At 34.8% G+C, this 230,686-nt stretch carries 178 protein-coding genes and 2 pseudogenes (1 of these 180 running past the window's edge); 109 read left to right on the top strand and 71 right to left on the bottom strand.

Annotated elements, in window-relative coordinates; translation table 11 throughout:
- Window positions 1-3 precede the first annotated feature (3 nt).
- The 3 genes from IHE43_RS16350 to IHE43_RS16340 all read right to left on the bottom strand — a co-directional run bounded on the left by IHE43_RS16350 (window position 4) and on the right by IHE43_RS16340 (window position 2,328).
- Window positions 4-297 carry a DUF3861 domain-containing protein gene (locus IHE43_RS16350; protein WP_192184890.1) on the bottom strand — a complete coding sequence of 98 codons (294 nt, stop codon included), beginning with the start codon at window positions 295-297 and terminating at the stop codon, window positions 4-6.
- 256 nt (window positions 298-553) lie between these two features.
- The gene (locus IHE43_RS16345) at window positions 554-1,285 is read right to left on the bottom strand and encodes a LytTR family DNA-binding domain-containing protein (RefSeq protein WP_192184889.1); all 732 of its coding nucleotides are present in this window, start codon (window positions 1,283-1,285) and stop codon (window positions 554-556) included.
- Entirely contained in the window at window positions 1,285-2,328 is a 1,044-nt protein-coding gene (locus IHE43_RS16340) for a sensor histidine kinase (RefSeq protein ID WP_192184888.1), read from the bottom strand. Before IHE43_RS16340 ends, IHE43_RS16345 begins: the two co-directional genes overlap by 1 nt.
- Before the next feature lie 266 nt (window positions 2,329-2,594).
- On the opposite strand from IHE43_RS16340, the gene IHE43_RS16335 reads away from it, so the two are divergent.
- From IHE43_RS16335 to IHE43_RS16320, 4 genes are all read left to right on the top strand, one after another.
- Window positions 2,595-3,758 carry an efflux RND transporter periplasmic adaptor subunit gene (locus tag IHE43_RS16335; RefSeq protein WP_192184887.1) on the top strand — a complete coding sequence of 388 codons (1,164 nt, stop codon included), beginning with the start codon at window positions 2,595-2,597 and terminating at the stop codon, window positions 3,756-3,758.
- A 7-nt stretch (window positions 3,759-3,765) separates the two neighbouring features.
- The gene (locus IHE43_RS16330; protein ID WP_192184886.1) at window positions 3,766-6,933 is read left to right on the top strand and encodes an efflux RND transporter permease subunit; all 3,168 of its coding nucleotides are present in this window, start codon (window positions 3,766-3,768) and stop codon (window positions 6,931-6,933) included.
- Between the two features lie 18 nt (window positions 6,934-6,951).
- Window positions 6,952-8,358: an efflux transporter outer membrane subunit gene (locus tag IHE43_RS16325; protein WP_192184885.1), complete on the top strand. Its 1,407-nt coding sequence runs from the start codon at window positions 6,952-6,954 to the stop codon at window positions 8,356-8,358.
- Between the two features lie 330 nt (window positions 8,359-8,688).
- Window positions 8,689-9,168, top strand: a complete 480-nt coding sequence (locus IHE43_RS16320) for a hypothetical protein (protein ID WP_192184884.1) — start codon at window positions 8,689-8,691, stop codon at window positions 9,166-9,168.
- A 63-nt stretch (window positions 9,169-9,231) separates the two neighbouring features.
- Here IHE43_RS16320 and IHE43_RS16315 read toward each other — a convergent pair whose 3' ends face one another.
- The gene (locus IHE43_RS16315; RefSeq protein ID WP_192184883.1) at window positions 9,232-11,580 is read right to left on the bottom strand and encodes a mechanosensitive ion channel family protein; all 2,349 of its coding nucleotides are present in this window, start codon (window positions 11,578-11,580) and stop codon (window positions 9,232-9,234) included.
- Between the two features lie 251 nt (window positions 11,581-11,831).
- Between IHE43_RS16315 and IHE43_RS16310 the strand changes: the two genes are divergently transcribed.
- The 7 genes from IHE43_RS16310 to IHE43_RS16280 all read left to right on the top strand — a co-directional run bounded on the left by IHE43_RS16310 (window position 11,832) and on the right by IHE43_RS16280 (window position 25,492).
- Complete coding sequence (locus IHE43_RS16310; protein WP_192184882.1) at window positions 11,832-13,433, top strand: Na+/H+ antiporter; 1,602 nt, start codon at window positions 11,832-11,834, stop codon at window positions 13,431-13,433.
- Between the two features lie 191 nt (window positions 13,434-13,624).
- A complete protein-coding gene (locus IHE43_RS16305; protein ID WP_192184881.1) occupies window positions 13,625-14,662 on the top strand; it encodes a LacI family DNA-binding transcriptional regulator in 1,038 nt (345 codons plus the stop codon).
- A 627-nt stretch (window positions 14,663-15,289) separates the two neighbouring features.
- Window positions 15,290-18,454, top strand: a complete 3,165-nt coding sequence (locus tag IHE43_RS16300; RefSeq protein ID WP_192184880.1) for a TonB-dependent receptor — start codon at window positions 15,290-15,292, stop codon at window positions 18,452-18,454.
- A gap of 12 nt (window positions 18,455-18,466) precedes the next feature.
- Window positions 18,467-20,098, top strand: coding sequence for a RagB/SusD family nutrient uptake outer membrane protein (locus tag IHE43_RS16295; protein WP_192184879.1), 1,632 nt, complete (start codon window positions 18,467-18,469; stop codon window positions 20,096-20,098).
- A 37-nt stretch (window positions 20,099-20,135) separates the two neighbouring features.
- Window positions 20,136-21,506 carry a glycan-binding surface protein gene (locus tag IHE43_RS16290; protein ID WP_192184878.1) on the top strand — a complete coding sequence of 457 codons (1,371 nt, stop codon included), beginning with the start codon at window positions 20,136-20,138 and terminating at the stop codon, window positions 21,504-21,506.
- A gap of 61 nt (window positions 21,507-21,567) precedes the next feature.
- Entirely contained in the window at window positions 21,568-23,769 is a 2,202-nt protein-coding gene (locus tag IHE43_RS16285) for an endo-1,4-beta-xylanase (RefSeq protein WP_192184877.1), read from the top strand.
- A gap of 94 nt (window positions 23,770-23,863) precedes the next feature.
- Entirely contained in the window at window positions 23,864-25,492 is a 1,629-nt protein-coding gene (locus IHE43_RS16280; RefSeq protein WP_192184876.1) for a DUF5597 domain-containing protein, read from the top strand.
- Between the two features lie 79 nt (window positions 25,493-25,571).
- Here IHE43_RS16280 and IHE43_RS16275 read toward each other — a convergent pair whose 3' ends face one another.
- Window positions 25,572-25,826: a hypothetical protein gene (locus IHE43_RS16275; RefSeq protein ID WP_192184875.1), complete on the bottom strand. Its 255-nt coding sequence runs from the start codon at window positions 25,824-25,826 to the stop codon at window positions 25,572-25,574.
- A gap of 324 nt (window positions 25,827-26,150) precedes the next feature.
- Here IHE43_RS16275 and IHE43_RS16270 point away from each other — a divergent pair, with 324 nt between their 5' ends.
- The 5 genes from IHE43_RS16270 (at window position 26,151) to IHE43_RS16250 (ending at window position 29,056) form a co-directional block, all read left to right on the top strand.
- Window positions 26,151-26,579 carry an SRPBCC domain-containing protein gene (locus IHE43_RS16270; protein WP_192184874.1) on the top strand — a complete coding sequence of 143 codons (429 nt, stop codon included), beginning with the start codon at window positions 26,151-26,153 and terminating at the stop codon, window positions 26,577-26,579.
- A 1-nt stretch (window position 26,580) separates the two neighbouring features.
- A complete protein-coding gene (locus tag IHE43_RS16265; RefSeq protein ID WP_192184873.1) occupies window positions 26,581-26,907 on the top strand; it encodes a helix-turn-helix transcriptional regulator in 327 nt (108 codons plus the stop codon).
- 54 nt (window positions 26,908-26,961) lie between these two features.
- A complete protein-coding gene (locus IHE43_RS16260; RefSeq protein ID WP_225585163.1) occupies window positions 26,962-27,516 on the top strand; it encodes a hypothetical protein in 555 nt (184 codons plus the stop codon).
- A 32-nt stretch (window positions 27,517-27,548) separates the two neighbouring features.
- Window positions 27,549-27,719: a hypothetical protein gene (locus IHE43_RS16255; protein WP_192184872.1), complete on the top strand. Its 171-nt coding sequence runs from the start codon at window positions 27,549-27,551 to the stop codon at window positions 27,717-27,719.
- 365 nt (window positions 27,720-28,084) lie between these two features.
- Complete coding sequence (locus IHE43_RS16250; protein WP_192184871.1) at window positions 28,085-29,056, top strand: hydrogen peroxide-inducible genes activator; 972 nt, start codon at window positions 28,085-28,087, stop codon at window positions 29,054-29,056.
- Between the two features lie 309 nt (window positions 29,057-29,365).
- On the opposite strand, the gene IHE43_RS16245 is transcribed toward IHE43_RS16250, so the two are convergent.
- Window positions 29,366-30,163, bottom strand: a complete 798-nt coding sequence (locus tag IHE43_RS16245; RefSeq protein ID WP_225585161.1) for an alpha/beta hydrolase — start codon at window positions 30,161-30,163, stop codon at window positions 29,366-29,368.
- Between the two features lie 40 nt (window positions 30,164-30,203).
- A complete protein-coding gene (locus tag IHE43_RS16240) occupies window positions 30,204-30,623 on the bottom strand; it encodes an OsmC family protein (RefSeq protein WP_192184870.1) in 420 nt (139 codons plus the stop codon).
- A 460-nt stretch (window positions 30,624-31,083) separates the two neighbouring features.
- On the opposite strand from IHE43_RS16240, the gene metN reads away from it, so the two are divergent.
- The 6 genes from metN (at window position 31,084) to IHE43_RS16210 (ending at window position 36,443) form a co-directional block, all read left to right on the top strand.
- Entirely contained in the window at window positions 31,084-32,115 is a 1,032-nt protein-coding gene (gene metN / locus IHE43_RS16235; protein WP_192184869.1) for a methionine ABC transporter ATP-binding protein MetN, read from the top strand.
- Window positions 32,108-32,761 (top strand): methionine ABC transporter permease MetI, encoded by a 654-nt coding sequence (locus IHE43_RS16230; RefSeq protein WP_192184868.1) that lies wholly within the window; start codon window positions 32,108-32,110, stop codon window positions 32,759-32,761. The genes metN and IHE43_RS16230 overlap by 8 nt, the downstream gene beginning before the upstream one ends.
- 35 nt (window positions 32,762-32,796) lie before the next feature.
- Window positions 32,797-33,615 (top strand): methionine ABC transporter substrate-binding lipoprotein MetQ, encoded by an 819-nt coding sequence (metQ, locus tag IHE43_RS16225; protein WP_192184867.1) that lies wholly within the window; start codon window positions 32,797-32,799, stop codon window positions 33,613-33,615.
- A 504-nt stretch (window positions 33,616-34,119) separates the two neighbouring features.
- Complete coding sequence (locus tag IHE43_RS16220) at window positions 34,120-35,112, top strand: transposase (RefSeq protein WP_192184866.1); 993 nt, start codon at window positions 34,120-34,122, stop codon at window positions 35,110-35,112.
- Between the two features lie 204 nt (window positions 35,113-35,316).
- On the top strand, window positions 35,317-35,880 hold the full coding sequence (locus tag IHE43_RS16215) for a Crp/Fnr family transcriptional regulator (protein ID WP_192184865.1): 564 nt from the start codon (window positions 35,317-35,319) through the stop codon (window positions 35,878-35,880).
- 173 nt (window positions 35,881-36,053) lie between these two features.
- Window positions 36,054-36,443 carry a RidA family protein gene (locus tag IHE43_RS16210; RefSeq protein ID WP_192188235.1) on the top strand — a complete coding sequence of 130 codons (390 nt, stop codon included), beginning with the start codon at window positions 36,054-36,056 and terminating at the stop codon, window positions 36,441-36,443.
- Window positions 36,444-36,705: 262 nt separating this feature from the next.
- Here the strand turns inward: IHE43_RS16210 and IHE43_RS16205 are convergent, their stop codons facing one another.
- The 12 genes from IHE43_RS16205 to IHE43_RS16150 form a co-directional block, all read right to left on the bottom strand.
- Complete coding sequence (locus IHE43_RS16205; RefSeq protein WP_192184864.1) at window positions 36,706-37,941, bottom strand: hypothetical protein; 1,236 nt, start codon at window positions 37,939-37,941, stop codon at window positions 36,706-36,708.
- 68 nt (window positions 37,942-38,009) lie between these two features.
- Window positions 38,010-40,736, bottom strand: a complete 2,727-nt coding sequence (locus tag IHE43_RS16200; RefSeq protein WP_192184863.1) for a helicase-related protein — start codon at window positions 40,734-40,736, stop codon at window positions 38,010-38,012.
- 355 nt (window positions 40,737-41,091) lie between these two features.
- Window positions 41,092-41,493 carry a response regulator gene (locus IHE43_RS16195; RefSeq protein WP_192184862.1) on the bottom strand — a complete coding sequence of 134 codons (402 nt, stop codon included), beginning with the start codon at window positions 41,491-41,493 and terminating at the stop codon, window positions 41,092-41,094.
- Window position 41,494: 1 nt separating this feature from the next.
- Window positions 41,495-42,751: an ATP-binding protein gene (locus tag IHE43_RS16190; protein WP_192184861.1), complete on the bottom strand. Its 1,257-nt coding sequence runs from the start codon at window positions 42,749-42,751 to the stop codon at window positions 41,495-41,497.
- 2 nt (window positions 42,752-42,753) lie between these two features.
- Window positions 42,754-43,053, bottom strand: coding sequence for a circadian clock KaiB family protein (locus IHE43_RS16185; protein ID WP_192184860.1), 300 nt, complete (start codon window positions 43,051-43,053; stop codon window positions 42,754-42,756).
- A 3-nt stretch (window positions 43,054-43,056) separates the two neighbouring features.
- Entirely contained in the window at window positions 43,057-43,353 is a 297-nt protein-coding gene (locus IHE43_RS16180; protein ID WP_192184859.1) for a circadian clock KaiB family protein, read from the bottom strand.
- Window positions 43,354-43,360: 7 nt separating this feature from the next.
- Window positions 43,361-45,034: a circadian clock protein KaiC gene (gene kaiC / locus IHE43_RS16175; RefSeq protein ID WP_192184858.1), complete on the bottom strand. Its 1,674-nt coding sequence runs from the start codon at window positions 45,032-45,034 to the stop codon at window positions 43,361-43,363.
- A gap of 761 nt (window positions 45,035-45,795) precedes the next feature.
- A complete protein-coding gene (locus IHE43_RS16170) occupies window positions 45,796-46,605 on the bottom strand; it encodes an SDR family NAD(P)-dependent oxidoreductase (protein WP_225585158.1) in 810 nt (269 codons plus the stop codon).
- A 223-nt stretch (window positions 46,606-46,828) separates the two neighbouring features.
- Window positions 46,829-47,461: a TetR/AcrR family transcriptional regulator gene (locus tag IHE43_RS16165; protein ID WP_225585156.1), complete on the bottom strand. Its 633-nt coding sequence runs from the start codon at window positions 47,459-47,461 to the stop codon at window positions 46,829-46,831.
- Between the two features lie 541 nt (window positions 47,462-48,002).
- Window positions 48,003-48,608, bottom strand: a complete 606-nt coding sequence (locus tag IHE43_RS16160; RefSeq protein ID WP_192184857.1) for a DNA-3-methyladenine glycosylase — start codon at window positions 48,606-48,608, stop codon at window positions 48,003-48,005.
- A 247-nt stretch (window positions 48,609-48,855) separates the two neighbouring features.
- Complete coding sequence (locus IHE43_RS16155; RefSeq protein WP_192184856.1) at window positions 48,856-49,158, bottom strand: hypothetical protein; 303 nt, start codon at window positions 49,156-49,158, stop codon at window positions 48,856-48,858.
- A gap of 15 nt (window positions 49,159-49,173) precedes the next feature.
- Window positions 49,174-49,314 carry a hypothetical protein gene (locus IHE43_RS16150; protein WP_192184855.1) on the bottom strand — a complete coding sequence of 47 codons (141 nt, stop codon included), beginning with the start codon at window positions 49,312-49,314 and terminating at the stop codon, window positions 49,174-49,176.
- A gap of 292 nt (window positions 49,315-49,606) precedes the next feature.
- Between IHE43_RS16150 and IHE43_RS16145 the strand changes: the two genes are divergently transcribed.
- Window positions 49,607-50,182, top strand: a complete 576-nt coding sequence (locus tag IHE43_RS16145) for a biliverdin-producing heme oxygenase (protein ID WP_192184854.1) — start codon at window positions 49,607-49,609, stop codon at window positions 50,180-50,182.
- Window positions 50,172-52,448, top strand: a complete 2,277-nt coding sequence (locus IHE43_RS16140) for an ATP-binding protein (RefSeq protein WP_192184853.1) — start codon at window positions 50,172-50,174, stop codon at window positions 52,446-52,448. Before IHE43_RS16145 ends, IHE43_RS16140 begins: the two co-directional genes overlap by 11 nt.
- A gap of 36 nt (window positions 52,449-52,484) precedes the next feature.
- Here the strand turns inward: IHE43_RS16140 and IHE43_RS16135 are convergent, their stop codons facing one another.
- The 5 genes from IHE43_RS16135 to IHE43_RS16115 all read right to left on the bottom strand — a co-directional run bounded on the left by IHE43_RS16135 (window position 52,485) and on the right by IHE43_RS16115 (window position 57,222).
- Window positions 52,485-52,958, bottom strand: a complete 474-nt coding sequence (locus IHE43_RS16135) for a DUF5367 family protein (RefSeq protein ID WP_192184852.1) — start codon at window positions 52,956-52,958, stop codon at window positions 52,485-52,487.
- 6 nt (window positions 52,959-52,964) lie between these two features.
- Window positions 52,965-53,807: an NAD(P)H-binding protein gene (locus tag IHE43_RS16130; protein ID WP_192184851.1), complete on the bottom strand. Its 843-nt coding sequence runs from the start codon at window positions 53,805-53,807 to the stop codon at window positions 52,965-52,967.
- 73 nt (window positions 53,808-53,880) lie between these two features.
- Entirely contained in the window at window positions 53,881-54,759 is an 879-nt protein-coding gene (locus tag IHE43_RS16125) for an AraC family transcriptional regulator (protein ID WP_192184850.1), read from the bottom strand.
- Between the two features lie 132 nt (window positions 54,760-54,891).
- Window positions 54,892-55,761 (bottom strand): DMT family transporter, encoded by an 870-nt coding sequence (locus tag IHE43_RS16120; protein WP_192184849.1) that lies wholly within the window; start codon window positions 55,759-55,761, stop codon window positions 54,892-54,894.
- A 444-nt stretch (window positions 55,762-56,205) separates the two neighbouring features.
- Window positions 56,206-57,222 carry an FAD:protein FMN transferase gene (locus IHE43_RS16115; RefSeq protein WP_192184848.1) on the bottom strand — a complete coding sequence of 339 codons (1,017 nt, stop codon included), beginning with the start codon at window positions 57,220-57,222 and terminating at the stop codon, window positions 56,206-56,208.
- 309 nt (window positions 57,223-57,531) lie between these two features.
- Here IHE43_RS16115 and IHE43_RS16110 point away from each other — a divergent pair, with 309 nt between their 5' ends.
- Both IHE43_RS16110 and IHE43_RS16105 read left to right on the top strand, forming a co-directional pair.
- Window positions 57,532-57,987 carry a hypothetical protein gene (locus IHE43_RS16110; RefSeq protein ID WP_192184847.1) on the top strand — a complete coding sequence of 152 codons (456 nt, stop codon included), beginning with the start codon at window positions 57,532-57,534 and terminating at the stop codon, window positions 57,985-57,987.
- A 1-nt stretch (window position 57,988) separates the two neighbouring features.
- Window positions 57,989-58,291: a hypothetical protein gene (locus IHE43_RS16105; protein WP_192184846.1), complete on the top strand. Its 303-nt coding sequence runs from the start codon at window positions 57,989-57,991 to the stop codon at window positions 58,289-58,291.
- A gap of 81 nt (window positions 58,292-58,372) precedes the next feature.
- Here IHE43_RS16105 and IHE43_RS16100 read toward each other — a convergent pair whose 3' ends face one another.
- The 4 genes from IHE43_RS16100 to IHE43_RS16085 all read right to left on the bottom strand — a co-directional run bounded on the left by IHE43_RS16100 (window position 58,373) and on the right by IHE43_RS16085 (window position 63,535).
- On the bottom strand, window positions 58,373-60,559 hold the full coding sequence (locus IHE43_RS16100; RefSeq protein WP_192184845.1) for a PepSY domain-containing protein: 2,187 nt from the start codon (window positions 60,557-60,559) through the stop codon (window positions 58,373-58,375).
- A gap of 80 nt (window positions 60,560-60,639) precedes the next feature.
- The gene (locus IHE43_RS16095) at window positions 60,640-61,119 is read right to left on the bottom strand and encodes a DUF2271 domain-containing protein (protein ID WP_192184844.1); all 480 of its coding nucleotides are present in this window, start codon (window positions 61,117-61,119) and stop codon (window positions 60,640-60,642) included.
- A gap of 91 nt (window positions 61,120-61,210) precedes the next feature.
- Window positions 61,211-62,695: an ankyrin repeat domain-containing protein gene (locus tag IHE43_RS16090; RefSeq protein ID WP_192184843.1), complete on the bottom strand. Its 1,485-nt coding sequence runs from the start codon at window positions 62,693-62,695 to the stop codon at window positions 61,211-61,213.
- A 456-nt stretch (window positions 62,696-63,151) separates the two neighbouring features.
- Window positions 63,152-63,535: a response regulator gene (locus IHE43_RS16085; RefSeq protein ID WP_192184842.1), complete on the bottom strand. Its 384-nt coding sequence runs from the start codon at window positions 63,533-63,535 to the stop codon at window positions 63,152-63,154.
- A 207-nt stretch (window positions 63,536-63,742) separates the two neighbouring features.
- On the opposite strand from IHE43_RS16085, the gene IHE43_RS16080 reads away from it, so the two are divergent.
- From IHE43_RS16080 to IHE43_RS16055, 6 genes are all read left to right on the top strand, one after another.
- Window positions 63,743-64,780: a bestrophin family protein gene (locus IHE43_RS16080; RefSeq protein WP_192184841.1), complete on the top strand. Its 1,038-nt coding sequence runs from the start codon at window positions 63,743-63,745 to the stop codon at window positions 64,778-64,780.
- A gap of 255 nt (window positions 64,781-65,035) precedes the next feature.
- The gene (locus IHE43_RS16075) at window positions 65,036-66,376 is read left to right on the top strand and encodes a TolC family protein (protein WP_192184840.1); all 1,341 of its coding nucleotides are present in this window, start codon (window positions 65,036-65,038) and stop codon (window positions 66,374-66,376) included.
- Between the two features lie 11 nt (window positions 66,377-66,387).
- Window positions 66,388-67,452 (top strand): HlyD family secretion protein, encoded by a 1,065-nt coding sequence (locus IHE43_RS16070; protein ID WP_192184839.1) that lies wholly within the window; start codon window positions 66,388-66,390, stop codon window positions 67,450-67,452.
- 3 nt (window positions 67,453-67,455) lie between these two features.
- On the top strand, window positions 67,456-69,024 hold the full coding sequence (locus tag IHE43_RS16065; protein WP_192184838.1) for an MFS transporter: 1,569 nt from the start codon (window positions 67,456-67,458) through the stop codon (window positions 69,022-69,024).
- A 41-nt stretch (window positions 69,025-69,065) separates the two neighbouring features.
- A complete protein-coding gene (locus tag IHE43_RS16060; protein WP_192184837.1) occupies window positions 69,066-69,755 on the top strand; it encodes a two pore domain potassium channel family protein in 690 nt (229 codons plus the stop codon).
- A 45-nt stretch (window positions 69,756-69,800) separates the two neighbouring features.
- On the top strand, window positions 69,801-70,901 hold the full coding sequence (locus IHE43_RS16055; RefSeq protein ID WP_192184836.1) for an AI-2E family transporter: 1,101 nt from the start codon (window positions 69,801-69,803) through the stop codon (window positions 70,899-70,901).
- Window positions 70,902-70,990: 89 nt separating this feature from the next.
- On the opposite strand, the gene IHE43_RS16050 is transcribed toward IHE43_RS16055, so the two are convergent.
- The 6 genes from IHE43_RS16050 to IHE43_RS16025 form a co-directional block, all read right to left on the bottom strand.
- On the bottom strand, window positions 70,991-72,460 hold the full coding sequence (locus IHE43_RS16050; RefSeq protein ID WP_192184835.1) for a glycoside hydrolase family 130 protein: 1,470 nt from the start codon (window positions 72,458-72,460) through the stop codon (window positions 70,991-70,993).
- A 438-nt stretch (window positions 72,461-72,898) separates the two neighbouring features.
- Complete coding sequence (locus tag IHE43_RS16045) at window positions 72,899-73,495, bottom strand: hypothetical protein (RefSeq protein ID WP_192184834.1); 597 nt, start codon at window positions 73,493-73,495, stop codon at window positions 72,899-72,901.
- A gap of 307 nt (window positions 73,496-73,802) precedes the next feature.
- Window positions 73,803-74,363 (bottom strand): ferritin-like domain-containing protein, encoded by a 561-nt coding sequence (locus tag IHE43_RS16040; RefSeq protein ID WP_192184833.1) that lies wholly within the window; start codon window positions 74,361-74,363, stop codon window positions 73,803-73,805.
- Between the two features lie 18 nt (window positions 74,364-74,381).
- Window positions 74,382-76,523, bottom strand: coding sequence for a catalase (locus IHE43_RS16035; RefSeq protein WP_192184832.1), 2,142 nt, complete (start codon window positions 76,521-76,523; stop codon window positions 74,382-74,384).
- A 183-nt stretch (window positions 76,524-76,706) separates the two neighbouring features.
- On the bottom strand, window positions 76,707-77,363 hold the full coding sequence (locus IHE43_RS16030) for a DUF6766 family protein (RefSeq protein ID WP_192184831.1): 657 nt from the start codon (window positions 77,361-77,363) through the stop codon (window positions 76,707-76,709).
- A 109-nt stretch (window positions 77,364-77,472) separates the two neighbouring features.
- Entirely contained in the window at window positions 77,473-78,522 is a 1,050-nt protein-coding gene (locus IHE43_RS16025; RefSeq protein WP_192184830.1) for a glycoside hydrolase family 130 protein, read from the bottom strand.
- A gap of 317 nt (window positions 78,523-78,839) precedes the next feature.
- Here IHE43_RS16025 and IHE43_RS16020 point away from each other — a divergent pair, with 317 nt between their 5' ends.
- Window positions 78,840-79,202 carry a BlaI/MecI/CopY family transcriptional regulator gene (locus IHE43_RS16020; protein ID WP_056184902.1) on the top strand — a complete coding sequence of 121 codons (363 nt, stop codon included), beginning with the start codon at window positions 78,840-78,842 and terminating at the stop codon, window positions 79,200-79,202.
- Complete coding sequence (locus IHE43_RS16015) at window positions 79,199-81,220, top strand: M56 family metallopeptidase (RefSeq protein ID WP_192184829.1); 2,022 nt, start codon at window positions 79,199-79,201, stop codon at window positions 81,218-81,220. The genes IHE43_RS16020 and IHE43_RS16015 overlap by 4 nt, the downstream gene beginning before the upstream one ends.
- 82 nt (window positions 81,221-81,302) lie before the next feature.
- On the opposite strand, the gene IHE43_RS16010 is transcribed toward IHE43_RS16015, so the two are convergent.
- Window positions 81,303-82,844, bottom strand: coding sequence for a hypothetical protein (locus tag IHE43_RS16010; protein WP_192184828.1), 1,542 nt, complete (start codon window positions 82,842-82,844; stop codon window positions 81,303-81,305).
- A 435-nt stretch (window positions 82,845-83,279) separates the two neighbouring features.
- Complete coding sequence (locus IHE43_RS16005) at window positions 83,280-84,017, bottom strand: hypothetical protein (RefSeq protein WP_192184827.1); 738 nt, start codon at window positions 84,015-84,017, stop codon at window positions 83,280-83,282.
- A gap of 542 nt (window positions 84,018-84,559) precedes the next feature.
- Here IHE43_RS16005 and IHE43_RS16000 point away from each other — a divergent pair.
- The 10 genes from IHE43_RS16000 to IHE43_RS15955 all read left to right on the top strand — a co-directional run bounded on the left by IHE43_RS16000 (window position 84,560) and on the right by IHE43_RS15955 (window position 92,724).
- On the top strand, window positions 84,560-85,144 hold the full coding sequence (locus IHE43_RS16000; protein WP_192184826.1) for a TetR/AcrR family transcriptional regulator: 585 nt from the start codon (window positions 84,560-84,562) through the stop codon (window positions 85,142-85,144).
- Window positions 85,145-85,202: 58 nt separating this feature from the next.
- Complete coding sequence (locus IHE43_RS15995; RefSeq protein ID WP_192184825.1) at window positions 85,203-86,255, top strand: aldo/keto reductase; 1,053 nt, start codon at window positions 85,203-85,205, stop codon at window positions 86,253-86,255.
- A 227-nt stretch (window positions 86,256-86,482) separates the two neighbouring features.
- The gene (locus IHE43_RS15990; protein WP_192184824.1) at window positions 86,483-87,073 is read left to right on the top strand and encodes a Crp/Fnr family transcriptional regulator; all 591 of its coding nucleotides are present in this window, start codon (window positions 86,483-86,485) and stop codon (window positions 87,071-87,073) included.
- A 74-nt stretch (window positions 87,074-87,147) separates the two neighbouring features.
- Complete coding sequence (locus IHE43_RS15985; RefSeq protein WP_192184823.1) at window positions 87,148-87,735, top strand: NAD(P)H-dependent oxidoreductase; 588 nt, start codon at window positions 87,148-87,150, stop codon at window positions 87,733-87,735.
- A 27-nt stretch (window positions 87,736-87,762) separates the two neighbouring features.
- Window positions 87,763-87,978: a 2TM domain-containing protein gene (locus IHE43_RS15980; protein ID WP_192184822.1), complete on the top strand. Its 216-nt coding sequence runs from the start codon at window positions 87,763-87,765 to the stop codon at window positions 87,976-87,978.
- Window positions 87,979-88,000: 22 nt separating this feature from the next.
- Window positions 88,001-88,786: a putative quinol monooxygenase gene (locus IHE43_RS15975; RefSeq protein WP_192184821.1), complete on the top strand. Its 786-nt coding sequence runs from the start codon at window positions 88,001-88,003 to the stop codon at window positions 88,784-88,786.
- A gap of 49 nt (window positions 88,787-88,835) precedes the next feature.
- Entirely contained in the window at window positions 88,836-89,660 is an 825-nt protein-coding gene (locus IHE43_RS15970) for a DJ-1/PfpI/YhbO family deglycase/protease (protein WP_192184820.1), read from the top strand.
- Between the two features lie 87 nt (window positions 89,661-89,747).
- Window positions 89,748-90,857, top strand: coding sequence for an alkene reductase (locus IHE43_RS15965; protein WP_192184819.1), 1,110 nt, complete (start codon window positions 89,748-89,750; stop codon window positions 90,855-90,857).
- Window positions 90,858-91,029: 172 nt separating this feature from the next.
- On the top strand, window positions 91,030-92,070 hold the full coding sequence (locus tag IHE43_RS15960) for an adenylate/guanylate cyclase domain-containing protein (protein WP_192184818.1): 1,041 nt from the start codon (window positions 91,030-91,032) through the stop codon (window positions 92,068-92,070).
- Between the two features lie 9 nt (window positions 92,071-92,079).
- A complete protein-coding gene (locus IHE43_RS15955; protein ID WP_192184817.1) occupies window positions 92,080-92,724 on the top strand; it encodes an NAD(P)H-binding protein in 645 nt (214 codons plus the stop codon).
- Window positions 92,725-92,844: 120 nt separating this feature from the next.
- On the opposite strand, the gene IHE43_RS15950 is transcribed toward IHE43_RS15955, so the two are convergent.
- The gene (locus IHE43_RS15950; RefSeq protein WP_192184816.1) at window positions 92,845-93,537 is read right to left on the bottom strand and encodes a DUF4386 domain-containing protein; all 693 of its coding nucleotides are present in this window, start codon (window positions 93,535-93,537) and stop codon (window positions 92,845-92,847) included.
- Between the two features lie 11 nt (window positions 93,538-93,548).
- Entirely contained in the window at window positions 93,549-93,983 is a 435-nt protein-coding gene (locus tag IHE43_RS15945; protein ID WP_192184815.1) for a DUF6326 family protein, read from the bottom strand.
- A 403-nt stretch (window positions 93,984-94,386) separates the two neighbouring features.
- On the opposite strand from IHE43_RS15945, the gene IHE43_RS15940 reads away from it, so the two are divergent.
- Both IHE43_RS15940 and IHE43_RS15935 read left to right on the top strand, forming a co-directional pair.
- Window positions 94,387-95,157, top strand: coding sequence for a carboxylesterase (locus IHE43_RS15940; protein ID WP_192184814.1), 771 nt, complete (start codon window positions 94,387-94,389; stop codon window positions 95,155-95,157).
- Between the two features lie 80 nt (window positions 95,158-95,237).
- Window positions 95,238-96,059, top strand: coding sequence for an alpha/beta fold hydrolase (locus tag IHE43_RS15935; RefSeq protein WP_192184813.1), 822 nt, complete (start codon window positions 95,238-95,240; stop codon window positions 96,057-96,059).
- A gap of 618 nt (window positions 96,060-96,677) precedes the next feature.
- Here IHE43_RS15935 and IHE43_RS15930 read toward each other — a convergent pair.
- The 4 genes from IHE43_RS15930 to IHE43_RS15915 all read right to left on the bottom strand — a co-directional run bounded on the left by IHE43_RS15930 (window position 96,678) and on the right by IHE43_RS15915 (window position 102,586).
- Window positions 96,678-98,252 carry a Na+/H+ antiporter gene (locus IHE43_RS15930; RefSeq protein WP_192184812.1) on the bottom strand — a complete coding sequence of 525 codons (1,575 nt, stop codon included), beginning with the start codon at window positions 98,250-98,252 and terminating at the stop codon, window positions 96,678-96,680.
- 254 nt (window positions 98,253-98,506) lie between these two features.
- A complete protein-coding gene (locus IHE43_RS15925; RefSeq protein WP_192184811.1) occupies window positions 98,507-99,838 on the bottom strand; it encodes an ATP-binding protein in 1,332 nt (443 codons plus the stop codon).
- A 32-nt stretch (window positions 99,839-99,870) separates the two neighbouring features.
- Window positions 99,871-100,311, bottom strand: coding sequence for a response regulator (locus IHE43_RS15920; RefSeq protein WP_192184810.1), 441 nt, complete (start codon window positions 100,309-100,311; stop codon window positions 99,871-99,873).
- 10 nt (window positions 100,312-100,321) lie between these two features.
- Window positions 100,322-102,586, bottom strand: a complete 2,265-nt coding sequence (locus IHE43_RS15915) for an ATP-binding protein (protein WP_192184809.1) — start codon at window positions 102,584-102,586, stop codon at window positions 100,322-100,324.
- Between the two features lie 301 nt (window positions 102,587-102,887).
- On the opposite strand from IHE43_RS15915, the gene IHE43_RS15910 reads away from it, so the two are divergent.
- The gene (locus IHE43_RS15910; protein WP_192184808.1) at window positions 102,888-103,313 is read left to right on the top strand and encodes a response regulator; all 426 of its coding nucleotides are present in this window, start codon (window positions 102,888-102,890) and stop codon (window positions 103,311-103,313) included.
- Window positions 103,314-103,320: 7 nt separating this feature from the next.
- Here the strand turns inward: IHE43_RS15910 and IHE43_RS15905 are convergent, their stop codons facing one another.
- On the bottom strand, window positions 103,321-104,769 hold the full coding sequence (locus IHE43_RS15905; protein ID WP_192184807.1) for an NAD(P)/FAD-dependent oxidoreductase: 1,449 nt from the start codon (window positions 104,767-104,769) through the stop codon (window positions 103,321-103,323).
- Between the two features lie 397 nt (window positions 104,770-105,166).
- Here IHE43_RS15905 and IHE43_RS15900 point away from each other — a divergent pair, with 397 nt between their 5' ends.
- From IHE43_RS15900 to IHE43_RS15885, 4 genes are all read left to right on the top strand, one after another.
- Window positions 105,167-105,364 carry a hypothetical protein gene (locus tag IHE43_RS15900; RefSeq protein WP_192184806.1) on the top strand — a complete coding sequence of 66 codons (198 nt, stop codon included), beginning with the start codon at window positions 105,167-105,169 and terminating at the stop codon, window positions 105,362-105,364.
- 58 nt (window positions 105,365-105,422) lie between these two features.
- Window positions 105,423-107,213 (top strand): T9SS type A sorting domain-containing protein, encoded by a 1,791-nt coding sequence (locus tag IHE43_RS15895; RefSeq protein ID WP_225585152.1) that lies wholly within the window; start codon window positions 105,423-105,425, stop codon window positions 107,211-107,213.
- A 49-nt stretch (window positions 107,214-107,262) separates the two neighbouring features.
- Window positions 107,263-108,762 carry a hypothetical protein gene (locus tag IHE43_RS15890; RefSeq protein ID WP_192184805.1) on the top strand — a complete coding sequence of 500 codons (1,500 nt, stop codon included), beginning with the start codon at window positions 107,263-107,265 and terminating at the stop codon, window positions 108,760-108,762.
- Between the two features lie 286 nt (window positions 108,763-109,048).
- Window positions 109,049-109,243 carry a hypothetical protein gene (locus tag IHE43_RS15885; RefSeq protein ID WP_192184804.1) on the top strand — a complete coding sequence of 65 codons (195 nt, stop codon included), beginning with the start codon at window positions 109,049-109,051 and terminating at the stop codon, window positions 109,241-109,243.
- A 122-nt stretch (window positions 109,244-109,365) separates the two neighbouring features.
- Here IHE43_RS15885 and IHE43_RS15880 read toward each other — a convergent pair whose 3' ends face one another.
- On the bottom strand, window positions 109,366-109,605 hold the full coding sequence (locus IHE43_RS15880; protein ID WP_192184803.1) for a hypothetical protein: 240 nt from the start codon (window positions 109,603-109,605) through the stop codon (window positions 109,366-109,368).
- Between the two features lie 358 nt (window positions 109,606-109,963).
- Between IHE43_RS15880 and IHE43_RS15875 the strand changes: the two genes are divergently transcribed.
- Entirely contained in the window at window positions 109,964-110,599 is a 636-nt protein-coding gene (locus tag IHE43_RS15875; RefSeq protein ID WP_192184802.1) for a hypothetical protein, read from the top strand.
- A gap of 183 nt (window positions 110,600-110,782) precedes the next feature.
- Window positions 110,783-111,236 (top strand): annotated as a pseudogene (locus IHE43_RS15870) (hypothetical protein).
- A 109-nt stretch (window positions 111,237-111,345) separates the two neighbouring features.
- On the opposite strand, the gene IHE43_RS15865 reads toward IHE43_RS15870, so the two are convergent.
- Window positions 111,346-112,953, bottom strand: a complete 1,608-nt coding sequence (locus tag IHE43_RS15865; RefSeq protein ID WP_192184801.1) for a class I SAM-dependent methyltransferase — start codon at window positions 112,951-112,953, stop codon at window positions 111,346-111,348.
- A gap of 354 nt (window positions 112,954-113,307) precedes the next feature.
- Between IHE43_RS15865 and IHE43_RS15860 the strand changes: the two genes are divergently transcribed.
- From IHE43_RS15860 to IHE43_RS15850, 3 genes are all read left to right on the top strand, one after another.
- Complete coding sequence (locus IHE43_RS15860; RefSeq protein WP_225585150.1) at window positions 113,308-116,610, top strand: SusC/RagA family TonB-linked outer membrane protein; 3,303 nt, start codon at window positions 113,308-113,310, stop codon at window positions 116,608-116,610.
- Window positions 116,611-116,623: 13 nt separating this feature from the next.
- Window positions 116,624-118,627 (top strand): RagB/SusD family nutrient uptake outer membrane protein, encoded by a 2,004-nt coding sequence (locus tag IHE43_RS15855; protein WP_192184799.1) that lies wholly within the window; start codon window positions 116,624-116,626, stop codon window positions 118,625-118,627.
- Between the two features lie 540 nt (window positions 118,628-119,167).
- Entirely contained in the window at window positions 119,168-119,962 is a 795-nt protein-coding gene (locus IHE43_RS15850) for a polysaccharide lyase (RefSeq protein WP_192184798.1), read from the top strand.
- Window positions 119,963-120,091: 129 nt separating this feature from the next.
- On the opposite strand, the gene IHE43_RS15845 is transcribed toward IHE43_RS15850, so the two are convergent.
- Window positions 120,092-121,183 carry a PepSY domain-containing protein gene (locus IHE43_RS15845; RefSeq protein WP_225585149.1) on the bottom strand — a complete coding sequence of 364 codons (1,092 nt, stop codon included), beginning with the start codon at window positions 121,181-121,183 and terminating at the stop codon, window positions 120,092-120,094.
- A 337-nt stretch (window positions 121,184-121,520) separates the two neighbouring features.
- Here IHE43_RS15845 and IHE43_RS15840 point away from each other — a divergent pair, with 337 nt between their 5' ends.
- Both IHE43_RS15840 and IHE43_RS24075 read left to right on the top strand, forming a co-directional pair.
- On the top strand, window positions 121,521-123,344 hold the full coding sequence (locus IHE43_RS15840; RefSeq protein ID WP_225585148.1) for a TonB-dependent receptor: 1,824 nt from the start codon (window positions 121,521-121,523) through the stop codon (window positions 123,342-123,344).
- Entirely contained in the window at window positions 123,341-123,769 is a 429-nt protein-coding gene (locus tag IHE43_RS24075; RefSeq protein ID WP_370526748.1) for a TonB-dependent receptor domain-containing protein, read from the top strand. Before IHE43_RS15840 ends, IHE43_RS24075 begins: the two co-directional genes overlap by 4 nt.
- A gap of 162 nt (window positions 123,770-123,931) precedes the next feature.
- Here the strand turns inward: IHE43_RS24075 and IHE43_RS15835 are convergent, their stop codons facing one another.
- The 8 genes from IHE43_RS15835 to IHE43_RS15800 all read right to left on the bottom strand — a co-directional run bounded on the left by IHE43_RS15835 (window position 123,932) and on the right by IHE43_RS15800 (window position 135,140).
- Window positions 123,932-125,323, bottom strand: a complete 1,392-nt coding sequence (locus IHE43_RS15835) for an AMP-binding protein (protein WP_192184797.1) — start codon at window positions 125,321-125,323, stop codon at window positions 123,932-123,934.
- A 15-nt stretch (window positions 125,324-125,338) separates the two neighbouring features.
- Complete coding sequence (locus tag IHE43_RS15830) at window positions 125,339-125,581, bottom strand: acyl carrier protein (RefSeq protein WP_192184796.1); 243 nt, start codon at window positions 125,579-125,581, stop codon at window positions 125,339-125,341.
- 338 nt (window positions 125,582-125,919) lie between these two features.
- Complete coding sequence (locus tag IHE43_RS15825; RefSeq protein WP_192184795.1) at window positions 125,920-127,326, bottom strand: MATE family efflux transporter; 1,407 nt, start codon at window positions 127,324-127,326, stop codon at window positions 125,920-125,922.
- Window positions 127,326-129,158, bottom strand: a complete 1,833-nt coding sequence (locus IHE43_RS15820) for an IucA/IucC family siderophore biosynthesis protein (RefSeq protein WP_192184794.1) — start codon at window positions 129,156-129,158, stop codon at window positions 127,326-127,328. The genes IHE43_RS15825 and IHE43_RS15820 overlap by 1 nt, the downstream gene beginning before the upstream one ends.
- A gap of 11 nt (window positions 129,159-129,169) precedes the next feature.
- Window positions 129,170-130,522: a lysine N(6)-hydroxylase/L-ornithine N(5)-oxygenase family protein gene (locus IHE43_RS15815; protein WP_192184793.1), complete on the bottom strand. Its 1,353-nt coding sequence runs from the start codon at window positions 130,520-130,522 to the stop codon at window positions 129,170-129,172.
- Between the two features lie 18 nt (window positions 130,523-130,540).
- Window positions 130,541-132,982 (bottom strand): GNAT family N-acetyltransferase, encoded by a 2,442-nt coding sequence (locus IHE43_RS15810; RefSeq protein WP_192184792.1) that lies wholly within the window; start codon window positions 132,980-132,982, stop codon window positions 130,541-130,543.
- Window positions 132,960-134,483, bottom strand: a complete 1,524-nt coding sequence (locus tag IHE43_RS15805; RefSeq protein WP_192184791.1) for an aspartate aminotransferase family protein — start codon at window positions 134,481-134,483, stop codon at window positions 132,960-132,962. The genes IHE43_RS15810 and IHE43_RS15805 overlap by 23 nt, the downstream gene beginning before the upstream one ends.
- A 24-nt stretch (window positions 134,484-134,507) precedes the next feature.
- Window positions 134,508-135,140 (bottom strand): nitroreductase, encoded by a 633-nt coding sequence (locus tag IHE43_RS15800; protein ID WP_192184790.1) that lies wholly within the window; start codon window positions 135,138-135,140, stop codon window positions 134,508-134,510.
- Window positions 135,141-135,409: 269 nt separating this feature from the next.
- Between IHE43_RS15800 and IHE43_RS15795 the strand changes: the two genes are divergently transcribed.
- The 3 genes from IHE43_RS15795 (at window position 135,410) to IHE43_RS15785 (ending at window position 141,952) form a co-directional block, all read left to right on the top strand.
- A complete protein-coding gene (locus IHE43_RS15795) occupies window positions 135,410-136,525 on the top strand; it encodes a taurine catabolism dioxygenase TauD (RefSeq protein WP_192184789.1) in 1,116 nt (371 codons plus the stop codon).
- 810 nt (window positions 136,526-137,335) lie between these two features.
- The gene (locus tag IHE43_RS15790; protein ID WP_192184788.1) at window positions 137,336-140,515 is read left to right on the top strand and encodes a SusC/RagA family TonB-linked outer membrane protein; all 3,180 of its coding nucleotides are present in this window, start codon (window positions 137,336-137,338) and stop codon (window positions 140,513-140,515) included.
- 12 nt (window positions 140,516-140,527) lie between these two features.
- A complete protein-coding gene (locus IHE43_RS15785) occupies window positions 140,528-141,952 on the top strand; it encodes a SusD/RagB family nutrient-binding outer membrane lipoprotein (RefSeq protein ID WP_192184787.1) in 1,425 nt (474 codons plus the stop codon).
- Between the two features lie 151 nt (window positions 141,953-142,103).
- Here the strand turns inward: IHE43_RS15785 and IHE43_RS15780 are convergent, their stop codons facing one another.
- The 4 genes from IHE43_RS15780 to IHE43_RS15765 all read right to left on the bottom strand — a co-directional run bounded on the left by IHE43_RS15780 (window position 142,104) and on the right by IHE43_RS15765 (window position 144,174).
- Window positions 142,104-142,472, bottom strand: a complete 369-nt coding sequence (locus IHE43_RS15780; RefSeq protein ID WP_192184786.1) for a nuclear transport factor 2 family protein — start codon at window positions 142,470-142,472, stop codon at window positions 142,104-142,106.
- Window positions 142,465-142,956, bottom strand: coding sequence for a thioesterase family protein (locus tag IHE43_RS15775; protein WP_192184785.1), 492 nt, complete (start codon window positions 142,954-142,956; stop codon window positions 142,465-142,467). The genes IHE43_RS15780 and IHE43_RS15775 overlap by 8 nt, the downstream gene beginning before the upstream one ends.
- Before the next feature lie 53 nt (window positions 142,957-143,009).
- Entirely contained in the window at window positions 143,010-143,591 is a 582-nt protein-coding gene (locus tag IHE43_RS15770) for a TetR family transcriptional regulator (RefSeq protein ID WP_192184784.1), read from the bottom strand.
- A 127-nt stretch (window positions 143,592-143,718) separates the two neighbouring features.
- Complete coding sequence (locus tag IHE43_RS15765) at window positions 143,719-144,174, bottom strand: hypothetical protein (RefSeq protein ID WP_192184783.1); 456 nt, start codon at window positions 144,172-144,174, stop codon at window positions 143,719-143,721.
- Between the two features lie 221 nt (window positions 144,175-144,395).
- Here IHE43_RS15765 and IHE43_RS15760 point away from each other — a divergent pair, with 221 nt between their 5' ends.
- A complete protein-coding gene (locus tag IHE43_RS15760) occupies window positions 144,396-145,163 on the top strand; it encodes a methyltransferase domain-containing protein (protein ID WP_192184782.1) in 768 nt (255 codons plus the stop codon).
- 61 nt (window positions 145,164-145,224) lie between these two features.
- Here IHE43_RS15760 and pgl read toward each other — a convergent pair whose 3' ends face one another.
- Genes pgl through gndA form a run of 3 tightly spaced genes read right to left on the bottom strand, consistent with a single transcriptional unit; the run spans window position 145,225 to window position 148,893 of the window.
- A complete protein-coding gene (gene pgl, locus IHE43_RS15755) occupies window positions 145,225-145,941 on the bottom strand; it encodes a 6-phosphogluconolactonase (protein WP_192184781.1) in 717 nt (238 codons plus the stop codon).
- Window positions 145,925-147,457: a glucose-6-phosphate dehydrogenase gene (gene zwf, locus IHE43_RS15750; RefSeq protein ID WP_192184780.1), complete on the bottom strand. Its 1,533-nt coding sequence runs from the start codon at window positions 147,455-147,457 to the stop codon at window positions 145,925-145,927. Before zwf ends, pgl begins: the two co-directional genes overlap by 17 nt.
- Before the next feature lie 26 nt (window positions 147,458-147,483).
- Window positions 147,484-148,893 (bottom strand): NADP-dependent phosphogluconate dehydrogenase, encoded by a 1,410-nt coding sequence (gene gndA, locus IHE43_RS15745; RefSeq protein ID WP_192184779.1) that lies wholly within the window; start codon window positions 148,891-148,893, stop codon window positions 147,484-147,486.
- A 420-nt stretch (window positions 148,894-149,313) separates the two neighbouring features.
- Between gndA and IHE43_RS15740 the strand changes: the two genes are divergently transcribed.
- The 7 genes from IHE43_RS15740 to IHE43_RS15710 all read left to right on the top strand — a co-directional run bounded on the left by IHE43_RS15740 (window position 149,314) and on the right by IHE43_RS15710 (window position 159,693).
- The gene (locus IHE43_RS15740) at window positions 149,314-149,901 is read left to right on the top strand and encodes an RNA polymerase sigma factor (RefSeq protein WP_192184778.1); all 588 of its coding nucleotides are present in this window, start codon (window positions 149,314-149,316) and stop codon (window positions 149,899-149,901) included.
- An 89-nt stretch (window positions 149,902-149,990) separates the two neighbouring features.
- Window positions 149,991-150,932, top strand: coding sequence for a FecR family protein (locus IHE43_RS15735; RefSeq protein WP_192184777.1), 942 nt, complete (start codon window positions 149,991-149,993; stop codon window positions 150,930-150,932).
- Window positions 150,933-151,052: 120 nt separating this feature from the next.
- Window positions 151,053-154,451 carry a SusC/RagA family TonB-linked outer membrane protein gene (locus IHE43_RS15730; protein WP_225585147.1) on the top strand — a complete coding sequence of 1,133 codons (3,399 nt, stop codon included), beginning with the start codon at window positions 151,053-151,055 and terminating at the stop codon, window positions 154,449-154,451.
- Window positions 154,452-154,458: 7 nt separating this feature from the next.
- Window positions 154,459-155,892, top strand: a complete 1,434-nt coding sequence (locus IHE43_RS15725) for a SusD/RagB family nutrient-binding outer membrane lipoprotein (RefSeq protein ID WP_192184775.1) — start codon at window positions 154,459-154,461, stop codon at window positions 155,890-155,892.
- A gap of 10 nt (window positions 155,893-155,902) precedes the next feature.
- Window positions 155,903-157,477 carry a calcineurin-like phosphoesterase family protein gene (locus IHE43_RS15720; protein WP_192184774.1) on the top strand — a complete coding sequence of 525 codons (1,575 nt, stop codon included), beginning with the start codon at window positions 155,903-155,905 and terminating at the stop codon, window positions 157,475-157,477.
- 11 nt (window positions 157,478-157,488) lie between these two features.
- Window positions 157,489-158,391, top strand: coding sequence for a glycerophosphodiester phosphodiesterase family protein (locus IHE43_RS15715; protein ID WP_192184773.1), 903 nt, complete (start codon window positions 157,489-157,491; stop codon window positions 158,389-158,391).
- A gap of 273 nt (window positions 158,392-158,664) precedes the next feature.
- Window positions 158,665-159,693 (top strand): rod shape-determining protein, encoded by a 1,029-nt coding sequence (locus IHE43_RS15710; RefSeq protein WP_192184772.1) that lies wholly within the window; start codon window positions 158,665-158,667, stop codon window positions 159,691-159,693.
- Window positions 159,694-159,915: 222 nt separating this feature from the next.
- On the opposite strand, the gene IHE43_RS15705 is transcribed toward IHE43_RS15710, so the two are convergent.
- Both IHE43_RS15705 and IHE43_RS15700 read right to left on the bottom strand, forming a co-directional pair.
- The gene (locus IHE43_RS15705; protein WP_192184771.1) at window positions 159,916-160,542 is read right to left on the bottom strand and encodes a carbonic anhydrase family protein; all 627 of its coding nucleotides are present in this window, start codon (window positions 160,540-160,542) and stop codon (window positions 159,916-159,918) included.
- Window positions 160,543-160,561: 19 nt separating this feature from the next.
- A complete protein-coding gene (locus IHE43_RS15700; protein WP_192184770.1) occupies window positions 160,562-161,455 on the bottom strand; it encodes a bestrophin family protein in 894 nt (297 codons plus the stop codon).
- A 147-nt stretch (window positions 161,456-161,602) separates the two neighbouring features.
- Here IHE43_RS15700 and IHE43_RS15695 point away from each other — a divergent pair, with 147 nt between their 5' ends.
- The 20 genes from IHE43_RS15695 to IHE43_RS15605 all read left to right on the top strand — a co-directional run bounded on the left by IHE43_RS15695 (window position 161,603) and on the right by IHE43_RS15605 (window position 199,630).
- Window positions 161,603-162,274, top strand: a complete 672-nt coding sequence (locus tag IHE43_RS15695; RefSeq protein WP_192184769.1) for a TetR/AcrR family transcriptional regulator — start codon at window positions 161,603-161,605, stop codon at window positions 162,272-162,274.
- A 444-nt stretch (window positions 162,275-162,718) separates the two neighbouring features.
- Window positions 162,719-164,878 (top strand): alpha-N-acetylglucosaminidase, encoded by a 2,160-nt coding sequence (locus tag IHE43_RS15690; RefSeq protein WP_225585145.1) that lies wholly within the window; start codon window positions 162,719-162,721, stop codon window positions 164,876-164,878.
- 257 nt (window positions 164,879-165,135) lie between these two features.
- Window positions 165,136-168,144, top strand: coding sequence for a TonB-dependent receptor (locus IHE43_RS15685; RefSeq protein WP_192184767.1), 3,009 nt, complete (start codon window positions 165,136-165,138; stop codon window positions 168,142-168,144).
- A gap of 19 nt (window positions 168,145-168,163) precedes the next feature.
- Entirely contained in the window at window positions 168,164-169,777 is a 1,614-nt protein-coding gene (locus IHE43_RS15680; protein WP_192184766.1) for a RagB/SusD family nutrient uptake outer membrane protein, read from the top strand.
- A gap of 305 nt (window positions 169,778-170,082) precedes the next feature.
- Window positions 170,083-172,395 carry a GH92 family glycosyl hydrolase gene (locus IHE43_RS15675; protein ID WP_192184765.1) on the top strand — a complete coding sequence of 771 codons (2,313 nt, stop codon included), beginning with the start codon at window positions 170,083-170,085 and terminating at the stop codon, window positions 172,393-172,395.
- A 202-nt stretch (window positions 172,396-172,597) separates the two neighbouring features.
- A complete protein-coding gene (locus tag IHE43_RS15670; protein ID WP_192184764.1) occupies window positions 172,598-174,871 on the top strand; it encodes a GH92 family glycosyl hydrolase in 2,274 nt (757 codons plus the stop codon).
- Window positions 174,872-174,882: 11 nt separating this feature from the next.
- Complete coding sequence (locus IHE43_RS15665; RefSeq protein WP_192184763.1) at window positions 174,883-175,455, top strand: hypothetical protein; 573 nt, start codon at window positions 174,883-174,885, stop codon at window positions 175,453-175,455.
- A gap of 113 nt (window positions 175,456-175,568) precedes the next feature.
- Window positions 175,569-177,362, top strand: a complete 1,794-nt coding sequence (locus IHE43_RS15660; protein WP_192184762.1) for a hypothetical protein — start codon at window positions 175,569-175,571, stop codon at window positions 177,360-177,362.
- 78 nt (window positions 177,363-177,440) lie between these two features.
- Window positions 177,441-178,292, top strand: a complete 852-nt coding sequence (locus IHE43_RS15655) for a DUF4861 family protein (RefSeq protein ID WP_192184761.1) — start codon at window positions 177,441-177,443, stop codon at window positions 178,290-178,292.
- Window positions 178,293-178,363: 71 nt separating this feature from the next.
- Window positions 178,364-179,950, top strand: coding sequence for a glycoside hydrolase family 28 protein (locus IHE43_RS15650; protein ID WP_192184760.1), 1,587 nt, complete (start codon window positions 178,364-178,366; stop codon window positions 179,948-179,950).
- Window positions 179,951-180,003: 53 nt separating this feature from the next.
- Entirely contained in the window at window positions 180,004-181,830 is a 1,827-nt protein-coding gene (locus tag IHE43_RS15645) for a metallophosphoesterase (protein WP_192184759.1), read from the top strand.
- Window positions 181,831-181,881: 51 nt separating this feature from the next.
- Window positions 181,882-185,922 carry a hybrid sensor histidine kinase/response regulator transcription factor gene (locus IHE43_RS15640; RefSeq protein WP_192184758.1) on the top strand — a complete coding sequence of 1,347 codons (4,041 nt, stop codon included), beginning with the start codon at window positions 181,882-181,884 and terminating at the stop codon, window positions 185,920-185,922.
- A 495-nt stretch (window positions 185,923-186,417) separates the two neighbouring features.
- The gene (locus IHE43_RS15635; RefSeq protein WP_192184757.1) at window positions 186,418-187,290 is read left to right on the top strand and encodes an inositol oxygenase family protein; all 873 of its coding nucleotides are present in this window, start codon (window positions 186,418-186,420) and stop codon (window positions 187,288-187,290) included.
- 61 nt (window positions 187,291-187,351) lie between these two features.
- Entirely contained in the window at window positions 187,352-189,454 is a 2,103-nt protein-coding gene (locus IHE43_RS15630) for a glycoside hydrolase family 2 TIM barrel-domain containing protein (RefSeq protein WP_225585144.1), read from the top strand.
- 7 nt (window positions 189,455-189,461) lie between these two features.
- The gene (locus tag IHE43_RS23680; protein WP_225585143.1) at window positions 189,462-190,490 is read left to right on the top strand and encodes a hypothetical protein; all 1,029 of its coding nucleotides are present in this window, start codon (window positions 189,462-189,464) and stop codon (window positions 190,488-190,490) included.
- A 194-nt stretch (window positions 190,491-190,684) separates the two neighbouring features.
- Window positions 190,685-191,827, top strand: coding sequence for an acyltransferase family protein (locus tag IHE43_RS15625; RefSeq protein WP_192184756.1), 1,143 nt, complete (start codon window positions 190,685-190,687; stop codon window positions 191,825-191,827).
- A 165-nt stretch (window positions 191,828-191,992) separates the two neighbouring features.
- On the top strand, window positions 191,993-193,630 hold the full coding sequence (locus tag IHE43_RS15620; RefSeq protein ID WP_192184755.1) for a sodium/sugar symporter: 1,638 nt from the start codon (window positions 191,993-191,995) through the stop codon (window positions 193,628-193,630).
- Window positions 193,631-193,688: 58 nt separating this feature from the next.
- The gene (locus tag IHE43_RS15615) at window positions 193,689-195,128 is read left to right on the top strand and encodes a glycoside hydrolase family 28 protein (RefSeq protein ID WP_192184754.1); all 1,440 of its coding nucleotides are present in this window, start codon (window positions 193,689-193,691) and stop codon (window positions 195,126-195,128) included.
- Window positions 195,129-195,138: 10 nt separating this feature from the next.
- Window positions 195,139-197,118 carry an alpha-L-arabinofuranosidase C-terminal domain-containing protein gene (locus tag IHE43_RS15610; RefSeq protein WP_192184753.1) on the top strand — a complete coding sequence of 660 codons (1,980 nt, stop codon included), beginning with the start codon at window positions 195,139-195,141 and terminating at the stop codon, window positions 197,116-197,118.
- Between the two features lie 55 nt (window positions 197,119-197,173).
- Complete coding sequence (locus IHE43_RS15605; protein WP_192184752.1) at window positions 197,174-199,630, top strand: glycoside hydrolase N-terminal domain-containing protein; 2,457 nt, start codon at window positions 197,174-197,176, stop codon at window positions 199,628-199,630.
- Between the two features lie 62 nt (window positions 199,631-199,692).
- Here the strand turns inward: IHE43_RS15605 and IHE43_RS15600 are convergent, their stop codons facing one another.
- Together IHE43_RS15600 and IHE43_RS15595 are read right to left on the bottom strand one after the other, a co-directional pair.
- Window positions 199,693-200,388, bottom strand: a complete 696-nt coding sequence (locus IHE43_RS15600) for a LytTR family DNA-binding domain-containing protein (protein WP_192184751.1) — start codon at window positions 200,386-200,388, stop codon at window positions 199,693-199,695.
- A complete protein-coding gene (locus IHE43_RS15595) occupies window positions 200,385-202,031 on the bottom strand; it encodes a histidine kinase (RefSeq protein ID WP_225585142.1) in 1,647 nt (548 codons plus the stop codon). The genes IHE43_RS15600 and IHE43_RS15595 overlap by 4 nt, the downstream gene beginning before the upstream one ends.
- A gap of 124 nt (window positions 202,032-202,155) precedes the next feature.
- On the opposite strand from IHE43_RS15595, the gene IHE43_RS15590 reads away from it, so the two are divergent.
- On the top strand, window positions 202,156-204,531 hold the full coding sequence (locus IHE43_RS15590; RefSeq protein WP_192184750.1) for an outer membrane beta-barrel protein: 2,376 nt from the start codon (window positions 202,156-202,158) through the stop codon (window positions 204,529-204,531).
- A 12-nt stretch (window positions 204,532-204,543) separates the two neighbouring features.
- On the opposite strand, the gene IHE43_RS15585 is transcribed toward IHE43_RS15590, so the two are convergent.
- Window positions 204,544-205,026: a hypothetical protein gene (locus IHE43_RS15585; protein WP_192184749.1), complete on the bottom strand. Its 483-nt coding sequence runs from the start codon at window positions 205,024-205,026 to the stop codon at window positions 204,544-204,546.
- Window positions 205,027-205,206: 180 nt separating this feature from the next.
- On the opposite strand from IHE43_RS15585, the gene IHE43_RS15580 reads away from it, so the two are divergent.
- From IHE43_RS15580 to IHE43_RS15565, 4 genes are all read left to right on the top strand, one after another.
- Window positions 205,207-205,611, top strand: a complete 405-nt coding sequence (locus tag IHE43_RS15580; protein WP_192184748.1) for a hypothetical protein — start codon at window positions 205,207-205,209, stop codon at window positions 205,609-205,611.
- Between the two features lie 321 nt (window positions 205,612-205,932).
- Window positions 205,933-206,424, top strand: coding sequence for a peptide-methionine (S)-S-oxide reductase MsrA (msrA, locus tag IHE43_RS15575; protein ID WP_192184747.1), 492 nt, complete (start codon window positions 205,933-205,935; stop codon window positions 206,422-206,424).
- A gap of 190 nt (window positions 206,425-206,614) precedes the next feature.
- Window positions 206,615-207,574 (top strand): YheT family hydrolase, encoded by a 960-nt coding sequence (locus tag IHE43_RS15570; protein ID WP_192184746.1) that lies wholly within the window; start codon window positions 206,615-206,617, stop codon window positions 207,572-207,574.
- A 333-nt stretch (window positions 207,575-207,907) separates the two neighbouring features.
- On the top strand, window positions 207,908-210,106 hold the full coding sequence (locus IHE43_RS15565) for a DNA/RNA non-specific endonuclease (RefSeq protein ID WP_192184745.1): 2,199 nt from the start codon (window positions 207,908-207,910) through the stop codon (window positions 210,104-210,106).
- A 213-nt stretch (window positions 210,107-210,319) separates the two neighbouring features.
- Here the strand turns inward: IHE43_RS15565 and IHE43_RS15560 are convergent, their stop codons facing one another.
- Window positions 210,320-211,216 (bottom strand): AraC family transcriptional regulator, encoded by an 897-nt coding sequence (locus IHE43_RS15560; RefSeq protein ID WP_192184744.1) that lies wholly within the window; start codon window positions 211,214-211,216, stop codon window positions 210,320-210,322.
- Between the two features lie 224 nt (window positions 211,217-211,440).
- Between IHE43_RS15560 and IHE43_RS15555 the strand changes: the two genes are divergently transcribed.
- Window positions 211,441-211,824, top strand: coding sequence for a nuclear transport factor 2 family protein (locus IHE43_RS15555; RefSeq protein ID WP_192184743.1), 384 nt, complete (start codon window positions 211,441-211,443; stop codon window positions 211,822-211,824).
- Window positions 211,825-211,848: 24 nt separating this feature from the next.
- Window positions 211,849-212,828, top strand: a pseudogene (locus IHE43_RS15550) (aldo/keto reductase).
- 190 nt (window positions 212,829-213,018) lie between these two features.
- Here IHE43_RS15550 and IHE43_RS15545 read toward each other — a convergent pair.
- A complete protein-coding gene (locus tag IHE43_RS15545) occupies window positions 213,019-213,789 on the bottom strand; it encodes an SDR family oxidoreductase (RefSeq protein WP_192184742.1) in 771 nt (256 codons plus the stop codon).
- A gap of 17 nt (window positions 213,790-213,806) precedes the next feature.
- Window positions 213,807-214,562 carry an SDR family NAD(P)-dependent oxidoreductase gene (locus IHE43_RS15540; RefSeq protein WP_192184741.1) on the bottom strand — a complete coding sequence of 252 codons (756 nt, stop codon included), beginning with the start codon at window positions 214,560-214,562 and terminating at the stop codon, window positions 213,807-213,809.
- A gap of 109 nt (window positions 214,563-214,671) precedes the next feature.
- On the opposite strand from IHE43_RS15540, the gene IHE43_RS15535 reads away from it, so the two are divergent.
- The 3 genes from IHE43_RS15535 to IHE43_RS15525 all read left to right on the top strand — a co-directional run bounded on the left by IHE43_RS15535 (window position 214,672) and on the right by IHE43_RS15525 (window position 217,245).
- The gene (locus IHE43_RS15535) at window positions 214,672-215,025 is read left to right on the top strand and encodes a helix-turn-helix domain-containing protein (protein WP_192184740.1); all 354 of its coding nucleotides are present in this window, start codon (window positions 214,672-214,674) and stop codon (window positions 215,023-215,025) included.
- Between the two features lie 240 nt (window positions 215,026-215,265).
- A complete protein-coding gene (locus IHE43_RS15530; protein ID WP_192184739.1) occupies window positions 215,266-216,288 on the top strand; it encodes an LLM class flavin-dependent oxidoreductase in 1,023 nt (340 codons plus the stop codon).
- Between the two features lie 210 nt (window positions 216,289-216,498).
- Window positions 216,499-217,245 carry a ThiF family adenylyltransferase gene (locus IHE43_RS15525; RefSeq protein ID WP_192184738.1) on the top strand — a complete coding sequence of 249 codons (747 nt, stop codon included), beginning with the start codon at window positions 216,499-216,501 and terminating at the stop codon, window positions 217,243-217,245.
- Window positions 217,246-217,585: 340 nt separating this feature from the next.
- Here IHE43_RS15525 and IHE43_RS15520 read toward each other — a convergent pair whose 3' ends face one another.
- Window positions 217,586-218,350 carry a response regulator transcription factor gene (locus IHE43_RS15520; protein ID WP_192184737.1) on the bottom strand — a complete coding sequence of 255 codons (765 nt, stop codon included), beginning with the start codon at window positions 218,348-218,350 and terminating at the stop codon, window positions 217,586-217,588.
- A 322-nt stretch (window positions 218,351-218,672) separates the two neighbouring features.
- Between IHE43_RS15520 and IHE43_RS15515 the strand changes: the two genes are divergently transcribed.
- From IHE43_RS15515 to IHE43_RS15505, 3 genes are all read left to right on the top strand, one after another.
- Window positions 218,673-219,338: a hypothetical protein gene (locus IHE43_RS15515; protein ID WP_192184736.1), complete on the top strand. Its 666-nt coding sequence runs from the start codon at window positions 218,673-218,675 to the stop codon at window positions 219,336-219,338.
- Window positions 219,339-219,548: 210 nt separating this feature from the next.
- Complete coding sequence (locus tag IHE43_RS15510; protein WP_192184735.1) at window positions 219,549-219,881, top strand: hypothetical protein; 333 nt, start codon at window positions 219,549-219,551, stop codon at window positions 219,879-219,881.
- A 181-nt stretch (window positions 219,882-220,062) separates the two neighbouring features.
- The gene (locus IHE43_RS15505; RefSeq protein WP_192184734.1) at window positions 220,063-221,199 is read left to right on the top strand and encodes a hypothetical protein; all 1,137 of its coding nucleotides are present in this window, start codon (window positions 220,063-220,065) and stop codon (window positions 221,197-221,199) included.
- A gap of 195 nt (window positions 221,200-221,394) precedes the next feature.
- Here the strand turns inward: IHE43_RS15505 and IHE43_RS15500 are convergent, their stop codons facing one another.
- Window positions 221,395-222,696 carry a hypothetical protein gene (locus IHE43_RS15500; RefSeq protein WP_192184733.1) on the bottom strand — a complete coding sequence of 434 codons (1,302 nt, stop codon included), beginning with the start codon at window positions 222,694-222,696 and terminating at the stop codon, window positions 221,395-221,397.
- A 679-nt stretch (window positions 222,697-223,375) separates the two neighbouring features.
- On the opposite strand from IHE43_RS15500, the gene IHE43_RS15495 reads away from it, so the two are divergent.
- The 7 genes from IHE43_RS15495 to IHE43_RS15465 form a co-directional block, all read left to right on the top strand.
- Complete coding sequence (locus IHE43_RS15495) at window positions 223,376-223,939, top strand: Crp/Fnr family transcriptional regulator (protein ID WP_192184732.1); 564 nt, start codon at window positions 223,376-223,378, stop codon at window positions 223,937-223,939.
- A 206-nt stretch (window positions 223,940-224,145) separates the two neighbouring features.
- A complete protein-coding gene (locus IHE43_RS15490; protein WP_192184731.1) occupies window positions 224,146-224,454 on the top strand; it encodes a DoxX family protein in 309 nt (102 codons plus the stop codon).
- Between the two features lie 88 nt (window positions 224,455-224,542).
- The gene (locus tag IHE43_RS15485; protein ID WP_192184730.1) at window positions 224,543-226,429 is read left to right on the top strand and encodes an acyl-CoA synthetase; all 1,887 of its coding nucleotides are present in this window, start codon (window positions 224,543-224,545) and stop codon (window positions 226,427-226,429) included.
- A 422-nt stretch (window positions 226,430-226,851) separates the two neighbouring features.
- Window positions 226,852-227,403, top strand: a complete 552-nt coding sequence (locus tag IHE43_RS15480) for a hypothetical protein (RefSeq protein ID WP_192184729.1) — start codon at window positions 226,852-226,854, stop codon at window positions 227,401-227,403.
- Between the two features lie 306 nt (window positions 227,404-227,709).
- Window positions 227,710-228,609: an AraC family transcriptional regulator gene (locus tag IHE43_RS15475; RefSeq protein WP_192184728.1), complete on the top strand. Its 900-nt coding sequence runs from the start codon at window positions 227,710-227,712 to the stop codon at window positions 228,607-228,609.
- A 262-nt stretch (window positions 228,610-228,871) separates the two neighbouring features.
- Window positions 228,872-229,903: an efflux RND transporter periplasmic adaptor subunit gene (locus IHE43_RS15470; RefSeq protein ID WP_192184727.1), complete on the top strand. Its 1,032-nt coding sequence runs from the start codon at window positions 228,872-228,874 to the stop codon at window positions 229,901-229,903.
- Window positions 229,904-229,942: 39 nt separating this feature from the next.
- Window positions 229,943-230,686 carry the beginning of an efflux RND transporter permease subunit gene (locus tag IHE43_RS15465; protein WP_192184726.1) on the top strand. It continues 2,364 nt past the right edge of the window, so only the first 744 of its 3,108 coding nucleotides appear in the window; its start codon is at window positions 229,943-229,945; its stop codon lies beyond the right edge, outside the window.

The following is a 230,686-nucleotide window of genomic DNA, read 5'->3' as shown; positions in this document are numbered from 1 at the left end:
ATATTACAAACTTTTCAATTTCTTCATAAATACGGGGAAAACCTCATTCAATTCATCAAAAAGAGGATTTTTGCGATGTTTTAATTTCATCTCTCCAAATAATTTTAATCCCAATGCAAATTGTATCGCTTCAGATTCATTATCAAATAGATTTTTTGCTTTTATTTTGTCAATGATATCAAATATTTCATCGTGATTGCCAAATTCTATTCCGAGTTCTTTTGCAGGTTGTGTTTCGCCGTTGGCGTATTCTTTTAAGCTTAATGTTAAGTAATATTTGTTTGATCTTTTTTCCATATGATTTGAGATTTATTATATAATTAAAAATAGGTGGGGCATGTATATTTCTAAAGATATTTATTCAATATTTAAAGCAGCTCCATAGGAGCGTTATGTTTATAGCTAATAAAATGTCATCGGATTCAAAGCTCCAGGGGAGCGATATGTATTGCGGGATATTTCGCCCCAATGGGGCTCTATTCTCACAGCGTATAAAATTCTATAAATATGACGTCCCGCTGGGACTTCGGCGGCGTTAATGTTTTAGATATTCTTATTTAATCCATTTATCTACAATTACTTTAAAAGTCTCTTTGTATTGTTCGCCGACAGTTATTTCTGTTTTATTGATGAAGATGGAGTTTTTGCTGATAGCACTTATTTTTTCCAGGGAAACAATAAAAGAGCGATTCATTCGCATAAATTTTGAAGATGGTAATTTTTCTTCAAGCGCTTTTAATGAAATCAGTGACATTAAAGCTTTATCTGAATTTTCAAGATGTACTTTTACATAATCTTTTAAACTTTCGATATATAAAATGTCTTTTAAATTCACTTTTACCCATTGATATTCTACTTTCAAAAAGATAAAATCATCTTCAGCATTTGTTGGCGGATGGTCGTTTGTAGTTTCTTCTGCAATCTGCAAAACTTTATTTGCGGCGCGTAAAAATTCTTCATAGCTAAAAGGCTTTAAAAGATAATCAACCGCATTAACTCTGTAACCTTCAATAGCATAATGATTATAAGCCGTTGTAAAAACAATTTTCGGTAATGATCCTGGCTGTTCCTGTAAAAGTCTTGCCAATTCCATTCCGGTTAAATTGGGCATATTGATATCTAAGAAAACTAAATCTGGCTGTTTTTCGCGAATTACACCCATAGCTTCAACCGCATTGTCACAACTGGAAATCAATTCCAAAAATGGGGTTTGCCCGATAAAATTTTCGACCAACTTTAATGCGAGAGGCTCATCATCAACTGCTATACATTTTAATGTTGTCATTATTCTAAAGTTATTTGCAGTTTTACATTATACATACCATTTTCGCCAATTTCGGCTTTTAGGGAATGTTTGTTCGGATAAATTAAATGAAGTCTTCGTTTTGTATTAGTCAGACCGATACCACCTTCATTTGTTGCAGAAGATTTTTCGAAATAGGTGTTTTCTACTTCAAAAGTAAGATCACTTCCATGTTGTGAAAGCGAAATATGTATTTCGCTTTTATCAGTAGCGTGAACACCATGTTTAAAAGCATTTTCTACTAAAGGTAATAATAACATCGGAACAATTGGATAATCGTGTATTTTTTCTGGAATATCAGTTGTAATGGTAAGCTTACTGTTGGCACGAAGTTTCATCAAAGCGATAAAATCTTTCATAAATTCGGCTTCTTTTAATAATGTAGTTCTTTCTTCTGTGCTGTAAAGCAGGTATCGCATCATGCGGCTTAATGTGTGAAGTGCATTTCGTGAATCTTCAATATTAGTATATGTAAGAGAGTAAATGCTGTTAAGCGAATTGAAAAAAAAGTGCGGATTAATCTGCGCTTTCAGCATCGCCAATTCGGCCATGGTTTTGTCCTGTTCTAATTTTTGTTTGTGTTGGGCGGCTTTTTGCCAATGCTGTAGCATGGCAAAGCTCGTGCTAATTCCTAAAACCAATAAGGTTAAACTGAAAACATAGTTGTCAAAATAATCATTTCGATATTTTTTGAATCCCAAAAGAGCGGCCAATTTGTTATGCAGATCGGTATTAGAATTATATAAATAGGAGACAAGCTGCATAGCGAAAATAATACAAAGCGCCCACAATAAAAACGGCGTTACTTTGTCTTTTATGATCGTTTTTGGAACTATGATTAAGGCATTATAATAAAAAACAATAATCAACAGAAATAAAACAATGGTCTGCCAAACCCAAAAAATGGTTGGAAGTACTATATTCCATGTCAGTGGTATGTAAAACAGCTGAATGTATCCTAATAATATCCAGGTAAGGATATGTATTACCGGAAACATATAAGGTTTGAAAAAATTAAATGTCATTATAATTTCTGATTTTAAGGACAATATTACTTTTTATTCCCTTATAAAATAAAACCAATCGCTCAAAATGAAATCACAATCCATAAAAAGCATTTTACAGCCGACGAGCCTTTATTAAACATACGGCTTTTAGCGAAACAACTTTTATCGGTTCTCAAGGTATATCTATCGATTGTGTCTGGGGCTTCGTCTATTTGAAAAATTTATCGTGAACTGTTTTAGTTCTTTTGCATATAATTAAATAGATAATCTCATATTTCATCAAAATGAATAAGCAATCTTTTTTTAGCATTCTTGCTGCGTCTGTTATCATCGCTTCTTGCGGAAATAAAAATGATAAATCGGCTCAGGCTGGTGGAGCGCCACAAGTTAAAGAATATAAAACACTGAATTTAGAACCTAAAACAGCGACTTTATATACTGATTTCCCGGCAACTATTCAGGGACAGCAAAATATAGAAATTCGCCCAAGGGTAGAAGGTTATATCGACAAGATTTTTGTCGATGAAGGCGCTGTTGTAAAAACGGGACAGCCTTTATTTAAAATTAGTGCGCCGGAATATGAGCAGGAGGTCCGAACTGCATCGGCAAGCATTAAAAGCGCTCAGGCTTCTGTTAGCGCTGCAAAATTGGCTGTTAATAAAGTAAAACCTTTAGTTGAAAAAGGAATTATCAGTAAATACGATTTAGAGTCGGCACAATATACTTATGAATCGGCGATGGCTACTTTAGCGCAGGCAAATGCAGCTTTGGTAAATGCTAAAACCAATTTAGGTTATACAACCGTAACAAGTCCTGTTAATGGGGTTGTAGGTTCTATTCCGTTTCGTTTAGGAAGTCTGGTAAGTTCAAATACAGCCGACCCTTTAACGACAGTTTCAAGTATAGGCAATGTCTACGCTTATTTTGCTTTAAATGAGAAAAAGCTTTTGAACTTTACGCAAGGTGACACGCCGGGAACTACGCTCGCGCAAAAAATAAAAAACATGCCTGAGGTTTCATTGCTTCTTTCAGATGGCTCACTTTATCCTGAAAAAGGAAGAGTTGAAACTGTAAACGGACTAATCAATACAGAAACTGGTTCTGTTACTTTTAGAGCGCGTTTTGCAAATCCAAAAAGTATTATCAGAAGCGGAAGCAGTACTACAATTCGAATTCCAAATGAAGTGAAAGAAAAATTGCTGATTCCACAAAGTGCAACATTCGAACTTCAGGATAAAATTTTTGCCGTTACAGTAGGAAAAGACGGAAAGACTAAAAACGTCAATATCACAGTTTTAGAAATTACAGCAGGTAATTATTATGTAGTTACCAGTGGCTTAAAAACAGGAGATCAAATTGTATTAGAAGGAGTAGCTTCTTTAAAAGACGGAAGCGAAATTAAGCCTCAAAATCAGAATCAGGAAACGGTATACGCCGATTTAAAATAGAAAAAAAATGTTTAAAATATTCATAAAAAGACCAGTACTTTCTACAGTAATATCGGTCATCATCGTAATTCTGGGTGTTTTAGGCCTCGTTGAGCTGCCTATTTCTCAATATCCTGATATTGCTCCGCCAACCGTAAACGTTTCAGCAAGTTATACCGGTGCCAATGCCGATGTAGTACTGAAAAGTATCGTAATTCCGTTGGAAGAGCAAATTAATGGCGTAGAGAACATGACGTACATGACTTCTACAGCAACAAATGACGGAAATGCGTCAATCAAAATTTTCTTTAAAGTAGGAACAAATCCAGATTTAGCAGCGGTAAACGTTCAGAACAGGGTTTCGAGAGCTACGAGTTTATTACCCGTAGAGGTAACGCAGGCTGGTGTAACGGTAACGAAGAGCCAGAGTAGTAACTTGTTGATTTTCTCTTTATACAGTGATGATAAGGCATATGATCAGACTTTCCTTCAAAATTATGCTAAGATCAACCTTGTACCTCAAATTCAGCGTGTTGTTGGAGTTGGAGATGTAACCGTTTTTGGCGCCAAAGATTATTCGATGAGAATCTGGTTGAGACCAGATATCATGCAGCAATATAAATTGATTCCGAGTGATATTTCGGCTGCTTTGGCAGAACAAAATATCGAAGCTGCACCAGGTAAATTTGGTGAGAATGGCGATCAGGCTTTTCAGTATGTAATTAAATATAAAGGTCGTTTAACAAGCCAGAAAGAATTTGGTGAAATCATCATAAAATCTGTTGGAAACGGTCAGATGTTGCGATTAAAAGATGTTGCTAAAGTAGAGCTAGGATCTCTAAGTTATGCCTCGACAATTAAAACAAATGGTGTTGAATCTGCGGCAATGGCGATTAGCCAGACTCCGGGATCAAACGCACGTGACGTAATCAATAATTCTAAAAAACTGATTGAAGACGCGGCGAAGAACTTCCCAAAAGGAGTGAAATATACCATTCTTGTAGACGTTAATGAAAATTTGGACGCTTCTATTGAAAAGGTAATTCACACCTTGATTGAAGCTTTTATATTGGTTTTTATCGTTGTATTTATATTTCTTCAGGATTTCAGATCAACGTTAATTCCGGCAATTGCAGTTCCTGTGGCGATTGTAGGAACGTTTTTCTTCCTGAGTTTATTTGGATTTACGATTAACTTATTAACGCTTTTCGCGATGGTTTTGGCTATTGGTATTGTGGTAGATGATGCTATTGTCGTCGTCGAGGCCGTGCATGCCAAACTGGATCATGGTTACAAATCGTCTAAGAAAGCAACAATCGATGCAATGGATGAAATCTCCGGAGCGATTATTTCGATTACGCTTGTAATGGCTGCGGTATTTATTCCGGTAACGTTTATTAACGGATCAACGGGAGTATTTTACAAACAATTTGGTATTACGTTAGCGGTTGCGATTATTCTTTCGGCGATTAACGCCTTGACTTTAAGTCCGGCATTGTGTGCTTTGCTTTTAAAACCGCATGCTGACGACCATAAACATAAAAGTTTTATTCAGAGATTTTATACTTCGTTTAACGTTGCATTTGATAATGTAACGAATCGATACAAACGTTCTGTTAGTTTTCTTTCTGTAAAAAAATGGATTGTATTGGCTGCTATTCTTATTGCCAGTGCAGCCTTGTTTTATATGATGAAAACAACGCCATCTGCGTTCGTTCCTGCGGAAGATCAGGGGACCGTTTTTGCCAACATTAGTTTACCGCCATCGGCTTCTATGGAGCGTTCTGATGTAATAGCCAAACGAGTTGACAGTATTGCCAAAACAATTCCGGGTGTTAAAAATACACTTCGTATTGTGGGACAGAATTTTACAGCCGGAGCGGGAAGTGCCTACAGTATGGTAATCGTGAAATTAGAAACGTGGGATAAACGTGACTTAAGCGTAAATGATGTAATTGGTCAACTTTTCGCCAAAACAAGTGGTATTCGTGAAGCTAATATTTTCTTCATTTCCCCGCCAACCATTCAGGGATTTGGACAAAGTGGTGGATTCGAATTTCAATTGCAGGATAAAGGAGGTCACTCAACAGCAGAATTCTATAAAGTGAATACTGACTTTCTAGAGAAACTATCAAAACGTCCGGAAATACAATACGCAACAACGCCATTTAATCCTGGTTTTCCACAATATATGATGGAAATTAATTTGGCTAAAGCCAAAGATGCAGGTGTTCCCGTAAACTCAATTTTATCGACGATGCAAGGTTATTATGGTGGATTGTATGCTTCGAATTTCAATAAATTCGGAAAACAATACCGTGTTATGATTCAGGCTTCTCCGGAATTTCGTACCAATACAGAAGGGCTGAATAAAATATTTGTCCGCAACAGTGCGGGAACAATGGCGCCAATTACGGAGTTTATAAAAATGACCAGAGTTTTTGGACCCGAATCGATTTCAAGATTTAACTTATTTACCTCTATTGCGATTACCGGAGCTCCAAACCCAGGCTTTAGTTCTGGAGATGCGATTAAGGCAATTCAGGAAGTGGCTGCAGAAAATTTACCAGCGGGTTATGGATATGAATTCTCAGGATTAACACGTGAAGAATTGGCTTCGGGAAGTGAGACAATCTTCATTTTTATATTGTGTCTGGTGTTTGTTTATTTCCTACTGAGTGCACAATACGAGAGTTATATTTTGCCTTTTGCGGTATTATTTTCGATTCCGTTTGGATTAGCAGGAGCTTATTTGTTTTCGATCATTTTCAAATTGAATAGTAATATTTACCTGCAGATTTCTTTAATCATGTTGATTGGGCTGCTGGCGAAAAATGGTATTTTGATTGTTGAATTTGCTTTGGACAGAAGACGAAAAGGAATGCCAATTGTACAATCTGCAATTGAAGGTGCAGTTGCGCGTTTACGACCAATTTTAATGACTTCTTTCGCTTTTATATTAGGGCTTGTTCCGTTGATGTTTGCTACGGGAGCGGGAGCTGTCGGAAATAAATCGATCGGAACCGGAGCGGTTGGCGGAATGTTAATTGGAACCATATTAGGAGTATTTGTGATTCCGATATTGTTTATCATTTTCCAGACTTTACAGGAAAAATTGAGTGGTCCGGCCAAAGAAAATTATGATGATGACGATGATGACGACGAAATACAATTGATAGAAGCTCATAAAGAGTAATAATTTAATTCAGAAGAAATGACTCATAGTTCAAATAAATATATTGTACTGCTACTGACAGCCGCACTTTTAAGTGCGTGCTCGATTACCAAAAAGTACGAACGCCCCTCAACAATTTCGACAGATAAGTTGTATCGTGATCAGGCTTCCGCCGATTCGACTACAATTGCGAATATGCCCTGGCAAACTGTTTTTAAAGATGAAAAACTAAATACTTTAATTCAGAAAGGATTAGATCAGAATCTAAATCTGAAAAACGCAATTGAAAACATTGTACAAGCGCGTGCTTCCCTACTTCAAAGTAAATTAGCCTATTATCCGACTCTGAATTTGGATGCTAGTGCAACTCGTACCAAACAGTCGGAAGCGGGATTAAATTTTCCAGCCGGAATCAATATTAATACGTTAACGACAACATATAAATTAGGTTTGAGTACGTCTTGGGAAGCTGATATCTGGGGAAAATTAAGCAGTTCTAAAAGAGCAGCTTTGGCGACTTATTTAGGCACCGATGCTGCCAGACAAGCGGTACAAACGCAATTGATTGCTGATATTGCTAATAATTATTTTTTATTATTGGCATATGATAAACAATTGGTAATTACACAGGAAACTTTAGAAAGCCGAATCAAAAATGTACAAACCATAAAAGATTTAAAAGAAGGCGCCATTGTTACAGGTGCAGCGGTTGTGCAAAGTGAAGCCAACCAACACGCGGCAGAAGTATTGATTCCGGATTTAAAACGTAATATTCGCGAGACAGAAAATGCGATTCATATTTTGTTAGGAGAAGCTCCCGGACCAATCGATCGAGGTGTTTTAGGAACTCAGGTTATTCCGGATAATCTTGCGATAGGTTTACCTTCTCAATTGCTTCAAAATCGTCCGGATGTCCGTCAGGCGGAATTTAATTTGAGAACGGCTTTTGAAATGACGAATATGGCTAAAACCTATTTTTATCCTAGTTTGACACTGACAGCAAGCGGTGGATTTTCGAACTTGCAATTGACAGACTTTTTTACCAATTCTATTTTTTATTCGCTAATTGGCGGATTGACGCAGCCACTTTTCAATCAGGGAATTAACAAGATGAGGTTGACAACAGCGCAATCGCAACAAGTACAGGCTTATAATAATTTCCAACAAAGTCTTTTAGTTGCCGGTCAGGAAGTTTCAAATGCTTTGTACGCTTATCAAATGGCGGCTGACAAAGAAGATTCAAGAGAAAAACAAATTGAAGCTTTAGAAAAAGCAGTTGATTATACACAGCAGCTTTTAGAGTACAGTTCAGCTACAAACTATACAGATGTTTTGACATCACAACAAAATCTTTTAGCCGCACAATTGAGTGGGGTTAACGATAATTTGCAAAAATTACAAGCGGTGGTTGATTTGTACCGCGCCTTAGGCGGAGGCTGGAAATAGATTCTTTATGCCGAAAAGCATTATTGGTCGATAAAATTAGCTGATCGGTATAAAGAATTATTCTGAAGTTAGACTTTGTTACTATTTTAGATAAATAATTCCAGTCAAAGAAAAAGATCTGAAGTTCCACACAATGATCTCTATTATTAAAAACATGACTAAATGAATAGCGCCTCGAGAAATTGAGGCGTTTTTTATTACCGCTATGTCGGTTAAAAAGTGCTCTCCGTCGATTGGTTTGATAGTTCTGTATAATGGATGCGATAAATGTAATTAATGGCACTACTTTCGATTAGTATTAAATGAATTTAATATTTAAAAATAAAAACGATGAAAAAATTAGTATTCGCCTTAGTGCTTTTTATGAGTGTATTTTTTGCTCATGCACAAGTTTCAATTAATGTAAATATTGGAACTCCTCCAAGCTGGGGACCGGAAGGAAATGACAACAGCAGATATTATTATTTACCGGATATCGATACTTATTATGATGTTGCTCAAAGTCAGTATATTTATGATAATAATGGCAGATGGATTCGTGATAAAAGGCTTCCGGCACAATACAGACGATATGATTTGTACTCGGGTTACAAAGTAGTTTTAAATGATTACAGAGGAGATGCTCCTTATTCGTATCACAAGAAACACAGAGAAAACTATCCAAAAGGATATCATGGAAAACCTCAAAAAAACAGAGGCAGTAAACCGGAGAAAAACAAATCAGATCACAAACAGAGAAATGAAAATTCGAAAAATTACAATGGAAATTCTAATAAAGATAAAAAACATTCCCACGATGATCATCATTAATTAAATACATGACAAATGAAAACGCCTCAATAGAGGCGTTTTTTTATGATTTATAGTGTCAGTCTAACTCGAAAAAGCCAATCCTTTACTTTTAAAATTACTAAATAAAACCTGACGAGCAGAACTAATAGTTTCCTCAGTACGGTAAATACTGCACCAGAATTTTACCAGAATTTTATATTTGCCGTCAGAAATCGAAATATAATAAATTTGGGAAGCTTTGTCGTTATTTACCGATGATAAACTGCTTAGAGATTCATTTATAATAGCATTAATTCCTTCGGGATCAATTTCTCCGGCTATTTCAATTGATACTTCAACTAGTTTAAAATTGTCCGTATACGTCCAGTTGGTGATGTTTTGAGATAGTAAATTTCCATTCGGAATAATGATCTCGGCACCATTTGGAGCATTGATTTTAGTGGTACGCAATCCCATTGATTTCACTCGGCCAGATTCAGAACTAATTTCGATGACATCCCCAATCTGAATCGGTTTATCAAAAATTAAAATCACACCCGATACAAAGTTATTTACAACATTCTGAAGTCCAAGTCCAACACCGACACCTAACGCGCCTAGCAAAATACTTAATTTATCCAAAGGCATTCCGGAAGCTGCAACGGCTAAAAGATAACCGCCGATTAATACAATCAGCCTTGTAATTAGTAATTTGGAATGTTGTCTTTTATTGACGTTTTCTTCATTTTCATCGTCAATTTCTCCAAAGAAGTAAGCGACATATTTTTGAAGCAGGTGAGCAATCCAAATAATAATAAAAAACAGCACAATGTTTCCTAAAGTAAACGTAATACTCCCTATAGTATTCGGATGGCTTAATAAATTTCCTAAAGAAGAACGAAGCGATTCCCAGATATTTAAATTGGAAGCAATGACCACCAGCCACATATAACTGATTACTATGATAAAAGGTTTTTTCAGCGTATCAGATAAACTTTCGTGATCAAAAATCTTTTCGAAACCGCGTTTAATTCGGGTCGTATAGATTTGCAGAATAATGATTTCTAAAATAATTTTCAGTAATACGCTTAATGCTACAATCTGCGTAAGCGAAATAAAAGCGGTTAAGCTCAGCATATTAGAAAGCGATACACGTCCAAACAAATTATAAAGTATTGACAAACCATTTAATCCGATAAAAATAATGCTGGCCCATTTAAAGAAACCTTTAATATACAGCTGATCTTTAAGCGTTTTGATTTGCACCAAACCATAACGGATTCCCAGAATGTTAATAATAATAAAGGCACTACGTTGTAAAAAACCAACTTCGATAAACAGGTCAAGGAAACAAAGCGTGAAGAACAATCCCAATAGAAACAGCCAGTTTTTCATGGAAACTTTGGACCATTTATTTTTAAAAAGTACCGTCAAAAACCCCAGTAATAAAAGCTGTAGCAATTCTAAAAATAAAGCAGGCGCATATAAGTTGCTGACAACGGCAATGTTGAGTCCGATTACTGCGGCCGGAATGATAACGCCTCTGTTTAAGTATTTAAAATTAAAGTCAGAAAGATTTTCAGCATATCCGTTTTCTTTAAGATATTTTATATTTCGTGAAATATACCAAGCCAGCAGTCCTATAAAAAAGAGTAAAGTGATTAAACCGCCTGTTCGATAGCTCAAATAATAAGCAGCAACGCTTTCTTCGATTACGATTTTGGCGCCGATATTTTGTTTTATAGCTTTTTTCGGAATCGATTCATTGAAATTCCATAAAAAAGGATATTCTTTATGAAGCATGCTGATTCCAGACTTCTCCAGATTATTTTCAACTGTTATCAAGGCATTGGAAACGGCAATTTTTCGTTGTACCGTAATTCTTTTTTTAGCATTTAGAACACTCTGATTTTTAGTCATCAGGCTGTCTGTACTGCGGTATTTTTTTCTAAGATTAGCGAATTCTCTTTTAAACTGTTTACGTCTAATGGTATCTTTTATTAATCCCATCAACGTTTTGTCCTTACGCAGTTCAATGAATCGGCCTTTAATTTTTTCGAGATTTTCGTTGCGTAAATTTATGGCAGCATTCTGCTCGTCCAATTGCGTCTGGATTTCCTGTAGAACCGTATGATACATTTGCTGGTTACGCACATTTGGATTGGCACCTTTTAGACTTGCCAAAATAAGGTCGAGTTTACTTTGGGTTCTTTTGATTTCACCAAATAAATGACGTGAAGCGCTATCAAAATCGGCATCATTATAAGCAGATTCCATTACTTCACCTGCTTTTTCAATAGCCATCAAATAGTCGCTGTCGGTGGTTGTCTCTTCAAATAATTTGGAGCGGCTTTCTTTTTTTGGAGCGGTTGTCTGCGAATAGGAGAGCGGTGCAAAAACTAATACAATTAATAAGGCGAATAAATAGAAAGGATTTCTTTTTTGAGACATAATTTAAGTAATGAATTGGGTTTCAAATTTAATTTTTTTTGAGCAACTTTTGGGGAAAATATCGAAATATTCTGATCTAAAAACACCCCAAAAAGATATTGTTTTTTGATTTATATGTTTTTTAAGAATGATTCTCAAATCTTTATATTGGGCAAAATTTATTTTTTCCAACTAAAAGTATATAGTTCATAAAATATTATATTAGTTCCCTAATCTAAGTATAAATCCAATAACGCATAAACGATCAGGAAATGGGAAATATCACGGTAATTATAATGTTACTATTTGGAGTTGCTTTTCTAAGTTTGTTAAGTAAAAAATATAATTTTCCAATTCCAATCGTCTTAGTGCTTTGCGGTGTTGTCATCAGTATTATTCCCGGACTTCCGGTAGTTTCCCTGAATCCTGAAGTTGTTTTTATCATTTTTTTACCTCCTCTTTTGTATCACGCTGCATGGTATACGAGTTGGTATGAATTTAAAAAAACGATTCGTCCAATTACGCTTGCAGCTGTTGGCTTAGTTTTGTTTACGACTGTTGCAGTTGCAATTGCAGCTCATTCACTTATAAACGATATGTCGTGGCCTTTGGCATTTTTGCTTGGTGCCATTGTTTCGCCTCCTGACGCGGTTTCGGCGACTTCAATAACAAAAGGTCTTGGTCTTCATCCTCGTCTTATTGCATTGCTTGAAGGCGAAAGCCTGCTCAATGATGCCAGCGGATTAGTAGCGTATAAATATGCGTTAGCAGCAATTCTCGCTGGAAATTTTGTGCTTTGGGAGGCCGGTTTAAATTTCTTTATTATGTCAACGCTTGGGATCGGTATTGGTTTAGTCGTAGGTTTTGTAATGAGTATTGTCCATAAAAAATTTGTGTGCGATGATATTATTGAAGCTACATTAACCCTTTTAACGCCTTTTGCTTCCTATTTAATAGCAGAACATTTCGAATGTTCCGGTGTGCTTGCTGTAGTAACAACCGGACTTTATCTTTCGGCACGATCAGGGAGTATTTTTACACATGAAAGCCGCATTATGGCAGTAACAATCTGGAGTATTCTGACGAATATTTTAAACGGTCTTATCTTCATATTAATTGGTTTACAGCTTCGTCATATTATTATCGGAATAAGCAATTATTCTGGCAGCTCTTTGTTTATATGGGGGGCGAGCATTAGTGCAGTTGTTATTTTGGTCCGTTTTCTATGGGTAATTCCGTCAACATTATTGCAGAAATATTTAAGTAAAAAAAACAAACAGAAAGAAGAGTTTGATTATAGAAACATGATCATTTTTGGATGGTCAGGAATGCGTGGCGTGGTTTCAATGGCGGCTGCTTTGGCATTACCATTAATGATGAATGAAAAAGAGGCATTTCCTTTACGGAATCTTATTATTTATCTGGTTTTTTGTGTCATCCTGTCGACATTGGTCATTCAGGGATTAACACTTCCGTGGCTTATCAAAAAATTAAAACTTCAGCCTTATTCTATATTAGCCGAAGAATATGAAATTAGAAATGTCATAGTTTCTGAGACAATTGCTCATATTGAAGATAATTTTTCACTGCTTAATGACGATTTGCTTCACAACATTAAAAGTAAATATGAAGTTAAGTTTAATCGTTTACAGAAAACAGAACTACCTGCTAATTTTTTCGGGAAAGGAAATATAATGGGTGGGCAGATTTTTAATGAGTTTACTAAACTTCAAATTGATTTATTGAATGTAGAGCGCGCAAAATTGGAGTTAATGCATAAAGAAGGGGTTGTTAATGAAGAAGTTTTTCGAAAAATAGAAAAAGAACTTGATCTGGAAGAGACCCGCTTGTGGATGGAAATGTATGAGGAATGAGAATTAGATAATTAGACAATTAGATAATTAGATAATTGGAATGTTGAACTGTTGAAATTTTGGAATGCAGGAGTGTTGGATTTTGCATCATTGGATTTAGATATTGAATAATTGGCAAAATGGAGATGTTAATTTATTGAAAATATAATGTTGTAAAATAACTTATATTTACATCTCTTATTATCTATTTTATGGAAGAAAATAAACATGTGACTATATATGATATTGCTGAGAAGTTAAATTTGGCAACCTCAACAATTTCAAGAGCTTTAAAGGATCATCATTCAATAAGTGATAAAACGATCAAAAAAGTTAAGAAGGCCGCAAAAGAAATGGGATTTGTGCCCAATACTCTTGCAGCAGGTTTGCGTGGCAATAAAACCAAAACAATTGGTGTTTTGATTCCAACAGTAACACAACCCTTTTTATCGTCTTTGATTAGTGGTATTGAGATTACAGCGCAAAAATCAGACTATTCTGTAATCATTATGCAATCGCATGACTCTTATCATGAAGAAGTCAATATGGCTAAATCCTTATATAGCAACCGTGTAAGTGGCGTTATTTGCTCACTGGCGATGGAAACCAGGGATACTTCGCATTTTCATCAATTTTCAAATAATAATATTCCGCTGGTTTTTGTCGACAGGGTTCCGAAAGATTATAATACTTTCAGGGTGGTTATCGACAATTATTCTGCGGGTTACAAAGCGACCAAACACCTTATAGAACAGGGTTGTCTTCGTATTGCTCATTTAACAGCCGGTTCAGAATTCGGTAACTTGTACAACGAAAGAAAAAGAGGTTACGTTGAAGCTTTAAGAGATCATAATTTACCGATAGATGAGGATTTAATTATCGATTTGAAAGCCGTGACTTATGAAGAAGGAGTAAAGGCAAGTAATAAACTATTTGATTTAAAACCAATTCCGGACGGACTTTTCGCTTCCGGAGATATAATTGCTGTAAGTGCGGTGCAGACAGCTAAAAAACGTGGCATTAAAGTACCTGAAGATATTGCTATTATCGGCTTTAATAATGACCCGATTTCCCAAATTATTGATCCAAATTTATCGACCATAACACATCCCGCAGAAAAAATGGGGAAAGCTGCTGCCGATATTATTATAAAGAACCTGAAATCAGCAAAAAATGAAGATGTTCAGGAAATCGCTTTCCTTAATACAGAAGTACTTATTCGCGAATCTTCTAATAGAAAAGAACCTTAATATTGTTGTGATGTTGTAATGTTTTAAATTAAATACTTAGGGTTTATTTTGGAATAAACAACAGGATATCCTATCCGCAATGATTTTTAATACTAAAAACTCCTTTCAAATGAATTTGAAGGGAGTTTTTTAGTTTTACAGGCAACCGATTGTCTTGCATGGCCTTAATTTTAGAGTTTATGATTCAAACCCACCATTTTTCTTCAAATCACGAAGACCTTAACTGGCATGGCAATCCCATCAATTCTTTTGTATGAATTATTTGAAATTTATTTTTTGAGAAGAAATTAAAAACTAAAAAAATATTTTAACAGACGGTTTTATGGTTTTTTTAAAGAAATCAAAGATCTTTCTTTTTATCTACAACGTTTTCGTAGTTTGAAATCACTATTTTGCCAATTATTTAATATTTTGTGATTAAAAATATAAATATGATTTTTTTAAACTCAATTTTTTGATAAATTAAAATAAAAAAATTAAACAACCGGTTGTGTGTTATTGTAATTTATATATATTTGTTTTTATAAAAGGGTAAATGCTGGTTCATTTTCAGAGAGAAATGAAAAGGCTATAAGCTTTTATAAAAACTAACTTAAACCATATATTAACTAATTAAACCAACCATTTATGACTAACTTTTTAATTACTAAAAGCAAATCAAAATACTTTAAGAATTTGGGTTTCATGATCCTGTTGTTTGTATTTTCTGCTTCGGTAAATGCTCAGACGACTGTATCAGGAACAGTTTCGGATAATAGCGGACCAATACCGGGTGTCAATATTATTGTAAAAGGAACAAATACTAGTGCAGCTACAAATTTTGATGGTACCTATTCAATTAAGACAACGCCAAATGCAGTTTTGGTTTTTAGCTTTATCGGCTATAGAACACAGGAAGTACCAGTAAGTAATAAAAGTCAGATTAATGTAACGCTTGAAGAAGATGTAAGTAGTTTAAAAGAAGTTGTAGTCGTAGGATACGGTACAATGAAAAGATCTGATTTAACAGGAGCAGTTTCTACTGTTACAAGTGCCGCCGTACAACAATCTGTTGCAACTACAATCGATCAGGTTTTGCAGGGACGTGCAGCGGGTGTACAAATTCAGTCAAATAGTGGTGCGCCAGGTTCAAGTTCTTCGATTCGTATTCGTGGTATCAGTTCCTTAAACGGATCAAACGAACCAATCTTTGTAATTGATGGTGTTATTATCGACGGATCTACAAGTTCTGTAAATACAAATCCGCTTGCGAATATCAATCCTGCAGATATCGTTTCGATGGATATTCTGAAAGATGCGTCAGCAACTGCTATTTATGGTTCAAGAGCTGCAAACGGAGTTATTATGATTACTACAAAACGTGGAAAAAAAGGAGATATGATCTTAAATTTTGACAGTTATGTAGGTTGGCAGGAAATACCAAAACATTTGGATTTATTAAATCTTAAAGAATATGGGACACTTAAAAACACACGTTCTGATTTAGGAATCGTGCAACGTGATAATTACTTTATCAGACCTGATTTATTGGGAGAAGGAACAGACTGGCAAAAAGAATTGTTTGACACCGCTTTGATGCAAAGCTATAATTTATCTGCTTCTGGTGGTTCAGACAATACCACTTATGCATTAGGAATTGGTTATTTAGATCAGGAAGGTATTGCTATCGGATCTGGATTTGATCGTTTCAATCTTAGGGGAGTTGTCGATTCTCAGGTAAAAAGCTTTTTAAAAGTTGGAGTGAATTTCGCTTTGAGCAAAACCAATCAAACTACTACAGTTCAGGACGATGCTTTAATCTTAACTGCTCTTAAACAAACGCCAAACGTTGCTGTTCGTAACGCTGATGGTACATTTGATGGTCCGGATACGAAAGAGTTTGTTCAAAACAATCCTATTGGTTTGGCTTCTATCAAAGACAATCATAATAAAAATTATGGAATGAGAGCCAATGCATATGCAGAGATTGGCTTTACAAAAGATCTTAAGTTCAAAACAACTTATTCGTTAGATTACGGCTTTGCAAACAATTATATCTTCAATCCATCTTATACTTTTGGAGCACTTGAAAACGAAGTCAGAGAAGGTTCAAGAACAAAATCGAATAGCGAATTCTGGAGTTGGAATAATATATTAACCTACGATAAAACTTTTGGTCTTCATAAACTAAATGTAATGGTAGGTCAGGAGATGCAGGAATCAAACTGGGAAAACCTCTATGGATACAGATCTGGATATCTGACAAATGGTGCTACAGATTTGAATGCAGGAGATGCTACAACGGCTAAAAATTCAAATGGAAGTAATACAAGTGCGCTTAGCTCTTATCTAAGCAGATTACAATATTCTTTCAATGATAAATATTTATTGACTGCTACAATCAGAAGAGACGGTTCTTCTAAATTTTACAAAGACAATCAATGGGGATGGTTTCCATCAGCGGCTTTGGCCTGGAAAGTCTCTAATGAAAATTTCTTAAAAGACAGTAAAGTAATCAGTAACATGAAATTACGTTTGGGTTGGGGTGAAGTTGGTAGTCAAAATGTACCCAACTACGCTTACACTTCAACTTACAATGCTTCTGCAACCAATTGGGGAACTGGATTATTGGCAGCAAATACAGCTAATAAAGATTTAAAATGGGAAACAACAAGTTCGAGCAATCTAGGTCTTGACATTAGTTTCCTGGATAACAGAATTGAGCTTGTTGCTGATGTTTACTACAAAAAAACAAATAATTTACTATTACAATTGCCACTTCCGGCGTATGTAGGGACAACTGGACAGGGATCAACTTCTGCTCCCTGGGTAAATATTGGTTCTCTTGAAAATAAAGGACTTGAACTTACCTTGAATACTTTAAATATGGACAGAAAAGACTTCACCTGGAGATCTAATTTTAATATGTCTATGAACAGAAGTAAAGTATTGGCACTTAATACAGAAACCGGAATCTTAAATAAATCGCTTCAGCAAGGTTCTGATGTAACAATTGTGACCCGTACAGCGGTAGATCAGGCAATTGGTCAGTTTTATGGATACAAAGTAATTGGACGTTTTGAAAAAGCTACTGATTTCTATTATAAAGATGCAGCCGGAACAGTGAAACCAACTGCTTTACCGGAAGGAATGGCAATAGGAGAAAACGGTGTATGGATTGGTGATTATATTTTTAAAGATATTAATAATGACGGTGTAATCAATGAGAAAGATCGTGATTATATTGGAAACCCAAATCCGGATATTACTTTCGGTTTTACCAATTCATTTACTTTCAAAGGATTCGATGTTAGTATTTTGCTAACAGGTTCTTATGGAAATGATGTCGCAAATTACCAAAGGCGCTGGTTAGAAAATCCTCGTGAAAACACGAATTTATTGTCATCAGCTTTAGGATATGCTCAATTAGGATTAATTGACCCAACGGGGCCAAATGATTATCGTAATGTACAAATTGTTGGTGGAGATCCTTATATGCCAAGAATTGCAGCTTCATCGGCAGCATCGGCTTCTAACTACCGTTTCAGCGACAGATTTATAGAAGATGCTTCTTATGTAAGAGTTAAGAATATCTCAATTGGTTACAATTTGCCAAAATCATTATACTCTAAATATGGTATCTCTAACATCAAAGTATATTCAAACGCTCAAAACGTATTAACATTCACGAAATACAAAGGTTACGATCCTGAGGTTGGATCTCTTAATCAGGATGCGTTGTTAACAGGTATCGATAACGGACGTTATCCTTCGGCAATGGTTACTACTCTTGGATTAAATGTTAATTTCTAATTTTTGCAAACTATGAAAACAAAAAATATATTTTACTCGGTTCTTATGATCGCATTGCCATTTGTCTGGACTAGTTGTAGTGATCTTTTAGAGGTTGAACCAAACGACCAGATTACTAAAGAGAACTTTTATAAAACCGAAGCCGATTTTCAGGCGGCGACAGGACCATTATACAATAAAGTCTGGTTCGATTTTAATGATAAATTTTATTATGGTTTGGGTGATGGGCGTGCTAATAATTTATACGCGCCGTTTTCTGATTATATTTATCCGTTTACTGACTTGTCTGAAACCGGATTAACAGGACCTTTGGTTTCGGCCTGGGGATCTTTGTACAATGTGGTGCAACAATCCAATAACGTAATTATTGGTATTTCTGAAAGCGAGGTTAATGCTGCTGTTAAAAATAAATATATAGCCGAAGCCCGTTTTATGAGAGGTACAGCATACTGGTATTTGGCTTCGCTTTGGGGAGATGTCATTATTACTACTGATCCAAGAGAATTGGTTAAAAATCCGATTGTGAATAAAAATCCGTTGAAAGATGTTTATGAATTTGCTATTCGTGATTTGGAATATGCTGCAAAATACCTTCCGGAAACGGCAGGTCAGGCAGGAAGATTGACAAAATACAGCGCTTACGGAATGTTATCTCGTGTGTACTTGTCATTTTCAGGAATAAGTGATAATCCGAACAGTACTACCAGAAAACAAGAATATCTTGACTTAGCTAAAAAAGCGGCTGAAAAAGTAATCAATTCCGGGCCTTACAAATTGTTGGCAAATTATGACGATTTATTTAAGATTGATAATAATAACAATACAGAATCTATGTTTGCCCTGCAATGGGTTCCAAACGGTGATTATGGTGTAACCAATACGCAGCAGGCTTATTTTGCATTGGGATCTGATATTACAGGAGATGATACCGGATGGGGTTATTGGACAAGAGCTTCTTATAATGTTTTACAGGAATATGAAACTAAAGATACGCGCCGTAAAGCAACCTGGATGGCGGATAATGATGTTTATCCTGAAATCAATAAATCGAATGGAGGATATACTGTTGATCACACCAATGATTTCCTTACCGTTAAAAAAGGAGTTGTTGGTTCTACAAAAGACAATGCAAAAACGTCTCGTATGAACTCAGGTTTAAATACGTATATGCTGCGTTTAGGTGAGGTGTATTTGAATTATGCAGAAGCAGCCTTAGGAAATAATGCTACAACTTCTGACGCTCTGGCTATTGCAGGAATAAACGCACTGCGTACCCGTGCAGGACTTGATCCTAAAGCAGTATTAACTTACCCTGATATCATTCATGAAAGAAGAGTAGAATTATGTATGGAAGGTCAGTATTGGTATGATTTGGTTAGAAGATCGTATTACAAACAACAAGAAGTAATAAATTATATTACAGGTCAGAATAGAGGAACTATAGTGCCAATTCTTTACGATAATGCAACTAATAAAGTAACAATCGATGCTACAAAAAGCAACAGTACCCGCTCAATAGGGGTAATCGATGCCACTATTTTTGTTATGCCTTATCCGGAATCTGAACTGGTTCAAAATCCTTTGTTAAGAGAAAACCCTGTTCCTTATGTTTTTACGGAAGAGAAAATAAAAGACTTGTTCTAATAGTATGAAAAATAATAATCTAAAAAGATTGATCAATATGAAGCAATATATATTAAATAAAAAATATTGGGCACCCATTGCGTTTTTGGGCATGATGTGCTGCGCATTGCTGTTTACCTCTTGCGATAATAGTGATTCGGCAAGTAAAACAATAGTAGTCAGCAAGGTGTTTCTGGAAGATGTAAATTCAGCTGTTCCGGATAGGGAAGTTAGTTTTGTACGATTGGGACAAACGATTAGAATTGAAGGATCGGGATTTACCGGACTTAAAAAAGTATACATCAACGGTTATTCAACTTATTTTAACGTCGTTTTTGTATCTGATAATTCGATAATCCTTTCTGTATCTGCTGATACACCAACCATAGAAGCAGATCCGGCTGACAGAAATACGATTCGTTTTGTAAATGACAATACTGAAACGGTATTCCCGTTCCAGATTCGTGCTTCAAGGCCAGCTATCAACGGTATTTCAAACACGATGCCTAATCCTGGTGAAAAAATTACGGTTGTTGGTTCTGGTTTAACTGAAATAAGTAAAGTCGTTTTTCCTGGAAATGTTGCCGTAACAAGCGGAATTACGTCAGATCCAGATGGGGAGTTTTTTACCGTTACAATGCCAAACGGTGTTTCAGATATTGGAGGTTCACTATTTGTTGAAGGTTCAAACGGAGGGGCCTATTCTCCGGCTTATTTTAACTTTAAAAAAGGTCTTCTATTGAATTTTGACGGAAGCGGATCTCATGGTTATTGGGGAACTTCAACAAGTATGATTCAACCAGCAGATTTAGAGTCAGCAGCAATAGGAGCTGGTACTGTCTCACAAGGGAAATATGTTGCGCATCGTCCGGCTCGTATTGCTTCTTTTGATGCTGCCAAAAACCGTTTGACAGAAGTTTGGACAGCAGGAAATGGCGTTGATAACTGGAGAGCACAATTAACACCTTATATTCCGGCAAATACGCCATTGGATAAAGTAGCATTTCAGTTTGATATTTATGTACCAAATGCCTGGAAAGATTCTGGATTCTTAAAAATATGTACGATCAATAATTTTAATGGAGGAGAATGGACAGGTGCAGTTTATAATTTCGTGCCTTGGATTGTCGACGGAAAATCGGTTGCTTTTCAAACTACCGGATGGACAACTGTTACGATTCCGCTAAACAAATTCTACGCTTGGTCTAAAGAAGCCTTTACTTTTGAAACTGTTCTGGCCTACCGCGAAGCTGCCACGTATCAAAACTTTGGTATTTATTTCGAAAATTCAGATATAAAACTGAAAGATGTTACAGGAACAGCGAGTGAAGTAGAATTTCCTTCAAAAGCAACTGCTGTAAAAGTGTATACAGACAATTGGAGAATCGTTTCATTAAACACACCAACTTATAATGATTTCCCTAACTAATATAAATCTGAAAAAGATTAATTAAAAGAGATAAATCATATAATTTAAAAAACAGAACAAGATGAAATACAAATATATAATCCCAATAATTGCTTCTTCATTAATGATTTTGTCATCATGTGATGATAATTTGATGGAATGGGAAAAAGATCCGGAACACGGTGTTGTAACCGGAGCAGAATTGCCTCTGGAACTGGTTGAAAAAATCAGCCGTTATGAACCATTGAAAACCTATACAAATTTTGTTTTAGGAAACGGAATTGGTGCTGATTTGTACATGAGTGATCCGGCATACAGAAAGTTAGTCAATGAAAATTTTGATGAAGTAACTCCGGGCTACGCCATGAAACACGGCGCAATGGTAAACGCAAAAGGGGAAATCAATTTTAAAACTATTGATGACTTTATTGCGGCTACAAAAGCAGCAGGCTTAAAAGTTTTCGGACACACTTTGGTTTGGCATTCCAACCAGAATGCAAGTTATTTAAATAGCATTATTGCACCAACGGTAATTCCGGGTTCAAGCGGAACCAATATTCTTGATGTTGCCGGTTTAAAAGCCGGAACATTTGCGAATTGGGCAAGAAATAACCCTGGAAAAGGAATTAGTATTGTTGCAAATGCGGGATTAACAAGTACTTCGCAAGCAATTCAATTAGCTTCAAGTGCTACATCAGCTCAGCCTTACAGTTTACAATTAACGGCACCAAACACTACCATTGTGGCAGGGCATAATTATGAAATTTCATTTTATATCAAGTCAGATGTAGCAGGTAAAGGACGTCTTTCTTTTGGTTCGACATTAACGAATCAATATCCATACAAAGACTGGTACAATACTGGAGGATCATGGGTTGAAGCTTTTGCAACATCATCACAATGGCAACAGGTTAAAATTAAACTGGCTCCTGGCGATTTTAAAGCCGGAAGCACTAATTTTCAATTTAATCTTGATTTAGGATACTTGCCAAATGTGACCTATTTGATTGATGTAAACACTATTGCGGTTGTAGATCTTGATGCTGCACCAACTGTAGTTAATATGCTGGCAAATGGAAAATTTGACGGAAATATTACAGGCTGGTCAAAATATAACGGAGCTACAGATGCTTTGAGTCTTGCTGCTGCTGCAAATGCTTATGAAGGTAGTGGTGCCATGAAAGTAGTAAACGCTGTTACCGATACAGGTAATCAATGGAAAACGCAGATTCATTCTGATTTTACTGCTCCTTTAACTGCAGGCACACAATATACAGTTTCGTATATGATTCGTTCAGAAGCCCCTGGTTCAGTTCGCTGTTCGACTACCGGAGGAACTGCTCAATATCAAGGCGATACAGCAACATCTACAACATGGAAGTTAGTTGAATGGAAAATTACAGCGTCAGGAACAGAAGCTGGTTTAAACTTTGACTTAGGCGGAGTGGCCGGAACGTATTATATTGATAATGTTGTGGTAACTACTGGTGCTGCAACCGGTGGACCAACTGCACCTATTACTATCGATAAAACAGCTGCTGAAAAAACAACAATCATTGGTAATGCAATGCAGGATTGGATTTCTAAAATGATGACGCACTATAAAACTAGCGTTTTTGCCTGGGATGTGGTTAATGAGCCAATGAAAGAAGACGGAACATTAAGAAACGGAACAGAAGGTGAAACCGCAACAGATCACTTTTCATGGGCAAAATATCTTGGGAAAGATTATGCCGTTACTGCATTTAAATTGGCTCGTCAGTACGGAAATACAACAGATAAACTTTTTATAAATGATTATAATCTCGAGTCAAGACTGGACAAGTGCGATGGTTTAATTGAATATGTGAAATATATTGAAAGTAAAGGCGGCACTGTTGATGGTATCGGAACTCAAATGCACATTTCATTGACTACGGATAGAGATAAAATGGTTCAGATGTTCCAAAAATTAGCTGCTACCGGAAAACTGATTAAAATTTCGGAGCTGGATATCCGATTAGGAACAAATGCCCCAACTGTAGCACAGCAAGCTTCTCAGGCTGAAATGTATCAGTATGTAATCGATATGTACAAAAAACATATTCCGGCAGCACAACAATATGGTATTACTATTTGGGGAGTTTCTGATAGTGTAAAAGAACACGAGTTCTGGTTGCCTGACGAATCTCCAAACCTTTGGGATGCTAATTACGTTCGTAAACATGCTTACAAAGGAACCGCTGATGGTCTTGCAGGAAAAGATGTTAGTAAAGACTTTTCAGGTGAACTAGTAAAAAAATAAAATCCTTTTGCCTTAATCCATATTATAAAATCACCCCTGGTTTTATAATATGGATTATTTATTTTGTTGAAATTTAATATTTAAAATAAAGAATATGTTTAGTTTTCTAAAAATAGGATTTTTTTCACTAGTGTTAATAGCCACGCAATTCAGCTTTAGCCAGGAAAAAATACCGCATCTTCAAAAAAAAGGAGATAAAACACAATTGATGGTTAACGAAAAACCTTTTCTTGTTTTGGGTGGTGAATTAGGCAATTCTTCGGCTACGACTATAGAAAGTATGGAGCCTATTTGGCCTAAACTAAAAGAGATGAATCTCAATACGGTATTAACGCCGGTTTATTGGGAATTGATTGAAAAGGAGGAAGGCAAATTTGATTTTGCATTGGTGGATGATTTAATCCTGCGTGCCCGAAAAGAAGATTTAAAATTAGTTTTTCTTTGGTTTGGATCCTGGAAAAACAGTATGTCCAGTCATGCGCCGGCCTGGATTAAATTAAATCAGAAGAAATATCCGAGAGTAAAAGAGGATAAAAATAAAAGTCATGAAATACTAACGCCTTTCAGTGAAAACAATCTAAAAGCAGACCTAACTGCTTTTCAGAAATTGATGGCTCATATTAAAGATTTTGATCAAAAAGAGCAGACTGTTATCATGATTCAGGTTGAAAATGAAATCGGAATGCTGCCAACAGCCCGAGATTATAGTCCGCAGGCAAATGAAGCTTTTAATAAAGAAGTACCTGCAGAATTATTGCAATACATGCAAAAGAATAAGCAGCATCTGGTTCCTGAATTTTTAGAACTCTGGAAGAAAAATGGCTTTAAAACAAAAGGGAATTGGGAAACCATTTTTGGAAAAAGTCTTCAAACAGATGAGGTTTTTATGGCCTGGTATTTTTCTAAATTCACTAATGCAGTTACTAAAGCCGGAAAAGACAGTTATGCCATTCCGATGTTTATAAATGCTGCTTTAAATGCCCCCGAAAAGAAACCGGGAGAATACCCAAGTGCCGGACCTTTGCCGCATCTTATGGATGTTTGGAAAGCTGCTGGAAATTCAATTGATTTTCTATCGCCTGATTTTTATAATCCAATGTTTAAACATTGGAACGATTTATTTATCCGTCAGGGCGATCCGTTGTTTATTCCGGAACATAAATTCGATAAAACAGCACCTTTTAAAGGATTGTATGCCATTGGTCATTATGAAGCAATTGGTTTTTCGCCTTTTTCAATTGAATCTGTAACCGATGCCAAAAAAGAACCTCTTGGAAAAATATATGATTTAGTCAGACAATTAACACCTGTGATCGAAGCCAATAAAGGATTGGGAAAAATGGATGGAGTTTTATTGGATAAGGAAAATCAGTCACAAATCATTCAATTAGGGAATTACGAATTTACATTTAAACACGATTATACCTTAAATTGGTCTGATGGGGCCAAAGAAGAAATCTGGCCTGTGACAAGTGCTATTATAATCGAAATTACACCTGACGAATTCTATATTGCCGGTTCCGGAATTGTGGTTACTTTTAAGCCATTAAAAGATAAATCGCTTAATGCCGGAATCTTAAAAGTCGATCAGGGAACTTTCGAGAATAATGGTTGGAAAACTTTAAGGCATTTCAACGGCGATCAGACCCATCAGGGAAGACATGTGAGAATCGCAGTTGATGATTACGAAATTCAGAAATTGAAATTATATACTTATGAGTGATTCTTTACTGTAGCAATAGTAAAAAAATACCTGATATTTTTTAGGTACTTTTTTATTGTTGTAGAATGTAATTATGCTCTTAAATTGAATTTGAAAACTGACTTTCGATAATATATTTTACATGAGTAATAAAAACATCTGTAATTTTAATTTCTTGTTTGATAGAAGCATCATAATCTGTTAATTTAAACTGATGAACTATATCTTTTTTCAAATATTTTATGATAGATTCAAGACTACGAGTATCATTTTCCTGTTGTTTTTTTAATTCTCGTTGTTTGCTTTCCAGATACTGTAAACTCTTTTTTAATCTTTGAAGCTCTAATTTTTCCAATCTTTATGCTTTATAAAATTTGATTAAACAAAACGATAACCCGGAAGGCCATTAAACTCAATATGCTCCAAAAACTTCTCCATTTGAATTTAAGCCATTCCAGAGTACCGCTTATTGATACATACGTACAATTTGAGGTTTTGGTTTTGTTAAATTTTATAGAATTTTTAAAAAATGTTACAAAATTACCATGTCAATGTATTAAATTGTTGATAATGTGTTTGTTGGTGTTTTTAAAAGAAAAAAATATTCTTTATTTTTTAGAAAACAATTGCGTAACTCAAAAGTTACTTATATATTTGTGTAACTTAAAAGTTACTTATTATGGAAAGAAGCATCAAACATCAGTATTTTTTTGCCCATTCCCCTGAAAAGGTTTGGCAATACCTAACCAACTCCGACTTAATGGCGCTTTGGTTAATGAAAAATAATTTTCAACCAATAGTGGGTACCGACTTTCAATTTAGAATCAACCCAATCCCGGATTTGAATTTCGATGGTATTTTTTATTGTACCGTTTTAGAAATTGAGCCGTATAAAAAATTGTCCTATTCCTGGAAAAGCGGACCGGGGGATGAGAAGATCACGCTTGAATCGGTTGTGATTTGGAAATTAGAGCCAACAGAAAAAGGCACACAGGTCTACTTAGAACATAACGGATTTGACAAAGACGAAAACCTTGATTTTTTCAATGGTTTAAACCATGGCTGGTTAGAGAAATTCGAAAAAATAAACAACTTATTAAACCCATAAAATGGCAACACCAGCTCTTGATGTATTTCAGGTCATTGGAGACCCAAGCAGAAGGAAAATGCTTTCCCTGCTTTGCGAAGACCGCCTGACAATTAATTCGCTCGCCGATCATTTCGACATGAGCCGTCCTGCGGTTTCCAAACATATAAAGATTTTGCATAATGCAGGCTTTATCTCCATAGAAGACAGCGGGCGTGAACGTTATTGCAGCCTTAAAAAAGACGGCTTTGATGAACTAAAAACATGGATTTCCTTCTTCGATGAGTTCTGGGGAGCGAAATTGAAGAAATTGGATTCTTTGATGGGGGATGGGAAGCTATTAGATTGATTTATTTGTAAAAATAATATTACAATTTATTTTTACAGCATAAGAAATATTGATATGTTTGCAAGAAAAAAATTGACAAATATTGATGTTTATGAAACTATTGTATCAAGAGAAAATTCTATTATTCAGTATCTTTTTGAGAGCGTAAGACAAAAGAAACTTATTAAAGCTGTACAGTATTCTAAATTAGAAACGAAGACAGGCGAAATACTATTCAATTTAGGCTTTGGAGACTATGATTTTGAAACTAAAAGTATTTCTGATAGAGAAAATAGTAATAATGGAGATATGAGAAACGTTTTTAATACAGTTTTAAGTACTGTTCCTAAATTCTTTAAAGATAATCCGGGTTTTCCAATTTATTTTCAAGGGAGTGATGGCAAAGATTCATTTGAAGATGAATGTAGAAATTCGTGTTCTAAAAACTGTTTTGGGATTTGTAAAAATAAAAACAGAAGAATGAGAACTTATACTTATTTTTTAAATAAGAATTTTAAAGAACTTTCTGAATATTATACTTTTTTTGGACTTGATGAAGCTACAAAAGTGTTTGTACAATATGTACCAAAAAAAATATATATTGCTGTACTCGTTTATCAGAAAAAATAAATAATTTTGTATATACTCAATTACTTAGGATTATGGGAAAAGATATTAAAATGGAAAAAAAAGTAAATATTATCTATATGTCTGAAGCAACGAAGAAAAGAATTTCTAAGGCTTCTGATGAAATAAATGGTAAAAACCTATTTACGGATAAAATTGAGCTTGCAAAAAAAACCTTGCAGGATGTAAAATCACTACCGATTTAAATTTATATTAATCATAAAAAAAGCGTTTAACCGCAAAGCCCGCAAAGGTTTACGCAAAGTTCGCAAAGCTATATTGACCCAGCTTTGCGAACTTTGTGTTTTTACAGAGCAAACCTGGATAAAATTCCTTCGTGCACTTTGTGGTTAATTTTCTACAGTTTTATAATCAAAATTGAGATTTAACTGCAAAGCCCACAAAGATTTACGAAAAGTTCGCAAAGCTACAAACACATAGCTTTGCGAACTTTGTGTTTTTACAGAGCAAACCTGAGTAAAATTCCTTTGCGAACTTTGCGGTTAAATTTTCTTCAGTTTTATAACCAAAATTGATATCTTCGTATCTTTATAAAATAAAATTATAATCAATGACGATCCAGCAATTAAAATATATTGTAGCCTTAGACGAAGAACGCCATTTTGCAAGAGCCGCCGAAGTGTGTATGGTAACACAACCCGGACTCACAATTCAGTTAAAGAATCTGGAAGAGGAAATCGGAATAAAGATTTTTGATCGTAATAAAGTGCCGTTGACGCCCACTATTTTAGGAACCGAAATCATCAATCGCGCGAAAAAGATTCTCCGTGAGGCCGATGATATTCGGGATTTTGTGGTGAATGAAAAAAACCTGTTGGAAGGGGAGATCAAAGTCGGTATCATTTCCACTTTATCGCCTTATCTGATTCCGTTGTTTATTAAAGCGATGAAAGAGGCTACTCCAAAAGTACATTTCATTATAAGAGAATCCAATACCGGCCAATTAATGAAAGATGTAGAAACGGGAACGATTGATGTTGCTATTATGGCAACGCCTACCGGAAATGCTAATTTAATTGAACATCCTATTTTCAAAGAACCTTTTGTGGCTTATTTGAATGAATCGCACCCAATGTCCAATGAAGCTTTTTATGAATTACAGCCCGGAGATCAAACCGAATTATTGCTTTTACACCATGAGTTTTGTTATAACGCCCAGCTTTTGGATATCTGCGGATTAAAAAATTCAGATAAGATAAAAGAACAGTTTACCTACGACATCAGTTCCATAGAAACCTTAAAAAACTTAGTACGAGCTCAATTGGGATTTGCGATTATTCCGCAGCTTTCTACACTCAATGAAGGCACAACCGGACTTTTTAAGCCTTTTAAAGAACCCATTCCGGTAAGAGAAATAAGTCTGGTGGTTTCAGATTCGTTTTCAAAGAAATTAATCTTAGAGAAAATGAATGAAGCCATCTGGAATTGCCTTCCGGATTCCCTCAAAAAAGACTTCGCCTATCGAAAAATTAGATGGAACGATTCGCCTTACTTTGTGAAAGCGGTCAGCAAGTTTATGTAAACTAAAATAAATTCCAATCTTAAAAGATAAATTCCAATTTTAAAAAATTCCAAAACTAAAATTCCAAATTCCAAATCTGCTGCGATTTGAATTTGGAATTTTTATTTTAAGGATGTTCTCTTTAGTCTCGATTTGTCATTCCGACGGAGGAGGAATCTCCGCAAGTAGCTCCGCACAGAAAGTTGCCAATCTTTGTAGAGTTACTTGCGGAGATTCCTCGTACCTCGGAATGACAAGAATACAAAAGCCTGACCGTAAAATCAGGCTTTATTATGTGATGGAATTAATTTATAATTCACAATTTATAATTTACAATTTCTTTGATGCCTCGATAATCACATTAGCAACCTTCGCTGGCTGCGACATAAAAACAACATGGCTTCCTTTTATTTCAGTAACCTTTGTATTTGAACGTTTGTACATCGCACGTTGAATTTCTGGTGCAATACTTTTATCATCAGTGGCAACAACGGCATAAGAAGGTTTATCTCTCCAGGCGGCTTTTGTAATAGGAGTTACAAATCCTTTGGCATAAAATGCGCCTTGCGATGCATACATAAAATCAGCTTCTTCTTTGCTTAGATCACCAGCAAAACCAGCATGGAACTTTGCTTTATCGTAGTAAACAATTCCTTTATCATCAGGAGGCAATACACCGTTTTCAGGGGCGGGAGGTGCTGTTTGCAACCATTGAAGTGCAGATTCTCCATTATCAGGTTGGAAAGCAGCCACATAAACCAAAGCAGCCACTTTTGGATGATTTCCTGCTTGTGTAATTACAGCACCACCCCAAGAATGTCCAACTAAAATGGTTGGTCCGTCTTGTTTGTCTAAGACTACATTTGTTGCAGCAACATCATCTTCCAAAGAGCTTAAAGGATTTTGAACAATACTAACAGTATACCCTTTTTTTGTTAGAATTTCATATAGTGCTTTCCATCCTGAACCATCTGCAAAGGCACCATGAACCAATACCACATTTTTAATTTGTGCTGTAGATGCTTTAGTTTGTGCATTAACATTTGCTGTTGCAAATAAAAAACTAAAGATAAATGCTGCGAACATGAAATAACGATTCAATTGTTCTTTTAAATTTTGTGTTTTCATTTTGTTTGTTTTTAAAGTGTTGATTTTTAATGTGTTAAAATTAAGAAATTAATGACACAGCCAAAGTAATTTCAGTATTTAATAATTTAGAAATAGGACAAATTTCTTTTGCTTTTTGTGCTGCCAGTTGAAAATCTTCTGCTGAAATTCCGGGAACTTTTCCAGTCAGTTCTAATTGAATTAAAGTAATCGTTCCGTCTTCGAAAGTAACTTTTGCTACTGTATCTAAATCTTCCGGTACAAATCCGGCTTCAGAAAGTAAAAAGCTCAATTGCATTGTAAAACAGCCTGAATGTGCCGCTGCGATTAATTCTTCAGGGTTTGTTCCTACACCTTGCTCAAAACGGGTTTTGAAAGATAATTGTGCTTCGTTTAATGTTGTGCTTTGTGTACTGATGGTTCCTTTTCCTTCCATTCCTGTACCTTTCCAATTTGCGTTTGCTCTTCTTGTAAATTTCATGATTTCTATTTTTTAAAGTTGTTTTAATTATTTCAAATCAATTGTTTGATTTTGATGAGACAAATTTATGGTGAGTATGTTTATTAATCAAATTAATAATTTTTTAGTGTTATTAAAATAAATTATAATGATAGCGTTTAAAGGATAGAATAGAGTATGTCAAAACAAATATTTTTTTGAAAATGCTGTAAATACCTCTGAAATTAAAGTAATCTACTATTTTGATAGGTTAATAAAAGTTTTGATGAATTATAGGGTAAAATCAAAAATAACTCTTTAAATTTGCAACCACAATGAGAAATAATAGCCAGAATATGAAGAATTATTATAATCGCAACGTCATGATGTGCTGTGATGCAGTAAGAATTGGATTGGCTTCTATATAAAATAACACTATTTTTTCAAAAAGCCTTTCATGAGTATTTGAAAGGCTTTTTTGTTTTTAAATCTATATTAAAGAATGATTGAATTAAAAAACGTCAGCAAAACTTTTCATCAGAAAGACCGAATTGTTTCGGCTTTATCAGATGTTTCGCTTAAGGTTCCGCCCGGGAAAATTTTTGGTGTAATCGGAACTTCGGGAGCAGGAAAAAGTACTTTAATCCGATGCGTTAATTTACTGGAAAGACCCACTTCGGGAGAGATTATTGTGGATGGAAAATCCCTGATACAATTATCAAATGCCCAGCTTGCTATTGAAAGAAGACAAATCGGAATGATTTTTCAGCATTTTAATTTACTTTCCTCCAGAACAGTCTTTGAGAATATTGCTTTTCCGTTGGAATTAGCGGGAACTTCAAAAACAACAATTAAAGAAAGAGTTTTAGAATTACTTCAATTGGTTGGTTTAACCGAAAAAGCAAATGATTATCCGGCAAGCCTTTCGGGAGGACAAAAACAAAGGGTTGCCATAGCCAGAACATTAGCCAATAATCCAAAAGTTTTATTGTGTGATGAAGCAACCAGTGCGCTTGATCCTGCGACTACGAGATCTATTCTGAATTTACTGAAAGATATTAATCGCCGACTTAATATTACGATTTTACTGATTACGCACCAGATGGAAGTTGTAAAATCAATTTGTGATGAAGTAGCGGTAATTAGTCACGGAAAATTAATAGAGCAGGGAAGTGTGGGCGAAATTTTTGCCGATCCAAAACACGAACTGACAAGGGAATTTATTGCCTCTTCTTTACATCTTGATATTCCTGCTGTTTATCTGGAAAGATTACAAAAAGAGGATGGCGAAAACTTAAATCCGCTATTAAGACTTGAAATGACAGGAAAGTCAGTAAATGAGCCTGTAATATCTGAAGTTTCGCGATTGTTTGATACTAATTTTAAAATCATTAGTGCCCAAATGGATCAGGCAGGCGAGGTTAATTTTGGAATTATGCTGATCGAGTTATCCGGTAAACGGGAAAACTACAAGGCGGCAATCGAATATTTTATATCAAAACATATTAAAACAGAAATCATAGGTTATGTCTGAATCCATTATTGAATTATTATTAAAAGGAACCTGGGAAACGATCATCATGACGTTTTTGTCTGGCTTTTTTGGTTTTCTGCTAGGACTTCCAACAGGTATTTTGCTTTTCCTTACCCGAAAAAATCAAATATTAGAACAACCCGTTTTAAATAGAATAGTATCTATTTTGGTGAATATATTCCGTTCTATACCCTTCATTATATTAATCGTCTGGATGATTCCGTTTACCCGCGCGATTGTCGGAACCTCTATTGGTGTCAGTGCGGCATTGGTTCCGCTAAGTATAGGGGCAGCACCGTTTATTGCACGATTGGTAGAGAATAGTCTTTTAAGCTTGCCATCCGGATTAATTGAAGCCGCAAGAGCTTTAGGCGCAACACCTTTTCAAATTGTATACAAAGTATTATTGCCGGAAGCTTTGCCTTCTTTGATAAACGCAGCATCCATTACTTTAATTACACTTGTAGGTTACTCTGCAATGGGCGGAGCAGTAGGAGCGGGCGGTTTAGGACAAGTGGGCTATCAGTACGGTTATATTGGTTATGATGCTGTAACTATGAATTCGGTATTAGCTTTACTTGTGATTCTGGTGTTTCTTATTCAGTTTGCCGGCGACACTTTATCAAAACGATTTGATCACAGATAGTATCAATTAAAAATTATCAATTAAAAATTATACGCATGATTAGTAGAACAAATTTTTTAAAATTAACTGGAATTATTGCCTTATCACTTGTTGTTGCCAATTGCGGAAAAAGTAAAAATAATGATCCACATTATATTAAAGTGGGTGTAGCTTCAGGACCAGAATTGAAAGTAGCAGAGGCTGCTAAAAAAGTCGCTAAAGAAAAATACGGACTTGAGGTTGAATTGGTTTCTTTTAACGATTATGTAATTCCGAACGAAGCGTTGAGCCAGGGCGATATTGATGCCAATGCTTTTCAGCACAAACCTTATTTGGATGAGCAGTCTAAACAACGGGGTTACAAATTAGCCATAATTGGAAAAACATTTATTTATCCGATTGCGGCCTATTCTAAAAAAATAAAAAGTCTTTCTGAATTGAAAAACGAAAGCACGATCATTATTCCAAATGATCCAACAAACGGAGGGCGTTCGTTACTACTTTTGGAAAAAAACGGTTTATTAAAATTGCGTGCAGGAGTTGGTTTATTACCAAAAGTGACAGATATTATAAGTAATCCCAAAAATCTAAAAATATTAGAATTAGAAGCGCCTCAATTGCCTCGTGCTTTAGACGATCAAAATGTTTCGATTGCTATTATCAACAACACTTTTGCTTCTCAGGCCGGTTTGGTTCCTTCACGTGATGCCTTGTTTGTAGAAGATAAAGATTCTCCGTATGTAAATCTGGTGGTAAGCCGTGAAGACAATAAAAATGAGGAAAAGGTAAAACAGTTTCTTCAGGCCTTTCAATCTGCAGCAGTAGAGCAGGCAGCTGTTCGCGAATTTAAAGGCGGGGCTGTGAAGGGGTGGTAATTGAAGAAAAAATGCTAGAATAAAAAAAACTGCGTAAAATCCTTTTAGATTTTACGCAGTTTTTTTTTGATACTAGTATTGCTAAGAAAGATGTAATGTTTAAGAGTTATTACTGGTTCGTGCTGTATTCTTTTATCTTATTTCTTTTCTAAAATGCTTAATAAATATGTAAATTTTTTCCTTCAAATTTATTAGTTGCATTAAGATTATTTGCTATATTTAGATTAAAGAATTTAAAAGTATTGAATCGATTCACATTCCTGATATGCGATAAATAGCCATCTATATAATTGGGATTGATTAGCGTTGTGTGAGACGCGATGAATCGCCATCTTTATAATTGGGATTGATTAGCGTTGTGTGAGACACGATGAATCGCCATCTATATTGGGATTGATTAGCGTTGTGTGAGACGCGATGAATCGCGTCTGTACTTTGCAGATTATCATGAATATATAGAGATGATCGATTGCTTTTATCTTAGAAAATGAAATGAAAATGAAAATGAAAAAATTTCAGAATAAATATCGCATTCCATCAGCCAGATTAGAAAATTGGGATTATGGTGCAAATGGTGCCTATTTTATCACAATATGTACGGATAAGATGCAGCATTATTTTGGGGAGATTTTTGAACGTGAAATGCAATTGAATGAATTGGGAAAATTAGCCCACGATTTATGGCAGGAGATTACCAATCAATTTCCATATGTCGAATTAGGAAATTTTGTAATCATGCCCAATCACATGCATGGAATATTAATTATCAATAAATCTGCATCCGTAATGACGCGATTAAATGATAATAAAACCGTAGAGACGCGATTCATCGCGTCTCCTCCCGAAAATGCAGATCCAAATTCGCAATTAAATAATAATGATGTAGCCCCACAATTAAGTAATAACGAAAATGCAAAGACGCGAATAATGGATAATGAAACCGTAGAGACGCGATTCATCGCGTCTCCTCCCGAAAATGCAGATCCAAATTCGCAATTAAATAATAATGATGTAGATCCACAATTAAGTAATAATGAAAATGCAAAGACGCGAATAATGGATAATGAAACCGCAAAGACGCGATTCATCGCGTCTCCTCCAGAAAACGCAGATCCAAATCCGCAATTAAATAATAATGATATAGATCCGCGATTAATTGATAATGAAATTGTTGGGACGCAAATAATGGATAATGAAACCGTACAGACGCGATTAATCGCGTCTGTACTAGATCCGCGATTAATTGATCATGAAATACGCATATGCAAGGGCGGGATTGCAGGAGATAAAAATCCAATGCTAAATGAAAATATATCGCGTATTATTCGATGGTATAAAGGCAGGTGTAGTTTTGAAATGCGTAAAATTCATGCTGATTTTAAGTGGCATTCCAGATTTCATGATCATATTATCAGAAATTCTAAATCATTTGATACTATTCAGACCTATATAGAAAACAACCCTTCCAAATGGGGAGAAGATAAATTTCATAAATAAAAAAAGAGCCATCAATCCGAAGCTGTCTTAGAAAATAACTCCATCAGGCAAATATTTTATTTAAAATATGCAGCTGTGAAATTCCGGATTAATTCTTTCCTGATAGCCCGAAAAATAGAAGCAATCGACTTAATGATAAATGCTTTATTTTTGCAATAAACAGATTTAAATAAGCAACGCTTATTCGGATTAACAACTCTTTGTATGCACGAAAAATTAAGGCAACATATCGAAAAAATAGTACCTCTTACAGCTGATGAGTTTGCGTTTATAAGCACCCATTTTACCACTAAAAAATTTAAGAAACACCAATTTATTATACAGGAAGGCGATACGGTCCGGTATTGTTATTTTGTAATTTCCGGGCTTTTAAAACTCGTTCATACAGATAATGGAGGAAAACCGCACATTGTTTCTTTTGCAATGGAAGATTGGTGGGAAAGTGATTATTACGCCTTTTTTACGCAGACGGAAGCCACATTATCCTTAGAATGTTTAGAAGATACCGAAGTTTTGTGCTGTACGCTAGAAGATTATAATAACCTTTGCGACGGCCTCCAGAAAATGCAGCGCTTCTTTCTCGAAAAAGCCAATTTTGGTTTTCTGGGTTCACAACGCCGTATTATTTCATGGTTGACTTCCAACTCCAAAGAGCGTTACGAACAATTGCTCAAACAATATCCGTCGCTAATGCAGCGCGTTCCCAAAAGTTTGATTGCCTCTTATTTGGGGATTTCGCGTGAAACTTTAAGCCGTTTATCAGCTTAGTGTGATATACCTCACTTTATATTTGTGATTTATGTCAAGTCGCGGTTTACGGATAATCGGGAACTTTGCTTTGCAAATTTAAAATAGCAGTTATGAAAAAAATCACGACGATTTTAGCTATTACATTATTCACAATGGTGTCTGGAATGGCACAAAATAAAAACGCAAAGCAAATGGAAAAACACATCACAAATCCGTGGAAATGGCAGGACGAGCGCAGTTATGTTCAGGCTGTCGAAGTAAAACAACCAGCAGGAACCTTATATGTTTCCGGTCAGGCTGCAGTGAATGCTGACGGAACCTCAAGCACCGAAGATATGAAATCTCAAATCATTTTGGCGCTGCAAAATCTGGAAACGGTCGTTACCCAGGCAGGATACGAACCTAACGGAATTGTCAGACTCACTATTTATACGACTTCGGCAGCGGAGTTTTGGCCTCATTTTTCGCTTTTTCAGGATTGGATTGCCAAACACGGCATTAAACAAGCTACCTCTTTAATGGAAGTTAAAAGTCTTTTTGAAACGCTAAAAATAGAATTTGAAGCTACGGTTGTAAAGTAATTTAATTGTTATTAATAGTATTGAGGAATATCTTAAAACGGAAGTTTTAGATATTCCTCTTTTTTTTGTTGTTGTGAAAAAGTTGTTAGGTTTATTGTATTTAAGTAGACCTTAGTTTAAAGTCGGAGACTTTGAGGCGTTTTTGTTTTCAATTGTGGGCTTGTTGAAATGGCGCAAAGTCAGAGACGTTTGCGCAGCGAAAGAATGGAACACTTTGCGGAGCGGGGATGTATTGAAGTATTTGATTAAATTATTCAATAATTTATAAGGTAACTCCAACCTTATCAATTATTTCTTTAAAAGACCAAATACTATTATTAACATTTAAATTTTCAATAAAAATTGCTTTTGATATTTGTAAAGGAATATGATTAATATGTCGATCAATAATTTGATTTAGTTTTTGAACTATTGGATTTTCTAAGCTATACTCAATAGGTTGTAATTTTGAAAAATCATAAAATTCAATATTATTATATTGCCATTTAATAACTTTACATCTTGGAATAGAAACAAAGCTAGCTGCATTTAAGTTGTTGACACTAAAATCGGTAAGTAATTCTAAGTCAAAAGTATAATTTTCTGATGGGTGAATAAATTGCATAAGCATTCCTTTTGAAAATAAAACTTTCATTATTGGAATAGGGTAATTATCATGCAAATTTCTAACTAATTCAAAGGCTCTTTCTAATTCTAATTTATAAACAGGTAATTCTAAGTTATGATGAGCTTCAGGATTTAAAATCATTAATTTAGATTGTTTGAAATTTGTTTTTATTGCTTCAGTTACAGGTAAATTTAGTTTTTCATATCGCTCAATAAATAGTTTCCAATAATGCTCAAGGTTATGGTATTGATTGTCTATCGTTTTAGAAAATTCATCAGGTATTCTATCAATAATTAATTTTTCTAACTCTTTTCTTAAATACAAAGAACTTGTTGTGTAGTCTTTGGCTTGAAAATATTTTATTGCCTTGTCATAATAATTTAAACCCGACGGAATCAATATTGGGTTATCCGTTTTATTTTCTCCTGAATGAATTTCCATTATTTCCCATTCTTTCTTTTTCTTTCGCTGCTCAATCTTGAAAATACAAAAATCAAAAAAACTTTTTTCGTGGGTAAAAAGATATATTTTATATTTTGAAGCATACTCATCCAATAAAATATCCAAAACCTTATCCCTATTACTCATATCCATACTAACCAATAAATCATCTAATGCAAGAAATTGCCCAGCAAAGTCTGGTCTAATACTACTGTCTAGAAGACTAAATCGAACGGATAATGCAATACTGGTTAATTTGGCTTCGTTAAAATAGGACTGTGGTCTTGTCATTTCGGTATATGTACCGTCAGCGTTTAATGTTTCAATTTTTAAATCTATTTCAGGAAAGTTAAATCCAACATAGTTATACCATCTTTCATAATTTCTATTATCCTTAGAATAAAATTGTTGATGTCCATTTTTAAATTCTAATTTTTTTGAATAATTCAAAGAAATTTTAATGTTTTCATTATGAATAGCTTGAAAATGTTTTGTGTAAAAAGTATTTACTAATGTATTTATTTCTCCAATCCAATGCGATAAATCATTAAACGCCCTACACGGCTTTTTAATGGTAAATCTTTTAATCGTTTGTATTCTTTATGATTGTCGTTAAACAATTCGCGAACTATTTCAAGATATTGTAAACGCTCGTCCACTTCTTCTTTGGGCTGTAAGTCGCCCAAAGTACTTTCAATTAATTCTTCTTTCTCTGAATATATTTTGTTGTCTTCCCCAAAAGCGGAGTGAAAACCTTGTAGCTTTTTTAATGCTTTTTCGTTTAATTCAATTAAGCTATTGGATTGTGCTGTTGGATAAAAGTTATAGACCAAAATTTCTTTTGCTTTTGTACCAATACGATTGACGCGACCAATACGTTGCATTAATCGAGTGGCATTCCAAGGAATGTCATAATTTAGAATTACGTTAGAACGATGTAAGTTGATTCCTTCCGCCAATACTTCAGTAGAAATTATAATATTATAATCGTTTTCGTGCTTGTCTGGATAATTAGCATCAAAGTTTTTTCGAATGGTATTGAACTTTTGTTTGTGGTTTTGAGCACTGATTGCCAATACATCTTTTCTTCCTGCTTTTTCTAATTCTCCTGCTAAATAGTTTACCGTTTCTTTACTTTCGGAAAAAATTACTAATTTCTTTTCAAGGTTATTAGTTTCTAATAATGTTTCATTAAGAGATTCTATAAATTTCGCCGTTTTTGGATCATAGTTAACAAAATTCCATTGACTCAATAAATTATCTAATAATTCTTGGTCTCTTTTTAGACCTTCCAATAATTGAGGGTCAAAATCAGAAGCTTTATAAGTATTGTTATTTGGAGAATTCTCATTCAGTTTTTCTATAATGGCTTCTATATTGTCTTCCTTACCATCTTCATATAGTTTGTTAATATCTAAATCAGGTGCAATAAATATTTTGTTGTTTTCAAACATGTTAATCATACGTTGATTGGAAATACAAAAACGATTTAATGAGCTCTTAAATGCAAAAAAACTACTTTCCAAACGTTTGACCATTTGGGTCTTCATAATCATCGAAAGTTGTCTAGAAATCAATTGCGCATTATCATATAAATCAGCGTGCTCATCACTAATAAACTCCACTGCTCTATATCTGTAATATCCTAAATCTTCAACCAATTTACTTATGGTTTCAAAAAACAACACTTCTAATTTATCATCAAAAGCATATTCAATTTTTTTAGGATCTTTTACTTCCGGAAAGGACATTCCTTGAGCAGTAACATCATCGTTATAACGTTTTATGTTTTTAATATCTGCCCTTGTTCTACGAATTACTAATTCAGTGAATATTTTATCTCTAATTGGAAGATAAATTTCTTTTACTTTTCTAATTAGTTCATCCTGATCTTTTATTTTGTAGAGATTTTTATATTCTTCTGCTTTATTTGAAAAGAAAGATTGCAAGTTTGGAACTCCTTCAATAGTTGATTTCCTTGCATCCTGAAATAAATAAATCTGATTGGCAATATCATCAGGTTTATTATTTAAAGGCGTTGCTGAGATAAGGATTACTTTTTTCTTTCTATCAATATCATTACCCACTGTTACTCTTGGAGTTTTGCAAATCAATTCTAATAAGCCGTACATATTAGAATTTGAAGTCCTAAATTTATGAGCTTCATCTACAACAATTAGATCAAAATCTTCTGGATTATGATAATTAGCATTATCTCCATCAATAATTTTATGCAAACTACCATTTGAAATAAATTGAATATAATTTGTCAATCCAAAATCTTTAACTGTAGTTTTCCAGTTAACTTCGAGAGCATTTGGATAGACAATCAGAACCTTAGTGTTGTATCCATTTTTCTCAATATATTTTTTTATTATTCTCGTAGCAATAATTGTTTTTCCTAAACCAACTACATCGGCCAATATAAAACCGTTGTGTTTCATTAATTTATAATATCCTTCTGCAACTGCATCACCTTGATACTGTAAGTTGGTATATCCTTCTGGTAAGTCTTTTCCTGAAATCTTATCTCTGATTATCGCATCACCAAAGTACTCAATAAGCATTTTAAGATAAACTTCATATGGTGTTATATCTTCGTTTAGATAAGTTTTCTTTTTTAATCCTTTGACATCAATCGGCAGTAATTCAGTTGCTTCACTCCAAAGTTCTTCAAACTCTTTTGTAGCAAAAAGAACATCTTCATGGTCTTTTAAAAGAACATTAAATTCATAGTTTGAAGCGTTATTAGTTCCTAAGCCAGCTTCTGTTAAATTAGAAGAACCAGTTATAACACTGCCGTTAGTGTGTTCATTAAAAGGATTTGGTCGAAATATATAAATTTTAGCATGTAAGGCTCTTTTACCATGAGCTTTAATTATCACCTTTTTAGAAATAATATCTTCTATAAATTGAATAATTCCCTCTTCTATTTCTTTTTTATAAGATGCCTTAGATATATCCTCTGCAACAAAATTTAGATATTCTTCCTTTGTCTTATTCCTATTTTCAAGATATAATTGTCCTTTTTTTTGTGCTTCTGCAGATAAGTCATCAACATTAATACCAACTAAGATTCTTATTTCAGGCACATTTTCTAAGAAAGGTCTTAAATTGAAATACCCTGAAGCTCTAAAATAGCCAATTAGCGCATCAAAATAATGAACGTTCTGATTTTTAAAGACTCCTTCAAACTTATTAATTAGGCTGTTAGTATCTTTATTTGTAAAAAACTTTGTTGACATTTAATATAATTCTGTTAATCTTCAAAAATACTATTTTAATTGTTTTAATTTTTCTTTTAAGGCTGCTTTTATTTTACCTTAAATGAAAATAAAAGTATCCTATATTTTAACATTATGTAAGTCTATGTATGTTTTAATGAAAGTATATAATTTTGATAATTATAGCTTACATAAATTTTGAAAACAAGTTTAATAAAATAAAAATTTCTTAAGAACCAAATCCCCTAGCCCCGATAGAAGCGAAAATCCTTTTGTACTGGGGTTCGGTACAAAAGATTGCAGCGGATAGCAATAAACAGCTCCTAATAAAAAAACGAGACCCTCTCTAAAAGAAACATCTCGTTTTTATAATTTATCACTCTTCAATACTACTTAAAATCGTCTTCGGGATTTCGGCGAAAGCCTCGTAGGAGTAAGGCTTAATGAGATAACCTTTTACGCCCAGTACATCGCATTTTTGTTTGTATGAAGGATTTATACTCGTGGAATAGACAAAGCAGGGAATATTTTTGAGGTCGTTGTGGTTTAAAATTTCCTGCAGGGCTTCGATGCCGTTGAGTATGGGCATGTTAATATCCGTCAGGATTACGTCGGGGTTTTCGTTGGCCGCATCTTTTAGGAAATGGAGGAGTTCTTCGCCATTGGCTACGAGACTTACTTTTCCGAAATTGGGGTTGTTGTGAAAGATTTCACAGATTACATCAGCATCATCTTCGTCATCTTCGGCTATGATGATATGGAGGTTTTTTTGCGGCATTTTATACAATTGGAAAGTAAAGATTAAATGTTGTCCCTTCGTTCAGTGTACTTTCAACTGTGATGTTTCCGGAGTGGTTTTCCATAATCTTCTTGCAAATCGCGAGGCCAATACCGTTTCCTGAATACTCGTTTCGGGCATGCAGGCGCTGAAAAATCGTAAAAATCTTAAGAAGATGGCCGGACTCCATTCCAATACCGTTGTCTTTGATCTGAATCTTGACAAATTTACTATTTTGATTTGGTAATTCAACGTCTAAATTGTCGGCCTGATAAATTTGTATCACCGGAGGTTTGTCTGTCTTGCAGTATTTAATGGCGTTGGATATTAAATTCGAGAAAAGCTGGCGCATTTGCACTCTGGATGCTTTTATTACGAGCAGTTTTCCGATTTTTATTTCGGCATTTTTGTCAGTGATCGTAACTTCCAGATCTTCTAGTACTTCAGAAATGACGGTGGCCAAATTAATTTCGGTACGTTCTTCCTGCGCGGTATGCGACGAGTATTGCACCAAATCATCTACAAGCGAATTGAGTCGCAAAACGGATAATTTTATGATCTCCATCGATCTGGCGTCAACCCCGTTTAAATAGGTGCCGTCAATTTTTCCGTTGTGCATGACGATTTTGCGCAGCGGTTCTTTTAAATCGTGCGAAATCACGTGAATGAATTCTTCGAGATTGCTGTTGATTCGGTTCAGCTCGTTGATTTTGCCTTCGAGTTCCTGCTGATGTTTGAGTAAGGCTTCTTCGTGTTTTTTCTTTTCGGTCAAATCGATTACGACGATTCCAATCGCATCTACAGAAGGTTCAAGATCTGTGAGCGATATATAGGCCGGAAAAGTATTTTCGGTACCATTAGTCCTAAAAAAGATTTCGTGCGTGCTAAGGCCGTATTTTAAGGTTTCAATAAGCGTTACAAATTGCGAGGCATTATCGAAATATTCCTGTATGTAATTTCCAATGATTTTTTCTGAAGGAATATTGACCAGTTTTGCAAAAAAATCGTTGCAATATAAGATCAGGCCATTTTTGGTAATACTCAGGGCACCCTGCCTGAATTTCTCTATAAGCAGCCTATAGGTATAATCGGCCGTTTCAAGCGAATAAAGCTGCGGCGTTCCGTTGGTGTTGACGACCAGGGCATCAACATCTCCTTCTTTTATAGCATCAATAATATTGTTTGATTCATCAAGTCTTTCCTTTAATGATTCAATTTCGGCTAATAAAGAGTCTATATTTTTATCGTTTACTATCAAATCTATTCACTTAAATTAAGTATTCTCAATACCTTTTCCCGGTCTGATAAATCTCCGAGGATGATTCGTCTGGGAGCAGGCTGTATTTTTATTAAAGTTGGTATCGCCACAATTTGATGTGTAATGGCCGACTCTGTGTCACGGTTGATATCTACGATTTCTAATTCGTAGTTGTCCTTGAGATATTTGTCGCATATCCTGCGTAAATTTTCGATAGCATGTCCTGATTTAACAGACATACCGGAAACGAAAAGCATGAACTTGTGTTTGGTGGTATTTGTTCCATCAGCTGAATAATCCATTTTTTAAGCGTTTACGGGTTTGATATTAAGCCCTACGAGCACTCTTTCCTCATTTGAAAGATCACCAATGATCTTGCGAATAGGTTCCGGAAATTTTCTGACCAATGTGGGTACAGCCAAAATCTGGTCGCCTTCGGCCAATTGGGGATTCTTGAGCAAATCGATAATTTCGATGCTGTATTTCCCAGCCAGATGTTCCTCTGCATACTTTTTTATATTTTCAAGCGCCTTGATCGACTTTGGCGTCTGACCTGCTATATAGAGCAGTAACTGCCATTCGGCTACGACTTCTTTTTTCATCTTGTTGTTATTTTTTCTTAGAAGACAGTTGTTCCTGCAATTCTTCTGTGGCTTTCAGAATACTTAATTCTTCCTGAGCCGATTCGAATTCATTTCTAAGGGCTTCAATATTGGCTTCCAGAACTTTGCGCTTGCGCTCAATTTCCCTGTCTTTTCGGCTAATTTCATTCTGAAGCTTAATATCTGATATTGTTTTTTTGAATTTGTGTGTTTGTCTTGCAGTACCCGTAAGGATTCCCTGCGGCCCTATTTCTACATCGAGTAATTCAATTCCTTTACCGGTAATGACAAATTCCCTCACCTGGTTGGAATGGCCCATTCCTCTTGCTTTGATAATAAAGATTCCACGGTTTCTTTCGCCAATTCCTTCCATGTCGCGCACTGTGAGCCAGGTATCGACTAATGAAGATACGGATTCTTCGGCAAGATCAGGCCTGAAATTATCGGTTTGTTTGTTTAAAGATGTAAAAAGAGCCGTTATATTGTGCGCTTTTAGCATATCGATAAGCCTTACCAACATCGAACGTACTTCATGTTCGTTTCCTACGGTGATCAAATTGCTTATTGGATCAATTATAATGGTTGTTGGATTGAACTCTTTAATTAACTTTCTAAGGGTAAGCAAATGCAGCTCTAATCCGTTCAGCGAAGGACGGGAAGAATGAATTTGCAAAGTTCCTTTTTTGATATGTTTTTGAAGGTCAATGCCAATGGATTTCATATTGCGCACCAATTGTTGCGGCGATTCTTCAAACGCAAAATAGATTGTTTTTTCGCCCTTTTCGCATTGTTCATTGGCAAAATAACAGGCGACGGTTGTTTTTGCCGTTCCCGCTGTTCCTGAAATCAAAATATTACTGCCGCGATAAAAACCACCGCCATAAAACATATCGTTTAAACCCGGAACTCCTGTCGAAACAATTTCAGAACTAACTTCATTATTCAATTTTAGAGAAGTAATAGGCAATACCGAAATTCCATCCTCATCAATTAGAAACGGATATTCGTTGGTACCGTGCGTAGATCCTCTGTATTTTACGATTCGGAGTCTCCTGGTCGAAACCTGTTGAATAACACGATGGTCCAGAACGATAACGCAGTCTGAAACGTATTCTTCCAACCCCTGACGGGTAAGTGTTCCTTCGCCGCGTTCTCCGGTAATGATTGCCGTTACACCTTTGGTTTTAAGCCAATGAAACAAGCGTCGAAGTTCGGCTCTCAGAATGGCCTGATTGTCCAGACCTGCGAATAAAGATTCTATAGTGTCCAATACTACACGGGTCGCTTTTACCGAATCGATGGCGTACGCTAATCGGATGAATAAACCATCTAAGTCGTATTCGCCTGCTTCTTCAATTTCTGATCTTTCGACACGAACGTGATCGACTACGAGTTTTTTGTTTGCTTTGAGCTTTTCAATGTCAAAACCTAATGATTTTACATTTAAAGTAAGGTCGTCCGACGGCTCTTCAAAAGACATGAAGACCCCGGTTTCGTTATGTTCTGTGATTCCTTTAATCAGGAATTGCATGGACATTAATGTCTTCCCACAGCCGGCACCACCGCAGATTAAAGTTGGACGTCCTTTTGGGAAACCTCCGTTTGTAATCTCGTCCAGTCCGTCAACTCCGGTTGGAGTTTTGGGGAATATAAAACTATGTGATTTTGATTTTTTTTGCACTTTTATTTAAATATACTGTTTACTCAAATATACGTTTTCTTACAGAATTGACAATTAATATTTATTAAAGATTTAACAGCTGTTTAAAGAAATTGTAAAGAATTATGGTAAAATAAGGGCTTTGGTTGCTTTATAATCGGAATTAAAGTTAAATTACTGAAATGTGTGGTGGTTTTTTAGGTGGGAAATATGTAAGATAAAAGAGGGAAGATGTAATGTTGTTTATTGGTGGATGTTAGATGTGAGAGGCAAGAAGCTAGATGTGAGATGTTAGATGCAAGAAGCAAGATGTTAGATGTAAACTGTGAAATGTAAACTGTGACTGTAAACCGTGACTGAAAACTGTGACTGAAAACTGTGACTGAAAACTGTGACTGTAAACCGTAACTGTAAACCGTAACTGTAAACTGTGACTGTAAACTGTGACTGTAAACTGTGACTGTAAACTGTGACTGTAAACTGTGACTGTAAACTGTGACTGTAAACTGTGACTGTAAACTGCGACTGTAAACTGCGACTGCAAACTGCAACTGAAAACTTTGATTGATAACAGGTGTAAGAAATAATCTATTTTAAGAAATAATCTAATATGGAAAAATAAAGTTTTCAGTCGCAGTCGCAGTTTTCAGTGTGACTGAAACTGCACACTGTGACTGCACACTGAGACTGCGACTGAACCTGAAACCTAAAACCAAAAAAACGAGATCATTTCCTAAAGAAACAATCTCGTTTTTAATCAACTTAAAAAATCAGAATATAAATTATCCGTGTGCTGCTACAGAAACGTCAGCCCATTCTTCCCAGGTGGCTAGTTTTTGTTCGTAGGTTTGTTTGGCGAATGGTAAAGCTACTTTTCCTAAGAACAGGCGTAGAGGAGGGTTTTCCGCTTCGACCAATTTAATAATGGCCGGTACTGTGGCGTTAATTTGTCCGAAAGTATCAGGATCATGTCCTTCTGCAATGGCTTTTTTAAGTCCATCATAAGCGGGAATGCTTTCGCTGTTGAATCCATTACCCCAGATATCTGTGAAATAGCCATTTGGTTCTACCAAAGTTACGTTGATTCCAAATTGTTTTACTTCTGAAGCCAAAGTTTCAGTAAGGCCTTCAACGGCAAACTTAGAAGCATTATAAAGTCCTAAAACTGGCAAAGTCGCGATTCCTAAAATAGAAGAAACCTGAATAATGTGACCGCTTTGTTGTTTTCTCATGATGGGTAAAACAGCTTGCGTTAACCATAAAGTCCCGAAGAAATTGGTTTCGAATTGTGCTCTTGCTTCTTGTTCTGAAGCTTCTTCAACTGCACCGTTTAAAGCATAACCGGCATTGTTGATCAGGATATCAATGGCGCCGAAATGTTGTTGTACTTTTTCTACGACTGCAAAAGACTCTGCGCGATTGTTTACGTCTAGTGTAAGAGGTAAAATTGCATCTCCGTATTGCGCTTTTAAGTCGGCCAGGGTATCGATATTTCTTGCTGTTGCAGCTACCTTGTATCCTTTTGCTAAAAATGTTTCTGTCCAGGCTCTTCCGAATCCTTTTGACGCTCCTGAAATTAAAATTGTTTTCATAATTGTGAATTGTAAATGGTGAATTGTAAATTGTTTAATTGTGTATTTGTTTAATCGTGTAACTGTTTAAGCGTTTGTTGTTGGCTAGAGTGTTTAAACACAGAGAGACATAGCTTTGTTTAATTGTTTATATGCTTCATTGTTAACTATTGATCTCTGCACCTTTGTGCCTTTGTATCTTTGAAAAAACATGACCGAAAGGTCATTTTTTAAATAAAAAAAATTAGAGGCTGTTTTCCTCTATGGTTTTTTTGAGGGTTTTGACGATGATTTGCATTTTTTCGTTACTGCCGGACACTCTTGAAATTAGGTGACCGCCTTCCATCATGGCAAACATAACAACTGAAAATTCTTCAGCGTTCCAATCCGGTTTAAATTCTCCGTTCGCAATTCCTTTATTGACAATACTTGCCAATAATTGTTGGTTTGCACTACAACCTTTATTTATTTTCTCTTTTACAACAGGGTTGGTATCATCAGCTTCTGTTCCGAAATTCAGTAACGGACAACCACCGGTTAGAGGTGGATTTACACCATTGCTGAAGAAATCGATATATGTAAATAACTCTTCTTTTGCTGTTTTGCTTTTGTAGACTTCCACCATTAATTTATCGGTTAATATTTTCATATTGTGATCTACGGCTGCGCAGGCAAGGACTTCTTTGTTTTCAAAATGAACATACATGCTGCCTTTAGACAGTTTGGTCGCCTCCATAATATCGCTCATAGAAGTTGCTGCAATCCCTTTTGTATTAAAGATTGGGGCTGCTTTTTCTATGATGAATTGTCTGGTTTCTTCTCCCTTTGCCATGATAGCTTTCATTTTTACTCTGCAAATATATGACCGATTGGTCATTTATGCAAATTTTTTATGATTTATTTATGAGATGGCACGCAGATGACGCGGATTTAGGCGGGTTTGCGCTGGTTTTTTGCCACAGATTGCATAGATTTAAGGGATTAATTTCTATACTTTGAAATTTATGGCACGCGGATGACGCGGATTTAGGCGGGTTTGCGCTGATTTTTAAAAAAGATAGCCACGAATTCACGAATTTTTATATTACTAAGCGCAATCATTCGTGAATTCGTGGCTATTTAAGCGTATAGAAACTAATCCTTCTTAATCTGTGCAATCCGTGGGCAATAGTGAGTAAGGCAGATGAAATCATTTTAATCTGTGAAATCTGTGGCAAAAACTTCATTAAAAATAATCTGTGTAAACCCGTTTAAATCCGTCTAATCCGTGGCAGTTAATTCACGCGGAATTAGGCTAATTTGGGGTGGTTTTTTGGTGAAAAAGCACTATAAGTAAAATCAATAGTACGTGTTTAAGTAATTGTTTTTCTGAATATTAATTGTGTTTTGTTGATGTGTTTCTTTAGTGTTGTTTGCGTCTAGATCTTATTCGGTTTGCTGACATATTTATTGCCTTTTATGAAGAATCTCCAGGGTAAAAAGGCGTCTTCCTGCGCATAGCCAACACCAACTCTGGGGGTTGCGACAATTTCATTTTCTGTATAGCGAATGCCATGATCTTCTATCCAGATTTCTTCTCCTCCTAAATCTTTTTGATTAAATGAATTATTAATTCCCAGAGCCTTAGCCGCAGATCCCGGACCAGATGAAATAGCGCTTTTGCTAATAGGCATATTACGTCTTAGTTCTATTATTTCTGTACCAATCAAGGGCTCAATCGCTCTTATTAAAACCGCGTGAGGCTGGCCTTTAACGGAAGTTACGACATTAAACAAATGATGAATTCCATAACATAAGTACACATAAGAAACGCCGCCTTCGCTGTACATTATTTCGGTTCGGTTAGTGCGTCGTCCGCCATAGGCATGAGATGCCTTATCTATTTCGCCAAAGTAAGCTTCAGTTTCTACAATTATGCCTGCAGTTATTTGTCCTTCAATTTGAGTAAATAACACTTTTCCGAGCAAATCTTTTGCCAGAAAAATCACGTCTTGATTTAAATAATAGGATAATGGTAACTTCAAAATTAATTAATTTAATACTTTAATAAAATGTTATTAATTACTTGTTTATTAGTAGTGTACTTATTTATATTGAAAAATTATTTCTATAATAATTGCGTTAAGTAAATATTGATAGTGATCTTTGTTCAGCCTGAAGTTTTGCCATTCAAAAACCTGAACTGTTGATTAAAAATACAAAAGCTCAATTGAAAAATTGAGCTTTTGTATGAAATAAATATTCAGTTTAAAATGATTATGGAGTTTCTAATTAAGAATCAGATTTGTCTTTTTTATCAAAATCTTCATCTGAATAATCGTTTAGTTCTTTCTTTAAGGCATCATTGAGATGACGGTCAAATCCAGGTTCTATATCCTGTTCTTTTTGATACTTATCACCAGAATCAATATAATTTTCACGATCTGTCTGGTCAGTAGTACCCGGGCCAAATTGTAGAGGCTCATTAATTGCAGGGTCTCTATTTGACATAGTTTCCCAATTAATGCGTTGCTCTTCCGGATGAAAATTGCGATCGTCCCGACCGAAATCTTCGTTGGTTTCATGTATCAGCATAATATAAGTTTTAAATTATTTTTTCATCAGAACTGATTTTCTTGTCTCAATGCTTGATTTTTCATTACTTCTTGAAGAAGTTGATCTTGAATCTGCTTTTTTGGAAGATGTTCTTGCACTTTCTTCGACATTAGTTTTGTGATTTGAAATATTCATAAACTTCTTTTTAGTTATTCTACAAATCTAAAACTGATACAATGCAGATGCTTATACTTTTTTGTTTTTTAATTGTATTATTATCAGGTAGTTAATGTGTAAGGTACGATTTTTTTATAAGAAGGTAATTATAATTTGCCTAAAAGATTTATTTGTTAATGTCGATTAAGAATATTCTTAAATGTGTTTTTTTGGTTGGTTTAAAAAGGTCAGAAATTAAGTATATTTGTAAATCAAGAAAATTACAATCAAAATGAACCCCAATTTGAATTCCTCCTTGTCCTTAGATTTTTTGAGTACACTTAAAGCAAAAACAGCAGCTTCGCATAAAAGACTGGAAAGTTTACCGGTTTCTTCCTGTATTCTTTCACCAGATATGAGAATACAGGATTATGTGCATTATTTAAAACTTATGTATGATGTTCACCATAGTGTAGAAGAGACTATTTTTCCATTGTTATTAAATGTTTTTGATGATCTGAATGATAGGGAAAAAAGACATTTAATAGAAGAAGATCTTACTTTCTTAAAATATTATAAACCTGTTGCAAGTCCCGTATTTAATACTAAAAAAAATATAACAATTCCATTTGCATCTGGGATTTTGTATGTTGTAGAAGGTTCTTCTTTAGGTGGAAGATTTATATTAAAAAATATCGAATCAATTCAGGGACTTAATGAAGGAAAAGGGGTTTCTTATTTTTCAGGATATGGTAATAAAACGGGAAGTTATTGGAAAACGTTCTTAAATGTATTAACCGCATATGAAGAAGAAAATAATTGTGAAGAAGAAATAATTGCAGGAGCAATTTATGCTTTTGATTGTATTCACGATCATTTTATGCAGACTAAGATAAATGAAAATTAGAAATATTGTAAACAGAGATATCGTTAATTTAACGAATTGCGAGCATGAACCTATACATGTTCCGGGCAGTATTCAGCCGCATGGTTTTCTGCTTGGTGTTACAGCAGATTGGAAGATTGATTTTTGTACTGAAAATATAGCCGCATTTGTTGACTTATCTTATAAAGAAACAATTGGTAAAGATTTTTGTGCAATTTTTGGAAATAAGGCAAAACAAGAAATTGTTAATTATATCAGCGATGATAAAAATTCAATGATTTTTCCGCTTGAAATTGAACTCTTAGGAAAATCATTCCAGTTGAGCATTCACAAGAGTCATGATATTTATGTGCTGGAGGCTGAGCCACATTTTGGTAAAAACGAACAAATTGCTCAATTGTACACCCAGACCATACAGTTTGTATCCAATATGAGCAGCACTAATACGCTGCAGGAATTATGTGCGCTTGTTGCAAAGGGAACACGTGACATAACAGGCTATGATCGTGTTATGATTTATCGTTTTGATGCGAATTATAATGGTGAGATTTATGCCGAAAATTGCAGGGAAGATTTAGAGCCATTTTTAGGATTGCATTATCCGCATACTGATATTCCGGCCCAGGCCAGGGAATTGTATATGAGAAATCAGCTTCGATTGATCACTGATATTGATTACGTTCCTGTGCCTATTTTTACCACTGATGATAAAGAGAATAAAAATCTCGATTTAAGTCTTTCCATTTTGCGAAGCACATCTCCAATTCATGTTGAATATCTTAAAAATATGGGAGTGGGAGCGACGCTAACTATTTCTCTTATTCATCATGACAGATTATGGGGACTAATTGCCTGTCATCATTATTCGGCTAAAAATATTTCTCCAGAAATTAGACTTGCTGCTAAACTTCAGGGACAATTTATTAGCTCTCAAATCGATTTACGGCAATCTAGAGATGAGTATCAGATTGTGCGTAAAACATCTTTAGCTTTAGAACATTTAACAGGTTTAGATTTGCCTCCAAATCCGTTATCATTTGCCTCTATTAGTGCAGATCCCGAATTATTGAATCTTTGTAATGCAACCGGTGTTTCTATTTGCATACGGGGCGAAATTTACAAAAATGGTGTAACACCGTCAGATGATCAGATTAATGCAATTATTGCAAAGATTGGTAACCTGACTAAAGAAGCAATATTTACTACTAATAAACTAACAGATTATTTTCCGGAGTTTAATCAGTGTTCAGACTTTGCCGGGATTATTTATCATTCCCTTAGTAATGAAAATAGTATTATCTGGTACAGACCAGAGACAGTATCTGAAATAAATTGGGCAGGTGATCCTGAAAAAGCGATTGTAAAAGACAGCAACGGACTTCATCCCAGGAATTCATTTAATATCTGGAAACAAATTCTTAAAAATCAGAGCAGCAATTGGTTGCATGCAGAAATAAATGCAGCAGCAAGTTATGCGCATGCACTGCACAATCAAATTATTTTAATGATGCTGAGTGAAGAAGAAGAAAAGTATAGAAGCCAGAGCGAGATTTTAAAAGAAACCAATGCTGAGCTTGAAAATATCAACTGGATCAGTACACACGATTTGCAGGAGCCTTTGCGAAAAATTCAGCTTATTATTTCTAAACTGTTTTTGGAAATTGACAAGGCGCCTCCACAGTCCGTTCATAACTCCTTGCAACGTGTCTCAAACTCAGCAAACCGAATGCAGGTTTTGCTTCAGGATATCCTTAAATATACCCGTATAAAATATACCAAAGATACCCTTCAAAAAATTAATCTAAACACTATCATGGAGGCTACTCTTGATGAAATGAAAGAAGTAATTAATGAAACGGGTGCTGTAATTGAGTATGAAAACCTGCCTGAAATTTACGGTATTCATTTTTTAATGAAACAGTTGTTCTCTAATATACTGCAAAATTCTATAAAGTACGCGGACAAGGAAAGAGTACCAATTATTAAAGTGACAGCTTCGCAAGAGCCGGAGCCTTATAATTTTTCAGACAAAATCTTTTGCCATTGGATTACTTTTACAGACAATGGTATAGGCTTCGAACAAGAATATGCAACATCTATTTTTAAAATATTTACAAGATTGCATACTCAGGAAGTATATAGCGGTTCAGGCGTAGGGTTAGCATTATGCAAAAAAATAATGCAAGCTTTTGGCGGCACGATCCGCGCTGAGGGAAAACTGGGAGAAGGCGCTGTTATAACGATTTATTTTCCTTGCGATCATTTGAATTCGCTATTGGAAATGTAATTAATAAAATTAAAAATACAAGATCCAAATCTCCGGTTAAAAGCTCTTTGATTTTTTAGCTGTATTGTCACTCTGGATTTTATATAAAAAAATACGCCAGATTCTATTAGATCTGGCGTATCTTGTTTCAGTTGGGTTTAATCTTTTTCCTCCAATAAAAATAAACAGTAAAAAGGTTATCAGTACTAAAATCCACAAAACCGGACTACTGAAAAAGCTCTGATAACTTCTTCCGTTTGGTATTTCTACAAAAGGAATGGTTATAAAAATATCCAATAACAAAGCCGTTCCGGACATTATAAGTCCAACTATCATTCCGTTTGTTTGATGTCCGTTTTTATAATAAAATTGAGCGCCCAAAAAAGCATAGAATGAAATGCAGATCATGACAATGAAAGCCTGCACGACAAAAGAATCTTTGATGACAGGAATATGTTCCAAAAGATAGAAAGATATACTAACACAAGACCAAACGAATAATCCTGAAACTATTCCTCTCAAATAAACCATTTCGATTTAGTTTTGAGGCACAGTCTGATTCCAAACTCCGGTTTTAGCTGTTTCTAAAGCATAAGCGGAGAAATCTTTGGCTTTTCTGCCCAAAACTTTTTCGATATCTGAGGTAACGGATGAATTCCTGCCATCCAAAACCTGTTCAAAAAGATAATTCACCAGCCAGATATGATCTTCAGGAACCTTATATTCTCGCAACATCTGAATATATTCTTCTAAACTCAAAGATTGAAAAGTGATATCTCGATCTGTAGCTTTGGCAATTTCGGCAATAACTTCCTTGAAAGTTAATAATCTTGGTCCGGTAAGTTCATAAGTTTGTCCGTTGTGTTTCTCCTCCAAAAGTGAAGCTACAACAACATCAGCAATATCATCGGCATCTGTAAAAGGCTCGAGTGCTTCGGCTCTTGGAAGTGCAACGTAACCGGCTAGTATTGGCTCCAGAAAGAAGCTTTCGCTAAAGTTTTGGTTGAACCAGCTTGCTCGTACAATCGTCCAGTTTTTGGCGTTGGTTTGCACGATTTCTTCACAAATCTGAGCTTCTTTTTCGCCTCTTCCGGAAAGTAAAACCATTTTTTGAACGCCCATTTGCGTAGCTAAGCCACTAAAAAGCTGAATAGCAGTTGTTGCTGAAGGAATAGCCAAATCAGGTTGATAACTAATATAAACGGTATCTATATCCTTAAGTGCCGCTTGCCAGGTTTCTGGTTTTTCCCAGTCAAACGGAATTGCAGCATTTCGTGAACCTGCGCGAACTTCAACATCTGGATTATTTTCTAATCTTTCCCATACTCTGCGTCCTGTTTTACCATTGGCACCCAGAACTAAAATTTTTGTAGTTTTCATATCAATATCGTTTTTAAGTGATTACTGATACAAAATTGGTTAGATTAGAATGAAATCATTTGTCTGAAAAGAATTATGATTTGTTTGAAAAGAATTGTTGTTTGACATCATTTGGTCTTGTACCGAATTTAGTATAAAAAGCATTCGAGAAAGAACTCAAACTTTCATAACCGACTTCCCAAGCCGATTCCTGTACGGTTTTTTCACTATCGCGAAGCAATTCATAGGCTTTATGCAGTCTTTCTTCCTGAATGTATTTGAAAACCGGGATTCCGAAAAGTTCTTTAAAGTTCTTTTTGAGTTTATTACTGTTGAGTCCAACCATTTTGGATAATTCGGTAATCGACGGTGGTTTTGAATAATGAGTGGTTACAATTTCCTTGGCATGAAACAACTTGTTTTTATCGTATTCAGACAAATCTGCTTTTTTATCTGTGGTGAGCAAGGCATAAAAATGAGCTAAAAGTTCATTCACCTGACTTTTTAAAAACAATAGTCGGGTAGTGCCGGTATAGGAAGTGTTGAAGATTTTCTGAACTGCTAATTGCATATCAAGCGTCATATAAAATGCCGGACCTTTAACAAAATGTTCTTTTGGGTTCAGTAAATCCGGAAGATAATTTTCAAAAATCTCTTTTTCAGCCGGAGGTAATGTATTAAGATATTTAAGTTTAGCAAAGATGCTGATTGATTGCAAAGGTTTATCATGTTCAATTTTGTGGGCGAATTCCACTTTCTGATTTCCAAAAAAACAAATTGCCAAACCGGTAGTATTCGTCAAATATTTCGTTTGATTGTTATGTTTGATTTCCAATTCGACATTGCCAGAACCGTAAAAAGCAAAACCAATAGAGTCGCCGTCGATTTCACATTTTTGGACTACCGTTTTTGTTGCATAAGACTGCTCAATTAAAACAATAAAATCATTTACTTCCAGAATATCTGTTGTCATACTAAATCAGGATGTTTTGATAAAAGTATGAAAAAATTAGTGTTTTTTAGAAATCAAGACAAACTTATACTATTGAAAAACAGAAAGGCACAGAATGATAAACACTTGTGCCTTTGTGTAAAATAGTTTTTATTATTTACTTTTCTTTAAAGAAATAATCGTCTGTAAAAGAACAGAAATCATTACAAAGAACAAACCCACATAAAAAGAAGTATTTACTTCCTTACTTTCATCAAAAAATATAAATGCCAATATAATGGCATAAATAGGTTCGAGATTGAAGCTAAGATTAACAGTAAAAGCAGGTATCTTTTTCAACACTTCAGCAAAAGAAACATACAAGCCAACTGTACAGAAAAGCGATAATAAAATCAGATAAAAAGTATCTTTTAAATTTGGAACAAAGCTTTCCGCAGGAAAAAGAAGTAAATAGAAAGGGAGCAAAGCGCCCAGCCCAATAGTTCCGCCAAACATCTGATAATAATTAATTATTTTACTGTCGTAAGTTTTAACCAGCCGTTCATTAAAAATTGTATAAAGTGCAGCAAAAGCTGATGAAATAAAACCCAAAACAATGGCTAATTGATAAGAAGCGTCAAAATGAAAAATCAGACTGATACCTAATAACGTCAATGCGCTTAACAATAATTCAGAAAATTTAAACTTTGTTCTATCAATCAAAGGTTTGAAAAAAGCAGTAAAAAAACTTGTCAAACAATAACAAACAACACCGATAGAAATGTTTGAGTACTTAATGCTTGCGTAGAAAAAAAACCAATGTATGGTAATTAGCAAGCCTATTTTAGCAATATCAAATTTTTCTTTTAAAGTAGTTCTGTCAGCTATTTTAAAAAGTTTTAGAATCAGGAATAAAATAACATACGAAAATAATACTCTATACCAAGTTAATAATCCCTCATTAAGGGAAATTAGTTTTCCAAAAACGCCAGTAAAACCGGCAAGTATCACAGCAAAGTGTAATAATAAATATGATTTTTTCATAAAAAATTATCTACCAATCCTTTTCAGGACAAGATTTTTAATATTAATATTTAATTTAGAATTTTAAGCATAGCAATTCAATAGATAAAAATATCTAAGCCATACTTTTTTAAATTTCTAGAAAATATTAAAACCTTGGGGGAGGAAGACAACTCTTTCTGTTCATATCTTTTTTATTAAGAATTGCAAAGGTAACAAAAAATCTACCTAGCGCAATGCTTTAAAATATTCGAGCTAAAATGAACCGACAAAAAATGGAAGATAACACAAGTCTCTAATTATTTGCATTTTTAGTGGAATTATTGTTAATTTCTATTTTCATTTAGCCGAATATGCTCAGTTTCATAAGTTGCAAACAACTAGAGGCACGATAACATTTTTATGTCAATTAAATGCCTTTTTAAGCGGCTACAAAATCTATGTTTATATGTGTTTAAAAACAACCTAATTTTTCAAATGAAATCTCGTCTTATTAAAATTCTTCGATTTAATAATTTTCCCTTTATCTGTAATCAAAATCCAGCGGTATTCCGGATATTTATTGATGAGGCTGATTCCGGCTTCTTTTCCTAAAACCATGATCGAAGTACTAAAACCATTGGCTGTTTCGGCATTGGGACCAAAAACAGAAACGCTGCAAAGCCCGGTAGAGGGATATCCAGTTGTTGGATTTATAATATGCGAATACCTTTTGCCCTCTAAAACCACAAATTTTTCGTAGCTCCCTGAAGTTGTTACGGCGCCATCGTGCAACGGAACTACAGCAAAAACTTTATCGGTCTGAAAAGGATTTGTCATTCCGATGTTCCAGTCTTTGCCATTGGGTTGTTTTCCCCAAACGGTCATATCACCAGTGGCGTTTACGATTCCTGCTTTTATGCCTTTTGCGAACATTAAATCCTTGCATTTGTTGGTAGCATATCCTTCGCCTAAAGCGCCAAAACCAATTTTCATTCCCTTTAATTTTAGGAAAATAGTCGATTGCGCGCTATCCAAAATGATGTTTTTGTAACCGACTTTCTCTACCGATTTTTTTATGGCTTCCGCCGAAGGCATCTCGGTCATCGAGCCATCAAATTTCCAGATTCGGTCCATGGCTGCAAAACTGATATCGAAAGCACCGTTGGTAATTTCAGAAAAATGAAGTGCTCTTTGCGTTAGTTCAAAAACTTCTTTGTCGACTTTTACAGGACGAATTCCCGCATTCTGATTGACTTCTGAAACTTGTGAAGTGGGTTTCCAATCTGAAATTAAATTTTCAATTCTGGTGATTTCAGAAATAATTTCATCAATTGAATTTTCTGCTGTTATGGAATCTTGCGCTACAATCGAAATATCAAACCGGCCTCCCATAAGCATCGTTGTTCTTTTTCGGAGTGTTTGAGCTTCAGCATTAAAAGTACATACAAATACCAAAATAAACAGTACTGAATGGAAAGGGGATTTGTATTTATGCAGCATATAATTCTTTATAAATGTTTGTATAATTCTAACTTGTAGAGGTGTGGGTATGTTTCTCTGATTTTTTTTAACACATAGTCACGAAGCTTCGGGATACGTTTTTATACTTAAAAAAAGGAAATTGAAAGAAACTAGTTTTTAACTTTTCTGGTTTTGCGTGGTTTGGTACTAATTAAGATTTGTTTTTCGGTTAATCACAAATTTTCTCAAATATAAGACTATGTTTAAATTAAACCAAAAACCAAATCTCACAAAACCGTTGTTAGCTTGAAATAATTTTCACTATATTTGGGATTATAATTTTCTCATATGTTACAATTTGATACTAACGGCTATCTAACTCCGGATAGAAATATTTCTTCAACCCTTTCTGAATTAGAGCAAACTTTTAAAATTAATAATATTCGAGAAGATATTTACAATCTATATTTAAATTATTCGAATGAACTAAAAAACATAATTGGTAAAGATATTAAGCAATGGGTTGATGGCTCCTATGTAACTAAGAAGAACGCTCCCGAGGATATCGATATTCTTACATTCATAGATTATGATGATTTTGAAAAGTATGAAAATGAATTAAATAAATTTTTTTATCCCAATTCGAAGGCCGAATACAATATTGATGCCTATATAATTGTTGTTTACCCAAATAACCATAAAAAGAATTTTTATTATAGAAGTGATTATGCAAATTGGTTGACGGACTTTTCAAAAGATTTTAAAACAAATACAAAAAAAGGGTTTTTAGAAATTGTGATATAATATGGAAAAGCAAGATATAACATATCTAATTAATTTATTAGACAAACTAAAACGAACAGATGATATGCTTAGACTGCATCGTAATAACGATTCAAATGCAATGCTTAAGCAATATGAAGCAATTTCCAATGATACAATATTTGAAATTATGAAAGTGCTTTACAGAGGAGAAAATAAAAATCATGAACTAGCTAATAAAATATCTTTTAATATTTTCATTAAATATCCTACTGAGAACTCGCATAGAATTTTAAATGATGAAGATATTATACCAAATCTGGAAAAGATGTTGTTAACTTCTTGATATTCTTGAACTATGTGTTTTCAAATCAATGAAATGTCTTTTTTTAGCGGCTGCAAGATCTATGTTTCTATGTGTTTAAATTTAATAACAATCCGTCAATAATTGACCATTGTTTTTATAATCACCCAGTTGTTTATTTTTCTCAACTAATAAAGAAGCAAGCGTCGATTCCACATCTTTTTGCATGGCCAGTGAACCGCAAATCATGATTACGCCATTGTTATCCAGCAAATCAATAAAGAATTCAGCATCGCGTTTAATCAGATCCATCACATAAAAATGATTTTCTTCACGGGATAAAGCCAAATGAAAACTTTGCAAATGTTGCTTTTGTATCATTTCTGAAGCGAAGGTTTTATAACCTGAAACCGTTTCTGTTTCCATTCTGAAACCGCAATATAAATGGATTTCTGTCTTTTTCTTGTTTTGTTCGATCATGCCAAGGAAAGGCGCAATTCCGGTTCCGTTGGAGATAAAAGCCACTTTTGAAGCTTTTTTAGGCAAATGAAAAGCATGGTTGTTAATGATTCTTGCTTTGAGGACATTGCCGGGTGCCAAATTATTCAAGAAGCCGGAACCGAGCCCGTTAGGATGCAGTTTGACAACCAATTGAATGTTACCGGAATGATTTCCGATAGAGTAGAGGCGCTCCCTTGTATCATTTGCCGGATAAATAGCCAGTAAGTCACCGGATTGAAATTTGGCTCTTATATTGGCACGCAGCGTAATGATAAAAGTATGTTCCGTTTCAGAAATAGCGGTTTTATCTAAAACCATTAATTTCTGCAAGCCTTTTGGCACATGATTGTATAAGGAAGGCGTTGTGGACAATGGTATCCCGGTTTTAACACTCCATAATTTAATCCACTCCACAAATTCTACCGCCGATTTATCATTGACAGTCTGCAATGCTAAAAGACGTTCTGTCCAGTTTTGCTCTTCTAAAAGTGCATCAATTTCACGGGCAAAACCACAAAAATCAGGATAAGCCGTAGAACCAAATCCAACGACGGAAAATTTGATTTTTTGCTGTTGACTGTGTTTCTTTAAAAGGGATATGAATTTTTTTCCGTTGGAGGGCGCATCGCCCAATCCGTGTGTGGAAGAGAAAACTATAATATGTTCTGCTTTTGGAAAAACAGTGTAACTATTCAATTCGGTTAAAAAAGCTTTTTCACCCGCAGCATTCAATTGTTTCTGAATCGCATTGGCGAATCGCAATGAACTTCCATTTTCAGAACCTGCCAATAAAATGTATTTACTTTCGCTGGCTTTGAATTTATTTTTAATTCGGCTTGACCTTCTTTTCAAAGTCATCGCAAAACCGGAATAGATAAAAAAGAGAATATTTGCAGCAGCAATAGCGAGAACTAAAGCCCAAATAGCGTTTATTCTTCCGGTATGAAGATCTAAACTCAAATCAGCAAATTGAGCCGTTATTGGCGAACGTTTTTCGCTAATCACTTCACCCGTAACCTGATTGACTTCAATTTCGCGGTCTTTTAATTCTATGATATAATATTCTTCAGGATCATCTGTAAAAGGAAATTCGATTTTCTTTACATCAGCCAAAAGCGTAGTCTTGAAAATATTGACAATCGCACCTTTTTTGGCAGGCGCAATGGTTTCTGTTTTTTCTTTTTGCTCTTTTTTATCCATGAAAAAGTTAAACCTCTCCAACGATAAATACGTTCCTGTAAATGCAATAATCAGAATCGGAATTAAAGCCAATCGCCCTAAAACAACATGATAATATTGCGCAAAATATTCTTTTATGACTTTTGAAAAGAAGTTACGAATCCCTTTTTGTCTTTTTAAAACCAGAACGAATCCTGAAATCGCAATTAAGAATAATAAAAAGGAAATAACACCCACAAAAAAACGACCCGCTTCGTGCAAAAACAAAGAGCGATGAAAGCTGGTTATCCACTGAATAAATTCACTCTTTTTAACCGGAGTTCCTAACTTTTTTCCTGTTTTGACATCAATATAAGCGTTGATGTCATTTCCGTCCTGATCAATAGCCTGAAGCGTTACAAACTGATTGTAATCAACAGTTAATTCGGTCATTTCAGAATAGTTCTTTTTTAACACAGGAAGCGTTTGTCCCAGCGTTATTTTATCAAAATTTTCAACTTTATACGGAAGTGTTTTTTCCTGTACAGCATCAACAGCCAGGATAATACCTGTTACAGATGCTACTATCAAAAATAAAGAAGAAACCAAAGCCAGAGCCAGGTGAGAGGAACGCCAAAAAGAAAGAGTCATTGAGTTTAAGCTAAAGGTAATCGACTGTACTTAGAGCTTTGTCAAAGTTTTAAACTTTGACAAAGCTTAGATTTCTATTATTAAATTTTGTTTAATCTTACGTATCTGATGTACCCTTTTCCTTCTGTTTTATCAGCAAGACCTGCCGTAGTAAGCGGAATTTCAGCATCAGTTGTATAGTACTTTTGATCCTCGACGGCAGATTCAAATCTTAATTTATAGCCTTTATTCAATTTAGAATCGTCAATTTCAAATGTAGTGATACTACGATCGCCCCCAGTAACGGATGCCCCGCTAATAGCGCTGATATCTTCATGTTTCTTAGTTTGAAATTTATTCCATTCTTTTAATGAAGTGTACCATTTTTTATCATCGCCCATTACATAAAGTGTTTTTTCGTATTCCCCTTTTGGATTGATAAGAGAAACAACGATATAAGCGCCTTCTCCCATATAATTCGCCATTTGAAGCATACATTTGTATTTACTTTGCGCAACAGATTGAAAAGAAAGTAGAGTGATTAATGAAGCAGTTAAGGCTATTTTGAAGATTGATTTCATTTTTTTATAATTGTGAATTGTGAATTGTGAAATGTGAAATGTGAAAATAGATTTACTTCTAACATTTCACATCTCACATCTTACTATATACCTATTTTAAAAAGTCAATTGAAACGTTTTGTTTTGTTAAAGACTCGTTTTCTTTGGCAAGAGCGTAAGCACTTTCGTCAAACTCAGTTTTAATGTCTTTTTTGGCACCAATTGAAATCAGGTATTTCAGGATTTCATCGTTTTTAGAGATCATGGCAGCTTTATGCAAAGCCGTCATACCATCTTTGTTTTTTGTATTTACGTCGATGTTTAAAACAGCTAATTTTTTTAACAAAGTAAGCTCATTTTTTACGACCGCTAAGTGATACAAAGTACTGCCATCTTTTTGAGCAGCAGCAAGATTTAAGCCTTTGTCTTGTAGTAATTTTATTTTTGCTTCTAAAGGATCTGGTCCTTTTGATGCTTCAGGACGATACGATTGAACTAGGTATACGCCCAAATTATTGCCGTCTTTATCGGTAACGTTTACATCGGCACCTTTGTTTAAAAGAAGCGCAGCATTCTCAGTAGTTCCTGATTTTACGGCGATTGTCAAAGCTGATTCTCCTTTTGCGTTTTTCGCATTTACATTTTTTGTAACCGCTAATAATTGTTCCAAAACAGTAGTTTCTCTTGATGCAGCAGCTTTGATAAGAGGTGTATTTCCATCTTTATCAACTTTATTAGCATCCACACCTTTGCCTAAGAAATATTTAACAATTTCAGACTGATTTGGTTTAGCTGCTAATAAGTGAAGGATATTTTCTTCTGATTTGTTTACAGCAGTTGGTTTTAGTTTTAATTCTTCTACCAAATATTTATATGCTTCTAATGATGTAGTTTCTCTACGATTTCCTTGTGCAGCAAAAAACAGGGCATTGTCATTATACTTAATTCCTTTAGCAGCTATCTTTTTCAGTAATTCAATATTTCCAACTCTTGCAGCATAATTAAAAGCCGTATTTCCGTTGTTATCGACATCTTTAAGAGACATTCCTTTTGTTGTGAAATATTCCGCAAGAGTCAGGTTTTTATCAAACGCAATACTAAGTAATAATAAGTTGGCACCCTCATTATATTTTTTCGTCGGATTTAATCCTGCTTTAAAAAAGGCCTCGTATAAAGCTGGATTAATTTGGCCGCTGGTCGCAGCAAAATCAGCTGGCGTTGCACGGTGGCTGTCTTCAAGATTAATATCTGAACCTTTCTTAATAAGATATTCTACCATTTCTACATTTCCTTTGTAGGCTGCCCAATGCAGGTAAATACGATTGTCGTGAGTTGATTTGGTAACCGGGTTACCTGGTTGGTCAAGCAGGAACTTTATCGTTTCATTTGGTGCATCGTTATTAATGGCAAGAACAGTAACATCAAATGCATTCGGATTGGCCTGAGATGGGTTGTTTCCTTTTGCTATTTCGGCTTTTACAGTTTCTACATTAGGAGCAGTTTTCCAGAAGGCTGCTTCTAATAATGTATTCTTTTGCTGAGCATTAGAAAATAAGGTAGCAACTAACGCAATTGAAATGAAAAGTTTCTTTTTCATATTTAGAAATTTACAATTTTTAAAATAGTTTGGTTATGTCTCTTGTTCATTCGAAAAATGGCTTTTTAAAGCAACCTATTTAGAATAAATAAAAATAAGGCAAATGTAAAAATAAATATTAGTAAGACAATTTATTTGGAGAAGAAAATCAATCTTAATTTACTCTTAAGATAACTGAATTTCAAAAAGGTTTAATTTTTCAGGAATTCTTTTTAGTGTCATATCGTAATCGTTTTGGGACTGATAGCGATATATAGCTTTTTAGTTTATTTAAAATAATTATAAATACTTGATTATTAGTTATTTGGTAAAAGTGTATTGTTCTAGCGTAGTCTTCTGCATAACAATGTAATGAAGTACTGTCGTGGTTTTTGCGACACTATTTTTTTATGCCAGTTTAGCTTCGGCAGTATTTTTACTAATTGGAAATTCCGGTAAAATTATTGTTGACAATTTTTAAGATTGAAGTATCTCACGAAGCTCTTCAATTAGTTCTTTGTAACTGTTTGGTTTGCAAATATAATTTCTGACACCAATTTTTTGATACATATCTTTTGCAATAGCATCAGATTGTCCTGATAATACAACAACGGGAATATTTTGCAGCTTGCTATCTTCGTTCAATTTTTCTAAAAAATCCTTACCGGTCAAGCGAGGCATCTGCAAGTCAAGGAAAATAATATCGGGTAAATTTTCTGCTTTTTTTAGATCTTCTAAGGCAATGAAAGCATCAGTAGAGGATGTAATAGTAATATTTTCATTAAAGGAATTAATAGCCTCTGAAAATATTTCTATATCTTCAGGATCATCATCTATTACCAAAATATGTTGATACTTCATTTTCTAAAATTATACAAAAAAACAGCTCTCATAGTTACACAATTTAAGACTGGATTTTATATAATATTAATATTAAGCAAGAAAAAACTCTTTTTAACTGAATTAGGCAAGTCATTTTTTTAACATAAAATAATTTTTGTATTTAGCTTATTTTTATCTTTATAATATATACGGTTTTTGCTTTAATGAATATAAAATCAGCTCATTATGTTTGTAAATAATAGTTTCAGCTATAAATCAATAGCAAGATTCAGCGGAGGTTATGTATTATGGATAATTGTTTGGTCGTTTCTGGTTTTATGTGTTTATAAATTTCTGGATTTTAAATGGATTGCAATTCCGTGGGTTAGTGTCGGAGTTATTGGTACTGCTGTATCTTTTTATATTGGTTTTAAAAATAATCAGTCTTATGATAGAATATGGGAAGCCAGAAAAATATGGGGTGCAATTCTAAATATTAGTCGAATGTGGGGTTCCACGACTAGAGGTTATATCAAAAATCACGACTCTCTCCAAAAACTTACAGACGAAGAAATAGACACGATCACTAAAAAGCTGATTTATAGGAATATTGCGTATGTATATGCCTTGCGCGATCAGTTACTAATACCAACTTCTTGGGAACATGTAAGTTTAGGAACTCATGTTGCCAGAAGAAACCGAAAAAAAATGGAAAAAATTGGTATTGGAATACTTGAAGATAATTTTACAAAAGAAATTTTAGAGAAGCATCTTGGTATTGATGAATATGAAGAATTGACTAAATTTTCTACTATGGCAACACATATTATTGATCTTCAATCTCAAGATTTAATGAAGCTGAGAAAAAATGGTGTTATCAACGATTTTTATCATGCACAATTGCAAACACTCCTAAACAATTTATACGATGAGCAGGGTAAAGCTGAAAGAATTAAAAAATTTCCTTTACCACGTTTGTACGCTTATACCAGTATTTTATTTGTATTAATTTTTATTATTTTATTGCCGTTTGGTTTGATAGCCCAATTCGATAAAATGGGACCTTACGAAACGTGGTTGTTTATTCCGACAGTAACAATTATTTCCTGGATTTTTCTTATTATGGAGCTTGTTGGTGACTATTCTGAAAACCCATTTGGCGGATTAGGAAATGATATTCCGATGCTCTCTATTTGTCGGTCTATTGAAATTGACCTGAAAGAAATGATTGGAGATGGAGACATTCCAAAACCTATTTTGGCACAAAATGGTATTTTGTTGTAAATCCACTGATATTAAAAAACAACATTCTCTAATTCAATTATAATATTTTAAGAATTTGTTGAATTATTTAAATAAATTTAACATACGATTTGAGTTATCAAAATAAATCGATACTTTTGATAGAGAGATAGTTAACCATGTTAAATTGAATTTATTTCAATTTATTGTCTACGCCTAATATTTAATTGAAGTTGTTTAAAATAAACTGTTTGCATTTACCGATGTCATATAAAAAAATTAAACGAATTAAATCGAATGAAGTATCGGCAATTAAAAAATTTAGGCTTAAAATATCTGTTTTTTGTGTTGGTATGTTCTCGTACCAGCCTAAGTTTTGCACAGCAAGATAGTCTTGTTATTGCAAAACCACTAAAATTCGACGAAGCCATATTGTTAGGTATTCAAAATAACAAACAACTTAAAATAGCCAACACTAATTTAGCGATTGCTAAAGAAAACGTTGATCAGGCAAAGATTGCTAAAATGCCACGAGTGGGACTAAGTGCAGGTTATACATATATAGGTGATCCTAAATTATACGAAGGATTTTACGAAAGCAATATTACTGTTGATTATTTTAATCATATGGGATTTGCCAATGTTGTTTCGTCGGTTCCAATTTACAGCGGAGGTTCAATTAATAATAGAATCAAGCAACAAGAACTACTTAGTCAGATGCAGGAATCCGTGGTTAAAATGACGGAGGCAGAAGTAAAAAACGCAATTACTGAACAATATTTTACGCTTGAAAAATTATACCGCCAAATTGAGGTTACCAAACAAAATATTATAAATACAGATCTTCGAATTAGCCAGTTAAAATCACGTGTCAATAATGGTCAGAATTTAAAAAGTGATTTACTGAGAACCGAATTGCAACAATCTAATTTTAAGATTTCGGTTTTTAGAAGTACCAATACTATTGAATTGATTAGTAATTATCTGGATATTTTAATTGGATTCCCGACGAATACAATTTTGAAACCGGAAGTAGCAGAAAGCATGCTTCCGACAGAAAATATAGATCTTCAGCAAAGCCTGGCAGATGCATTCCAAAACAGGGAAGAAATAAAACGTGCCGAAATAGGAATCAAAATCTCCGAATCTTCTTTGAGTCTCACAAGAAGCGGATTCCGACCAAACATTAATGCCAATCTTATTTTAAATACCGAATATCCGGCGCAATGGCCGAGCTATGTCAATATTCTCAATTATTGGGCTGCTGGTCTTTCTTTAAGTTGGGATGTTTCGAGTTTTTATACTTTGAAGCATCGAATATCAGGTGATAAATTGGAGATTGATAAGAGTAATATTGCTCTGGAAATAACAAAAGATCAAATTAGTACAGAGGTAAAAAACGCCTATGTCAGATATGCTGAAAGCAAAGAAAACATCAAAACCTACAAAAAAGATGTGGAGTTGTCGATGAGCAATTATAAAATTGTAAAAAGCAGGTATGATAACGATTTTGCCTTAATCAGCGAAATAGTAGATGCTGAATTACAATTAAATAACTCCCGAATTTCACTGGTAAACGCCAATTTAGATTTAATTATTCAATATTATTCCCTGCAATATGCTATGGGTAAACTTTAAGATATCCTATTATGAGTGAAGAAAATGCACCAAATGAAGCAATTCAGAAAAAAGACAAAAAGCGAAATACGGTTTTAACGGTTTTATCTTTTGTTTTTTTAATTGCCGGCGCTTTATGGATTTTAAGTTTATTCTTTGATTTCAGTAATTATGAAACTACAAATAATGCTCAGGTTGAGGCCTATATTAACAGCATTGCGGCAAGAGCAACTGGTCATATTAAAGAAATTAGGTTTGAAGCCAATCAATATGTTCACAAAGGTGATACTTTGGTGATTTTGGATGATTCGGAATACATTATTAAAGTTAAACAGGCTGAAGCTGATTTGGCTATAGCGGAAGGAAACCTGCATTCTTTACAGCAAAATATAACAACTTCGGCCTCTAATCAGGCTTCCGGACAGGAAAAGTTGGCCGGTGATTTGGCAAGTCTTGAAAAAGCACAGAAAGATTATCAGCGTTTTAAAAATATGTATGCTGACTCAGCCGTGACCCGAAATCAGTACGATCAGGTAATTTCAAAATTGAAATCGGAAGAAGCGTATGTAAAAGCAAGCCGGAAAGGAGTAGAAGCAAGCGGCTCTATAACCAAACAAAGTAACATCAATCTGGAAGCGGCAAGCGCCACTGTAGCCAGAAAAAAGGCAGATCTTGATGCTGCCAAATTGCAATTGTCATACACGAATATCATTGCGCCATCTGATGGATTTGTAGGCGAGCGCAATCTTTCTATCGGAGAACTAATCAACGCCAATCAGACGGTAGCCACTATTGTATTAAATCAAAAATTATGGGTTTCGGCTAATTTTAAAGAAACACAAATCGGAAAAATAAAACAGGGACAACAAGTTACCATAACCATAGATGCTCTTGATGGAAAAGAATTTAAAGGAAAAGTGATTGGTTTCTCTCCGGCTACGGGCGCTAAATTTTCGATGGTCGAACCTGATAATTCAACAGGAAATTTTGTAAAAATAACGCAACGCATTCCGGTTAGAATTGAATTTGAAGCTGCAGCCAAAGATTTGGAAGAAGTAAAACCCGGAATGAATGCAACCGTTGATGTAAAAAAGTAAAAGATGATCGCAGGAAAAAAAGGAAGTGTTTTTACTCTTATAGGATTATACATCCTTACCATTCCTTTTTTTAACGGACTGAACGTCACGACTTATGATAACTCACAAATTCTGGGGCATTTTGGGGCTTCGACTACCGTTTTTACCTATTCTGTTTATATTCCTGTTTTTTCGATGTTGGCTTTTATGCCTTTAGGATTAAAATTGGGTAAACAGATTAAAGTGCGTACAATGATTTTATCGGCTGCTTTTTTATCTATTATTTTCAATACCGCATCATTATTTGCAACCACAATTGAGTGGTTTACATTTTGCCGTTCGTTTATGGCTATTATTTCTGTTATCGGAATATTTGCTTCAATGGTACCTATTTTATTAAAATATAATCCCGTTTTTAATATGGCTTTGTTATACGGAATCCTGCAGTTTATCCAGAAAGGAAGTCAGCATCTGTATCAATATTTCGGAGCACATTTTACCAGTTTGCATAACTGGACATTCGGAATTTATTTCCTGAATGTCAATTTTTTGATTTGTATTCTATTGGCCTGGTATTTTTATAAAGCCGATGTGGCCCCAATGAAAACTAAATTTCAGTTTGACTGGAGAGGCTGGATCATTATGATTTTGTTTTTCATGTTGATTCTTTTTTTATGTGCTGAAGGACAAACGAGAAATTGGTTCAGTGATTCCAAAATAGGATTGGCAGTTGCTTTTTTGTTTATAATAGTTGGTGTTTATCTGCTTCATACCCGATTTACAGAAGAACCCATAATTGATCCGGATGTATATCGGTATAAAAATGTGGTGATTGGTGCTTTTTTGATGTTTTATATTGGTGTGATGAACGGAACAGGCAGTATCGTTACAGGTTATATGACTAATGTCTTAGGTTTCGATTCGGTTTTGGGAGCGCAAACACATCTCGCCATATTACTTGGTTTATGTATTTCGATTCCGCTATCCACTTATCTTTTGTACAAGCGAATCTATTTGGCAACCATCTGGATTATCGGCTTTGCGTGTTATGGATTGTATCATAATATACTTTTTTTAAGATTTTATCCCGGAATAGCTTCATCAGATTTCTTTTTGCCATTGGTTTTTAAAGGACTCGGAATGGGGTTTCTTTTTCCGGTTTCCCTGCTTTATATTTCAGAGGGAGTTCCACCTAAATTAAGTGCATCCCGTATGATGAGCGGGATTATTGCTCAGGCCGTTTTTGCATCGCTTTTAGGAAGTGCTATTCTGGGAACATTCATTGGAAATATGAATGTGCAGCATAAAACAGGCCTGAGTCAGCAATTGACAGAAACCAATAAGCAGGCACAAAATCAGCTCATCAATTACAAAAGAAACTTTTTGTTTATGGGATTATCTGATTCCGAAGCACAGAAAAAAGCCGAAAAAAGTCTTTCTAATCAAACAGCACAAGCGGCAATATTACTGGCATATAAGGATATTTATCTGGTGATGTCGGTGATTTGTTTTTTGCCCATTTTTATTATTCTGCTTTTCAAACTTTGGCGCAGGCCAATCGGAAAAGTAGCAGTAGAGCCTATACCAATTTAAGTTATTCTGTTTCAAATCTTGTTTAATTAACAATTGAAGTTATGATGAAACTAAAAAAAGATCGCTTTTTATATCGTTTATGGACTCAGGAAAGTGGGCTTAGCATCATGTTATTATTGCTTTGTATTATGCATTTTGTTGTGATTCCGTTATTTGGCAGTTATACTCGTTTTATGATAGTTGTCAATATTTTTTGGATGTTATTTATTATTGCAGGAATTATTTCATTGGCAAGAAATAAAAGACAAGTGCTGCGTATTTCTGTTATTCCATTTCTTTTTTTAATGGTTCAATGGATTGATTTTTTTCAGACAAATGTCATTGTTGTATTTGCAGATCTCTTTTTTTCTATTGCTATAATGTTACTTTTAATCGGATTGGTTTTGGTCAAAGTATTAGAGCCAGGGCCAGTCACGGCTTATCGTATAATAGGTTCTATTGTCGTTTACATGCTATTGGTGAATCTTTGGTGTACGGTGTATTTATTCCTTTTTAAACATATAGAAGGTTCTTTTCAGATAGCAGTTTCTCCATTTGAAATTAGTAGTGATCAGGCCAATTTTATGTATTTCAGTTACATCACGATTACCTCGACTGGCTATGGGGAAATTGTACCACTTCATCCTCTGGCTCGTTCTCTGGTTCAGATGGAGGTATTGACGGGAGTTTTGTATCCGGTAATCTTAATAGGAAGATTGGTTTCTGACGCCAACTTCTCCTTAAAAAAATAATGAACAAACCTATAAAACCAATTATTTATCTAAAACAAAATAAAAATGGAAAATTCGAATGTGAATAAACGGAAAGAACTCTTTGACACTATTTTGCAGTTATTTTTTATCTTTTTAGTTGTCGGTTTTTGTCTAAAATTGCTGATGCCTTTTTTTATGCCCATTCTTTGGGCAGTAATATTATCTGTAGCGTTTTATCCTTTATTTAATTTTCTGCAAAGAATATTAAAAGGACGAAAAACTTTGGCAGCTGTAATTATTACAATTACAATTATAGCGGTAATGTTATTGCCTGTTGTTTATGCTTTGAAAGCAGCAACATCTAATTTTTTAGAGTTGAAAAACCAATTTGAGGCCGGAACCCTTAAAGTTAGTCCGCCAGGGCCTTCTATTAAAGAATGGCCTGTAATAGGAAAACCTCTTTATGAGTTTTTGGATTCTGCCTCAACAGATTTGCAACAGAGTGTAATTAAATATCAGGATCAGATAAAGGAATTTTCTACCAAAATTATGGGGAGTATATTGAGTTCAGGAATAGCTTTTTTGCAGTTTATCCTTTCGGTTATTATTGCGGGAGTTTTGTTGGTCTCGCCGGGAGCAAAGAATTTGTTTATGAAATTTCTAAAAAAGATTGCAGGAAACAAAGCTGACGAAATAATGACGATCTCAGTTTCTACTATTTATCAGGTTGTAAAAGGAATTTTGGGAGTAGCTATTATTCAGACTCTCATTCAGGCTTTTGGGTTGTTTTTAGCCGATATTCCATATGCAGGAATATTAACTTTGATTTGTCTGGTATTTTCCATTTTGCAGATCGGGCCAATTATCATAAATATCGGCGTAATTGTATATCTTTTTTCTACAGGAGATTCGGGTTATGCAATTGGCTGGACCATATTTTTTATCATAAGCGGACTTTCTGATAATGTCCTGAAACCACTTTTATTAGGAAAAGGCGCTTTGGTACCCATGCTTGTGATCTTTTTGGGAGTTATTGGCGGATTTATAATGTCAGGATTTATTGGGTTGTTTGTCGGTCCAATTGTTTTTTCAATTGGGTATAAACTTTTTATTGCCTGGCTGGATGATCATCATTATACAGAGGGCCAACCAGAAATTATTGATCCGGAAACTACTATTGAATAAAATTTATTTCTTATGAATAAATAAAAAAACAAAAATGCCATTTCATATCGAAATGGCATTTGTTTTATAAACTTAAAAAAGCTAAGAATCTATTTACTACTCTTTAAAGCCATTAATAAATCTACTAAATCTACTACTGCATAAGTAGAGGAATAATCAGATACGGCATAAGGTAAAATAAGGCTATTGTTATGAATAATAGCACCACAAGAATAGACCACATTCGGAACATACCCTTCACGTTCGTCTTCCAGAGGTGAAAGTAAAGGTTCTTTTAATCTTCCAATTTCTTTAGACGGGTCATCAAGATCAAATAAGGAAGCTCCAATGCAATAACGTCGCATTGTACCAACACCATGCGTAATAACAAGCCAACCTTCTGTTGTCCATAGTGGTGATCCGCAGTTTCCTATTTGTGTGAATTCCCATGCAAAACGCGGTTCCTGAAGCAGGATAGGAGTATTCCATTGGGTAACCCTGTCAGAATACATAATGTAGTTGTTAACACCATCAATGCGGGAAAGCATCGCATATTTACCTTTTATTTTTCTTGGGAATAATGCCAGATTTTTATTCTGAGCACCGACACCATGTAAAGGCATTACCCGAAAAGTATAAAAATCCTCGGTTGAAATCAGTTTAGGAAGTATAGTGTGACCATTATAAGCGGTGTAAGTGGCCATTACGCGATGAGAATCATCATGATCATCATCAAAACGAACAAAACGGGCATCTTCGATACCCCGGCTTTCAGACTCTGATATCGGAAAAATAACACGTTCTGTGATATCAGAATCATGTTTGAATGACAAATCATAAAAGGAGTTGGCCAGCCAGATTATTTCTTCAAGGGCTGTTCTTCTGTCCTGACTAATTGATGGGTCGCTTAAACTGGTTTTTACCATACTTTTTAAGATAGCATACTCAAATTCATCTGGCAAGTCCTGCATAATTTGGGCGATGTATTTATCATCAGTATGCATCTCATACAATTTCATTAGGAATCGCTCTTTGTTGTACAAGGTTTTGTGTTCGATTTCTGCTTTGTCAATATGGTGTCCAATCTTCATTACCTGAAGGTTGTTGTTTCTATCCAGAATTCCTCTTCTAAAAACAATTGACGAAATATGACCTTCACCCGTTGCTCTAAAAGAAAGAATGACACGTTTTTCTCCCATTTCTAATCCTGTCTGATCAAAATCTTCTATTATTGAGGGATTAAAAATAGCGGCAGATTCAATAGCATATTCCATGGTACAGTAAGAACCTATAAGCATCTTTCGATCTAGGGATATGGCATCATAATCAAGTTGCATCGTTTCGATTACAGGTCTTACTTTTTCGCAATGTTTTAAAAATATGCTTGAAATATTTCGGTGTCGCCTTGCAAATTCACGAAGTGTTTGTTCTAAAGTTTCTAAAACCTGTTTTTCATCCAATATCATTATCCGCATCACCATTTGTTGGGTTCGTTCGTCGCCATTCATAAAATAACGGGCAACGACTCTTTTGGAATCTGGTGTAAATACTATGTTTTTTCTAATGATGGGTACTCGCATATTTTTAGTTTTTGTTAGAATAAAGTCAACACATTTATCTATAACTGATAAAATGACTTCAGCTATTTTACTGTATAATTCTTTTTAGATAAATTTAGAAGCATATCTATTTTGAAATAAGATTAACTGTGTATTAATAGTTTAATACAAGTTAGTGATTTTGCTAACGAAAAAAAACTTAAACTTTTATTAAAAGGCCATTACTTTTCACTTTTCAAATCTATTTTCCTGAAAAAATAAAGTTATAAAGCCTGGTTCTAATAAAGGGGTCTTTCAAATTTACAAAAAAGAATAAAATTATTTGTATAAATATTTGATTTACAATAGAGATCAATTAAAGTATGTTTTTTATAAAAAGGACCAGTCTTAAAAATAAAAATGGGAACAAAGATCTTTTCACTTTGTTCCCATAAATAATTCTGACCGAATATTATACTTTTATTCTTTATACAAAATAATAACCGCTTTGTAACCGGTACCAACATTCCATTGGCTTGACTCGATTACAACTCCTTTATCATCATAAACCTGAAATTCAGCAGTATTTGGTGAAGCAGAACCTTCATTCAAAGCTTCGAAATCAATTTTGTTTATTCCTTTTACCAAATTTATCTTGAATCCCTTATATTCTCCATCCAGTAATACTTGTGGCTCAATCACTTTATCATTCAGATATACTTTAATCTTATCTCCGTCGACAAAAGCAGCATCTCTGTAACGAATTGTTGACGTAAAAGCTTTCGTAACAAAACCTCCTAAATATTCATTTCGTCTATAAAAAATGCCTTCTACATTAGCTTCTTTTTTATAAAGTACATTATTGTTGAAAAGCTCTTCCGGATTAATTTTCAAAACAACCGGCTCTTTTGAAAGAGGCAATGGCTCTTCAGTTGGAGGAGCTTCGGTTGGCGGAATAACTTCTTTATTTTCTGAATTTTTAGGTTGGATTGATTGCTGTTTTCTTTTAAGCTCATCTTGTGCAAATCCATGCAGCGAAATACCAATCATTACAACTAAAAACAAAATCTTTTTCATACTTTTTTATTATTTTAAATACAAGTTAATATTAGATTTAACCTATTAACATAAACATTTAATTCTTTTATTTATTGTCTATATATTGAATTGATTATCAAAAACAGAGCCGTTTTATGCATGTTGCAGTTTATTGATGTTTTGAAAACTATTGATCTTGAAATAATTAGCCAATAGTCCAATGTATTTTGTTGATGAGTTGCTTTTTTTAATGGTTTTCAAATGAAAAGCAGGAATAATAAAAAACATCTGCACTTTTGTACAGATGTTTTTTTAATGAAAGTAAATAACAACAGAATGTCCCGGATTATTCTGCCGCCACCATATTTACACTGTTTAATGCAACATCATTAAGCACACAATCGGCTTCTTTTTCTTCAGCCAGCGTTTGTGTCAATAATTTTGCAACGTCATTTTCTCCAAGTGTTTTTGCAAAGGCACATAAAGTACCATATGACGCAATTTCATAGTGTTCAATTTTTTGCGATGCTGCAATGATACCTGCATCGCGTACAGCTCCCGGAACCGTTTCCTGAAGAATACTGTCTCCTTCTTTAAGGAGCCCGGCCATAGCTTCACACTTTTTTCCTTCCGCACTTTCTCCAAGCAGTTCGAAAATTTTCTCCAATCTTTCTACCTGGTTTTCCGTTACAGTAAGATGTTCTAAAATAGCACTCGTAAGTGTCGCTGATGTAGCGTTGGAAGCCATTTTTGGCAAAGCACTGACAAGTGCATTTTCTGCCCAATAAATATCTTTAAGACTGTCAATAAAGAAATCTTTTAATTCCGAAGCGGCATCGGCAGAAGGCGCTACGATATTATTTTTACTATTTGTATTAACCGGAGTTGTTTTATCTGAATTTTTCATATGATTTATAATTTAGTGTTAGTTGTATAAATTTTCTTCACGTTCCCAAATACGATGGTTGGCCATAGCGTTAATGAAATCGAGTGCAAATGTTTCGGTTGCAGCATCGCTGTATAAAATAATGCCAGAATCATCATTATTAAGTTTAGAAGCAAACGGTGTTTCGCTTAGTATACCAATTGCCTGACCATCGGCACCAATAACCTTACAGTGCTTGTAAGCGTCGTTTAAAAATTCAAGCACATCGTCATTTTGTGCCAAATCATTTAGGCCTTCACTATGTGGAATATAAACGGCGTCAAAAAGTACTGATGATGTAGTTAATAAACTAAAATCGACCGGAATTGCACCACCTTCGTCTGTAACAACAGATCCTAGATTTTTAGCAATTACAAATCCTTTAGCCTCTTCTTTTAGTAATATGTTTTTCATATTCATTACTGAAGCTGCAGAAACACCATCAGCACAAAGTATAGCCACTTTTCTCGATGCAATTGTTGGGGAATTTGTTGGATTTTTGATCATCGAAAGCGCATCAGAAGATTTAACTGATGAATCTATTGAACGTGGTTCCTGATTTCCCATTTCGTTTTCCGGAGAAACCCCCTTGTTTATTGGAGTTTCAAGAATAGGAGGAACTGAAGTACCTAATCCTTCAGCCACTTTTTCTGCTAATTGCATGTCTACCCGAGATAAAAGCCCCAGCATTCTCACTCTAATTGCAACTGTTTCAACTTTTCCAAGTTCAAAACGCAATGCTCTTACAATATGGCTTTTTTCTGTAGGTGTCTGACTGTTGAAGAATAATTTTGCCTGACCAAAATGATCTGCAAAACTTTCGCTTCTTTCCCGCACTTTATGAGCGTCTACACGTTCATTAAAACTTGAAAAACCACCTTCAGCAATTTTTGCCTGGAACGGACATCCTCCACCAAGTGAATTAGGATGGTAACTTACACGGCCTTTGTTAATTTCCTGGCGCATATGTCCATCACGCTGGTTGTTGTGAACCGGTGCAACGCTTCTGTTGATTGGAATTTCGTGAAAATTCGGACTTCCTAATCTTGATAACTGTGTATCGGTGTAAGAGAATAATCTTCCCTGAAGTAACGGATCATTGGTAAAATCAATTCCCGGAACAACATGCCCAGGGTGAAAAGCAACCTGTTCTGTTTCTGCAAAAAAGTTGTCGGGATTTTTGTTCAATACCATTCTACCGATTATTTTCACCGGTACAAGTTCTTCAGGAACAATTTTGGTAGGATCTAGTAAATCAAATTCGTATTTGTGTTCATCTTCCTGTGGAATGATTTGTACACCTAATTCCCATTCAGGAAAATTCCCGTTTTCAATAGCTTCCCATAAATCTTGTCTGTGGAAATCAGGGTTCTTACCTGAAATTTTTAGGGCTTCATCCCAAACTACAGCATGAGTTCCTAATTTTGGTTTCCAGTGAAATTTCACAAAAGTAGATTCATTTGCTTCATTTATTAATCTGAAAGTATGCACTCCAAAACCTTCCATCATTCGATAACTTCTTGGAATCGCACGATCAGACATGGCCCACATAATCATGTGCATGGATTCAGGCATTAGGGAAATGAAGTCCCAAAAGGTATCATGAGCAGACGCTGCCTGCGGAATTTCGTTGTGTGGTTCCGGTTTTACGGCATGAACAAGATCCGGAAATTTTGAGGCATCCTGAATAAAGAATACCGGAATATTATTTCCGACCAAATCGTAAATACCTTCCTGAGTATAAAATTTAACAGCAAAACCTCTTACGTCTCTGGCAAGATCGGTTGAACCTCTAAAACCGGCAACAGTTGAAAATCGGACAAAAACAGGTGTTTTTAATCCGGCTTCTTTTAAAAATCCGGCTTTTGTTAATTCCGGAATTGGGTTTGTCACTTCAAAAAAACCATGAGCTCCTGAACCACGTGCATGTACAATTCTTTCCGGAATTCTTTCATGGTCAAAATGGGTGATTTTTTCTCTTAATATAAAGTCTTCTAGTAGTGAAGGGCCTCTGTCGCCGGATTTCAGCGAATTATTATCGTCATTGATTTTAACACCCTGGTCAGTAGTCAGGAATTTGTTAGTTCCATCAGATTTATTTTGCAATAAATCACGCTGCTTCTCGTCTTGGAAATTTTTCATATACTGTGAATTTTGATTTAATTTTTTGGAGTTTTTAAATAGTTTAACATCGGAATATCAATTGTTTATATGTTTTAATATTCAATGATTCCAAATTTACTTTATGTATTTGCGAACCACTTATAAGATTATTTTTTAAGGTTGTACAATTACCATTAAGTTAAAACATTATTTAATACCCTGTTATTCACCTGTTTCCATATGAGGTGCATTTACAGGTTTGGACTGTGGGGAGCCAATTTGCCTTAAATAAATAGAAAGCATTACGATGGCAAAAACAGAGAGAAATTCGCTTTGCCAGTTTTGAAAAGATTCAAACCAAAATCTGGAATCTCCCATATAATCAGAGACAGATTCTAAAGGCAATCCTTTTAATGCTAATTGCTCATTTTCATCTTTTAAACTTCCATAAAAATGAAGTATAAAAGAAATCACAAATAGCAATAACAAAGAAATAGTGAGGGAATGTTTATAAAGACTTAGTATCCAGCCGCCTTTTTTTACAGGCCAAGGCGCATCTTTTCGGCTAGGAGAAGGTTCTCTGTCGACCTCCTCGTCTTTATCCAGATCTTTGGATTCGGATGAGCCTTTCTGCATTAAAAAAATAGTGAAGACAACAAACATGGCCATTTGTAAAAATTCGCTTTCCCAATTCTCAAAAGTAGATTGAATGAAATGTCCTGAAAGGAAATAGGCAGAAAGATGGATAGCAGCACTGCCTTCTTCTATAAGCTCTTTATTGTGTTCTTCAAATCCAAAAATTATCTGACCAATTAGTGCCGCTATAAAAAGTGCTAAAAAGCAGATACATAAACCGTTGTTGCGTAAATAGTCTTTCATTTTAGTATTTGTTTCTATCAAAATTGACAAATACTAATGAGGAATACTTACATAATTAAATTTAGAAGTTATAAAATTCGTAAACTAAAAACGAGATTTTTGTAAGAGATTAGATCTCCAGGGCTGCTAAAATTTCTTTAATTGAAAAATAGGCACCACACACAAATTCGTCTGCAGCTCCGTAATATACCGTGATTTTATCACCTTCTACAATATGACCATTGGTAAAAACTACATACCCGAAAAAGCCGCTCAATTCATAATTTTCTTTTGGACTCATTATGGGTTCGACTGTACGGGCAATTACTTTTGATGGATCTTCGAGATCCATAAGAAATGCTCCAAGGCAATATTGATGTTCAGCGTTTGCACCATGGTAGATTTCGAGCCATCCTTTATCTGTTTTTATTGGAGCAGCTCCGGCACCAACTCTGGCACTGTCCCAAAGTCCCATTCGTGTACCAACAAGGAATTGATGATTGCCCCAATGAATCCCGTCCGGAGATTCAGCCAGCCAAATATAATTTCCCCCAATCTGCGGGCTGGATGGGCGATGTAAAGCATAAAATTTGCCGTTTATTTTTTCTTCAAAAAGGGCAACATCTTTATTATGCGGAGGAAATATCATGCCCTTTGTTTCAAAATTTTTCCAGTCTTTGGTGGTACGCATTCCAACTCCCACACCGTTGGATGAAACTGCCGTATAAGTAATGTAATACGTATCATCAATATAACTAACTCTGGCATCTTCGATACCAAATTGTTCCAATATTCCGGAACCTACAAGAGAATTAAATCCCTCAGGTGAATAAAAATGAATGCCATCATCGCTGCATAACAGTCGAAGATGGGAGAGTGTGGTTAAATAATCAAGTCCTTTATATTGAATTATTCTGGCATCAGTAGCAACCAAATCAGGATCGTTAAGCGGTATTTCAATAATTTCGATTTTGCCTAAGGCGTTTACCACAGGAAAAAAAATAACACCTTCCTTTTGTGCAATGCTTTCTGCAACCCTTACCAATAGCCATGTTTTTTGTTCGAAAACAAAAACTCCCGGATTCAAAAGACTGATAATTTGTAATTCTTCGCTACTTGCCTGCAAATCTTTAGGCATCAAAAGGGGATTCTCCGGAAATCTTTTTGCAATGTCGCTCATAATTTATTTGTTTAGATTCATTAATAATCCGGTGCAGCGTTAAATGATTTTAAAAAGTAAGGAAACATAAAAATAAGCAATTTTGTGGTTATGTTATTTTATATAATGGGAGTTTAGTTTTGCAAGATTGACATTTCTTTATAAAAAAAAATATAAATTCAATAGGGTTTGTTTTGTTTATAGTGTTGTAAATCAGTTAAGTAATATACTTTACATCCTTCAAATTTGACCTAATTACTAATACATTAGTTAAAATACTAACAAATTAGTTTGTATACTAATTAATTAGTAGTATCTTGCGTCAAAATTTGTAAACGATGATAAAACTAGCGAAAAGAGAAGAACAGATCATGCAGGTGTTTTGGGATTTGAACAAAGCCTTCATAAGAGATATTATTCCATTATTACCAGATCCGAAACCACACTATAATAGTGTTGCCACAATAGTGAAGATATTGGAAGAAAAAGGTTTCCTGAATCACGAAACTGCAGGGAACATGCATTGCTTTTTTCCGGTTATCAGTAGGGAAGAGTACCAGCAGTTTGCGCTAAAGGATATCGTTAGTCAGTATTTTGATAATTCTTACCCTAGAATGCTGGCCTTTTTTGCCAAAGAGCAAAAACTGACAGAAAAGGATTTGGATGAAATAGTAACTATTATTAAAAATGATACCAAATGATACCCTACATTTTATACTCAGCCCTCATTCTTTCTTCCTGTTTGGTATTTTACAAATTGCTTTTGCAGAAAGAAACTTTCTTTCATTTAAACAGGTTTGTACTGCTTTCCTGCATGGTGTTGGCTTTTATTTTGCCTCTAGTTCCTGTTCCTCAGCAATTATCTTTTAGAAAACTTCCTGTAGAGAAATCTGTTATAGAGGTGAAAACTCCGGTGAATACTAGTACAGTTACAACTTTAAAAGAACAACCTGTGCAACCAACTCTTATTGAAGAAACCAAACAATGGATCAATATTGAATCATTTACTCAGTTGCTGGTTTATCTATATTGGTTTGGTGTAATAGTTTTTGCTCTTAACTTTTTGATGCAGGCCATTTTATTGTTTTACAGAGCCTATTCCAAGTCGGTTATTCAGGATGGAAAATTCCGTATTGTTGAAATTACGGGTGATAAAGCGCCTTGTTCTTTTGCCAACAACATTTTTATCAATCCTGAAAAATATGAGTGGGAAACTTACAATCAGATTTTGCTGCATGAAAAAATTCATATTGAGCAAAAACATACCATTGACCTTCTGCTTGCAGAGATGGTTCTTGTTTTTCAGTGGTTCAATCCTTTTGCATGGCAATGGAGAAAAGCTTTAGAAACCAATCTTGAATTCCTGACAGATAATCAAATGCTGCAGCAGGAAACCGTGGAGAAAGAAAGTTATCAATTCAGTCTTCTTAAAGTAGCGGCGCCACAATTCCCTTTGAGTCTTACAACTAATTATAATCAATCATTATTAAAAAAACGAATCATCATGATGAACTCAAAAAAATCAAACGTGCACACCACCTGGAAATATTTTTTCCTCGTGCCAATTATGGTGCTGTTTGCCTGCCTTTTTAATCAACCGGCAGCGCAAAGTCAAACCCTGGCTTCCAAAGAAAAAGAAGAGAAACAAGAAAAGCATTCAAACATTCAGAGCGGAATGGAAACAGAAGGAAATTGGTTTGCTACAATAAAAGGCACTACCGTAAATGTTCAATTTAAAAGCGACGAGAATGATAATTCTAACAGTACTTTTCAGTTGAATGAATTTAAGGACCTTCCGAGAGACAAACAAGGTACTTTTACATTGACCCGCGAAGCCGGAACTATGACTTTCATTGGTAAATTCGAAGGCGACAAAGGAATGGGAACCTATAAATTTACGGCCAACAAAGACTATAGTACAGCGATGCATAAAGAAGGAATTGATCTTAAAGACGATGAAGATCTTATGGTTTTCTTTATGATTAACGTCAAACAATCTTATGTGCAAATGCTCAAGAAAAAGGGCTACAACAATCTGGACAAAGATCAGGTTATTCCCTTGGCTGCTTTAGATGTAAACGAAGCTTATATTACTTCAATTAAACAAGCAATTCCTGATATTGATTTAGATAATCTGGTTCCTTTTAAATCATTGGGAATAGACAAAGCCTACATTGAAGAGATTCGTAAATCTGGTTACAAAGATCTTAGTCCCGGTAATATTATTGCATTAAAATCTCAGGGAATTGATGCGAAATATATTAAGGATTTTCACAGTTCTGTTAACTCGAAAAAGAATAACAAAGATGCAGATGATGCAGATGATGCGGACGACGATGTTATTGCATTTAAATCATTAAACATTGATCAGGCCTTTATTGATTCTTTCAAAAAAATAGGCTATAATGATCTTTCGAACGATGATTTGATGGCTTTGAAATCATTAAATGTAACGCCTGAATATATAAATAGTTTTGAGAAAGCAGGTTATAAAAACATCAAAACAGAAGATTTATTTGCTTTGAAATCTCTAAATGTAACTCCTGAATTAATAGTACAATATAAAGATCTTGGTTTTAATGATTTGGATCTGAATGATGTAGTGGGAGCAAAAGCAGTTGGTGCGACACCTTCTTTTATTAAATCGATGAAAGGAAAAGGGCATGATTTTAAAAGTTTAGATAAATACATTTCATTAAAAGCCGTTCTGGGCAATTAAATATAAAATAACGCAAGTTGTAAGACTAAAAAAAGCCCAAACCGAAAGGAATGGGCTTTTTGCATATATATTCAGTTGACTTCTAATTATCGCAAAACGCGCCAATTTGCTTTAAATGTCTTTCAGTTTGGTATTTATTGAAGTTGTCCCATTTTGGTGCAACAGTTATTTTTTGCCCGTACATCGCATCAAGGCAAATGTTGTTGTCTTTGTACTTATCGTGTAAAACAGACAGAATTTTAAAGAAAAATTCGTCAAGCATTGTGATGGCCTCAAATTCAGATTTTAAAACGTTATAATTGTCATCTGACGGATTCAATAATTGCAATAAATCTAAAACTTCTTTCTTTTCCTCTTCAGTAATTTCAGTTGCATAACCCATTTTCAGCGTTTTAAAAACTAAATTATTCCAGGCTTTGCTGTCATGACCCCATTGAACATCAGGAAGGTTTAAAGAATGCTCACAAATCAAAATAATTGAAAAAAGTACATCATTTAAATATTCTGCAGGAAACTCATCAAAACTTCTGAATTCAAAACCGCTTTGGTACATTTTTTCCTGATTAAAATCAAGACCTACTTCTGAAAGCATTTCATATTCCATTTCAGTTTCAATCTGATCGCGCCACCAAATGTTTTCTTCCTTTTCAAATTTTAGCAGTTTTCTAAAATTATCTACGTTATAGGTTAGAATTTTACCTTTTGGCATTGCTTTATTGTACGTTCCTACGCCTATGTATCGTGACATTGCATTTCGCATCGAACCCAAAGTGAATTTTTTGTCCAGACTGTATTTGTCGCTGATCACGCCCATAATATCCGGACTTCCAAGAGTGGCAATAAAGAAAGGTTCAAACCATTGCAATAAGTAAATAGCGTTGGCGTGTGTTTTTTCAAAATCATTGTAATCTACAATTCGGCTGTCTTCAGTTAAAGAAGGCAATGTAATATGAAAATGGTATGTTCCGTTATTAAACAAAACCAGGTTTTCCTGATTCGTCATGAACATATTCAGGCCATTGTTATAATCAGGAAAATTTAATTTTCCGTTTAATACAGATGATTCATTTATTTTATCCAGAAATAGTTTTTTCGTTGCTTTTAGTTCCTTGCAAGAATCAGCTATTGTTCTATTTTCAAAATACTTTGTTACAAATTCGATAGAATCACCATCAAAATGTACGGAACCCATCGTTTTGTTTCTTTGGGTAATCATACTCTGAATGTTGTATGGCTGATCTTCAAGGAAAATTTCCATAATTGATTTTCCTAAATAGTCAGGATTCTCAATTGGTTCTGCGATCACTTCACCATTTTCTGTATCTACTAATGGTTTTATTGGTGATAATGTTTTGTGTTGATAATTAATATCGAGTTTTTCCAGCGAATGACTGTTCATCATTCGGCTCACTTTATAATTTTCTTTTGAGTTAAAAGCTTTTTTCAAAACAGAAGCCAGGCTTTCTGGTTTGTAGCATTTTCTATAATCGATGCTGTATTTTTCAAAACCAATTTTCTCTTGTATAAACGCACCAGAAACTATTAAGGATTCCTCAAATTGCATATAGGTTTCGTTTTCTAATCCAATTCCCCAATAATATTTTTTTGTCTGATTGTCTTTCATTTATACTAATTTTCTTTTATGGTTATTGTAATTTATAAAGTTGTTTTTTATTCAGAAACACAGATCTTAAGGATTCAAAACCAGAGACAAAAAATCGTTAACGGATAGCAGAATTGTCGCCTCCATTCAAAAAGTTTTAGTATCCTTTTAAAATTTTAGAAATGTATGTTTTAGTTTCAGGAATTTTGCACTTGTATCAACTGAATGACTGATGAAAAAGTAAAATTTTATAAAGGGGCTTATAAAACTATAATGATCATTAATTACTTTTATATCAATAATTTAAGCAGATGAATAGCCTGATTGTTACATTTCGCTATTCCTGTATTTTCCAAGTTGCAAAAGTAGTTTTTTATTATCGTATTTCCAAGTGGTTAACACGCTGAAAATCAATTATTTTTTTGAATGTTGGAGCAGGAGGTTTGTAGGCTTTATTTATTCATGATAGTAAAACACAAAAGAAGAATATAATTCATCATTCCACCAGTCTTTTCTTACTTCTGAAAAGTAATTATAATTCAGTTTTCCTGCCTGCGATTGTAACGGATAAACCACTACGCCATTTTCGCGATACGCTTTATGTAAATCTGTTTCCGGAACAACGGGAACTATATGTCCTGAAAGTCCTTTTTCTCTTCTTTTAGCACAAATGATTCCAATTCCACCATTTTCATTTACCTTATTCTGAATTTCCTCCGCAGTAAACATTTTTTCCCAGCCAAAATTAGGCCCCCATTCAGAAAACCAGTCGGTTATGGCACTAGAGTAAATTCGGTCTACGGTTTGCTCGAAAACAGCTTCTACTTCCTGTCCTTGCGCCATTTTTTCAAGTGATTCAGCTGTCCACCAGACTGTAGGGAGATATACTTTGGAGAAATAGCAGTAATCGTACGAATACACATTGCAATACGTATCTTCAACTGTTTTTTGATATCTAAGGCTGTTTTCAACATCCAATTTAGCAATCAGTTGGTGAATGCTTTCTTTTTTAGTGTCAGCATTTGTCAAATCTCTAAATGGAATAGTGGAATCACTAAGAGGTTTTTCCTTCATTTCCATAGAATCTAAACGAGATTCCGGATCAGGTAATAAATCGGCTTTCTTTATTTGAGGATATGTAATTGGATTATTTTCCAGAGGTAACGAGGCTACTGATTCTATATGTTTTTCCATTATGACTTCTTAAAATTAATTGACCCGACAGTATAGAAATTGAATGTTTATACCGTGTATTTTGTCAGCTAAAAAAGTAAATATAACAATTTAAACTTTCTGACAAGTTTTGGAATAAGAAAAAAGTAGAAAAATTAAGTCAACAAAAAAACCTGTTTCGTCATGAAACAAGTTTTTTTGTTGGATGAACTTCTATATTCTTCATCCTGATTTTATTTAAGGATTTCCTTCGTCGCCACTTGAACCATAAATCTGATCTGTAGGTAGCTAGCGTCATTTGCCGGGAGTTGCACATAAATAGAAACAAGTTGTTGTCCGGGTCTGCCGATTGGGGTTTGTTCATCAAACTTTTAGAGCCTTAATTGTATTGATAATCAATCAAGTATAAAAAATGAAAGCAGGAAGATTTTATAGAATTATCATATATTATTACAGAAATATAATACAAATTCACTGTGATTACTTAATTTTTTGTTAAATTCAAAAACATATTTTGTACTAAACAGTACAAAATTATATCTTTGTTCCATAATTAATTCAAAATGGCTGGAAGACCTAAAATATTCGATGAACAGGAAGTGATTTCAAAAGCCGCTGAGGTCTTTTGGGAGAAAGGGTATGAGGCAGCTTCAGCAGAAGAATTGTTAAAAGCAATGGGGATTGGAAAGGGGAGTTTCTATCTTTTTTTTAAAGGTGGAAAAAAAGAACTTTACGAAAAATCGTTACAGCAGTTTGCATCTAATTTGCTTTCGAGATTGAAAAAAGAAATTGCTGAAAACGAAAATTCTTTTGAGTACTTAAAGTCTTTTTTTCTTGAACTTTCAGACAGTGCCAATATAAATAAAGCAAAGGGATGTTTCATGGGAAATGCCTTAGTTGAAATGGCAGCAAAAGATGCATATACTCGAAAAATGATAGCAAAACTTCTTTTTGAGTTAGAAAAGATATTTGTTGATGTCATTCAGACAAGTAAGGACAAAAATGTTATCAAAACAGATAAAAGTGCTGAACTTCTGGGAAGCCATCTACTTAATTTATGGAACGGAATTAATATTACGAGACGAATGAATAGGAACGACGCTTCTTTAGCGGCTCTAATAAAATTTAATCTCGATATGATCGGGTGATTTTTTTTAACAAATTTGTACTGATTAGTACAAAATAAAACTTAAACTTTTTTACATTATGAAATACAAAATTTTTGGACAGAAAACCGGACTAAGAGTATCGGAACTGGCACTAGGAACAGGAAACTTTGGAACACGTTGGGGACATGGTTCTGACGAAGAAACCTCAAAAAATATATTCAATAAATACATTGAAGCGGGAGGGAATTTTATTGATACAGCCGATGGTTACCAGGTGGGACAATCAGAAGAAATCCTTGGAAATCTTATTAAAGAGAAACGTCACGATTTAATACTTTCTTCTAAATTTTCTACCGGAGGATCTACATTATTGACTACAGGAAACAGCAGAAAGAATATCATTCATTCTGTCGAACAAAGTTTAAAACGATTAGATACCGATTATTTGGATATTTATTGGGCTCATCTTTCTGATGGACAAACGCCAATTGAAGAGATCATGAGAGCAATGGATGATTTAGTGCGCCAGGGTAAAATTTTATATACAGGATTCTCAAATTTCCCTGCGTGGAAAATCGCAAATGCGGCATTACTGGCTGATCTTCGAGGCTGGGCACCAGTTGCAGGAATACAAATAGAATATAACCTTATTGAAAGAGGTGCTGACCGTGAATTACTGCCTATGGCAGAGTCATTGGGTCTGGGTGCTGCATTTTGGTCGCCATTAGCTGGCGGAACGCTGACAGGAAAATACCGTTCAAATCTTCAAAATGAACCATCAAGACAGCAGGCTTGGGGTGGTGCATTACTAAAAGGTGAAAATGGAAACAGGGAAACAGAAATTTTAAATGCGCTTGAAAATATTGCCAATGAAAAAGAAGTCAAAATATTAGATATAGCATTAGCCTGGTTAAGACAAAAGCACGACAATAGTGGATTGTCAACTGTAACCATATTAGGCCCAAGAAATGAACAACAGCTTGTAGATAATCTGAATTCATTGAATATTACACTCTCTGAACAGGAAATAGAACTTCTTAATAAACTAAGTACAATTGATCTGGGATATCCGCATAGTATGATTTCAGAAAGTCAGAAAAGTATATTCGGAGAAAGTACAGGACTTGTAGAAGTAAAACATAAAGTATAAAAACTCAAGAATTAAGAGAAATTTCCAGACAAATAGGATGAATAAAGAATAAAAAATGCTAAACGAAGAGTTTAGCATTTTTTATGTCGAAGCAGATTTATAAAATTTTATGCTGTAATATTCTATTTTTTTTACTTTTGTTATGATGTTATTAGAATTATGTTAGATATTGTACATCAGTGCTTTAAGTAAGGTTTTGATAGAAATGTAAATTAACCGATCATACGATGGAATCAGGAGAGGAAATATTTTTAAAATCAGTTAGAGAAATTTGCCCTAATATAACTGAAGATGGGCTCTCACAGTATGCTTCAAAATTTACATTTCAGGAACTAAATAAAAAAGATTTTTTTCTTCAATCGGGTAAAATACAAAAATCATTAGGCTTTATAGCAAAAGGATTAGTACGTTCTTCTTTTGTGGATAATAACGGCAATGAAATTACCGTAGGTTTTTATGCTGGAGGCGAGTATGCCACACATTATCCTGCTTTTATTACTCAACAACCAAGCAAATACTCCATTCAATGCTTAGAACCAACTACTATGGTTTGCATTTCCTATGAAAATCTGCAATGGATTTATGAAAACTTATCAGGTTTTGAAAAATATGGCAGATTAGTAGCCGAAGAAGTTTTAAAACGACAACAAGCCCGTATTGAAAGCTTCATATTTCAAACCGCTGAAGAGCGTTATGTCGATTTTATAAAACATCATTCAGAACTGTTTAACAGAATATCCGTCTCTCATCTTTGCAGCTTTCTTGGCATTGAGAGACAATCACTTACAAGAATTCGCCAAAAATTAGCACATAAATAGTTTTTGACACTTTTGTGTCAGGTGCCCCTCTTCATTATTTAAAATCTTTGCAGTGTCAAATTAAATGAACTGCAATGAAAACGAACATCCTACTTATACTTGGACATCCTTCTGAAAATTCTTTTTGTAATGCATTATTAGACGCTTACAGAAAAGGAGCAGAAGCGGCAGGAGCAAACTGCAAAACGATCTATATATCCCAATTAGATTTCAATGTAAATCTTTCTGATGGATATAAAAACGGAGAAAATCTAAAACTTGAAGAAGATTTAATCCGTTCGCAAGAACTTATCTTATGGGCAGATCATGTTGTCCTGTCTTATCCAAACTGGTGGGGCTTTATGCCTGCTGTTACCAAAGGATTTATTGACAGAATTCTGCTGCCAGACTTCGCATTCAAACATCACTCAGGAAAAATATTCCCTGAAAAACTTTTAAAAGGAAAAAGCTTAAGACTTCTGGTTACGATGGATACGCCAAAATGGTGGTTTTATCTGATCTATCGTGCCTCACAATATCAAATCCTTAAAAATATAGTTTTCGGTTACGTAGGATTTGACCCTATCAAATTTTCCACTTTTGGTTTCATGAGAAAATCGACTGAAAGCCAACGAAATAAGTGGTTAAAAAAAGTAGAACAATTAGGAAAACAACTTAAATAATTTAATCAATTAATAAAATCAAACATCATGAGACATTTAGCAAATGAGCACACAGTTGCTCAAATCAATCCAAAAAAAGGTTTTAGAATTCACTTATTAGTATTCGCATTAACTATTCCTGCCCTATGGCTAATATGGTTTTTTACAGACAGAAATTATCTATGGCCTTTATGGCAAACTGCAGCGTGGGGAACAGGTTTACTGTTTCATTATTTGGGTGTTTTTGTTTTAAAAAGAAAATAATTAACTCTTAAATAAAAAGGATATGAAAGCAAAAACACATCTCTCAATTTCTCAAATTTCACTAGTAATTTTTACAACGCTATTTGTATTGTGCAGCACATTTGCAACAGCACAAAATTTATCTAAGGGGAAAGTGAAATCTGATGAACTTAAAAATCAGGAAATGATAGCAAAAATCACCCGTTATGAGGTAAAAAAGGAATTTCAGGAGAAATTTCAAAAAGCCGTAAGTAATTATGTTTTAGAATCGCTTCAAAATGATAGTAATATCATGTCAGAAGGGTATTTCGAGCAAGATAATCAGGCTGTAATTTGGTTGTTTGAGCGTTGGACCAATCAAAAAGAGTTGGATAAATTCAAAAGCAATTCAAAATCAAAAGCGGTAATCGCCTTAGAAAAATCAGCCTTAGTTAAACCTGCAAAAGTAATCTTCGTAACAGACTTAGAACCCATTTCGAAACAAGAATGGAGAAGAGCCAGTAAAGCAGAAGATAAGCAGTTAACAATTATGCTTTTTGTAGATGCGAAGGCCGGCACCGAAGAAAATTTCAAAGAGGTTTATCACACGGCAATGCCACAATTTCGAAGTGAGCCCGGTGTCGTAACGTATCAATTATCACAGCTAAATGAGGATAAAACTCAATTTGTGACTTTTGAAAAATTCCGAAGTAATGAGGCATTTCAATATCATCTGAATTTCCCACCCATTCAGCCTGTAATTGATTACTTAAACACGAGTATAAAGAAACAGCCTTTTCAGGACGGAATTCACAATCTAATCGAATTTGCACCGCTTATCCGCGAATAAAATCAAAATTAATTTTAAGTGCAATTATTAATATTTAAATCTAAAGAAAATGAAAACAATTAAACAAATCATGGCCGCAGGTATATTAAGTGTACTTGCTGTGGCAAATGTAGAAGCTCAAGTAACAGTAAAAACGAAAGAAATGAAAACAAATTATTCTCATGAGTTAGAAGTTGTGAATCAATTGGCTACTCAAACAGCGGTTGTAACTATGCCGGTATCAAAATTGTTAAATGCACCAGGAAATGAAGCTTTAAAAGATTTCTTCTTTACTCCTGTAAAAGACAAAACAATTCTTAAAGGAAAAAAAATAGCCGTTATTGTAGCAGACGGTTTTGAGGAAATCGAATTGACCGGACCAGTATGGTATTTTAGAGAATTGGGAGCAGAAGTAGAAATAGTTGCCCCTAAATACAATCCGGCTCCTGAAAGATACGGACTTGCGTTTCCTGAAATGTCAAAAACACATGTAATGGCTATTCAATACTTACAGCCAGTGGGCTGGATAAAATTTGACCGTACTGCCGATCAGATAAAAGTAAGCGATTATGATGCTGTATTTATTCCGGGTGGTGCCTGGAATCCGGATAACCTTCGTTATGACAAAGACGTTATTAAATTCATTCAGGACTTCAATAAATCAGGAAAATTGATAGCTGCTATTTGTCACGCTCCGGTTGTATTGGCATCTGCAGATATATTAAAAGGAAGAAAACTAACAGGATACTGGAACATTCAGTCTGATTTGAAAAATGCAGGTGCAACTGTACTGGAACAATCTGTTGTAACTGATGGAAACATCGTAACAAGCAGACATCCAATCGATGTAGCAGATTTTTCAAGAGCTGTTGAAAGCTGGTTGATTAAAAAATAATTGCAGAAGACTTGATAGTGGAGTCACTAATTTTCTCCACTATCAAATCATCAAAAAAATAATAATAAATTTTTAGCATAAATAATTATGAAAACAAATATTTTTAAACCGGCACAGATTGGTTTTTTACAATTAAAAAATCGCATTTCAATGGCGCCTATGACAAGAGCAAGAAATGAAGACGGAATTCCAAACGAAAACAATGAGTTATACTATGCACAACGCGCAGGAGCTGGTTTAATTATTACTGAAGGAACAGCAATTTCTCCAACAGCAAAGGGAGTACTTTATATTCCCGGATTGTATACGAAAGAACAGGTTGAGGGCTGGAAAAAAGTAACGGATACAGTGCACAAAAAAGGCAGTACTATATTCTCGCAATTATGGCATGTAGGCAGAGTTTCTCACACTTCAAACCAACCAAACGGAATTACGCCAGTAGGACCATCTGATATTCAGGCAAAAAATACTTCGGCCTGGGGTTATGATGAAAATGGTGTCGAAGGTTTTGTACCAGCATCAAAGCCAAAAGCGCTTTCTTCAAGTGAAGTTAAAGATGTTGTAAATGATTTTACAAATGCTGCTAAAAATGCCATTGAAGCAGGTTTTGATGGTGTAGAAATACATGGAGCAAATGGGTATTTGGTAGAACAATTTTTAAATCCTTTTGTAAACAATCGTACAGATAAATATGGTGGTAATATAGAAAATCGTTCAAGATTTTTATTAGAAATTATTGACTCAGTTATAGAGGCCGTTGGTAATAAAAAAGTAGGCATCAGATTAACACCATACGGAGGTTTGGGAGATTTGCCTCATTATGATGAAATAGAAGCGACTTATCAATATCTGGCCAAAGAATTAAAGAAAAGAAATATAGTGTACATCCATTTAATGGATCAGTTGTCAAAAGGAAGCCATGCTTTGCCTGATGGTTTTATCGAGCGTTTTCGTTCGTGGTATAATGGTGTAATCATTTTGGCAGGTGGTATGAACGGGGAAAAATCAGAAGAACTTATCAGTGCAGGAACAATTGATATTGCCGGATTTGGAGAACCTTTCATATCGAATCCGGATTTAGTAGAACGTTTACAAAACAACTGGGAATTAACTCCTCCAAATCGTGACCTGCATTATGGGTTAGGATCACATGGCTACACGGATTGGGAAACATATAGAGAGTCTGTAACTGTTTAAATATAAATAATTATCATCTTTTGCAAGCGGTAACAGCAGTATTTCTGTTACCGCTTTCTAATACAGACAAAATTCATTTGTATATTGTTGTAATTAATTTGTTGTGCTTAACATTCTGTATTACTTTTGATTAGGAACGAAAGTTTCTTGAAATTCATCAATATGTAGTTGCATGGAATTGCCAAAGATACCTTTCTATAAAAAGTACAGCCTAATTTTTAAAGCAATCATTGCTGGCGGATTATTAGGTTTACTTTACGCTGCAGTTACTGATGCCGGATCAGGTTACGCTTATTTAAAACTTTTGCCCGGCACGATGATTGGAATTTTTATCAGTCTTATTGTCATAACATTTGAAAGATCTCTGAATTTTGATAAATATTCGTTTATAAAAACAATGATCTTTAAGGCACTTACTTACAGCTTCACCATATTGCTATTTTTACTTTTTTTCGTTATTATTTTTGAGGAAATGTTGGGGCAGCTTTCCTATCAGGAAGCTGTAATTAAATATATTAATGATCGATTGGTTGAAGATTTCCTGTTTTCGCTTGGAGCATCCATCTTTTTAATTCTGTTTTTAGAAATAAGCAGTCTGTTAAGCAGCAGATTCTTTTCAAATTATTTTATGGGTCGATATCATCATCCCATAGAAGAAGAGCGAATTTTTATGTTTGTCGATGTAAAATCATCCACTACATTGGCTGAGCAGCTCGGAGATATTCTTTACAGCAAATTATTGCAAGATCTATTTAATGATTTTACAGATGCAATTTTGGCTACACGTGCAGAAGTCTATCAATATGTGGGAGACGAAATTATTCTGACATGGAAAACAACAACAGGCCTAAAAGAAGAACGTTGTTTGTATTGTTTTTATCTTCTTAAACAAAGTATTAGAAATAAAGAGGAATATTACTTAGAAAATTACAATATAGTCCCAAAGTTTAAAGCTGGCATGCACATGGGCACTGCAGTGACAACCTGGGTGGGAAAAGTTAAAAAGGAAATTGTCTATCATGGTGATCTTCTTAATACAACCTCCAGAATTCAATGCAAATGCAACGATTTTCATCATGATTTTGTAGTTTCAGAAGCGATAAAAGAGGTGTTTCCGAAAGATTTACCAATAACATACACCTATCAGGATGAAATACTTTTAAGAGGTAAGGCAAAGCCCATGAAGCTTTACACAGTTGATTTTAATTTTTAAATTTATATTATGAAAGCATTAGTTATTGGCGCGACAGGTTCAACAGGAGAATTTTTGGTTGACGAACTTTTAGCAGATAGAGAGTATACATCAGTTACTATTTTTGTCAGAAGGGCAACAGGGAAACGACATCCCAAGTTGACAGAACAAATTATTGATTTTTCTAATATTTATTCTCATAAAGAATTGATAGTTGGTGATGTTTTTTTTTCTTGTTTGGGAACAACACTTAAAGCTGCCGGCTCAAAAGAAAATCAAACGAAAATAGACTTTGATATTCCTGTAACTTTTGCAAGATTAGCTAAAGAAAACGGAGTTCCGTCTTTTGTCTTACTATCTGCTTACGGAGCTTCTGCGCAAAGCAAGGTTTTTTATTCACAGATAAAAGGAAAACTTGAAGATAAGATTGCAGAGCTTGATTTCGAGCAATATATTATCTTCAAACCAGGACTACTTTTAAGACAAGGCACAGATCGATTTGGTGAAAAAATTATGGGATCTATCCTAAATATATTCAATTCAATTGGTTTATTTAGAAAGTTTAAACCATTGCCAACTGATCTATTAGCTGGAAAATTAGCAAAGGCACCAAAAGTATTACCAAAGGGCAATCATATAATTACGCTTAATGAAATATTTCCTTTTGGTGAATAATTGCATAAAGAATCTTTAATTCGCAGAAAAATATCCCTGCTGTAAATGTTCTCTGTTTGCTATTTATTCAAATCCTTTTTTGGATAGCAACCTTTTTTATCCCTATAAAAACTAAACATATTATGTTAATGCAGTCTTTTCTTTTGCGCCAATAATAAGGAGCCACAAACAGATTCCAATTTCTCCTAAGGCCGAAGGGATTCTTATATATTTAGAGAAACCAAAATCAGAGTAACCAGGGATTAAAGTATTACCGAAAAAATTTATGAGGTAACCAAAACATCCCATTATCAATAAAACCCCAAAAATTGTAGGTAAAAAACCTGACTTGTAAACTAAATAACCAAACGGAAATAACCACAGTCCCCAAAATATTGAAACCATTAAAATACCATTATCATATTGATTGAGATAAAACATTACCTGAGATTGCAATTGTTCATTTGTAAAAACAGTATCATTTTCGCCATTGATGAGAGACAGAACACTGAATTTATTCTGGATATTTAAAAATGAAACAGGAACACTAATTATGGCTAAAAGAACCATCAATTTTGCGTATAATTCATTGACCGGCGCAAGGAGTTTATAAAGCGCAACAGGTAACATTAAAAAGAAAATATAACAGATTATACCACTTACAATTCCAAATCTGAAAAGCGTTTGAGATGCTTTTATCGCATTAAAAGTTTCCGTTGGATTATCCCAAAAAATAAGTTTAGAAGGTACATAAGCCAGGCTGAAAAAACCAGTTAACACAACAACGAGATAGAGTAAACCGGCAATTCTGGCCTTTTTTTTATTTGATGCCATTTTGAGATTATTTAGATGGTTTCTTGTAAGTTAGTTTGTTTAGGCCAATTAAAAGCTTTCCAGACAATTATTGAAGTAAGTATACTTTCTATAATTGCGTATAAAACATAAAAAGATCTCCATTCTGAAATTGACGTCACTGCAATTAACAGCATAATAGCTGTAAAAAAGAGACCAAATATAATATTAAGCCATTTGTTTATTATTGGTTTTAATGAAACTGACAAACCGACCATTAGTGCCGGAATTGCTAATAATAAAGAAGCTAGAAATAATTTTTGGGGATTGTTAAGTAAACTGCTTCCGTCAATAATACCTGCTGTTTTGCCAGGTACATAAAGTTCGAAATAGTCGCCGTAGAGATATAAAAATGTAACGGATGCCCATAAAAAGGCAAGTTTAATTTTGGCATTGATTTTGAAATCTTCAAGAATAGTTTTTTTCATCTTTTAGAGGTTTAAATCTTTTTTTAAACTTTTAATAAGACGTTTAGTAGTTGATAATGTTACAGTTAATTATTAAAGTAAATTTTAATGAATAAAACTTAGTATTCTTTTAGAGTATTATCGAAAATATTTAATCAAGGATCGAGGAGAATAGATTGCTTTTTACTTCTTTTTATATTTCGTTAAAATTTGTATTAATTAACGAAATGTAGTAAAAAATAAAAAATGTATTTTATTTAACTTGTTGGTAATAAGTTATTTGTATCTTGGGTACGTTGATTGCTTCCCTTTCTTCAAGGCAGTAAAATTTATTGATTTATTAAAAAAAGCAATTTTTAGAACGGTCAATAAAACGTAAACTTATCATAGGCAATATTTTATTACTCATTAAATATTTAATCGTATGACAAAAACAAAATCAATAATTCTGATTCATGGAAACTTTGTAAATGATGTTACCTGGACAAATTGGAAAAGCCATTATGAACAAAAAGGGTATACGGTTTATACACCAGCTAATCCGGGGCATGAAGGAAACCCTACAGCTTTAAGAAATCAGGTACATCCTGCACTTATTAAAACAGGGTTTATAGATGTGGTTGACAACATTTCGAAACTGATCGATAGCCTGCCTGAAAAACCATTAATTATTGGACATTCTATGGCTGGAATGGCAGCCATGAAATTGTTAGAATTGGGTAAGGCAGCTGCAGCTGTAAGTATAGATGGTGCACCTCCCAAAAATGTATTTCCTCCCCTTCAAACATTAAAATCAGTACTGCCTGCATTTGGTTTTTTTTCCGGTAAAGACTATTTTATGGGAAGCCGGGAATGGTATGACAAATGTTTTTTCAACACGACACCTTCTGATGAAAGAGGGTATGCTTTTGAAAGTTTTGCAGTGCCTGAAAGTTTTAAAGTCAGTAGGGAATTGGTTCTAAACTCTTTTTCTAATATTGATTTTGGAAAGTCGCATGAACCGATTCTATTTATTGGTGGTGGCAGCGACAATATTTTTCCACCATCGCTTACAACAACCTTGGCAAATAAATACAAAGACAAAAACAGTCGTGTCGATTTAAAGATTTTTGAGGGCAAAAGTCACTTTATATGCGGAGAAAAAGGATGGGATGTGGTGGCAGACTATATTTTAGACTGGTATGAAAAACTATAATTTTTTGTAAGGGGGAGTAACTTAGATTAAAAAAGTCAGATTCAATTTTAAATCATTTATAAACATTAAAAGAAAGTAAAATGAGCAAGTTTACATTAAAAGACGGAACAGAACTTTATTATAAAGATTGGGGAACAGGGCAACCTATTTTTTTTCATCACGGCTGGCCATTGTCAGCAGATGACTGGGACACACAAATGATGTTTTTTCTGGATCAGGGATTTAGGGTAATCGCCCATGACAGACGCGGACACGGAAGATCTGCCCAAACCTATGCAGGGAATGAGATGAACACTTATGCCGCTGATGTGGCAGAACTTACTGCATTTTTAGATTTAAAAGATGCAATACACATTGGTCATTCAACGGGAGGTGGTGAAGCCATACGATATGTAGCAAAATATGGCAAAAACAGAGTGTCAAAAGTAGTACTTATAAGTGCAGTAACGCCTTATATGATTGTAGATGACAATAATCCAAACGGAGTTCCATTAGCAGTATTTGATGATATCCGTTTTAATACGGCCAACAACAGATCGCAATTTTATCATGATATAACTTTTCCGTTTTACGGTTATAATAGAGAAGGAGCGAAGGTGGTAAAAGGTATTCAGGACAATTGGTGGCGTCAGGGAATGATGGGAGGAATTAAGGCGCATTATGACTGTATAAAAGCATTCTCAGAAACCGATTTTACTGAAGATTTAAAAAGTGTGGAAATGCCGGTATTAGTACTGCATGGCGAAGATGACCAAATTGTTCCCTATGCGACTACGGCTTTAAGAGCAGCTGAACTTTTGAAAAACGGAAAATTAATCACATACCCTGGTTTATGCCATGGAATGCCAACAACAGATGCACCAACTATTAATGCAGATATTTTGGCTTTTATAAAGCCTTAAAAAGAAGGAATTAAAGAATAAAAACTACAGAAGCTCCATTATTTTTAGTGGAGTTTTCTCGTTATAGTTTATATATTTTTCCGATAGTATTCTTTTTTAAGATTACAAATCAGCGAGACAGGGTCTTTGTACAAACTATTTAGTCAGTTATAGTAGTCAGAAATTTATTGTAGTTGTTTCAAGTTATAGATTGAAACATCTTTACTTAAATACTTCTTTACTATAATTGTAACTTAGATGTGTTATGTATTTAAAACCAAATAAGATATGTCGATCCCTGAAGAACTTTATAGTGCGAAATTTGCTGAGTTTATGGAATCCATTAAAATTCTATATCTCGTTGATGATAAATTCAAAACAATCTGCGACGACTATTGTCATAGTAAAATAAAAACAGAAAAGCTCAAGAAAAAATTTGAAAAAAGTTTTAATCAAAAATTAAAATGCGAAAATTTATCAAAAGAACTTGAAGAGGAAATACTGTTTTATTTATTAAAGAAAGTTTAGATTTTTGATCTGTTTGAATTACAGTCACCAATTATTGTTTCATTTTATAAAATGAAACCGCTTTTCTAAATACCAGAAGTTCTTTCTTTAAATTTAAGAATAGGTATAGTACTAAAGAAAGCGCAACTTTTCTTCTTCAATATCCAAATAATGCATTTGCCTTCTGATTATAGATTCATCTAAGGTTTGATCTTCCTTATTTTTATTGATCAGCCATTGTCTTTGTTCGTTTAACAGATCGATATAAATAACTTTAAGTTCTTCTCCAATAGATTCGTCATCTATTCCATTGCTGTGAAGTTCCCATTTCTGAATTAGATGCTGTAACGGTGTATTGTTTTCAACTTCACCACTATAATGTGTTTTTAGATAATTTATAGCGTGTTCAGCTAATTCTTTTCGCAATGTATTGTAGGCTTCTTCACGTGGTATTGGATCATAAATATCTGTAAGATTAATTTTTCTGATAAAGTAAGGTAACGTTAACCCCTGAATTACCAAAGTGAGAAGAATAACAATAAAAGTAATAAACAAAATAAGGTTTCGTTGTGGAAAACCATTTCCGTTATTCAAATAAACCGGTATTGATAATGCTGCCGCCAAAGAAACAACACCGCGCATTCCAGTCCAGCCAAGTATAAAAGGTGTTTTTATACCAGGGTTTCTCGTGTCAGCTACAGTGATGAAGTTACGGGCAATCAATGTTACTACTACAGCTCCATACGAAGAAAGCATTCTGCTTACTATCAATACAATTGTAATAAGTATTCCATATCCAATAGCTGAGGGAAGACTTACGTCTTCAAGGCCTTTCGTAATTTGCGGTAAATCTAACCCTATAAGCATAAAAACGAATCCATTTAATATAAAACAGAAACTCTCCCAAACATTTACACCACGCAAACGAGATTTGCTGTTAAGAAAACGGTGTCTGTTATTTGATAAAAGCAAACCTCCGCTTACCACAGCCAGAACCCCTGAACAGTGAACTTCTTCGGCAGCGAGATAAATAATATAGGGTGTAAGCAGACTAAGAACAATATCTGCATTGGCGTCAGTAGGTAAATATTTATGGGCTTTCATAAAAAGCCATCCAATTAGTAATCCTATGGCTACTCCGCCAATAATCATCCAGCTAAAACTTGTAGCGGCCTTGTAAAATATAAACTGTTCTGTTGCAACAGCGATCATAGCAAATCTGAAAATAATTAAGGAAGACGCATCATTCAATAAACTTTCGCCTTCTAATATAGACGAAATTGCTTTTGGTACTTTAACGAATTTTAAAATAGCACCCGCACTGACTGCATCTGGCGGAGATATAATTCCACCCAATACAAAACCCAGTGCTAATGAAAAACCCGGAATAAAATAATTAGCAACAAGTGCTACTGAAAGTGCCGACAGAAAAACGACAACAAAAGCAAAACTGGTAATAATTCTTCGCCAACGCCACATTTCTTTCCACGAAACGGTCCAGGCGGCTTCATATAAGAGAGGTGGCAGGAAAATAAAAAATATGAGTTCAGGTTCGATATTGATTACAGGTACACCAGGAATAAAACTAATGGCTAGTCCCGCTAATACCAATAAAATAGGATAAGCTATTTTTATTTTATTTGCTATCATAATCAGCAATAAAATAACTAGTAATATACCAAGATAAAATGGGAAGTCGTCAAGCATTCTTTTAATTTATAAGAGGAAATTTAATGTTGTATTCAACTAATATAATAAGTATTCTTTTGAAATATAGTATTGCAGATATTAGATCTTTTTCAAATGATTTTGACAATTCTTATCTGATTAAATACTATTTCTTTAGCTAATTTAATTAATTTTAGTTGAATATGCATAAGCCGATTTAGAAGATTAATTAAAAGAAATCAAAAAATATTCAGGTTATCTGGTTGACTTAAAAATTGTAACCGATATGGAAACTAATGCATTTCATATTCGTTTTTTAAATCATTACTCAATACTTTAGCAGATTGTTTTTTGGATTTCAAATCTTCCGGGATTTTCTTAAAGCTTTCATTAATGGGGATGTAGATGTTAAATGTCACACCCTTATTTAAATTACCGTCGGCAGTTATAATTCCGTTGTGGTTCTCTACAATCTTCTTTACTATGGCTAAACCAATTCCTGTTCCGGAATAATCTTCGGTGTGATGGAGTCTTTGAAAGATCAGGAAGATATTTTGATTGTACTGCGCTTCAAAACCAATTCCGTTATCCTGAAAACTAAGGTTCCAGTAATCACAGATTTGCGGGCTGTTTGGCAGATTAAGAGCTCTGAACTCTTCATTTTTAAGAATGACAGATTGTATCGTAATTTGGAGCGGAACTTCAGGTATGGAGAACTTTAGTGAGTTGCTCATTAAATTGTAAATAAGCTGTCTAAATTGAAAGGTCATTATATTGACAGGCATTAATCCATTTATTTCAAAAACAGCTTTTTTGTGATGAATCGTATCAATAAGTTCTGATTTTACATCTTCAATAATATCCTGCAAATCACTCATTTCATATTGATGATCTACTGCACTAACTCTTGAAAAATCCATCAAATCTTCAATGAGTTGTCTCATTCTTGTTGCAGCAACATGTATACGATTCAAATTGTTTTTTCCGTCCTCAGACATGGTTTTCATTTCTTTATCCATCATAATTGAAATGAAAATCTGAATTTTTCGAAGTGGCTCCTGAAGATCATGGCTTGATATAAAATTGAATGCAAGCAGTTCTTTATTAGCATAAAGTAATTCAATAGCCCTTTTTTCCTTTTCAGCATTTTGAAATTCCAATTCCTGATTAGCTATTAGTAGTGCTGCAGTCTGTGTTTTTAATCTTTTAAGCAAATCTTCTTTTTCAATTACTTCCTCAGCTTCTTTAAGCGCGCGCGTAATTTTTTGCATTAAGGATGAAAAATTATTTTTGGATACATAATCTGTTACACCTTCTTTTATAAGCATTACAGCATTTTCCTCACCAATAGTACCTGAAATAAGTATAAAAGGTATTTTAAGAGCTCTTTCTTTAATTATATTAAAGGCAGAAACAGCATCAAATGCAGGTAGCGAATAATCTGATAATATAATATCCGGGCAAAAAGTATCAAGTGATTCTTCAAAAACTTTTCTTGATTCAACTATTTTGGAGCTAAATGACAATCCGGATTTTGTCAAATGTCTGATTATTAAGTCCGCATCAGCAGTATTGTCTTCTAATAGCAATACTTTTATATCTTTTTTAATTTGATATGGAATCATAGTTTAATATTAAATAATCGTTTGCTTTAAATTTATAGAGCAGGCTGGCTGAGTATCATCCAGTATATTCCCATTTCTTTTATGGCATTAAAAAAATTATTACTGTCTACGGGTTTCACGATATAACTGTTGGCACCCAGACTATAACATTTTGCTATATCTGGATCCTCCTGTGATGAGGTCAGTATAACCACCGGAATCGATTTAAGTTCAGCATCACTTTTAACTTTTTCAAGCACCTGTATTCCGGACATCTTTGGCATTTTTAAATCCAGAAGAAAAAGTTTTGGATGTGATTTAGGATTTCTGTCTGAATAAATTCCTTTACAGTATATAAAATCAAGCGCTTCAGCTCCGTCTTTTACATGTAAAAGTTTGTTTGTAAAACCGCTTTTATTTAAGGCGCGGATAGTTAGTACAGCATCTTCCATGCTGTCTTCGGCAAATAAAATTTCAATATCGTCGTAGTTCATTTTTTTACTTTTAATGTTTTATTTCTGGCAGGCTAAAGTAAAATACTGCACCTGCATCTAATTTTGATTCTGCCCACACTGTTCCGTAGTGTCGGTTTACTATTTTTTGTACAATAGCAAGGCCTATGCCTGTTCCTGAAAACTCTTCCTGCGAGTGCAGGCGCTGAAAGACACCGAATAATTTATCATAATATTCCATGTCAAAACCTGATCCCCAATCTTTTATACTATATATGATTTTATCATTTTTGGAAGTTGATGTTATCTTAATTCTGGTTTCTGATTTATATTTTGAATATTTGATTGCATTTGAAATTAAATTTACCCATACTTGTTTGATAAGTGATGGATCTCCGTGTGCAGGAGCGAGGTCATCGATTTCGAATATTGGAGTATTTTCGCCTTTTTCAATTATCATATCGCTTATAACAGTACTTAATAGTGTTGCCATATTTATATTTATAGAAGCTACTTGTTTACGACCTAATTTGCTAAAAGCCAATAAGTCATCTATTAGTACTCCCATTTTATTGGAGTTTTTTACTATGGCTTGGAGAACATTTTTTCCATCGTCGTCTATGGCATCAATATGATCCTCTATTAAAATTTGTGTATAGCCGTTTATGGCACGTATTGGCGCACGAAGATCATGCGAAACAGAATAGGAAAACGACTCTAGCTCTTCCTGGGCTTTCTTGAGTTCATCGTTTGCCAGGGTCAATTCTTTGCTTCGTTTTTCCTGATAAGCAAGTTCTCGATTGGTAACGATTAATTCCGCTGCTCGCTTCTCTTTCTCTACTTTTCTTTTTTGTTTCAGAATGTTTTCAGCGGCTAATTTCTTATTTGCAATAATCAATTCAGCTGCACGTTTTTCTTTTTCCTTACTCTGAATAGCAAGTTCTTTATTGGCTATGATGAGTTCAGATGCCCGTTTTTCTTTTTGTTCGTTCTGAAATTTTAATTCTTTATTGGCAATAACTAATTCAGCTGCACGTTTTTCTTTTTCCTTATTTTGAAAAGCAAGTTCTTTATTAGCTATAATTAATTCCTTGGCCCGCTGTTCTTTTTGTTCGTTTTGAAATTTTAATTCTTTATTAGCGATAACTAGTTCAGCCGCACGTTTTTCCTTTTCCTTATTTTGAAAAGCAAGTTCTTTATTGGCTATGATGAGTTCAGATGCCCTTTTTTCTTTTTGTTCGTTCTGAAACTTCAGTTCTTTATTTGCAATAACTAATTCAGCCGCCCTTTTTTCTTTTTCCTCATTTTGAAAAGCAAGTTCTTTATTGGCTATGATGAGTTCAGATGCCCGTTTTTCTTTTTGTTCGTTTTGAAATTTTAATTCTTTATTGGCAATAACCAATTCAGCCGCACGTTTTTCCTTTTCCTTATTTTGAAAAGCAAGTTCTTTATTGGCTATGATGAGTTCAGATGCCCGTTTTTCTTTTTGTTCGTTTTGAAATTTTAATTCTTTATTGGCAATGACTAATTCAGCCGCACGTTTTTCCTTTTCTTTATTTTGAAAAGCAAGTTCTTTATTGGCTACGATGAGTTCAGATGCCCGTTTTTCTTTTTGTTCGTTCTGAAATTTTAATTCCTTATTGGCTACAACTAGTTCGGCGGCACGTTTTTCTTTTTCGGCATTTTGAAAAGCAAGTTCTTTATTAGCTATGATTAATTCAGATGCCCTTTTTTCTTTTTCCTGCGCCTGAACCGCCAACTGCAAAAATTGTGTTTTTGCGAGCGTAATATCTGTGGCAATTTTTAAAATTTTATAGGGTTTGCCCAAAGTATCCAAAATGGGGTTATAACTGCCAAAAAGCCATATTAATTTACCATTTTTAGCAACCCGGATGAATTCATCTTTTTGATAAATTCCTTTTTTTAAGCTGCTCCAAAACAATTGATAGGCATTTGATTTTGAATAGGAGGGATCAACAAAGATGCTGTGATGTTTCCCGAGCAAATCAATTTCATTATAGCCCATAATTTCAAGAAAATTCTTATTGGCACTCAGGATATTACCTTCAAGATCAAATTCTATCGACCCATTTGAGGTATTGATGGCATTGATATGATTGTTTAGAAGCTGCTCTTTTGCTTTTAGCTGCTCCTTGAGGTTATGGATTTTTGCGGTATGTTTTTTATTATTCTGAAATGTAGCCGGATTATTTACTACATCAAGTTCCACATTAAGATTTTCTTTTTGGATATTTTGAACGATTTGTTCTTGCGAAAGGATTATTTCCTTTTTGTCATTTTTTTCTTTGATATTCATATAATACGAAGTTATATTTAGAAAAATAATGGCAATAATTTGCTGGAAAAACACCTATATTTTAGTAATTATTAGAACTAAAATCTTAATTTTTAAATTAAAGAATTATGATTTTGAACGAATATAGTTAAATTAACCGATTAAACCCCTTCTTTTTTACAGTATTATTATAATTAGGAGAACGTAAGGTTATTATTTTTCATCAGTTTTTACATTTTTGATTATATAAGAATACTAAAATTTGCATTCCGTTTAATTTAAAAGAGTACCTTTCGTATCAGTAATTAAAGTTAAAGAATTTATGAATAAAGGCGGACCAATAATAATTATAGAAGATGATCAGGATGATCAGGAAATCCTGGGGTTGGTATTTAAAGAACTTAATTATAAGAATGAAGTCATTTTTTTTGGTGATGGAGAATTAGCGCTTGATTATCTAATTTCAACAGCTATTGAACCCTTTATTATATTCTCGGATATAAATATGCCTAAATTAAATGGAATAGAGTTACGTTCAAAAATTCATGAAAATGAAGATTTGAGAATGAAGTCCATTCCTTATTTATTTTTCACTACAGGTGCCGAGCAGCAACATGTTGTCGAAGCCTATTCAAAATCGGTACAAGGATTTTTTATAAAGCCGTACGATTTTATAGAAATGAAAGATATGATACAAAGTATTGTAGAATATTGGCAGAAATGTGTTTCGCCCAACTATATAAAATAGATTAGAACTACATCTCTTTTTTCTTTAAGAACCGTCCTCGAGGTTCATCACCCTCAAATAGTACAATTTCGGAATGTAAAAACTGTGCTGCCGCTGCTGAATCTTTTACTTTAGTAGCACTGCGTTTCAACATTTCGGACTCAAACTCATTTAATACACTTTCTCTTAATCCAGCTTTTTTCCAGTAAGATAAAGATTTACATCCTTTGAAGATTCCACGTGCCAACGAGAGTGCATCTAGCAGAGCCTGATTTGCACCCTGTCCTTTGAATGGACTCATTGGATGAGCTGCATCTCCAATCAAAGTTACGTGTCCGCTATTCTCTAACAATTCTGATTTTAATAATTTCCGGTCATATACAGGATAACCAGAAATTTGAGCTTCCAGAGTTGCCGCTAAAATCTGGGGAACAGGATCGTGCCATTGTGTTCTTCGACAGGCTTCTTCCTTGAGTGCCTTAGGCCCTTTTGCGCTTAGTGTCTTAGCTTCTTTTTCTGGCATTGGAAAGCTAAGTTGCCACATCACCGAATCGGCTGTATAAGGCATTATGTAAATTCGCTCATTACCATTGGCGGTTTGAAATACAGTAGCTGAATCTAATAAAGAACTATCAACACCTTCCAGAGTATCTAATGGACAAATACCCAAAATAACAATACAGTCTAAGTAACGTAAAGGGGTACTATCTTCACCAATTAGTAATCTCCGTACCGAACTACGAATACCATCGGCTCCTACAATAAGATCTGCCCTGACACTTTTAATTTCTCCGTCGACCTGAAAAGTTAATTCCATCTCTTCCTCATCAGATTCTTTAAAATCAATTAATTGATGCCCCCATTGTACCGCATCAGATCCGCCCAGTTGCTCCAGTAGGGCTAATCGTAATGATTGGCGGGCTATATGCACATTTGTACGTTTTGGAGAATTTTTGGTCTCAGATTGTAACCATTTTCTAATCCCCCATTCCCCAATCACTTTCCCTTCTGTATTATGAACAATATGTCTTGTTGAAGTAACACCATCTTCTAAAGAGAAAATACCCAAGCCTTCAATTGCTTTACTGGCTTGCTGAAGAGTAAGCCCGTAACCTTGAGATCGGGCATCAAAGTTAATATCGCGTTCATAAAGAGTAAAAGGAATTCTGCGATGCAAACAAGCTACAGCCAGAGCCACTCCTCCAATACCGCCACCAATAATAGCAACGTGTGGGTAGTTTTCTTTATCAGCAACAGGAGAGTTGGCAGAAGGAATTAAGCCCGATCCCGAACAATTCAGGCATAAGTATAAGTGTGCTTTAGGACGAACAGGAGTTTTTCCTTCGCCATTCGTTTTTTCAAACAGATCGAGTTCTGTCTGGTAGCGGAGCTTCACTTTTTTACTAAGCCTTTGACTTTTTTTACCGCGCCCCTGACATTCGGGACAAATAACCCAGCTTGTTTGTTTATGCTCCACTTTTTATTTTCTCTCTTTATTCGATTATATAATCTGCTGCTCTACGCTGACATCATGGTGCAAATTTAAAACAAAAGACTACCAAGACAATGCTCCTCTAGAATTTTGTAGAAAAAGTCTCAATACATTATCAATAAAAAAAGCTGTATTAAATTATATTATTATTAGAAAAGTTAGCATTAAAACATGGAAATTATGTAAATATTAAGATTTAATATGTAAGTTAAATAGTATGTTTAATTGTAAGTTAGTGATAATCAATAGCGTGTGTTTTGAAAAGCGTCTGGGTAGTATTTAATGTCAGAATTAAGAACTCTTCCATCTTATTTATACTTCTTAATTTTTCCGTTAAAGATTTTGTTTTTGCAATTATTTAAGATCCCCAAAATTAAATATTATGAGCCATAAAATCATGTTTTTGTTCGTATCTGTATTGTTTCTTTTATCATCAACTGCTTATTCATTTCAGGACCCTCCTGAACCCAATATTCCACCTCCGGTAGGATTACCTGCTACTATCAATGACAAAATTTTATTTTTAATCGTTGCAGGAGGATTGCTAGGCTTTTTTGTTTTAAGAAAAAAGAAAGTTTAGTAAAGTTTTGATTACTATGTCTATAGGTTGTTTTTTGTTATAACTCTAAACTGAAACTATGAAAAAAATATTATTTTTATTACTACTTAGTACTACGAAATGTTTAGCTCAGATTTATTTTGGATCTACTGCCAATATGTACGTTAAAAACGAAATCCTTTTTGTACAGCAAAACATTAATCTGGCAGCAGCAGACTCCAATTTATATCTTCGGAATAATGCGCAACTAATTCAGGGTACAACTGGTGTATCAGCAAATACAGGACTTGGAAAATTATCAGTGTATCAGGAAGGGACAAGTGATAATTTTGAATATAATTACTGGTGTTCACCTGTTGGAAATGCCTCTGCATCATCCGGAAATGAAAATTTCGGAATTACAATGCTTAACCAGCCCATCACTTCAATAAATTCAAATGCCGCGCTAGTGGTTACTGGTAATGATGGAATTGCCAATCCGCTTTCAATTTCATCAGTTTGGATTTACAAGTTAATAAATGCCAATAATTATTCGCAATGGATATTTGTAGGAAATGCAAGCACGCTAGCTCCAGGAGAAGGTTTTTCTATGAAAGGAACCAGCGGTACTGATAGTACAAATCCGGAAGGAACCGGCATAGTAAACAACCCCGGTAGTGCCCAAAGATATGATTTTAGAGGAAAACCAAATGATGGAAATATTACAATTAACTTAGGTGCTAATAATTCAACTTTAACAGGTAATCCATATCCATCGGCCCTGCATTTAAACGCATTTCTTTTAGATGCTTCAAATGCGGCTACCAGAGGAATCGCTTATTTTTGGGAACAGGACAAAAACGTAAATTCTCATTACCTGGCAGCTTATAGAGGAGGGTATGGAAGTTATTCACCCTTGTTACTAGGTTCTGAAGGCTTATATGTACCTGCAACATTCAATTCTTATAATCAGGATGGAACTTTAAATACAGCGGGGGTATCATCAGGACTTTCTATCCCGCGCAGATTTGCCCCAATAGGTCAGGGATTTGTAATTTTTGCCAATGCTAATGGTACAGCCACATTTAAAAACGAACACCGCGTCTATACCAAAGAAAGTGTAGGTGTTTCTCAGTTTGAAAAACCGACAAAACCAACTGCTAAAACGGATAATTCAAATGATAAGAGTGAGGAAATAAATGTTGTTCAGTATTTTAGATTAAATACAATTATCGACAATCAATTTACCCGACAGCTGGCATTGGCTTTTTTGCCCGAGGCTTCAGACGGTATAGATTTTGGTATTGATGCTCTGAACATGGATACCAGCCCTCCTAATGATGTGGCTTTTCGAATCGAAAATGGTAATTATGTTATTCAGGGAGTAAATTTTGATCAGACCAAAAAAATACCATTAACAGTTAAAGCAACTACTACTGCTACTTTTAAATTTTATATACCTGAAGTAAAGAATTTTGATAATTCACAGGCCATTTATCTTTATGATGCTCTTGATCAATCCTATCATGATATCAAAAACGGAACTTATCAGGTGATAGTTTCTCCCGGATCATATTCAGAAAGATTTAAAATCACCTTTACAAGTGAGACACTTGGCGTACCTGATGTAGCTGGAAAGCAATTTATAATTTATCAGGATAATAGTAAAAACAGTTTACGAGCTTCAAATCCAAACAATATAGTAATGAAGTCATTAAAAATATACGACATGCTTGGCAAAGTAGTCTTATCGAAAGAGGATCTTGGGAGTGAATCTAATTTTTCTTTTTCAACCAGTGGTTTAAGTTATGGAATCTATATAGTGGAGTTCTTAACAACAGAAAATGAAAAATTAACTCAAAAAGTTGTTATTTCAAATTCACTTCGATAAAAAATAAAATTAGAAACTACACGTAACGATAAACTAAAAACAAGAAATTATGATAAATACATTTACTCCGAAAAATACCAAAACTATATTTCTACTGTTTTTCTTATTTTTAACATTTCTAGGACATGCCCAGATTGGTATTGGTACTGTGACGCCAAATGCAAGTTCTGTTTTAGATATTACTTCTACCACAAAAGGGATGTTAGCACCAAGAATGACTACGGCACAAAGAAATGCAATTACAAGTCCTGTAGATGCATTACTAGTTTATGATACTGATGTTAAATCATTTTACTATTATAATTCCACCACTTCGTCCTGGGCAATTCTAAGCGGCGGAACCCCTCCAAGATTAAATTTCAAACGAATTAGAGCCGGCGATGACCTGGCTGTTGTTCTTGCTGCGGAATTAGCAGCCGGTGCGGGAGCCAAGTATGTTTTAACTGCCAATACATTGTATGAAATTAATGGCCAGGTCGTATTTAATTTTCCTATAGATTTAAATAACGCCTATCTGGACGGTTTGGATGCTAATGAAGACATTATAGTGAAAACATCAGGCATTCTTTTCGATGGCACTACAGGCGGCAGTATTAGAAACCTTACTATTACAACTCCAGGCGCAACTGTCTTTAATTTAAATGCTGCGTCATCGACCTCGACCTTTTTGCTTAGAGATACTATAATTGCAAATGCAACAAGTGTTGGAACTATATCTGGTTATGGATTAGTTTTTTTGAGTATCGTTAATTTTTCAGGGAATACAAATGGTATTACTTATACTAATATAGGGCAATTACTCTTGAGTAACCAGGCATGGTTTAGCAATAATGGAGGTACCTATGAGAAATTTACAGGAACTTTTAATCTCATAGAAAAACAAGGAGGTTTCTCTAATGTTGGCACTGGTGCCTTTGGTGTGGATGTATCTACAGCGGGGCTTACAATTAGTGGCGATGCTGTTTTAGAATCTGTTGTTTTTACCGGAGCGACTCCTGCTAATTATGTTAAACCTTACACTACCGGAACTTACACAGGGTATAATTTTAACAACAGCTGGTCAGTTAGGGCTGCAGGAATTCCTACTGAGACAGATGCAAATGCTGTAGGAGATTTAGCTATTGACTACGCTGTAGGTACTGGCATTGGTGTTAGCTTTAACAACAATTCAAATCCCAGTAATGTTGTAAGAGTTGGAACCGGAACTACAGTCTCGACAGCATCAAATTTATTTCGCTTTTCTACAGATGGCGTTCCTTACCGTCTGAAATATCTTGGAAAAAAGAAAAGAATTTTTCAAGTTACAGGTTCTATTTCTTTTCAGGTTCCAGCGGCGGGCATTTATATAATTTATATTGCTAAAAATGGAACTACTATATCCCAGTATAAAATTTATGGTAGAGGCTCGGCCGCACAAGACATTGTAGTCCTTCCATTAAATGCTTCAACTGAATTAACTACCAATGATTATATTGAGGTATTTGCACAGCGTTACTCAGGAGGAAATGGAGATATCGTTGTCCCAAATATGAATCTAATTGTTAAATAATTAGAAAAAATATTCCCACTTCGGTTATCTTGAAGTATAATAGATTGTCATCATAAAAATATAATTCACAGGACTCTTATTATATTAAAGACTTTGCAGTAAACATAAAATGGAGATTATGTTTATTATGGACACCCGCTTTATACGCAAATATTTTGCGGATATTTATGTAATATGAAAAAATTTAGTTGGTTGAATAGTGATATCTTATAACTTTTAGAAATGATTATATAAGTATGGAAGTAACTTAATAAGTAATTTTATTTAAACTTTAAAACGTACTACTATGAACACAAACAATCAAAATCCGAAAGCCAATAACCAAAAAATTGGCGCTGATAAAAGTGATACGAGAAAACATCAATATAAAGATCATGATGAAATTTTAACAAACGATGAAAATTATGATGTTGATACTCATAAATTTAAAGGTGAAGAACCTGATTTAGATGATAAGATGGATAATGAAGAAAAAAAATAATTAAAAAAGGTCTCAAATTCAAAATTTGAGACCTTTTTTAATTTAATCTATATTCATAAACTTCGTTTTTTACATTTTACCATCAAATATCCTTAAGAATTTGGGTAAGCAAAGTTTTTAAATCAGCTGTTTGTTGCAGCACTTCCTGTACTTCCAGAACCTCCTGAATTTTCATTTCCTCCTTTTTCAAATTTATCAGCATCATTGCGATCAGGATCAGTACCTGCATCGTCTCGCTCGTCGTCCCAGTCTCCTGTGTTGGCGTTTTCGTGAGAATCATTATTGTGTTCCGCATTATTCTGCTGGCTGTGATAAGGGCATTTTTGAAGGTCTTCGCTTGTGTAATTGTTTGAATTTTCCATGATCTAATTTATTTAGTTAATAAGTTTAAAATTAAGAATGGAGAAGTACTTTTTTCTTATAATAAATCCAGTAATTCTTATTAAATTATCATTTATAATATCAATAGCATTACTAATCAGCGCTTAACCGCTTATTGATTTAACAACTTCCAAGTACACTAATTTACAAGAGGTTTATTAACACATATGTGACAAAAAGTAAATTGTAAATCTCAAAAGGGCCCAATTTCAGTACACTTTACAGTTTTTTAAAAAAGTTACGGAGTAATAAAAGCAACTATGAGTTGATTTTTATAGATTTGTAAAATCAATCATATACCCAAAAAACAGCTGGGAAAGAATTATAAATCTAATGACAATGAAACCTGTTACTTCAATATTTTTATTTTTAATGTTTGTTTGTTCAAATTCTTACTCACAACTGAGTGCAGATAAAATATTCGAAAGCTTTAAACAAGGAGAACGTACAAATTGTTCATCAATAGCTTTTATTAAAGCCTCTCTAAATGTTTATGGATTGGATAATCTTTTTGTAACCGAAAAAATAACCGACAGCTTATTTAAAATAACACTAAAAAATAATGCATCATTTAATTTAAACGGTGATGAGTTAAATAAAGCTAAATTTTCTGCTGATTTTGTATTTATTAAAGACAATTGTGAAAGCGAAAAAATAACTGACTATGCAGTATTGACCTATGCGGTGATGGCAAAATACAAACAAATTATTGACAAGAAGTCAACTTTTGATAAAGCATTGGAAGATTTAGAAGAAGGTGAGGTATACACTCCAACAATTTATAAATATTTAGGATTTAAAGAAGGCAAAGAAATACAAAAGTTAAAGCGAGAATCAGGGAGTGAATTTTGTGGGGTTGTTGCCTGGTCTACAGCTCATGCCGTTTTTGTTTGTGAAGAATTTATGGACTATTACGGCAACAAAAAAAGCATATGGATAAAATATCCGGGACGTTTCAGAATAATCAAGTCATAATAAACTTCAGAAAATACCTTCTAAAGCTAATATTAACACTGCCTAAATTGTAGCTACAGCAGGCCGATACGAAGCAATAAAATTAAATTATTTAATTTTTTTGAAAAAAGAAAACAATAAAGTTGTAGTTTAAGTTAATTTATATATTTTTGTTTCCTTCAACAACCAACCTACATTAAGAAAATGAAAATAAAAATTACTTTACTAAGTGTCCTTTTCTTCTTGACAACTGGCGCTATTTCAGCACAGGCAAAAAATGCTCCAAGAAGTATTATCAGTACAACAGCTCTAATCCGTAAATACCATGATCAAAAAGAATTGAGTGGTATGCAAAAAGGAGAACTTTTAGAATTATACATTGAACGTATTAAAGTTCTTGTAAAAACGCTACCTTATATCGCTTTGGTTACTAAACCAGGTGTTACAATGGCAGACTTAGGTATTCCGGACGATGGTGAGCACAAAAAAAATATTAGATAACCAGGCAGTTGGTACAACAACATTCCTGGATACAACAGTAGAATTTCAGAGAAAAATGATGCCTTATTCTGACAAAGGAAATCTTATTGCTGCTATTTTATTCTATGAAAGCACATTGAAGTCATTACACGAGTTCAACGATTTGAACGAAATGTAAGAACATAATATTAGCATAAATTTAAAACCTCCATGATCATTTGATTATGGAGGTTTTTTTCTATTAGAGCTTTTTATAATGGTCCAATATTTATGATGATTTTATTTATTCAGTTTCCTTTTAATAAATTGATACTTACTGTAGCAATATCGGCATCTGGAAAACGTTTAAAAATTGATTTATCCGGAAATAATCCAGCTTCTGCTGCAACTTTATTAAAAACGTCTATCTCAACAATATATTGATCGGAAAACCCATGAGTGGCATCATAGGCCGTTGCGGGAGTTTTTCCTAAATTATGGGCTGCCAGTTTTGGATTTATCGTATGTAATTCAATCAGAAGCAAACCGAATTTACGAACGTAGGGTGACCATTTTTGCAGATGTTCTAATAGATTATCTTCTACCAGATTGCTGCTGATCCTTTTTCCTCTATAAGCAAATGCGCCGGTAGAGGTACTAATTCTATCTTTGTTGATGTGTTTCGGATCTGTCCAAATTCGGTTGTGATCTAAAAAAGTCCTCACATTAAGTAAATCTTTCAGGTCAATATTGTAATTTTCTCTTAAGTCATCCGAAAGTAAATCCGGGCGTCCAATATCTCCCCAAATTACCTTTGCCCAAATATCTGCCTTTATAAGATTAGCTCTGGTTACTTTCAGAGCTGCCTGATTATAATCTGCCCCAACAAGAAACAGGGGATATTCATCCAGCATTTTTCCTCTTAAAGTTTGCCTGTCAATTACTTCAAAAATGTGCTGCAAAAAAGCGCCGTTGCCACAACCCATATCCAGGATTCCTTTAGGCTGTTCTTCAATAGGCAGGTTAAAAAGGCTAATGATAATCTCATCTACTACTTTAAAGTAAGTATCATGAGCACCGCCGCTTCCCCATACATTCATTTCGCGATCAACATGAATTTCGTTTTCGCCATCGATTACCATCCGTAAGACGGCCGGATCTCCAAAAATTAATTCTTCAATTTTAGCAAATGTTGGCAAATAAGAAACTGTAACGCCGTAAGCACTGGCTCTCTTTGCAAAAAACAAACCCGTTTCTGTAAATTGATAATTGCCATTTTTTTCCATGAACCATCCCAGATGGACAAGAAAGTCTAATATCTTTTTAAAATTTTCAGGAGATTTATGAAACTCTTCCGGCCTGAAAGAAGTTTCCATAAAATATTTGTGAAACATTCCGTTCATTGCTAAACGCACTATTGTTGGTGCAATCAAATAACCTTCTATATGTTTTAAAATTTGATCCAGAATAGTATTTGTAAGCACATCATCGGAGGGTTTTATTTCGTATCTTTTTTTATATTTTTCAAAAATAAGATTGAGTTTTTCAAACGGTACATCGTCAAAAATGCGTGTATGAAACCGGATAGAAAACTGAAGTAAATCAACTACATCCTCATAAAGATAAAATAGTGAAAAAGCTATTGCCGTCTTTTCATTTACTGAGATCTTAATTTCCTGTGTTTTGTTATCGACCTCGTAATTTAAAAAATCCTGAGAAGCCAAAATCCTCAAACCAACATTCAGATAACCCTCATTTGCTTTAAAAACAGTTACAAGTTCTGATAATTGTACTTGCTTTTTGTTCAGGATAAAATCTAAAACTGCATTTTTCTTTAATGCTATTGCTACCGGAGCAACAGCTAAGCCGTCAAGATGTCTGAAAATAGAGCTACGGAGTTGTGATTTATCGGTCATAGTAATAGAATGAAGGTTTTTTAAAGTTAATGATTTTTTTTAACAGAAGAAAAATTTAAGTGCTGTATTGAATTCTTAATTATTTGTGAGTATTTTTTTAATAATAGTATTTTTTTGAGCTAAAATTAAACAAAATAAAACTTTAGTATACCCTAAAACGGATTTATCGATCCCTGTCAGAGCCTTTTATTAATCAATTTTGTCGACGTGAATCACTAAACCATTAAACAGAATGTTACAGTGATTTCAAAAACTAACTAATTAATTAACCAAAAATTACAAACCAAAATGACAAAATTTATTAGGATTAAAAAAAGTCCTGATTGTGTATCTGGATTTAATTTGAAAAAGAAGATGATGATACTCTGTGTATTGTTTTCTTTATCTCAAGTCCATGGGTACGCCATTAGTTCTACGAGTACAACAGAGTCACAAAATGTAAACCAGCAAAAAAGCATTAAAGGTCAGGTCAATGATGAAAACGGTGTACCAATGCCGGGAGTTTCTGTTTTAGAAAAAGGAAGTAAAAATGGTACGACAACAGATTTTGACGGAAAATTTACTTTAAAAACAGAGAACGAGAATGCAGTGTTACTGGTTTCCTATTTAGGATATGTAACGGCTGAAGTTGCTATAAAAGGGCAAGCTTCAATTACTGTAAAAATGCAAAAAGCTACGGCTTCATTAGACGAAGTTGTGGTAGTAGGTTACGGTAAAATGAAAAAAAAGGATTTAACGGGAGCAATCGTTCAGATAACTCCTGAGAAGCTGGCGAACCAAAATCCGCAAACCGTTCAGGATATATTGAGAGGTACTCCTGGTGTAAGAGTAGGTTATGACCCTTCTGCAAAAGGAGGAGGATCCCTGCAGATTCGTGGACAAAGTTCTGTTTATACTGATGGAAGCCATAATTCACCGCTTATTATTTTAGACGGAATGCAGTTCTATGGTGAGCTTTCAGAAATCAATCCGGATGATATCGGCCAGATCGATATTTTAAAAGACGCATCAGCAGCATCCGTATATGGAGCGAGAGCGGCAGCCGGGGTTATTATTATTTCAACCAAAAAAGGTAAGACCGGTAAGCCTATCGTGAGTTTTACTACAAACACGACTATTAGCAATAAGAGTGCCTATCGTGATGTGTATTCACCGGAAGGGTATTTAAAATATCGTGAAGATTGGGAGACAGCTGCAACTTATGGAGGTAATGCAGCAACCGGGCAATACGAAGCCTGGATGGTAGGAACGGTTGCTGCTGGTAAACCAGGGTATTTTTCAAGTCCTGATGATTTAGGCAAGTGGGGTATTACTCAAGCCCAATGGTTAGCGTATCAACCCACTACGCAAACAGCAGGAAAAAGTACGAAGGAAGTATGGGGAGCCCGGTTAGGATTGAATTTTGATCCTTCACTGATGGCAAATTTCCTTGCAGGAAAAACACACGATTGGAATGACAGCTCTTTTAGAACAGGGATTAATCATGACAATAATTTAAGTATTTCCGGAGCAAGCGACAAAGTAAATTATTATATGTCTTTTGGCTATTTAACGTCTGAAGGAGCTATTGTTGGAAATGATTATAACGCAGCTCGTGCCAATATGAAGATTGACGCTAAAATTACGGATTGGCTTGACTTTGGAGCAAACGTTAATTTTCAGGATCGATCAGATGGAGATATTACTCCCTCTTTAGGTACAGGTGCAGGGGATAATAATATGTTGAGAACCAGTCCATTTGGAACCTTTATAGATGCAAATGGCAACTATGAGAGACAGCCGATGGGGAAAAATGTTTCAGGACAGAACTATAATTATTACTACGAACGTCAATTTATCGAGAAGGAAACAGGATATACTACATTGAATACCATTTTCAATACAAAGATAACGTTGCCTTTAGGTATCACTTATACATTTAACATTGCTCCTCGTTATCAATTTTTTCACGATCGTTATTTTCGATCGACACAAAATCCAAATTGGCCTGCTGCTACCACTGGAGCAACCAGAAATAATAATTCAAGTTTCGATTATAACCTAAATAATACATTAGCATGGGATTATACATTTGCTGAAAAACACCATATCATAGCAACATTTGTTCAGGAAGCTGAAGAACGACGTTATTGGTCAGATGGAATGGATGCCTATAATATCCTGCCTACGGATGCTTTAGGGTTTCACTATGTCGACACTGCAACAATGGCTAATAGCAAAATTAGATCAGAAGATACACATCAAACGGCAGATGGTTTGATGGCAAGGCTTTTCTATTCGTTTGATAATCGTTATATGCTGACAGCGACTGTCCGTCGTGATGGATATTCGGCATTTGGAGCTTCAAATCCTTACGCAACTTTCCCTTCTTTTGGGGTTGCATGGAACTTTAAAAATGAAAACTGGTTTAATTGGGATGCTATGAGTACCGGTAAATTACGTTTGTCCTGGGGTGAAAACGGAAACAGATCGCTCAATAATCCATACATTTCTTTGGCAAACCTGGTAAATACCGGAACGATGGGTTACTTAGATGCTACAGGAAAAGCTCTTGAAATGAAGTATTTAGCACTTGATCGTATGGCAAATCCAAATTTGGAATGGGAAAAAACAAGATCAACAAATATTGGTCTTGACTTAGGTTTCTTACATGATCGTATTACTGCTTCTGTAGATGTTTATAAAAAATCTACCATTGACATGATTATGAGCCAGGCTCTTCCGGGTTTCACTGGTTTTTCAACGATTGCAACCAATTTGGGAGAAGTTCAAAATCAAGGTTTTGAATTGAGTATTAACACTATAAATATGAGGAAACCGAACTTTGAATGGCGTACTACACTTGGGATATCTTATAACGAAAATAAGATTGTGTCATTATATGGTAATATGGTAGAGGTTAAGGATGGCAATGGTACTGTGATCGGAACTAAAGAAGGGGATGATTCAGCTAATGGATGGTTTATAGGCAGACCGATCACCCAAATTTGGGATTATAAAATAACCGGAATTTGGCAAAAGGAGGAGTGGAAAGAAGCTCAAAAATACGGACAGCGTCCCGGAGATCCAAAAGTAGCCAACAGCTATACTGTAGATGATGTTGATGCGGTAGGAGCAGATGGTGTTCCTTATAAAAAAGCGGTTTACAATGAAAAAGACAAGCAGTTTTTAGGAAATTCAAGTGCTCCTGTACAGTGGTCGTTGCGCAATGAATTTAAGATTTATAAAAATTGGGATTTAGCTATCAATATGTATTCCTATATGGGGCATAAATCACTTAATTCAAACTATATGAATACGTTCAACGATGCCAGTTTGTATAAATTTAACTTCAATCCCTATTTAAATCCGTATTGGACACTTGACAACCCAACCAATGATTGGGCGCGCCTTGATGCTAAGGGACCTGCCGGAACACCGGTTGCACCAGGGAAATTGTATGATCGCAGTTTTATTCGTTTAGACAACATTTCGCTGGCTTATTCTCTTCCAAGAGATCTTTTAGATCGCGTGCATATTAAAAATTTAAAAATTTATACTTCGGTTCAAAACGTAGCAACATGGTCTGCTTCTAAAGAATGGAAATATTATGGAGACCCTGAAACAGGAGGATTGGCCACAAGACAGTTTAATTTAGGTTTTAATGTCCAACTTTAAAAATTATTCAACTATGAAAAGATATATACATAATAAAATTTCAAGACTGCTGCCTCTTATGGTATTGGCTGCACTGTCTGGTTCTTGTTCAAAAGATTTTCTCGAAGCAGATCCGCTTTCGTTTTACGAACCGGAAGCTACATTTTCTACAGAAGCGGGGCTGCAGGCAACTTTAGCACTGTGCGATAAACAGCTGCGTAATAATTATATTCACTATGGTTATTCCGGTGTCAGTGTGCCTATTGGCTCAGAGTATCTTTTCTCTGACATGGCACAATATGGAAAAACGGATACCGGTAGTAATATTGCTGATTATGCTGCTACTATCGTTCCTACCGGAGATTTTCGAAGAGACCCAAGTGGTGAATCGCTTTATCTTGGATTTATGTGGACGGAGGCCTACACAGGGATTAAGAATGCTAATACCATATTGTCGTTTATTGGTAATGTGAAAAGTTTATCAGAGGAGGTTAAAAATAAATATATCGGGCAGGCTTATTTTCACAGATCATACCGTTATCTTAATCTGGTATATCAATTTGGAGATATACCGTTGATTACTAAAATTTTGGAGGTTCCAAAGCAGAGTTATTATTCTACTAAAAAGGAAGCCATCATAGAAATGATTACAGCAGATATGGAGAAAGCAGTACAATTTGTGCCAGAGCAGTCAAAAATAGGATATGTAGGTATGGTTAGCAAAGGGGCATGCCGTCAGTTACTGATCAAGTGTTATTTGGCATCCGGCAAATTTGCGGAGGCTGAAGCACAGGCAAATATTTTGATTAATCAATCAGGTTACTCTTTGGTACAAAACACTTTAGGGATTTTTGATCCGGGAGGAAATCCTACGGCATGGCCTATTACCAGAAATGTGATCTGGGATTTGCACAGGCCTGAGAACAAAGTGATTACTGCTAATACTGAAGCTATATTGGTTGCACCAAATGGAGGAGCACAGTCGTTTTTAGCCTTTTCTTCGATGAGAATTTTTGGACCTAACTGGAATGATGCTAATTTAATTACTCCAGATGGTAAAACAGCAGCACCTCGTTTTCCATTGACTGATAAAACGAATTATAATGCAAAATATGATTATCAAAGAGCAATAGGACGCGGTATTGGTGTTATTAGTGGTTCTTATTATTCACAGCATCCTATGTGGGTTGTGAACGGTATCGAGGACAAGCAGGATCTTAGACATAATAGTACTGTTGGTAACTGGGTGAATATGGAAGATCTTAAATACGCTCCCGGAGCAGGTGGTAGTGCCACATGGGCGGGGCAAAATTTCAGAATGAAGGATGCAGCCGGCAAACTGTTAGCACAAGATTCTCTTCGTGACTGGTTTGATTTTCCGCATTATAAAATCTTTTTACACGATGTTGTAGCTGAAGCTAATCCGGCAGCAAATGATTTTCAGGGCGCTACTGCAGGAGCTAGTGCACATCTGTACATCTATCGTTTAGCGGAGACCTATCTATTACGTGCAGAGGCGCGTTTTTACCAAGGTAATGCTACCGGAGCGGCTCAGGATGTGACTGTCGTAAGAGCAAGGGCGAAAGCTACACAAATGTATACCACTGTAACTATTGGTGATATTTGTGCCGAAAGAGGAAGAGAGCTTTATCTGGAAGAATGGAGAAATGTGGAGTTAAAACGTATTTCGCACTGTTTGGCACTTAGCGGAAAACCAGATGAATGGGGTCATACCTACAGTAAAGAGACTTGGGACAAGCAATCGGGAACAGATGCGGCCGGAGGAAGTTATTGGTACCAACGTATAGTACATTATACCCTTTACAACAAACATCCGGCTGGTATTTCTGTTAAGCCAGGTGTAAAGTTTTATTCTATGGACAAACGTAATAATTACTGGCCAATTCCGTATAGACTCGCGATTGAGCCTAATATTAAAGGACAGTTAAGTCAGAACTTTGGTTATGATGGCTATAATCCAGGTGTCAAAGTCTGGGATAAATGGCAGGATGCTGTTGAAGATGAAAGTAAAATTTAAACTCTTGCCCTGAATTGAAGTTTGATCAATAAAAAGACATAATAAATAGCTTTATAATATTCAGAAGAGAGCTAAAGCACAAAACGAGTTAATTTATTTAACTCGTTTTTTTGTTTTTATAAAGTCTTGTTTGCTCTGTTTTCGATGCAGAATTTAATAATCCTGTTTTAGGCAATCGTTGATTACAAAAAAGGATATTTATTTTGAATGGTCACAGATCTAAAAATGTATCTCAATTAAGACCTAACCTTGACATGTCAATATTGAAATATCTTATTTAAGGTGTAGTGTATTGAAATCTTAATTATTTAAAGTTTGTATAATTTTTTAATTATTTTTTTAAGGATATAATTTTTAAAACCTAAAAAATATATACAAAATACATGTACTGTATTTTTTTGTACCTAAAAACGTACTTTATTTCTCCACTTGTAAGTTGTTAATAATCAACTTTACAGTGTTAATTACTAATTGCATAACGTACGAAAATGTGATGGTAATAAACTAACTATTTAATTATTAACCATTAACCTTTTAAAAATGAAAAAAATCTTAAAATTAACAAGTTTGTTGTTTATTACAGCATTAGTGTTTACTTCCTGTGAAAAGGAACAAGATGTAGATGTGCCACAAGCCATTAACAAAGAAGTATCAAAAAGTGCTGGCTCAGATTCACCTCAAAGCTTAAGCAAGGACGCCGCCCCGCTTGCTGCTGCCACAGGTGGTGGTGCCGGAGCCAGAACAATCACATTGCAGACAAATACACTATCGTGTCCTGGTGGTTTGTGTACATCGTTTGGCGTTTGGTCAGAGGGCGTTTATACCGTTTGGTTCCAGATGAAATTTAATTCCGGATTTTATTGGAGCAGAGGAGGTAAATGCGGATATGGTATCCTGATTGGTGACCAAAATACTGGTGGCGACCCAGGGTGGGATGGCAATGGCGGTAGTGCCAGATTTATGTGGTATTGTCCAAATGGATCAAACAGTGCCAAAGGAAGCGGAGCTTATCTTCAGCCTTACGTCTATTATAAAGATCAGCCCGGACAATTTGGTAATGATTTTGGAAAAAAGTACTACATACAAGAAGGAGTGACCTATAACTGTCAGATTTCTGTTAAGTTAAATACAGGGTCAAATACTAACGGATACGTCAAATATTATGTAAATGGTACCGAGATATTGAATCAAACAATTCGTTGGGTGACTAACGATTCTAAACGAAATGTTAATGCAGTAAGTCTACACACGTTCCGTGGAGGTAGTCAGGAATACTGGAAAGCTCCGGTAACAAGTTCTATTTATTATGCCAGTGCAGCCTGGGATGCTCAATAGTTTCTAGACGCTTTAAATAATTTGGCTGGAATAAATAAAATCACAACTTCGATATTGTTTATTATAGCACAATCAAAAACAAAAGCCACTCCGTTTTTATGGAGTGGCTTTTGACTTTTACAATTTATATCAAACCTTTTTAACGCTCTTTTTTTTATTTTTTTTCCCTAACCAGATCAAAAATCCTGTAATAGGTAATGTCATAGCAAACAGCGTTACCAGAAACGCAATTATTTTAGTCGGAAGACCATAAATACTTCCAGTATGAATAGGGTAGTTCAAACGTCTGATTTTGTCTCCGGTTGAGAATAATTTGTATGGTCTGGCTTCAATGTTTTCAGCAGTGTATTTATCAAAATAAGCAGCACTCGACTGATTTGGAATTGCCATTTCTATATTCTCTTTAAGCACTAAAATACTGTTGATTGTATCTACAGGCATTCTAATTTGGATGTTTCCGGTGTAAGGAAAAATACTGTCTGCTTTGTTGTAAATGCTTTGGTAAAAAGTAGTATTATCTAGTTTAGGATCTATTTTGGTTGGGTTTTCTACTTTTGCAGAAGGCTTTTTTGTTGTGCCGTCAGCCAGAAAATAAACACCATCCTGAAACCAGGTAAAGGCAAAAGACAATCCGGTAAGTGAGATAATAAGCAGAATTAAAAAACTGTAAAAACCAAAAGTAGAGTGGAAGTCCCAATTGACTCTTTTGAAAGAGCCGCTCCATTTTACAGTTAGTCTTTGCCTTATATTTTTCATTTTTTTAGGCCACCATAATACAATTCCGGAAATGAGCATAAAAGCAAAAATTAGACATGAGGTTCCCATGATAATTTCGCCAGTTTCTCCCAGTAATAATTGTCTGTGTAGCGATAAAACGACAACAAAAAATCTGCTTTCCTGTGGTGTTGTTCCCAGAACTTTTCCGGTATAAGGATCAATTGAAAAAAACTGTGCTTTTTTATCTGAATCTTTTCCCAAAATTTGGAAGGTACGCGAAGGGTCATTAAAAGTATAAATTCGGGTTATTTTTTTTATGGAGTGTTGTTTTTGAAGTACCGCTACACAATAGTCAATGCTCTTTTTTGTTTTTCCTACTGTTGAAACATTATAATATTCAGGATTTATAGCTTTATCAATTTCTTTTTCAAAAACCAAAATACTTCCCGATAAAGCGGCTATAAAAACAATTATACCAGAGCCAAGTCCTAACCATAAATGCAAAAAGCCAATATTCTTTTTAATGTTTTCTTCATATATAAATCTTTAGTAGCAATCTCAAACACTAACCTGAAATGTGTTTTCTCAGGATCTGGCGCAAATTTAAACTTATTTAGACTAAATATGGGTTATGTTGAGAAAAATAAATTGAGAATTTAACATTGGAATATTCCATTTAATAGTAAGCATCAAAAGAGAAAATCCTCTTAATTGACGAGTAGAGACGGCTTTTTTTTAAGAATAAATTGAGATTTACTTGTTAAACAAGTATTAATTTATATTTTTGCACTGTTTTTATTAATTCTAAATAAGAATAAATCACTAACCAAAAATTAAATCAATGAAATATCTTAGTTTAAGAACATCAAAGTTTTTATTTATGATGGGGCTTTTATTTTCAGCCCTTTCTTCTTTTGCACAACAAAATCATGGAAAAATAAAAGGACATATCAACACTTCTGATGGGAAACCTGCATCAGATGTAAATATTATACTTAAAAATTCAAAATATGGAACTACTACAGATGAAGATGGAAATTTTGAAATCAGCAGAGTAAGAGAAAACAACTACACCTTACAAATCTCTCTGGCTGGTTATGAAACTGTGGAAAAGCAGGTTATGATTGAAATTAATAAAACGACTGTAGTCAATGAACAATTGAGCGTTTCTAATAAAGAGCTGCAGGAAGTTGTTATTAGTAACAGAAAAAGTCTTCTTTCTAAAAAAACACAATATGTTGCCAGAATGCCGCTTAAAAACATAGAAAATCCACAGGTTTATAATGTTATACACAAAGAACTAATTCAGGAACAAATTGTAATTGATGCAGCTGGCGCTATAAGAAACGCACCGGGAGTTGTACCGCTTAATTATCCTTCAGGCGGATTTGCAGTTATTTTTAGAGGTTTCACTGTGGGAATTAATTCCCGAAACGGAATGGAAACATTATCAGGAAGATCAACTGTTGGTATTGCAAACGTAGAGCGAATTGAAGTGTTAAAAGGACCTTCAGGAACTTTGTTTGGATCGTCTGCTTCTTCTTTTGGAGGAGTTGTTAATCTGGTTACTAAAAAGCCTTTTGAAGCATCAACTACTGAAATTTCGTATACAGGCGGAAGTTATGGTGTAAACCGACTTACAGTTGACATTAATACTCCTTTAACTAAAGATAAAAAAGTACTTTTTAGACTTAATGCCGCGGTTAATAATGAAAAAAGCTTTTTAGATTACGGTTTTAATAAAACATTATCTTTTACTCCGAGTATTACTTTTAAAGCAAGTGAAAAACTTACTTTCAATATAGATGCCGAATTATTTAAGGTGAATAATACCAGAGCCTTATTCCCAACTGTTACCACTGCTTCTGGAATTACTAATCCGGGAGATATAAAATTAGATTATAAAAAATCATTAGTACATGATGATGCTGATGCAAAATCGTCTTCATCAAAAGCATTCGTTCAGGCAGAGTATCAAATATCAGATCATTGGAAGTCAACTACTTTGTTCTCTTATGTAAATGAAGATGTGGATTACAGCTATCAGGTTTTACCAACCTGGACTTCGCCTACTACAGCTACTATACGCGCAACGGTTTTTGGACCTATTTCAAGTAATTACACTAATATTCAGGAAAATATTAATGGTGAATTTTCGACAGGAATTTTAAAACATAAAATCTTAGCTGGTGTTAATTACAGATATTATACGGATACATTTTCGTCAACACCAACACCTACAGCTCCATTCAGAACAATTGATGTTACAACCAATTTTACTCCGGTAAGAAGAAATGAAATTGATAAAGTATTGTTGGCACCGGTTATTAGAGCAGGAAGAGATGAATATACTTTTAGCGGTTATGCGTCTTATGTATTAGGTGTTGCAGACAGATTGTACGCAATGGCCAGTTTGCGTTTAGATAATTTTGACCGAAAAGAAAGCGGAACAGTACCGGGCTATAGCCAAAATTCATTATCACCAAAATTAGGAGTGGTATATCAGGTTGTTAAAGATCAGGTTTCTATATTCGGAAATTACATGAACGGATTCCAGAATTTAGCACCGGTTTTACAACCAAGTGGCGAGCAATTGATATTAGATCCGCTTTACGCAAATCAATATGAGGCAGGTATAAAGACCGAATTGTTTAATAAAAAATAAGTGCAACAGTTAGTTATTATAAAATTACGAATGATAACGCTGTAATAAGACAAGCTGATTTAGTTTACCAACAAGATGGAAAACAGGTAAGTAAAGGTGTTGAGTTTGAATTTTTAGCGCACCCGCTTCCTGGTTTGGATATTACTGCAGGATATGCTTATAATGATAATCGTATCGTAAAAACAAGTGAGGCTAACAAAGCGATTGAAGGTAATAAAGCACAAGATGCACCAGAAGATGTAGTCAACTTTTGGGCTTCTTATAAATTTCAAAATGTTTTAAAGGATTTGGTATTGGAGTTGGAGCGAATTATGTGGACAAAAGTTATATGTCGACTGCGAATACTTTTTATATTCCATCTTACACGATTTTTAATCAAACTGTATTTTATGAGCAACCAAACTGGAGAGTGGGGGTTAAGTTAAACAACCTTACCAATGAAAAATACTGGAGTTCTTGGGGAGCGCCACAGCCACCAGCAAATTTCTTAGTAAATTTGACTTTCAGATTCTAAATTTGATTTCAGTTAAAACTAAAAATCACCCCTATGTTTTAATAGAGGTGATTTTTTTATTTGTCGAAATGGTTTATTTCACCAGGATCTCTATTTCTAAAGCTTCTTTAAGCAACGGATAATTTACTTTTCCATTTGGCGTAAGTGGCACATCTTCTATAAACATCACTTTTAAAGAATTGGCATGAAGATTCAGTTTTGCTTTTAAAACCTTTAGAATTAACTCTTTGTTTAAGTTCTTATCCGTATACATAACAGCTAAATGTTTATCGTTTATTCCTAAACAAATAAAAGTTTGTCCGCCCAAAGCATCTTTCAGAAGCAGTTCTGTTTCATCGAGATTAAGTCGTACACCAAATAATTTTACAATTCGTTTTATCCTGCCTACAATATAGTAGTAACCTTCATCATCTTTTCGGGCTTTGTCTCCTGTGTGGAGTTTTTCCTGCTGTTCAAAAAACTGAAGATCACCTCTCACATTAGCATATCCTCCAAATACATTTGGACCTGTATAAATCAGTTCATCTGTTTCATTGTCGATTTCGAAACTCCCGTTTTTTACAGGTAAACCAATTGAAGTTCCTTTTCTCAAAAGATCTTTTGGAGGCAAATAAGCCATTCGGCCACAAGCTTCGGTTTGACCGTACTGCGCAAAGAATTGTTTTCCGAATTTTTCACTGAAATCCGAAATAGCTTCAATCAATTTATGATTCAGCATTCCGCCTGTATGCGTAAGATATCGAAGTGAAGGATGATCTTTTTTGAAAAAACCAATACTGTACAACATCTCATAAAAATAAGGAACTCCACCTAAGGTAGAGTATCCATATTTCTTAAAATCGGCCCAGAATTCTTTTTGAAAAGCGTCTTTATCTGTACAAACAATCTGATTGGCTTTGATGCAATTTGTCGTGAAAATAGATAAGCCGTAAACAAAATTAATCGGCACATTTAAGGGCACAACATCATCTGTTCGAATCGGCATATATTCCACAATCGACTTCGCATTCTGCACCAGGTTTTCATCAGAAAGTCTGACAAATTTTGGTGAACCCGTTGTTCCTGAAGTGCTCAGCAAAAGTTTAATTTTTGGATGTATTGGATATACTAAATTTACATTTCGCTTAAACAAAACAATCGTATCTGAAGCATTCACAGCAGTGTAACCTTCTATTTCAGCACGAGTTGGATCGTAAATGTAATAAGGAGTATATTTTTGTTCTAAATTCTCCTTAAAATCTTCCAATAGCCCCATTCCCAACAGCGCAATTGTGTACCTGCTTTGATAAAAGTTTAGTAACGTTTCGATTGCCGGTAACTGATTGTCATTGTAAATAAAAACCACAGAACGCAGGTTTTCAATTTCCAAAGACTGATGCATATCTGCAATAGATTTTGAAAGCCCTGTACTGGAATCTGTAAAGGTCAGTTTTTCGTTTTTCCTGATTAAATTGTATAGTTCCATAGGTTTAGGTCTATTCTAATTAATTTCAAATCCATATTTTTTAAGAATATCTTTGATTTTTGCTACGCTTCCCATTTCCAGAATATCTTCCATTTCTATAGAAATTTTATAAGTGCTTTCCAGTTCTTCTATTAATACCAAATGGCTCATAGAATCCCATTCGGCAATAGCCTGATACTCTAATTGGTCATTTACTGCTTCAACCGGAATTTCAAAAGCTCTTGAAAATACGCCGTGTAATTGTTCTATTGTATTCATATTTCTAATATTTAAATTAATTGTTATTTTTAAAATTTTGTGTAAAATGTTTTAACATAATAAAGCAGATGGCGAAAATATCGCTCCGCTGGAGCTTTTATAAAAATGGCATTCGGATAAGCTATAAATATAAAGCTCCGCTGGAGCTTTTATTAAAGTTTAAGTCCCTACTGAGACGAAATGTTTATACATGAAGAACTTAATATTTATAGGAAAGCCTAAAATTCGTTCGGTTAAACCCCTGATATATTAGTTCCGGCGGAACATCATGTTTATAGAAAATCACGAATTAATTTCGTTAAACCCCAGCGGGGTGAAATGTCTAAATCTTTAGTTTTTTAAACCTTGGTATGCTTCCATTTTCCTTTACGGAAGACAATAATACAGGCGACTGCCAATACAATTTCCGAAATAAGGATGGCTGTAAAAACACCATTTGATCCCAGTTCAAAAGAGATTCCTAAGGTATAGGCTAGCGGAATCTGAACGATGTAAAACATTAGGATATAAAGCCAGGTAACGACTTTTACTTCGCCTGCTGCGTTGAGCGCTCTTGAAATAACCATCGTATAACCGAGAAGTATATAGGCGATAGAAATGAGATGGATATACATCGTACTAAAAGAGATAACTTCAGGAATAGCTGTAAAAATTTTGACAACAGGAACTGCAAGGAAAATCCAGCAGACTCCAATTAAAACAAGAAATCCCATATTAAGCATTCCCGCTCTCCAAACCGATTTTTCAGCTCTTTCCGGTTGTTTTGCTCCAAGATTTTGTCCGGTTAAAATTCCTGCTGCGTTCCCAAGGCCCCAGGCCGGCATTGTGGCGATAGAGGTTACTCTTTGTGCCAGAATATATCCCGCAAGCGCACTTTCACCAAAATGAGACATAATTTTGATCATAAAAACCCAACTTGAAGCCGGAATAATAAACTGAACCGTTCCGCCAAAAGCCAGTTTTACCACTCTTTTGAAAATAGCCAGATTGAACACTAACTGCGCTAATCCTATTTTTAATACCGTTTTTCCTCTTACCAGATGCCACGCCTGATAAAGTACCCCAATAACTCTGGCAATTAAAGTCGCTAATCCAACTCCCAGTAAACCGTAAGCCGGAATTGGTCCCCAGCCAAAGATGAATATTGGACATAGTGCAATATTTATGGCATTCGAAAGCCAGAGTATTCTCATCGCCGTCGATGCATCGCCCGCACCACGAAAGATTCCGTTGATTACGATGCGGAGAATTAAAAATCCGCTTGACGCAAACATGACAATTCCGTACGACGTTCCTTCCTGAACCATTGCATCAGAAAGTCCCATGGCACTCATAATATCAGTTGCCCAAATAGAACAAATGATGCTTATAAGTGCGGCAATTGGTACAGTTATGTAAATTACCTGCATGGTGGTTTGGCCTGCTGCTTTGAATTTTTTCTCGCCAATTCTTCTCGAAATCATTGCCGATGCAGCAATTCCAAGACCTATTGAAACGGAATAACAAAACGTAATAAAAGTAGTAGTCGCTCCGGCAATAGAAATTGCATTTGTCCCCAATGTACTCACAAAGAAAAGGTTCGAACATACAAATAAGGATTCCATCAAAAGCTCTGCAACCATTGGCACTGACAACAAAATGATTGTTTTGTTGATACTTCCGGAAGTGAAATTGCTTTCAGTTCCTGCAAGCGAACGCCTTAAAAGACCAAAGAAAGAGCGGGTTTTTAAAATGGCTTCTTTCATTAGTTTTGTTTTTCGGTTAGTACTTCTTCATGAATCAGTTGATGCAAAGGATTCGGAATAAAACCACTTTTTTTCATGTGCGGAAAACCAGCAGTTTCTTCGTAACCATTATATAAACGGCGGCTATTGAAAATAAGACGTTTAAATTCAGGAATGAATAAATTGTACTTATCAAACATATCCTGCAGTTCCGGATGTTCTTGCTGATATTCTAAAATAATATCATGAACGCAATTCCAAAAAGAAGTTTCTGAATAGTTTGCACTTGTAATCATTACATCGCTCAGGTATCTGAAAAAAGCATCGAAAACGGCAATAAGGATTGTTAAAGGCGCATTTTCAGGGTTTGGAGAAGCTACAAACATGTTTTCGATAAATTCCTGTGGAAGCTTTTTCTTTCCTTCTTCATTAATTAAAATATCACCCACAAAGTCCTGCAAAGCAATACGGGTTGGAACGTAATCTTTAAGAATAAGAATCACATTTTGGCCATGCGGATCGATGCATAGTGAATGTTGGTAATAGATTTGAAGTACCGGTTTAAGATACGCTGTCATATAGGCTTTTAGCCATTGTTCTGTCGAGAGTCCTGATTTTTCAATAAGCTCTTCCACCAAACTTTTTCCGTGATCGTCAACATAAAGTAATGCCGCCATGGTCATTAAATTTTCTCCGTGTTTTAGAAAATTTATTGGACTCTCGCGCCACATAGCACCCAAATACTCATTGTATTGATAGGGAGGATTTACGATTTTACTGTAACTGGGATGTGTATAGCTAACAGAAACCATTTCGCCTAAAAGTATTACGCCCATTTTTTGTAAATGAAGATCTTTTTTAAGAATATCCTTAAGATAACCGGTAAGACGTGGCGCCACCGACAATTGTCTCGGACATAAACCTCTGATATGGCTCGTGTTTAAGATCGACATTGACGTTTTTACGTAATGTTTATGAGGTTTGCTTTGATTAAAAAAAGTACGAATACTTTGTTGCGGACTATAAATATCTTCAGTTAATTCTAATGGAATAAGATGTTTAGAAGCAATATCATTAGCAAATTGCATAACCAGTTTATTCTGCCATTGCCATAAATGCACGGGAATAAAAATATAATCATCCGGATTTACTTTTGACTGGATTAACTTGTTTTTGAAAACAGCTATTTTCTCTGAACCAATTTCATTTTCATAGAAGGTCTGATCATCCATATCGGTTTGCAGACGTAAAGTGGCTCTTTTTTTATGTGCCGCAATCCAGACTAAACGTGTTTTTTGGCCGGATTCCGGCGTGTAATTTTCATAATCTTCGGAGTCAAAACCAATTCGGCCCTTGTTTACAATTACCCACGGATGACCGTCGAGACTGTGTTCTATTGTTTGAAAATCAGCATTGGCTAATTTTGCTGCAGATAATCGGCGTTTTGAATGAATAAAAGCATCGGCATATAAAGTGTGAAGCAATTCCTCAATATAATGGGCGAGGGTGAAAGAATTAATTCCAAAAGTTTCCTGAAGTTCCAGAAAGAAATTTGGCACATCAACACTGTCTAATTTCTGTTCATCTTCAATTTTATAAATGCTTTCTTTGACGATATGCCAGTAGTTTAGAAATCGTGGATAAGCTGAAAACTGGTAATAAATGTTTTCTTTATCGGTTTTTAAAATAAAATGGGTCAAACCATCTTCTTCACGGCTAATTATTTGGGGTTTTGCCACATCTTCGCGCATCAATTCCGAGATACTTTTGGCGAGTAAGCTCCGATTTACCTTATCCCAAATAGGTGAATTAAGATGCTGTGCGTCTTTGAATATATTTTCTGAGGTTGTCATCCGGATTTTATTTAATTATTTAATTGTTCGTTTATTAGTTCCAGAACATCATTTTCAACCAATGTTGATGCTGTTTTTTGTACACCAAATTGTTGGAAAGCAATTCGTTTTTCTACCTTATAGACTTCACGATTTGCCAATTGATTTATAATGCATGAATTTCTGTAAGCGCCCATTCCTAAGTCAGGAGTCGAGAGTCCGTGCGTGTGTAATTCGGCATTCTGAACAAAAATATCGGTGCCATTCTTGTCGATCGTGTAATTGCGATTTACATTAAACAAACCATTTTCCAAACGATTGATTTTGCTTTCAATTCCTGAAAGAATCGCTGGTTCTTTGTATTTATAGCCTGTTGCCAGAATCACATAATCGGTTTGATCATCGAAAGGCTGATCCAATTCAGTATGTATAAAATCCAGATTATAAGATCCGTCGGCTTCCTGATTGACTGAAGCCAGGCGCATATTCGAACGCAATTCTACATTCAGCGCTTTATCTTCTAAACTCATTTCGTATAAACTGTCGAAAATTTCATTGATTAATTCCTGATCAATACCTTTATAAAGCCCGTGCTGTCTGGCCAGAAGTTGTTGACGTTTTTCAGGAGAAAGACTATGAAAATGATCTACATATTCTGGAGAAGTTAGTTCCAACGTCAATTTTGATTTATTGTCAAGTGGAAAAAAATGAGAGGAACGGGTAAACCATTTCAGTTGTAATCCATTTTCAGTTTCAGGCAAAAGATCACGGAAAACTTCTGCTGCACTTTGTCCGGAACCGATAATAGTTACCGATGCATTTTTGCGAATATGCGATTTGAAATACAAATATTTCGAAGCATGAATTACATTATGCAGCACTTCCTGATCAATAAACTCAGGAATATGTGGCGAAGTTCCTGTACCTAAAACAATTTTATCAGCATAATAAGTAGCTGTTATACAAGTCTGAGTATTCATGACGATTATTTTATAAACATCATCAACATAATCTATTGAAACTACTTTATGTGAAAACCTGCAGTTTGGCAACTGAGCAGCGACCCATTTGCAATATTCATTATACTCTCTTCTGTAAATAAAGAAGTTTTCACGAATGTAAAATTTATACAATCGGCCGCTTTCTTTGATATAATTTAAGAAGCTGTATCTGTTTGTTGGATCCGCCATTGTGACCAAATCTCCTAAAAACGGCACCTGAAGCGTTGCGTTATTCAGCATAAGACCCGGATGCCAGTCAAAGTTTTCTGACTGATCAAAAAATAATGCTGATAATTCTTCAACAGGTTCGATAAGAGCTGCAAGCCCAAGATTAAAGGGACCAATTCCGATACCTATTACCGAATATATTTTTTCTGTACTCATTGTTATTTTTTTTATGGATTAAAGCTGAGGTGCTGAAACTGTACTATTTTGAAAATCTTTGGCAGCAGGAAATTTTGCCCAATACCATTCTCTGTAACAGAAGTTTAGATTGGCTTTTTTGTGTGGCATTTCGATTACTTTTTCGATTTTAAAACCTACGTGAGCCTTGTTCATCATGGATGCAATCGAATCTACAGAACCTTCACCAACCATTTTACCAACCTTTGATTCGGCCAAAACAAAATCCATCATAGATTGTGTTGCCGGTGAACCGTATTTTAATTTAGGATCAGTAGGCGCGATAAATTGGTGCGTTCCATAATCAGATGGCAGCACCTCATAATATTCTCCCACTATATCACGGCTTGCCCAATAAACTTCGATATTAAAAGTCGGAACTCCATTTGCTTCCCCAATAAAACTATGCGAATGATCTCCCGGAAGTAACATTCTGTAATAAGCTTCCAATTCACGAATTGGCCAGTTCATTTGCCAGATTTTCAGCGCGTGCTCACGATGAAACCATTCGTGAAGCATCTCCAAATCTTTATCAATATCAACAGGGCGCAATGTTATCGTGATATTTTCTTTCTCAAAAAAGCGACTGAAAACGGTAGTGTTTTCTTGTGGATTAATCAGTTTTTTAGAGAAAAAGTGTTTGTTTAAAGGATTTGGGAAAGTTTTGTAAACCGCTGGATTTGTTCTCGGCGCACTGGCCTCATCCATATTGTTTAAACTTGTCAGGAGATTTCCTTTTACGACCAATTTTACACTATTAGTAAAATGTGAAACCAGACCTGTAGTATCTGAATCTTCTTCTTTTTTTAAGGCTTCGTATATCAAATTAAGAAGTTCGGTTTCATCAGCCAATTTATTTTTGCCCAGGATGTTAACTACTCCAAACAAGTGATTTACCAACAAATAATAGCCCCAGAAATCAATAATTCTTTTTTCGGCAATAAAAGATCTGCTTTCTTTTCCAAAATCAGGAATCAAACGTTCCAGTTCTTCCACTTTTCCCTGACGGAAAAAATACCCCTGATTGTCTCTAAAATAGAGTTTTGAAGGAAATAGATTTTCATCAAATTCAACTAGCATATTTTGTTGATGAAACTCAGATCCGAAGCCGTATTTATTAAAAATTCCAACCAAAGGAGTAATGGTAATATTCAAATATTGCCTGAACCATGAAAGCGCAGTTTCGGCTACAGAAGCGTCTTGTCTTTTGGCTGCTTCATTGATAAGATTGACGATTCTTGGTGTTTCGCCCAGAATTCCGTCCTGACAAAGTGATGCCACCATCGTTACATTTTTTCTGGCATTGGCTCCATGAAAAGGATTTTGGCGCACACTTGTACTGAAACCATCAATAACTTTATCATTATAAATTACGGCAATAAAAGCAGGATCTGTAATAAGCTGTATTTGAGGATAATCTTTCTGAATTCCTTTTCCCCAATCGGTTTTCATGAGTTGTGCTGCATCATAGCCGCGATTCAATTCATGTAAATAATTAACACGAAATGAGTTGGTGATTTTTACGTGCAAAGAGAATTTGTACATCCATTCGCTTTCAGCATTATAAACCGTACGAACAGAGGATGTTGCCGTATACGCAGGTCCGAATTGCCCTAAACTAAAAAGCAGTTGCCTGGATTGCATTTCTTTTACTTCTGGCAAATCCAGTAAATAATTGGCTTCCCAGGGATGCGTAGGAACTATTTTATATTGGGTATAAAAATCTAGTAATTCTTTGGCGTTTTTATCTGCATATTTTAAAATTTCTTTTTTCAGATAGTCCGTCATCAAATAGTCTTCAGCACTTTTTTCTAGTACATTTTCAGGATGAATCAGGAAAAAGTGCAAAGGAAATTTACCTGAAGTTTCAGGAGAATATTGAAGCAATTCTTCTTTGGTAAAGCCCTCTCTGCTTTTTGGTAATGGATGAACACTGTGTCCCAAAATCAAAGATTGTTCAGATTCTATAAAACTTTGTTCAGCATTATTGACGGAGTGCTCACTATTTTTATAATGTTCGAGGTATAAAGCCAAATTCTCAATACTGTTTTTCATACGTTTTTGCGTAGGAACGGAATCCATATCGGGATAATCTGTTTTGGAATAAGCAGCAACAAGTTCCGTAAATTCCATCGGATTAATTGCTCTGAATTCATCTGTGGCAACATTACGCGACACAACCGGAAAACCGAAAGAATGAACGCCGCTTTCTGAAAAATAAGTCAACGGAGCAAAAACTTCCTGACCAATAGTAGTAAAATCAAACCTAAGAAAAGAGCTGTGATCAATAGTCTGCATAAAGTCAGCAAGTGTCTGATCGTATTTAGGAATGCCTTCGTAGCGGCTCCAATTACTGAATTCGCGGCAATAACAATTGAGCAGTGATTTAAAATTTACCTGTTCTGCCAGCTGATGAAAATTAGTTAAGTCTGTGGTATTCATTTCCATTTTGTTTTATAAGGTTAAGAATATTTTTGATGTCATTTAGAGTGGTAAGCGGATTAAAAATGGTAAACTTCAAATAGAATTCTCCATCTACTTTGGTGCTGGCAACGAGAACTTCGCCGCTAAAAAAGAGTTTTTCCTTGATGTATTGATTGACCTCGCAAGAGCTGGATTCAGCCGGGCCGTCAAGATAACGGAATACCAGAACGCCCATGTCTGAGTGGCATAAAAGCTCAAAGTTTTCATCGGCTTCAAGATAAGCAGCAGTTCTTTGAGTGGTTTCGATTATAGTATCCGTAAATTGTCCCAGCTTTTCTTTTCCCATATAACGAAGTGTAAACCAAAGTTTGAGTGCATCAAAACGACGTGTACTCTGAATAATCGATTTATTAATCTGAGCCGGAAGCGCGTCGTAATTCTGCTCTTTCGGATTTAAATAATCAGCGTGGTGCTTGATAATATTCAAGTGAAGTTTGTTTTTCACAATAAAAGCACTGCTGCTTATGGGTTGGAAAAACGATTTGTGGTAGTCGATAGTTACAGAATCAGCCAGTTCAATTCCGTTTAAAAGATGTCTGTGTTTTTCGGTCAATAACAATCCACAACCGTAAGCAGCATCGACATGAAGCCATAAGTTGTTGCGATTGGCAATAGCAGCGATAGCTTGCAGTGGATCAACATTTCCAAAATCTGTAGTACCTGCAGTTGCCGTAATAGCGATTGGGATATTTCCTTTTTCGATTTCCTGAGCAATTGCTTTTTCCAGTTTTTCAGGATCCATACGATATCTTTGGTCAACACCAACATGTACAATGGCTTGTTCACCAAGACCTAAAATCCAGGCATTTTTATGGTTGCTGAAATGCGCCTTATCCGAAACAAATACCCTGAATTTAGAAGCATCAGGAGGAAGACCGTCCAGTTTAATATTCCATTTTTGATATTCCAACGAATAGTAATCTCTGGCCAGAAGCAATCCCATTAAATTACTTTGAGAACCTCCGGCAGTAAAAATACCATCGCCATTGGTATATCCAATTTGCTCGCTTGTCCAATCGATTAGTTTGCGCTCCATAAATGTTCCGCCAGCACTTTGGTCATAAGTATCCTGGGAAGAATTGATGGCACTTATCAAAACTTCTGCCGCCAAAGCCGGTATCACAACCGGGCAGTTTAAGTGCGCGATGTATTCAGGAAGGTGGTAAGCAGTAGCATGTTTTACATAAATTTCATCGACTTCATTAAGCAGACTTTCATAATCGGGTAGTGGCGATTCGAAATCTATTGCTTCAATTTTAGATTTCATCTCGTCCGGTCTGATTCCGCTAAAAGGTTTACGGTTGTTTTTGAGGAAATTGGAGACGCGTTCCTGTGCTAATTGTACAGCCTGAGCATATTCGGTACCGGAATTTTGGTGGAATAGGTCTTTGTAAAAATCATGGTTCTGCGAAAGTGCTTTGTCAGACACTTCTTCTTTGATTAGTGTGGTATTATTCATAAAAAAATATTTAGGGTTTAGTTATTATTCGAGATAGAGGACTTTTTTAGATAAGGGAGTTCTCTTTTTTGTGGATGATTTTAAGTCTTCGGGATAATAACCCAGATAAAGAAGCCCTAATGATTTTTCATTTTCTGCCAGGCCAAATTGTGCCACATAATCGATAGCGACTGGTTTTGTACTCCAATAACTGCCAATTTTATGAGCGGTGCACGTAAGGGCAATATTTTGCACGGCTGAAGAAACTGCGGCGATTTCTTCCCATTCCGGCAAATTAATTTTGGCATTTCGCACCATGATGACACCAATTAAGCAGGCTGCGTTTAATGGATAATTTCTGAGGTATTTGAGCTTCTCGTTTTGAGCTTCATAGGACAATTCATTATAGAAATCTTTGTAGTAATGAGCCATATAGTCGCCATATTCTTTGAGATATTTTCCTTTAAAAACAATAAACCTCCATGGCTCTGTCATTTTATGATTGGGAGCCCATGTAGCATTAATTAGAATCTCTTCGAGTAGTTTCTGAGGTATTTCTTTTTTGATAAACTCATCAGCATAGACACTTCTTCTTTTACGAATATTCTTCGAAATTTTATTTAGTTTATCAGAGTAATCTGATTCCTTGATTTTACTGGACTTAGTCTTGATTTTCATGCTTTTTGGAAATTTTTTAAGAAAATTCTTTTTTATTTAAATTAAATACAGATATATTTGTAAGTAATTATTATTTAGAATAAATAAGAATAGTGTTTGACAAATGTATAAATTAATCTCAATAAAAAAAATAATTGCAAAAAAAATATACGAATGTCCGTACATAATAAAATATGCGCTTCTGTTTTTTATTATGTATTTATTTGAATATTAATTAATTGTAAAGTTTACAACCCTAGTCTATTAATAACTATAAATGAATTGAAAAAATGAAATCACAATCCATTATTGCAGAGGAAACATCTGTTAAAACAAGTTTTAATTTTGAAATTCCTACAAATCCATTAATTGTAGAAGTAACGCCTCAGGAAAGGAATATTTTATCAAATGTTGGGAATCTTTTGGTAAAAGCTTTTGATCATTATGAAAATCCCGAATATATAGCAGCATTGCATCTTCACGCTTTTCAATTGCTTCCGGAACGTATCAGCAGAATCTTAAGTCAGTTTGGTGCTGATTTTTCGGCAAATCAATATGGGGCAATTGTTTTTCAGGGTCTTTTAGAGGTTGATCAGGAAGATTTAGGACCAACGCCTCCAAACTGGCAGGGCGCTGATTATGCAAAGTTGAATAAATATGGGTTTATATGTTCACTCCTTCATGGTGCAGTGCCTTCGAAACCGGTTCAATATTATGCACAAAGAAAGGGCGGAGGACTTTTGCATACCGTAATTCCAGATGAAAATATGGCCGCTACACAAACGGGATCAGGATCTAAAACGGATTTGTATGTACATACTGAAGATGCTTTTTTAAGCAATCAGGCCGATTTTTTAAGTTTTCTTTATTTAAGAAATGAAGAAAGAGTGCCTTCAACTTTATATTCAATTCGTTCCCATGGAACAATAAATTCAACTATGGAAAAATTATTTGATCCTATTTATCAATGCCCTAAAGATGCTAATTATGATGAGAACCAAACCGTTCCAGGACCAACGGCTTCTGTTTTATACGGAAACAGAGAACTTCCTTTTATTCGTTTTGACGCTGCAGAACAAATATTCAACGAAAATGCCGGACAAACTCCTGAAGCTCTTTACAATTTGACAGAATTCTGGAATGAAGCGAAGGAACTCATTAACAGTGAATACATTCCGAATTCCGGAGATGTTATTTTTGTTAATAATCATTTATGTGCGCATGGACGAAGTGCTTTTGTAGCCGGACAAAGAGAAGAAAACGGCAAAATTGTTAAATGCGAACGTCGACAAATGCTTAGAATGATGAGTAAGACTAGTTTAATCCATATACGTTCTGTTACGCAGACACATGATCCGTATTTTGTAATGGAAGAGCATTTGGGAAGCGTTTTTAATCAGCAATAATTGTAAAGGTTTAACAGAAAATTAAAAATTTAACCAGAAGGTTATTTAACCGCAAGGTGCGCAAAAGGTTTTATCTGGATTGTGTTTACAAACGTAAAAGTTCGCAAAGCTTGGTCAATAAAGTTTAATTGCAAAGTTTGCGACAACAGCTTTGCGAACTTAATAAAGACACTGCTAACACACCTAAAAAAAACTTTGCGCACCTTGCGGTTAAATTTCTGTGCGGTAAAATAGCTCTGGTTTCGAATAGCTTTATAAGAAGAATAGTTGTCAAATAATTGGCAGCTATTTTTTTTTAAATATGTTTTTAAGGCTCTCCAGACAATAGCTTTTAGAAGGGATAAATGGAATCACATTTATTCAACTTTTCAATAATAATAATGGGGTGATTTTTCTAAATCGTTTCACTTATTTAGTAAAATTCTTACGCTGTTAAGAAAATGGACGTACGTATTAACTATCTTATTTATAGTAATTTAAAATGTTACTAAAATTTTAGTTAACATTTTTTTTGTAAAAAAAACAATTAAACTTTTTGGATTATTATTTTTAAATATACTTTTGTTCTATCAAATTAGTAGAGTTTAAGAGTTCATCTTTGGTTTTGGACTGAATTCTTATAAAATCAATTCAAATAATAATCAATCAAAATAAAATAAAAATGAAAAAACGAATGTGTAGATAAGAAAAAACCATTTCTGTTGCAGCAGAAATGGTGAAGTTTAAAGAAATTGTTCATCTCTATAAGGAAAGCGAGAGTGGAGTAAATCCGTTTTCGGCTCACCTTATTTATTAAACCAAAACAAAGTAATGAAAAAAAAATTAAATAGATATGTCTGGTTATGCTTTTTGTTGATTTCCATCGGAATTAAAGCTCAGGAAACCAAACCGTTAATCCAGTCCAGACTCGACGGAACTGTAATCGATGCTATTACAAAGGAGCCTGTTATCGGTGCCTCGGTAAATATTAAAGGTACTACACACGGAGTTGTAACAGATTTGGATGGGAAGTTTTATTTCCAAACAGGGCAAAAAATTCCTTATACGCTAATCGTAAGTTATTTAGGTTATAAAAAAACGGAAATCGTAGTGGATAAAAATGCAGTTGTTATTTCCCTTTCTGAAGAACAGAACGTGTTATCAGAAGTGGTCGTTACCGCATTAGGTATTACAAAAGAAAAGAAATCTTTAGGATATACTACCCAATCCTTAAAAGGCAAGGATTTGGGAGAAACAAAAGAAACGAATTTTTTGAATAGTCTTACGGGTAAATTGGCAGGAGTACGTATCACCAATTCACAGGGTGATATGGGATCTTCACGTATTGTTATTCGTGGTGAAACATCTATAGCCGGAAATAACCAACCATTATTTGTGGTGGATGGAATTCCGGTAGATAACTCGCAGTTGAACTTTGGTGGCGCGACCCGCGATTTCAAAAATGCGATTGCCGATTTAAATCCTCAGGATATTGAAACATTAACTGTGCTGAAAGGCCCTAACGCAGCTGCTCTTTACGGATCACGTGCTGCACATGGCGTTGTTCTTATAACTACAAAATCAGGAAAAGGTCAAAAAGGATTGGGCATAAGCTTCAGTTCGGGTATAACTGTTTCTCAGGTTACTACTTTACCTGATTTTCAAAATTCATTTGGACAAGGATCAAACGGAAAGTTTAGTTATGTAGATGGTAAAGGAGGAGGAATTAATGACGGAGTTGACGAAAGCTGGGGACCTAAACTGGATGGACGCCTTATTCCTCAGTTTTATTCAAATGGTCAGGCAGTACCTTTTGTAGCTCATCCTGATAATGTAAAGGATTTCTTTAATACCGGTCTTACATATGATAATAGTATTTCTGTGGCCAAATCAGATGAAAAATCAGATTTTCGCTTAGGTGTAAATAATCAAAAACAATTAGGAACAGTGCCTAACAGTGAAGTAAACAAAACAAACTTTACGGTTAATTCTAATTATCAGTTAACAGAAAATATAAAAGTGGGTGTAACAGCCAACTATATTGTTACCAATGCGCCGGCCCTGCCGGGTGGTCCATCGGGTAACCGTGCTGCCGGTGTAATGTTACAGTTTCTTTGGTTCGGACGCCAGGTAGATATCAATCAGCTTCAAAATAATAGAGATGTTAACTGGAATAACAGCTATTACAGCAATCCGTATTGGAATGCCTATTATAATACTACCAGTCAACAACGTAACCGTTTAATAGGGGATATCCATTTGGATGCAAAGATTTTCGACGGACTTAATTTTAGATTCCGTACCGGAGTTGACTATTATAACGATCGCAGAAAGTATGAAATTAAGTATGGTACAAATGGAACTCCTTTCGGTTCATATGCTGAAGATGCTTACACAGTAAACGAGCAAAACACAGAAGGTATTTTTACTTATATCAAAAAGCTAAATGATGATTTTAGTCTGGATGCTCTTGCCGGTTTCAATGTACGTAATCATAGCGATGCAAACAATTATCAAAAAGCACCACGTCTGGCTGTGCCTGATTTATATACATTGACCAATTCCAGAGATCCGCTAACTTCATCGAACTCGTTATCAAGATTGAGAGTATACAGTGCCTATGCTTCGGCACAATTAGGTTATAAAAATTATGCATTTTTAAACCTGACTGCCCGTAATGACTGGTCATCGACATTGCCAAGCAGTAACCGTTCTTATTTTTATCCTTCAATTAGTGGTAGTTTAGTACTATCTGATGCTTTGAAATTGAAAAGCAACACGCTTGACTTTTTAAAAGTACGTGGTGGTTGGTCTGAAGTAGGTAATGATGCAGATCCGTATCAATTGTCTACGGTTTACAATTTTCAAACTGCCTTTGACGGAAATCCGATCCAAACCTCTTCACAGAAGAAACTTAATGAAAATTTAAAACCTGAAACAACCCGTTCTACGGAAGTTGGTTTAGAAGCTTCGTTCTGGAAAAACAGACTGCATTTTGATGCCGCTTATTATAACACCGATAGTTTTGATCAGATTCTGGAGATAAAAACAACTGCTTCGAGTGGTTATACTTCGCAATTAATCAATGCAGGTAAAATAAACAATCATGGTATAGAAATTCAATTGGACGGAAACCCTGTTCAAACTGAAAATTTCAAATGGAATGTAGGCGTAAATTATTCAAAGAATATAAGCAAAGTAGAGATTCTGGATTACGATAAACAAATTCAAAACTACACTATTGGTACTTCGGGAGGTGTAGATGTATTGGCATCGGTAGGACAAGCTTATGGTGCACTTTACGGTACGGCTTACCAGCGTGACGCAAATGGAAATATAGTGGTAGGTGCGAATGGTTTACCAAAAGCTGATCCGCAAAAGAAAGTATTAGGACATTACACTCCGGATTATTTAGCAGGTCTTACAAACACATTGACCTATAAAAACATTGAATTTTCGTTCCTTATTGATGCGAGTGTGGGAGGAGAGCTTTTTTCAGGAACAAACAGAACAGGTAATTACACGGGTGTATTAGCTCAAACGCTACAAGGACGAGATGCAGCCAATGGCGGATTAAATTACTATTTGGCAGGTACTACGAAAACCTTATTACCAGCTGGTGCAACTGCCCCTGGTGGAGCAGCGGTATATGATGATGGAATGATCTTTAACGGAGTATACGCTGATGGAACTCCAAACACTTCAGTTCTTAGTGCACAGGAATATTACAAAGCGCCGTACAATATTAGTGAAGCCTATATTTACAGTTCAACTTTTGTAAAACTAAGAGAAGTAAAACTTACGTACAATTTGGATAAGAAATTAGCTAAGAAGCTTGGATTTCAGGGAGCAAGTATTACAGCTGCAAGTCGTAACCTGTTCTTTATTTACAAAGACGCGCCAAATATCGATCCTGAAACCGCTTTTAATACTGGAAATGCGCAAGGTTTGGAAAGTTTATCCTTACCCACTACCAGAAATTTTAGCCTTAATGTTAATCTTAAATTTTAAAAACACAGAATCATGCTAAAAAAAATAGTATATATAACGCTGTTTGCATTCTCAGTGACCTCTTGCAGCGATACTTTGGATGATATTAATAAAAATCCAAACGCAACCGAAACACCATTGGCACCTTACCTGTTAACAGGATCATTAAAACAGGGTGCTGATTTATATTGGGGGTCAACAAATAACTTTGACTCGTCTTTATTGTTTGTACAACATTGGGCTAAAATTCAATATACAGAACCGGACAGATACGATGTGTCTAACACGTCTTTCACTTCTTTGTGGAATACGGGTTACTCAACCCTGATTACGGATTTGAACACGATTATTAATTTTCCACAAGAACAGGCAAATTCAAATTATAAAGGAATTGCAGTGGCCCTGCGTTCATGGACATTTTTATTGTTGACAGATGCTTATGGAAGTATTCCTTATAAAGAAGCAGGTCTAAAAGTAACACCGGCTTATAATACTCAAAAGGAAGTATATACAGGATTGCTTGAAGATTTGAAACAAGCTCAATCTTTGCTAAGTACAGCAAACGGTACTGTAACCGGCGATTTAGTTTATAAAGGAGATATTGCAAAATGGAAAAAACTGGTAAACTCGCTTCGTTTGCGTATAGCGTTGAGAATTTCGGACAAAGAACCTGCTTTAGCGAAGCAAGCTGCAATTGAGGCAACAACAGATGCTGCAGGATTAATAAGCAACAACAGCGAAACTTTTAAGTTTACCTACATCAGTTCACCGCAGCAAAATCCGGCCTCGGTCTGGTTTGAAACCCGCGACGATTATCGTATTTCGAAAACAATGGTTGATAAGTTAAATGAGTTATCAGATCCGCGTTTACCTGTTTATGCGCAGTTGCCATCAGATGCAAGCGTAGGTAAATATGTTGGTGGTGCTAATGGATTATCAAATAGTGATGCCAATAGTCAGGGGTTTGCTAAAACATCAAAACCGGGAACTTACTTTCTGACCTCGTCATCGCCGGCTGTAATTGCTTCTTATTCTGAAACATTGTTCAATCTTTCTGAAGCAGTTGCCCGTGGTTATATTGCCGGAGACGCAGAACAGCTTTACAAAAATGCAATTACGGCATCGTTTAATCAATTTGGTATTACTGATGTCGCCACTATTTCTAATTATCTTAATCAGGCTACTGTAAAATATGATGCAACAAATTATGCCAAATCAATAGGTACACAAAAATGGATTGCATTCTACGGACAAGGTCTTGATGCTTTTGTGGAGTGGAGAAGACTTGACTATCCGGTATTGAAAGCCGGTCCTGCTACGGTTTTGGACGGACAGATACCTTCTCGTTTTTTCTATCCCGGCACAGAGCAATCATTGAACGGAAATAGTTACCAGGCTGCAGTATCAGTTCAGGGAAAAGACTTGCTTACTACCAAACTATGGTTTGATGTAAAATAAGTTACATTATATTTTTCGAAGTATTTCTAATAAAAAGAACTCCGCAATGTCTTGACTTTGCGGAGTTTTTTGCTGTTTTTTCACAAAATAGACTGGATGTCGTTTGCCAGCATTTAGTGCCTAAGGCACAACAAATTTTTATGGACAATATTTATCTGTTTGTAAATTGCTTAGGATCATAAAAAAACTTTTCGGAGTTAATAAGTTCACCCTGCCAGTTTTGCCAGGTGATTTCTTCAATTTCAGAAACAGTCCCATTTTTCCATTCAAATCGAAAATACCATTGAATAACAACATGATCACCATTTACAAAATACGGACGAATGCATTTTGATACTAAGGACTTGACTTTTAGAAGAGTATTTTTTTCGTTGGCAACAAGATTATCTCTGCCTACTCGTGGTTCTGCCTGATTTTCCTGCATGGAAGCATAGGTGGTATAAAATTTTTCAATGGCTTTATCATGTTCGTTAGATTCGACCATTGCTATAAATTGCTCTATTGTTTCTACTTTAGGCATATGTTTTGGCTTTTAATTTTTGAATAATTTCTAAATATCTATTTTCAAAAATGGATTGATCAACAGGTAAAACAACCGATTCAAATAGTTGCATCAAATCTTCTGAATGATTTACTGCTTTTTTTGTCTGGATGTTGTAAGGAATAAATTTTATCCATAGAATTGCTTTTAATTCTGTTTCAAGTTCATTCCACATTTTCATCTCAACCAGGAGAAGATTGGCTGTATATTGAATCAACTGAGACTCAATAACTACGGTTTCCATTGTAGAAGCCGGTTTTAGATAACTGATCTGATTAGAGGCAACAACCCAGCTAAGTCCGGTTTTCTGCATATATTTAAATATGTCAAGATCATAATTATCCGCAATTTGATCCTCCCGGGCATTAATAAAATACTCTAAATACTTAGAGTTGTTTAAGTGATTAAAAGGATCACAATCCTGAAATCTAATTTTTCTTTTTGTTTTTAATATTTTTTCCATTTTCGAATATATTATATCAAATACCGATCGGTATCTGATGGGTTAAAAATTTTTTATTTCCTGATGCTTTTAATTATACTGTTATCTATAAAATCCATTGCCGTATTTATATAGCTTGGATCATTATGGGTAAATGCCAAAAGTGAACTTCCTTCAATTAAGGATAAAATTATTTTTGCGCATTGAACCGGATCTGTATTTGGCTGAATTTCATTATTATGAATGCCTTCGGTGATAATAGTAGTTAAACCGACAGTGAATTTTTGAGATAAATTTTGCGCTGCCTGAAATAATAACGGATTGATAAATTTTGTATCAACTCCTGCACGCAACATGGGGCATCCGCCTCTGTCCTTAACTAAATCATAATAGCTGCGTTGATAATCTGTTATGGTATTAAGCTTATTTATACTGCCTTGTTGATTGCTAACTAGTTTGAATAAGGGTGTGATTGCAAGTTTTACGTTTAATTGAAATGACTTTAAAGCTAAATCTTCCTTGTTTGAAAAATTGCAGTATATCGCACCTTTTGTGAGTCCGGTAGCCTTTGTTATATCAGTTAAGCTAGTGCCAACATACCCTTGTTTATTAAAAATGGGAGCCACTTTGTTTAATATAATTTCTGATGTAGTCATGATTTCGCCCTAATTGGATAAGATTTATACAAATATAACACAAATACCGATCGGTATATGATAAAAATAGAGAAAATTCATTTCCGAAGAAATGGTTATAGTAGAAAGTATCATCTCGTAAAAGGTTTTAAAAAACATTAAAAAACAGCCAGTCTACAGAAAAAGCAAGAATGATAAAAATATTGTGTACGAATACAAGTTGGAGATAATATCCCTTAAAATTGGTAGTGTGAACTGATGGTATAATTTCAATCAGAAAAGTCCAGCTTATAATGCGTATTAAGGCATTAATGAAACCTATTATAATGCTCGTCGTCCAGGAAATTTCCCCAAATTCGGAATACCATAGAAGATAATAAATGGTGGCAAAACATAGTCCAAAACTATGATGCAATAGCTGCCCGGCTTTTAATTTTGTTTTTAAAGGGAAATCTATATTAAGAGCAGAAAGAAGACTAGTAAGCAAAGTCGGTTCCTGATAAAATTCGTTGTCTGAGACTGATAATGCTCTGTTGAATAGTCGTAGTATAAAACAGCTTACCAGCCAGGAAATAAGAATTTGAAAGAGCAGGTATAAGATCATGAAGTGGTGTAGATTTTACACGTCAAATATAGTAATGAAAGCGTTATAAAATAAAATTAAAATAAAATGCATTTTCTGACCTTGTTGTCTAATTTATCAAATCACTTTTCAGCTTCAGAAATTAGTTCAAATTACTTTATTTATAAAGTCAGCTAATTTATATTCACCTGATTTTATTTCCGTAATTTTAGATATCTCAGAAATGTATAAATTATCAGCATATGCCCTGGAACCCGGAAATATATAATAAGTTTAAAGATCTGCGTTATAAACCGTTTTATGATTTAATGGATTTTATAAAGTTACCAGAATCTTCGAGTGCAATTGATTTAGGTTGTGGTACAGGAGAACAAACTGCTATATTAGCCAGAAAATTTAGCAAAACTGATTTTCTTGGTATAGATTCTTCTTTTGAAATGCTGGAAAAATCAAAATCTTTTGAGACAAATAATCTTCGTTTTGATCAAATGTCAGTAGAAGATTTAGCAGAATCAGATAAAAAGTGGGATTTAGTTTTTAGCAATGCAGCGCTACAGTGGTCGGATCATCATGAGATATTATTTCCCAAACTGATTGAATCTATTAATCCGGGAGGGCAATTTGCGGTACAAATGCCTGTTCAGAAAGAAAACCTGCTCAATAAAATTTTATATCAATTAGCGGAAGAAGATCCTTTTAAAACTTATTTTAAGGGATGGAAAAGAGATTCTCCAGTACTGAGTATGGATCAGTATGCGCAAATTATGTTTGATGGCGGACTGGAAGAAATTCAGATTATGCAGAAAGTTTATCCCATAATTGCCCATGATCATGATACGCTATATAATTTTATTTCAGGTTCGGCGCTGATTCCCTATATGGAACTTCTTCAGGAAGATCAGAAAGAATTTTTTATCAGCACATTTAAAACCAGAATAACAGCGCATTTTCCAAAGCTTCCTGCCATTTATGCATTTAAAAGAATTTTGCTTTACGGGAAGAAAAGATAAGATAAGGAATTGTTATAACCAGTTTATATTTTTAACTACAAACTGGTTATAAAACAATTATCTAATTTGTACCGGCTGCATTTTTATCTACAAGAAATAGTAATTCTCCGGAAACGGGTTTAATCAATTGCATCGGGTAAGTTGCAGGATTATAGGATCCGGTTGTTACTTCTTTCAATGCATGCGCTTTTTTATCTCCAAAAGCTATTACAATAATCTTTTCGGCTTTGTTTATAAGTGGTGCAGTAAGTGTAATACGATGCATTTTTTGAGGTTCCAGATAGTAGGCAGAAACCCATTTGTTTTGCTCCTCTAATACTGTCTGACCTGGAAAAAGTGATGCTGTGTGTCCATCATCTCCCATTCCTAATAAGATAAGGTCAAATTTTCCTTCATCTCCTAAAACATTCCTTATAGATTGTTCGTAAGTAACGGCAAAATCTTCAGGTGTAACGCCAGCTGCATACATCTCAAAAATATTTTCAGCCGGAATAGGAACATGGCTTAATAAAGTAGCATACGACATTTTTGCATTACTAAGATCATCATTAAGAGGCACCCAACGTTCATCTCCCCAGAAAATAAAAACTTTACTCCAGTCTATTTTGGTTTTGTAAGCGTCAGAAGCTAATAATTTGTAAATCCCGGCAGGAGAGGAACCTCCCGTAAGTACGGCTGTAAATTTACCTTTCTCAGCAATGGCGCCTTGGGCTGCTGCTACAAAGAGATCTGCTGCCTTACTATTAATTTCTTCCGTATTATTATATATCTGTATCATCTTCTAAAAATTCTTCTTTTGTTTGTGTGTTTGGAATCCATTTATGTCCCTGACGCGCCAATAATTCATCAGCTTCTTCAGGCCCCCAGCTTCCTGCTTTGTAATTAGGGAATTTGACAGGCACTGTATTTTTCCATACCTCTTGAATAGTATCGATAGCATCCCAGGCTTGTTCTACCTGATCCCAACGCATGAATAAAGTAGGGTCTCCTGCCAAGGCATCAGCAATCAGCGTTTCATAAGCTTCGGGTGACATTGTTGAGCAGGAAAAATAATCAAAAATCATTTCTGCCGGTCTCAAAGAAAGTGACAGACCTGGCTTTTTGGTCATGAACTGCAGCTTGATATCCATTGCAGGCTGGATGTTGATAATAAGTCTGTTAGGTGTCATGCCTTCTTTTCCATAAGAAAATGAGGAATGAGGAACAGGCTTAAACTGTATAATAATAGAAGATTGTTTTTCTTCCATTCTTTTTCCGGTACGCAGATAAAACGGAATTCCCTGCCATCTCCAGTTGTCCAGATAAATTTTCATTGCGACATACGTTTCCGTAATAGAATCCGGAGCAATTCCCTTATCCTGACGATATCCAACTACCGGTTTTCCCTTTATGGTACCGGCATCGTACTGACCTCTGACGATGTAGTGATCAACCTCATCTGGTTTGATACGGCGAATCGATTTTAAGACATCTGCTTTACGGTTTCGAATGTCATCCGCTTCCAATGAAGCCGGAGCTTCCATAGCCGTCATGCATAAAATTTGAAGCAGATGGTTCTGAATCATATCTTTTAAGGCACCGACTCCTTCATAAAACCCACCACGTTCTTCAACGCCAACTTCTTCTGCTACTGTAATTTGAACAAAATCAATAAAGTTACGGCTCCATAAAGGTTCAAACATCGAATTTCCAAAACGGAAAGCAAGGATGTTTTGCACGGTTTCTTTACCTAAATAATGATCGATTCTGTAAATCTGCTCTTCTTTAAAGGTCTGCGAAAGCATTTCATTAAGGGCAATCGCAGAAGTTTTATCGTAACCAAAAGGTTTTTCAATAATGATACGATCTTGCTTAGGATTAGCAGCCAACCCAATTTTTTTAATATTATTGGAAATGGTACTTATGAAAGAAGGAGTGATAGAAAGGTAAAAAAGGCGATTGGCACGTTCCCCAAAGGCTTGGTCTATACCATTTATCTTCTCATTTAAGCCCTGATAAGATTCTTCCTTGTCAATATCAAGACTATGATAGCTTATATGAGAAAGAAATTTTAGAGTTTCAGGGTCAGAAAGACCTTTTTTTCTTGAAAAATTGTTTAGATTTTCTAAGACATAGCTGCGAAATTCTTCATCGCTTTTTTCGGCTCTTCCCAGTGCGATAATCTCAAATTTCTTCGACATACGGCCGTCAAGATACAGATTTTGAAATGCGGGAAAGAGTTTTCTTTTTGCCAGGTCTCCGGTTCCTCCAAAAATGACAATGATTGTTGGATTTATATTTTTGAACTTACTCATTTGTGTGTTGTGTTGCTTAAGGTTCCTTATTCAGACCATTGTGTGTGAAAAACACCTGTAGTATCGATTCTTTCGTAAGTGTGAGCTCCAAAATAATCACGTTGTGCCTGAATTAGGTTTGTTGGTAGATTTTCAGATCTGTAGGCATCAAAATAAGCTAATGAATTCATTAGTCCGGCTACAGGTAATCCTTTTTGAACAGCAAATTGAATAACTGCTCTCATTCCTGTCTGGTTTTCCGTTAATTTTGAAGCGATTCCAGCATCTAAAAGTAAATTTGGCAGATCTGTTTTTGTAACATATGCTTTTCTGAAATCTTCTAAAATGTTGGCACGAATAATACAGCCACCGCGCCATATTTTAGCAACAGTTTCCAGATTTAATCCGTAATTATATTCTTTAGAAGCAGCATGGAGCTGTGCTAATCCTTGTGCATAGGTTACAACAATAGAAAAGTATAAAGCTGATTTTAAAGCAGCAACTGCTTCGCTTGTATTTACAGCAGTTTCGGTACTGTTCCAAACTAATTTTTTTGCAGCTTCGATTCTTTCCGGTTTCGTTTTAGACATATCGCGCATCACAACTGCGGCATCGATCGTTGGAACTGGTACTTGCAAATCCATTGCGTTTTGAGAAGTCCATTTCCCTGTTCCTTTAGATTTTGCCCAATCCGAAATTTTATTGATCAGTCTGCTTCCGTCTTCATCTTTTTGTTTTAGAATGTTTCCGGTAATTTCGATCAAATAGGATTTAAGATCGTTGGTTTGGTTCCATTCTTCAAAAGTTTTCTGAATCGTATCTTCATCCAGATTATAACCTCTTTTCATTAAGTCATAAATCTCAGATATTAGTTGCATGATTCCGTATTCGATTCCGTTGTGAACCATTTTTACATAGTTACCGGCAGATCCGTTTCCTAAATATTCTACACAAGGCTCTCCATCAACTTTTGCGGCGATGGCTTCAAAAATAGGTCGAAGTCTTTCGTATGCTTTCTGATCTCCACCCGGCATCATAGCAGGACCAAATCGAGCACCTTTTTCACCACCGGAAATTCCCATTCCAAAGAAATGAATTCCTTTAGCAGATAATTCTAAAAATCTTCTGTCTGTATCGGTGAAATAAGTATTTCCGCCATCAATGATAATATCTCCCTTTTCTAAATGAGGAAGTAAACTCGCTATTGCGCTGTCAACAGGCTTTCCTGCAGGAACCAGTAACATAATAGCTCTTGGTTGTTGAATAAGTTCTACAAAATGTTTAACATCTGTTGTTGCTTCAATGGTATCATTAGGACCGGCTTCTTGTTGAAGAGAATTAACTTTTTCGGCATCTAAATCTAAACCTGCTGCTGCAAAATTGTGGCTCGCTATATTCAAAAGTAAATTACGACCCATTACACCTAATCCTACAATTCCAAAATCAAATTTGCTCATAGTTTTCAATTAACTAAAATTATTATATAATGTTTTTCTGAAAAAAGTATGAAAATAAAAAGTAATTATTTTTGGTTCAGTTCTTTGCAGAAAAAACAAAGTTTGTCTTAATCTTAAATTTTAAGATCTACTGCGCTAAGTTAGAGAAAAATGATTAAACATTTAGTGATTATTAGCCCACTTTAAGGCCTATTATGTTACTTTTTTTATGTGTAAAAATTACATTTAGCGGCCTCAATAATTTTTTACGAATTAAATGACTATCTGAAATAAGGAAGCAGACTAATTGAAAGAAAAAACTACCTTAACTTTTGCTGTAGCTTATTTCTGTCGCAATAGTGTATTAATTTAACATAAAGATAAATCAGCTTTTTAGGTATTTTTTGTGTGTTGGTTTTCATTTGTTGTTTTAAAGCTATTATGAAAAACTATCTTTTGCAAATGTCTGACGAAGAGCTCCAGAAATTGATTTTTCAGGAAAATCATGACGCGTTTGCAATTATTTTCGACCGATACTGGAAGAAATTGTATACGTATGCTTTTAAGATTTATAAAGAAGAAGAAATTTGTGAGGATATCGTTCAGGAAATCTTTATCAGTCTTTGGAAAAATTCAGCAAATACAGTTATTCTTAATCTGGAAGCCTATCTTTTCAGGGCTGTAAAATATAAGATTGCCAATCATATCAGAAGCTTAAAATTTGACCGTGAGCATCTTGAAGTACTGGAGACTATTCCGGAGCCAAACAATACCGTTGATAATATCGAATATATTGAATTCGAAAAAGGTATTATGAATCAGATCAGTCAATTAACCCCTAAGTGCCGTGAGGTTTTTTTACTAAGCCGTATCGAACACTTTTCGAATGCTGAAATTGCAGAAAAATTAAGCCTTTCTATCCATACCGTTGAAAAGCATATCAGCAATGCTTTAAAACAGTTGCGCCTTAATGGACATCATTATAATACACTACTTTTTTACTGGGCAGCGTTTCTTTATGTTAACTAATAAAGTACTGTTTTAAGAAAACGTTAAGACTGCTTTTTCGACTACTTGTCTGAATCAAAATTGGTGACTTATCTATAAAAGCACTCATTTTGAAAAAAGAAACCCTTTTGCTACTGGCAAAAAAATACACAGACGGTACTTGCACACCCGAAGAAAAAATGGCAGTTGAAGCCTTTTTCGACAAAATGCAGGATGGTTCAACAATTAGTCTGCATCAATTCCCTGACGCAAAGGGCGATATTATCTTAGGAAAAATATTCCACGAATTACAAACCAAAAAACAACCTGGAAATTTCAGATTTAAAAAGGTTCTAAAAATCGCAGCGATTTTAATTGTTGCATTTGCAGTTTCTTTTTCCGTTGTAAAATTTGTCCTGACCCCAAAGGAAATAATTCAGATTGCTCATAAAGGAGAAAAAAAAGAAGTTTTGCTAGAAGATGGTAGTGTGGTTGTACTGAACTCCAACAGTAGTATTACGTACCCGGAAGAATTCGGGGAAACCCGTAATATCAAACTAAGTGGAGAAGCTTATTTTAAAGTATTTCGGGATGTAAAAAGACCTTTTATTGTACAAACTCATGATGTTAAGGTAAGAGTACTAGGCACCTCATTTGACATCAACTCCTATAAACACAGATCTACCAAAGTAAGTGTTCTTACCGGAAGGGTTGAAATCAGCTCTGCCTCAGGAAAGAAAGTAGTTATTGTCAAAAACCAACAAGCAGATCTGAAACGTAATGCTGATTTTCATATTTCAACAGATGACAGTTCAGAAGGAATCGCCTGGACCAGCAACACCATTATTCTTAAAAATACATCCCTTTCTGAAACTGCAAAAATTATTGAAAACTGGTACAATGTGGACATCACATTTGAAGATCAGGAAATCAAAAAATTTACCATTTCAGGGAAGTTCAAAGATGAAAAATTAGAGAATGTGCTTGAAAGTATTGCCTTTTTGAAACAGTTAAAAATAATTTACCTAACCCAAAACCATATTGTTATAAGAAGAAAGACGCCTAAAGATTAAACAATAAACCCGCCTCCGGTGCAACGGAAACGGGCATTAAAAAAAAGACTACAAATAAAAATTTATAGCCCAATAGTAATGAACACGAAACTACAATTTTTTTTCAATAAGTATATGAAGATGAAAAATCTTTATATACTAATAACATTCTTTTTGACTCTTCAGGGATTTGCCATGACAAATTCAACAAAAGAAAGTCAAATCAGCTTAAATCTGAAGGATGCCACAATCACAGAATTTTTTAAAGTGATTGAACAAAAAACAGCATTCACTTTTGTTTTTGATGAAAAAGTATCGGGAACTTCTCAGCGCATCACCATTTTCGCTGAAAAAGAAAGTCTTGATAACATTCTTTTAAAAATCTCAGAAAGAACCGGACTTTCTTTCAAAAAGATTAATAATACTATTATAGTAACCAAAAACGGGCACGCACAGATGACTGTACATGGGAAAGTGCTGGATGAAAGCGGTTTTCCAATGCCAGGCGTTACAGTTCTTGAAAAAGGAACTCATACCAGTACATTGACGGACATGGAAGGAAATTTCAGTTTTGCAGTGTCAAATTCTTCAGCAGTTCTTACCGTTTCTTATCTGGGTTATCTTTCACAGGATGTTGCAGCAAGCAATTCGTTCCTTACAATTACCATGAAAGTAAGCACAAGTGAACTAAATGAGGTTGTTGTAACGGCTTTAGGGATTAAAAGAGAAGAGAAACGACTTGGGTTTTCACAACAGACCATAAAGTCAGAAAGCTTATCTCAGGCCAGATCTAATAACTGGTCGTCTGCCTTAAAAGGAAAAGTTGCCGGTTTGAGTATTACTTCAGCAGGTTCAGGCCCTATAAATTCACAGCAAATTACACTGAGAGGAAACAGATCGTTGAGTCCTAAAGGAAATTATGCGCTTATTGTAGTAGACGGAGTACCGGTGAATGCTGAGATGACAACCTCCGGTTCGACAAGCGCCTATATGGGGGAAGACTCTCCAATTGATTACGGTAACGGAATCTCGGATCTTAACCTTGATGATATTGAAAGTGTTACCGTATTAAAAGGTGCCGGTGCAACCGCACTTTATGGTAGCCGCGCTGCAAATGGGGCATTGATTCTTACTACAAAATCAGGCAAGAAAAACAAAGGACTTGGTATTTCGTACAGTACAAGCGCCGCTTTTGATAAAATCCAGAGATGGCCTGACTATCAATACAAATATGGACAAGGAACAGGGAATTCACCTGATGCTCAGGGTAATCAGTATTATTCTTATGGCAATTCTGCCGACGGAACAAGTACTAGTGGAACCAGCAGCGCCTGGGGACCTGCTTTTACCGGACAGAATTTCTATCAATATGATCCAACACTTCAGGGACAGTCAGCAAACAGGGTTCCGTGGACTTCTTATAGAGATAACCGCAAAGATTTCTGGAACACCGGGATAACCTTAAATAATAACATTTCGATACAAGGTGGTGACGATAAAGGTTCTATGCGTCTTTCATTAGGTCGCCAGAAAAACGAATGGATCATGCCAAATACTGGTTTTGACAGGGTAACAGCTGCCATCAACGCCAATTATCAGGTATCTGATAAAATCAAGTTAGGAACTACGGTAAACTACAATACCCGAAACAGTGATAACCTTCCTTCAACAGGTTATAATAACGGTTCTATTGCTTATTTCATGATTTTCCAACAACCCAATATAGATTTGGACTGGTATCGTCCTATTTGGGAGAAAGGAAAAGAACAGATTCAGCAGTTGCATCCCTTTAGTTCTTTTATAGACAATCCGTACCTGATTGCTTATGAAGCTACCAATACCCTAAACAGTGACCAGATTGTTGGGAATATTTTCGCCAATATCAAATTATCATCGAATCTGGATTTAATGGTTCGTTCGGCTCTTAATACTTACAATCAGACCAGAGAACAAAAAAGGCCTTACAGTATCAACAGATATGCAAAAGGTTTTTATGAAAGACAGGATGTATACAAACAGGAAATCAATACGGATTTTTTACTTTCTTATAAAAAGAATTTCGGAAGCAAATTCGCTCTGGCAGCTTCAGCCGGAGGAAATGCCATGAGTTATAAATACAGGCGTACTGAAGCAGAGGTAACAGGTTTGGTTGTTCCTGGAGTTTATAAACTTTCAAATGGATCAAGCGCACCGATTTTAACTTTAGGAGATGCGTATAAAAAGATGAATAGTCTTTATGGATTGGTTTCTTTGTCTTATGGCGAAATGCTTTTTGTAGATGTAACGGGAAGAAATGACTGGACTAGTACATTGCCGGTAAAAAACAATTCCTTCTTTTATCCGTCTGTAAATACAAGTTTAATCATTTCAGAAATGGCTGCTTTACCAAAAGCGATTGATTTTTTAAAATATAGGTTCTCCTATGCACAGGTTGGGAATGATACAGAACCATATAAAACGCAAAAATATTATGGACAAAGTGCTTTTCCGAGTTCGGCCCAGACCTTAACGGTTTTATATAACGATCATTTTAAACCAGAGATTACTACCAGTTTTGAAACTGGTTTTGAAATTAGAATGCTTCATAATAGGCTGACAGCTGATGCAACCGTTTACGAGAGTAGTACAAAAAATCAGATTATTGATATTCCGATGGATTTTTCAACGGGGTATAGCGGTGCTGTGTTAAACGGAGGTGAAGTTAGGAATCGCGGTATTGAACTTACGCTTGGAGGAAAATTCATAGATCATAAAAATTTCAAATGGAATGCAACCCTAAACTGGTCACGCAATTGGAATAAGGTAATAGAACTTGCTGAAGGAATCGACGGACAGCAGATTATCGGTACAGGCGGAACGGCTTCTATCATTGCAAAAGTAGGAGGTACAACAAGTGCAATTTATGGTTTTGGATTTGTGAGATCACGTGACGGGCAGATTGTATACGACAATGCAGGTCTTCCGGCTTATCCTGAGCAAATACAATATATCGGAGATGCGAGTCCGGATTGGAAGGCGGGTTTGACTAATACTTTTACGATTGGCAATTTTACAATGAATGTAACTATTGACGGGCAGTATGGCGGTATGCTTTATTCCATGACACACCACAAACTTGCAGAGCAGGGTAAATTGAATTCTACTGAAATGGGCAGAGCCGACGGTTTTATCATTGGAGACGGAGTAATTCAGAATGCTGACGGCAGCTATGCGCCAAACACAAAGAAAGTGGCTACGGCCGACTGGTATGTTCGTTATTACAGAAGAGCCAATATTGAATCTAATTCATTTGATGCTTCTTATGCAAAACTACGTGAAATCAGTCTTCAGTATGCAATGCCAAAAAGATGGATTAAAAATACAGGCCTGCAGTCGGTTCAATTTTCCGTTTTTGCAAGAGATTTGGCTGTTATTTCAGATTTCCCAATCTACGATCCTGAAACTGCAGCATTAAATGGTGACACTATTCTTCCCGGTGTAGAAACTGGACAGATGCCTTCACCGACGACTTATGGTTTTAATTTAAGTTTGACTTTATAATAAGACAATGAAAAAAATAAAAATTGCAGCAATATTAGTATTGCTTACCGGAATGAGTATTTCCTGTACACAAGGTTTTGAAGAGCTTAATGAAAATCCTAATCTTATAACCGAGGTAAGTCCCGGTACACTGTTGAATCCTATAATTTATGGGATTGCTTCTCAAAATGCCCTGCAGAGTGTTGATGTTACTTTCAATTTAATGCAGGTTTCACTAACATATCCAAGTATTACCGGCGGACTTCATCGTTATGACGTCAGTAATAATATTGGAAATTCAGCATGGAACAATTATTACAAATGGCTTAATAACATCAGAGAGATGCGTATGGCCTCGGTAAAAGCCAAAGATGGTAACTATGAGGCAATAGCGCTTACGCTTAATGCTTTGGTTTATGCCAATTTAACGGATCTTTTCGGACCAGTTCCTATGAGTGAAGCTACGCGTGGAGAAGAAGGAATTCTATATCCAAGATATGATAAGCAGGAATTTATTTATGAAACGTTGCTGGCAGATCTTGAGAGAGCCAATACCCTTTATGACGTCAGCAAACCTATGATTTATGCGGAGGATATTTTATTTCAGAATAAAGTGGCCAGCTGGAAAAAGTTTACCAATTCGCTAAGAATGCGATTATTATTAAGAGTTTCAAACCGTACTGAAACAAAAGCTTTTGAAAAGCTGACCTATATGATAGAGCATCCTGAAATATATCCGGTTTTTACCACTACGGCAGAAGGGGCGATTTTAAAAGTAACAGGTGTTTCTCCTAATATGTCTCCGTGGGGAAGACCTCAGGATTTTAACCTTAATATAAAAATGGCTTCGTTTTTTATTGATAACCTTAATGCTCTTGAAGATCCGAGAAGACCCATAATTGCAACAGGAGCTACAGCACTTGTGACCAATGCGCCTCTTGGTTATAAAGGAATTACAAGCGCCTATGCGGGTTCGGATTCACAGTTTAAGTACAATGCTTCTACATTGGTGAATGTCCAGGCGCAGAACCCTATGCAGATATTTATTTTGACTTATGCTGAAGTGGAATTTATCAAGGCAGAAATGGCTCAGCGAGGTTATGTTGCCGATGCTGCCGGACACTATGTAAAAGGTGTGAAGTCGGCTATTGAGCAGGTGAAAGCCGTAGCTCCTGCCAATTATTTTGATAATATACAGGCGCAGTATAATGGTACATTAGAGAGAATCATGCTTCAAAAATATTACGCGTTGTATTTTACCGATTATCAGCAATGGTTTGAGTACCGCAGAACAGGGTTTCCGGTTTTGCCAAAAACAACCGCTATGCTTAATGGAGGAATTATGCCTTCAAGATTTACTTATCCGGACAATCAGCAGATCAAAAACACAGAAAACTATATGGAAGCCATTCAGATGATTGAAGGAGACAATATCAATTCTAAAGTTTGGTGGGACAAATAAAAGATAAAAAATGAAAAAGACAATTATATTAGGTGCATTACTAGTTTGTAGTGTTTTGACAGCACAGACGACTGTCAAAGGAAACGTATTTGAAGATTTAAATCAAAACGGAAAAAAAGACAAAAAAGAAAAAGGTATTGCAAATGTTGCAGTAACCAATGGACGGGAAGTAGTGGTTACAGACAAAAAAGGAAACTATATACTTCCTGTGGAAAACAACGCCATTATTGCTGTAATTAAACCATCAGGTTATAAGATTTTGGTTAACAAAGATAATCTTCCACAGTTTTTTTACAATTTTAAACCAGAAGGTTCTCCTAAAAGTAAATTCGACGGTGTACTGCCAACCGGAAAGCTTCCTGAGTCAGTTGATTTTGGATTGCTTCCACAAAAAGAAACAGCTGATTTTACAGCACTTATTTTTGGAGATCCGCAGCCTTACAATCTTGAAGAAGTTGATTTTTTTACCAGAGGAATTGTTTCAGAGGTTGAAGGCATCAAGAATATTCCTTTTGGTTTAAGCATGGGTGATTTGGTAGGGAATGATCTTAGTTTATTCAATCCTTATATCCAGGCAGTAAAGAAAATTGGGATTCCATGGTACAACCTTTTGGGAAACCACGATTTAAATTTTGATGCCAAAGCAGATAATCTGGCTGATGAAACCTATGAAGCTCATTTTGGACCAGCGAATTATGCTTTCAATTATGGCAAAGTCCATTTTATCATCCTGGATGATGTATTATATCCGGATCCAAGGGATAATGAAGGATATTGGGGAGGGTTTACTCCGGAACAAATGCAATTCATTGAAAATGATCTTAAAACAGTACCCAAAGATAATTTGATTGTGATGGCTTTTCATATTCCACTAAGTGAGCCGGATGTTAAGGATGACTCTTTTAGGGACAGTGACCGTCAAAAGTTATTTGAATTGCTGAAGGATTTCCCAAACACATTATCTCTTTCAGCGCATACCCATATGCAGCGTCAGGATTTTTTTGATCAGAAAGATGGATGGTTGCAGGAGAAACCACATCATCATTATAATATCGGAACAACTTCGGGAGACTGGTATTCAGGAAAATTGGATGAGAAAGGAATTCCAATTTCAGTTATGAGAGACGGAACTCCAAAAGGCTATGCTTTTATTCATTTTGCAGGAAACCAATATACAGTTGATTACAAAACAGCAGGTAAACCGCAGGATTATCAAATGAAGGTTTTTACGCCAAAGGTGGTTGCAAAAGGTAAGCGTACCAAATCGGGCGTGTTTGTGAATTTTTTCATGGGAAGCAAAAAAGATAAAGTAGTGTACCGTGTGGATCAGGGAGAATGGAAAGAAATGGAGTATGTGCAGGCAGAAGACCCGTCTTATGTAGCACTGGTTTATGAGTGGGAGCTTTCAGAAGTACTGATGCCAGGAAGACGCTCATCAGATCCTGAAAAAAGCACGCATGTATGGAGAGGAAATATTCCGTCAGATCTTGCTTTGGGGGAACATACCATTGAAATAAAAGCTACCGATATGTTTGGTAAAATCCATACGTCCAGCAGTAATTACCGAATTGACAAAGTAAAATAATTCAGAATCAAATGATAAGAACAATAAAGGCCCTATTTCTCTTTACTGTATTGCTGACGGCTTGTCACTGTGCAACCAAAAGTAAGACCCCACAAAAACATGTTGTTGAGGTGCAGGGACACCGTGGTGACCGTGGTAATTTTCCTGAGAATACCATCCCGGCATTTCTGAGCGCAGTAAAAAAAGGTGCAGCTGTTATTGAGCTTGATGTTGTGATTTCCAAAGATCAAAAGGTGGTGGTTTCGCATGAGACTTTTATGTCAGCTCAGTATATGTCAGATCCTGATGGAAACCCTATAGCGAAAGAAAAAGAACGCAGCTATAATCTTTTCGAAATGACTTATGACAGCATTAAACGATTTGACAGCGGTTCCAGAGGAAATGCTGGTTTTCCAACTCAGCAAAAAATGAAAACGTATAAACCATTGCTTTCGGAGGTAATCGATAGTGTGGAGCATTACATCAAAGTAAACAAGCTAAAACCGGTCAGTTACAATATCGAAATCAAGTCAGAAAAAGCAGATTACGGTAAAAGACAGCCAGAGCCAGAAGTGTTTTCTGCAATGGTGATGAAAATAATTACGGATAAAGGAATTGAAAAAAAGATGAATATCCAGTCTTTTGATCCGGTGCTTTTAAATGTTTTTCATAAAAAATACCCTAAACCAACCATTGCTTTTCTTGTTGGTGAAGGCACTTTGACAGAAAACCTGGCAAAGCTTGATTTCATGCCGGAGATTTATAGTCCGAATTATAAATTGCTGGACAAAAATCAGATGGATGCACTTCGAGCCCTGAAGATGAAAATTATACCATGGACAGTCAATGAAGATGCAGCTATTGAAAGAATGCTAGCACTACAGGTTGATGGAATTATTACAGACTATCCTGAAAAAGTATTAAAAAAATTATAAAGATTTTAGAGCGTTCTTGTGTTTAGGATCGCTTTGAATTTGTGTTTCAGTTTGTTTATTTTTTTTTTTGGAAAAAGCCTTCACAATTGTGAAGGCTTTTTGATTTTGTTTATTATTATAAATATGAAGGATTTATTTTAACCAGAAATTTATTTTAACTATCAAAGATTTATCTAAAATCCAAGTTAAACATTTATAAGTTGCAGTGGAAAATCATCTTTACAGAGAATAAAATAGCAACAAAAGCGTTGGTTATATAAACAAAACTATATTATGGGGTTATTTGATTTTATGACAGTGGAAATAGCTATGGATTTAGGAACAGCTAATACTTTAATAATCTACGACGGAAAAATTGTTGTGGATAGTCCATCTATTGTGGCAAGGGATATTAGAAATGGGAAAATTATTGCCGTAGGTAAAGAAGCGAGTTTAATGCAAGGAAAGACACACGAGAATATTAAAACTATCCGCCCTCTTAAAGACGGGGTAATTGCAGATTTTGATGCATCAGAGAAAATGATTAGCTGGTTTATAAAAAACATACCTGAGTTAAAGAAGAGTTTTTTTACGCCTGCACTCCGAATGGTAGTATGCATTCCAAGTGGTATTACTGAAGTAGAAATGAGAGCGGTAAAAGAATCCTGTGAAAGAGTAAATGGAAAAGAAGTATTTTTAGTTCATGAGCCTATGGCTGCTGCAATTGGAATTGGTTTAGATGTGATGCAACCACAAGGGCATATCATTGTTGATATTGGGGGTGGAACCACAGAAATTGCGGTTATTGCCCTGGGAGGAATAATTTGTGACAAATCTATCAAAATTGCCGGAGATGTTTTTACCAATGACATCTTGTATTTTATGAGAACGCATCATAATTTATATATTGGTGAAGCCACGGCTGAGCAGATAAAAATAGATGTAGGTGCTGCCATGGAGGAACTGGAGTTTCCGCCTAATGATTTACTGGTTCGTGGAAGGGATTTGCTTACCGGAAAACCTAAAGAGATCCGAATTACCTCCAGAGAGATTGCAAAGGCTTTAGATAAATCAATATTAAGAATTGAAGACGCGATCATGGTAACGCTTTCCTTAACACCACCAGAACTGGCTGCAGATATTTACAATACAGGTTTGTATCTGGCAGGTGGGGGAGCAATGCTGCGTGGTCTTGATAAAAGAATATCAACAAAAACAGATCTTCCGGTTTATATTGCAGAAGATCCGTTACGAGCTGTCGTAAGGGGGACTGGTATTGTTTTAAAAAATATAGCTAAATATAGAACAGTATTGATAACATAGTTTCCTTTTATCAGTTGATTTTAAAGTCAGCCTGTAAATAAATGGTCACTAGAAGGAAAACATTAATAAAAAACAGGAAGTCACAATTACTGCGGCTTCCTGTTTTTATCTCTCTATTATCTGAAATTTTTCAATTTATAGTGTATATAAAAGAAGGTACTTTTTTGGCACTGTTAATTTCTAATGTAGAAAAATACCGCTACTCTTATTTACGATTCGAAATTAATACGGAAAAAATGTTACTTCACCTGTAGTAATATCGTGTGATCCCCCAACAATTCCAATTTCACCCTTTTCAATCATTTCTTTTAAGATAGGACTGCGTTCCATTATTGATTTAACGGTACGTTTAACATTAATGATTGAAACATTCTCTACAAAAGCAGCATTACCTGAATTGCGGTTTTCTTTAGTCTCGTTCTCATCATCAACTGCTGGTCTTATTTTTGTCAGCAACGCTGTCAGATTACCCATTTCAACGTGATCGCAGGCACCTTTTACAGCGCCGCATTTTGTATGGCCCAGTACTACAATAATTTTTGACCCTGCCACTTTACAGCCAAATTCCATACTGCCTAAAATATCCTCATTGATAATATTTCCGGCAATACGCACACTGAAAATATCACCAAGTCCCTGGTCAAAAATTAATTCGGCAGATGTTCGGCTGTCTATACAGCTAAGAATTACAGCAAAAGGATGCTGCCCATCTGAAGTTTCATTGGCCTGCTGTAAAAGATTACGGTTTATTTTCAGGTTGCTTACAAATCTCTGGTTTCCTTCCTTTAAAAGCTCTAAAGCTTTGGAAGGAGTTATAGCGGCCTGCATTTCTTTCGTTAACGTTTTCATTTGTGATTGGTTTTAATGTTTATGATAAATAAAATTTTTCCGGCTGTAGCGGTTTAGGTATTTCCGATTCTTTTAATAACTCTTTAATATTGATTTCAATTGTTCTTGCTATTGCTGTCATAGGAGTATCAGTGGGGCGATTTCTAAAAGGATCCTGCATATGGGTAGCTGATCTTTCCAAAAGAAAAAACATTGTTGAGATAGTCAAAAGCAGGGGAATTTCAAAATAACTTTTTATATCCCGCAGTGCAATAGAAAGCGTGACAATAAAGATGTAGATAAAAAAGTGCAGAAATATGCGATAAGTTACAGGAAAAATAGTGTTTTTAATACGCTCAGCCATTCCCATAGCATTTGAAAAATTGACTAAGGTATTATTTAATTGAATTTGTGAGAAGATGCTCATCGATTTTTTTTCTTTCAATTCTAATATTTGAAGGGTATTTAACTGTAATAATGCCAGAGGTTTATTGCTTTGTTTTGCTATTTCTTCTATGTCTTTATCAGAGATAAAATTCTCTAAATTCTCAATCGCGTCAAGGCCGCGAAGGCTCTGTCCCAGACTATAGCACCATGCAATATGCCTAAAAGCAATTTCTCTAATTTCATTTTGATTTTCTTTGGCTACAAAAGACTGTAGCTGCAGTACAAAACTTCGGCTGTCATTTACAATGCTTCCCCATATTTTTCGGGCTTCCCACCAACGATCGTAGGACTGACTGAGTTTAAATGAAAGAATAACAGAAATGGCTGTTCCAATAAATGCAGGCACTGTAATGGGCATTACCGGAATAATATTTTCAAATTGAGTAGTAAGATAATGAACTAAAGTGCCAATAATTAATACATATAAAATTTCATGTTTTACCTTATTAAAAAGATAGGAAACCGGGATTTTAGTATTGATCAGCATATATCTATATTTGAATTGGTACACAAAAATAATAAAAACTATGTTCAATAATAGTAATACTATTATAAATAGTTGTTAAATATTTTTAAAGATACAGTTACTATTAAATTATAAATGTTTCTTATATTTGCTGAAACGATAATGAATATGGAATTTCAAGTAAAATTTGATATAAACGAAAAGATATTCCTGCGAAATCCTGAAAGCAGTGAATTAGGTAAATTAATGGTGAAAAAATCTATTGACCTGATTTATGATCTTGGTTTTGAACAATTTACCTTTAAGAAACTGGCCATAGAAATAAACAGTACCGAGGCTACTATTTACAGGTATTTTGAGAATAAGCACCGTCTTCTGCTCTATATTTTAAACTGGTATTGGTCTTATATGGAATTTTTAGTGACCTTTAAATTAGAAAACATAATTGATAAAAAAGAAAGGCTAAATATAATTGTCGGCTTACTTACTCACGAATTCCCGGAAAGTACCAGTCAATTTGACTACAACAAAAAGCTGCTCAATCAAATTGTTATTGCAGAAAGCAGTAAAGTATATTTGGTCAAAGAAGTTGCAGAAATCAATAAAGATGAGGTATTCAAACCCTACAAAGACTTATGCGGAAAGATAGCAGAAGTTATCTCAGAATATAATTCACGATATAAATATCCAAGATCGTTAAGCACTACTTTGATTGAGACTTCTCATCAACAGCAATATTTTAGTGTCAATTTACCAAAACTTACCGACGTCTCCTCACAGGTAAACTCGGAATTTACCAGTCAATTTATTAAAGATTTTTTATTTAAAGTTTTGGATTAGCTAATGACAGTAGCATTTCATTCTTATGATCAAAATATACTTACCCAAGGCTGCATCTCAAATGTGAAATACTCTAAAAGCAAACAAAATTGCCTCTTGTGAGATATGTCTATATTTTTGACTGATTAGTCCATCTCCTGCATCTTCATTACTGATAATTTTATCCCTCAATTAAAAAGTTAATTTATTTCATAGATGAAATCTTTCATCATAAATAATTCTATAGAAATCTATCGCACGCCAACATTTTAGTGAATGATAATTTAAAGACTAAAGCTGTAGGAATGATAGATTAATTTTAGACAATAAGAGAAATTTTGTTTGGTTTGTTTTTAAAGGGGAGATTCATTTCTGATAGTCTCCCTATTTTTTTGTTTGTATAAACCGAACGGCAAACGGTAAAGTGTATAATTAATAAGTATAAAATATATGAAAAGAGGAAGTATGAAAAATAAAAGATCTAATTCCCTAAAAGCTAATATTGTTTTTTTTGTGCTGTTATTTTTTGTTGTGCCGCACGGGTATAGTAAAAATGAAGAAAATACAAAAAGCTCCATGGCTGTATTAGAGAGACTGATTGGCGATCGGGCAAAAGAGTTTGATTTACTTATTATTGAAAACAAAGATCAAAACAATTCGGATTCGTTTGAAATAGAAACAATCGGAAACAGAGTAAAAATTACCGCAACATCGAATTCTTCAATTTGTTATGCAGCTTATACCTTTCTTAGAGATATTGGAGCCGTTTCAGTTAGTTGGGAAGGAAACAGAATCGATTTGCCTAAGACATGGCCAAAATATTCAAAAAGACAATCTACACCTTTTAAATACAGAAAATATCTAAATGCCTGTACGTTCGGATATACAACCCCTTGGTGGGATTGGAAGCGTTGGGAACAAGAAATAGACTGGATGGCGCTTCACGGTATAAATCTGCCTACTGCAATGGAAGGACAAGAAGCAGTTTGGCAGTTATTATGGAAAGAATACGGCTTAACTAACAGTGAGTTAGAAGCACATTTTGCAGGACCTGCATTTTTGCCCTGGCAAAGAATGGGAAATATAAACAGTCTCGAAGGTCCACTGCCCCAGGGCTGGATTAATAAAAAAGAAGCGGTTCAGAAAAATATCATACAAAGAATGAAAGCATTGGATATGTATTCGGTAGTGCCCGCTTTTAGTGGTTATGTGCCAAAAGCATTTGCAGCGAAACATCCGGAATCTAAAATAAGTGAATTAAAATCCTGGTCCGGAGGCGGTTTTGAAAGTACGTATTTATTAGACTCCAAAGATCCATTATTTAAAGAGATAGGAAAACGATTTATAGAAATCTACATTAAATTATATGGCAAGTCGGATTTTTATTTAGCCGATTCTTTTAATGAAATAACACCGCCTGTATCTGAAGAACATAAATATGAAGAACTTTCAGATTATGGAAAAACAATATTTGAAACCATTAACGAAGCTGCACCTGGAGCAACATGGGTGATGCAGGGATGGCTTTTTGGGGACAATAAAGAGTTTTGGACCAAAGAAGCTACAAGTGCTTTTCTTAGTAAAGTGCCTAATGACAGAATGATCATTCAGGATTATGCCAATGATCGATATAAAGTTTGGGAAAATCAGGAAGCTTTTTACGGAAAACAATGGACGTATGGTTATGTACATAATTATGGAGGCTCTAATCCTGTTTATGGAGATTTGAATTTTTATAAAAATGAACTTACCGGTTTATTAAAGAACCCGAATAAAGGGAATCTTATAGGTTATGGTGTAATGCCGGAAGGTTTAAACAATAATTCGATCGTTTACGAATATCTTTATGATCTTCCGTGGACACAAGGAGAGGAATCTGTAAATGACTGGCTAAAAAAATATCTTAATGCCCGATACGGAGGAAATACTGCTGATCCTGTTTTTCAGGCCTGGCAATTATTAATTAAGTCGGTTTACAGTACCAGATATTGGGAAACGCGCTGGTGGGAAGACAAGGCCGGAGCATATTTGTTTTTTAAGAGACCAACTTTAAAAATTACAGAATTTAAAGGAAATCCCGGAGATAAAGTTGTCTTAAAAGAAGCTTTGGATATTTTCAAAAAGGAAAGTAAAAATTTCGATAAAAAAAATCTTTACCATTATGATGTATTAGAGACTTCAAGACATTATTATTCGCTTTGCATCGATGATCTATTAATAGAATGCGTGAAAGCATATGAAATAAATGACATAAAAAAAGGCGATGCATTATTTAAAGAAATAGAAAAAACTGCTTTGGATATAGATAAGATGCTTTCCGGAGAAGCTTTGAATGATTTGAATTACTGGATAAAATCTGCTTCAGATTATGGAAGTACTCCTGAAGAATCAAAATTATATGTAAAAAATGCAAAAACGCTGATCACGCTTTGGGGCGGAGAAGGCCATCTGAATGATTATGCGTCCAGATCCTGGCGAGGAATGTATAAAGGTTTTTATTGGCCAAGATGGAAAATGTTTCTTCAGGCATTAAAAACAGCAAAAGTGAATAAAACACCATTTGCAGAATCAAATGAAAATGAATTAATAAAACAATGGGAAATAAATTGGTGCGATAGAAACTAAATGGCTTACGGGCATTAATGTATAGCTCAATGAAGGAAATAAGGGGAGGGTAAATTTATAGTTTGAATTTACCCTCCTTTTATTTTGTCAGGATATATTGATTTTTAATTCATAAATAAAATAAAATAAAATTCTGAAGGCCTTATTCTCATTGAGTTTATTAAAAAAATCCATGTTTGTGAATAACCTGTCCATTTCTTAACAATTCATTAATACTATTTTCGCTAGACTATTTAACCAATTTAACTAAAAACAATATGGAAAAACTTAAGCTTTTATTACTAGCCTTTTTTCTAGGTCTCTCAATTAATTCCTGGGCACAAAAAACTGAAATTACAGGTGTCATTGTAGATGATAAGAGTATGCCGTTACCTGCAGCCAATGTGCTCGAAAGTGGGACTTCGAATAATATCGTGACAGATTTTGATGGAAAATTCAAAATAAATGTTTCAAACAAAAACGCTACCCTGATCATTTCTTTTATGGGATTTGATGACCAGCGTCTTAAACTGGATGGCGTTAAAACCAATTATACTATTAAACTGGCTTCTAGTTCTACGAATTTAGAGCAGGTTGTCGTAGTAGGTTACGGAAAAGGATCTCGTAAAAACCTGACCACTGCTGTTACTTCTGTAAAGGCTGAACAATTAAATAATGGAGTTATTGCTGATGTGGGACAATTGCTGCAAGGTAAAGTTGCAGGTTTAAATGTTTCTACCAGTGGTGACCCTACTAAAGGTTCGTCGGTAGTTTTACGTGGGGCGTCTACATTAAATAGTTCTCAGGGACCGTTTTATGTTGTAGATGGTATTCCGGGTGTTGATATTTCTATTATTGCTCCTGAGGATATTGTTACGATTGATGTTTTGAAAGATGCCGCGGCAACTGCTATTTATGGTAACCGTGCTGCAAATGGAGTTATTATGGTAACTACAAAAAGAGGAAGTAAAGACAAAACCCAGATTAGCTACAGTAATTATTTTGGATTTGAGAATGTTTCAAACCAACTTGATATGATGAATGCAAGCCAGCTGAGAGAATTTACAACCAAAAACAATTTAAGCTTTACTCCTGAAAATGATAAAGGAGCAGATACAGACTGGCAAAAAGAAATTCTTAGAGGCGGAGCAGCATCAAGCAGTCATAACCTTTCAATGAGTGGTGGTGGCGAACATGGCAATTATTTTGCAAGTATATCTGCCCTGAACAAAGAAGGTGTTTTAATGGGCAGTGATTTTTCAAGAATAATTGCACACTTGGCCGTTGAGCAATTTGCTTTTGACGATAAATTGAAAATTGGGTTGAATGTAACCAACTCTAACAGTAAATATGCAAATGTACCACAACGTAATACTGTACTTTTACAATCAGTGAGTCACCTTCCGGTTTCTCCTGTAAGAAATCCGGATGGATCTTTTTTCGAAAATTTCATTCAGACAAGTTACTTTAATCCTGTAGCCTTAATTGAGCACGGAGACGATGATACAAAAACAAATAATTTTGTTGGAAGTATTACTGCCGAATTAAAACTTCCTTATGGATTCTCTTATAACTTAAATGTATCGTATCAGCAATTAAATACATTACATGGTGAGTTTTATGACAGCTATTATCAAAAATACAATAGTGCCACTTTCTACAACAACCCAGATCCACCTCTGACAAAAACATTAGTGAATTTTGGTGTAAACGGATCAGCATTAAGAAACTCTTATCAAAATACCAATACTATTGTAGAGAGCTTTTTAAACTGGGACAGAACTTTTGGTGATCATAAAATCAAGGCAGTTGTTGGTTATTCATGGCAGGAAGATGTTTTAGGTGATGGATTCCAGGCTACAGCAACAAATTTCCCTGTAGATAATGTGAGTTATAATAACCTTGCTTTAAGCAACTATACATCTGTTAATGGGTATGTTGTCAATTTTGGAGACAGCAGAGCTTATCAGAAAAAACGTCTGATCTCTGAATTTGCACGTTTAAACTACAATTACAAAGACAAGTACCTTTTGCAGGGAACCATCAGAAGAGATGGAGGTTCTGTATTTGGAACAAACAATCAATGGGGTTATTTCCCTTCAGTAGGTGGAGCATGGAGAATTGACAAAGAAGGTTTCATGCAAGGCCAAAAGATTTTTGATGATTTGAAATTTCGTGCAAGTTACGGGCAAACCGGTAACTCTTCAGGATTTAATGCTTACACGGCTCAATTTATTTCAGGAAGTTTGGGAACATTCTATTATAACGGACAACAAATTGGAGCTTACGGACCAAATCAGGCCGCAAATCCTGATTTGAAATGGGAAAAAACTTCTACAGCTAATATTGGAATTGATTTTACAATATTAAAAGGAAAAGTATCTGCTTCTGTGGATGTGTATGACAAGAAAACAACTGATATGATTTTCAATTATGCTGTAAATCCGGTACTTGTACCAGTGGGAACAATTGTAGCCAATGGAGGTAATATGTCGAACAAAGGTATTGAAGCATCTTTGAACATAAATGCAATCAGAACGAAAAATTTCAGCTGGACAACCAATATAAACGGTTCGCACAACAAGAATGAAATCACTAAATTAAGAAATCCATTATTTATTGGCGGAGATTCAATTAGAAGAGTTCAGCCTGATGGTGGAGGACAAACAGGAAGTACATTGCAAATTTTTAAAGAAGGAAAACCTCTTGGACAGTTTTTTACACTTAAATATGCAGGAAAAAATGCAAGTGGTGTTTCTCAGTATGTTGCAAAAGACGGAAGTTTAACTACTACGCCGGCAATTGGTACAGATTACCATTATGCAGGAAGTGCACAGCCTAAGTTTATGTTAGGATGGGATAATAATTTCACTTATAAGAAATTTGATTTAAATATCTTTTTCAGAGGTGTATTTGGAAATAAAATTTTCAACGCTACCCGTGCAGATTTGTTCAGGCCAGCTACGGCAATGACCTCAAATATTCTTGTCGATGCGGCAGATGAATCACCAAACGATTTGAATGCTTATAAGTACTCGACGCGTTTTATAGAAGATGGAAGTTATCTTAGATTGGACAACCTTACTTTAGGTTATGATTTTGGTAAAGTGGGCAGGTACATTAAAAAAGTACGTATCTACGAAACAATGAATAATCTGTTTGTAATCACTAATTATTCAGGAATTGATCCGGAAGTAGAACAAGGCGGAACAGCACCTGGTGTAGACTCCAATAACTTCTATCCTAAAACCAGAACATTCTTGTTTGGTGTAAACGTGGTATTCTAAAATTAAATTCTAAAAAATTATGAAAAATATATTAAACTATTTAGGACTTCCAATATTGATGGTTGGTTTATTATGGTCTTGTGAGGATCTTGATGTGCCTATTACAACGCAGCTTACACCAGATGTATTTCCTCAGAATTCAACACAATATATACAAACAGCAGGTCCGGTATATGCCGCTTTTCGAGGTGAATTTTCATTTTCTTACTGGTTTACACAATCATTAAGTACAGATGAATCAATAATGCCGGCAAGAGGAGGTAACTGGTACGATAATCAAGGGTATAGAATGATGCATTACCATGACTGGACACCAGATAACGGGAATGTTTCAAGTCTTTGGGACTGGTCGTCAAAGGTGATAGGAACCAGCAATCAGGCTATTTCTATTTTAGATAAAACAATGCCTGTTGGTGCTGAAAAAGCGACTATGATTGCGGAGTTAAAAACGATGCGTGCCATCTCGTATTTCATTATGTTGGACAACTACGGAAATGTACCTTTAGATACCGTTTACGGGGATTTTTCTGCTCATGCTAAATCGGACAGAAAAGACGTTTTTAATTTTGTTGAAAAAGAATTGAAGAAAGCCCTGCCTAATTTAAATCCGGCAGCTGGAATTACAACTTATGGCAGGCCAAATAAACAAACAGCAAACGCATTGCTTGCTAAATTGTATTTAAATGCAGAAATATATACAGGAACACCTCGTTACAATGATTGTATCGCAGCCTGTGACGGAGTTATTAGTTCAGGTTTATATGCTATTGAGCCAAGAACTACTTATCTTCAAATGTTTTATCCGAATAACGGACCGCAAATGAAAGAGTTTATTTTTGCAGTTCCTTACGATCCTACAGCAGCAACAGTAGGATTTAATGGTCAGATGTATCATTCACGTTATGATGTTCCGCGTTCTGAAAGAGCCAAGTTTGGTCTTGCTTTTACGCCTAGTGCTCCAAGAAGTACCTTGCCTGAATTTTACGCTTATTTTGACGATCCAAACGATATTCGTAACAGACAATGGCTGACAGGTTTACAATTTATGAATGATGGTGTTACTCCGGTAAGGGTAAGCACAACCAAAAAAGGATATGATCAGTTTTATACCGGAGCAGATGGTGGAGCTGCCTATACGTATCAGGTAAATTTAACGCCAGATATCGTGCTTCGTCAGAATGTTAATTTATTTGACTGTGGTAATGATGAAATTGCCTGGAACATGGGATACAGAAATATCAAATTTTATCCTGATGCTACTTCAACAAGCCGTAATCAAAATAACGATGTACCTTATTTACGTTATTCAGATGTTCTGCTGATGAAAGCAGAAGCAATTCTTCGCGGAGGCGCTTCGACTTTAGGACAATCTCCTCTTGCATTAGTAAACATGGTTCGTTCTAATCGTTCTACTTCTGCTGCCTGGAGCGGTGTAACCTTAGAAGAACTTTATAAAGAAAGATCTCGTGAATTTGTTCATGAAGCATGGCATAGAAACGATATGATTCGATTTGGTAAATTCGAAGGCAAATGGGGATTCAAAACAAATGCCGATACTTATCGTCGTACTTTCCCAATTCCAACAAATGCTTTGGTTTTAAATCCGGCACTAACTCAAAATGATGGGTACTAGGTTAAATCAAAGTATAGATTAAAATAAGTTTCCACTTTACAAAGGGGAAGAAGATTTAAAAATTCTTCTCCTTGTTTTTCTTAAAAGGCATTCCTTCCAACTCATTTTTGAAAGGGACCTTACAATACTTTACTTTTTGTTTTTTGAATGTATGACAAAGCTTAATTAATGAAGTTAAGAATGTCGGGAAATTAAGCTTTGCAACATTCATATTAAATTGATTTTGAATACAGATATCAATTCCGATTAAAATATACTGGAATTTATCATAAAGAAATAGGCAGCCCTCAATACAAATAGAATAAATGAAACTGGATAAAATTTATAAAATTAGCCGTATCGGAATAAGTTTTTTTCTTATTTTTTTAGTGTCCTGTAAAACCGAAAAAAATATTTCTGTAAAAAAGAAATCATTTGTAGATATGGTTTATCCGCAACTTGATACTGAAAATTCACGATGGTTTTTCTTTTCATCGGCAAGCCGTCCGTTTGGTATGGTCAATTTAAGTCCGGATACAGAAATCAACGGCGATTGGGGAGGTGGATATAAATATACAACAGATACAGTAAAAGGTTTCAGCCACATTCATGAATGGCAGATGTCAGGCGTATCTCTAATGCCTGTAACTATTTCACAGGAAAATAAAAAAGATATTTTTAACCATTTTTATTCTAAATTCAATCATCAAACTGAAATAATAACTCCGGGTTATCACTCACTTATACTAGAAAGATATCAAATTAAAACAGAATTGACGAGCACAAAAAGAGTAGGTTTTCATAGGTATACTTTTCCGGCTAATGCTCAAAAAGCCATTCTTTTTAATTTAAATACAATCTTAGGGCCTTGTGACAATACCAATGGAGTATTAGAAAAAAATAACGATTACGAACTCTCAGGATCATTAATATTAAGCACTAATTTTAGACGTCCCAAACCTTTGACCGTCTTTTTTAAAATTAAGCTTAATGCGCCAATTGCTTCAATAGAACATGATAATACAACAAACAATTATCTGGTTAATTTAGGCCAATTTGATAAAAAGGTATTAATGAAGGTGGGTATTTCGTATACCTCCGTCGAAAATGCTACACTTAATATTCAGGATGAATTACCACATTGGGATTTTGATAAAATAATAACAGAATCAAAAAACGAATGGAATAATCTGCTGGGAAGAATTGAAGTTGAAGGCGGAACAGAAACAGATCAAAGACGTTTTTACACCGATCTTTGGCATGCTTTGCAGGGCAGAAAAATGATTAGTGATGCAAATGGTGCATATCCTGATAATACCGGAGAAAAATTCAGAATAGGACAGCTGCCACTAAACGCAGACGGAAAACCTAAATTTAATCAATACAATTCAGATTCATTTTGGGGTGCGCAATGGACAATCAACACGCTTTGGGGACTTGTTTATCCTGAAATTATGGGTGATTTTGTACAGTCTTTAATGCAGTATTATAAAGATGGTGGAATGATTCCGCGTGGTCCTTCCGGAGGTAATGATACTTTTGTGATGACCGGGGCTTCGACTACACCTTTCATTATAAGTGCTATTCAAAAAGGAATCATAACAGAAGATTTAGAAACGATTTACACAGCAGTCAAAAAGAACCATATGCTAAATGGTATTATGGGAAAGGCAGGATACGAACATAATTCAGACAGCGGAGGCGGATTAAAATATTATATAGATAATGGTTTTGTTCCTTATCCAATTCCTGAAGGTGAATTTGGAAGTCATCAGGACGGAGCCAGCCAAACCTTAGAGTATGCCTATCAGGATTGGACTTTGGCGCAGTTGGCTAAAAAGTTAAATCATCAGGAAGATTATAATTATTTTATAGCCCGATCTAAAAATTATCAAAATATTTTTGACAAAACACTGGGCTGGATGCGTCCTAAAAATGCTAGTGGAAAATGGCTTGAAAATTTTGATCCGTATAAATATGAAAATGGATTTATAGAATCGAATGGAGCACAATCGACATGGTTTGTGCCTCATGATATTGATGGATTAGTAGATTTGATGGGAGGAAAAGAAAAAGCCACAGCAAAATTAAATGCACAATTTGAAACGGCCCAAAAACTAAAATTTACTTCGGGTACATCGCATGATGCTGAACTGCATCCTGAATTCAGCCGTATTCCGATCAATTTTGGAAATCAGCCTTCGATACAAACTTCCTTTATTTTTAATTTCTTAGGAAGACCAGATTTAACACAATATTGGACGAGAAATGTAGTAAAAGAAACTTTTAGCGGATTAGCCCCAAACACAGGTTACAATGGAGATGAGGATCAGGGATTAATGGGAAGCCTGAATGTCCTGCTTAAAATTGGTTTGTTTCAAATGAATGGTGGTACAGATCAAAATCCGCAATATCAAATAGGAAGTCCGTTGTTTAGTAAAGTCTCAATTCAGTTAAATCCAGATTATTATAAAGGTAAAAAGTTCATTATTAATACCAAAAATAATAATGGGGATACTATTTATATTAATGGATTAAAATTCAATAATATACCTGTTAAGGATTTCAATATTTCTCATCAGGAGATTACAGGTGGTGGAGAATTAATTTTAGAAATGTCAAATACACCAAAGTACTAATGTGTTAGAATTTAAAATAGCATATCTAATTGTGTAATTTTTAATACATAGAAATATAGCTAGTAATTGCAAAAAGGCGTTTCACTCAAAATTGATTACTTAGGAATATGCATAAAAATTTTGATTTGCCAAGAAACGCCTTAATTTTTTAAATCTATGTTCTGCTACGATGTAAAATACCTGCTAAATAATAAAATAAGAAATGAAAATAAATAGTAAGGCTCTCATTTTTTTAGGAATAGCATTATTTGCCATTAAAAATAATGCTCAAAGTCAGCTTCATCAATATGTAGATCCCATGATAGGATCAGAAGGAGTTGGAAGGGTTTTTATTGGCCCTTCGTGCCCTTATGGGATGGTAAAGCCAAGTCCGGATTGTACCGTAAGCCCAAATAGCGGCTGGCTGCCATTACCAAAAGAAGTTACAGGATTTAGTCAGGTTCATGTTAGTGGTACCGGTGGAGGCCCTAAATACGGAAATATTCAGATCATGCCTTTTTCCGGAACTTTGGATAAATTAGATCAGACTTCGTACAGGGCAGAGGAAAATGTAAAGCTTGGATATTATGAAACTGTTTTCAAAGGGAATAATATTAAAACCGAAATAACAACTGCAGAAAAGGCAGCCTTTTACCGTATTACCTATCCTAAAAATACCTCTAAAGATCTAAAAATTGATCCCGGTTTTTTCCTGGGAGAAGGACCAAAACCAGACGGAAGAGAAGAGCAGCAATTTGTTGGTTCTCAAATAGAAATTGTTTCAGATACTGAAGTTCGCGGCTATAGCAGAATAAGGGGCGGATGGAACAACGGACGTGCTTATACCGTTTATTTTTGGGCTGTTTTTGATCAGCCAATTGCAAAATATGTAACGTGGAAAGATGGAAAATTTTACAGCAATCAAAAAGCTCAGTTTGATTCCGGAAAAAAAACGGCAGCACTGCTTTCGTTTGGTAAAGATGGAAAACAGGAAGTAAATATTAAAATTGGAATCTCTTTTTTAAGTGAATTAAAAGCAAAAAACAATATCGAAGTAGAAATTCCACATTGGAACTTTAATACCGTTTTAGTGGAATTAGAAACAAAATGGGAACAATTATTAAGCCGCATTAAACTTTCAGAAGATACCTCTGATTCCTATAAAAAGATGTTCTACACAGGTTTGTATCATACCATGATTATGCCTGTCGACAGAACAGGAGAAAATCCGTTATGGACTAACGACGAACCCTATTATGATGATTTTTATTGTATTTGGGATACTTTCAGGAGTTCCAGTCCACTTATCACTTTAATAGATTCTCAACGTCAGGTCGAAATTGTCAATGCTTTATTAAATATATACAAACGTGAAGGTTATTTGCCGGAAGGAAGAAGCGGTAATGATAACGGACGCACACAAGGAGGTTCTAATGCTTCTGTTGTGCTTGCTGATGCTTTTGTGAAAAATCTAAAAGGAATAGATTATGAATTGGCTTTGCAGGCCATGCTTAAAGATGCCACCGTGCCACCCGGAGGAAACGAAGAAAAAGAGGGCAGAGGCGGATTAATGGACTATCTGCGATTAGGGTATGTTCCTTATGGAATTGATCGTGCCGGAAACAGAACCATTGATTATTCGTATAACGATTATAATATTGCAACTGTAGCCAAAGGTTTGAACCATCCGGATCTTTATAACCAATACATAAAACAAGCAGACAGCTGGCAAAATTTATGGCGTTCAGATTATCAAAATAATGGCTCTACCGGATTTATCATGCCAAAAGATGCCTCTGGAAAATGGCTGGATGATGTGGTTTTTGGGGAATCAAAAATTCAGAAACCGACATTCAAATATACACCGGTTATTATTGAATCTCCCTGGTATGTATGCCATTGGTGCGTGTTTTTTTACGAAGGAAATTCCTGGGAATATTCTTTAAGTATTCCGCATGATGTTCCTGAACTTGTTCGCAAATCAGGAGGTGAAGCTGCTTTTAAAACCAGACTGGACACTTTTTTTGATACTAAGTTGTATAATGTAGCAAACGAGCCATCCTTTTTAACACCTTGTTTGTATCACTGGATTGGGAAACCTTATTTAAGCAGCGACAGAATTCGAACTATTATAAAAGAGAATTTCAATACTTCGCACGAAGGTCTTCCAGGTAATGATGATTCTGGTGCGATGTCTTCGTGGCTGGCGTTTCATATGATGGGATTGTATCCTAATGCCGGTCAGCCGTATTATTTATTGAATACACCATTAATCACGGAAACGACCATACAGTTAGAGAACGGGAAGCATTTTAAGATCACGGCGAAAAAAATGAGTGATAAAAATAAATATATCAAATCGGCTTTGTTAGATGGAAAACCGTATAACAAAGCCTGGATTTTACACGATGATATTGCTAAAGGTGGCGAATTGATTTTCGAAATGGATTCAAAACCTTCGGCTTGGGGAACAACTATTTTACCACCAACAAAATAAATAAGAAGCAGATGAAAAATACAATTTTAACTCTTATTTTGTGTGCAATGTATCAGGTAGGAATAGCACAAAACTATATTCCATCCATTAAAAACAATACCGTATTACATTATATCTGTAAACTGCATGGTCAAACCAGAACTTTAACGCTGACCACAAAAATAGCGACGGATAAACTTGTTTTAGATTTAGATACCAGAGGTGTAAAAAGCAGTATTGTAACCACAGCTGAAGGATTGAAAAATGGAAATGAGTTAAGTTTTAACCAGGGAGAATATGCACCCATTTTGAACCTGAAACCTACAGAAACTTTTTTTATGATTTCACAGTCGGCTTATCAGGATTTATTAAAAAACAAGAAGTTTATTTATAATAATACAACTTATGTATTAGATGAAAATACCACTACAAACAAGGTTGATCTGGAAGGAAAATTACTGGATACCCTGCACGTAGTCGCCCAAATTGATGAAACAGAAATGTGGATCGTAAAAAATCCTACTTATCCTTTAATCTGTAAAATAACCAAAAATCCATTAGGAATAAATTTCACATTAGTAAAAATTGTGGAAGGAGAAAAATAAATATTTTGTTAGTTTTCTGATTGGCCTGACGGGTTTTTAAAATCTGTCAGGTTTTTGTTGAATTTCAAAAGTTTTGAATGTAGATCTAGGTTAGATTGAATAAAAGATACAGTATGAAAAATCAAATCAGCCGTGGCGAATTTATCAGATTATCCGGACTGACATTAGCGGGAGCATTAGTTAGTGATGTTATTTTTGCAAATGATCTGTTAGTAAACAATACTACTTCACAGGAAGATATTCAATTGATGAAAAAGCTCATTTTAAGTAATGATGCTAAAGTTAAAACGATATTGAATAATCCTTTAGATTCCAATATAAAACGCAGTAGTTTTCGGTTCATAGCAAATAATATTTTAGTTTTAACGGCTTCGGTATGTAATTCCGGATCAGAATATTATAAATCTAAAAATGTAACAGAAAGACTGAACCAATTCACAGATATTCTGCTTAAGGAACAATATGGAGACGGTACATTAGATGCAGGCGGCAACAGACAATCACCTCCTGACACAGCTTTTATACTGGAATATATTTGCCCGGCAACAGCAATTTTAAATGCAGATAAAAAAACAGATACAGCAGTATTAAGAGATAAACTGAAAAAGTTCATTTTAAATGCCGGCAAAGCCATGGTAACAGGCGGTGTACACACTCCAAATCACAGATGGGTGGTTTGCGCTGCTTTGGCCAGCATAAACGATCTGTATCCCGATCCGGCTTACGTAAAAAGAATTGATGAATGGCTGGCAGAAGGTATTGATTGTAACGAAGACGGACATTATTCTGAAAGAAGCGGTATTTATTCTGCCGTAATTGATAAAGCTTTAATTACAGTTGGCCGACTATTAAACAGGCCAAAATTGCTTGATATTGTCTCTAAAAACCTAACTGCCTATTTTTATCACACAGAACCAAACGGTGATTTAATTACACTGGATTCCAGAAGACAAGATCAGTTCATGAATCTAAAAGTGACTAAGTTTTATCTTCAGTACAGGTTTATGGCGATTTATACCAATAATTCCATGTTTGCCTACATGGTAAATACTATTGAAAATCTGCCGGAATTTAGTAATGATATTTTATCAGATTCATTGGGTTTTTTTATGGAAAGCAGTACCCTAAGAAAGCCAATTCCTGTTGAAGGAAAAGGGATAAATGATTTCGAAAAGTTTTTTGCAATTTCAAATCTGGCAAGAATTAAACGGGGCAAAACTTCTGTAACCCTTTTTGGCGGTAATGACCAGCCAGTACAGATTGTTTCCGGAAGATCTTCAAATCCTAATTTTCTAACTTACAGAAAAGGAAATGCCATATTGAAATACATGCGCTTGTCTACTTCTTTTTTTAGAATGGGATATTTTAGTAGTGAAGGGATCGTTAAAGAAGGAAATAAATATATTTTGACAGAAACAAAAGAAGCAGATTATTACCAGCCTTTAGCAGAAAAATTTCGCAAAGCCGATGGAGATTATACATTATCTGAATCGCCGGATACAAGATTTTGGAACAAAATGGAATTTGGTTCAAGAACAAAGAGCAATGTTAAAAAGCTGAAAACAAGTATAGAAATCACGGAAGAAAATGGAGCATTAAGTTTAGATTTTAAAGTGGATGGCCCTCCAAATGTTGAGGTGACTATCGAAATGTGCTTTAATGAAGGAAGTACTATTACCGGAACAGTACAAGACGATAAAAAGAATTACTTCCTAAAATCCGGATTTGGAGAACTAGCTGCTGCAGGCGATAGCATACAATTTGGTCCCGGAAAATGCGAACATTTTAATGTAGAAAATCTCGATAGTGAAGAATATACCTATCATCAGGGAAGTCTGCGAACAAGCGGAGAACATGTTTATATAACAGGATTTACACCATTTCATCACAAAATGACGATATCTTAATGATAAAATTTTTGTGTATTGTTAAAAGGTTAGTTTAAATTTACGGAAATTAAACTTAAACTATTAATACCGTAAATTATGAAATTATCATTTATCGCCTCTTTGCTGTTTTGTTTTACCTGTCTGGCACAAAATAATACGGATACAAGTTTGTATATGAAGTCTGATAAAATTACTTATCTGACAGATATTGGCTCAGAAACAGGAGATTTATACAAAACAATTGGGCATCACGGACCTGCAATTGAGAACGAATGGATGGCATTGCGAATCTATTTTAGTGATAAAGTGGCTATCGACGTTTATTCAAAAGCAAAACCAGGCTTAGAATTGAAAAAAGCGAATTGGTACCCTACGGCAGAACAACAAAAAGAAGGTTGGGGAGCAGATTATTATAAAGTGGCATCAACTGTAGGTTTAGGTGGTGTAAAACTTTGGGACGGAGAAAAAGTAGTTCCCTTGAATCCTGTAACGAATCGTTTGGCGCGTGTTGGAAAAACAGATACCACTTCATGGATGGAAATGATTTCCAAAGGTGTTCCTTACAAAGGAAAAAAAGTAGATATCTTAGTTCGTGTAACCGTATTTTCAGGAAAAAGAGAAGCACAGGTAGAAGCTGTTTCTTTAAGTGGAGAAAAAGTACAATTTGTTACCGGAGTAAATTATTTTAAAGATTTTGAAACTAAAAAAGGTGCTAATTATATCGCTGTATGGGGGAAACATCCTGAAGACGTAGCAGCAGAAGTTGTCGGAATTGGAGCAGCAATACTATATAATCCAAAAGATTATGTAAAAAATACGGATGATGGAACACAATATTTGTTAATCTCAAAACCAACTAAAAATTTAGAAACAAAAATCATATCTTCAAGTGCAAGAGAAGAAGAACTAAATACTTTGGATAAATTAGAAGCTTACATAAAAAAGTAAGATTATCTGAAATTAAGGAGCAGTTTTAGTTTAATATATTTTTGTTTGAAATTGTAAAATTGTAAAATAAAATGTCAAAAATTAAACTAAAACTGTTTTTTACAACCTTATTGGTCAGTCTTTTTTTATTTGGTTTTAAATGTCAGTCACAAAAAATAATCAAATCTCAAAAGGACTTTTTAATTACTGATTATGGTTCAAAAGCAGACGGAAAAACGATTAATACAATCGCTATTCAAAAAGCAATTGATGCTGCTTTTAAAAATAAAGGAGGCCGGGTAGTTTTTCCTAAAGGCAATTTCTTGTCCGGAAGTATTATTTTGAAAAGCAACGTAACCTTATATTTTGAAGAAGAATCGGTTTTATTGGGAAGTACAAATCCTAAAGATTATTTAAATATGGCTTTTGATGGAAGACCCATTTCGCCAAAAAAGGATGACAACTCCCAGATGGCCTTAATTTTAGCACATAAGGCAAATAACATTGCAATTAAGGGAAAAGGAACAATTGACGGTCAGGGTTTAAAACTGGCGTTAAATATTGATAGTCTTCATCATGCCGGTGTTTCCATAGATCCAAAATATAGCATTCGCAGGAACAGGCCTAATGAAACCATGAGACCCAAATTGTTTCGCTTTTCTCAATGCGATACCGTTTTAGTCGAAGGGTTAAAGGCAGGGGAAGCATCTTGTTGGGGATTGTCCTTTGAGTTATGCACGAATCTTACGCTGGATAATCTGATCATAGTGAACCGTTCTTATTGGAACAACGATGGAATAGATATTACGGATTGCAAAAATGTCAAGGTTGTCAATTGCGACATAAATTCTGCAGATGACGGAATTTGTTTAAAATCATATTATTCCGGATATTATAATGATAGTGTTTACATTGCAAATTGTACCATTAGGTCCAGCGCCAGCGCCATAAAATTTGGAACTGCCTCTGTTGGTGGATTTAAAAATGTGATTATTAAAGATATTAAAGTTTATGACACATTTCGATCTGCAATTGCCATAGAATCTGTGGATGGCGGTTTTATCGAAAATATTGACGTTTCAAATATTCAGGCCATCAATACAGGAAATGCCATTTTTATACGTTTGGGACAGCGAAGCGGGGATAAACCCGGAAGCATAAAAAATGTAAGTATAAAAAACATAAAAGTTCAGGTGCCTTTTGGTCGTCCGGACAGTAATTATGACTTAAGAGGTCCGGAAGTTGATTTTTTTCATAACCCTTTTCCCTCCTCAATTGTTGGCTTGGAAGGTTATACTGTTGAAAATGTAGTTCTGGAAAATATTGAAATAAATTACCCGGGAAGAGCCTCAAAAGGAATGGCATATATTCCGTTAAACCGATTGAATCAAGTCCCTGAAGCAGTTAAGGATTATCCTGAATTTTCTATGTTTGGAGAATTGCCGGCCTATGGTTTTTATGTGAGACATGTCAACGGAATTAGCATGAAGAATATCAAACTAACATTGGATGATTCCGACTTTAGGCCTGCATTTGTATTTGATGATGTTCAAAACTTAAAACTGGAAGCCATAGATATTCCTAAAGAAATGCAAAAACAACTTGTCTTTAAGGATGTAATTTCATCAACATTAGAAGATCAATTATTAGGACAAAAGATAGAAATTAAGAGCAAGTAATGATTATCTTTTTTTAAAACTTTAGAGGAAAAATATTTAAAAAATAAAGTTATATGTTAAGAATATCGGTTTTAATACCACTGTTACTTTCTTTATATGCCTGTAAACCAAAACAGGTCGTCACAAAAGATGTTCAGATTGCTTTTATAGCCGATGTTCATTTGCAGGATATTTTTGCAAAATTTGAAGACAATACTTATCAAGGCATAAAAAATCCGGTAACGGGTGAATATGCCAATATTAGAACGATGAATGCGCAATTGCATTCGACCAGAATTTTCAACGAGAATTATTTTGCCTTTTTAGAAGCACTGAATGATATTTCAAAAAAGGGAATTAAACAAGTCGTGCTTCCCGGTGATTTTAGCGATGACGGACAACCAGTTCATGTTAGAGGGTTAAGAAATATTCTGGATCAATATTCAAAAGAAAAAGGCATGTCGTTTTTTGTAACAACAGGAAATCATGATGCTGTCAAACCTTTTGCACAAGAAGCCATCAAAACAGATTTTCTGGGAAAAGACGGAAAAGAGCAAATTATCAGTAGCTCCGGAACCAATTTTAAGAAAGAAGAAAATGCATTAGAACCTATTATTTCAGCCGATATAAAAAATTGGGGATACAAAGAAACCATGCAGGAAATGGCTGCTTTCGGATTTTTTCCACAAAAGAATTATCTCTATTGGGAAACTCCTTTTTCAAATTATACTTATGAAAATTATACTTTAGAAAAAGCGATGGCTGAATCTGTTTTGGGAAAAAGGATTTACACCATTAAAAACACTAATTTATCACTTCCTGATGCGAGTTATTTAGTTGAACCCATCAAAGGAATCTGGCTGTTGGCAATAGATGCAAATGTTTATGTTCCTAATAAAAAACTGTCAGGTGTGGCAGATAATCCAAATGATTTTTCGGGAGCCAGTATTGGTTATAATAATGTGCTTCTTTACAAAAGTCATTTAATAGACTGGGTAAAAAAAGTCGCTATAGAAGCCCGACAAAAAGGAAAAATATTGATTGCCTTTAGTCATTATCCCATGGTTGATTTTAATGATGATGCCTCTCCAGAGTTAAAACAATTGTTTGGAGCTGATAAAATGCAATTATCCAGAGTTCCTGTTGAAGAAATAGCCCGGACATTTGCTGATGCAGGTATTCAGATTCATTTTGGCGGCCATATGCACATTAACGATACGGGAGTGCGCACCACACCAAAAGGCAATACGCTTTTTAATATTCAGACACCATCGTTGGCAGCTTATATGCCCGCTTATAAAATCTTGACCATTCATTCTGATTCAGATTTCGAGGTAGAAACCGTTGTCGTTGGTACTGTTCCAAAATTTAATAGTTTATTTGCTTTTTATGAAGAGGAATATGCTCATTTACAAAAGGTAAAAAGTCCTGCCATTTGGAACAAAGAGATTTTAAAGGCAAAAGATTATAAGGAGTTTACAGAATGGCATTTAAAAGAACTGGTACGTCTTCGGTTTTTACCTGAAGATTTTCCGGCTGCATTTTTAACATCAATTCTAAATCTTTCCGGCAAGGATTTATCGTATATCAATAAAAATACTTCAGAAATTGATGTCGCATTAAAATCAAATGGACTAACGAAAGAAGATCTTGATTCCTGGATCGGTTTTGATATGATTTTTGATTTTTACAGATTAAAAAATGCCGATGAATTAGCTATTCCTGAAATAGGGCGCAGCAGATTAAAACAGTACGAAATTGTATGTGCGGCATTAGAAAAATCAAACGATGAGAAGCTGGTTTTATGGGCTAAAATATTTTTGAAAACAATAAAAGGAGAGCCTGCAGATCATTTTAGAATTGACTTAAGAAATAATAAAATTGATAGAATAAATCCTTAAGAGTAATAACTAACTATTAATAAAACTGTAAATTGCAGTATAACTTTTTATATGAGACAGAATCCTTACATTATTTTTCTTTGTTTAATCGTATTTTATTATTCGCATTCGCAGAATATAAAATTTACGCATTATAATGACAATAATGGTTTGTCTCATAATTCGGTAAGACATATTGTGCAGGATAAAAAAGGTTTTTTGTGGTTTGGAACTTTTTCAGGTTTGAATCGTTTTGATGGATATCAGTTTAAAAATTATATGAGTTATTCACCAGGCACGAATAAATTGTATAATGATGACATAACCGCATTAGAATTGGATGAAGATTCTAATAATTTATGGATAGGAACCAGAAAAGGCCTTACACTTTTTAAATTGGACACTCAGGTTTTTACCACTTTTTTTTCCAAAAAAGACGATCCTAATAGTTTACCGGAAGAAGAAATTCGATCCGTTTATGTTGATAAATTTAAAAGAGTCTGGGTAGGTACTAAAACTAAGGGCGTTTACCTGTTTTATTTGAAAGGAAACCGATTTGAAAAGATTCCAATCAAGGGATTTGATTATGTAAAAGAAATTTTTGAAGATAAAAAAGGAAATATCTGGATAGGTAGTTATGAAAATGGATCTGTAGCAAAAATTGCCATGGATGCAAAAGGTGCTATTGTAAGAATTAATGAGTACACGCTTCTTGTTCCTAATTCTAATGCGAAGAATCCGTACGTTAATTTTATTTATGAAGATGCCAAGTCAGATATTTTTATAGGAACGCGTCAAGGGCTGTATAAATTAGATAAAAAAACCGATCAATTTGTAAATTTATATATTGAAGACAAGGAAATTAGAGGAAGTTTAGGTCCGTATTTTTTGTCAGTTGCCCGAGCTCAGGACGGTAAGTATTGGGTGGGTACTTTAGGAGGATTACTGGTGTGCAAGAATTTGGAAGATATTCAAAAAGGAAATTACAAATGGTATTATTCCATATTATCAGAAGATACATCTATCGTTGATAATTTAATTTCGTCATTATATTTTGACGCATCCGGAGTACTATGGATAGGAACAGAAGACGGACTGGATAAATTTGATCCATATGAAAATCAGTTTACACTCAATAAAGACATATCCCATCACATAGGTAATCAAGCTCCGCGTATAAGAGGTTTTGCAAAAACATTTGACAAAAAAGTAATTGTCGCAACCAGTCATAGCGGACTTTTTATATCTAATGCCAAAGGTTTTAAGCCATTGTACAATAATGACAAGGATATCGCCAGTATTTATTCGGATGATGGAAAGATTTTTTATTGCGGTCTTTGGAATGGTAATCTGATGGTATATAATTATGCAACTAATTCTTCAAAAGAAATCTCCCTTGGCTTTGAATCCTCTGCAGTATTTGCTTTTTGTAAAATTGGACCACAAACGATGATGGTAGGCTCTTTTGGAGAAGGAGCTGTTATTATTAACACTAACACACTGGAAGTTCAGTCGTCCAAAGGTAAATTATTGCCTGGTTTCCAGGTTAATGCTATAGAAAAAGACACTAAAAACAATATCTGGTTTGCAACAGAAACAGGTGTAGTGAGATACAACAATACATCAGGAAAAATAGAAACCTATAAGTCTCTTTCCAAAAAAGAAAATGGCGCTCCATACGATGATAACGTAAGTGATGTTATGATCGATAAAAAAGGAAAAATATGGGCTTCCACGCGGTATGGCCTATGCGTTTATGAGCCTTCAAAAAACAATTTTAAAACAATCTCACATTTTAAGGAACTCTCCGGAAAATGGGTTACGGATATGTTATCTGATACTAACGGAAATTTATGGTTAAACATAAACAACAATAGTATTGCATGGGTAAATGCTAATCTAAAAGAGATTAATATCTATCATGTAAACAGTGGTAACAGACTGGATGTTTTTAGCTCAAGCGGTTTTTTTAATTTTGATAATTCTAATATTTATCTGGGTGGTAAAAACGGTATTATTACTTTTTCTCCACACGCAATGAAGAGAAATAATTGGTCGCCGGAACCTGTTATAACCGAATTTAAAATTCAGAATGAAGAGGTATTTCCCAACATGGAAATAAATGGTCAAATTCCGCTGTTACAAGATTTTAATTACGGTAAAAAGGCAGAACTCAATTATAAAAACCGAAATTTTTCGCTTCAGTTTTCGACTCCTTCATTTGTAAATGAAAAGCTAAATAAGTTTCAATATATGCTCGAAGGTTTTGACAAACATTGGATTACCGCCAACAGTAACTCCAGAATTGTTCAGTATACCAACCTGTATCCGGGCAAATATGTTTTTAAAATAAAATCGTGTAACAGTGATGGAAATTGGAGTAAGGAAGTATCATACCAAATTAGAATTCTTCCTCCTTTTTGGTTAACTCCGACATCATTTATACTGTTTATATTACTATTAGCCTGTATTTTTTATTTTATCAGAAAAGAAATAAAAAATCGCATCCGACTAAAACAAGAACTGCTGACAGAAAAAGTAAACAGAGAGCATGACATCAAGCTCAATAATGAAAAATTACGTTTTTTTACTAATATCTCGCATGAGCTAAGAACGCCGTTGACACTTATTTTGGGCCCTGCCAAACAATTATTAGATGAGAATAACAGCAACGCAACCGAATATGAAAAAAGCCGTTACAATCTAATTTATCAAAATGCAAGCAGATTGCTAAATCTGGTCAATCAGGTACTCGATTTTAGAAAAGCACAGTCTGGAGAATTAAAACTTAAAGTTTCAAAAACAGACATTCTTGCCTATTCAAAAAATATTTTCGATTCTTATAAAGAGTTAGCCTACAACAAGAAAATTAAATTAAATTTTACTTCTGGAGTTGATACTATTACCGGCTGGATCGACAACGATAAATACGATAAGATTCTTTATAATCTGTTGTCTAATGCCTTGAAATTCACCAATAAATACGGAAATGTAGATTTGTTTATTAATCTTAAAGAAGGTCCGGAAGATTTCCTGATTATACAGGTTAGTGATGATGGTATTGGAATTCCCTTAAAAAGTCAGGAAAAAATCTTTAAACGATTCTATCAGGCTTCCAACAGTAAAGCAAATAATACAGGTTCTGGTATTGGTCTATCATTGGTAAAATCTCTTGTAGCCATTCATAAAGGAATAATAACGGTAGAAAGTACACCTGGCAAAGGCAGTACCTTTAGAGTTGAAATTCCGATACAGCGAAGTTCTTATGATACCAAAGAAGTGTTTGAATATGCTTTGAAAAATGATAATCTAAGTATGCTCATTCCTGAAAAAGCAGCCAAAAAAATTATTCAGAATACAGATTTAAAGGAAAAAATATTAGTGATTGAAGACAATATCGAACTTAGAAAATACTTAGTCGATTATCTGTCTGATTACTATAAAGTTTACGATGCCGAAAATGGAGAGGAAGGCCTGAAAATATGCAGGCAAATAAAACCAATTTTGTGTGTTGCAGATGTCATGATGCCGGTTATGGACGGATTAGAATTTTGCAGACAATTAAAAAGTGATGAATTTATCAGTCATATTCCTGTTGTTCTTTTAACTGCACTTGCCGAAAATACAGATAAAGTAAAAGGATATGACATGGGAGCCGATAGTTATTTAGTCAAACCTTTTGAACCGTTACTGCTAAAAACAGTTATTGAAAATATTATTAAATCACGTTTAGAATTGAAAGTAAAGTTCTCTGGTGAAATAGAAAGTAAAATAAGTTTGTTAACCCATTCTCCGATCGATGAAGAGTTTATGGAGAAAATTACAGCTTTGATCAATGATAATCTGAGCGAAGAAGATTTGTCAACAGAATTTTTATGTGATAAATTGGGCGTTAGCTCGTCTAAATTATACAGGAAAATCAAGGAATTGACTGATTTGGCTCCAAACGAGTTTATCAGAACAATTCGTTTAAAAAAATCAGCAGAGCTTTTAAAAACCAAAAAATATAACGTTTCTGAAGTGACCAACTTAGTAGGTTTTAATGATCCATTATATTTTAGCAGATGTTTCAAAAAGCAGTTTGGTTTTCCTCCAAGCAAGCTGATTAATTAAATAAAATTCCAATTTTTTAAATTCCAAATTCCAACCTCGAGAAGAATTTAGAATTTATTTTTTGGAATTTATTTTTAATTACCCCATTGGTTCGTAGAGGCGCACAGCAGTGCGTCTCCGCAAAGTGAAATCAAATCCCAAATTTTTTCAAATTCCAATTTTTCAAATTCCAAATTCCAATTCAAAGTGTAATTGGAATTTGGAATTTCTTTTTTGGATTTTTTTTTAATGATTTCCCCATTGGTTTATCGTAGAGGCGCACAGCAGTGCGAAATCAAATTCCAATTTTTCAAATTCCAAATTCCAACCCAATAGTAATTTGGAATTTGGAATTTTTTTATTGGAATTTAAAAAAATCAAATCTGATTTTTTTTCACAATTATTTATCACAAAAATCACATTAATTTAAAATCTATCCATGTTTTTGATGTATTAATCCATTTTGTTTTTGCTTGATACTTCTATTTTTGTCTTGTAACAATTAATTTAAATCTTATGAAAAAACCAATTGACACTGACAATCCGCTGAACAATCTGGATGAATGGGAAGACGATTTGTTAATACGATATCCAGACCCATCTGAACCTGTAAAAGAAAAAGAAGAGTTTAGAAATTATGTCGATTCAGAAAGAGTGGAAACCGTTAAGGAGTTTTATAGAATAAATCATACCTATCAAACTTATGACTTTGTTTGCAGTAAAGAAGATGAATTTTTACAGTTCAATAAAAAAGAAATGTCAATTTGGGAAGCTGTTGATTTCTTAAATACCCTTGTAGACGATAGTGATCCGGATATTGATTTGGACCAGACACAGCATCTTTTGCAAACTTCAGAAGCCATTAGGGCAGACGGTCACCCGGACTGGTTTGTACTAACAGGTTTTATACATGATCTTGGTAAAATTTTATGCTTGTTTGGCGAACCGCAATGGGCCGTTGTTGGAGATACTTTTCCGGTAGGATGTTCCTATTCTGATAAAATTGTATATCCTGAATTTTTCAAAGAAAATCCGGATTATACAGATGAAAGATTCAATACGAAATTAGGCGTTTATACTCAAAATTGCGGACTGGATAAAGTAAAAATGAGTTGGGGACATGATGAATATTTATATCAGATCATGAAAGATTATCTTCCGGATCCGGCCTTATATATGATTCGATACCATTCTTTCTATTCACAGCACAAAGAAAATGCCTATGCACATTTAATGAATGAAAAAGATATAGAAATGTTTGACTGGGTTCGAAAATTTAACCCATATGACTTATATACAAAGGCACCGGTTAAACCAGATGTTAAAGCATTGTTGCCTTATTATAAAGAATTAGTTGCTAAATATTTACCGGAGAAAATGAAGTTTTAAGTAAACTTCCTTATTTCAACTTTTTCTTCTTCAGCATCTGGAGAATTAAACTACTAACTAAATGCAGAAAATCAAAACCACCATACTTTTACTAACTCTTTTTGTAATTACGACTGTTTTAGGACAGGAAAATAAAGACAGAAACGATTGGGAAAATCCCGAAGTATTTCAGATTAATAAAGAACCCGCACGAGCGGCATTTCTTCCTTATGCAGATGAAACTTCAGCCATAAGCGATAAATACGAAAACTCACCCTGGTATTTTTCTTTAAACGGTAAATGGAAATTTTCCTGGTCGCCCACACCGGATCAGCGTCCGAAAGATTTCTATAAACAGGATTTCAGTACTTTGCATTGGAAAGAATTGCAAGTTCCTTCTAACTGGGAATTAAACGGTTATGGTATTCCAATTTATACCAATATTACGTATCCTTTTGAAAAAAATCCGCCTTTTATTAATCATTGGGATAATCCTGTCGGTTCTTATAAAAAAGATTTTGTTCTGTCAGAGAACTGGAATAATCGTCATGTATTTCTTCATTTTGAAGCCGGAACATCGGCTATGTACATATGGGTAAATGGACAAAAAGTAGGATACACTGAAAACACTAAAAGTCCGGCAGAATTTGATATTACGAAATATTTAAAAGCCGGAAATAATACTTTGGCAGTTGAAGTTTACCGATGGAGTGATGGATCTTATCTTGAAGATCAGGATTTCTGGAGACTTTCAGGAATTGACAGAAATGTTTATTTATACAGTACTAATGACATTCGTATTGCAGATTTTTTTGCAAAACCTGATTTAGATTCCAATTACAAAAACGGAAGCTTAAATGTAGATATTACTTTAAAAAATCTTAGTTCTGCAGCAATCAACAATAAAAAGATAGAAGCTAAATTGGTAGATGCTTCAGGTAAAAATATTTTCACCAAAATAGTGCAAGTAGATTCTGAGGCCAATAAAACGCAGACAATTACTTTTTCTCAAAATGTATCCAGTCCAAAATTATGGAGCAACGAAACGCCCCATTTATATACACTGGTACTTTCGTTAAAAAATGAAAAAGGGAGTATAATTGAAACAGTGGGGACACAAATCGGATTCAGAAAAGTAGAACTCAAAGGAGGACAATTACTGGTAAACGGAGTCAGATTAATGGTTCATGGCGTGAATATTCACGAACATAATCCGGTAACGGGACATTTTCAGGATGAAGCCACCATGATGAAAGATATTAAGATGATGAAACAGCTGAATATCAATTCGGTTCGCTGCAGTCATTATCCGAATAATGTTTTATGGGTAAAATTGTGTAATAAATATGGTTTGTTTCTGGTTGATGAAGCCAATATTGAAAGTCACGGAATGGGAGTAGAGGGACAGCCTCTTATTTATATGAATCCAAAAACTAATCCTGGTCATCTTCCGGAATGGAGAGAAGCACATCTGGACAGAATTTATAGTCTTGTTGAAAGAGATAAAAATGCTCCATCGGTAATTCTTTGGTCATTAGGTAATGAAAGTGCCAACGGACCTGTATTTCATGAAGCTTACAAATGGATTAAAAAGAGAGATAATACGCGATTGGTTCAGTTTGAACAGGCTAAAGAAAACGAAAATACAGATATTGTCTGCCCAATGTATCCTACAATTGCCTATATGAAAGAATATGCGGCCCGTAAAGAAGTTGCCCGTCCGTATATTATGTGTGAGTATTCGCATGCCATGGGAAACAGCAGCGGTAATTTTCAGGAATACTGGGACATTATTCGCAGCAGTAAAAACATGCAGGGTGGATTTATTTGGGACTGGGTAGATCAGGGGTTTGAAGCGAAAGATGAAGTTGGACGCAAATATTGGGCTTACGGAGGAGATTTGGGAAGTCAAAACTACACAAATGATGAAAATTTTTGTCATAACGGATTGGTTTATGCCGACAGAACACCGCATCCGGGTGCCTTTGAAGTAAAAAAAGTATATCAGGATATTTTATTCGAAGCCGTTGATGTAAAAAATGGAGTCATTGAAATCATAAACGATTTTGGGTTTACCAATTTGAATCAGTACAATTTCAAATATCAGGTTTTGGAAAACGGAAAAATTATAAAAGAAGGCGACATAGATGTTGCTTTAAATCCAAAATCAAAAAAAACAATTTAAACTGGATTTGCCCAAATTACAATCAAAAGAAGGAACAGAATATTTGTTGAATGTTTTTGCTTACACTAAAACAGGTTCAGCGTTATTGCCTCAGAATTTTGAAATTGCCAAAGAGCAGTTTGTAATTAATGATGGAGACTATTTTGCACAATCAAAAAAGGCAAATGCGGCTAAAATTCAGGATGAAAAAGACCAGTTTGTATTGACTTCGGATAATGTTATTGTGAAAATAAGTAAGTCAACAGGATTAATTTCTTATTACAGTTTAAAAGGCGAGGAGTACTTTAAACAATATCCGGAACCCAATTTCTGGAGAGCACCCACTGATAATGATATTGGGAATAAAATGCAAATCAGAACGAATGTATGGAGAACAGCAGGTAAGAACACGACTTTAGAAAGCATTCAGCAGACGGAGGAAGATGGAAAAGAATATGTGATTGCTAAATTAAGGCTGAATGATGTTGCTTCTGATTATACAATCAAATATTTGCTGGGAAATGATGACGCTTTAGAAATACAAGCTTCTTATAAAAAAGGGAGTAATTCGGTACCAGAAATGCCTCGTTTCGGAATGATTTTCTCTTTAAAAAACAGCTATGAAAACCTGGATTATTATGGAAGAGGACCATTAGAAAATTATCCCGATAGAAATACAGCATCATTGAAAGGAATTTACGAAAGTAAAGTTGCAGATCAGTATGTGCCTTACACACGCCCGCAGGAAAATGGATATAAAACTGATATTCGCTGGTTCAAACTTTCAAATAATAGCGCAAATGGATTAGAAATAAAAGGGTTACAACCTTTAGGTATGAGCACTTTGAATAACTATCCGAGTGATTTTGATGGTGGAATTTCTAAAAAAAATATTCATTCCAGTGATATTACACCTCGCAATGAAGTGGTGGTTTGTGTTGATTTAACACAGCGGGGAGTAGGAGGAGACAACAGCTGGGGATTACCTCCGCACGAGCAATACGTATTGACAAAAAGTGAATACAGCTACGGATTTATCATTAAACCAATAAAATAAGTTTACAGTCTCAGTCTCAGTGTTCAGTTTGCAGTAACTACTAAACACTGAGACTGAACACTGAGACTGAACACTGCGACTGGCACTGTAACCGTGACTGAAAACTGTGACTGTGACTGTGACTGAGACTGAGACTGAGACTGAGACTGAGACTGAAAACTGCGACTGAACACTAATAAACTGAAAACTAAAAAATGAGTAACACTACAAACAACAGATTAATTTCTTTAGATGTTCTAAGAGGGTTTGTCATGTTTTGGATTATGAGCGGCGAACATATTATACATGCACTGGCAAAGGCTGCGCCAATTCCTGTTTTTATCTGGATGTCGTCTCAATTACACCATGCAGAGTGGAACGGTATTACGTTTTATGATATGATATTTCCAGTTTTTCTGTTTGTTGCAGGAATTTCAATGCCGTATTCTTTTGAGAAAAAATTGAGTATCGCAGGCGTAAAAACACCAAATGAATTACCATCAAAAGAAAAACAAAAAATATACTTATCGATGTTACGACGAACCTGCATTTTATTGTTTCTGGGTTTTGTTGTAAACGGATTATTAAGGTTTGATGGTTTCGACCAAACCCGTTTTGCCAGTGTACTTGGCCGCATTGGACTTGCCTGGTTTTTTGCAGGGCTTATTTATTTAAATTTTAATCTGAAGCAACAGCTTATTTGGTTTGCGGCTATTTTGGCAGGCTATTATTTAGCTATGAAATTAGTTCCCGTTCCGGATTTTGGAGCAGGTGTTTTAACTAAAGCAGGTTCATTAGAAGCATATATAGACCGTTTGTTTTTACCGGGAAGATTACACAGTAAGGTTTATGATCCGGAAGGATTGTTTTCGACAATACCAGCCATTGCCACAGCTTTGCTCGGTGTATTTTTAGGCACTTTTTTAAGAGCAAAAAATCACTTTTCAGCAGGCAAAAAACTGGCAATATTGATTCTTTCTGCACTTGTTTTAATAGGTATAGGAATTCTTTGGGATTATGATTTTCCTATTAATAAACATTTGTGGACGAGCTCGTTTGTATGTTTTGTAGGCGGATTTAGTATTTTGTTTTTTACTTTTTTTTATCTGATTATCGATCTTTTAGGATTTCAAAATTGGGCCTTTCCATTACTATTAATCGGTTCAAATTCTATTTTGATTTATATGGCAGCTGAAGGGCTGGTAGATTTTAAGCATACCGCCGAATATGTTTTTGGAGGAATTATAAAGTTCCTGCCGCTCATCTGGCAACCGGTTTTTACCACTTTATCAGTAACGATAGTGCAGCTCATGCTGCTTTATTTTCTCTATAAGAAAAAATGGTTTTTGAAAGTCTAAATAAAAACATGTATAAAATACCAGAGTATCAAATAAACTAATATTAATAGGAAAGAAATAAACTGTTTTAAGTTTCAAAAAACGTTAAAGACTTGTTTAGATAAAGGCTTTAGCTGAAATCTAAATATTTAAACTGCTGACTAACCAAAAAATAACCACACCATTATGAATGTATTACAAACCGCAGACTATATTGTTTTTCTTATTTATTTTGTAATCGTTTCATCCTACGGAATGTATATTTACAGAAGTAAAAAAAATGCCTCTACCAGTTCAAATGAATATTTTTTAGCCGAAGGTTCTCTCACCTGGTGGGCTATCGGAGCCTCTCTGATCGCCTCTAATATTTCGGCAGAACATTTTATCGGGATGAGTGGTTCCGGTTTTGCCATTGGGTTGGCGATTGCTTCTTACGAATGGATGTCAGCCGCAACATTAATTGTAGTGGCAATGTTCATTTTACCAGTCTATCTTAAAAACAAGATATTTACAATGCCGCAATTTTTGGCAAAAAGATATAATGGTACAGTAAGTACTATAATGGCAATAATTTGGCTGTTGATTTATGTATTTGTAAATCTTACTTCTATTATTTATTTAGGTGCTCTGGCAATTTCATCGATAGCACCTGTTAGTTTTCAATTATGCGTTATCGGACTGAGTTTGTTCTCTATCATCGTTACTTTGGGGGGAATGAAAGTAATAGGATATACTGATATTTTTCAGGTTATCGTATTGATTTTGGGAGGTTTGGTAACCACTTATTTGTCCCTAACGTTATTGTCAGAACAATTTGGATTCGGGAAAGATATTCTAAAAGGACTTTTAGTTTTAAAACAGGAAGCACCGGATCATTTGCATATGATATTAGATAAATCAAGCCCGCATTATGCTGAATTGCCCGGAATCTCAGTACTCGTAGGTGGTATGCTGATCAATAATCTCGCCTATTGGGGTTGTAATCAATACATTGTGCAAAGAGCTTTAGGAGCCGATTTAAAAACAGCCCGAAAAGGAATTTTATTTGCTGCTTTTTTAAAATTATTAGTTCCAATTATTGCGGTTTTACCTGGTATTGCAATGTATGTCATGCACCAAAACGGAATGTTCCAAAAAGAAATGATCGATGCAGCCGGAGTTTTAAAACCAGATCAGGCATATCCAACCTTAATGAATTTATTGCCTGCGGGATTAAAAGGAGTAGCACTGGCTGCTTTAACAGCAGCAATTGTAGCTTCTCTTGCTGGTAAAGCCAATAGTATCTCAACAATTTTTTCTTTAGATATTTATAAAAAATATTTTAATAAAGAAGCATCTGAAAGAAAATTGGTACTTACCGGAAGATGGGTTGTCGTAGCAGCCATGTTTATTGCTGCGCTCGTTGCTCCGGCTTTAAAATCATTAGATCAGGCGTATCAGTTTATACAGGAATATGTTGGCTTCTTTTCACCTGGAGTTTTGGCTATTTTCTTATTGGGAATGTTTTGGAAAAAGACAACTGCTTCGGCCGGACTTGCAGGCGCATTGCTTACCGTACCTATTGCGGCAGTTTTAAAATTTTTACCTGTATGGACAAATGGTGCTTTTCCTGATTACCCGTTTTTAGACAGAATGACCATTGCTTTCTTTTTAATTGTGATCATGATGGTACTAATTAGTCTTTTAAAACCTGAACCGAAACTGGAACATGAAGCACATAAAATAGAGGTAGATACAGCAATGTTTAAAGTCTCTTCAGAGTTTATCGTTGGATCCTTTATAATCTGCGGAATCTTAGTAGCTTTATATACAGTATTTTGGTAAGCGTCCTCTGTTAAATTTACAACTAAATAAGATTTAAGTATCTTTAAAAATAAAACTAATGATAAAGAAATCGATAACCTTTATAATTGCTTTTTGTTTTTCGCTGGCAATGACAGCACAAAAAGTATATGATGTTAAAAAATACGGAGCCAAAGGAGATGGTAAAACCAATGATGCAGCGGCGATTCAAAAAGCAATAGACGCTTGCAGCAAAACGGGTGGACGTGTTTTGCTGCCGGCACCGTTTACCTTTTTGGCAGGACCATTTGATGTAAAATCGGGAATTGATTTACATGTCGAAGCCGGAGCGAAACTATTGGCAAGTCCGGATGAAAAACTGTATACTAAAAGTGCTTTTCGTACAAATCCAGGAGAAGGCACTATCTGGATTGGCGGTGAAAATGTAGAAAATTTCAGCATTAGCGGAAGCGGAAAAATAGATGGAAACGGTATTTCTTTTATGGGAGAAGAATTGGAAGACTCTTATGTTTTAAAACCGTTTACAGTTTTAGACCCAAGGCCTCATGTTCTGACTATTATTGGTGGAAAAAACATTAGAATAAGAGATATTCACATAGGGAATTCGGCTTATTGGACCATTCATCTTGTGGGTTGTAATGATGTTGTGATCAGCGGAATTACATTATTAAACAGTTTAAAAGTCCGCAATAGCGATGGTATTGATTTAGATCATTCAAAAAATGTACGCATTAGCGACTGCTATATCGAAAGCGGTGACGATTGTATTTGTTTAAAAAACAGACGTGAATTTGAAGAGTTTGGTGCCTGCGAAAACATAACCGTTACCAATTGTACGATGACCAGCAGCAGCTGTGCCATCAAAATTGGTTCGGAAAACATGGATGCCATCAGGCAGGTAGTGTTTAATAATTGCATTATTAAAAACAGTAATCGCGCCTTAGGCATTCAAAATCGGGATGAAGGAACGGTAAGCGATATTATCTTTTCTAACATTATTATTGAAGCAAAACTCACTACTGATACCTGGTGGGGGAAAGCAGAACCTATATATGTTACGGCTTTCAGAAGAGCAAAAGGAAATCATAAAGATGCCAACTGGCGTTTTCCAAAAGGTGCCGTTGAAGGGAAAGTAGGTGTTATTAAAAACATCTATTTCAGTAATATTCAGTGTACAGGAGAAAATGGGGTTTACGTAAGTGCTGAATCAAAAGATAAAATAAATAATATTGTTTTTGATAATGTTAGTATTTTTATAGATAAAACAACCTCACATCAGGGTGGTATTTATGATCGTCGCCCTGCAGATATGGAAGGTTTTGTAAAAGGAAGTACATCAGGATTTTATTTTGATTCGGCAGAAAAAATCAAAATGCAAAACTGTTCAGTAGAATGGGGGAAAAACAGACCCGACTATTTTGCTTACGCAGTCGAAAGTAAAAATGTAGATTCACTTGTTATAAATAATTTAGAAGGCGAATCGGCTTTTCCGGATAAATTAAAAGCGGTCAAAAAATAATTAATTTAGAATGGAAAAGAACAGAAGTACAAAATTTATCATTTGCAGTCTTTTGCTTGGGAGTTTTTTAGCAAATTCCCAAAGTATCAATTTAGATGTGGATGCTGCCAAAGCTATCACGAAAATTCAGCCAACCATGTTTGGACTGTTTTTCGAGGACATTAATTTTGCAGCTGATGGCGGATTGTATGCCGAAATGATTAAAAACAGATCTTTTGAATTTGATAAACCCTTAATGGGATGGGAGCAGCCGAATACAAAAAGATCCTCCTTGAACAAAGAATCAGGTAGTGCAACGCCAATCGAAATAACAGCAAACAACACCAATTTTTGCAGAGTTGAAATCAATAATGCTACAGGATATGCCTTAATAAATGAAGGATTCAGAGGAATGGGCGTTAAAAAAGACGCGAAGTATAACCTTTCGTTAAAAGCATTAAATCAAGAGGGAAACATCAAAAAAATTATCATTCAACTGATTGATAAAGACCAAAAGGTTATTGGTGAAACGGTTATTGTGCCAACCTCTAAAGAATGGAAAACGTATACGTCACAATTTACAGCGACTCAAACTGAATCAAAAGCAAAATTAAAGATAACTTTTGAAGGCACCGGAACGATAGATTTAGATATGATTTCGCTTTTTCCGGAAGATACATGGAAAAATAGAAAAAATGGCTTGCGAAAAGATCTTGTACAGCTTTTGTATGATATGAAACCAGGATTTTTACGTTTTCCGGGCGGCTGTATTGTCGAAGGAAGAACTTTGGCAGATCGTTACCAATGGAAAAAATCTATAGGAAATGTTGAAGATAGAAAAACGATGATGAATCGCTGGAATGTAGAATTTAACCACAAACAAACTCCGGATTATTTTCAAAGTTTTGGACTGGGATTTTATGAATATTTTCAACTTTCAGAAGATATTGGTGCCACTCCGTTACCTATTTTAAGTTGTGGAATGGCTTGTCAGTACAATACAGGACAATTGGCTCCGCTTGAAGAATTAGATCCCTATGTGCAGGATGCTTTAGATTTAATTGAATTTGCAAATGGTTCAGAAGATACGGCATGGGGGAAACTCCGCTCAGATATGGGGCATCCAAAACCTTTTGGACTACAATATATTGGCGTTGGAAATGAGCAATGGGGACCGGATTATATTGACAGATATAAAGTGTTTGAAAAAGCGATAAAGGCAAAATATCCAAATATAATTATTGTCTCAGGAAGCGGACCTTCGCCAGATGGAGAACATTTTGATTATGCCATGCAGGAACTTAAAAAGTTAAATGCAGAAATTATTGATGAACATTATTATAAGAGTCCGCAATGGTTTAGAGGAAATGCGGCCCGTTATGATAATTATGACAGAAAAGGGCCAAAAATATTTGCTGGAGAATATGCTGCCCAAAGTGTTTCAGGAGCAAATCCAAATAATAGAAACAATTGGGAGTGCGCTTTTTCTGAAGCAGCTTTCATGACAGGATTAGAACGTAATGCCGAAGTGGTTAATTTAACTTCTTATGCACCGTTAATGGCGCACGAAGATGCCTGGCAATGGACACCGGATATGATTTGGTTCAATAATTTACAATCTTATGGTTCTGCCAATTACTATGTACAAAAGTTATTTTCGACGAATAAAGGAACCGATTTGTTGACTATTAGCAAAAACGGAGCGCCGCTTACCGGACAAAACAATTTGTATGCATCTGCAGTTAAAGACGCAAATTCAAAAGAAATAATTATTAAATTAGTCAATACATCTTCTGCAGCACAGGATGTTTCGATTAATTTTAAAGGAACAAAATTAATACCGGATGGAACTATAATAACGCTTACCAGTCCTGATTTACAAGATGAAAATACTTTTGCTGATCCTAAAAAAATAAGCCCGAAGGAAGCGAAATTTAAATCGGAAAAAGAGAAGGTTAAATTGAAATTACCTGCCTATTCGGTAAATGTTTTAAAATTAAAGATGAAATAATTTGAAATGCAGTTTTTGAATTCATCATTTCATGCACAAATTAAATATCAAAAACATGATCAAAATCCGCCTGTTTTTTTTGCTATCGTTATTTGTCTCTACGGCCTATTCACAAGAGGATTTAAAGATTCACTATGACAAACCTGCAACTTTCTGGACTGAGGCTTTGCCTGTAGGAAACGGGAGACTTGGAGCAATGGTTTTTGGAAAAGTAAATGAAGAACTCATACAGCTCAATGAGGCAACCCTTTGGAGTGGTGGACCCGTATCTAAAAATGTAAATCCAACTGCATTCGAGAATTTAGCTCCTGTGAGACAAGCTCTGACAGATGGCGATTATGAAAAAGCATATGAACTTACAAAAAAGATGCAAGGAGTTTACAGCCAGAGTTATATGCCTCTGGGAGATTTAGTGTTGAAACAAAGTTTAAGTGATAGTCCAGTATCAGCTTACTATCGTGATCTTAATATACAAGATGCAATTGCAACGACAATTTTTACTGTTGATGGGGTATCTTACAAAAGAGAAATTTTTGCCTCAGCTCCCGGACAATGCATTATTTTAAAACTGACAGCCAGTCAACCCAAAAAACTCTCTGTTAATTTAAGTGCTAAAAGTCAGCTTCATTTCAAAAGCGCGATAAAAGAAACGTCCCTATTTTTAAATGGAAAAGCACCTTCAAATGTTGATCCCAACTATATAGATTATAATAAAGAGCCAGTAGTTTATGATGAAAACGGTTGCAAAGGCATGCGTTTTGAATTAATTGTAAAGCCTATAATTAAAGACGGAACAATTAGTGAAAAGAATAATAATCTGGAGATTAAGGATGCTACTGAAATTGTAATTCTGATATCAGCTGCAACAAGTTTTAATGGTTTTGACAAATGTCCGAATAGCGAAGGCAAAGATGAAAAGAAACTCGCAGAGGGCTATCTGACTAATGCGGCTTCAAAAAACTATGATCGTTTACTGAAAGACCATCTGGAAGATTTTCATCACTTTTTTAATCGTGTTTCTTTCAACCTAAACGAAAGTGAAACAAAGAAAACAGCAATAGCGACAGATAGACGACTGGAAGATTATTTTAAAGGAGCCAAAGATTCGAATCTTGAAATGTTATTTTTTCAGTACGGAAGATATTTATTAATATCATCCTCCCGTACAAAAGAGGTTCCGGCAAATTTACAAGGAATATGGAATAAGGAATTACGACCGCCCTGGAGTAGCAATTATACAACGAATATTAATTTACAAATGAATTATTGGCCTGTAGAAACAGCCAATTTATCAGAGTTGTTTTATCCGCTTGATGGTTTTATAAAAAACCTGTCTGTTACAGGGGCTGAGACTGCAAAAGATTACTATCACGCCAGAGGTTGGGTGGTACATCATAATTCAGATATATGGGCATTAACCAATCCCGTAGGGGACTTAGGCAAAGGCGATCCCATGTGGGCGAACTGGTATATGGGTGCCAATTGGTTAAGCAGGCATTTATGGGAACATTACCAGTTTACCAATGATAAAAAATATTTAAAAGAAGTTTATCCTATTTTAAAAGGCGCAGCAGAGTTTACATTAGACTGGCTGCAGGAAGATAAAGACGGTTACCTGGTAACAATGCCTTCTACTTCGCCTGAAAACAGGTACTATTACGACGGAAAAAAGAAAGGTTCCGTAACAGTCGCTACTACTATGGATATGGGTATTATTAAAGATTTGTTTAGTAATATTACAGAAGCTTCGGGCATCCTAAATACAGACCAGGATTTTATAAATACGATAAAAAAAGCGGATCAGAAATTATTTCCGTTCAGAATTGGCAGTAAAAAGCAATTATTAGAATGGTATAAGGATTTTGAGGAAGAAGATCCGCACCACAGGCATACTTCACATTTATATGCGTTGCATCCTGCAAACATTATTTCGCCATTGTCTACCCCAGAACTGGCAAATGCAGCCAAAACAACTTTAGAATTGCGCGGTGATGATGGAACCGGATGGAGTCTTGGGTGGAAAGTTAATATGTGGGCGAGACTTTTAGACGGAAACCATGCCTATAAATTATTTAGAAATCAGCTTCGGTTGACTAAAGAAGGTGACCGTAATTTTAATAAGGGCGGGGGAGTGTATGCTAATCTTTTTGATGCACATCCTCCATTTCAAATTGACGGCAACTTTGCAGCTACTGCCGGAGTTGTAGAAATGCTTATGCAAAGCCAAAATCACGAAATACATTTATTACCGGCCTTACCAGACGCGTGGGAGGACGGGGAGATAAAAGGTATTGTTGCAAGAGGCAATTTTATAGTAGATATTAGCTGGAAAGAAGGTAAGCTTAGTTCATCAAAAATTACAGCTAATGAAGGTGGAAACTGTACTATAAGATGTAACGAATCTTTTATAATTGATTCACTTCATCTTAAAAGTGAAAAAACAACGCTGGGATATATAATTACTTTTCAAGCAAAAAAAGGGAAGTCGTACATAATAAAACCAGCCTTATAGCTATTGTCGCATCTAAAAAAATAAGATTTTTAAAATGTAATGTTCCTTTCGTTTGTTACAGCCTAAATCAGTTTATGCCTGATTTCCTTATATTTTGAACGCCCTACTGGTAATAATTCACCATTTTTAAGTAACATATTATATCTGCCGCCAGCTTCTACAACAAGCTTATCAGCCTCATTCCAGCAAAGAATATAGGATTTATGTATTCGTTCAAATACAGGCGGAAGCAATTTTGCTAATGATTCTAAAGATTTATCATGCAGTTCCATACGCCCATCTGACAAGTGCAGTTCCGTATAAATTCCGGCGCCTTTAATATATTTGATATCCTTAATCGTTATTAGTTTGATGGATTTCCCTTTTTTTACTGCTAAAAACTGAATATTTTCGTTTGATTGTTTTTCTGGTGTTGTAAAGCGCGTAAAGGCTTGTCTCAGCCTGGTTTCGTCAAATGGTTTAGGTACGAAATCCAGAACTCCATAGTTAAATGCACTAATTGCCTTATCGGTATAAGCTGAAATAATAATAGTTTGAAAAGATTTAACGACAACACTTTGAAGAATATCAAATCCATCTTCTCCGTTTAAATTCAAATCCAGCAATAATAAATCGATAGGATGTTGTTCAATAGTAAGGAGCCCATTTTCAAGTGAATCAGAAAGTAAAATCTGCACCTCTTTGTCAAAGAAATTTCTTGTCATTCTTTCTATACGTTTGGCAATTCGGGCCTCATCTTCAATAATCAGAATCTTCATTTTTCATCAAAAATTTTAATAGTTGTCAGCCAGCCTTTTTCCACTTGATGGGAATCAAAATGCCACTTGTCACTGAAACTTTCGTTCAATCTGGCTTTGATGTATTTAAAACCGGTACCGTTACTGCCTTCTTTCTTTCTGTTTCGGTTTTGTGCGATAGTTAAGAGCGAATATTCCTTATGGTTTTTCTCTTTGGTAAAACTCAAGCAGAAAGTAATACAGCCTTCTTTTGGCGGTAAACTGTGTGTAATTCCGTTTTCGAGAATAGTATGAATAATCGCTGGCGGAATTTCTTCATTCTCATCAATGTTTTTTTCTTGCCACTCATAACAAACTTCTTTACGAAAAGACATTACTTCGAGGTGTTTTCTGCACAAATCGATTTCTTCTCTAATGGGAATCAGCGTATCTTCCGCAATCGAATTCATAATATCAAACTCATCTGCTAATGCACGAATAAACACAACGCCTTGCTGTGGCGATTCTTCAACCCAATCAATTAGCGAGGTTAATGTATTTCGAAGAAAATGCGGCTGAATATTTTTCTTAATCAGTTCTAACTGTAATCTTGACGAAAGTAATAATGATGCATTATGAGCTTCTTCGATTGCTTTTGCACGAATGGTGTGCAGATAAAGCATGGAAAGTACAATGATTGTAAAAGCGATAAACAATCCAAAATCATAAAAAATATAGCGATTCACCACGATACTAATGAGTAAACCTACAACCACAATTAGACCGCCTTTGATTTTTCGTATTGCTGCATTGGTTGCGATAATAAGAGAAACAAGACACATCGCATAACTAAAATAGATCGCGGTAATATCATAGTGACCGTAATAATAAATATAAATTACGATTAGGCTTATGAATAACAGAGATAAAAACAATCGCTTTTTTTCGAATTCAAACTGCAGCATAAAATACCACGGAACGAGCATTGAAATTGCAAAAGTCAACGCGCCAACGATTTGCAAACGGGTATAAAATTGGTTATACGGAATGTCAACATAAAACTTTAAATACTCTATAATTAACAAACAGAAGAAAAGCAGACAAATTATTCCGAAAAGTAAAACCGTTGCTTCTTTTCGTGTACTGTTTATATAGAGAAAAAAGTAATAAATGGCTGCAATGAGAAAAGCGCCCGCCATGAGATTCATAAAAGACATGACAATAAGCGGTGCCCGATGCAATCTTAAAAAACTTTCGAGTTTGATGTCGATACTGCGTCGTGCTTCTCGAAATTCAGTTTGTGTTCCAACTACTGTAACGATGTGTTTGCCGATACTGGATAATTTTTCTGGTATTTGATAATATGTTGTTTCCGTTCCAGGTATTTCCGGCTGACCAGATTTTGCCATTTGCCCGTTGTTTCCCATAAAAACGCCATCCCAATAAACATCAAAAGCACCAAAACCACTTACTTGCAAACCTAATGGTCCTGAGCTGTTTTCGCGCTTTATCAACTCTACTTCTATTGGAACTTTAAAAATAGCATCTTCAGATTGTCCCAAATAATTTTGCGGACGATCGTCATCAACATAATACGTTACATCAGATTTTACGTAATCAGTATATTGTTTACAGGACGTAAACGATAGCAGCAAAAAAGCGATAAAAAAGGTTAGGCGATACATAAGATAAAGGTATAATAAATATCAAATAAAGAAATGCATTTTGAAAGCTGTTAGAGCCATTGGAATGTTTTAAAGGGCGCGATTTTATTTTATGAGGTAATCTTGTACTATAAAACCATATAATATGAAAGCCATAACAACCAGTATTTTAATTTTATTTAGTTCTCTTTTTGCCAACGCTCAGCAAACTACTGTTTCTGGTAAAGTGAAGGATAATACTAGCAAAGAAACATTGCCTTATGTAACCGTGACGGTAAAAGACAATGCCTTAAAAACAATACTGGTTGGTGTTACTGATGATCGTGGGGCTTTTAGTTTAGAAGCATTACCTTCTGGTAAAATGACGATTACCTTTAGTTTTATTGGGTATCAAAATCATAGTCAGCCATTAGAAATTATTTCGGGTAAACCAAAAATAGAATTAGGAACTATTGGTTTATCTACCGATGCAGTACAATTGAATGCAGTAGAGATTAATGGACAAAAAACAAATGTTAGCTTAAAACTGGATAAAAAAGTTTTTGAAGTTGGCAAAGATGTACTTTCCCAGAATGGTTCTGCTCATGATGTTCTAAATGGCGTTCCATCCGTAGCGGTAAGCCCAACAGGTGCAATAAGTCTCCGTGGCAATAGCAGCGTATTGGTATTAATCAACGGACGTCAATCTGGCTTAACACAAAGCAATGCCCTCGACCAGATCGCTGCCGACCAAATTGAGCGTATAGAAGTAATTACGAATCCGTCATCCAGATATGATGCTTCCGGATCAGCAGGAATCATCAATATCATCTTAAAGAAAAACAAAAAAAGTGGTTTTAGCGGTCAGGTACGATTGGTAGCGGGGTCACCAAATGATAGCCGTCTTAATCCAGGCATCAACTTTAAATCAGATAAAATTAACATCTTTTCAAATTTTAGTATACGTTCTTCTGATTATGTTGGTTTATACACAACGAATCAGTCAACAGTTAATAATGGTGCAACAACTTTTCTGAATCATGTCCAGAACGAAGACCGCCATGACGATGGTAAATTGATTTACCTTGGCGCTGATTATTTTATTGATGAACATCGCACGATTACTACCGCTTTTTTAAAGAATGCTACAAACGATAATGATAAAACAAATCTATTTTACGAGTACAGTAATGCTAACAACGCTCAGGATAGTATTTTGACCAGAGAAGGAAAATCATGGGAGAAACGAGATTACAACCAATTAGAGTTTAATTATACCCAGACATTTAAACAACCGGCAAAAAAATGGACTATAGATGCTCAGTATGATTGGTGGAACAGCGATAAAAACTGGAATCTTTCAACACAGCGTTTATATCCGGATCAATCAGTTTATCCCGGTATTAGAACAAGCTCAATAGGCAATAGCAAGGATTTGCTTTTACAAAGTGATTTTATTCAGCCAATTGATACTGTCTCGGTATTTGAATTCGGAATTAAAACAGAAATTCGTAGAGTCTCCAGCGAATTTTTGGCTGAACAGCAGCAAGAGAATATTTGGCTCATCTACCAAAATATTGATAATGATCTTAAGTACACCGAGACTATTTCGAGTGCATATGCGCAATTTAGCAACAAAGCGGGCAAGTTTAATTATATGGCTGGCCTTCGTACCGAGTTTACAAGGATTTCTATCACAGATATAAAAAACACTTATAATGACGATAAAAAATACGGAAAGCTGTTTCCTACGGTAAATTTAAGTTATAAGCTTGATGCTTCAACTTTACAGTTAAATTATAGCAAGCGCATTAATCGTCCATCTTTGTACGCCTTATATCCTTTTAATGAACTGACGGATTTAAATTCGCAATATATTGGCAATCCGGATCTTAATCCTTCTTATACGGATGTTTTTGAACTGGCTTTTCTTAAAACATGGAAAAAACTAACCTTAAATCCTTCTGTTTATTATCAATGGGAAAGCGGTTACATTCAGGATTTTACTTATCGTGAGAATGATATATTTTATACAACGCCAATTAATATTCAGCATGAAATACGCAGTGGGGTTGAACTTTCGACTCTATACAATCCGCTAAAATGGCTACAGGTGAATATAGAAATGAATTTTTATCATTTTTCGCAAAAAGGAAGTTATCAGGAAGAAGACCTTGATTACGAAGGAAAAACTTTTACAGGACGTTTAAGCACGCAAATTAAATTGCCGTCAAAATTTAGTTTTCAGGGTCGATATAACTTTCGTGGCGCACAGCAAAATGCACAAACGAGAAACAATGCATTGCAATCATTGGATTTTGGCTTGAGTAAGATCTTATTAAAAGACAAGGCGACAATTGTATTTGATGTTACTAATGCTTTTAACTTACGCCAAAATAAAAGTACCACAACCGGTACAGATTATTATTTTACTGAAAACAGTATTCCCAACGCTGCGCGCTACCGACTAAGTTTTGTTTATCGTTTTAACCTGACAGATCAAAAAGGAATTAGACAAGCCAATAGTGCCAATCGTAATTAATGGCAGGTATAATTATTCTTTTTTATTCTCAAGTTCTACGCTGAATTTACCAAAATAAGGATTGTCAGCCATTAGTGAGTGTCCAATTACTATAATATAATTTCCTTTTTGTTTGAGGTCGATATTTAAGTCCATTCCATAAGGCCCGTCTGAGGACTTATCGGGAAAAATAATTTGGTTAAAACGGATGTTTCCTATACCCGGGATCGGAACAATTTTTCCTTTTAACTCGCCTAAATCTTCAGTTTTAAATTTGAGATACACTTTCGAATGAATAGAATCTAAAGAACCTTCAGCTATAAATAAACCTTTTTCATTTTTAAAATTCATATGGATAGTGTCACCAATTTGTTTGTTCTCTTCCTTTTGTTTTATCTCTACTTTATTTTCCGTTTGAACAATTGAATCTGGAGATTGAACAGAAGTTTTATTATTTTCTTTTTGTTGACATGAAAAAAAGAAAATCGAAAGCAGAAGCATTAAATAATTTTTCATAACAGTATTTTTTAAGGAGACCAAATTTAGTTCTTTATGAGGATGCTTTGTTACATAATAACATTCAGATTTTGCAGGATCCAAATCCAGAGATTTATAAAACATAATGAAAATTATATAAAATTTTACAACATCATAATTTTAAATTTGAAGTATTAGGGATCAAAAAAAAATAATATTATGAAAACGCTATTAAAATTAAAAATTGCTTTTGTTATACTGATAACAGGATTACTATTTTCATGTAAGAATAATAAAGATGGATATAGTGATGAAATCGACACCAGAAAAACTCCACTTGATACAGCCGCAGCAGATACTACAAATATAAATAATGGTCCAAATACTACGGGTACAAATTCAACCGGCGCAACCGGAACCGAATCTGAGGGCGTAACAGGTGCAGGAAGTATTTCAGCCCCAGGAAAACCTAACGCTCCGGGTACTAGCACCAAGGGTGCAGGAACAGGTCCCGGGCCAAGTGCGAAAGACGGTTCAGTTTATGATATTTCATCTCAAACTAAAAAAGATACCACTAAATTAGGTGCTAAGGCTTTAGCAAAAGAAAAAAGAAGCAAACAATAGTTTTCGAGGCTTCTTTTTTATTCCTGAATTTTCAGGTTCTTTTCAATTTTGGGTAGTAGTCAACTTTCATAGTAATTTTAATTACTCTTAAGCATTTTAAAAACATATTCCTTAATAACTGGCACCAATCGGAATCTCAATGGAACCAATTTCGACCTCATAAGCTGTAAATGCAGTTATATTCTTCTGTGGTATTTTTGGTATAATACTAATGCGCTTACTTAAAATAGCAAATAAAAACCAGTACCTTTGATAGTAAATAGTAATAAATTACAATTGCATACAAGGACAGACAAGTCCGCATTTTTTAAATATTAAATTATGGAAAATTTGAAGAAAGCTTATATTGCCGGAGGATGTTTTTGGGGAATGGAAGACCTTTTTCGTGTACGCCCTGGAGTAAGGGACACAGAGGTTGGCTACATTGGTGGTCAAAATGATAATCCAACATACGAGAATCACCCGGGACATGCTGAAGGCATCGAAATTACATATGACAGTAACGAAACCTCTTATAAAGAATTATTAGATTACTTTTTCAGAATGCATGATCCAACAACTGTAGACAGACAGGGAAATGATAGAGGATCAAGTTACAGATCAGCTATATTTATTCAAAATGAAGAGGAAAAACAAATTGCAGATGAAGTGATTAACATTGTCGACCAGTCAGGCAAATGGTCGGGTAAAATTGTTACTACACTAGAGCCTTTTACTAAATTTTGGCCAGCTGAAGAATATCATCAGGACTATCTTATTAAACATCCAAATGGATATACATGTCATTTTGAAAGGTTTGGCACTTTCTTATAAATTTTCATATTTAATAAATGAATGTTTTGCCAGATAAACCACTCACAACTAAAATCCTCAATCAATAATTTGATGGAGGATTTTTAGTTTAGTAGAAGAATGATTTTAGAGCTGAAATAAAAAGACAGTTTTAAATTACATATTGATTGATTTCTTAGATTTGTATAACGCACCAAAAACTTTTCTTATCATGCCAGTAATTGAACAATCAGAATATAATTTCCCTTCGATTATGCATCGGAACAGGCACATTTCTACTATTTATGCTGCTTTGTTTAAAAAGTTTGATGTTCCGGGATATACAAGAGAAAAGCATGAGTTGAGTGACGGAGATTTTATCAATATTGATTTTATTATAGATGATCCTAAAAAAGCAGTGATTTTATGTCACGGTTTAGAAGGAGATTCCCGCAGAACTTACAATAATAGCTGTGCGGCTTATTTTCAACAGAAAAGTTTTTCAGTTTTCGCATGGAACAATCGTACCTGCGGAGGAGAAATGAACCGCCTTCCAAGACTTTATCATCATGGTGCAGTTGATGATTTGGATGAAGTGGTGCAGTTTGTTTTGAAAAAAGGATTCGAAGAAGTCTATTTGATCGGATATTCAATGGGAGGTGTACAGCTCCTGAATTATTTTGGCTGGACAAAAATAGATGAGCGTATAAAAGCAGGAGTCTCTATTTCGGTTCCGACTCATATTGCAACAAGTGCTGCTATACTTAAACAAGGCTTTAACAGGGTCTATTTAAAGAATTTTACAATTGATATTAAAAAAAAGCTGAAATATAAAGCTGCACAATTTCCTGATTTTATAAACCGTGATCAAATTGACAGCATTTCTTCTTTTGATGAAGTCGATCATTATTTTACAGCACCGCTGCATGGTTTTGCCAGCCGGGATGATTATTATCAGCGTGTTTCTCCGGAATTTTCCCTTAAAAATATTACTACTCCGGTTTTAATCATTAATTCTCTGGATGATCCTTTTTTAGGTGAAAGATGTTACCCGAGAGCTATAGCTCAAGACAGTGCATACGTTTACCTTGAAACTCCTAAGTATGGAGGGCACTGTGCTTTTCCCTTGCGTAATTCAATGTATTCCTATGCAGAGAAAAGAGCCTATGAGTTTTTTAAATCCTACAAATAGCCTTCAGTAATACTGTTGATACACGATCAGGAAACTCCTCGATTAAAACCGATCGGATCTCTATAAAACTTTGATATATATATATATATATATATATATATATATAAGCTTTCTTCACCATTGTCAGGTTCATAGGCTTTTAAGTTTAATTAAATAAATTAGGTATAACTACCTGATTTTTATTTAATTAAACTAATTATATTTGGTGAGATAATAAGTTTAAATATATGAAGGCATCATTATTTAGAGTTCTTTATTACTTACGTACTTAAGAAAGAATCAGCAAGAGTATAAAATTTAAACGTATATACTTACCTAAAAACAATCTCTGTTATGCTAAAAGTATCTAAAAATCAATTACAAAAAGAAACTAATCAGGATGTTACAGACACGTTGGGCTTGTCTGTAGGACCTGATGAAAGTTTTGAAATTGCTACAGCAACTGGTAATAGTGAAAACTCCGGTGTAGGTAACTCAATACCTTCTGTTACTCCTGAGGAAAATCAAAAGAGAAAAGAGAACAGGAAGGATATGATTGCTTCTAAAGCGGCTGAACCTGTAGATTTTGCTTATGAAAGGGCCATAGGAAATAATGATTCTTTGTATAGTAATTTTATTGAGCTAATTGCACTTACTAAAAGAAAGGTAGCCCGGATAGTGATTAAGGAAAATGGAAAAAGAACAGGTTTCGCTACTGGTTTTATGGTGTCTAAGGAACTTATGCTTACCAATTGGCATGTTTTTCAAAACAAGGATATGGCAACAAGCAGTGAAGCACATTTTTTTTATGAATATGATAATTTAGGACATCCTATTGATCCGGTTATATTTAAAATGGATAATTCTAAATTTTATAATAACAAAGAACTCGATTATTGTTTTGTAGGATTAGCACCTAAGGATGTAAACAATGAATATTCCTTAGAAGATATTGGTTATTTATATCTGGACAGGCTTATAGGTAAAATAGGAGAGGTGGGTGTTGAGAAACTTAATATTATTCATCATCCTTTAGGAGATTACAAGCAATTATCGATTAGAGAAAATTTGTTTGTTGGTATCGATGATATCAAAATTTACTATGAAACAGATACAGCCCAGGGAAGTAGTGGCAGTCCTGTATTTAATGACCAATGGCAGGTGGTAGGGCTTCACCATAAGAGTATAGCCAGAATGACTGAAGATGGTAAGTATTATCTGGATAGACATGATAACATAATCCCGGAATATGATGGTAAAATTGACATCACTAAAGTGGTTTGGCTTAAAAATGAAGGGATAAGAATAAGTACGATTTTAAAGCATGTGAAAGAAGAAAATCCAAATGATTCTATAATTACGGCGATTGAACAATTACCCCAAAAAGAAACTCTAACATTCTCAATAAATGGTAAACTGTTAAATGACAGACCAATAAAAAATATCGAAAAACAAAATATCATGGAAACCAATACTAGCAATAATATAATAATAAGCGTCCCTGTGGATGCTCTAAGCAGCGAAAATAGTATAGATATCAGTCTGTCAACTAAAAGAATAGCTACTAATAAAACTATAGAACCACAAAAAGGAAATAGTTCCAGTAATGAATTACTTCTGGAAGCAGCTAAAATAAGTAAAGAAGATAGTATTGATTTTAGTTCCTGCCGTGGCTATATTTCTGATTTTCTGGGAAAAGACAAAGATGTTCCTCTGCCAATGCCACAATCTGGAGGTGATATTGAAAAAGAAATAGCTTTGCTTAAAGATAAATCAATGGTATTAAAGTATTTTAATTACAGTCTCATTTTTAATGCTGTGAGAAGAATGCCTTTGATTAGCGCAGTTAATGTTTCGGGAGACCCTGCGTTACGCATAGATGATAGCGACCGCAGCGATGATTGGTTGCGTGATGCGAGAATTGATAAGATGTGTCAGCTGGATGATAAATTTTATGGTCATTCTAATTTTGACAGAGGACATATGAGTCGTTATCAGGATGCTAAGTGGAATATCCCTGCCTCAAAAGAAAATGAGTTGCGAAACGGTATCTATACGTGTTTTTATTCCAACGCATGTCCACAGGTCCCAGGACTAAATCGTGCACCCGGAATTTGGGGAAAACTTGAAAAAGCTGTGTTGGAAAAAGGAGTTAAAAAACAAACTGACAGTGATGAAATTAAAATGAGTGTTTTTAACGGACCAATTTTTAATAAAAAAACAGACAGAATATTTAGAGGCGTAAGAACGCCTATGGATTTTTTTAAAATAATTGTATGGCTGGACGATGAAGATAATTTGAAAGCAACAGCCTTTAAATTATCACAAAAACTACTGCTCGGAGCTATCGATTTTGATGAAAGTTTACTATTGGATATAGAAGCACTCGACATAGACAAGGTGGTAGAATTTAAAAATTACCAATGCAGCATTAAAAGTATAAGTGAAGCTACTGAAATTGATTTTAAGGGACTTGAAAAATATGATACTTTTATATCTAATGATGGTTTAGATCATTCACTACTGATTGATCAGGAATCTATAGTTGTTTAAACTTTACTCCTGCATGTTTTTATAATTTAAAACATACTGCAATACCTAAACAGATGTAAGTTCAGTAAAGTTAAATGTTAGAAACGCTAAATCTATTTCAGTTATTTTTTTGAAAAACATTTTTTCAAAATGAAATCCGTATTACTCACCATAATTCAAAAAATTCCAAAATCATTTGATTTAGGAGATTTCTGTTTGAATGATTAAAATTCTTTAATTGAGATTCCTATATTCAATAGGAGTATAACCAGTATTCTTTTTAAACATTCGATTAAAATGTTGTGGATATTTAAAACCCAGTTCGGAGGCTATTTGGCTGATTGATTTATCGGTATCAAAAATTCTTTCTTTGGCAAGATTTATTAATTTCAATTGAATGTGTTCCTGTGCTGTTTTGCCAGTTTCTTTTTTAATTAAATCACCAAAATAATTTGGAGAAAGATGTAAATGATCCGCAAAATATCCTACTGATGGAAGACCAATCTCCTGTACTGTATCAGTTAAGAAATAATCTTTTAATAAGTTCTCAAATTTTGACAGGATATCAGTATTGATATTTTCACGAGTTATAAACTGCCTGTCATAAAAACGAATACAGTAATTGAGCAGTAGTTCTATATTGCTGGCTATAATACTTTTAGTGTGTTTGTCAATAGACTGGCTTAGTTCGTATTGTAACTTATTAAATAAATCTTTAATAATCTGCTGCTCTTTTAAAGAGAGATGAAGGGCTTCGTGGGAATCATAAGAAAAGAAAGAATATTGGCTCATTTGTTTTCCCAGAGATGTTCCTTTTATTAAGTCAGGGTGAAATAGAAGTGCCATACCTGTAGGCTGGTAGTCATCCGGATTATTAACTTCCAGAACCTGCGCCGGAGCAATAAAAACCATTGTCCCATCATCATAATCATAATTATTTCGTCCGTACTTTAATTCACCGCATTTTCCGGCTTTTAAAAAAATGGCATAAAAACCAAAATGCATGCGGGTGTTGTTTGGCAGTGCTTTTGTTGCCGAATTATGGAAAACACTTATTAAAGGGTGCTGTGTCTCAACGCCTTTAAGATCATTGTATTGTGAAACTTTTTCAACTTTTATAATGTGTTCCATTTTGCATTCTTTAAATTTATAGTACAAATATAGTATTCAGATTATTAGGAAGTTAACACAATTGAGTAAATCAGTAAAAATGGTATTAACTACCGTAATATGTATTATAAAAGTTACTTAGTATTGAAAGAAATTTGTACTGTCTTACTAATTGAGCAAAGTTAACTTTTCAAGAAGCATGGCTTAATGAAGGTTTACTGGTTTATCAGAAGAATGATAAAAGTATGGAAACTAATAAAATTGATATTGATAAGTCACAAATTCTTGAAGTAGCACGTCGATTAACAAAATTGATGATTGACAAAGATATTTCTGACAGGAACAAGATTTTGGATCCGGATTTTACACTTACGCACATCACCGGATATGTACAGTCAAAAGAAGAATGGTTCTCGGAAATTGAAAGTGAGAGAATGAAGTACTATTCATTTCAAGAGGTGAAAACAGCAGTGAAAGTAGAAGGAAACAAAGCTATATTTGTTGGTCAGAATCTACTGGATGCCCGTATTTGGGGCACAAGAAATAATTGGTGTCTGCAGCAAACAATGCTTCTTGAAAAACGAAACGAAAAGTGGATTATTATTAAATCGACAGCAACAACATTTTAGAAATTAAAATAAAAAATTGAAATCATGGAAAAGAGAATATTAGGAGCACAAGGATTAGAAGTTTCTGCATTAGGATTAGGTTGTATGGGATTAAGCTACGCTTATGGTACTGTGATTGAGAAGCAGCAAGCGATAAAGATAATTAGAGAAGCTTATGAACAGGGAATTACCTTTTTTGATACTGCCGAAGCATATGGAATTGCCAATGAAGAGTTGGTAGGAGAAGCTTTGAGCCCTTTTAGAAAAGAAGTTGTTATTGCAACAAAATTTGGTTTTAAAGGAGGAAACGCTTTTAACGGACAAGATAGCAGGCCAGAAAATATCAGGGCAGTTGCCGAGGAATCTTTAAGAAGATTAAAAACTGATGTTATTGATTTATTCTATCAACACAGAGTAGATCAAAATGTACCTATGGAAGATGTGGCAGGGACGGTTAAGGATCTTATACAAGAGGGAAAAGTAAAATACTTTGGACTTTCAGAAGCCGGTGTTGAATCTATTCGCAAAGCACATTTGGTTCAGCCCGTAACAGCTTTGCAAAGTGAATATTCAATTTGGTGGAGAGAACCTGAATTAGAAATTTTACCAACACTTGAAGAATTAGGAATTGGTTTTGTGGCTTTTAGTCCATTAGGAAGAGGTTTTTTAACGGGAGCAATTACTGAAAATACAAGTTTTGAAAGTACTGATTTCAGGAATAATTTACCTCGTTTTAGTGAAGATAACAGAAAGGCAAATCAAAAATTAATTGATTTACTATCCGCAATTGCTACTCAAAAAATGCCACTCCCGCACAAATTGCATTAGGTTGGCTTTTAGCGCAAAAACCATGGATAACACCAATTCCGGGAACAACAAAATCAAACCGATTAACAGAAAATATTGGAGGAGCATCAATTTATCTAACTGTAGAAGATGTTAAAAAAATTGATGACGCTTTCTCTCAAACCATAATACAAGGAGATCGTTATCCTGCTCATCTTCAAAAAGCAGTAGGGAAATAAAAATAAAATGATGGAACAACAAATTAGTTATTGGTGCCGGATTTAAAGAAATTAACATGGAAAACGAATCAGGACTTTGCCACTTATTAATATTTTAACTAATTCGAGCCATCGCCACTATAAATTAGAAACCTCCAAAGTCATAGAATTTGGAGGTTTATCCGTTTTTAAAATGTTATTTATTGTTACATTATTTCATCAGGCTAATATTAGTTAAACCTCCATCAGATAAGATTTCAGTACCCACTATAAAAGCCGATTCATCTGATGCTAAAAATACAGCAGCGTTCCCAATATCAGATGGAAGTCCTTGTCGGCCAACAGGCGTAATATCTATCCAAAGTTGTTTTACCTGTTCCAACTGTTCCTGAGGTACAATTTTTCCAAATACAGGCGTGTCAATAGAACCGGGTGAAAGTGCATTTACGCGTATTTTCCTGGACAATAAGTCCAATGATAAACCTTTTGCTAATGATATTATAGCCGCTTTTGCTGCAGCATATATTGCCATACCCGGCGCAGCGCGATGTGCTGCACTCGAACCGATAAGTATGATGGAAGCTCCGTCGTTTAAATACGGTAGTGACTTTTGAACTGTAAAATAAGCACTCTTCAAATTCAAATCCATATAGCTATCATAACTCTCTTCTGTAGCATCGTTTATAGAACCCATTGGGACACCATCTACAATTCCGCCTGCATTCACTACCAGTACATCAATCTTTCCAAATTTATCAAATGTTTTTTTGAATATATTTTCCAAATCATTGTTATTCGTTACATCACCTGTAACACCAATAAAATGGTCACCTAATGCTTCTACAGTGTTATTTAAGGTTACTTCATTTCTTCCGGTAACAGTCCCGAAAGCGCCTGCCTTTTTAAATGCTTTTGCAATGCCAAAACCTATACCGCTGTTACCACCTGTAACTACGGTTACTTTATTGCTTAATTTACTCATTTTGTAATCTTATTAAATTATAATCCGTAAATACCTCCTGAAACAGAAATTTTCTCTCCTGTAATCCATGCTGCGTCGTCAGAGGCAAGAAATACAGCTACTTTTGCAATATCTTCAGGCTGTCCGGTACGGCCAAGCGGAGTTGTGGCAACAAGTTTTGCTTCAAAATCGCTGCCAATAAAACCGGCACTATGCGAACCTTCTGTTTCTACAACGCCGGGTAAAATAGAATTGATACGGATATTTCTTCCGCTGAATTCTTTTGATAAGGAAATTGTAATAGCATCCAGAGCCGCTTTGGTTGCAGAATATACGGATCCAGTTGGAAGAGGCGTATTACTTGCTCCTGAACTGATATTAATGATATTTCCACCTTTATCTCCAAACGATTTTAAAGAGGCCTGAATGGCGAGTATAGAGCCTAAAACGTTAACGTTGAATTGTTGATGAAAAGATTCCTCCGAAGTTTCTTCAATAGGGGAGTATTGATAAATACCAGCATTATTAACCAAAATATCCAATATGCCAAAAGCTTTTTTTGTTTCTTCAAAAAGTTTTGTCACATCTGATTTTTTAGAAACATCGCCCTGAACTGCAATTGCGGTTCCTCCGTTATCGGTTATAAATTTTACTACTTTTTCTGCATCTTCTTTATTTGATGCGTAATTCACCACCACTTTTGCGCCTTCGGCTGCGAAATATTTAGCAATAGAAGCACCAATTCCTTTTGATGCACCTGTAACTATCGCTACTTTGTTTTTTAATTTGCTCATTTTTATATTTTTTAGAATATTTTAATGCTGCAAATTTAAAAGGTATTAATTTATTTTAGTAACTTTGTAACTAAAAGTAACAGTAACCTTGAAGTAACAAAGTAACATTATGGAGTGTAAACCACTTGAAAAAGAGCAACACAAAAAGAAAATGATGGCCGTTCAGGACTCGATGGATGTACTAAGTGGCAAATGGAAAATCTCTATTATATCTTCGATTTGTTATTATAACAAAAGACGATTTTCTGATATTTTGAATGATGTTGTAGGAATTTCAAATAAAATGCTCAGCAAGGAATTAAAAGAGCTTGAAATAAACAAATTGATCACACGAACAGTTTTGGATACTCAGCCTGTAACGGTTCAATATGAACTTACGGAACATGGTTTAACCCTGAAGACTATAATTAATAATTTGACAGATTGGGGCATTGAACACAGGAAAAAAATTATTGAGAAATAATTTTGTGTTTGGTTTTCAGCAATTAATACGGGTAACAATTGTAAACGTCTTTAACTGCATTAGGCCTGTCAAAACATGGCGGATTTAATCCAGGACATGTCTTTTTTATTTTTATAATTTTCCTTGTAATAAGGATTGACGAAAATAAAAAATCCTTTTTATTTATTTCTATATAAAGGTTGTAGACATCCTCGATAATGATGCGTAAATTTGGAATTGTAAATTATAATAATGCTATCTATGAAGAAAATAGGATTTTTATCGTTTGGGCATTGGGCTAATCATCCTTCCTATCAAACTCGTACGGCAGGTGATACACTGCTTCAGTCCATTGATTTGGCCGTTGCTGCAGAAGAGATTGGTATAGATGGCGCTTATTTTAGAGTTCATCATTTTGCAACACAATTGGCATCACCTTTTCCTTTACTTTCGGCCATCGGTGCTAAAACTGACCGAATAGAGATTGGAACTGGGGTGATAGATATGAGGTATGAGAATCCGCTGTATATGGTTGAAGATGCCGGTGCTGCAGACTTAATTTCAGAAGGACGTTTACAATTAGGTATCAGCAGGGGATCACCGGAGCAGGTAATTGACGGCTGGCGCTCTTTCGGTTATGAACCAAAGGAGGGTGAAACAGATGCGGATATGGGACGTAAAAAAGCGTTGGAATTTTTGGATAGGCTTAATGGTGTAGGATTTGCAGAGCCAAACCCATTCCCCATGTTCCCAAATCCACCAGGTTTATTGAGACTTGAGCCGCATTCCGAAGGATTACGAGAGCGAATCTGGTGGGGAGCTGCATCTAATGCTACTGCCGTTTGGGCGGCCGAAAACGGGATGCATCTGCAAAGTTCTACACTGAAGTATGACGAAAATGGTAAACCTTTTCACATCCAACAGGCAGAACAGATCAGGTTATATAAAGAAGCCTGGAAAAAAGCAGGTCATCAGCGCGAAGCACGGGTTTCGGTAAGCCGTTCTATTTTTGCACTGGTCAATGATCAGGATAGACGCTACTTTGGAGATCAAGGCAGGGGGGCAGATAGTTTTGGTAATATAGAAAGAGATAAACGGGCAATCTTCGGAAAAAGTTACGCAGCAGAGCCAGATAAACTCATAAAAGAGCTGGCCCAGGATGAAGCTATTCAGGAAGCAGATACATTGCTGCTGACGATACCCAACACATTGGGGGTTGACTACAATATACATATACTGTCAGCTATACTAAAATATATTGCTCCGGAGCTGGGCTGGCGTTAAAATTTTTCAAAACAAAGTAACGAAGCCCCTATTTTTTTTAAAATAGGGGCTTTTTGACATACGAATTGGAGTTTTTCATATTTGAAGAGGTTTTTGCTATTTTTGTATGTGTCTGAATGTAAGAATGCACGCTATATGAACAAGAGCATATTAATAAAAAAGTTTTATTTGCAACAGTTCTTAAAATATAATTAGTATAAAAATAAAAATATGGATCAAAGGAATATTAGAAATAGAATTTATATTACCCCTCAACAACAAGAAATAATCAAACACACACACATATTATTAGGCGGAGCAGGCATCGGAAGTGTAATTGCAGAGTGTTTACTGCGATTGGGTTTTGAAACCCTTACCATAATTGATGGCGATGTTGTTGAATTATCCAATTTAAACAGACAAAACTATACTGAGAAAGATATCTCTAAACCTAAAGTAGAAGCGCTTAAAGAAAGGTTGCTTTCTATTAATAGTGAGGCAAAAATCACGACTCATAATTGCTTTTTAACTCCGGAAAATGTTGAGGAATACATAAAAGATCATAAAATTGCGATCAACGCTTTGGACTTTACTTCAGATGTACCGCTATTGTTCGATTCTATATGTCAAAGTAGAAAGATCCCGGTATTGCATCCATATAATTTAGGATGGGGCGCATTGGTATTGGTAATTTCAGAAGAAGAAGGATTAGATGCTCTAAAGAAATCAGATGAAAAATTTACCGAAATCAATGTTGTCAATTATGTTATAGAATATATGCAATATTGGGAAAACCCCCAGGAATGGCTTGAAAAAGTTCTGGATGAATATATAAAAGAAGACAAAAATCTTTCTCCTCCGCAACTTTCTATTGCATCTTGGTTAGTTGCTGGTTTGTGTACGAATATTGCATTTGATATCGCGGTTAATAACCGTATAAAAGTATTTCCGGAATTTTATTTGACGAGTATCAAATAGACCATTTGCGAGATTTACTAGCTTATATTTCTGATTCTTTATAAAAATAATTCCTTTAAAAGCTGTATTCAAAATTTGATTTTGAATACAGCTTTTTTGTTATGGCAAAAAAAATGAAGGAGTGTACGCTTTTGCAAAAGATACAATTGCGTTAAAAACTTTTACAAAAAAGTACAAGACAATAGTAAATCATTATAAAGGAAATTCTATCTTAAATCCAAGTGCTGCTTAAATGGCAATATTACTTAAAGGAAAATATCTTTTAAACGATTGGTATTTAACTATTGTAACTGCTGACAACAAAAAAATGAGTTTTAAAAGAATCCGTTAAAAAGTATTTTTAAATCAGCTTATTACTGGTAGCAAAAGCAATGGCTTCTGAAATATTGGTCACCTCTAATTTATCAAAAAGTTTTCGTCTGTGAAATTTTACGGTATCCGGAGAAACAAATATTTCTTCGGCAATTTCATTTATAGCAAAACCCCGGGTTGAAAGCTGTAAAATTTCTTTTTCTCTTTTAGACAAAGTTATTTTTTTAAAGTTTTCCCATTGGTCAAGCGCAAGATTATAATTATGCACCATATTTTCTCCGTTTTTATGTATTTTAATATTACCCGCTTTGCGTTCAGACGATAATGAAATAATACATATTGCTTTCCATATTTTTCCGGTACTGGTTAGAAAAACAGGAGTAAGTTTTTGATTGATTAAAATCAATTTTCCTTCTTGGTTTTTTAAATGAAAATCATACGAAATTGTATATAGAATTCGGTCTTCCATTGGTGTTTTATCGTAAAAATCAAATCCAATAGAATTAATTTTGAGCAATAAGTCTAAATCGGATTGAGGAACATGTTTAAAATAAAAAGCATATCCCATTTCCAGAACTTGCTGAGGCGTATTACCACATAGAAATAAAGGATTATCTGAAACATATTCAAATCCCTGTTCCAAATAATTTATAACGTATAAACTGGTGTATGTTGCTCTTGCAAATGCCTTTATTGGCTCTATATAATCAAATTTCCGTACTCTTTCTTCATCTGTCAAGCTGTAAATCGTATTCCTTGAATCAAAAAATGAATTCAAATCCTGGTCTTTCATCTGCTTAATTTTTATCAAATTTACCCATTTTTTTTTCATGTATGAAAAAAGTGCATCAATCTTGTACAATAAGAATACTTATTGATTCTCAAATTCTTATAAATGTTTATTAGTTTGAAAACAATGTAAGATTTCATAAGACTATTAAAGTCAAGTTTTTTTCCATCAGGCTTATTCCTCTTTATCTTTTTTTATTGTCAAAAATCAATTTCTACTCTTTTAGTGTAGTTTATTGAATTTTAGGTAAATACTACTATTTAGTGTAGCAAAACAAAGCGATATGAAAATTAGATTTGTTACGAACCAAATGAAATAAACCCCAATGACAATTACTCAAAATTACTTAGAAAGATTAGAATTAAACCAACTTACAGAATTAGCCAAATTTGTAGTAGAGGAAAACTTCAATCATCATTGTGAAAATGTAAGTGCGCAGGAAATCATTTCAGACACTCAGGAAGTGTATGATGAAGAATTAAATTATTTCAAAGATTCTGAAATTTTTGTAGCCAAAGATTTTTCAGGAAACATTCAGGGATCAATCAGGGTAATTAAATGGGATTATAAAACAAAATTACCGCTTCAGAAAATTTTTAATATCGACCCCTTAAGTTACAAGTATTCGCAAAATGCCACATCTGTCTGGCATATTGGCCGATTTGCTACCAAAAAAGATGTAAAAGATAAAACACTTTTTAGAAAATTAATGGTGTGCGCAATTGCCCCTATATGCGAACAAAAAGATGGTGTTGCATTTGCAGAATGCGACAGCAAGCTTTTAAGAATAATGAACCTGCTTGGTATAAAAGCAGAAGTTATAGGTGCTTCTATAAATTATCTGGGCTCTGAGACCATACCAATAGCCATGAATTACGCTGGTTTAGAGGAGTTTTATTATAACAATAAATCACTGGTGACATCTCAGTCTATCAATAAAATGTCCAGTCAAACATTTCAAAACAAACAGTATCAGTATCAAGTATGCTAATGCCGGCTTGATAGTACAACCGGTAATTTCTAAAAGAAGGTTGTTTGGGGTAGTAATTTAACCATTAATTCCACTACAAATGATAAATGAGATGATAAGGAGAATACTAGAGTAAATAATGGTTTTCTCCTGATATTTTAAATCAGATAGAGCGATATAGACAGCACGATTTTTAGCACAGATCAAAATAAAAATTTAATCGTAAAAAAGATGATTTTAACAAAAGAACAAAAAAAAGGTCAGGATGTGTTTTTTAGCATAATTGCAGAGGCTTGGGAAAATGATGATTTTAAAAAATCATTGATAAAAAATCCCGAAAAAACATTAGCGGTGTTTTTTGGGAGAAATCTGCCAATAGGGAAAAAGATAAAGGTTACAGACCAGTCTGACCCAGAGTTTCTGTATATCAATATTCCTATAAAAATGAAGCCAGAAGATCAGGAGCCGGATGAAAAAAAAATAGACAACTGTAGCGGTAGCACCTCGAACGGATCTGCGGTTACAGACTTTGAAAGTTTGTATGATTCGCTGCGGGGTTTATAAATAATATTTTTAAAATATTAAAAACAAGAAATTATCGTACGGGGACATTTTCGGGTGCAATCGATAAGAGAACCCGAATAGTGTTGCCGAAATAAAGCAGAAATTGTTGATCCGATATGAAGAATTAATGCAGCAGGACGGCTTATTTACACAACTGGCTACACGTCAAATTAGTAAAATCATGAACAATTTAATTACTTTAGAACCAGTCGACCGCGAGGTGTCGATTGGTTTATCTTCTGCACTTAAAGCCTATCTCTTTAATAAGTTTATTTTAGATGATGTTTATGCAGTTTCAACTAATGATGATACGGACATTCAATTCTGGGAAGATCTACTGGATGCTTCTGAAAAAAAAGACATTTTTACGCTGTTAAAGGAATGCTATCCGCAATTGAATTTTCTAATCGAAAGAGAAACAGATAAAATTGAATTGTATAAAAATGTTGTTTTAAAAGGAAAAACAGATACATTTAAATTTACAGCTTATCTGAAATTAGAAGATGCAAAAAATATTAGTTTAGAACTTCATCAAAGTGTTGCAGGCAGAGTTCCGGTATTAATCGTTCCTAATAAAGAAGATTTTGTAAAAATTCTGCAGTCTTTAATGCATAAAAATAATCCCGTATCCATTCCGCCATCAATGGGGGCGGTGTTGTTAAATGGTCTTAATAACTGGAAAAGATTAAATAATATCAAAAAAAAATGGTTGCAAAATAATCCTTTGGGGGATTGGAATACCGAGTTTTCAGATAATATTATGCCTAATAGATCTTTATACAATGACAAATTCATCATTTTAAGTACAAAGCCTTACAGTAACGTTAAAGCAAGTCAATTGGGACTGGCAGAAGATGTATGGACTTCTTATTCCGTTTCGATTCGAAAAGAACATGAGTTTACCCATTTATATACGCTCAAAAAATACGGACACGCTGCTAATAACCTGCATGATGAATTAATAGCTGATTATATAGGAATTATTAAAACAACCTGGAGTTACAATAAAGTCTGGATGCTGACCTTTATGGGATTAGAAAATTATCCTCATTATAGAGAAGGCGGGAGATTAGAAAACTACGTAAAAGAAAGTAAGCTGTCTGAAGCTGATTTTAAACAATTAATTATAATTGTAAAAAACGCTATAGAAAACATTGCTATTTTTGATAAAAATCTGGGTAAACTAAAATCAATTAAAGACCAAACCCGTAGGATCGACGCACTTTGTGAGATAGGATTAATTGATTTGGCATCACCTAATGGTGCAGACTTATTGATTGAAATTTATTATGGAAATTTTTATCAGACATTATTCTAATATTTACAAGAATTATTATTGGCTTAAAACACTGACTCGTCCTAAATAATCGATACAGATTATTAGGACGAGTTATATGTTTGATGTTAAAATGAATCAAGAATACAGATAGGATTAAAAATAAAAAATTGGATACGCAAAACAGAATATAGCTTAGCTTCTTCTCCGTTTGCATATCCAAAATTTAAAAGTAGTTTATTGAATACTAATCTTTATAGAACTAGCTTTATCATTAAAACCTCCTAAACAACTATTATTTGCAGTTAACACAACAGATTCTCCTCCAAAATTGTCGTTCTGATACATTGTAACTCTGTAGCCATTTTCTAAGCGAATTGAAGACAAGTCATCATTTACAATACCATACGATTTTAACTGAGCTAATGTATAATTGCCAACAGGTAAGGCAACTGCATAGCCTGTATAATTGCAATTTTGGTAAACTGTTACAATACCTCCAGTTGCGGTATTATATTTATTATCAATATAAGTACGGGATAAATTACCTACACCATCAAAATAATTATCTGCTAATTTAGCAGGATCCGTTGCAAATTCTCCACCTTGTACTATACCATCATTCCCATCATTCCATGCCCATGGAGCGTTGGCACCGCCGGTTTTAAAATCATTTCCTGTAAATCCTCCTCCCGGACTAGAAAACAATTGAGTATTGAATCGTTGATCCCATAATCCTCCGCTTTCAAAAATATCGACAAGTTTGTATTCCACATAATTATCATAATTATCAGATGGTATTTGGGCAGTTCCGCTTGCAGAAGGGTAGTATATAATTCCATCCCCATCTATATCATGCTGCGGCCAGGCTTTAAGACTGTGTCCTTTAGCATCTTGCGCTGTGATAGGGTGCAATTCTCCGTTATAATCTCTCATTTGTAATGTTCCATCAACACTTTCTAATCCACTTACAAAAGAACTGCCAGATGGTACATACGAAAAGAAGTCTGAATGACTTACTGTAACTGCTCCTTTTAATGCACCATAAGCAGAACCATTTTTTTCGACAATTATTAATACCCCTTCTAAATCATTTTCGTGTTGGTCTAATGAGTACAAAAGTGGGTTATCTGTCCAATCTCTAGGAGAAAAGAAAGCATAAGTAATAAACCAATGTGTATTGGATTCTACAACAGAATAGTAACAATGCGCAGCTAAAGAATTGGTATAAGCAGGAAGATTGTTCCAGTTGTTTTCGCCATTCCAGTCATTGTCATAATTAATAGCGGTAAGGTAATCTGATTTTCCTCCTTCTGCATAAGTTCCGGTGGCATCTACATCTTTATAATGAATAGGGGCCCATCTTCTAGCCAAATCAGAAATAGCTGCCGCACTGATTTTTTTAGTATTTTGTTGGTTTGTTGCCACAGCGGTAGTTTCTACTTCATCCAATGTCGTGTCCTGACATGAGAATGTAATGGCCGCTAACATAACAACGAACACTTTACTTAAAACCTTTTTTCGATTCTGTTTTTTCATAATTCTAGTTTTAATTGTTTATAACATATTTAAATTCAATGATTTTCATAAATTATTTAAAAGGAATAAGCGACTGAGAAAAAAATAATCAGTAATAGAACCTTTGTTTTCTGAAAACAGATAATATCTGTTCTTTTTGAATTATAAATCTTACTAGTAATAAGTACCGTAAAAGAGAAATCGTACTATCTCAGTATATTATAATACCGTTAACAAAAAGTTAACAGGATTAGGATTATTTTATTTATAAAATCAATAATTTTTTTCAGAGTTAAAATCAGAAAACTGCTGATCAAAAAATAAAAAAAACAAGGATTTACTTAGTAAAAATCTTATTGAAGTAAGCCTCCGGCAAAGTAGATTCGGAGTAATTTGGAATAGTTCAATACTACCTGAATTAACAGCCAATAACATAGAGATTCGTAAATCTTATATTAAATCCTAATAAAATGAGTCTCACAAACTTTTAAAAAAAACATGTTCAACTCAGTACAACTAATAATTGTAAGAGAGAAGTTCACAGTTTGATATAGTGGCACGCGTGCTCTAAAATATTTTTTTATTATATTTAACACGGATAACGGTTGCTTTTATATTGTCAGGTATTGTATAAAACTTATAGCTACTATGAATAGATTTTTTACTGCGAATAATTACTCTAAACAGTTATATAAATAAAATGGAAATATTTGAATACATAAATATCAAAACCAAAATCCAAACAACAAAGTATGAGATTATAAAGAAGACCTTTAAACAAGAGGTTTATAAAAAAGGGACTATTCTTTTAAAACCAGATAATGCATCCCAGAAGTTGATTTTTGTAGAATCAGGTTTGTTACGGATGTATTACCAATTAGACGGTAAAGTAATTACTTTTCTTTTCCTTACAGAGAACGCCATGATGTTTCCTCTCGAAAGTGTTTTTTATAACAAGACTGACCCTTACGGGTGGGAAGTTGTTCAGGATTGTACATTAAGTATTGCTCACTTTTCTGACATACAGACCCTTATGGATACTGTTCCGTTTTTTGAACGCTTTATTCTGTCTGAATCTTTCAATGTACTTAAGCAAATGTCAGATAAGCTCTATGGCATCCAAATGCTAACAGCTGAAGAGCGGTACAAAAAACTACTCGAATTACATCCGGCCATCCTTCAAAATGCGCCATTGGGACATATAGCATCCTATCTTGGTATTTCTCAACAACACTTAAGTGTTATTCGTGCAAAAAAAAATTAAGGACTTTTTCTTTTTTAAGAATTCTTAAAAATCCCCGATTATTATCTGTCAACTTTGCACTTGCAAAACTGGGTTGCCCATTTTTAAAAATGGGTAGCAAAGTATCATGCCAATTATTCGCATTTTCCGCACCTGATCTATGTATGCTTCGGTAGTAATTCCAAAGCATTATGCGGAGCATTTTTAAAATTTAAATAAAAAACATCATGGAATCCATTTTAATTTATTTCCTCACGGGCATTTTTTGTTTGGCAATTTTGGGCAAACTAACGGGTAAAACCAAAGCTACTTTTGACAAGGCTGGCTACAGTTATTACTTTATGTATGGCTTAGCTGCCGTGGAATTGATGCTTACAGTGGGGTTATTTTCACAGTATGCTTTATATTCAATTATTGGATTACTGATAATTATGTCAGGAGCGGTTTTTACATTGTTCAGGCAAAAAGCAAAACCCCAGCATTACATTTTATCAATTATCGCTATCAGTTTATTGCTGACACTATATTGGTTATAATATTCTAAAACAAAGTAAACTATGACAGAGTTTTGTGGCAAAAATGATACTATTGAAAATTATAAAGAAAGAAGAGGAATTAAATAATATGAACCAGCTATCGACTTTAAGTGAAATAAAAGAGTATGAAGACTCAGGGATGATGACGTTGCCTCCCAATACGTATGAGGCATTGCGAATTGCTGCAAAAAATAATAGTGACAGGGTAGCGCTTCATTTTTTTTTAGACGGATCGGCCTACCAAAATGCAATCACTTTCTCCTATAAAGAACTTTTAGGAAAGGTCAATGCCTTTGCCAATATGATCTACCATCTTGGATTGGATAATGAAGCTGGAGTTTCAGTACTATTGCCCAACTGTCCCGCCTATGTAATCACTTTATTTGGTGCTCAGGCCCGCGGGGTAGTAAATCCACTTAATCCGATGCTCGAATTGAATCATTTAGCAGATATTATCAATGCTGCCCAAAGCAAAATCATTGTTACCCTTGCATCTAACACCACTATGCCTTATTTAGAAAAGGCCAGGGCTTTGGTTAAATTGACGCCATCAGTAGAGTATATTTTAACCGTTGATTTGGGGTATTATCTGGGAGAAAAAACTTCTTCTGAAATCGAGGTAATCAACGGTGTGCATTTTCTGGACTTTCATCACCATTTGGATCAGCATAATATGGACTCTCTCGATTTTAAGTGTACTAAAAAATACGACTCCATAGCTTCTTATTTTCATACTGGCGGCACTACGGGCAGTCCTAAATTAGCGCAGCATTCACATCAGAACGAATTGGTAAATGCTTTTATGGTAGATAAGTGCCTGCAAAACCAAAGCCCTAAAACGTTTCTTTGCGGTTTGCCCTGGTTTCATGTTAACGGTGTAGTTGTTACAGGCCTGGTTCCGTTACTAAATGGGCATACATTGCTTTTGGCAACACCCATTGGGTATAGGAATGAAGGATTGATGGAAAATTTTTGGAAAATAGCAGCACATTACAAGGTTTCTTTTTTTAGTGCGGTTCCAACTATACTAAGTAAACTCCTTAACGTTCCAATTGGTGGTGCAGACATTTCTTCTTTAGAAAATCTCCTTTGCGGTGCAGCCCCGCTGTCAGAAAAATTACTTACCGATTTTCAAAAAGCCACAGGCTTGCAGATCATCGAAGGATATGGTTTTACGGAAGGAACTTGTGTAAGTACTTTTAATCCATTAAAAGGCAATAAAAAAAATGGTTCTGTGGGTTTAGCTCTGCCGTTTCATCAAATGAAAGCTGTAATAATCGATGATAATGGAGATTATTTAAGAGATGCTGAGATCAACGAGCAAGGCATTCTGGTAGCTCACGGACCCAATGTGATTTCAGGCTATAAAAGTGAAATCCACAATAAAAATGCTTTTGTTGCAATTGCAGACAAAAGATGGTACAATACCGGCGATTTGGGCAGGCAGGATGCAGACGGCTATTTTTACATCGTAGGGAGAAAGAAAGAACTGATCATAAGAGGCGGACATAATATTGATCCTAAAGTGATAGAAGAACCTTTGAGCAAACATCCTTTTGTTGCAGCCGCTGCTGCTATAGCGCGCCCGGATGCATACGCAGGTGAGTTACCTGTGGTTTATATCGAACTAAAACCAAATACTTCGGCAACAGTAGAGGAACTTATGCTGTTTGCAGAAACCCATATTCTTGAAAAAGTGGCCGTACCCAAAAAAATGTATATCATTCCACAAATGCCTTTAACAGCGGTTGGCAAAATATATAAGCCCGAACTGGAAAATTGTCAAATAAAAGAAGTTTTTGAGACAGCCTTGTTGAAAATTCCTGGTATTGACAGCTTTGCTATAAGTTTTGATATGACCAACGGCAGAATAGTAAAGATTTTTGTAATATGCAGTGATAATGTAGACTACCAAAATTTAATTAACAAAGAACTGGGATACTACCCGGTCAAATATTTAATAATCAAAAGTTAAAATTAAGCACAAATAGACCTACTTATTTAAATTCTAATATAGTCAGATCCGGTAGATTATATTGTTCTATTCGGACTCATCGAATTGGTGTTGGTTACACTTTTATGGATACCTAAAACAAGTAACATTGGTTTTCCTATTATGTTCCTGCCTGGGAGGAGTGCTGTCAATAGAATTAATGGGTGGTCAACCTCTGATCGCTGCTATTTTCTTAGCATTTCTCCGGATCTCTCTTTTTTTAGTAACCGACCAATGTATTTGAAGTCTGTCCATACAGATAAAATTTAAACAGGTTGGGTATAATGGCAATATGTATAACAACCGACATTTAGACCTATTTTCCAGCGGAAATGGCCTTTTAATAAGCTAGTTGTGTAATTAACTTTGTACCCCAATAATCATAAGAAAATAAAAAATAAAAAATGAAAACGATAATTAAAATTATAGGTCTGTTTACAATTCTTTTTACGGGCAATGTGGCCTATTGTCAAAACGGCGAGGCAGATATCGATGTAGTACAAGCGCTACTTGGCAGAAATAAGCGATTAATCATAGCTGAGTATATGCAATTGGAGGAGAAAGAAAAAAATTCCTTCTGGCATCTCTATGATCAATATGAAGAGAAAAGAAAAGACATTGAAAAGGAAGTTTTTTTACTATTAAATGAATACGCGGAAAAATACAAGACATTAAATGACGCTGAAGCTCACAAGCTGATCGTGAATTTCATGAAGAGTATGGATGAAAACAACGCTCTGCGCAAAGTTTATTTTAAAAAAATGGAAAAGGAAATTGGCAGTTTAAAGGCCGCTAAATTTATTCAGTTGGAAACCTTTATCCAAACATCATCACAGGCTAACCTGCAAAATCAGGTTCCTATGATCGGAGAATTAGAACGATTAAATCGTCAAAATACTGAATTACAGCTCCGAAAAACTGAAAAGAACACTCGAATGATTGAAACTTTTAATTAATCATATTAAACAAAAAAATTACTGATATGGCTTTGTTAGATTTAAAGAGTTTTATAAAGAGAAGGTATTCTGTGACGCCTGAATTGATACAAAACTCCGTAAACAAGCCTATCGACTCCTCAAGGAAACAAAAGTGCTTCGAAAAGTACTTTTGTTTCCATTACTCAAGAACCCTATGTGCATTGATTTGAACCTAAGGTAACTCCAAGATAATTTATAAATGTTAAATTACTAAAAAATAAATAATATTTTTAATTTAAAACTAAAATAATATTATTAATTTAACACTGTTTTAAGCATATAATCATGTCAGATAAAAAAATAGTCGAAAGTAAGCTAAAATATGATGCAGTTGTAAGAGATGAAATTTTAGAACACAAATCGATTACTGATGGTTTTTCAGTAACCCTTGATCTCGTTATGGTCGAATATGAAGCATTCAAAAATTATTTCAGATCCGATTATTATCACATCGTTTTTATTGAATCTGGTGAAGCAACTATTAATATCAACCTGACAGACTACCACGTTAAAAAAAATGATTTTCTTCTTTCCTCACCGTTCGACATTAAAAGATTAATCAAATTTAAGGACTGCAAAATATCAACCATTCTCTTTACCAGTGATTTTTTAGAAAAAACGGACCTTTTAAAAAGTACAAACGATCTACTTGCTTATTTTACTTCAAAATATTCACCAAAATGGTCGTTAAATCAAAATGATTCCGTCACAATTATAAAAAGTATGAAGGAGCTTGCCGAGAAGCAGGAAAATATAAAGACGCATCTTTATGGAAAAGAATTATTATACTTAGCCTTTACATCTTACTTATATGAAATGTCTGCATTGGCTCAAAAATATGCACAGGCAATCCACAAAAATATATCAAGAAAAGAAAATCTGGTTATTAGCTTTACCGCTTTAATAATAGCGAATTTTAAAAAAGAAAGAGCTTTACAATTTTATGCATCCGAACTCAATATTACTGCCAAGTACCTGACTGAAACCATTAAAGAAATTACCGGTAAAACCGCCGGTGAAATTGTGGAAAGTTTTGTTATCCAGGAAGCAAAAATGCTGCTCAATAACCCGGAATTGAGCATTGCTGAAATTGCAGAGGAGCTAAATTTTAGCGACCAGTCATTTTTTGGTAAATTCTTCAAACGGTGTACCGGCTTATCCCCAAAGAATTACAGGCTTCTTTAATATCCTCATAAAACATTTTTAAAAACCCTTCTGAAAGTACTTTCAGAAGGGTTTTTTATTTTTCCCCACTTGCATTTACCATTCTCAAAGTGAAAAGTAAAGGACAAAAATCTTCTATTCCTTTCTTTTTTTGCTCTGAACGCAGTAAAAACGAATAATAGACCAAACTTGCCGATTAGACAACCTTTCTACAGCCTGATTGCCACAATATCTTTGCCCTGTAAATAAAATGTAACTCTTTAAAAAATTAAATCACATAATCATGAAAGCAAAAACAAATTATTTTTCAACCCTATTAGCATTGGCATTATTAACAGTAAGCTGTAATAATAAAAACGAAGGAGAAGAAAAACCACAGGCTGTAAAAGTCAGTGTTCAAAAAATTCAAAAAGTTGATAAAATTCAGGAATTAAACTATTCCGCAACAATTGAAGCTGATAATACTGCGCAGGTAAGTTTTGCAGCTGCAGGAACAGTAAATAACGTAGCTGTTAATGAAGGGCAAACAGTAAAAAATGGCCAATTACTAGCAACTATCGATGCAACAACATATAGTAATGCATTGCAGATAGCAAATTTAAGTTATGAGCAATCTGCAGATACCTACAAAAGGCTTAATGAACTGTATGTTAAGGGAAGCTTACCTGAAAAAGACTATATAGACATTAAAACCAAACTGGCACAATCGGCAGCTAATAAAAGAATTAGTGCCAAGCAGATTGCCGATACCCGTTTATACGCTCCAATGTCTGGAATTATTACACACAGGTTTATTGAAAGAGGAAGCACAGCTGCACCAGGAATTCCTGCATTTAGCATTATTAAAACAGACATGGTATATGCTAAGATAACAGTTCCTGAAAGTGAAGTAGGCATCTTAAAACACGGGATGACGGCAAACGTATTCATTCCTACTTTGAATGATTCAATAAAAGGGAAGATATCTATAATCAATCCACAAGCGGATGACAGGTCAAAAACTTTTACCATTAAAATTAAAATTGATAACGGAAGTCAGAAACTATTACCTGGTATGCTGGCTTATGTAAAAGTTAATCCAATGAAAACAGAAAAAGTTATCGTTATTCCTGCAACTGCTGTAATAAGAGACGCTGATGATATTACCTATGTCTATGTGACAAATAATAATAAAACAGTTGTCCGTAAGCGTATTACCGTTGGAAGCATTACCGGAATGCAGGAAATCGTCATCAAGGAAGGATTAAGCGAAAATGACATTATAGTTACTGCCGGTCAGTCAAGACTAAAAGACGGAGCCCAAGTATCATTCTAAAAACAATACTCAAAATTCAAAAATCTTAACAATAGTAATATGGAAAAGAAAAAAATGCATTTTATTGAGGCTGCAATGAAAAATAAGCAGGTAACTATTGTCCTTGTGACACTGCTGGTCTTATTTGGCATCTACTCACTAAGAAATATGCCAAGATCCGAGGATCCAAAAATAGATAAGCCAACAGCGATGATCTATGCCTTTTATCCCGGAGCTGACGAAGTACAGACAGAGAAACAACTGACCAATAAATTAGAACAATATCTTTTTTCATTCGAAGAAGTTGATAAGCATAAAACAAAATCACAGACCAAAGACGGACAGGTATTTGTAACTGTAGAGCTGTTTACAAAAGTAAAAGACAGAAAAAAGTTCTGGTCTACTCTTCAGCACGGAATAAATTCTGTACTTAAGCAAAATCTTCCTTCAGGAGTAGTTGGTCCTTACGTGAACAGTAATTTTGGTGATGTAACTGCCCAAATTATCACACTTTCTTCTAAAACAAGAAACTACAGAGAACTGGACAAGTATCTGGATAAAGTCGAAGATGGGATTAAAACCATACCGGAAGTTTCTAAAATAAACAGGGCCGGTGGTCAACGTGAACAAATTTATGTAACCATCAGTGATCAAAAAGCACAACAGTACGGTTTTGATATTACAACAGTGGTACAAATATTACAAAGCCAAAACCTTACGGGTTATTCTGGCGAAATGACAGTTACCAATAATACCATTCCTGTTTTTACAGATAATAAGTATAAATCAGCAGATGAAATTGCA

The organism is Flavobacterium sp. MDT1-60 (assembly GCF_014844035.1).
GTDB lineage: Bacteria > Bacteroidota > Bacteroidia > Flavobacteriales > Flavobacteriaceae > Flavobacterium.
This window is presented reverse-complemented; position numbering and strand designations above follow the sequence as displayed.

Bases quoted from the DNA above. Each gene is read 5' to 3' on its own strand.
- IHE43_RS16350 (WP_192184890.1), bottom strand. From the start codon at position 297: ATGGAAAAAAGATCAAACAAATATTACTTAACATTAAGCTTAAAAGAA.
- IHE43_RS16345 (WP_192184889.1), bottom strand. From the start codon at position 1,285: ATGACAACATTAAAATGTATAGCAGTTGATGATGAGCCTCTCGCATTA.
- IHE43_RS16340 (WP_192184888.1), bottom strand. From the start codon at position 2,328: ATGACATTTAATTTTTTCAAACCTTATATGTTTCCGGTAATACATATC.
- IHE43_RS16335 (WP_192184887.1), top strand. From the start codon at position 2,595: ATGAATAAGCAATCTTTTTTTAGCATTCTTGCTGCGTCTGTTATCATC.
- IHE43_RS16330 (WP_192184886.1), top strand. From the start codon at position 3,766: ATGTTTAAAATATTCATAAAAAGACCAGTACTTTCTACAGTAATATCG.
- IHE43_RS16325 (WP_192184885.1), top strand. From the start codon at position 6,952: ATGACTCATAGTTCAAATAAATATATTGTACTGCTACTGACAGCCGCA.
- IHE43_RS16320 (WP_192184884.1), top strand. From the start codon at position 8,689: ATGAAAAAATTAGTATTCGCCTTAGTGCTTTTTATGAGTGTATTTTTT.
- IHE43_RS16315 (WP_192184883.1), bottom strand. From the start codon at position 11,580: ATGTCTCAAAAAAGAAATCCTTTCTATTTATTCGCCTTATTAATTGTA.
- IHE43_RS16310 (WP_192184882.1), top strand. From the start codon at position 11,832: ATGGGAAATATCACGGTAATTATAATGTTACTATTTGGAGTTGCTTTT.
- IHE43_RS16305 (WP_192184881.1), top strand. From the start codon at position 13,625: ATGGAAGAAAATAAACATGTGACTATATATGATATTGCTGAGAAGTTA.
- IHE43_RS16300 (WP_192184880.1), top strand. From the start codon at position 15,290: ATGACTAACTTTTTAATTACTAAAAGCAAATCAAAATACTTTAAGAAT.
- IHE43_RS16295 (WP_192184879.1), top strand. From the start codon at position 18,467: ATGAAAACAAAAAATATATTTTACTCGGTTCTTATGATCGCATTGCCA.
- IHE43_RS16290 (WP_192184878.1), top strand. From the start codon at position 20,136: ATGAAGCAATATATATTAAATAAAAAATATTGGGCACCCATTGCGTTT.
- IHE43_RS16285 (WP_192184877.1), top strand. From the start codon at position 21,568: ATGAAATACAAATATATAATCCCAATAATTGCTTCTTCATTAATGATT.
- IHE43_RS16280 (WP_192184876.1), top strand. From the start codon at position 23,864: ATGTTTAGTTTTCTAAAAATAGGATTTTTTTCACTAGTGTTAATAGCC.
- IHE43_RS16270 (WP_192184874.1), top strand. From the start codon at position 26,151: ATGGAAAGAAGCATCAAACATCAGTATTTTTTTGCCCATTCCCCTGAA.
- IHE43_RS16265 (WP_192184873.1), top strand. From the start codon at position 26,581: ATGGCAACACCAGCTCTTGATGTATTTCAGGTCATTGGAGACCCAAGC.
- IHE43_RS16260 (WP_225585163.1), top strand. From the start codon at position 26,962: ATGTTTGCAAGAAAAAAATTGACAAATATTGATGTTTATGAAACTATT.
- IHE43_RS16255 (WP_192184872.1), top strand. From the start codon at position 27,549: ATGGGAAAAGATATTAAAATGGAAAAAAAAGTAAATATTATCTATATG.
- IHE43_RS16250 (WP_192184871.1), top strand. From the start codon at position 28,085: ATGACGATCCAGCAATTAAAATATATTGTAGCCTTAGACGAAGAACGC.
- IHE43_RS16245 (WP_225585161.1), bottom strand. From the start codon at position 30,163: ATGAAAACACAAAATTTAAAAGAACAATTGAATCGTTATTTCATGTTC.
- IHE43_RS16240 (WP_192184870.1), bottom strand. From the start codon at position 30,623: ATGAAATTTACAAGAAGAGCAAACGCAAATTGGAAAGGTACAGGAATG.
- metN (WP_192184869.1), top strand. From the start codon at position 31,084: ATGATTGAATTAAAAAACGTCAGCAAAACTTTTCATCAGAAAGACCGA.
- IHE43_RS16230 (WP_192184868.1), top strand. From the start codon at position 32,108: ATGTCTGAATCCATTATTGAATTATTATTAAAAGGAACCTGGGAAACG.
- metQ (WP_192184867.1), top strand. From the start codon at position 32,797: ATGATTAGTAGAACAAATTTTTTAAAATTAACTGGAATTATTGCCTTA.
- IHE43_RS16220 (WP_192184866.1), top strand. From the start codon at position 34,120: ATGAAAAAATTTCAGAATAAATATCGCATTCCATCAGCCAGATTAGAA.
- IHE43_RS16215 (WP_192184865.1), top strand. From the start codon at position 35,317: ATGCACGAAAAATTAAGGCAACATATCGAAAAAATAGTACCTCTTACA.
- IHE43_RS16210 (WP_192188235.1), top strand. From the start codon at position 36,054: ATGGAAAAACACATCACAAATCCGTGGAAATGGCAGGACGAGCGCAGT.
- IHE43_RS16200 (WP_192184863.1), bottom strand. From the start codon at position 40,736: ATGTCAACAAAGTTTTTTACAAATAAAGATACTAACAGCCTAATTAAT.
- IHE43_RS16195 (WP_192184862.1), bottom strand. From the start codon at position 41,493: ATGCCGCAAAAAAACCTCCATATCATCATAGCCGAAGATGACGAAGAT.
- IHE43_RS16185 (WP_192184860.1), bottom strand. From the start codon at position 43,053: ATGGATTATTCAGCTGATGGAACAAATACCACCAAACACAAGTTCATG.
- IHE43_RS16180 (WP_192184859.1), bottom strand. From the start codon at position 43,353: ATGAAAAAAGAAGTCGTAGCCGAATGGCAGTTACTGCTCTATATAGCA.
- IHE43_RS16170 (WP_225585158.1), bottom strand. From the start codon at position 46,605: ATGAAAACAATTTTAATTTCAGGAGCGTCAAAAGGATTCGGAAGAGCC.
- IHE43_RS16165 (WP_225585156.1), bottom strand. From the start codon at position 47,461: ATGACCAATCGGTCATATATTTGCAGAGTAAAAATGAAAGCTATCATG.
- IHE43_RS16155 (WP_192184856.1), bottom strand. From the start codon at position 49,158: ATGCTGATACATGAAACCAACGAAGATTTCGGTCGGGACGATCGCAAT.
- IHE43_RS16150 (WP_192184855.1), bottom strand. From the start codon at position 49,314: ATGAATATTTCAAATCACAAAACTAATGTCGAAGAAAGTGCAAGAACA.
- IHE43_RS16140 (WP_192184853.1), top strand. From the start codon at position 50,172: ATGAAAATTAGAAATATTGTAAACAGAGATATCGTTAATTTAACGAAT.
- IHE43_RS16135 (WP_192184852.1), bottom strand. From the start codon at position 52,958: ATGGTTTATTTGAGAGGAATAGTTTCAGGATTATTCGTTTGGTCTTGT.
- IHE43_RS16130 (WP_192184851.1), bottom strand. From the start codon at position 53,807: ATGAAAACTACAAAAATTTTAGTTCTGGGTGCCAATGGTAAAACAGGA.
- IHE43_RS16125 (WP_192184850.1), bottom strand. From the start codon at position 54,759: ATGACAACAGATATTCTGGAAGTAAATGATTTTATTGTTTTAATTGAG.
- IHE43_RS16120 (WP_192184849.1), bottom strand. From the start codon at position 55,761: ATGAAAAAATCATATTTATTATTACACTTTGCTGTGATACTTGCCGGT.
- IHE43_RS16115 (WP_192184848.1), bottom strand. From the start codon at position 57,222: ATGCTGCATAAATACAAATCCCCTTTCCATTCAGTACTGTTTATTTTG.
- IHE43_RS16110 (WP_192184847.1), top strand. From the start codon at position 57,532: ATGTTACAATTTGATACTAACGGCTATCTAACTCCGGATAGAAATATT.
- IHE43_RS16105 (WP_192184846.1), top strand. From the start codon at position 57,989: ATGGAAAAGCAAGATATAACATATCTAATTAATTTATTAGACAAACTA.
- IHE43_RS16100 (WP_192184845.1), bottom strand. From the start codon at position 60,559: ATGACTCTTTCTTTTTGGCGTTCCTCTCACCTGGCTCTGGCTTTGGTT.
- IHE43_RS16095 (WP_192184844.1), bottom strand. From the start codon at position 61,119: ATGAAATCAATCTTCAAAATAGCCTTAACTGCTTCATTAATCACTCTA.
- IHE43_RS16090 (WP_192184843.1), bottom strand. From the start codon at position 62,695: ATGAAAAAGAAACTTTTCATTTCAATTGCGTTAGTTGCTACCTTATTT.
- IHE43_RS16085 (WP_192184842.1), bottom strand. From the start codon at position 63,535: ATGAAGTATCAACATATTTTGGTAATAGATGATGATCCTGAAGATATA.
- IHE43_RS16080 (WP_192184841.1), top strand. From the start codon at position 63,743: ATGTTTGTAAATAATAGTTTCAGCTATAAATCAATAGCAAGATTCAGC.
- IHE43_RS16075 (WP_192184840.1), top strand. From the start codon at position 65,036: ATGAAGTATCGGCAATTAAAAAATTTAGGCTTAAAATATCTGTTTTTT.
- IHE43_RS16070 (WP_192184839.1), top strand. From the start codon at position 66,388: ATGAGTGAAGAAAATGCACCAAATGAAGCAATTCAGAAAAAAGACAAA.
- IHE43_RS16065 (WP_192184838.1), top strand. From the start codon at position 67,456: ATGATCGCAGGAAAAAAAGGAAGTGTTTTTACTCTTATAGGATTATAC.
- IHE43_RS16060 (WP_192184837.1), top strand. From the start codon at position 69,066: ATGATGAAACTAAAAAAAGATCGCTTTTTATATCGTTTATGGACTCAG.
- IHE43_RS16055 (WP_192184836.1), top strand. From the start codon at position 69,801: ATGGAAAATTCGAATGTGAATAAACGGAAAGAACTCTTTGACACTATT.
- IHE43_RS16050 (WP_192184835.1), bottom strand. From the start codon at position 72,460: ATGCGAGTACCCATCATTAGAAAAAACATAGTATTTACACCAGATTCC.
- IHE43_RS16045 (WP_192184834.1), bottom strand. From the start codon at position 73,495: ATGAAAAAGATTTTGTTTTTAGTTGTAATGATTGGTATTTCGCTGCAT.
- IHE43_RS16040 (WP_192184833.1), bottom strand. From the start codon at position 74,363: ATGAAAAATTCAGATAAAACAACTCCGGTTAATACAAATAGTAAAAAT.
- IHE43_RS16035 (WP_192184832.1), bottom strand. From the start codon at position 76,523: ATGAAAAATTTCCAAGACGAGAAGCAGCGTGATTTATTGCAAAATAAA.
- IHE43_RS16030 (WP_192184831.1), bottom strand. From the start codon at position 77,363: ATGAAAGACTATTTACGCAACAACGGTTTATGTATCTGCTTTTTAGCA.
- IHE43_RS16025 (WP_192184830.1), bottom strand. From the start codon at position 78,522: ATGAGCGACATTGCAAAAAGATTTCCGGAGAATCCCCTTTTGATGCCT.
- IHE43_RS16020 (WP_056184902.1), top strand. From the start codon at position 78,840: ATGATAAAACTAGCGAAAAGAGAAGAACAGATCATGCAGGTGTTTTGG.
- IHE43_RS16015 (WP_192184829.1), top strand. From the start codon at position 79,199: ATGATACCCTACATTTTATACTCAGCCCTCATTCTTTCTTCCTGTTTG.
- IHE43_RS16010 (WP_192184828.1), bottom strand. From the start codon at position 82,844: ATGAAAGACAATCAGACAAAAAAATATTATTGGGGAATTGGATTAGAA.
- IHE43_RS16005 (WP_192184827.1), bottom strand. From the start codon at position 84,017: ATGGAAAAACATATAGAATCAGTAGCCTCGTTACCTCTGGAAAATAAT.
- IHE43_RS16000 (WP_192184826.1), top strand. From the start codon at position 84,560: ATGGCTGGAAGACCTAAAATATTCGATGAACAGGAAGTGATTTCAAAA.
- IHE43_RS15995 (WP_192184825.1), top strand. From the start codon at position 85,203: ATGAAATACAAAATTTTTGGACAGAAAACCGGACTAAGAGTATCGGAA.
- IHE43_RS15990 (WP_192184824.1), top strand. From the start codon at position 86,483: ATGGAATCAGGAGAGGAAATATTTTTAAAATCAGTTAGAGAAATTTGC.
- IHE43_RS15985 (WP_192184823.1), top strand. From the start codon at position 87,148: ATGAAAACGAACATCCTACTTATACTTGGACATCCTTCTGAAAATTCT.
- IHE43_RS15980 (WP_192184822.1), top strand. From the start codon at position 87,763: ATGAGACATTTAGCAAATGAGCACACAGTTGCTCAAATCAATCCAAAA.
- IHE43_RS15975 (WP_192184821.1), top strand. From the start codon at position 88,001: ATGAAAGCAAAAACACATCTCTCAATTTCTCAAATTTCACTAGTAATT.
- IHE43_RS15970 (WP_192184820.1), top strand. From the start codon at position 88,836: ATGAAAACAATTAAACAAATCATGGCCGCAGGTATATTAAGTGTACTT.
- IHE43_RS15965 (WP_192184819.1), top strand. From the start codon at position 89,748: ATGAAAACAAATATTTTTAAACCGGCACAGATTGGTTTTTTACAATTA.
- IHE43_RS15960 (WP_192184818.1), top strand. From the start codon at position 91,030: ATGGAATTGCCAAAGATACCTTTCTATAAAAAGTACAGCCTAATTTTT.
- IHE43_RS15955 (WP_192184817.1), top strand. From the start codon at position 92,080: ATGAAAGCATTAGTTATTGGCGCGACAGGTTCAACAGGAGAATTTTTG.
- IHE43_RS15950 (WP_192184816.1), bottom strand. From the start codon at position 93,537: ATGGCATCAAATAAAAAAAAGGCCAGAATTGCCGGTTTACTCTATCTC.
- IHE43_RS15945 (WP_192184815.1), bottom strand. From the start codon at position 93,983: ATGAAAAAAACTATTCTTGAAGATTTCAAAATCAATGCCAAAATTAAA.
- IHE43_RS15940 (WP_192184814.1), top strand. From the start codon at position 94,387: ATGACAAAAACAAAATCAATAATTCTGATTCATGGAAACTTTGTAAAT.
- IHE43_RS15935 (WP_192184813.1), top strand. From the start codon at position 95,238: ATGAGCAAGTTTACATTAAAAGACGGAACAGAACTTTATTATAAAGAT.
- IHE43_RS15930 (WP_192184812.1), bottom strand. From the start codon at position 98,252: ATGCTTGACGACTTCCCATTTTATCTTGGTATATTACTAGTTATTTTA.
- IHE43_RS15925 (WP_192184811.1), bottom strand. From the start codon at position 99,838: ATGATTCCATATCAAATTAAAAAAGATATAAAAGTATTGCTATTAGAA.
- IHE43_RS15920 (WP_192184810.1), bottom strand. From the start codon at position 100,311: ATGAACTACGACGATATTGAAATTTTATTTGCCGAAGACAGCATGGAA.
- IHE43_RS15915 (WP_192184809.1), bottom strand. From the start codon at position 102,586: ATGAATATCAAAGAAAAAAATGACAAAAAGGAAATAATCCTTTCGCAA.
- IHE43_RS15910 (WP_192184808.1), top strand. From the start codon at position 102,888: ATGAATAAAGGCGGACCAATAATAATTATAGAAGATGATCAGGATGAT.
- IHE43_RS15900 (WP_192184806.1), top strand. From the start codon at position 105,167: ATGAGCCATAAAATCATGTTTTTGTTCGTATCTGTATTGTTTCTTTTA.
- IHE43_RS15895 (WP_225585152.1), top strand. From the start codon at position 105,423: ATGAAAAAAATATTATTTTTATTACTACTTAGTACTACGAAATGTTTA.
- IHE43_RS15890 (WP_192184805.1), top strand. From the start codon at position 107,263: ATGATAAATACATTTACTCCGAAAAATACCAAAACTATATTTCTACTG.
- IHE43_RS15885 (WP_192184804.1), top strand. From the start codon at position 109,049: ATGAACACAAACAATCAAAATCCGAAAGCCAATAACCAAAAAATTGGC.
- IHE43_RS15880 (WP_192184803.1), bottom strand. From the start codon at position 109,605: ATGGAAAATTCAAACAATTACACAAGCGAAGACCTTCAAAAATGCCCT.
- IHE43_RS15875 (WP_192184802.1), top strand. From the start codon at position 109,964: ATGAAACCTGTTACTTCAATATTTTTATTTTTAATGTTTGTTTGTTCA.
- IHE43_RS15865 (WP_192184801.1), bottom strand. From the start codon at position 112,953: ATGACCGATAAATCACAACTCCGTAGCTCTATTTTCAGACATCTTGAC.
- IHE43_RS15860 (WP_225585150.1), top strand. From the start codon at position 113,308: ATGATGATACTCTGTGTATTGTTTTCTTTATCTCAAGTCCATGGGTAC.
- IHE43_RS15855 (WP_192184799.1), top strand. From the start codon at position 116,624: ATGAAAAGATATATACATAATAAAATTTCAAGACTGCTGCCTCTTATG.
- IHE43_RS15850 (WP_192184798.1), top strand. From the start codon at position 119,168: ATGAAAAAAATCTTAAAATTAACAAGTTTGTTGTTTATTACAGCATTA.
- IHE43_RS15840 (WP_225585148.1), top strand. From the start codon at position 121,521: ATGAAATATCTTAGTTTAAGAACATCAAAGTTTTTATTTATGATGGGG.
- IHE43_RS15835 (WP_192184797.1), bottom strand. From the start codon at position 125,323: ATGGAACTATACAATTTAATCAGGAAAAACGAAAAACTGACCTTTACA.
- IHE43_RS15830 (WP_192184796.1), bottom strand. From the start codon at position 125,581: ATGAATACAATAGAACAATTACACGGCGTATTTTCAAGAGCTTTTGAA.
- IHE43_RS15825 (WP_192184795.1), bottom strand. From the start codon at position 127,326: ATGAAAGAAGCCATTTTAAAAACCCGCTCTTTCTTTGGTCTTTTAAGG.
- IHE43_RS15820 (WP_192184794.1), bottom strand. From the start codon at position 129,158: ATGACAACCTCAGAAAATATATTCAAAGACGCACAGCATCTTAATTCA.
- IHE43_RS15815 (WP_192184793.1), bottom strand. From the start codon at position 130,522: ATGAGTACAGAAAAAATATATTCGGTAATAGGTATCGGAATTGGTCCC.
- IHE43_RS15810 (WP_192184792.1), bottom strand. From the start codon at position 132,982: ATGAATACCACAGACTTAACTAATTTTCATCAGCTGGCAGAACAGGTA.
- IHE43_RS15805 (WP_192184791.1), bottom strand. From the start codon at position 134,483: ATGAATAATACCACACTAATCAAAGAAGAAGTGTCTGACAAAGCACTT.
- IHE43_RS15800 (WP_192184790.1), bottom strand. From the start codon at position 135,140: ATGAAAATCAAGACTAAGTCCAGTAAAATCAAGGAATCAGATTACTCT.
- IHE43_RS15795 (WP_192184789.1), top strand. From the start codon at position 135,410: ATGAAATCACAATCCATTATTGCAGAGGAAACATCTGTTAAAACAAGT.
- IHE43_RS15790 (WP_192184788.1), top strand. From the start codon at position 137,336: ATGAAAAAAAAATTAAATAGATATGTCTGGTTATGCTTTTTGTTGATT.
- IHE43_RS15785 (WP_192184787.1), top strand. From the start codon at position 140,528: ATGCTAAAAAAAATAGTATATATAACGCTGTTTGCATTCTCAGTGACC.
- IHE43_RS15780 (WP_192184786.1), bottom strand. From the start codon at position 142,472: ATGCCTAAAGTAGAAACAATAGAGCAATTTATAGCAATGGTCGAATCT.
- IHE43_RS15775 (WP_192184785.1), bottom strand. From the start codon at position 142,956: ATGGAAAAAATATTAAAAACAAAAAGAAAAATTAGATTTCAGGATTGT.
- IHE43_RS15770 (WP_192184784.1), bottom strand. From the start codon at position 143,591: ATGACTACATCAGAAATTATATTAAACAAAGTGGCTCCCATTTTTAAT.
- IHE43_RS15765 (WP_192184783.1), bottom strand. From the start codon at position 144,174: ATGATCTTATACCTGCTCTTTCAAATTCTTATTTCCTGGCTGGTAAGC.
- IHE43_RS15760 (WP_192184782.1), top strand. From the start codon at position 144,396: ATGCCCTGGAACCCGGAAATATATAATAAGTTTAAAGATCTGCGTTAT.
- pgl (WP_192184781.1), bottom strand. From the start codon at position 145,941: ATGATACAGATATATAATAATACGGAAGAAATTAATAGTAAGGCAGCA.
- zwf (WP_192184780.1), bottom strand. From the start codon at position 147,457: ATGAGTAAGTTCAAAAATATAAATCCAACAATCATTGTCATTTTTGGA.
- gndA (WP_192184779.1), bottom strand. From the start codon at position 148,893: ATGAGCAAATTTGATTTTGGAATTGTAGGATTAGGTGTAATGGGTCGT.
- IHE43_RS15740 (WP_192184778.1), top strand. From the start codon at position 149,314: ATGAAAAACTATCTTTTGCAAATGTCTGACGAAGAGCTCCAGAAATTG.
- IHE43_RS15730 (WP_225585147.1), top strand. From the start codon at position 151,053: ATGAAAAATCTTTATATACTAATAACATTCTTTTTGACTCTTCAGGGA.
- IHE43_RS15725 (WP_192184775.1), top strand. From the start codon at position 154,459: ATGAAAAAAATAAAAATTGCAGCAATATTAGTATTGCTTACCGGAATG.
- IHE43_RS15720 (WP_192184774.1), top strand. From the start codon at position 155,903: ATGAAAAAGACAATTATATTAGGTGCATTACTAGTTTGTAGTGTTTTG.
- IHE43_RS15715 (WP_192184773.1), top strand. From the start codon at position 157,489: ATGATAAGAACAATAAAGGCCCTATTTCTCTTTACTGTATTGCTGACG.
- IHE43_RS15710 (WP_192184772.1), top strand. From the start codon at position 158,665: ATGGGGTTATTTGATTTTATGACAGTGGAAATAGCTATGGATTTAGGA.
- IHE43_RS15705 (WP_192184771.1), bottom strand. From the start codon at position 160,542: ATGAAAACGTTAACGAAAGAAATGCAGGCCGCTATAACTCCTTCCAAA.
- IHE43_RS15700 (WP_192184770.1), bottom strand. From the start codon at position 161,455: ATGCTGATCAATACTAAAATCCCGGTTTCCTATCTTTTTAATAAGGTA.
- IHE43_RS15695 (WP_192184769.1), top strand. From the start codon at position 161,603: ATGGAATTTCAAGTAAAATTTGATATAAACGAAAAGATATTCCTGCGA.
- IHE43_RS15690 (WP_225585145.1), top strand. From the start codon at position 162,719: ATGAAAAATAAAAGATCTAATTCCCTAAAAGCTAATATTGTTTTTTTT.
- IHE43_RS15685 (WP_192184767.1), top strand. From the start codon at position 165,136: ATGGAAAAACTTAAGCTTTTATTACTAGCCTTTTTTCTAGGTCTCTCA.
- IHE43_RS15680 (WP_192184766.1), top strand. From the start codon at position 168,164: ATGAAAAATATATTAAACTATTTAGGACTTCCAATATTGATGGTTGGT.
- IHE43_RS15675 (WP_192184765.1), top strand. From the start codon at position 170,083: ATGAAACTGGATAAAATTTATAAAATTAGCCGTATCGGAATAAGTTTT.
- IHE43_RS15670 (WP_192184764.1), top strand. From the start codon at position 172,598: ATGAAAATAAATAGTAAGGCTCTCATTTTTTTAGGAATAGCATTATTT.
- IHE43_RS15665 (WP_192184763.1), top strand. From the start codon at position 174,883: ATGAAAAATACAATTTTAACTCTTATTTTGTGTGCAATGTATCAGGTA.
- IHE43_RS15660 (WP_192184762.1), top strand. From the start codon at position 175,569: ATGAAAAATCAAATCAGCCGTGGCGAATTTATCAGATTATCCGGACTG.
- IHE43_RS15655 (WP_192184761.1), top strand. From the start codon at position 177,441: ATGAAATTATCATTTATCGCCTCTTTGCTGTTTTGTTTTACCTGTCTG.
- IHE43_RS15650 (WP_192184760.1), top strand. From the start codon at position 178,364: ATGTCAAAAATTAAACTAAAACTGTTTTTTACAACCTTATTGGTCAGT.
- IHE43_RS15645 (WP_192184759.1), top strand. From the start codon at position 180,004: ATGTTAAGAATATCGGTTTTAATACCACTGTTACTTTCTTTATATGCC.
- IHE43_RS15640 (WP_192184758.1), top strand. From the start codon at position 181,882: ATGAGACAGAATCCTTACATTATTTTTCTTTGTTTAATCGTATTTTAT.
- IHE43_RS15635 (WP_192184757.1), top strand. From the start codon at position 186,418: ATGAAAAAACCAATTGACACTGACAATCCGCTGAACAATCTGGATGAA.
- IHE43_RS15630 (WP_225585144.1), top strand. From the start codon at position 187,352: ATGCAGAAAATCAAAACCACCATACTTTTACTAACTCTTTTTGTAATT.
- IHE43_RS15625 (WP_192184756.1), top strand. From the start codon at position 190,685: ATGAGTAACACTACAAACAACAGATTAATTTCTTTAGATGTTCTAAGA.
- IHE43_RS15620 (WP_192184755.1), top strand. From the start codon at position 191,993: ATGAATGTATTACAAACCGCAGACTATATTGTTTTTCTTATTTATTTT.
- IHE43_RS15615 (WP_192184754.1), top strand. From the start codon at position 193,689: ATGATAAAGAAATCGATAACCTTTATAATTGCTTTTTGTTTTTCGCTG.
- IHE43_RS15610 (WP_192184753.1), top strand. From the start codon at position 195,139: ATGGAAAAGAACAGAAGTACAAAATTTATCATTTGCAGTCTTTTGCTT.
- IHE43_RS15605 (WP_192184752.1), top strand. From the start codon at position 197,174: ATGATCAAAATCCGCCTGTTTTTTTTGCTATCGTTATTTGTCTCTACG.
- IHE43_RS15600 (WP_192184751.1), bottom strand. From the start codon at position 200,388: ATGAAGATTCTGATTATTGAAGATGAGGCCCGAATTGCCAAACGTATA.
- IHE43_RS15595 (WP_225585142.1), bottom strand. From the start codon at position 202,031: ATGTATCGCCTAACCTTTTTTATCGCTTTTTTGCTGCTATCGTTTACG.
- IHE43_RS15590 (WP_192184750.1), top strand. From the start codon at position 202,156: ATGAAAGCCATAACAACCAGTATTTTAATTTTATTTAGTTCTCTTTTT.
- IHE43_RS15585 (WP_192184749.1), bottom strand. From the start codon at position 205,026: ATGAAAAATTATTTAATGCTTCTGCTTTCGATTTTCTTTTTTTCATGT.
- IHE43_RS15580 (WP_192184748.1), top strand. From the start codon at position 205,207: ATGAAAACGCTATTAAAATTAAAAATTGCTTTTGTTATACTGATAACA.
- msrA (WP_192184747.1), top strand. From the start codon at position 205,933: ATGGAAAATTTGAAGAAAGCTTATATTGCCGGAGGATGTTTTTGGGGA.
- IHE43_RS15570 (WP_192184746.1), top strand. From the start codon at position 206,615: ATGCCAGTAATTGAACAATCAGAATATAATTTCCCTTCGATTATGCAT.
- IHE43_RS15565 (WP_192184745.1), top strand. From the start codon at position 207,908: ATGCTAAAAGTATCTAAAAATCAATTACAAAAAGAAACTAATCAGGAT.
- IHE43_RS15560 (WP_192184744.1), bottom strand. From the start codon at position 211,216: ATGGAACACATTATAAAAGTTGAAAAAGTTTCACAATACAATGATCTT.
- IHE43_RS15555 (WP_192184743.1), top strand. From the start codon at position 211,441: ATGGAAACTAATAAAATTGATATTGATAAGTCACAAATTCTTGAAGTA.
- IHE43_RS15545 (WP_192184742.1), bottom strand. From the start codon at position 213,789: ATGAGTAAATTAAGCAATAAAGTAACCGTAGTTACAGGTGGTAACAGC.
- IHE43_RS15540 (WP_192184741.1), bottom strand. From the start codon at position 214,562: ATGAGCAAATTAAAAAACAAAGTAGCGATAGTTACAGGTGCATCAAAA.
- IHE43_RS15535 (WP_192184740.1), top strand. From the start codon at position 214,672: ATGGAGTGTAAACCACTTGAAAAAGAGCAACACAAAAAGAAAATGATG.
- IHE43_RS15530 (WP_192184739.1), top strand. From the start codon at position 215,266: ATGAAGAAAATAGGATTTTTATCGTTTGGGCATTGGGCTAATCATCCT.
- IHE43_RS15525 (WP_192184738.1), top strand. From the start codon at position 216,499: ATGGATCAAAGGAATATTAGAAATAGAATTTATATTACCCCTCAACAA.
- IHE43_RS15520 (WP_192184737.1), bottom strand. From the start codon at position 218,350: ATGAAAGACCAGGATTTGAATTCATTTTTTGATTCAAGGAATACGATT.
- IHE43_RS15515 (WP_192184736.1), top strand. From the start codon at position 218,673: ATGACAATTACTCAAAATTACTTAGAAAGATTAGAATTAAACCAACTT.
- IHE43_RS15510 (WP_192184735.1), top strand. From the start codon at position 219,549: ATGATTTTAACAAAAGAACAAAAAAAAGGTCAGGATGTGTTTTTTAGC.
- IHE43_RS15505 (WP_192184734.1), top strand. From the start codon at position 220,063: ATGAACAATTTAATTACTTTAGAACCAGTCGACCGCGAGGTGTCGATT.
- IHE43_RS15500 (WP_192184733.1), bottom strand. From the start codon at position 222,696: ATGAAAAAACAGAATCGAAAAAAGGTTTTAAGTAAAGTGTTCGTTGTT.
- IHE43_RS15495 (WP_192184732.1), top strand. From the start codon at position 223,376: ATGGAAATATTTGAATACATAAATATCAAAACCAAAATCCAAACAACA.
- IHE43_RS15490 (WP_192184731.1), top strand. From the start codon at position 224,146: ATGGAATCCATTTTAATTTATTTCCTCACGGGCATTTTTTGTTTGGCA.
- IHE43_RS15485 (WP_192184730.1), top strand. From the start codon at position 224,543: ATGAACCAGCTATCGACTTTAAGTGAAATAAAAGAGTATGAAGACTCA.
- IHE43_RS15480 (WP_192184729.1), top strand. From the start codon at position 226,852: ATGAAAACGATAATTAAAATTATAGGTCTGTTTACAATTCTTTTTACG.
- IHE43_RS15475 (WP_192184728.1), top strand. From the start codon at position 227,710: ATGTCAGATAAAAAAATAGTCGAAAGTAAGCTAAAATATGATGCAGTT.
- IHE43_RS15470 (WP_192184727.1), top strand. From the start codon at position 228,872: ATGAAAGCAAAAACAAATTATTTTTCAACCCTATTAGCATTGGCATTA.